The following is a 230,686-nucleotide window of genomic DNA, read 5'->3' on the forward strand; positions in this document are numbered from 1 at the left end:
ACTGGTGGGAATCTAACTTGTTGAAAAATAACGGTTTACTTTTGGAAACATTCCGCGAAGCCTTGCCCGATATAGGCTAAAAGCTGCATGGGGTGCAGGTGGTCGGAGGTTCAAATCCTCTCGCCCCGACCAGAAGTCAAGAAGGCCTTACGGTGAAAACCGTAAGGCCTTTTTCTATTGCGCTAGAGATATCGCGCGACGCAATCGCACGCGAACCTCCTCGCAGCACTCCCCAGAAATAAGTGCGCAACAATCGGCGTTAATTTTTCTCACATATCGATGAGAATCATTCGCTATCAGGGTTGCACCACGCCCATTACGATTAGCGCTTGACTGCCGATGTTGTCCCTTTCGTACGCGCACTGTCGACCATGAATCCGATCGAACTTGCTCAGCTCGTCTTTCTCGCCGCCCTGTGGGGCGGGTCATTTCTCTTCATCCGCATCGGCGTCACCGATCTGGGGGTGGCGCCGCTGATGGCGCTGCGTGTTGGCATCGGCGCGCTGTTCCTGCTGATCGTGCTGTTTTCGCGGCGCTCGCCGCGCGAGGCGCTCGGCGCATTGCGTGAGCACGCGTGGCCGCTTTTCGTGGTCGGCATTCTCAATTCGGCCGCGCCGTTCTGCCTCTTCGCGTGGGCCGAACTCACGCTCTCCGCAGGCGTGACTTCGGTGATCAACGCAACTACGCCGTTGTTCGGCGCCGTGGTCGCGTATTTGTGGCTCAAGGACCGGCTGAGCGGTTTGCGCATCGCGGGCCTCGCAATTGGCTTTGCAGGCGTGCTCGCGCTGGTCTGGGATCAGATTGCCACGCGCGCCGGCGATGGCGCGAGCACGTCGGCCACTGTGCTCGCCGCCAGCGCTGCGCTTTGTGCGGCGGCGCTTTATGGCGTCGCGGCGAGCTTTACGAAGCGCCATCTGACCGGCGTCGATCCGCTTACCGTGGCTGCCGGCACCATGACGGCCGCCACCATTGTGCTGGCGCCGTTCGCACTCGCCACCTGGCCGCATGCCGCAGTTTCTTTGCATGCGTGGGGCGCGGCGCTCTGCCTTGGCGTCGCATGCACGGGCGTTGCCTATCTGCTGTTCTTCCGCCTGATTGCCTCGATTGGCCCCGCACGCACGATTACCGTGACGTTCGTGATCCCGATATTCGGCATCCTCTGGGGCGCACTGTTTCTCAGCGAACATGTGTCGGTGGGCATGATCGAGGCGTGCGCCGCGATCCTTTTGGGCACATCACTTGCGACCGGCTTCATCAAGCGGCTTCCGGGTATGGGGGCGCGCAGGAATGGCGCGGGCGCCAAACAGCAATAAACCCAGCAATAAACCCAGCAATAAACCCAGCAATAGGCGCTCCGGGCGGCACGGCAAGTGGCCAGATAGTTGCGGGAGTAACGATACGGCGTCGTGCAACGCGACGTCTCTTCCGGCTACGCCTGATGTTTGTGCGTCTGCGTGATTTGCCGGCCTGCGATTCTTCAGATCCGTATGATCGAACGCACGCGCCAATCCGCTTCGCTGAAAATCAATAAATGCCGATACGTTCGATTTAGTCCGACCATTCCAGGTAAAAGCGATAAGGTCCGCGCTTGTGGTGAAGTAAAAGCTGCCGATTAATGCGTCATTCGATTTGACCGCAAGGTATTGCATATCGCGGTGAAAGCTTTGAGTCAGGCGTTCACGCCGGGGGCCTGGTTATAGGCAGAAAGTAGAAACGACTAGTACACTCGCTGCATAGTGCGAAAAGGATTGCAAATAATCGCAATTGTCCGCTGCAAAGGGAAATAGAGGGTTTAGAGATCGCGTCACGAGATGTCGTTCGTTTCGAGGGATGCTCATGACAGAAAAAAGATCGGAGTGGCCGCTCCGGATGGCGCGTGGGGCATGTGCGGCGCTGTTGGCCTTAGGAGCGGCAGGCGCGCATGCCGACCAATTCGGCGTCCAGTTGGGAGCCGGCGTCGCGAGCTATGGAGTGAGGAAACTCGACCTGGGCCTGGTCTGGGATCCAGGACTTCAGTGGTGGCATTTTGCGGGTTTTCATTTCACCGTGGTGGGCGAGGGGCACGTCGCGTACTGGAATCTCACAGAAGACGGCGCTTCGCATCCGAACATCTGGGAATTCGGCGTGACGCCGGTGTTTCGCATCATCAAGGACAGCGGCTGGTTCAGGCCGTTCTTCGAGGCCGGCATAGGCGTGCGCCTGCTTTCGCACGTGCAACTCACGGGCGACCGTGCCATGTCGACGGCATTCCAGTTCGCGAACCTGGTGGGTGTAGGTGCGCAGTTCGGTGAGCACCAGAACTTTCAGGCCGGTTTTCGTTTTCAGCACGTTTCCAACGCGGACATCAAGACGCCTAACCCCGGTCTGAACTTCAGCCAGATCTACGTGCAGTACAACTTTTGAGCCGGGTGCGCCCGGGATGGGGGGTATGGTTTAGCCCCCCGCCGCACCGGTTTCAGCCTGTCTTCACAACCCGCTACACTGTCGATTCATGATGCGGTGCATCACGCGCACCGCATGGCCGGTTTTTTCCATCGGCGATGCACCGGCGTCGCAGACCAGTGAGTGAGGAGCAGGCATGGCAATCGAAACGGTTGGGATCGTGGGCGCGGGCACCATGGGCAACGGCATCGCGCAGGCGGTGGCCGTGGCGGGGCTCAAGGCAGTGATGATCGACGTGACGGAGGCGGCGCTTTCCAAAGGTGTGGCGACGCTCACGCACAGCCTCGAGCGGCTCGTTTCGAAGGGCAAGCTCGATGCGGCCGTGCGCGACGCAGCGCTCGCGCGCATCGAGACCAGCACCGACTACCAGCGCCTTGGCAGCGCCGATCTCGTGATCGAAGCGGCCACGGAGAACGCCGAGCTCAAGATGCGCATTCTCAAGCAGATCGAAGCCGCTGCACGTCCTGACGCGATCATTGCCTCGAACACCTCGTCCATTTCGATCACGGCGCTCGCGACGACGCTTGCTGATCCAGCGCGTTTCATCGGCATGCACTTCTTCAATCCAGTGCCGATGATGCCGCTCGTCGAGGTCATTCGCGGCCTGCAGACGCGTCCGGCGGTGGTCGATGCCGTGCGCGACCTCGCACAGCGTCTGGACAAGACGCCCATCGCGGTCAAGAACGCGCCCGGCTTCGTCGTGAACCGCATTCTTGTGCCGATGATCAACGAAGCGTTCTTCGTGCTCGCTGAAGGCGTTGCAAGCGCCGAGGAAATCGACGCCGGCATGAAGCTGGGCGCGAATCATCCGATCGGGCCGCTCGCGCTCGCGGACCTGATCGGCCTCGACGTATGCCTCTCCGTGATGGACGTGTTCCTGAAGGACTTCGGCGATTCGAAGTATCGTGCGTGCCCGCTCTTGCGCGAGATGGTGGCGGCGGGGCGGCTCGGCCGCAAGACCGGTCGGGGCGTGTACCAGTACGACAAGGCTTCCTGAAGATTCGGACTATTGATCGATGGCGTTCAGCCCAGGCACCACCATGCCGGCAATAATGCGCGCACGTCGGGCCGTGTGAAGCGATCGTCGAGCAGATACACGACGCCGTTATCGTGTTCGGTGCGAATCACGCGGCCCGCGGCCTGTACGACCTTGCGCAATCCGGGAATCAGATAGGTGTAGTCGAATCCGGCGCCATAGAGCGTTTCCATGCGCTCGCGCATTGCCTCGTTGACGGGGTTCACCTGCGGCATGCCGAGCGTCGCAATGAAGGTGCCGATCAAGCGCGTGCCCGGCAAGTCGATGCCCTCGCCGAAAGCACCGCCGAGCACTGCAAAGCCGATCCCGCAACCGCCTTCCACGAAGCGCGCGACAAAGGCCTGTTGCCGGGTTTCGTCCATCGTGCGCGACTGCATCCATGTGCTCACGTGCGGATGCCGCGCGACGAAGGTATCGGCGGCAAGCTGAAGATAGTCGTAGCTGCTGAAGAAGCACAGGTAATTGCCGGGCCGCGCAGCATATTGCGTGGCGATGCGCTCGACCAGCGTGTCGAGCGAGCGTTCGCGGTCCTTGTATCGTGTCGAGATATCGCGCGCGATCCTCACTTCGAGTTGCTCGGAGCGAAACGGCGTGCCGATCTTTACGCTCACGGTGTTTTCCGGCAAGCCGAGCATGTCGGTGTAATAGTGGGTGGGCGCGAGGGTGGCGGAAAAAAGCGTCACGCTGTGTGCCGCCGCCATGCGCGCGCGCAGCGCGCCCGCCGGCACGATGTTGCGGATGCAGAGCGTCGAGCGCGGACGCTTCGCTTCCCGTGGGGGCAGCGGCGTGACGTCGAAAATCGATTGCGCGTCGAAGCGCTCGGCCATGCGCACGAAGTGCAGCGCGTCGAAATAGAAGCGTTCTAGCTCCGCGTCGCGCACGAGCGCTGGTTGCACAAGCTGGTCGCCAATCGCGGCGATCACATCGCCGAGCGCGGCGACGAAACCCTCGGGCAGCGTTTCGCTCGCGCGCCAGGCCTGTGGCTGCATGGCGGTCTGCGCGTTCCAGTGGCGCGCGAGACGCGTCAATGCGCGCTTCACTGGAGCGCTCGCTGCGCGCCGTACGGCGTCCACGCGAGTTTGCACGAGCTCAGCGGAATACATCGCGCGGGCGCGTTCAGGCAGGTTGTGTGCCTCATCGACGAGCACGCTCGTGCGCCACTGATTGTGCGCACCGAGCATGAAAAGCATGGCGCTCACATCGAAGTAGTAGTTGTAGTCGCCTACGATCACGTCGCTCCAGCGCGCCAGCTCCTGGCCGAGGTAGTACGGACACACTTCGTGCTCACGCGCGACTTCGCGCAGCGTCGCGCGCTCGAGCCGTATGCGCGCGAGGGCGGCGGCGCGCGCGGCGGGCAGGCGGTCATAGAAACCACGCGCAAGCGGGCACGATTGCCCGTGGCATGCGAGGTCCGGATGCTCGCAGGCCTTCTCGCGCGCGACCAGCTCCAACACGCGCAGCGGCAGCGAGGACGCGTTGGCACTCGCACCAGCTTCGCTATCGGCCTGCGCATCGGCGAGCGTGTTGAGCGCGTCGATGGCGAGTTGACGCCCCGAGCTTTTGGCGCTCAGAAACAGCACCTTGTCGATGCCGGCGCGCGCGCAGGCCTTCAGTTGCGGGAACAGCGTGCCAATGGTCTTGCCGATGCCGGTCGGCGCCTCGACGAGCAGGCAGCGGCCTTGCGTCGCCGCGCGCCATACGGACTCGGCGAGATCGCGCTGGCCTTCGCGGAACGCAGCATGCGGCAGGCGCAAGGCCGCGAGCGCACCGTCGCGCGCCGCGCGATGCGCGCTTTCCTGTTCCGCCCACGCTGTGAAGCGCGCACATTGCGATTCGAATTGCGCGCGCAATTGCTGTGCGCTCGCGCGCTCGACGAGCGCCGTCTCGCGTCCCGAGCCAATCTCGTAGTAGACGAGCGCGAGTTCGAGCGCGTCGAGGCCGAGCTTTTCGCACATCAGCGCGCCGTAGACGCGCAACTGCGCCCAATGCAGCGCGCGCTGGTTCTCGCGCACCGCATCCAGATCGCCGCGATAGGTCTTGAATTCTTCGAGTCGTTGGCGTGCTGGGTCGTAGCCGTCGGCGCGGCCGCGCACGGTGAGCGTGCCGAACTCGCCGGTGAGCGCGACTTCGGTTTCGTAGCCGGCGGGCCGGCGCGCGGCGATCGCGGCATGGCCGGCGCGGCCTTCGCTTGCATCGGGCGATGGCGTGAAGCGCAAATCGAGATCGCCGCGTTTCGCGGTGAACTCGCAGAGCGTACGGACCGCGACGGTGTAGTTCATGGCATTGACGCAGCGTTCGCGCTGGTCTGCGCCGCCCAGCGCACTTGCAGCACCGTCACGGGCAGGCCGTGCGCGGCGCAGTAGGCGAGCCAGCGGCGCTGATTGTCTTGCAGCCGGTCGCCGGGGCCTTTCACTTCGATCAGTTCGTAACGTCGCTCGTGAGGCCAGAAACGCACGAGGTCGGGCAAGCCCGAGCGGTTCGCGGCGGGCTCGCGCAGGAGCCGCTCGAACCATAGCCGCAAGTGAGCAGCGGGAAAGCAGTCGAGCGCGAGCGTGAGCAGCGCGGCGTCGAGCGCGGGCCACGCGACGTAAGGCGACTGGATGCCGTGCTTCTCGCCAAAACGCTGCTCGATGGTCGCGCGGTACGTGCCGCTTTCAAGTTCGGCGAGACAGGTGGCGAAGAGCCCGGCGCGCCGCTGGACGAAGTCGGCCGCATGCAGATCGGCGGGGCCGCGCTGGAACGGATGGAAGAAGGCGCCCGGCAGCGCTGCGAAGAGCGCGGGCCAGCAGAGCAGGCCAAACAGCCCGTTGATGAGCGTGTTCTCGACGTAGAAGACAGGGGCGTCCGCGCACTCGAGCGTCCGGCGCGCGGCTTCCTCCACGCGCAGGCCCGCGCAGGTGGCGGGCAACGTGAGTTCGGCGCTGGCGAACGTCGGCGCATTGCTGGCTTCGATTGCGCCCGTTGCCGCGGTTTCCTGCCGCGTCGAGGTCGCGGTTCGCCGCCGCGCGAGGCGCGCGATCGTGCGGGTCGCGCGTTGTGCCTCCTCTTCGTTCGCGGGGGCGCCGGCAATCGCCTGCGCGAGCGCGAACGCGTCGTCGTGTCGACCCAGTTGCTCGAGCACGCGCACGCGCCGGTAGCGCGACTCGGGATGGCCGCAGTCGACATAGGCGCGCCAGGCGAGCGCCGGTTCGCCCAGCCGCTCGGCAGCCTGGCCCGCTGCGTGGCGCACGCGGTCGTGACGCGAGCGCAGCCAGTCGTTGGACTGGGTGTGCGGCGCGAGCATGTCGAGCGTATCGAGCGCCGCGCCCACGGCGGTGACGGCGCTTGCGGCGTCGGGCGCGAGATCGAAGGTCTCGCGGCAATCTCGCAGCGCAAGCCAGGCGTCGATATCGGCGCGCTGTCGGAACGCGCGCGATGCGCTGTCGAGCGGCACGGGCTCGTAGCGATAGACACCCAGATCGGCAAGCACGAACTCAGACCAGTCTTGCCGCAGGTTGCCGAAGAACATCAGCCTGAGCCGCTCGCACAGCGCCGAGGCGGCCAAATGGAAGACGGTATCGCTCGAGTCCGGAAACCACGCCGACCAGCCGCGCGCTTCGGGCGCGGCGGCTTGCAGGGCTTCGAGCGTTTCGGCGCGCGTGGCACGCGTGGCTCGTGCGCCGGGCACAGCGGCATTGCTCAGGAGGCGCGCACTGAGCGCCTGCAATTCGGTTTTGGTAACGAGTGCTGCAAGGGCATCGAACGCGAGCACGGGCGCACTGTCCAGCCAGTCGGCGTCGACGAGCGGAGCGGCCGCCGCGCGCGGACAGCCAATCTCGGCGTAGTCGAGTTTGCTCGCGCGAAAATTCGGGCCCTTGCGCATCAGCATGCGCACAAACAGCGCGCGCGAGCCGCGCGGCAGGGCGCCAAAGCCTTGCACGAAGCGCTGCTCGGCTTCGTCGAACAAGTCGGCGCAGCGGGCATCGAGCGAGGCGAGCGCGCGCTCGAAGTTCGCGAGGTAATAGAACGGATCGGGAGATTCGGGGAGCACGCGCGGCACTGTATGAATATACAGCGGCGATGATAGCAGGCCGGCGCGGCTCGCGAGCCTCCGGTCGCAGCAGCGGCGCCTATGTCCGGTGCGCCTCGGGTCCGCGCGGCCTGTACGCTACAATTGCCGCAGCCTGAAAACCGAACCGCGCGAGATGCGCAACAAGAGCGATGAACAAACGGAAAGCTTGCCTCGTCGGCCTCGCCGCCGGGGCCACTCTGCTCGCGGGATGCGTCGCGCAGTATCAGAACCCCAGTGAGTGCGAGCGGGAAATGCGCACCCGGCTCAGCAGTGCTTCGCTGGGGGCATTGTCCGTCACGCATACCGCCGTGGCGTATCGCGGCAAACGCGTTGTGGTCGAAGGACTGCTCGATCGCGGCGCATTGCCGGCATCGGGCGGGCTCAGCGCATCGGCCGCCGCCGCCGTCGCGGGCGCGGCAACAAGCGCCTCCGGTGCGAGTGCGGCTAGCGTTTCGGCCGCTTCGATGCCGACCTCGACTGCAACTTCAACGTCAACTGGCGCAGCGACGACTGCGCGCGGCGCGTCGGCGCCACTGGCTGCGTCCATGGTGTCGGCGGCTTCCGGGGCCTCCGCGGCGTCCGCCCCGGTTGCTGCTCCGGTCGCGGAGGCCAAGCCCACCACGCCGATGGCGATGCTTGCCGTGAAGCTCGGTCTGCACAAGGCGCCGCGCCCGTCCACCGCTGCCGAGTGCACCTACGACAAGTCTGGCAGCCTCACGTCGTTCCGCTGGCTTTCGCCGGGCATGCTTGCGAAGACCACACCTGCGCCGGACGGCGACGACGAGTGACCGGCGCGCTTGCGCGCGCAACTCAGAACGCGAAATACGGCCCCGTTCCCGCCGGGGTCATCTGGGATTCGATCGCCGTATAGATGCGCCGCCCGAAGAAGAACGGCAATCCCCAGCCGAACATATTGCCGTTGTAGCCCGCAAGGTCGTTGAACGCCCAGTTGCTGCTGGCAAGGAGCGTTTGCGCGTTCGCGACGGAAACCGAGGCCGGTGCGCTGACGCCGTCCGTTCCCTTGATCGACGCGCCGATGCTTTGCGGCGTGCTCGGGCAGTACCACACGCCGCAGCGCGTGAGGGCGGAGTTCGCGAAGAAGAAGCCATTCGATCCGCTGTCCAGATAGCTGAGCGGATAGATCGAACCGTCCGCGGTCGTGGTCGTCACGTAGCCCGTCACCGTATTCGCGCGCAGCACGGTAGCGCTGCCGAGCGCATTGTTCGGCTGCGAGCCGATGCCGAAGATCAGCGATCCGCTCACCGCGCCCTGGCCCGTGTCGGGCACCGCGGGCAGATCGATCACGACGCCATTGTTGTCGGTGGCAAACGACGCGACGGGGTTGCGCACTTGCTGCGCGAGTGGCTGCGCGCTCGCCGTGCAGTTGCCGGAGGGGCAGGCGTAGTACCACGAACTATTGGGTTGATTGACACAGGCCGCGCCGCAGTCCGCATCGAAGGTCCCGACGCCGAGGATGCCATTCGAGCGCAGCGCCGTGGTATTGATCATCGCGAACCCGAAGCCGCGGCAGTAATTTGGCGTGGTGGGCACGGACGCGTCGGCGATCACCTGGATCGGCAGTGAAGGCGCGACTTCGCCCGCGAGCCGCACGTCGGCGCTGCGCACTGCGCCCCATGTGTAGCCGGTGCCGAAGGCCGCGCATTCGCCGGCGGGCGACGAGCTGGCGCCCGCGGTGACGGCGGGCAGCGCGAATCCGGCGGGCAGCGCGGAGGCGAGCAGGCGCAGGCCCTGCGAGCCGGTATCGACCTGCACGTTATCGACGGTGGCGCAGGTCGTCGTACCCGGCACGCACACCGTCACACTCGTCATGAGCATGTTGCGTGCGGATTCGGGCGTGGCGGCGACACGGACCGCGAGGACATTCGGCGTGGTCGATTGCGGTACGGTGCCGGAGGTACTGGATGTGCCCAGACTGGTCGCAGACGGCGAACTCGCAGTCGACGGCGCACTGGCGGCAGCGGGCGTGCTCGCGGGCGTTGTGCCGCTTACCACGCCGGTGTTGCCGCTTCCGCCGCAGGCCGCGATCAATGCGGTCAGCACTACGGTGAGCGCTGCGGCAAGGAGGCCTGCGAGTATGCTCGAGCGCGCGTTGGCGCGCTCCCCCGGGGGCAAAACGCGTTGTGCTTGCGCGCTCATTGCAGGTCTCCTTCCGCGACGCCCGCAGGCAATGCCGCGGGCAGCCACGCACGGCCGACATAGCCGCGCATGTGGCCGCCGGATTCGACGACGACCGTGGGCGTATCGACGCGTGCGGCGTGCAGGCCGGCGCGTCCGGCGGCATGGAGCGCGGCGGCGCCGCTGTGCCAGTCGGCGGCGTAGCGGCCAAGCAGTGCATCGAGGTCCGGCGCAGTGGGGCCTTGCCACGTATAGGCGAAGATCTGGCCACTGCGCGCGGCGATGTACTCGTTGAAGCGCGTACCGCGCGCGTCGACGTAGCCCGTCACACGCGCTGCGCCGCCTGCAAGCGTCTGGGTGGTAGCGGGCGCGGATGCTTGCGGAACCTCGGGCGGTGCCGTGTCGCCGAGTGCCGCGTGGGCTGGTGCGGCGCCGGCCGCGAGGCACGATAAGAGGCAGGCGAAGGCCGCGGCGCGGCCCGCCTGCAAGCGGCTGCAAGTTTTCATCGACTCTCCGTATGTTGTTCTTTGGGCTTATCTCTTTTTTCTCGGGGAAATTACCATCGGGCCGCTTCTGCAATATCAGCGAACTTCAAATGTCGGCTGGCGCAAAACTGGCGGCCCTTCATTTCCAACCGTAGTGCGTTGATAAAAAAAGAAATTCTCTCGATTCGCGGGTGTAAAGAGTGGCTTATGAAATGTTGATGAACGTTACGGTGATGGGGGAAAAGGCGGGTTACGGGGCTCGTCACTCAGCTTCTGGAGCACCGGTCTGACGGACTCGGGCGTGCCGGGCAGCGCCATCGCTGCCCGGTTTTTGCACAGCACGGCCTCTCGCCGGTAAAATGGCTGGTTGATCCACGGAAACTAGCCCGTGGCCTAGCCGAAGGGATTACCCGAACATGAGTGATTTTCACCAACGTCTTGCCGCACGCGCGCTCGCGCTCCTGATGGCGGGCGGGCTGGTCGCCGGCTGCAGTTCGCCGACGCCCGGCAAGATCGATTACCGCAGCGACGCGAAGGCGAAGCAGGCGTCGCTGGCTGTGCCGCCGAACCTGCTCGACGAAACGGGCGACCAGCGCACGCTGCCCCCGCAAGGTGGCGAAACCTCGCTGTCCGCGCTCAAGCAGGTTCAGGCCGCAGCGCCCCCGGCCGACCAGACTCAGGTGCTTCCACAGATGCCCGGCATGCACATTCAGCGTGACGGCACGGAAAGCTGGCTTGTCATCGACAACCGCACGCCCGACCAGGTCTGGCCGCAGGTGCGCCGCTTCTGGCAGGAGCAGGGCTTCCTGCTGGTGGTCGACCAGCGCGACAAGGGCGTGATGGAAACCGACTGGAACGAAACCCATCCGAAGATCAACGACGGCCTCATCCGCAACACGCTGTCGTGGGCCACGGGCAATTCGTACGTCACGGCCGAGCGCAACAAGTACCGCACGCGCCTCGAAACGTCGCCCACCGGCGGCACGTACATCTTCATCAGCCAGAAGGGCCTGAGCGAGCAGCTGACCGGCACCAACAACGACACCACGCACTGGGTGCCGAAGCCCAACGATCCGGCGCTCGAAACCGAGTACCTCAAGCGGCTCATGGTGACGCTCGGACGCGCCAAGCCCGGCGTGCCCGACGCGCAGATCTCCGCCGAGGCCGACGCGAAAGCGAATGCCAACGGCAAGACGCCGGCCAAGGGTGCCGACGCGGCCGCTGCCGCCGTCGCGGCGCAGAACGCTGCCGCTGCGGGGCAGAGCGCGCCGTCCGACACGTCGTCGGCGAACGGCGCCGCGGGGGGGCAGTACACGTCGACCGAGCTCACGCTCGCCGAGCCGTACGACCGCGCGTGGCTGCGCGTGGGCGTCGCGCTCGACCGCTCGAACTTCACGGTGGACGACCGCGACCGCACGAAGGGCATCTACTATCTGCGCTACGTGGATCCGCAGGATATGAGCTCGGCGGAGCAGGGCTTCTGGAGCCAGCTCTTCCACGGCCACAAGGACAAGGTCGCGAAGCAGTACAAGCTCAACGTGCGCGCCGTGACTCCGAGCCAGACCCGCGTGTCGGTCGTCGACGACAACGGGCAGGTCGACTCGTCGCGGCCGGCTCGCGAGATCATGAGCCTCGTGGTCGAGCAACTGCAGTAAACATGCTTGAATGCAGCGGGCGGCGCCCATGCCGCCCGAGGGCAATCAAGAAAACCGCCTGCGAATCGATGCATTCGCAGGCGGTTTTTTCATTCGCGCTCCACACCGCCTTCAATGCGGCGGAATCATCCATGTAAACACGTTTTGCTGCAGCCACACCAGAATGCCGAGCAGCACCGTCAGCAAAATCGAGTGCTTGAAGGTTTTCGCGAACACGTGGCCTTCCTGCCCTTTGAGGTCGGTGGTTGCCACGCCCGTCGCGATATTCTGCGGCGAGATCATCTTGCCCATGACGCCGCCCGACGAATTGGTCGCCGCCATGAGCACGGGGTCCAGATTGAGCTGATGCGCGGCCACCACCTGCAGATTGCCGAATAGCGCATTGCCCGAGGTGTCGCTGCCCGAGAGGAACACGGCCACCCAGCCGAGGAATGCCGAGACGAGCGGGAAGAACGCGCCCACCGAGGCCACGCCGAGACCCAGCGTATAAGTCAGGCCCGAGTAGTTCATCAAAAACGCCAGCCCGACGATGGTGGCGACCGTCAGGATGGCGATGCGCGTTTGGACCCATGTATCGACGATCGCGGCGCTGAACTCGGCGGGCTTGAGCCGCACGACCAGCGCCGTGAGGATGGCAGCGAGCAGGATCGCGGTGCCCGTGCCGAGCGGCTGGAAGTCCCAGATCGCGCCATACGGCGTCTTGTACAGCGTGATGTAGACGGCCTTATCGAGGCCTGGCCAGTGCACTTTGAGGTCGCCGATCGCGAATACCTTGGCAATCGTCCAGAGAATCACGACCACTGCCACGATGATCCATGGATACCAACCCTGCGTGCCTGAGACGTCGCCGCGCACTTCCTTGGCGCGGTCGACCTTGATTTCGAAGCGCGCGTCGGGCGCGGGTTTCCACACGCGCAGAAACAGGATCGTGAGTATCAGCGAGACGAGCGAGGAGAGCACGTCGGTCAGGCTGTAGTTGATGTAGTTCGCCGTGACGAACTGCGTGAGAGCGAAGCTGCCGCCCGAGACCAGCAGCACTGGCCAGATGCGCAGCATGCCGCCCACACCCGCGTAGATGGCGATCACGTAGAACGGCAGCGCCACCGCAAAGAATGGCAACTGGCGGCCGACCATTTGGCCGAGCGCGTCGGCGGGCAGATGAGTGACCGCGCCCAGCACCGTGATCGGCACGCCGAGCGCGCCGAACGCAACCGGCGCCGTGTTGAAGATCAACGTGAAGGTGAGTGCTTCGAGCGCCGGGAAGCCGAGCATGATCAAGAGCGAACTGGTGATCGCGACCGGCGTGCCGAAGCCCGAGATGCCTTCGAACAGCGCGCCGAACGAGAAGCCCACCACCACGAGCACGATGCGCCGGTCGTTGGGCAGATTGTCGAGCAGCCACATGCGAAACGCTGCGAAACGCCCCGAGCGCACCGCAATGTTGTAAAGCAGGATGGCCGTGACGACGATCCACATGACCGGCCACAGCGCGAAAACCACGCCGTTGAGCACCGAACTGATGGCGAGATTGACCGGAAACTGCCAGCCCACGATCGCGACGACCAAGCCCACAATGAGGCCCGCGAGGGAAGCCTGCCAGGCGGGCCGGCGCGCCCAGCCCAACAGGACGAGCACCACGGCGATCGGCAGTACCGCAACGATGAACGACAGGAAGAGTGAGTTGCCGATGGGAGTCAACAGCTGATGGAACATGACGTCTCCTTTGTGCTGATTGATATCGGCGCATCGATGCGTGCGGGCGCAAGGGTGTGCCGGGCGTGGCGTCGGCAGTGCGTGCGGCGCGCGGTAGACCTGGGCGCCGCCATCGGGAGAGGGAATTCAGTAAGGCCGTGCTTCAGTACCCGATACCCAATAGCAGCATAGAAAATGGTTCGGGAGCGTCAAGGAGGGAAAGTACGGTCGTGCGGCGCCCAGTAGCCCTTGAGGGGCGGTAAGTGATGCCAGCGGCCGCCACTACGTCGTCGCCGAATGCAAACGCGGCGCATGCTCTTGCGAGACATGCGCCGCGTATCCTCTCTGAAGCCGGCTTGTGTAATCCGGATTGCCGGCTAATTTGCCTGTTGTATCGTCGTGTTTTTTTCGCGGTGTCAGGCAGGGCGGACCTAGCCTTTACTTGCCGACCTGATTGCCGATGATGCCGCCTACCGCAGCACCGCCGATCGTGGAGAGCGCATTGCCGCCAATGGCCGCGCCCGCGACGCCGCCGACACCGGCGCCGATTGCCGTGTCGCGGTCGCGCCTCGACATGTTGTCGCAAGCCGAGAGTGAGAGGCAGCCGGTTACGGCGACGAGCGTTGTCACAGTGAGAAGGGTGCGTGCGCGAGCGAGCGTTTTCATTTTTCGACTCCAGTTGTATCGGGCGGGGCGCATCAGGCGCTTTCGTGTCTGATGCGCCTCCAATACGTTCATCGTAGAAGCGCCGCCCGTATCCGGGTGTGTGCGCTTGTCAACGAGTTGTCGGAGTCGTTAGAAATTGTTTCGCGGCGCGCACCGTCTCGCGTGCCTTACTGGCGCTGATAAATCTCCGCGCCTTGCTTGATGAATTCGACGGCCTTCACTTCCATGCCCTTTTTCAGGGCCTCGTCGTCGCTCACGCCCTGTTTCGCCGCGAAGTCGCGCACGTCCTGGGTGATCTTCATCGAGCAGAAGTGCGGGCCGCACATCGAGCAGAAGTGCGCAACCTTCGCGGAGTCCTTCGGTAGCGTTTCGTCGTGGAACTCGCGTGCCTTGTCCGGATCGAGACCGATGTTGAACTGGTCTTCCCAGCGGAACTCGAAACGCGCCTTCGACAGCGCGTTGTCGCGCACCTGCGCGCCCGGGTGGCCCTTAGCGAGGTCGGCTGCATGCGCCGCGAGCTTGTACGTGATGATGCCTTCCTTCACGTCGTCCTTGTTCGGCAGGCCCAGGTGCTCCTTCGGCGTGACGTAGCAAAGCATGGCCGTGCCGAACCAGCCGATCATCGCGGCGCCAATGCCCGAGGTGATGTGGTCGTAGCCCGGTGCGATGTCGGTGGTGAGCGGCCCGAGCGTGTAGAACGGTGCTTCCTTGCACCAGTCGAGCTGCAGGTCCATGTTCTCCTTGATGAGCTGCATCGGCACATGGCCCGGACCTTCGATCATCACCTGCACGTCGTGCTTCCACGCGATCTGCGTGAGTTCGCCCAGCGTCTTCAGTTCGCCGAGCTGCGCTTCGTCGTTGGCGTCGTAGATCGAACCGGGGCGCAGGCCGTCGCCGAGCGAGAAGCTCACGTCATAGGCCTTCATGATTTCGCAGATCTCTTCGAAATGCTCGTAAATGAAGGACTCCTTGTGATGCGCGAGGCACCACTTGGCCATGATCGAACCGCCGCGCGAGACGATGCCCGTCATGCGGTTGGCCGTGAGCGGCACGTACTGCAGGCGCACGCCCGCGTGAATCGTGAAGTAGTCGACGCCCTGTTCGGCCTGCTCGATCAGCGTGTCGCGGAACATTTCCCACGTGAGGTCCTCGGCCTTGCCGTTGACCTTTTCGAGCGCTTGATAGATCGGCACCGTGCCGATCGGCACCGGCGAGTTGCGGATGATCCACTCGCGCGTTTCGTGAATGTGCTTGCCGGTCGAGAGATCCATGACCGTGTCGCCGCCCCAGCGGATCGCCCACGTCATCTTGTCGACTTCCTCGCCGATCGACGACGTGACTGCCGAGTTGCCGATGTTCGCGTTGATCTTCACGAGGAAGTTGCGGCCGATGATCATCGGCTCGCTTTCCGGGTGATTGATGTTCGCGGGGATGATCGCGCGGCCGCGGGCGATTTCCTCGCGCACGAATTCGGGCGTGATTTCCTGCAGGGCGTTGGCGCCGAAGGCTGCCGCGCCGAACGCCTGACCCGGGTGCTGGCGGCCCATCATCGCGGCCAGCTTCGCGCCGTTCGGGCCGCTCGTCTTGAGGCTTTCCAGATACTCGGCGCGGCGCTGGTTCTCGCGGATCGCGATGAATTCCATCTCGGGCGTGATGATGCCCTGGCGCGCGTAGTGCATCTGCGTGACGTTCTTGCCGGCCTTCGCGCGACGGGGCGTGCGATGCAGGCCCGGGAAGCGCAGTTCGGCCGTGGCCGAATCGGCGGCGCGCTCGCGGCCGTATTCGGAGGAGAGGCCGGGCAGCGCTTCGGTGTCGCCGCGCTTTTCGATCCAGCCTTGGCGCAGTGCGGGCAGGCCCGCGCGGATGTCGATTTTCGCTTCGGGGTCGGTGTACGGGCCCGACGTGTCATAGACGTAGATCGGCGGATTCTTTTCGCCGCCAAAGCCCGTGGGCGTGTCCGATTGCGTGATTTCGCGCATCGGCACGCGAATGTCGGGTTGCGAGCCGGTCACGTAAATCTTGCGGGAATTGGGCAGCGGCGCGATTGCAGCTTCGTCGACGTGCGCGTTGGCGGAAACGAATTTCGGGTTGGCGTTCATGCCTCTCTCCATGCAAAGCTATGTGGGAACAGCGGCTTAGCAGGAGATGAGACGGAACGTGGACGGACTTCGCTGTGATGAGGTGAGGCGTTTGCGTTGCGAAGTCCGGACGCTTCCCTGCGCTGGCATTATCCAGATCAGGTTCAAAGGGTATTTCTCACCCACGCAATACGCGACTTGAACATTCGTATGAACGATTCAAAGCGGCGCATGACGCAGGACCCCCGCGTAAGCAGGCCAAACGATACACCGTGCTGCGACGATCTGGCAAGTGCTCCGGCGGGTGAAATGTGCCGGGCGGGGCGTAGGCGCGTGTTGCTTACAGCGTGAAATCGTCTGCGGCTTCGGGCTGAAACAGGATGCGGTCGATCTTGAACGTCTCGACGGCGCCGCTGGGCGGCGTGAAACGAACGGACTCGCCGCGCTTCGCGCCAAGCAGCGCGAGGCCCGCGGGCGAAAAAACGTTCAGGCGTCCGGCGTCGAGATTGGCGCTCACCGGATAGACCACGGTGAACGTGACTTCCTCGCCCGTACGTTCGTTCACGAGCGTGACCTGCGAATTCATGGTGACGACATTGGCTGCGACCTTGCGCGAGTCGACGATCTCGGCGCGTTCGAGCAGGTCGTCGAGCATGAGTTGGCGCGCGGGAGCCGCGCCGGGTTCGGCGGCGCATTTTTCGAGGCGAGCGAGATCGAGCTCGGTCAGATAGCGGATTTTCTTCGACATGGTGGTTCTCCTTACGATCCGGGATTGAAAAAAGTGAGGGATCGGCCCGGAGCCCGACCGAACGGCTCCGGAAAGCGGAGGGTGGTTCAGTATGGACGCCGGGCGGCGGCGAGCGGGGCCTGGGAGCCGGGAAGGTGTCGTCGGGCGGCGGAGCGCGCATCCGGAAGCGTTCCCGCGCACGCAGACGCGCCGCGCTGGGCGCGCGGCGGCAGAGGTGCTGCGAGATGCACGGCAAGGTGCGCGATCGACGGACGCATGGGGAACGACAGAATTGAATGAAAGTATTTTGAAAGCGTTAGACATGCTAACACGGTCTTGTTATTCGTGGACGACCTGCGCAGGCAACTCGTCCGATGAGGCAATGGCGACGTCTTGTCGCATATCGATGCTATGGCTGTCCTGACGGGCATTTCAGCACTGCGTTTCGGCACTCGTAGCACGCAAGCTGCATGCCTTGCGCATAAAGCGTGCTCACTGCATCCGTAGCGAGGCGCCTTGTTGCATAATGCGTGACGCCCGATTCGGGCACTTCGTGCCCTTAGTGCCTCCATTGCGGCGCATCGAGGCACATCTCGCACTTTCTTTTTCGCCGCTTCCATCATGCCGTTGCGCTTCATTCGTCCCGTCCCATGTTTGGCGGGGTGTCCGCGGTCCGCCCTCAGTCTCTCCGCGGTGCAATGACGATGCCTCCCCGTTTGCCTTCCCGCTCGACCGGCGGCTCACTTGCCCAACGGCTGCTGCAGGCGCTGATACAGACCGGCGCGCAATGCTGGCATCTCGCGCGCAGCGTGCGCTTGCCGCAGTCGCGCGGCGGTCGCGTGGCGCTATCGCTGGCGGTTGTCTACTTCGTTTGGGGCTCGACCTACCTCGGCGTGCACGTGGCGCTTGGCTCGTTTCCGCCGCTGCTGCTTTCGGGCCTGCGCAATCTGTTCGCGGGCATCGGGCTCTTTGTGTTCGCCGTGCGTCGGCGTCCGCCCATGCCGACGCTTGCGCAGGTGCGCAATGCGGGCGTGGTCGGCACGATGCTGGTGGGCCTGTCGAGCGGCATGCTGGCCTATGGCATGCGCACGGTCGGCACGGGCACTGCGGCCGTGATGGTTGCGACCGTGCCGCTGTTCGCCACGCTCATTGCCGCCGCGGCCGGGCGGCGCGTTGCGAAGGGCGAATGGGCGGCAGTGGCGCTCGGTCTTATTGGCATCGCGATCCTCAGCCACGGCGGTGGGGCAAGCGGCACGGCGGGCGGTAGCCTTGCGATTCTCGGCGGCGCGCTCTTCTGGGCGGTAGGTGCGCATCTCGCAGGGCGGCTCGAGTTGCCCTCCGATCTCTTCATCGCAACGGCGCTGCAGATCGGTCTTGGCGGTGCGATCTCGACGCTGGTGGCATGGATCTCCGGCGAGCGTATGGAAGCGCTGCATTTCCTGCCGTTCGTCGCGTTCGTCTACCTGATGGTGATCGGCACGATGGCCGCGTATGTTGCCTATGGCTATCTGATCCGCCACACGAGCCCGATTGTGGCGAGCAGCTGCATGTATGTGAACCCGGTCGTAGCGGTGATCATAGGTGCGCTCACGCTCGGCGAGCCGATTACCCTTGGCACGATCGTCGCCACGGTGCTGATTCTCGGCAGCGTCGGGCTCTCGTTCGTGTTTGACGACCGGCGGCGTGGGTCCTGAACTTGCCTGATCATTCGCAGCACGAAGTTTTTTCTCAGCGCTGACGCATTGGCTGGCGGTGCGGTCGCGGCGCCGGCAGGTGTGCCGGCGCCGGCGAATGCCGCGCCGGTTACTTGGCTTTCTCGGCGCTGTTCGTGATGGCGTGGCCACCCGAGGACAGGTCCTCGCCCGCGCCCGCGACGGTATTGCAGGCAGCCAGCGCCGCAACGGACGCGGTGACAAGAAAGAGTGCAATCAGGCGTTTCATGAGAACAGTCTCCGCTGAGTGAGGAAACCCTTTTCAGCATACGCCGTGCCTGGCAGCCTGCACGGTTTCACGAATTCGCGATGCCGTGCGTGCACGCGTTCCACGTGGTGAACGTGTATTGCGCGGTTATGTGTTGGTATCGGACTGCGCACGCGTGGCGTAGTGAATCCACGCCGCGAGCGCGCTGAAGCCCAAACCGGCTGCGCACACACCCATCCATCCGAACGCATGCCAGGTGGCCGCGCCCACCGCCGAACCCGTTGCCCCGCCGATGAAGTAGCAGACCATGAACACGGTGTTCACGCGGCTGCGCGCCTCGGGGCGCAGCGCGTAAATGCGCGATTGATTCGAGATTTGCGCGGCCTGCACGCCCACGTCGAGCACGACCACGCCAATCACGAGGCCGATCAGGCTCGTGCCCGAGAACGCGAAGATCACGAACGCGAGGGCGATGAGTGCGATCGAGAGCGTGATGACGGCGCGCGGACCGCGTTTGTCGGCGGAGCGGCCCGCCCATGGCGCGGCGAGCGCACCCGCCGCGCCGACGATGCCAAACAGTCCAGCGACCTCGGAGCCGAGATGGAACGGCTCGCCCGCGAGCAGTAGCGTGAGCACGGGCCAGAACAGGCTGAACGCGGCAAAGAGGCAAGCGCCGATAGCCGAGGCTTCGCGCAGGCCGCGCAATTCGACCGTGAGATGCCAGAGCGTGGCAAGCAGCTTGCCGTAGCCGAGCGTCGAAGTCGGCTGGCTCTTCGGCAGTTTTTTCACGATCACCACGGCGAGCACGAGCAGCGCCACGATTGATGCGGCGAACACCATGCGCCAGCCGAAGTACTGGCCGACGAACCCGGACGCGGTGCGCGCGAGCAGGATGCCGAGCAGGAGCCCGCTCATGACGATGCCCACGGCGTGGCCACGCTGCTCGGGCAGCGCGAGTTCGGCCGAGAAAGGCACGGCCTGCTGCGCGATGGTGGCGAGCACCCCGATGGCGAGGCTCGCGCCGATCAGCACCGGCAGAGAGGGCGCGGTTGCGGCTGCGAGCAGGGCGAGGCAGAGCAGCCCGGTCTGCACGAGGATGATGCGGCGCCGGTCGATGCGGTCGCCAAGCGGCGCAAGCAGGAGCATCCCCAGTGCGTAGCCAAGCTGCGTGGCAGCGGGCACCGCGCCGATCCACGCAGCTCCGGCGGGGAACGTATGGCGGAAGTCGTCGAGTAGCGGCTGGTTGTAATAGATGTTCGCGACCGCAACGCCCGCGATGGTCGCGAGCAAAAGCAGCAGGCCGCTCAGCGACTGGCGTTCGCCAGCGGATGCGGAATCGGGTGTGGACATGTGCACGGTGCGGGCGGCGCCCAGCGATATGAGATGCTGAAATGGCTGCCCTCGCTCAAGTCGGCGAAACGCCGGCTACATGAGTTCGGAGCGTGCCGATCATACCGGAGCGTGTGCGATCGTGCCGCCCCTCGCGCAGGCGTGCGCCGGGGGAAAACTTTAAACAGGTTGAGTGTGCAACATTTCGAATGTGCGACGCGCCCGCTGTGAGTCTGACGGCATCGTTATCGGCTTGAGCCGGAATTGCTGTGCCAATGGTAGAATCGCGTCCGCTTTGCCGGCGTGATGAAATTGGTAAACATAGCGGACTTAAAACTAGATTGAGTGCCCAGCCGGAAACGGCCGGTGCAGAACCCCTCAAATTCGGAGAAACCCCTGGACTTTGCGATGCGCAAGCGCGCATTGCGCCGAGGCAACGCCGAGCCAAGCCGGCTGGTGCATTTTCGCGCCAGCGAGGAAGGTGTAGAGACTAGACGGGGGGCGCCTAAGGCTTTGGCGCGGTTTTACCGCGCCAAGTGGCTAAGGCGAAGGCATAGTCCAGCGCACGAACATCCGCGAGAACTTCGCGGGAGGCGTCGAAAGACGTAGTGTGACGAAAATCCGCCGCCTCACGGCTTACCGGTTCGAGTCCGGTCGCCGGCACCAGGACAACCTGATGAAACCCGAACAGGCTTCGCAATAAGAAGCCCCTAAACCCGCGCTGGCGCGACGCCTCGCGGGTTTTTTGTCGCTGGACTCATTGGGTTAGCCGGACATCACAACGATGTCCGAGCCGCGCCGTGCGCTCAGCGACTGCCGATCTGGCCAGTGCGCGGGTTGACGAGCCGCGCGAAGCCGAAAAGCGCCGCAATCGCCAAAGGCGCCAGGATGAAAAAGGCGGTAAGCATGATACAGGCCGTAACAAAATGTTTCGCCAGTGTATCTGCGCGATGCCGATTGAGTATCGGGGAGAACGGCAACAAACTATTGCTATTGCGCAAGGGTTCGCTCAAAAAGCAGGAGTGGATCCGCAAAAGCCTTGATGGGCGGGGATGCGCGGCAAGCGGCAGGGCGGCCTAGATGCAGTCGAAGACTACCTCTACCGATTGTGGGGTAACGCCGCGCAGGCCTTCGCTGTGCACATCGACCGCATGCATCTCTTTATTTTGCTTGCGGCAATAAGCCTGCGCTTCCTTGAAACCGGCGCTGCGCACGTGATTCCACGAGACGATGTCCCAGCGCGCCCGGCTCGTTATCGAAAAATGCCCATCCTGTCTCGAGTTAACACTGGTTACCGATGTGCATGCCGTTAGCATGCCAAGACCAAGCAACAGGATGCTGCCTCTCATAAATTCCTCCTGATCGCGCACCATTGTCGCCGCCAATTGCAGCCATTGGCAACTCGGAGGAATGTTAATTAACGTCGCTAAAGTACTGAGGCAGGGGTGCTATTGCACATCATGCGCGAGCAGGGCAACGACACAGCGAAAATGGTATGGACGCGCGAGGATGAACGACATTGCCCCGAAGCAGAATGGCGCCTGGTTTTTCGCTTTATGGCATACGTCGCGCCCATTCGAGCGCATATGAAAAGCGCGCACGTTATGCCTGGTCCAGGCATCAAAATATGCTGGCGGAAGTTGTGCGCGAAAGCAGCCGCGAAACGACTATGTCACAGACCGTATCCGGCCCGTCCGGGCACCGTGCGGCAACGCCGCACGAAGAACAGAACAGTTTGTTTGTGTCGCCGGGCGTTCGATGCGGTCCCGCCGAATCAGTCGTGCGCGACGATTTTGCCGACCTGAGCTTGTCCAGAAACAAGGCACGACGAAAGGAAATTCTCTCCCTGGCTGCGCGCACCGATAGCGGTGAAGCCGCGCGCGAGCGCGTCGAGCCGCACGAGTTCCGAACCTTGCGCGCAAGTGACCGAGCTGGTTTCGTGCGCCTGCGCGCGTGTCATCGCCCGGTTCGCGAGGAGGAGTGCGAGGATGATGACGACGCCAACATTGAATGCTTGTCTCATGATTTCGTCTCCTTGTGCAGTCAGACTATCGCAGCCTTTCGGCGTATGTATCCAGGAGTTTCCCCGCGATGCAGTGCAACACATGCGGCGCAGGAAAACACCTTGAAATGCAGGACGAGTAATAGTTCGGCATCCTTGCGTTGCCGCTTGTGGTCTCCCGGGCCTTATGCGACGCGCCTCTACGTGGTGATGCGCCTTCGCTGTCCCCAAATAGTGAGAACGTTGCATTGCAGCAATGACGCGTCGCGTCACTCGGGACGACAACTAACAAATGTAGCGCCAGCCAACTCGAATCCTTCGCGACATATCGGCACGGCTTTATTGGGAGCCGTTTTAATGCTCGAGATCAATCGTTTTAACGAGGCCATTACGCAATCGGCATCGTGGCAATCAGGTGGCTTCCGATTTGTCAGCGCCGTTTTCAAGAGCAGTTATTGCAGTAATGGGGTGCGATCATCGGCACAAATCTTGAAATGAACTCGCCGATGCTGCACTATCGGCTGTCCGGTCCCCTTTTCTTGTGCGAGGTGTGGCAATGCGGTTGATTGGCATGATGGATTCCCCGTATGTGCGCCGTGTCGCGATTTCGCTGCACGTGCTTGGGATGCCGTTCGAGCATCGCAGCGTGTCGGTGTTCCGGCACTACGACGAGTTCGCGCAGATCAATCCGGTCGTGAAGGCGCCCACGTTCATTGACGACGACGGCACGTTGCTGATCGATTCCACGCTGATCCTCGATTATCTCGACCGCAAGGTGCCGCCGGCGCGGCGCTTGATGCCGGAGGAATCGCAGGAGCGCACTTTCGCGTTGCGCGTGAACGGATTCGCGCTGGCCGCCATGGAAAAGACGATCCAGCAGGTGTACGAGCGTCAGTTGCGGCCCGAGGAGCGTCAGCATGAACCGTGGCTGCAGCGCGTCACCGGGCAGATGCACGCCGCGTACACCGTGCTCGACAAGTTGCTTGACGGTCGCGCCGGCTGGCTGTGCGCGGGGCGGATCACGCAGGCCGACATCACGGCCGCGGTGGCCTGGCGTTTCACCCAGCATATCTTGCCGGGCGTGGTGGAACCCGCGCGTTATCCGGCGCTTGCTGCGCACTCTGCCCGCGCCGAAGCGTTGCCCGAGTTCGTTGCGACGCCGCTCGAATGAGCTTCGGTGCCGTGCGCGGGCCGGCGGAACACGCTTGCTGATCGCGGGTGCCGCTGCTTGCACGATTGTTCGTGTTTGGCGACAAGTGACTTCGCGTCCGGGCCATTTATCGGCGGACGCTCCATTCCTAGAATGGCTCTCATGGAAATGACGCTACGTCAGTGAGACGCGGCGGTTTCAGCGGGAGCCGTCATGAAATCCTTTATCGAACGACAACTGTATCAACCCGCGCTGGTCCTGCCGATGGTGGACCTCATGCAGTTGATGGTGTCGCTCGACTTCAACATGGGTCAGATCGGGCTGATGGTGGCGACGCGCGGTGCGCGCGCGGCGCTGCAGCGCTCGCGCGAACTCTGGTGTGCAAGCCACGATTGCGTGGCACCGGTCGAGCGGGTCCATTGACCCTGTTTCCGTTCGCGCGATAGACAGCGTAGTGCTTTTACGATTCTCCCCCCGACGCGCAGCGGCATCGCCCGTTTGCTGTTGTAGCGTCACCTTGTGAGCCGCCCCATGATCCGGGGCGGCTCTTTTTTCTCGTTTTCCGATTCGAAATTCAGGCACTGTCCGTGCGGGAGGTTTGTCGTGCCGGCGTAAGATGGCGCGAATGTGAGTTGGATGATGTTTCGCACGAGGAGAACGGCATGACACAGCGTTTCGATGCGATCGTGATCGGCACAGGGCAGAGCGGTCCACCACTCGCAGTGCGGCTGGCTGCCAGCGGACGCAAGACGGCGGTGATCGAGCGCGCGGCGTTCGGCGGCACATGCGTGAATGTCGGCTGCACGCCGACCAAGGCCTATGTGGCCTGTGCGCGTGCCGCGCATGTGGCGCGCCACGCGGCGGACTTTGGCGTACGGATCGGCAATGCCGCGCAAGACGCCGAGGTGAGCGTCGATCTCGCGTTCGTGAAGGCGCGCAAGGACCGCATCATTGGCGCGTCCCGTGATGGCGTCGAACACTGGCTGCGCAATGCCCCCAACGTTACGGTGCTGCAGGGGCATGCGCGTTTTAGCGCTGCGCATGTCGTCAGCGTGATGCTAGCGAGTGGCGAAACTGTGACGCTCGAAGCACCCGAGATCTTCATCAACACGGGAACGCGCGCCGCCGTTCCCGACGTACCCGGGATCGACCGTATCCGATACGAAACCAACTCGACATTGCTCGCTTTGGAGACGTTGCCTGCGCATCTGGCGATTGTGGGTGGCAGCTATGTGGCGCTCGAATTCGCACAGATGTTTCGCCGTTTCGGCAGCCGCGTGACAGTGCTCGTGCGCGGGGACCGCGTGCTGGCGCGCGAGGACGACGACGTGGCGCGGGCCGTGCAGGACGTGCTTGCGCGCGAAGGCGTGGAGTTTCGCTTTGGCAGCGCGCCACGCAGTGTGGCGCCACTCGGCACGAGCGGAACGAGCGGCAAGGATGGCAAGCATCCGGGCGGCATACGCATTGAACTCGGCGGCGAAGCGCTCGATGTTTCGCACCTGCTGTTCGCCACGGGGCGCCTTCCGAACACCGACGATCTCGGGCTCGGTGCGGCAGGCATCGAACGAGACAAGCACGGTCTCATCCCGGTCGACGGAGAACTGCGCACGCGCGTGACCGGCGTGTGGGCGCTTGGCGACGTGAACGGACGCGGAGCATTCACGCATACCTCGTACGACGATTACCAGATCGTCGCGGCAAATCTGCTCGACGGCGCGCGCCGTAGCGCCGACACGCGTATATCCGCCTACGCTGTGTTCGTGGATCCGCCACTTGCGCGGGTGGGGGCGAGCGAGCGTGAGGTACGCGCAAGCGGGCGGCCCGCGCTGATTGCGACCATGCCGATGTCGCGCGTCGGCCGCGCCCGCGAGCGAGGCGAGACGGATGGATTCATGAAGGCGCTCGTGGATGCGCAAACCCAGCGCATTTTGGGCGCGACGATCTTCGGCGTGGAGGGTGACGAGGCGATCCACACCTTCATCGACACGATGACCGCCGACGCGCCGTATGCGACGCTCGAATACGCAATGCATATTCACCCGACGGTGAGCGAACTCGTGCCGACCTTGCTCGACGGACTGAGGCCGCTCGTATGAGCGTGTCAGATGAGAACGCGCGTTCTGGGGGGCTCGCTGGCGGTCCGGCAGTGGGTCTTTCAGGCAACCTCTACGGCGGCATCGAAGCCAGCGCGCGCGACGAGCGTTTCGAACGGCTGATCGAGCAGGCCGGCGTCCTGATCGAGCGGATCGTCTCGACGGGGCAGGCGAGTCCGGAAGGGTTCTGGTACGACGATCCGCGCGACGAATGGGTCGTTCTGCTCGCGGGCGCGGCGGTGCTGGAATTCGAGGCGCAAGGTGGCGCGCGCCATCGGATGCGTCCCGGCGACTACGTGCATATTCCCGCGCACTGCCGGCATCGCGTGGCGTGGACCGATAAGGCAACGCCTACCGTCTGGCTCGCCGTATATTTTGGTGCAGGTGTTTGACGCACGCGGGTGAGGCCGGCGCGTCGCGATGATGTTTCTTTTCCGGCACGAAGCGTGGTGCCTGTCGCCGATAATCATCCGTATCCACTTTCCGTTACGAAGCGCCACCCGATGTCACGTCAACGTCCGCTGCGCGTCGCGCTAGTTTCCGATACGCACAATCTCGTGCGGCCCGAACTGCTGAGTTTCCTCGACGGCAGCGACGCCATCATTCACGCTGGCGATATCTGCCAGCAAGGCGTGCTCGATCAGCTGGCGCGGATTGCGCCGTTGACCGCTGTGCGCGGCAATAACGACCGTGGCGCATGGGCCGAGGCGCTGCCTGTGCAAACCGTGGTCGAAATCGGCGGCATCGCGATTGCTGTCGTTCACGAACTGCGCGATTTGCGTGGCCTTGGCAACGACCTGGCGGCGCAGGAGATCACTGTCGTAGTCAGTGGTCATTCGCACAAGCCGGAGCACGCATTGCGCGACGGCGTGCACTACGTGAACCCGGGTAGCGCCGGTCCGCGCCGCTTCAAATTGCCGATTGCCGCAGCGATGTTGACGATAGGAAACGACGGCGCACTGAACGTTGAACACACGCGGCTGATCGATTGAGCCAGGCGCGCATCCAGCGCCGCGCGAGACGTGGCCATGCGAAACGCAAAAAAGGCCAGCGTGAGGCTGGCCTTCGATAATTTCCGATGCGAAATCCGCGGCGCCTGAAGCGCCGTGGCTGCGCGGCGCGTGCGTTACACCCGAACCGCAGCGTGCGAGGCGTAATGCTCGTCGATTTCGCGGGCGACGCGCACGCCACGCATCACCGCATGGGCTTCGGCCTTCGTGCCGACGCACGGCGCGGAGCCGGGCAGCGGCTTGCGTGCGGTCTCGCGCAGCGACACCACCGAGACGATGCCGATCACGGCCGCGCCCATCAGGTAGTACGCGGGCATCATCAGGTTCTGCGTGTGCTCGACGAGCCAGGCAGCGACCAGCGGCGTCGTGCCTCCGAACAGCGACACCGACACGTTGAAGCCGATGGCGAGCGCGCCATAGCGGATCGCGGTCGGGAACAGCGCCGGCAGCGCGGAGGGCATCACGCCCGTGAAGCACGAGAGCAGCGTGCCGAGAATCAGGAGACCGAAGAACACCGGCAGCAGTTCACCCGTCTGGATCAGCGTGAGCGAGGGAATCGACAGCGCGATCAGGCCTACGCAGCCCGCGAGCATCACCGGCTTGCGGCCGATGGCGTCCGAGAGGCGGCCGAACGCGAGCGTCATCGGCATCATCAGGACCATCACGATCAGCACGAGGAAGAGACCGTGCGTTTCGTTGAAGTGCAGCGTTGCCGAGAGATAGCTCGGCAGGTACGAGAGCGCCATGTAGTCGGTCACGTTGAAGATCAGCACGAGGCCCACGCACAGCAGGAAGGGGCGCAGGTGCTCGGTAACGAGCGACTTCAGCGTTAGCTTCGGACGCGCATGTTCTTGCGCTTCGCGCAGTTCGGCTTCGCGCTTGAATGCGGGCGTTTCTTCGAGCTTGGTGCGGATATAGAGACCCACGAGGCCGAGCGGACCCGCGATCATGAACGGCACGCGCCAGCCCCAGTCGAGCAGTTGCTCGTGCGAGAGCGTGGCCGTCAGCACGGCAACCGTGCCCGCGCCGAGCACGTAGCCGATCAGCGTGCCGAATTCGAGGAAGCTGCCCATGAAGCCACGGCGCTTGTCGGGAGCGAACTCGGCGATGAAGGTTGCCGCGCCACCGTATTCGCCGCCCGTCGAGAAGCCCTGGATCAGGCGTGCCACGAGCAGCAGGATGGGTGCGGCAATGCCGATCGACGTATAGGACGGGATCAGGCCGATCGCGAAGGTGCCGCAGGCCATCATGATCATCGTCATCGCGAGCACGCGCTGGCGGCCGATGCGGTCGCCGAGCGGCCCGAACACCATGCCGCCGATCGGGCGCACGAGAAACGCCGCAGCGAACGTGCCGAAGGTCGCGATCAGTTGTGCCGAGGGGTTGCTCGACGGGAAGAACACTTGACCGAGCGTGACGGCGATGTAGCTGTACACGCCGAAGTCGAACCATTCCATGGCATTGCCGAGCGCCATGGCGCCGACGGCGCGTTTGAGGAGTTTGTTGTCGACGATCGTAATTTCGTCGAGGGTAAGATCGGTTGAAGCGGCCGATGAACCGGAAGTGGAAGCGGTCAAGGTCTGAATCTCCAATGACAGCGACGGGCCTGCGATGGCTCGCCACGGTTGCCGGAGAGCACCGTTTCGCGATAGCGGCAAGCATGTCGTGCACGAACGCGGTAAAGCGCGGACGCCCTGCGCGTCTGCGAAGCAGGCGGCGCACGAATGGCATGCTGAAGTGTCGCGAAACGACACTCGGTCGAATTGTGCGTTTGCGTTGCGCCTTGCGTGGCCGTGGTTGGGGGGCAGGACGCAGAATGACGCTGGACTCGCACGAGGGTGCGAAGTGAAGCGCCGCTGAAACGAAAAAGAAGGCCCGCGTGGCGGAGCGTTCTTTTTGTATGAAAACAATCAGGAAGAAGGCGTTTTTGGGCGCCGGCCTGATTGCAATTGATGACTAATGAATGTCGAACAAGGCGTTATGATAGCACGATAGCGTAAGTTCGTGCAAACCGCCCGTCCGGCGGGGCTCTTGGGGCGCCCGCGAGGCCCCGTGTGGCGGGGGATAGGGCGGTTTTGCCGGCCATAATGACACAGCCCGTGACGCAGCCCGGCAACGCGTCGTTCAAGCGGGCTGGATTGCCCAAGAAGTGCATAAAAAAACCGCGCCAAGGCGCGGTTTTTGAGGTGCGGCGGGGGCAGCTTCAGCCCTCGGTCGGCGGCACGTAGCCCGACGCCTGGTCGGCGCCTTCGCCGAAGAAGAACTTCTCCGTCTGCTTCATCAGATATTGGCGCGCGCGCGGGTCGGCCATGTTCAGCCGGTTCTCGTTGATGAGCATGGTCTGCTGCTTGAGCCATGCCTGCCATGCCTCTTTCGAGACGTTTTCGTAGATGCGCTTGCCGAGTTCGCCCGGCAGCGGCGGAAAATCGAGTCCCTCGGCTTCCTTGCCGAGCTTCGCGCATTGGATCATACGGGCCATGCTGTGCTTCTCCTGTAATCGTATGTGTGGGCGGCGAGGCGCTTCATTCGTAGATGGGGACGCTCACAGCTGTTTCATCAGCACGAGCGACTTGCGCTGCCAGTTGTAGAGGCGGCGGCGGTCTTCGGGCAGGTCGTCGACGGTGGCCTTCACGAAGCCGCGCTTCAGGAACCAGTGCTCGGTGCGCGTGGTGAGCACGAAAATGCGCGTGAGGCCGCGAGCCCGCGCGCGCTGCTCGATGCGGCGCAGGAGCCGCTCGCCGTCGCCCGAGCCTTGCGCCTCGGGCGAGACCGTGAGGCATGCCATTTCGCCGATGCGCTCCTGCGAATACGCGTAGAGCGCCGCGCAGCCGAACAGCACGCCGTCGTGCTCGATCACCGAGAAATGGTCGATGTCGCGTTCGATCTGGTGGCGCCCGCGCCGCACGAGCGTGCCGTCGCTTTCGAGCGGCTCGATCAGCGTGAGAATGCCGCCGACGTCGTCCGGTGTGGCTTCGCGCAGGCTCTCCAGATTCTCGTACGAGATCATGGTGCCCACGCCGTCGTGCAGGAACAGTTCGAGCAGCACGCTGCCATCGAGCGCGTAGGGCAGGATGTGCGCACGGCCCACGCCGCCGCGGCAGGCGCGAATCGAGTGCTTCAGGTAAAAGCCCTCGTCGCCGAGCACGGTGCCGCTTTCCTGCAGCTTGTAGGCGTCGTCGAGCGACATTTCACGGATCAGATCGCCTTCTTCGCTGATGAGGCCCGGCGTTTCCGTGAGGAAAATGATCTTGTCGGCGCGCAGCGCGATGGCCGCCGCCGAGGCGACGTCTTCCATCGACAGATTGAACGCCTCGCCCGTGGGCGAGAAGCCGAGCGGCGAAAGCAGCACGAGCTTGCGGCTCGCGAGCGAATGGCGGATCGAGTCGGCGTCGATCTTGCGCACGACGCCCGTGTGCTGGAAATCCACGCCATCGAGAATGCCGACCGGGCGCGCCGTCACGAAGTTGCCCGAGACCACGCTGATGTGCGCGTGCGCCATCGGCGTGTTCGGCAGACCCTGGCTGATCGCGGCCTCGATATCGAGACGCACTTCGCCGGCGGCTTCTTTCGCCGATTCCAGCGCCCGGGCATTGGTGATGCGCATGCCATGCGAGAACTCGGACTCGACGCCGTGCAGGCTCATCTGCTCTTCGACCTGCGGGCGCGACCCGTGCACGAGCACGATCTGGATGCCCATGGCCTGCAGCAGCGCGATGTCGGCGACGAGCGCGTTGAGCAGGTTCTGGTGCACGACTTCGCCGCCGAAGCCGACCACGAAGGTCTTGCCCTGGAACATGTGGATGTAGGGCGCGACCGATCGCATCCAGTCGACGAACTGCGCGTGCTGCGCGGCCTGCTGGGCAGCTTGCTCTGAAGCGGAGTCCGCGGCGGCGGAAGCCGGCGCGCTCGCGGAGGCGGGGACGAGGTCGGTTTGGGAATTCATGCCCGGGATTATAATGCGCCCCCATGTCGAATGTACCCAAAAGACCTGCCTCGGCGCAGGGCAGCAACACCCCTGCAGGGAAAGACGCGCCGCACGGCGGCGCGCAGGAAAAGCGCGCGTCGCAGAAGTATGGCGACGGACCGAAGCCGGCGTCGGCCGACCGGCTCGCCGCGCTCGTGGGCGGTGGGTCGCGCGATCAGCAAAAAAGCGCGCAAAAGAGCGCGCAGACGGCGGGGCAGAAGGGCGGTCAGAACGTCGCGCAAACGCAAGCGCAGACGGTGCCGCAAACGCAGGCACGGCCGCAAGCACAAGTTCAGCCGCAGCAGGCGAAACCGCAGACGTCCACACAAACGCAAGCGCCGACGACGCCGCGAGCCGCACCGCGCGCGGAGAATCGAAGCGAGAGCAGGCCGGCAGCGCAGCCGGGCGCGTCGCGCAACGATCAACGCGCAGCGCAGCGCGGCGAACCGCGCGATGCACAGGCGCAAACGCAGACGCCGCACAATCGGTCCCCGCGCGCGCAACAGCACAATCAAACGAAACAGTCAAAACAACCGAAACAACCGGCGAAGCCGAATCCGGCCGCACCTCAGCCGGCCGCACCTCAGCCGGCCACAGCGAAGTCCGGACGCGCATCGCGCCCCGCAGGCGAAGGCGAGCGTGCGCCGCGCGCCGAACGTCCGCCGCGCGCACCGCGTGAATCACGTGAACCGCGCGCGCCCATCGCGCCGAATCCGATTCCGCCAATCACGTTCCCAGAAGCGCTGCCCGTCTCGGGCCGCCGCGAGGAGATCGCGCGCGCCATCGCCGAAAACCAGGTCGTGATCGTGAGCGGCGAAACCGGCTCGGGCAAGACCACGCAGCTACCGAAGATCGCGCTCTCGCTCGGACGTGGACGCGGCGCGGGCGGCACCGGCCTCATCGGCCATACGCAGCCGCGCCGGATTGCGGCGTCAGCCACGGGGCGGCGCATTGCCGAGGAACTCGGCACGCCGTTTGGCGAAGTGGTCGGCTACAAGGTGCGCTTCACGGACAATCTCGCGCCGGGCGCATCGGTGAAACTCATGACCGACGGCATTCTGCTCGCCGAGACGCAAACCGATCCGCTGCTCAAGGCCTACGACACGATCATCATTGACGAGGCACACGAGCGTAGCCTGAACATCGACTTCCTGCTCGGCTATCTGAAAGAGATCCTGCCGCGCCGGCCCGATCTGAAGCTGATCGTGACCTCGGCGACCATCGACGCCGATCGCTTCGCGCGCCATTTCGGCAGCGAGGAGAAGCCGGCGCCCGTAATCGAGGTGAGCGGGCGGCTCTATCCTGTCGAGGTGCGCTACCGGCCCGTGCAGGAGGATAGCCCGGCGGTGAAGAACGCGCAGGGCACGACGGGCCGCGAAAAGGGCGCGAAATCGCAGCGGGACACGGATCGCGACCTGATGGAAGCCATCGTGGACGCAGTGGACGAACTGTGCCGCGAGGGCTCGGGCGACGTGCTCGTGTTCCTGCCCGGCGAGCGCGAGATTCGCGACGCCGCCGAGGCGCTGCGCAAGCATCATCCGCCGCACACCGAGATCCTGCCGCTGTTCGCGCGGCTTTCCGCGCAGGAGCAGGAGCGCGTGTTCAAGGCGTCGAACGCGCGCCGCATCGTGCTGGCCACCAACGTCGCGGAAACCTCGCTCACGGTGCCGGGCATCCGCTACGTGGTCGACACGGGTCTTGCGCGCGTGAAGCGCTATTCGTACCGCAACAAGGTCGAGCAGTTGCAGATCGAATCGATCTCGCAGGCGGCCGCGAACCAGCGCGCGGGCCGCTGCGGCCGGGTCGCGGACGGCGTCTGCATACGCCTCTATGAAGAGCAGGATTTCCTTTCGCGGCCAAAATTTTCCGATCCGGAAATTTTGCGTTCGTCGCTCGCGGCGGTCATTCTGCGGATGAAATCGCTGCACCTCACGGCGATCGAGACGTTCCCGTTCATCGAGCCGCCGCCGGGCCGCGCGATTGCCGACGGCTATCAACTGCTCAATGAACTCGGCGCCGTCGACGACGACAATGCGCTCACCGCGTTGGGCCGCGAGCTCGCGCGCCTGCCGCTCGATCCGCGCGTGGGCCGCATGATTCTCGCCGCCCGCGACGAGCAGGCCATGCGCGAAGTGCTGATCATCGCGAGCGCGCTTTCGGTGCAGGACCCGCGCGACCGGCCCATCGACGCGCAGGAGCAGGCCGACCAGGCGCATCGCCGCTTCGCCGACGAGCGCTCCGAGTTCCTCCAGTGGCTCAAGATCTGGGCCTGGTTCGAGGAGGCCGTCGCGCACAAGAAGTCGAACAAGCAGCTCGTCGATTCGTGCCGCGCGAACTTCCTCTCGCACCTGCGCCTGCGCGAATGGCGCGATGTCCATTCGCAACTGCTCACGGTGGTGCGCGAGCACGGCTGGCGCATCAATGAAGCGGACGCAACTTACGAGCAGATCCATCACGCGCTGCTCACCGGGCTGCTTGGCAACATCGGCCTGAAAGCCGACGACGAGCCGCACTACCTCGGCGCACGCGGCATCAAGTTTCATCTATGGCCAGGCTCGGCGCTCGTGAAGAAAGCGGGGCGCTGGGTCGTGGCCGCCGAACTGGTGGAAACGAGCCGCCTGTACGCGCGCTGCATCGCAAAGATCGAGCCCGAATGGCTCGAAAAGGTGGGCGCGCATCTGTTGCGCAGGTCGCTGTCCGAGCCGCACTGGGAGAAGCGCGCGGCGCAGGTTAGCGCGTTCGAGCGCGGCGTGCTGTACGGCTTGCCGGTGTATCAGCGCCGGCGCGTGGCGTTCGGCAAGCAGGATCCGGCGCGGGCGCGCGAACTCTTCATTCGCGGTGCGCTGGTGGAAGGCGAGTTCGACACGAAGCTCGCGTTCTTCGCACACAACCGCAAGCTGCTTGCCGATATCGAGCAACTCGAGCACAAGTCGCGCCGCCAGGACGTGCTGGTCGACGACGAGTTGATCTTCGCGTACTACGATCACGCGATTCCCGAAGGCATTTATTCGGGCGCATCGTTCGAGCGCTGGTATCGCGACGAGGTGAAAAAGAGCGGGCAGCCCGAGGACAAGCTGCGTCTGCTCTACCTCTCTCGCGACGACCTGATGCGCCACGAGGCCGCCGGCGTGACGACCGAGCTGTTCCCGAAGCGCATGACGATGTCGGGCGTGGCGATGGCGCTCACCTATCACTTCGAGCCGGGCTCGCCGCGCGACGGCGTGACGCTCGCGGTGCCGCTCTACGCGCTCAATCAGGTGGATGCGCGCCGCTGCGAATGGCTCGTGCCGGGCATGCTCAAGGAGAAGGCGCATCTGCTGCTGAAGTCGCTGCCGCAGAAGCTGCGCCGCCATTGCGTGCCGCTGCCCGAATACGCGGCGGGTTTCGCCGAGCGCGTGGGCAGCGAGCGCTTCGGCGCGGGCGGGCTCGTGGAGGCGCTCATCATCGACGTGAGAGAGCAGAAGCAGGTCGCCTTGAAGTTGTCCGATTTCAAGCTCGAATTGCTGCCGGCGCACCTTTTCATGAACTTCAAGGTGATCGACGAGCATGGTCGCCAGCTCGCGATGGGCCGCAATCTCGCGCAACTGCGCAGCGAACTGGGTGCGCAGGCGCAGCAGCAGTTCCAGAAGCTCGCGAGCGCGACCGCGCTGGCGGCGCTGGAAGCGCGCGGGGGCGGGGAGCCGCGCACCGCTGCGCAAGATTCGCAATCTGCGCCGCAGCCCGGCGCCAATGCGACCGCGAGCGTGCCGAAGAGCGGGCCCCGGCAGGGCAGCGCGCCGCACACGCCCGCGTCCGCCGACGACGCGCCGGCCACCGCGCTCTACGAGAACCTCACGACCTGGAACTTCGGCAAGCTACCCGAGCTGCTGGAGATCCGCCGGGGCGGCCAGACGCTGTTCGGCTATCCGGCGCTGGTCGATCGCGGCACGCATTGCGACGTCGAAGTGTTCGACTCGCCTGAAGAGGCTGCGCGCATCCATCGCGCAGGTTTGCGGCGTCTGTTCGCGCTGCAATTGCGCGAGCCGATCCGCTACATGGAGAAAAATCTGCCGGGCCTGCGCGAGATGGCCATGCAGTTCATGGCGCGGGCCACCCAGGAGGAATTGCGCGACCAGCTGATCGAACTCGCGCTCGATCGAGCCTGCCTGCAGGACCCGCTGCCCGACGACGAGGCGAGCTTCCACGCGCGCAAGGACGAAGGGCGCGGCCGCCTTTCGCTGCTCGCGCAGGAGATCGCGCGGCTGGTGGGGCAGATTCTTGCCGAGTACGCGTCGCTGGCGAAGAAGCTCGTACAGGCGAAGGCGTTCGGCGCGCCGGCGGCGGACATGCAGGCGCAGGTCGATGCGCTCATCGGCAAGCGCTTCATTCTGGAGACGCCGTACGCGCAACTCGTGCATTTCCCGCGCTACCTCAAGGGCGTGGCGCTGCGCATCGACAAGCTGCGTGCCGATCCGTCGCGCGACGCGCGCCAGGCGAGCGAATTCCTGCCGCTTGCGCAGCAGTATCAGCGCGCACTTTCGCAGCGCGGCGGCGTGTTCGATCCGCGCCTGAGCGAGTTCCGCTGGCTGCTCGAGGAACTGCGCATCTCGCTGTTCGCGCAGGAGCTGCGCACGCCCATGCCGGTATCGGTCAAGCGGCTGCACAAGGTCTGGGAGTCGATGTTGCGCTGAAGACCTGGGGGCGCCATGTCGGCGCCCTGGGGCCCCGGTCGGAAAAGCTCGAAAATGGGACCAGGTGTCGGACCAGGCGTCGGACCAGATGTCGCACCCTGCCGCATTTCATCGGCCCAACGTCAACCTTGCGGGAAGGTAGACGTTCTACAATCACGAACCTGTCCGGAAACAACTCTCCATGCGTAATCAATTTTTGGGCCGCGCAGCGGGCCGCCTCGTCGTGAAGGCCGCCTGCGCGGTGCTGGCCTGCGCCGCGTTCGCGGGCATTAGCGCAACCTCCGCGCGCGCCAACAACATCGTCGTGCTGAATTCGGGCGAAGCCACGCTGAGCCTCATCGACGACAAGACTCACGAGGTCGTCGGCACCGTGCCCACCGGCAAGGAGCCGCACCACCTGTTCCCGACGCCGGACAACAGCTCGCTCATCGTCGCGAATTCGGTGTCGAACAACCTGCTGTTCGTCGACCCGAAAACGGGCAAGCCGCAGCGCTGGATCGAGAATATCGAGGACCCGTATCAACTCGGCTTCTCGCCCGACAACAAGTGGTTCGTGACCACGGGCTTGCGGCTCGACCGCCTCGACATCTATCACTACGGCGGCGCTGGCAATTTCACGATCGCCAAACGCCTGCCGCTCTCGGCCATGCCAAGCCACCTCGCGTTCACGAAGGACAGCAACACCGTGTTCGTTTCGCTGCAGGTGTCGGGCGAGATCGCGGCGGTCGACCTGCCTACCCAGCGCGTGCTCTGGAAGATGAAGGTGGGCGCGGCGCCTGCGGGGCTCTGGCTTACGCCGGGCGAGAAGTATCTGCTCGTCGGCATGACGGGCGCCGACTATGTCGCGGTGGTGGACTGGCGCAACCAGAAGGTCGTCAAGACGATTCAGGTGGGCAAGGCGGCGCACAACTTCCGCTCGATGGTGGATGGCCGCCACGTGCTGGTGTCGAGCCGGGTGTCGAACGTCATCAGCATCATCGACGAAGAATCGCTCGAGAAAGTGGGTGAGATCAACGGCCTGCTGCCCGGACCCGACGACATGGAACTCACCGCCGATAAGCGCTATCTGTGGGTGACGTTCCGCTTCGCCAAACACATTGGCGTGATCGACATGCAGACGAAGAAGCTCATCAAGACGATTCCGGTGGGCCGCTCGCCGCATGGCATCTACTTCTATGACCGGGCGCCGGTCATGTCGCCCAATGGCGCTTGAGTCAAGCGTTTCCGCCTGTGTTTCGTAGATGATTCGCCGCCGCACATGCTAGCCTTTCTGACCTCATGCGCGCATTGGGCCGCGTCTGGCGCCGACGACCTCGTGTCGTGGCTCCAGACGCTCGTGTACGTCAAGCTCCTGCAGCCGCTGCTCTTTTACGCAGGCTTCATGGATGTGGACGAGGACACGTTCGATGCGCTCTACTGGGTGATCGTCGGCGTGCTGGAGATCGGCGCGATGTACGCGGTCCTGCGTCCGCTCGAAGCGCTCGTGCCGGCGGAAAAATGGCGCGACCGCAAGAGCGTGGGCGTGGACGCCGTCTATACCTGGATTACGCGTCTTGGCATTTTCAACTTGCTGTTCTTTTTCGCGCTGCAGCCGGTTTTCGACCGAGCGCAGAGCTGGTTGCGCCTGCACGGCGTAATGAGCGTCGATATCGACAATCTCTGGCCCGGCGTGACGACCGTGCCGCTCGTCACGTTCGCGATCTATCTGATCGTGCTCGACTTCTTCGGTTACTGGTATCACCGGTTTTCGCACCGCTTTGGCATCTGGTGGGAGCTGCACGCGGTCCATCACAGCCAGCGCAAGATGTCGTTCTGGTGCGATAACCGCAATCATCTGCTGGACGTGCTGGGCCAGTCCTGCATGTTCGCCGCCATTGCGCTCGTGATTGGCGTGCCGCCCGCGCAGTTCGTCGTGCTCGTCGCGCTCACGAACTTCGTGCAGAACGTGCAGCACGCCAATATCCGCTGGCACTTCGGCTGGCTCGGCGAGCGCCTCATCGTGAGCCCGCGTTTTCACCGCCGCCATCACGCCATCGGCTATGGTCACGAGGGCACGACTTATGGCTGCAATTTCGGCGTGTTGTTTCCGTGGTGGGACATGATGTTCGGCAGTGCTTCGTTCAATCGCGAAATCGAGCCCACCGGGATTCGCGACCAGCTCGAAGGCAAAAGTTATGGCGAGGGGTTCTGGGCGCAGCAAGGGCTCGCGTTCCGGCGCATCGCGCGGCGGCTCGCGGCGCAGCGGCGCGCCAGCGGCGATACCCGTGACGACACTAGCGCCGCCTGATCTGACCGATCCAATCGCTACTTCGTGACGCTTCACGGCTTTAGACGGCCCATCGCCCCGTGGTTTATGCTGTCGATTTGACGCACCGAACCCATGGGCCTCGCGATGCTTGCTCGTCTGACCGCTGCTTTCCTCCTCGCATGAACGATCTGTTGCGCTCGTTCGGGCGCGCGCTGGTAGGCGCGTTCCACCCCTCCATGCTGTTCCTCACCTTCGTGCCGTTTCTCGTGGCGGCGGGAGTGTGGGGCGGCCTGCTTTATGCGTTCTGGCAACCGCTCGTCGATGCGCTGCGTCCGGCGCTCGAACATTGGTGGGCCACCGCGTATCTCTACCATCTGTTCGACTTGCTTGGCTACGGCGCGCTACGCAACATGATCGGGCCATTCGCGGTGATCGTGCTGTCGGTTCCGCTCATCGTCATTACCGTGCTGCTGCTGATCGTGGCGATCTCGATGCCGCGCGTGATCCGCTATCTCTCGGCCCGGCAATACTCGACGCTGGAGCTGCGGCGCGGCGGTAGCTGGTACGGCAGCCTGTTTCATTCGCTCTGGACCACGGTGATTTGCATCGTGCTGTTGTGCGTCTCGCTGCCGTTCTGGTTTTTTCCGCCGTTCTTCGCGGTCCTGCCGCCACTGCTGTGGGGCTGGCTGACCTATCGCGTGATGACCTATGACGCGCTGGCGCTGCACGCCAGCGCTGAGGAGCGGCGCGAGCTCGTGCGCCGGCACCGGCTGCCGCTGCTGGCGATTGGCGTGGCGAGCGGCCTGCTCAGCTCACTGCCCACGGCGATCTGGATCGCCTCCGCCTGGCTGCTGCTGTTTTTCCCGTTCGTGGCCATTGCGACCGTGTGGATCTATGCGTTCATTCTGGTGTTCACGGCGCTCTGGTTCGGCCACTACTGCCTGCACGCGCTTCAACGCCTGCGCGCCGCGCAAACACAGCAGACGGGGCATGATGTGACCGTCACGCACTAAACTCGCACCGAATCGGCATGGGAGCGTGCTGCTCCCGGCTCCCGCGCTTGCGGCGAATTGCGACAAACCACGACGAACTACAACGAATCACGACGAGGTCATTCATGGCATTTGGCGTCATCATCATCGGCGACGAGATTCTCTCGGGCCGCCGCAGCGACAAGCATCTGCCGAAAATCATCGAGTTGCTGGGCACGCGCGGCCTCGCGCTCGAGTGGGCCGAATACGTTGGCGACGACCCGGCGCGCATCACGGCGACGCTCGAGCGCTCATTCGCATCAGGCGACATCGTGTTTTCCACGGGCGGCATTGGCGCGACGCCCGACGACCATACGCGCCAGTGTGCGGCGGCCGCGCTCGGCGTGCCGCTCGCGCTGCATCCCGACGCGCAGGCCGCGATCCGCGAGCGCATCCGCGACATGCACACGGGCGCCGATCCGGTCGATTTCAATTCGCACGAGAACCAGCACCGCTTCCAGATGGGCACGTTTCCGGTGGGCTGCGAGATCATCCCGAACGGCTACAACAAGATTCCGGGCTTTTCGATTCGCGACCACCATTTCGTACCGGGCTTTCCGGTGATGGCCTGGCCGATGATCGAATGGGTGCTCGATACGAAGTACGCGCATTTGCATCATCAGATGCCGCACGCGGAGAAGTCGCTGCTCGTGTTCGAGTTGCCGGAATCGACCCTCACGCCGCTCATGGAGCGCATCGAGCGTGATTTCCCGGGCGTGCGCGTGTTCAGTCTGCCGAGCGTGGGCGACACGGAGCGCGGCGGCGTTTATGCACGCCGGCATATCGATCTGGGCGTGAAGGGGGAGCCGGAGGCCGTCGCGGCAGCGTTCGTGAAGCTGCGCGAAGGCGTGCATCTGCTGGGCGGCGACATCGTGGAGCCGCCCGAGCCGACCAGGATCTAAAGCGCCGCGCCGCCAGGTGTCAGGCGCCCAGCCAGGGCAGGCCGCGGAAGCACCAGCCCGTGATCGTCTTGCGATGCCCTTCGCTGTTCTTGTCGCCCTCGAAGCCTTCCAGCAGGTCGTACGCGTGCGTGAAGCCGGCCTTGGCGGCTTCGATGGCCGCGAGCTTCGAGCGCGCGGCGCTGCGGCAGAGGAACAGCACGGGCGTATCGGGTTCGGCGACGCTCTTGAGCTGGGAGATGAATTCGGCGTTGGGCACGCCGCCGGGGTAGCGCGTCCATTCGACATGGGCATACTGGCCGTCGCCCACCACAGGGCGGCCGACCCAGTCGAGCTCGGCGCGGGTGCGCACATCGACCAGCTTCACGCGCGTGTCGAGTTGCAGAAGCTCGAACGCCTCGGCGGGCGAGACCGCGCCCGCGTAGGGCAACTCGTTCTCGACGCGGCGCTTTTCGGCTTGGGCATACAACTGTTCGAGCGTACTCATGACAGCAGATCTCCTATTTCTCGTGTTGGACCAAGAGATCATTCTAGCGCGCTGCATGGCGCAGGAAGCGGGCGTTGCTGGCGCGCGGATGAGCGCTGGCGGGGCGGTAGGGCATTGATGCACCGGCTTCGCATGCGCGCGTCCGGTGCGTGCGATTTGTCGCATCGGTTTTTTTGCATCGAATTGGTGCGTTGGAGTTTTTATGCACCATAATGAGTTGTGTTTCGTGCGCCAAATCAGAGAATGCACGGAGTTGGTGCGTGGGGCCGACCGTTTTGTGCAGCCGGCACGATTGCGGCGCGCGCCGTTTCGCTTCAGGTGCGTGCCTGCATTGGGTTTGCGCAGACTTGGCCCAAAGCTGGCACAGAAGGTGCTTTATATGTCGCGATCGGTTCACAGCGGCGTGGATCAACAGAATTGGCACGGCGGCAACGGTCGCCGAAATCGTTAATCAGGAGAAAAGGTTATGAGCAAATCCGTGGCCGACGTCATGCAACTCGTCAAGGACGAAGACGTCAAGTTTGTCGACTTCCGCTTCACGGACACGCGCGGCAAGGAGCAGCACGTCTCGGTTCCGCTGTCGCACTTCGACGAAGACAAGTTCGAGTCGGGTCATGCGTTTGACGGTTCGTCGATTGCCGGCTGGAAGGGCATCGAAGCCTCGGACATGCTGCTCGTTCCGGATCCGAATACGGCGTTCATCGACCCGTTCTACGAAGAGTCCACGCTGGTCCTCACCTGCGACGTGGTCGAGCCGGCAGACGGCAAGGGCTACGAGCGCGACCCGCGCTCGCTCGCCAAGCGTGCCGAAGCGTACCTGAAGAGCACGGGCCTCGGCGACACGGCCTTCTTCGGTCCGGAACCCGAATTCTTCATTTTCGACTCGGTCCAGTGGAACACGGACATGTCGGGCACCTTCGTCAAGATCGGCTCGGATGAAGCGCCGTGGTCGTCGTCGCGCGAAATGGAAGGCGGCAATCCGGGTCACCGTCCGGGCGTGAAGGGCGGCTACTTCCCGGTCGCGCCGGTCGACACGTTCCAGGACATGCGCTCGGAAATGAGCCTGCTGCTCGAACAGATCGGTATTCCGGTCGAAGTGCACCACCACGAAGTGGCGGGCCAGGGCCAGAACGAAATCGGCACGAAGTTCTCGACGCTGGTTCAGCGCGCGGACTGGACGCAGCAGATGAAGTACATCATCCACAACGTCGCGCACACGTACGGCAAGACGGCCACGTTCATGCCGAAGCCGGTCGTTGGCGACAACGGTTCGGGCATGCACGTTCACCAGTCGATCTGGAAGGACGGCCAGAACCTGTTCGCGGGCAACGGCTACGCAGGCCTCTCGGAATTCGCGCTGTTCTACATCGGCGGCATCATCAAGCACGCTCGCGCGCTGAACGCCATCACGAACCCGGGTACGAACTCGTACAAGCGTCTGGTTCCGCACTTCGAAGCGCCGGTCAAGCTTGCTTACTCGGCACGCAACCGTTCGGCATCGATCCGCATTCCGCACGTGTCGAATCCGAAGGGCCGCCGTATCGAAACGCGCTTCCCGGATCCGCTGGCCAACCCGTACCTGTGCTTCTCGGCACTGATGATGGCGGGTCTGGACGGCGTGCAGAACAAGATCCACCCGGGCGAAGCCGCCGACAAGAACCTGTACGACCTGCCGCCGGAAGAGGATGCAAAGATCCCGACCGTCTGCGCGGGCCTCGACCAGGCACTGGAAGCGCTCGACAAGGATCGCGAGTTCCTGACGCGCGGCGGCGTGTTCACGGATTCGATGATCGACGCTTACCTCGAACTGAAGGAAGGCGAACTGCAGCGCGTGCGCATGACCACGCACCCGATCGAGTTCGAACTGTACTACTCGCTGTAATCGGCGAACGGCGCTTCGCACGTGCTTACGCGGCGAAGCGCTCGTCCGACGTCGGCAAGCATGTCAACTTCGGTCAAAAAGGGACGGCGTTGCCGTCCCTTTTTCGTTGGCGTGGTTGCGGAGTCACTCATCTTCAACGATATGGATTGAATCCGCGCGTCCGGAATATGGTGCTCAAGAATCTGATCAAGGCAAGGAAGGGTCACGCGGAGCCGCTCTCGGACGAGACGGCGCTCGTGGAGTCGGGGCTGTTGCACGGCTTCGAAGCGTTGCCCACGGTCGTGCTCGTGCTCGACAAGCGCACCTTGCGCGTGGCGTTCGCGAACCCCACGGCCGAGGCGATGCTCGATCTTTCGCGGCGCCAGCTCACGCAGATGGCGTGGTCCGATCTTTTCTCCAACGCGGACGAACTGCTCGAAACGATCGCATCAATTGCGGCGCACCGTTTTCATGCGACGCGCCTCGACGCCACGCTCGAACGACCGGGCCGCGAGGCGCTGCACGTGCACGCGATCGTTGGCTTTCTCGAGAGCGCGCCCGACTATGTGCTGCTCGAGCTGTTCGAAAACGAGCGGCATCTCAAGAGCGATCGCGAGGAGCGCATTCACGACCTGGCGACCGTCAACAAGCATCTGATCCGCAATCTCGCCCACGAGATCAAGAACCCGCTCGGCGGCATTCGCGGCGCGGCGCAGTTGCTCGAATTCGAGCTCGGCACGCTCGGCCGCGACGAGCTGCGCGAGTACACGCAGGTTGTCATCAAGGAGTCGGACCGGCTGCAAACGCTCGTCGACCGGCTGCTCGAGCCGCACCGGCATCCCCATATCGTCGGCGACGTGAACATTCACGAAGTGTGCGAGCGCGTGCGCGCCGTGATTCTCGCCGAGTTTCCGCGCGGCCTCACGATCGAGCGCGACTACGATGTGAGCGTGCCCGACCTGCGCGGCGACAAGGAACAACTGATCCAGGCACTGCTGAACATCGTGCGCAACGCGGCGCAGGCGCTGCGCGAACGGATCTCGCAAGGCGACGCGCGCATCGAGTTGCGCACGCGCATCGCGCGCAAGATCACGATTTCCAAGCGCCTGTGCAAGCTGGCACTGGACTTGCATGTCATTGATAACGGACCCGGCATTCCCGACGAGATCCGCGACCGCATCTTCTATCCGCTCGTCTCCGGGCGCGAGGATGGCAGCGGTCTCGGGCTCACGCTTGCGCAAACCTTCGTGCAGCAGCACGACGGATTGATCGAAGTGGAAAGCCGGCCGGGCCACACGGAGTTTCAGATCCTGCTTCCGCTCGACAACTGATCCACCGCCATTACTTCTATCGCAAGCCACCAGGACTTCTGACCGACCTTATGAAGCCGATCTGGATAGTAGACGACGACCAATCGATACGCTGGGTGCTCGAAAAAGCCCTTGCGCGCGAGAATTTCGCGACCCGCAGCTTCTCGAACGTGCGCGACGCCGCGAGCGCGCTCGAACACGACAGCCCGCAGGTGCTCGTCTCCGACATTCGCATGCCGGGCGGCTCGGGCCTCGAACTGCTGCAAACCGTGCGCGAGCGCCTGCCGGGCCTGCCCGTCATCATCATGACCGCATTCTCCGACCTCGATAGCGCGGTGGCCGCGTTTCAGGGCGGCGCGTTCGAGTATCTCGCCAAGCCCTTCGACGTGGCCAAGGCTGTCGAGCTGATCCGCCGCGCCGTGGACGAGAGCATGCGCGGCGAGCATCAATGGGACGAGCGGCCCGCCGAGGCGCCCGAGATGCTGGGCCAGGCGCCGGCGATGCAGGACATGTTTCGCGCCATCGGCCGCCTCTCGCATTCGGCGGCCACGGTGCTCATCACGGGCGAATCCGGCACCGGAAAGGAGCTGGTCGCGCGCGCGTTGCACCGCCATAGCCCACGCGCAAACGGTCCGTTCATCGCGCTGAACACTGCTGCCATCCCCAAGGATCTTCTGGAATCCGAACTGTTCGGTCATGAGCGCGGCGCGTTCACGGGCGCGCAGGCGATGCGCCAGGGCCGCTTCGAGCAGGCCGAGAACGGCACGCTGTTTCTCGACGAAATCGGCGACATGCCGTTCGACTTGCAGACGCGCCTGTTGCGCGTGCTCTCCGATGGGCAGTTTTATCGCGTGGGCGGCCACAACCCTTTGCGCGCGAACGTGCGCGTGATAGCAGCTACGCACCAGAACCTGGAAACGCGGGTGCGCCAGGGGCTGTTTCGCGAGGACTTGTATCACCGCCTCAACGTGATTCGTCTGCGCTTGCCGGCGCTGCGCGAGCGCAGCGAGGACATCCCGCTGCTCACGCGCCATTTTCTGCAGAAGAGTGCGCGCGAACTCGGTGTCGAGCCCAAGCGCGTGTCCGACGAGGCGCTGGCGTATATGTCTTCGCTGGCGTTTCCCGGCAATGTGCGCCAGCTTGAAAACCTCGCGAACTGGCTCACGGTGATGGCGCCTGCGCAGACCATCGAGATCAAGGACTTACCGCCCGATCTGGTGCCCGCGCATGCCGCGACAACCGAGGGCGCTTCCGCGGGTGCGTTGGGCGAAGCCTCGCCGGCCACTATTGCGCTGGGGGCGCCGCTCACGGGGGGCGAGAGCACAATGGCCGTGCCGGCGGGTGTCGCAGGCGCTGCGAGTTTCGCAAGCGTGCAGGGCGCAAGCGGCGGCGTGCCGGGTGCGCAATCCGCGGCCAACGGTGCTGCGGCGCCGCCTGTGGGGGTTTGGGAAAGCGGCTTGCGCACGGAGGTCGCGCGCCTTCTGCGCGAGAACAGTGCAGGCGTCATGGACGAACTCTCGCGACGCTTCGAAGCTGCCGTGATTCGCGAAGCGCTCGAATATACGCGCGGCCGCAAGGTCGAGGCCGCCGAGCGTCTTGGCATCGGCCGCAACACCATCACGCGCAAGATCCAGGAACTCGACCTCGAATGAGCGCGGCATGAGCCGTGCGTGGCGGCCAGCCCGGGCCGTCAAGCACGGGTCGTTCCAAACGGGCCGTCCCAAACGGGCCGTCCCAAACGGGCTGTGTCCATGCGCGAGGCCCTTCGCGCGCGGTGGGGCATAATCGACGCTGGTTTTCCCGTCGATGATCGAACATGCCCGTGACTTCCCCGTGGCCCGCCGAGGCCGATCCGTTCCTCTCCCTCGAATCGCTCGACGACCCCGCCGCCATGGCCTGGGTCGAGGCGCAGAACGCGCGCACGCGCAGCGCATGGCAAGGCGGCGAACGCTTCGAAGCGCTGGAAAAGCGTCTCGCGCAGGCCTATTTGCCGCGCGAGCGGCCCGTGATCCCGAGCCGCTGGCAGGAGTGGGCCTACGATCTCTGGGAAGACGAGGACAATCCGAAGGGCCTGTGGCGCCGCGCGAAGTGGGCCGACTGGCGCGCACGCAAACCGCAGTGGCAGACGCTCATCGACTTCGACGCGCTCGGCGCGGTTGAACGCATGCCCTGGGTGTGCGCGGGCATCGACATCCTTTATCCCGACGGCGATCGCGCACTGATCCAGCTTTCGGACGGCGGCGCCGATGCCGTCACCGTGCGCGAGTTCGATCTCGAAAGGCGCGTGTTCGTCGACGGCGGTTTTGCGATCGAGAAGGAAGGCAAGCACATCATCTCGTGGATCGACCGCGATACGGTGTACGTCGGCTGGGATCACGGCAAGAAGATGCTTACACGCTCGGGTTATCCGCGCGAAGTGCGCCGCTGGACGCGCGGCACGCGTCTCGCCGATGCGCCTGTTGTGTTCCGTGGCGAGTTCGACGACATCAGCGTGGAGGGCGATTACGACCCTGTCGAGAGGCGTCATGACGTGGTGCGCAGCGTCGACTTTTTCGACTCCTTGACGTACCGGCTCGACGAGCGCGAGCAGTGGCAGCTCTACGACGTGCCCTCGCATGTGGCAGTGGGCGCGTGGCATGGCTGGCTAATGCTCGAGCCGCGGCTCGACTGGGCGCTCGGCGAACACACCTGGGCGGGCGGCTCGCTGCTCGCCATTCGCGAAGACGCATTTCTTGCTGGCGAGCGCAACGTCACACCGCTTTTCACGCCCACGCCGGTGACGTCGGCATGCGACTGGAGCACGACGAAAAACGTCCTGATCGTCTCGTGGCTCGACGACGTGCAAAGCCGCACGATGCTGTGGCACCCGCAGCAGAAAGAAGGCGCATGGACGTGGCAGTCGCGTCTTTTTCCGGCGCGCGCGAGTTCGCAGGTGGATGTTTCGCCCATCGAGGACACGCTCAACGACGAAGTCTTCGTCGATGTGGACGACTATTTGCTGCCGCCAGAATATTGGCTCGCCGATCTCGCGCAGCAGGACTTGCAGAACTGGGAACTGCTCGATCGCTGGCCCACGCAGTTCGATGCCGCGCCGCTTGCCGTGATTCGCTCGCATGCGCGTTCCGCGGATGGCACGATGGTGCCGTTCACCGTGGTCGGCCCGCGCGCCGCGCTCGAGGGCGAGGTGCGCAAGCCGCTGCCGTGCCTGTTGACGGGTTATGGCGGCTTCGCCATCTCGCTCACGCCGCAGTATCTGGTTGGCTCGGGCATAGGCTGGCTGGAGCAGGGCGGCATCGTCGCCATCGCCCATATTCGCGGCGGTGGCGAGTATGGCACCGCCTGGCACGTGAACGCGCAACGCGAGCAGCGGCAGCGCTCGTTCGACGACTTCATTGCGGTGTCGGAGCAACTGGTTGCCGAGGGTTATACGAGCGCGGCGCAACTGGGCATCAAGGGCGGCAGCAACGGCGGCCTGTTGGTTGGCGCGTGCATGGTGCAGCGCCCGGAATTGTTCGGAGCGGTCGTGTGCGAAGTGCCGCTGCTCGACATGCAGCGCTATCCGCTGCTGCACGCAGGGGCGTCATGGATGGACGAATACGGCGATCCTGAGGATTCCGAAGAAGGGCGCGCGCTTGCAGAATACTCGCCGTATCAGCGCGTGAAAGCCGGGGTTGCGTACCCGAGCGTCCTTTTCACGACATCGACCAGCGACGACCGCGTGCATCCCGCGCACGCGCGCAAAATGGTCGCGCGCATGCAGGAGCAGGGGCACGCGAACGTCTGGTATCTGGAGAACACCGAAGGCGGCCACGGGCCAGGCAGCGACTCGCTCGAGCGCGCGCAGTACGACGCGCTCGTCTACCGCTTTTTGTGGACCACGCTCGCCGGAACGTGGTGAGAACGGCGCGGGCTGCTGATTAATGCTCAGCCCGCGATCTTCAGATCGGCCACAACCGGTGTGTGGTCCGAAGGTTGCTCCCACTTGCGCGGCACCTTGTCGATTTCGCACGACGCGAGCAGGGGCGTGAGCGCGGGCGAGAGCAGGATATGGTCGATGCGCAAGCCCGCGTTGCGGCGGAACGCGAACATGCGATAGTCCCACCACGTGAACATCTTGTCGGGCTGCTCGAACTGGCGGTACGCATCGACGAAACCGAGCGCGATGAGGCGCTGGAATTGCGCGCGCTCTTCCGGCGAGACGAGGTTCTGGCCCTCCCAGGCCTTCGGGTCGTGCACGTCGCGGTCTTCCGGCGCGATGTTGTAGTCGCCGAGCAGTGCGAGCTGCGGATGACGTTCCATCTCCGCACCGAGCCAATCGTGCATCGCATCGAGCCAGCTCAGCTTGTAGGCGAACTTTTCGGTGCCCGGCGCCTGGCCGTTCGGGAAATACGCACTGACGATGCGCACGCCGTCCACCGTGGCAGCAATCACGCGCTGCTGCGGGTCTTCGAAGCCGGGGATGTTGCGCACGACCGTGGCCTCGTCGACGGCCAGGCCATCGCGCACGAGAATGGCCACGCCGTTATAGGTCTTCTGGCCCGCGAACCAGCTGCGATAGCCTTGGGCCTCGAGTTCGGCGCGCGGGAACTTGTCGTCGGTGAGCTTCAGCTCCTGGAGGCAGAGCACGTCGGCCTTGCTTTCGGCGAGCCAGTCGACGACGTGCTGCAGACGGACCTTCAGGGAATTCACATTCCACGTTGCGATTTTCATGAATGGATGAGCGTTGGATCGGCGAAATACCGAATCATAACGCCCGACGATGCAGCGCGGGCCGCCGCCGCGCCACGACGGAGGCCATGCGTTCCCCTTGTTCTACTGTGCTGTGGATCAGGCTAGCGCCGCGGCTTCGGCACTCGCGCTCGCCACACCCAGGCGTTCGCGCGCGGCTTCGTACTCGCGCTTCAGGCGCGCGATCAGCTCGGCTGTGGGCACGACGCTCTTGACCGCGCCGATGCCCTGGCCTGCGCCCCAGATCTCCTTCCACGGCTTCACGCGGGTCGAGCCGAAGTTCATCGCCGACGGATCGGATTGCGGCAGCGCGTCGGGATCCAGGCCGCTCGCCACGATGCTCGAGCGCAGATAGTTGCCGTGCACGCCGGTGAAGAGATTCGAGTAGACGATATCGCTCGCGCCGCTTTCGACGATCATCTGCTTGTAGGCGTCGACCGCATTCGCTTCATGCGTGGCGATGAACGCCGAGCCGACATACGCGAGGTCCGCTCCGGCGGCCTGCGCCGCGAGAATGGCGTTGCCGTTGCCGATTGCGCCCGAGAGCAGCAGCGGGCCGTCGAACCATTCGCGAATCTCGTGGATGAGTGCGAACGGCGAGAGCGTACCCGCATGGCCGCCCGCGCCGGCAGCGACGGCGATCAGGCCGTCTGCCCCTTTCTCGATGGCTTTCTTCGCGAACGTGTTGTTGATCACGTCGTGCAGGACGATGCCGCCCCAGCCATGAATGGCCTGGTTCACGTCCTCGCGCGCGCCCAGCGAAGTGATGACGATGGGCACCTTGTACTCGGCGCATACGCCCAGATCGTGCTGGAGGCGGTCATTCGACTTGTGGACGATCTGGTTCACAGCGAACGGCGCGGCGGGCTGATCGGGATGCTTCGCGTTGTATTCGGCGAGCTCGGTCGTGATGCGGTCGAGCCATTCGCCCAGCACGTGCTCGGGCCGCGCGTTCAGCGCGGGGAACGAGCCGACCACGCCCGCCTTGCACTGCGCGATCACGAGATTGGGATTCGAAATGATGAAAAGCGGCGAGCCGACGACGGGAATCGAGAGGCCGCGTCGCAGGACGGCGGGCAGGGCCATGCGTATCTCCTTGTCGATGGAAGTGGGCGAGTGAGGCCGGGTTCCATCTCATGCAAAGCTGAATGAAGACGGCGGCCCGATTTGGGCGCCGCCGTGTTGTTGCTCGCGTTGTGCGCCCGTGCTGGCGGGCCAACAGGGTTAAACATAGCAAACCCGCAGGCACTATGCAACTGGTTGCATAGTGCCTGCGTTCCAGATTGATCTGGAACGCAGGCACGGGAAACCGGGGTGGCATCGCGGGGACCTGGTTTAGAATCGCCTCATGTCGACCCCCCACGCCATCCTGATCGCCCTGCTCGAAAAGCCGTCGTCCGGCTATGACCTCGCCCGGCGCTTCGATCGGGCGATTGGCTATTTCTGGCATGCCACGCACCAGCAGATCTACCGCGAGCTTGGACGCATGGTGGCGGCGGGCTGGGTTGCCGTTCTGGAAGAGGGCGACGCACACTCCGGCGCTACGCGCAGGAAGGTTTACCGCGTGCTGCCGGTAGGCCGCGAAGAAGTCGAACGCTGGGCGCGCGAAACGCGTCTGGGCCCCGATGACCGCAACGTGTTTCTGCTGAAGCTGCGCGCCGACGCCGTGATCGGCCCGCTTGGACTGGGCGAAGAGTTGCCTCGGTTTATCGAAGAGGCGCGTGAGCGCCTCGACACCTATCGTGGGATCGAGCAGCGCGATTTCGGCGCGCCGGTGCTCACGCGTGGCCAGCAGCTGCAGTATGCGATTCTCAAGGCGGGGATACGCACGCAGGAATCGTGGATCGAATGGGCCGAGGAACTCAGGCCGCTTCTCGATGCCGACAAGGCGTAGCGTACAGCGCAATGACCATCGCCAATAAGTTTGGATTCCGAATCAACGTCGATGCGCCGACATGAGCATGGCTGCTGGCGATATCGATGGCTGGAATTAGTTGTTGACGCGAACGCAGGACTTGCCTATAATAGCTTTCTCTGACGGACGCGGGGTGGAGCAGTCTGGCAGCTCGTCGGGCTCATAACCCGAAGGTCGTAGGTTCAAATCCTACCCCCGCAACCAAAGCCTAGTAAGGCTTTGCGAGATTTTGAAGTTTTTGGGTAGCGTCTTCTTTTCGTGTTTTTGGACACTATTTGGACAAGGCCCGCGCGAATCTCGCCAAATCCGTCGCAAGCGCAAGCCCGCCTTCAAGCGGGCTTTTTGCTTTTTCGGGCCCGTCTCGGCCCCGCGCCCCTCACCCTTTCCATAAACGCACATGACCCAACGAACCCCGCTACAGGGCGGGATTTAGGCCAGTTGCGCATTCCGCGATACCGATGCTTTTTCCGCTCCGCTACACCGGCATTCACAAAAAAACCCGCGAACGAAGCGCGGGCCTTCGGATTCACTCTTGCGCGGAAGGGTCTTCCAGTTCGCTTAGTCGTTGGCTGTCCCAGATGCCCAAGTCGATTGCGTGCTGAAGCATCCCTAGCGTAATAGGCTCGGTCTTCTCGTACTTCTTGATGCGTTGGTGTCGGTGTAGCCAGTTCGTGAGAATTGAAAACGGCCAGACGCTAAGCCCCTCCATTTCGAAGTAACGAAGGAATTCAAAATCGCCAGATTCAACGTTGAAGCGCTTCGCGAATGCGCCCATGAATTCGTCAGCGTCATCCCCCGTCACACCAAAATCGTCCTCCAGTGAATCTGAAGTATTCAATTTTCGTTTCGAGGATAGACCTATCTGCTTGCGAACAAAATCCTGCAATTCAACCGAAACTTCCTGTGGTCGCATCGTTGATTCGGTCCTCTGGATTAACAAGTTGATTGTAATGAAGAATCGTCAGGACAGAGATTTTTACCACATCATATGCAGCAATTGCCCAGCCGACCATTGGCGTCCATCGCCCAATGAATACGCCCAAATTATTTACCATCCGAAAGCGAAGCATTAGGATTGATTTATTCGTAAGCGTCGGCAAGATGTTCCGCTCAAAATCATAGTCGAACAGGGCGCGGCTAACCTTGGATGCGATGGATGTTCCTCTTGTAGCGCCGCCGAATTTACCGCGCGTCGAAAGTACCGGCTGACCCGCGAGAACCGCTACTACAGCCACGATATCTTCTACGCCCAAAGCCTTGCAGGTCTCTTCAACCATTACGCAGAAAAAGAGACCTTGGGGCGTCAGGTTCTTATGTTCGCCGTAGATGTAGAGATTGTCTTTTACTGGCGCGCTGCTAGCCACGTCATCGCTTATAAGGCGTTCATATTCATTCATCGCGCCGCGCCTCAGGCTGTAGTGTTCGCCTTCACGTCGATAAGAGTCGTTACCATGCCTTGGCTTCCTCCAATCGCGTTTTGCACCAGATATTCCTTCTTCATTCGCGCGAATGAGAGTTTTACATGCTCCAGCGCCAGACTTCCGCCCGCTGCTGGCTCAACGTGCGTAATTACCACGTCATACATGGTGATTCTGTAATATTCGAGCGGCACACCTCCAGCCTTGCGCATGGTAAGCACAGCTTTGGTAATGTGCTGCCCCCGGAATGCGTAACCGGCGAGATTAGGGCTTGCCCGGTCGATTTGATGGGTAAAGCTCAAATCCTCCACGCTTGCCTTAGCTGCCCCGCCGCCTGACCCGCTATGCATATTGGATTTTTGCGTAACAGCCCATCCCCAATGCAGAACTTCGATTTCATCCGGGTGCGTCGCGTCTTGTGACTCGCCAGCAATACCGTCAATCTTGATAAAAATATCCGCCATATCGACTCCCTTTAACAAAATAAAACTATCCACATTACCTCTGACTTTTCAAAGGCACGGGAAAATCAGGGAAATTTTTGATTCACGTCATATTTACACTTGCGACGTGTCCGCCTATACCGCGCGCGTGAGGGCTTCGCCGGTCGGTCGGGGTGCGGTCGGCGTCGGCTGACCAGCGGAACCGGTCAGCGCGCCGCGTATCAGGTCGGCGGCGATGGATTCGCGTGACACGTTGGCGGCGTCGGTGGCGCGGTCGAGTGTCTGGAAGGTGTCGCGGTCGAGCATGACGCGCAAGGATACGCGGCGGCTTTCACTCACGGTCGCCGCCGTCGCGCCATGCCTTCGGGTTGCGGCCAGTCGCGGCCAGCATCAGTTCAGCCGACGCGCGGTCGCGTGCGGCGCGCTGTTCGGCGGAAGTCGGTTGCGCAAGGTCGGGAAGGTCCGGCGTCGGCAGTGCGCGCGAGCGCACGGCTTCGGCCAGCATGTCGCCCGCGACTTCTTCCAGCGGCGCGCCTGTGACGCGGGCCTGTTCTTCGAGCGCCGCACGCACGCCGCGCGTGACCCATGCAATCGTCGGTTGTACGCTCATTGCCCGCCCCTTTCAATCGGTTGAACGTCGCCGATAGTATGCGCCCGTGACAGGCAAAAGGAAGCCGCGACGGCCTGAAGTCCGCGCGGCGAAATTCACCACATGGAACGTGCGCGGTTTCTGCGAGCGCCGCGCCGCTCAGGGATAGCCGTTCGTCCGCCTGGAGTTGGGCGACCGGCCCGCAGTCTTCACGGCTTGCGTCGGCGGCGGTCCAGACCCAACAACCAGTAAAACCGCAACAGGTCATAGGTCGCGCGTGTCTGGTCGCGCACGGCGTCGCTCACCCGCACGCGCCCGTGCGTCGTGGTCGTGGTGATGCCTTCCTCCTGAATGCGCGGCGCGGCCAGTTGGGCGCGCTTGCCCGCTTCCACGTACAGCGCGGCGAGTTCGACGGTCGCCGGGTCGTTCGTGTCGGGAAGTTCTCGCATGACGCGCAGCCATTCGCGCCGGGAGTCTTCAGGGAGCCACGCGGGCGGGCGGGGTAAGCGTTGGGTGTTCGTCATGATTGACGTCCGTGTCGGTCGCCGGTCATGCCGGGGAATTCCGGTCGAAAAGCCGGATTTCGAAGAAAAAAACAATCCGCGCGGTGCCCGCTCGGACCGAAAAATCTTTCAGGATTCCCCCGACCGTCTTACCGCCGTCGTCATCGCTCGCGTGCGTCATACGACCCACGGCGCAGACGATGCAGCGCGCGCGTGAAGCGTGCCGTCGTCAGCAACGCCAAGGTCCACAGGTGCGCGATGTTCGGCAAGCGCCTTGCGTGCGATGCGCTGAACGTCGCGGGCGCGGGCGTGACCGAACAGCATTGCGGCGTTCGCCGGTGACTGTTGCACGAAGACCAGTTCGTTGAACGTCAGTGTTCTGTCTTCCGTGATGGTCGTCATGGGTAGTTCCTTGTTCGAACGATCCGCAACGCGCGGGCCGTAGTACGACCACGGTGCCGGTCGATGGTTGCGTCGGCAACTGTGCGGGTGGGTCAGTGCGCGTACCCCGGTCATGGGGGGTAGGTCACCCGCTACATGAACAGCCGTTCGTCGCCCGTCCATCCCCGAACGCGGCAATGCACGAACGTCTTGCCGTCCTGTTCCCTCAGTTCAAGGTCAACGACCTGACTCAGCCGCTTCGCCACGCCGAGCAGTCGCGCACACGCGGTCGCGTGTTCACGTCCGAAGGTGTTGCACGCGTTGGCATGGAATGGGTCCACGGATTCGGCAGTTCGCAACAGGCGCGACGTGTCGGCGACTTTTGTTGCACGCGCAACCGACGTGCGCGCGAGATACTGCGGACCCAATCGGACAACACGGCCAGCGGTCTTCGACGCGGGCGCGACCGGATGGAGTCTCGCCACATGGTCACTGTCCTTCGTGGTCATGATGCTTCCTTTATTCGATGGCTTGCCACGGGCCGCCGCAATAGGACGCCAGCAGGACGCCCGCGCGCCGGTCAACAGCGAAACGCAGACCGGGCAGCGCCTGATGTTCGCCGCGCGTGTGTTCGACCGCCTTCAGCAGTCGCGGCGCAAGGGCGGACGGCACGACTTCGCGGGCGTCGCGCAAGGTCCGCACGGCGCGCACACGCGCCGGGTCAAGATGTTGAACGTTCATGCGACCAGCCTCACCGCGCGTCGCGCGTCGAGTTGCGCGCAATGCTGATGTCCGTCTGGTGTCCACCAGTGAACGGATTCGCTTGTAATGAGAATGTACCGAACGCGCGTCCCGTTTCCGCTTGACGGTTGCGAGCACAACAGACCGGCGAACGCCACGGCGCGCGGTGACGCGTCGATGGGTACGCCACGCAGCAGCGTAAGAACTTCATGTTCGGTGCGACTCTCGCGGGCCATCAGCGCGCGTTCTTCCCGCGCCTGTTCGTGCGTGCCACGGCAAAGGCAAGCGCCGGTTTCGCAGGTGCAATCATTCATTTCGTTTCCCTCACGTCGTGCCGCCGCCGAACAGGCCGGTCACCATGCCCGCCGCGCTGTCAATGCCGCGCGTCCAGTTCACATACCAGATGCCGCGTAGCGCGCTCAGGTTTTGTTGGAACAACGAAACAACGCTTGTTTCGCCGGTATCGCTGTTCGTGACTTGAACGATTGACTGCCCGGACGCTTCGACCGTTACAGCAAGGTCAACCATCGGAATCAGGCGCGGGCACACATACGCGATGCTTCCGGGGGGGATGGGTGCGGTCGTGGCGGAAAAGCCGAACAGCGTCCCGCCGTCGATGGTCAACAGCGATTCGTCCGCGTAGTGGGCCTTCAGCAGCGCGGGCAGGTCGGACGCGTTGTAAAGCAAGACAACTTCCTGAAGAAGGTCTTCGTCCACGTTCCCCAGCATGGTCGCGATGTCGGCGGAAAGGTCGCCGGATGCGTCAATCGTGTGCCCGAAAAACGGCGAAGGCGGCTTGACGCCCGCCGTGCCCGAATTCAATGGGTCGCAAAATGCCTGGTCGGCGGCGACGGCAATCGCACGTGACAGGTCGCGCGAAATTCCGGCGTCAAGAGCGGGGTCCGTGCCGCGAAGAAGTTCTTCGGTCCGAATAACCATGCCCGCGACCTTCAGCGCGCCAGGCCGGGAAATGGAAAAGCCTTCGTCTGTGGTCGTGATGGATGCGGCTTCGCCGACCCAGTTCGCCTGTGCGTTCACGTCCATTGACAGAATTGGCGCGTTGACCGGCACCTGCAAAAATGGTGAAACACTGTTGATTCGCATGATGGCGGACTTGCGCTTGACAAGGTTGACCATGTACGCGCCGAGAATGCGCAACATGTCCCAATCGGGGTCAACGGGAAGGCTACCGATAGCGTCAATCTGACGTTGAAGGAAAGATACGACGCCGGACGTTGCGCCCCACTTCGAGGCGGCGAACGACTTGGCGGCAAAAATATCGCCCCCGCTGACGGCGACGGCGCGCGCGGCGCGAACCAAAACATGCTGTTCGGTCATTCGAGTTCCCCCGATTCGTTAGCCACCCGATGCGTTCGGGCATGAGCCGGAGAATCCGCCAGTGCGCCGACGCGCACCAGCGCGATTTGCGCGGCTTGCGCGTTTTCTTTATTCGTCGTGCGGCGTTTCGAGATACCTCGCTAGGTCCGCGAGCCGATGCCATCGACGCGCGCCGACCAGTCGGATCCGCACGACCGACCGGCCTTCGTTCGCTTGCATTCTCAGTGCCGAAGGACCGGCATAGCGAAGTAACAGCGCCGCGTCGTGTTCGGAAATCTCGCCATGAACCGTGACACGAAAGCCGTTGCGCTCGCACGTGTCGCGAAGCGCTTGTTCGGCCAGTTCAACGCGGGCTTCAAGGTCGTCCACATGCGCCGCCTGTCAAAACGAAATTTCATCGGCGGCGGATTCCGCGTTCGCCAGCAGACAGGCGAGTTCGTGAAAATCGGTTTCGTCCGCTGACTTGACTTCGTTTAGGCGTTCAAGCGCGTCGCCGATTTCACGCGCCAGCGTGCGGCGTTGCTCTTGCAGGTACAGCGCGCGGGCCTTGCACGCGTGCAGCGTCGCGACCGCTTCGGCGATGATGGTCACCCTGTCGCGGGAAGACACAACGGGTTCGTTCATTTCGGTTTCCTCACAGGTTGTCATTCGATGTTCAGCGAGTTGTCGCCGGGGCAACAGAACACGCCGCACGCGGGTTCATAGCCTTCGTCGCCTGGACTGAACGACAGGTCGTGTTCGATGCGGACATACACAATCGCGTCATCGGGCACGTCAGCCAGCGCGCGGCGAAGGTCACGCACGCGAAGAACGCCTTCGTCATCGTTGGCGGTCGTCATGTCGTCCCCTTCGTTGAAGTGCGGGCGGCGCGCCGTGCGCGGTCGATGACAAAATCAGCAGCAGCGCGCGCGGCGTCGGAACCATCGCCCGCCGCGCGCCGGTCAAAAAAACGTTTGTCGCCGCCTTCGTCATCGCGTGCGACGGGCAACCGGTCGGCTACTTCGTCGCACAAGTATTTCGTCAGGCTTGTCCACGAAGGTTTCGCAAAACGCTTCCTCGCCCGCGTTACCGCATGTTCGAATTCGTCATCGGTCACGCCCATGCGGGGCGAGATACGGAAGACGTTCGGCGATAACGCGCCGGTCGTATGACGTACCCGGAAGACCGCCGCTGTCGAACGCGACGAGTCGTCGGGCGAACGCGGCGCACTTCCGGTCAAGCCGGTCATCGTCGCTCAGTAGCTTCGCAACCTTCACCATTTCGCGCGGCCACGAATCCGCGTCGCCGCCACTTTTTTTGCGCTGCGTTTTCGCGTTCGTCGGATGCGGCGGCGGTCGCCGCAAGGCGACAGGCGCGCGCCGACTGAGCGTTGTGTTTTTCTTGTGGTGTTATTGGTAGTTCTTGTAAGCCATATATAGAGGGCGGTTGAATGGTGCCGTTGCTGACATCATTCAATGCATCGTTTGGCACGTTTCGATGACCGCAAACGACACCATTCAATGCATCGTTTAGCACGTTTCGCGCGTCATTTTCCGTCGCCGGTTCGTTCCGAATAGTGTCGTTACTGGCACCATTCGAACGGCGTTGAATAGTGTCGTTACTGGCACTTTTCGCGCGCGCCATTTGCGCGACATCGGTTCGCGACATCGTGAACTGGTAGATGACGATGCGGTTGTGATAGCCGGTGCGACCGACCGCTTCAAGAACGCCTTCGGCGACGAATTCCTTCATGTACCGGCGCGCCGCGCGCACGCTTACGCCCGCTTCACTGGCAAGCGTGCTGATGTCGCGACCTTCCCTAAAACAAATGCGGTTGTCCAGTGCGTCAGCTTCCCACGCAAGGCACGCGAGAAACCATTTCCGTTCAGTCGGCATGTCGGCGAACTTCGTGGTCCCGTCCTTCGCGGACATGACCCATTTCATCGCGGGACCGCTCATGACGCGCCCCCATCGCGCGCTTGCGCATCGCCGTTCGTCGCGGTACTGTGCGCATGACCCTCACAGGCCATGTGCTTTTCAGGTATCGCGCCCGCCCTTGTGCGGGCGTCTTTTTTCGGTGGCGTATTCATACGGCTTCCGAAACGTTGTCGGCGGATTCTTTATGGTCGGCATCGGTCCCGCCGGGCAACCAGCGTCCGACATCGGCGGCACGCCGACGCGCACCTTCGCGACGGCTTTCGGGCATCGCTGCAATCACGGCTTCGATGCCGCGCTTGCCGACCTCGTACTGAAGCACGTTCAGGAAGTCCCCGAGCATCCGCGCGGCTTCGGTCACGCGCCTTGTGGGTCTGAGCTTCGATGTATCCATCTTTACCGGAATCTCACCCGCATCGACAGTCGCAACCGTGGGCGCGGTCTTCTTCGCCGGTTGCTTCCGTGTCTTGCCGTCCGCACCTTGTCGCGCGGCCAACTTCATAATTTGGGAAGTTGATTCGAGGTCGGCGCGCACCTTGCCAACCGTCATGTCGGACACGCCAAGGTCTTTCGCGATTGCGTTGTCCGAACAGTCGGGCGTGTCCTTCAACTGGTCGGCAATCAGCGCGCGCCGCTGTTCACGCGTCAGCATCCGCCGCGCCGTGTTCAGGGTGCGGGCCATCGTTCGCTTCTGTTCGTCGGACAGACCATCGCGAACTTCACGCGGACATTCAACGCCGAGTTCGGCGGCAAGCTTTTGCCGGTGATGCCCGTCGATGACATCGCCGTGTTCATCGACAAGGATGGCAATCAGCACGCCATGCGCTTCGATGCTCGCGCGAAGTTCAGTATCTTCGACGGGCGTCAGCGGCGGCATAAGTTGAAACTTCGGGGCGGTCATGATCGCCCCCTTACGCAACATCGGCGGCGCGGCTACGTTCAATCACGCGTGCTTCCCATTCGCGCGCGGCGCGGTAGGGGATTAACACGCGCTTGCCAATCATCAGAACGTCCGGCGCGGTGCCGTCACGGCGCATGAAATAGAACGTGGACCGGTTGATGTTGTAGCGCTTGCAGAACGCTTCAATCGACATCGCGCCGTGTTCGGGGTCGTGCGTCGGTCCTTGCCATGCCTGAACGGACGCGGCGTCCGGCGTCGGGGCGTCGGGAATATCCGGTGTGCTGTGCGGTTTCGTCTTCATGTCATGCCTCACGTGGCGGGGTGTTTACGTGAGCATGGCAAACAAAAAAATGGCGTACCAAATGACGCCATTTAATTTCTTCGCGTTTTCAGGGTTTATCCCTGAGCTTCTTCGGGCGTCCGCGCGCCAGTTGCGGAGTGATTTTGCGGATGGTGTCGGCGGGGATGCTGAAGCGTGTGACCAGTTGTTCACAGCGGTCTTTCTTGACGTTGACCCCGGCGCGCTTCAGTTCACGGTCAGCGCGAATGATGGCTTCGCGCATCTTCGCGGAAATGTGCGTGCGGGTCCGCTTGCCTTCGCTTTCCAGATTGCGAACGCGGGTGCGCACGGTTTCGAGGAATGCGGCTTCGCCGGTGAGCGCGCGCGCGAGCAGTGCGGCGAGCGCGTCGCACGCATCGTCCCGGTCATCTGTGCCGGTCAGGATGCCGTTAACGATTCCCCACGCTTCTCTGACCGTCACGACGCGCGGGAAGTCCAGCGGTTCATCGTATCCAACTTGCGCCGCGATTTTCCGATACTGCGTCTTGAGCGTCGGACGCTTGCGCTTCGCGGCGGTCATGCGACCACCTTGCGACCCGTCTTCTTCGCGGCGCGGCGCGGCGCGGCGCGTTGAACGCCGTGTCGATTGCGGCGTGAAGATGGTCGGGCGCAAGGTGCGCGTATCGCAACACGGTCTTGATGTCCGAATGCCCGAGCAACGCGCGAACACGATTCAGGTCGATGCCCGCCGCGACAAGCTTGCTCGCGTAATCGTGTCTGCAATCGTGAAACCTGAATCCCGTGATTTCCGCCGCTTCAAGCAACGCGTCCCATGCGTTGCCGAAGTCGGTCAGCGGCGCGTCGGTCTCCGGGTTGCCGAAGACATAGACCTTTTGCGCAAGCGGTCGCCATGCCGTGAAGCACTCGAAAAGTTCATCGGTAACCGGCACGTCGCGGCGTTCGTCATCTTTCGTGACGCCGCGCCGGACATGAATCGAGCGCATTTCAAAATCGACATTGGACCATTCGAGCGCAAGCAATTCGCCCTTACGCAAGCCGGAATTCAACGCGCAAATGACAAGCGGCTGAAGATGGTCGCAAAAACGCGTGTCGCGCAGTGACGGCAGCGGCTTCAATGCGCCGTTCGGGCGGGCGCGACGATGCGCGTTCGTTCTATGTCTCGCATCGCGCAACGATTCCTCGCGGGCTTCCATCGCCGCATACAGGCGGGCGCGTTCGTCGGCGGACAGGTAGCGAACCACGACATCAGCCTTCCCGTTGCGCTTGACCTTCTTCGCCGGGTTGTCGGCGATGTGTTTGGCATCCGTCGCCACGCGCGGCAAACCTTGCAGGGCGTGCAACTTGTTCGCGATGGTCTTCGGCTTGATGCCGGTCTTCGCCGCGCGCGACTTCCACTGTTCCAGCGTCCACGACGTGAGGTCGTCAAGGGGGCGGTCCATCAGGTCGGCGAAGCTTGACGCAATCAGGTCCGCGTTCGCTTCGCTGATGTTGTTCGCGGTGAGGTATCCGCGATAGTCGCGTTCAAGGAATTCGCCGAGCGTCGGCACGCCGTGCGCCGCGCGCACGGTTTCGGCGTGACGCTTCTTCTGTTCGATGACGGCGGCCGTGTCGTGCTTGACCGGCGTTTCTTCAAGTTCCTTGCGCGCGGCTTCGCGCGCCGCCGAAGGTTGCATGGCCGGATAAGTCCCGATTTTCCGGCGAATGGACTTGCCGGTAACGTCACGGAAGCGGATGCCGAACTGGATTGCGCCGGTCGGCATCATGCGGGCGACGAAGCCGGTCAGGGCGGTGTCGGCGATTTCCTGAATCTTGCCGTTCGGCGTCAGGGTGCGGAGAAGGTCACGGCTGATAAGGGCTTTGGACATGGATTGCGTGCGTTGGACAATTTTTGGACACTGCCAGCCTGCAACAGAGGGCAACGCTAGGCCCCAATATACACCTAAGCCATTGATTTCAAAGCACTATGAAACGCGGTCCAGCGCACACAAACTGGTTAAATCGGGCTCATAACCCGAAGGTCGTAGGTTCCTACCCCCGCAACCAGACATCGCAAGATGTCTGTCGAAACGAAAATCCGTCGTATCAATCAACCCGCCGCGAGCGGGTTTTTTGTTTTCCACAGCCCGCATCAGTCCTTGCCGCCGGGCGATCGTTTCCTGTACGCACCTCCATTCACAGCGGCTTCTCCAGCCGGGTGCCTGCATTCGCAGCCACGCCAGCATCGAATTGACTGCCGACAATTCACGGCGATTTCGAGCTTTCTCTGCGGTTCCGATGCCCTTAACCTTCCTGCGCATCGCGGCATGCACCTCGATGCATCCGCTGTGGCCGGCTTCGTCTTTTCCGTCTATGCCGCGCCTTTCTGCCGACATCCCCATCCAGTTCACCGCACTGCGTCGAGCAGCAGCTCATGAAGAAAGCTACCACTCTACAAAATCACCACTCCGCGCTCGAACGCGTCCTGGACAGCTTCGGCGAGGCGGGTGAGTCCGATATCGCCTTGTTCAACGAACTTGTCAGTTGCGTGCGTCCGCAACGAGTTAACGGCAGCGATGCCGCCCGTCATGCAATCCATACGCTGTGCTTTCTGCTCGAACACCGGGAGGACTACCGGGCCGCGCTGCGCCGTGCACTTTTGCGCCTGCTCTCGGAGCGCAAACAAGTCTCGCTATATGCGGATGTCGGCATCTTTCCGAACAATGGCTTTTTCACCGAAGTCGCGCATCGGCTCGTTCGAAGCACGCTGCTGCCCGATCTGTTCGACCTGAGCCAGCTGCGAGACGTGATCGCCAAGATCTTCAAGCGTGCGAGCGACCATGTATGGGTGCGCGACGTCGGTGTCGATGCATGGGCCGATCTGCTGCGCGCGCTGCGTTTTGACGAGGCTTCCGGCGATGCCGGCGCTTGCGACGCGCCAGGCGAAATACGACCGCAGAGCCAATTGCTCGAAGCGCTGCGCGTGCTGTCGTACCGGATTGCCGCGATTGGTCTCGAACCCGAGGTGGTTAGGCATGATTCGTCGCTCGAATCGGCGTATTCGCCGTTCATTGCGCAAAACCAGGAGATGCTGGCCTACCTTGCCCGCTTCGAGGCGACGTCTGGCGATACATCCGCTTCGAACGCTTTGCACGCGGGCGGCGCCGACAAGGCGCATCTCGTGGTGCTGCTCGACCAGTGCCGCAAGGTCGGCGAGCGGATCCGCAGGCGTGCGGCGCATGCAGGCACGAGCGTTTCGCTGACGCTTCATCTTTTGCGGCTCAAGCAGCATCTTGTGCGCGCCGAATTGCTGATCGACGTGGTGGATGCGTTGCGCGAGCGGCGCGGCGCCGACACCGTGCTGCCCATGATCGCGGAACTGGCCTCGGGTTTGATCCAGGCGGAATGCTGCCGCAACAATCTGCGCGATTACTTCCGCCAGAATGTCGAGCTGATCGCGCTGCGGGTAACCGAGAACGCCGGCCATGCTGGCGAGCACTATATCGCATCGAGCCGTAAGGATTACTTTGCGATACTGCGCTCGTCGCTGCTTGGCGGCTTCATCATCGGCTTCATGTCGGCGTTCAAGTTCCTGATCGCGGGATGGGGCTGGACGCCGCTCAACGAGTCCATTGGTTTCGGCCTGAATTATGGCCTCGGCTTCGTGCTGATCCATATCCTGCACGGCACGGTGGCGACCAAGCAGCCCGCGATGACCGCGCACGTGCTCGCCGCGGCCATCAAGGACAATAGCCGCAAAGGCGGACGCGATCTCGACCATCTCGTCACGCTGATCGTGCGCACCATGCGCAGCCAGGCTGCGGCGATCTTCGGTAACGTCGCGCTGGCCGTGCCGGTGGCGATGTTGATCGGGTTCATGTATCGGCAACTGATGGGCCATCCGTTCATCAGCCCCCACAGGGCCGCCGATCTGCTCAGCGAGGTGGCATTCAAGCCGTCGACGCTCGCCTATGCCGCGATCGCGGGCGTTTGTCTGTTTCTAGCCGGCCAGATCAACGGCTATTGCGACAACGTATGTGCTTACGAGCGGATACCCGAGCGCATAATGCACATCCGCTGGGCGCGGCGTCTGTTTGGCGAGCGCAAGCTGTGGCACATCGCGAATTATGTGAAAGGCAATCTCGGCGCGTTGATCGGCAACTTCGTGTTCGGTTTCATGCTGAGCGCCGTATGGGGCGCCGGCATGCTGTTCGGCTTGCCGCTCGATATTCGGCACGTTGCATTCGCGTCGACCTATTCGGGCTTCGCGAGCGTTTCGCTCGATTTCGCGGCGCCGCCCGCATTGTTGCTGATGGCCATGGCAGGCATATGGGCGATCGGCGCGATCAACCTGTTCGTCAGCTTCAGCCTCGCAATGTGGGTCGCGCTGCGCGCGCGCAGCGTGACTTTCGCTGAAACGCGGCGGTTGTTCGGCGATGTGTTGCGGCATCTGCGCAATAACCCGAAAGAATTCATTTTCCCGCCTCGAACGCACGTTGCCGCTCACTCCGATGCGCCAGGCGGATCGGACTGACCCTCTCCCGGGCTCGTTGGGCGCTTGGAAGCCCTTCATTTGAGCGCCCAATCCACAGCCGCCTGTGCATGCAGCGCTGTCGTATCGAACACTGGCAGCGCCGAGTCCTCGGGTTTGATCAGCAGCGTAATTTCCGTGCAGCCGAGTATGACAGCTTGCGCGCCCCGCGCCGCGAGCGCTTCGATCACGCGCTGATACACGCCGCGCGATTCCGCTTTTACGACGCCATGACAGAGTTCATCGTAGATGATGCGATGCACGTCCACGCGCTCGCGCTCGTCGGGCACGATCGCCTCGATGCCGTGCACGCTGCGCAGCCGGCCTGTATAGAAGTCCTGTTCCATCGTATAGCGCGTGCCGAGCAAACCCACGCGCGTCACGCCCGCGGCGCGCAACGCGTCGCCGGTCGGATCGGCGATATGCAGGAAGGGGATCGCAATCGCCGCTTCGATCGATGCGCACACGCGATGCATCGTGTTGGTCGCCAGCAGTACGAGATCGGCGCCGCCGCGTTCCAGTTGCGTGGCCGCCTGCGCCATCTGCAGGCCCAGGGCATCCCAGTCGCCCGCGCGCTGCAACGCTTCGACATCGGCGAAATCGACGGTTGCCATGAGGCTGCGCGCGTTGTGATGACCGCCGAGCCGCGCCTTCGCGTAGCGGTTCAGCAGCCGGTAATACTCCGCCGACGACTCCCAGCTCATCCCGCCAATCACACCGATCGTCTTCATCGCCAGTCCCGCATTTGATTGAAATGATCGGACGAGTATAGGCGTGCCCGCGCAGCTGTACAGGTACGGTCCAGTACGCCTGCCGCAGTACGGCGAGACAGACAAGATCCGGGCGCGCGGACAGTTTTCTTGAAAATAGCACTGTGTTTTTGTACAGTATCGGTACTTTGAACACGCTTTCTTCCGACCCTTCGCCAACTGCCAGCTTCGCTCGCAAGATCATCCATTGCGACTGCGACTGCTTTTATGCATCGGTTGAAATGCGCGACGACCCCACGCTGCGCGGGCGTCCGCTTGCGGTGGGCGGCAGGCCGGACCAGCGCGGCGTGATCGCAACCTGCAATTACGAGGCGCGCCGCTTTGGCGTGCATTCGGCCATGTCGTCGGCGCTGGCCATGCGCAAGTGCCCCGATCTGCTGATCCTGCCCACGGCGATGGAGAAGTACCGCATCGCCTCGCGGCAGATCATGGCGATTTACCGCGATTACACGGCGGACGTCGAGCCGCTCTCGCTCGACGAGGCTTATCTTGACGTGTCGCGCACCACGCGCTGCAAGGGCAGCGCAACGCTCATCGCGAACGAGATTCGCGAGCGCGTGCGCGAGACAGTGGGCGTGACGGTGTCGGCGGGCGTTGCGCCCAACAAGTTTGTCGCCAAGATCGCTTCCGACTGGAACAAGCCCGATGGGCTCTTTGTCGTGCGTCCGCAGGAGGTCGATGCATTCGTTGCGGCGCTGCCCGTACGCAAGATTCACGGCGTGGGCAAGGTCACGGCGGCCAAGCTCGAGAGCCTCGGGCTGTCCACCTGCACGCAGTTGCGCACGTGGTCGCTGTTCGATCTGCACCGGCATTTCGGTGTGTTCGGCAAGCGGCTCTACGAACTGGCGCGCGGCATCGATGACCGGCCCGTGCGCGCGGATCAGGAGCGCAAGTCGGTGAGCGTCGAGACGACCTATGTGAACGATCTGCTCACGCTCGAAGCGTGCAGCGAGGAACTCAAGCGCCTCGCCGTGCAACTGGACGCGCGCATCGAGCGCGCGGGCTGCGCGCACGCCGTGCGCAAGCTCTTCGTGAAGATCCGTTTCGCGAATTTTCAGCGCACGACGGTCGAATGCGTCGCCGACGCCACCGATCTGCCCACGCTGCTCGCCTTGCTCGAGAAGGGGCTTGCGCGGCGCAAGCTCGCGGTGCGTCTGCTGGGCGCGGGGGTGCGGCTCGAAGAGGATAATCCCGCGCTACGCGGCCAGTTCGCGCTATTCGACGACGATCCCGAAGACGACGACCGCGAAGCGGGGGCGTGAATTCATCCTTCGATAGAATCAAGGCGGAAACGAAGCAGAATTAAAGCGGCATCAAAGCGCAGCACGAGAAAACGCCAGCAAGGAGCCATCCATGGACTTGATCATTCGCCGCGCCGTGCTCGCGCATGCGCATCCGGCCGGGCATCCCACGGTCGATATCGGCATCGAGGCGGGGCGCATCGCTGCCGTCGAGCCGCATCTCGCGGCGCAGGCACCCGAGGAAATCACCGCGGCGGGCGCGCTCGTCAGCGCGCCGTTCGTCGACGCGCATTTCCACATGGATGCCACTTTGTCCTGGGGACTGCCGCGCGTGAACGCGTCGGGCACGCTGCTGGAGGGCATCGCGCTGTGGGGCGAGCTCAAGCCGCACCTCACGCAGGAGGCGCTCGTCGAGCGCGCGCTTCAGTACTGCGATTGGGCCGTCGCGCGCGGGCTGCTGGCGATCCGCTCTCACGTGGACGTTTGCGATGCGCGGCTGCTCGCCGTCGAGGCGCTGCTCGAAGTGAAGCGCCGCGTAGCGCCGTACCTCGACTTGCAACTCGTGGCGTTTCCGCAGGATGGCCTGTTGCGCAGCCCCGGCGCGTTCGACAACCTCAAGCGCGCCATTGCGATGGGCGTGGACGTGGTGGGCGGCATTCCGCATTTCGAGCGCACCATGGCCGACGGTGCGGAGTCGGTGCGGCTGCTCTGCGAATTCGCGGCGGAGCAAGGCTTGCGGGTGGACATGCATTGCGACGAGTCCGACGACCCGCTCTCGCGCCACATCGAAACGCTCGCGGCGCAGACGCATCGTCTCGGTTTGCACGGCCGCGTGACGGGCTCGCATCTCACTTCGATGCACTCGATGGACAGCTACTATGTGAGCAAGCTAATCCCGCTCATGCGCGAGTCGGGCGTGGCGGCCATCGCGAATCCGCTCATCAACATTACGCTGCAGGGCCGCTCCGATACATATCCCAAGCGGCGCGGCATGACCCGCGTGCCCGAACTGATGGCGGCGGGCATCAACGTCGCGTTCGGCCACGATTGCGTGATGGATCCCTGGTACAGCTTCGGCTCCGGCGACATGCTCGAAGTCGCGCAGATGGGGTTGCACGTCGCGCAGATGACGGGCGTGGAGGCATCGCGCTCATGCTTCGACGCGGTCACGGTCAATCCCGCGAAGATTCTCGGTCTCGAAGGCTATGGCATTGCGCCGGGAAGCGCTGCCAATCTCGTGGTGCTCGATGCACGCGACCCTGTCGAAGCGATTCGGCTGCGCGCGGCGCGCCTTGCTGTGGTGAGCCGGGGCAGGGTGGTGAGTCGTCAGCCCGCGCAACGCGCGGCGCTTGCGCTCGAAGGCCGGCCGGAGAGCGTCGATTTCAGGCTGTACCGGTAAGCGATGCGCCAAGCAAGGCGCGGGCGATAAAAAACCGCGCATGGGATGCACTCCCATGCGCGGTTTTTCGTGCGGCTGCACGCGGCGCGTTTAATGCTGCGCCGGCGGCTGCTCCATGCCGTTATGGCGCAGCAGCGCGTCGATGTTGGGCTCGCGTCCGCGGAACGCCTTGAACGATTCCATCGCCGGGCGGCTGCCGCCCACTTCCAGAATCTCCTTGCGATAGCGCGTGCCCGTGGCCGCGTCGAGCACGCTCGACTTCGCGGCCTGCGCTGCTTCTTCGAACGCTGCGTAGGCATCGGCGGAAAGCACTTCGGCCCACTTGTAGCTGTAGTAGCCTGCCGCGTAGCCGCCCGCGAAGATATGGCTGAAGGTGTTCGGCCAGCGCGAGAACGGTGCTTGCGCAATGACGTGATAGCGCGCGTTGATCTCGCGCGCGAGATCGTTCACGGTCTTGCCCTTCGAGGCGTCGAAGTCCACGTGCAGCGCCATGTCGAACAGCGAAAACACGATCTGGCGCAGCGTGCCGAGGCCGCTCTGGAAGTTCTTCGCGGCGAGCATCTTGTCAAACAGTTCGCGCGGCAGCGGCTTGCCCGTGTCGACGTGCGAGGTCATCTCCGTGAGGACGTCCCACTCCCAGCAGAAGTTCTCCATGAACTGCGAGGGCAGTTCGACCGCGTCCCATTCCACGCCGTTGATGCCCGAGACCGAGAGCTCGTCCACGCGCGTGAGCATGTGATGCAGGCCGTGGCCGAATTCGTGGAACAGTGTGATGACTTCGTCGTGCGTGAAGCACGCGGGCCGGCCGCCCACCGGTGCGGAGAAGTTGCAGGTGAGATATGCGACCGGCGTTTGCACGCCGTTGCCTTCGAGCTTACGGCGCGAGCGTGCATCGTCCATCCACGCGCCGCCGCGTTTGCCCTCGCGTGCGTAGAGGTCGAGATAGAACTGCGCGACCAGCGTGCCGTCCGCGTTTTCGACGCGGAAGAAGCGCACGTCCGGATGCCAGACGGCGGTTTTGTCGTCGCGGATGCGCACGCCGAACAGTGTTTCCGTGACCTTGAAGAGGCCCTTGAGCACGAAGTCTTCGGGGAAGTATTGCTTGACCTCGTTCTCCGAGAACGAGTAGCGCTTCTGACGCAGGCGTTCGGCCGCGAAGGCCATGTCCCACGGCTCAATCTGAGCGAGGCCGAGTTCGTTCGCGGCGAACTCGCGCAGTTCCTGCCAGTCCTTTTCAGCGTGCGGGCGCGCGCGCGTGGCGAGGTCTTCGAGGAAGCTCGTGACCTGCGCGGGCGACTCAGCCATCTTCGGCGCGAGCGAAACCTCGGCGAAGTTGTTGTAGCCGAGCATCTTCGCTTCTTCGGCGCGCAGCTTGAGCTGGTCGTCGACGATTGCGGTGTTGTCCCAGTCGGGCTTGCCGCCGCCGTATTGAGGACCCAGCTCCGATGCGCGCGTGACATAGGCGCGATACATCGTTTCGCGCATCGCGCGATTTTCCGAGTACTGCAGCACCGGAAAATACGAGGGGAAATGCAGCGTGAACTTCCAGCCTTGCTTGTCCTCGCGCTCGGCGGCTTCGCGCGCGGCGGCGATCACGTCGTCGGGCAGGCCCGCAAGCTCGCTTTCGCTCGTGGCGTAGAACGCGTAGGCGTTGGTGGCGTCGAGCACGTGATCGGAGAACGCTTTCGCGAGCGACGCCTGGCGCTCCTGCAGTTCGGCAAAACGCGGCTTCTGGTCTTCAGGCAACTCCGCGCCCGAGAGGCGGAAGTCGCGCAGTGCGTTGTCGAGAATCTTCTTGCGTTCGCTGGATAGCAGCTGGAACGAATCGTGGTTCGTGATGGCCTTGTACTTCTCGTAGAGCGCGAGATTCTGGCCGACGCTCGACCAGAACTCGGTCACGCGCGGCAGGTTCTCGCCATACGTGGCGCGCAGTTCCGGCGTGTCGGCCACGGCGTTCAGATGGCCGATCACGCCCCAGGCACGCGAGAGCGGCTCGGTGGCGCGCTCGAGCGGTTCGACCACGTCGCTCCATTGCGCGGGCGTCATGGGTTGGGCCGCGCGCTCGACTGCGGCGCTCGCATTCGCGAGCAGCACGTCCAGCGCGGGCGTCACGTGTTCGGGGCGGATCTCGCCAAAGCGCGGCAGGCCGGTGAAATCGAGCAGCGGATTATCGGAGGGAGTAGTTGCCATGATGCGTCCTGTTCCTTCTGTCGCGGTTGATTCGCAATGAAATGGGCCGATGCAAAGCCGGTGAGGGCCGGGGCGCCGCGCGCTGTCGTGCGTTCTCGCGCGCCCCGATATTCCGGTTATTGGGGCGCAGTGCGCGCTTTCCAACCGGAGCACTCGTGCAAATTAACAGAAGTCGGGCTGCGGCGGCGCAATCGACGCGCCGTGCTCTGCGCATCGCCGGTGCAAGCACGAAAAAAAACGGCCCGCGCAGGAATGCGCTGGGCCGTTCGGTGAAGCTTTCGCAACCGCGCCTGTCCGGCGCGGGCGTGCCGGGCGTGGTTAGACGCCGGCTGCGCGCTCCGCGGCTTCGATTGTGTTGACGAGCAGCATCGTGATGGTCATCGGGCCGACGCCGCCCGGCACCGGCGTGATGAAGCCGGCCACGTCCTTCAGGCCAGCGAAATCGACATCGCCGCACAGCTTGCCGCTGTCGTCGCGATTCATGCCCACGTCGATCACCGTGGCGCCCGGCTTGATCATGTCGGCGGTCAGCACGTTGCGCTTGCCTACGGCGGCCACCACGATGTCCGCTTCACGCGTGTGCTTCGCGAGATCGCGCGTCTTGCTGTGGCAGACCGTGACCGTGGCGCCCTTTTCGAGCAGCAGCAGCGCCATCGGCTTGCCGACGATGTTCGAGCGGCCGATCACCACGGCGTTCGCGCCGTCCAGCGGAATCTTGTACTCCTCGAACATCTTCATCACGCCGTAGGGCGTGCAGGGGCGGAACAGCGGCCGGCCGGTCAGGAGCGCGCCGGCGTTGGCCACGTGAAAGCCGTCCACGTCTTTTTCCGGCGCGATCGCTTCGATCACCTTATGGCTGTCGATGTGCTTCGGCAGCGGCAACTGCACGAGAATGCCGTGGATTTTCGGGTCGCGGTTCAGTTCGTCGATGCGCTTGAGCAGGTCGGCTTCGGAGAGCGTTTCGGCATAGCGGTCGTACGACGAATAGAGGCCGTTGTCCTCGCAGGCCTTCACCTTGTTGCGCACGTAGACTTCGCTCGCGGGGTTGTCGCCGACCAGCACGACCGCGAGGCCAGGCTGATGGCCGCGGGCGGTGAGGGCGGCGGCGCGCGTGGCGACGTCGGCGCGCAGTTTCTTGGAGAGGGCGAGGCCGTCGATGAGGGTGGCTGTCATGGTCGGTCGAATCGAGAGTGGGCGATGCGCGGATGCATGCCGGAGCGCTTGATGCCCGCTTGACGTCCATGCGCAGGGAGAGGCGGGCGCCGGCTGCAAAGGGCGACATTATACCCGCGCGGCGCGCGCGAACTGTCGCGGCCAGACGAAACGCGGGCCGAACGAAACAGGAAGAAGCGGTGGGAATGTGGTAGGGAAGGTACGGCATCCTGCTGCGCCGCGCAGGATGCGTGCCTTCCCCGTCGCGCTGTTCTGGCAGTGTTTTACTGCTGCTGTTGCGCCTGTTGCGGCTTGTTGGAAAGCGCGAGACGCAGCAGGTCGGCGACCGTGTTCACGTTGAGCTTCTCCATGATGTTCGCGCGGTGCGCTTCGACGGTCTTGATGCTGATGCCCAGATCGTCGGCGATCTGCTTGTTCAGGCGGCCCGCGATGATGCGCTCGAGCACCTGGTGCTCGCGCGCCGTGAGCTTGCCCAGGCGCTCGGCCGCGGCGCGCTGCTGCTGCACGTTGGTGCTTTCGCTGCGGGCCTTATCCAGCATGCGCTCGACGAGCTTGCGCAGTTCGGCTTCGTCGAACGGCTTCTCGATGAAGTCCATCGCGCCCTTCTTCATGGTGGAGACGGCCATCGGCACGTCGCCGTGGCCGGTCACGAAGATGATCGGCAACGAGGCGTTTTCGGCAATCAGGCGCTCTTGCAGTTCGAGTCCGCTCATGCCCTGCATGCGCACGTCCAGAATCAGGCAGGCGATTTGTCCGGCTTGCTGGGCGGGCTGGTACGCATCGAGGAACTCTTCCGCGCTCGTGAAGCACTGAACGCGGTAGCCATTCGCTTCAAGCAGCCAGCGCAGGGAGTCTCGTACGGCTTCATCGTCGTCGACAACAAAGACGGTTTCCTGGGTGGTGACTGGGCTGTTCATGGCTCTCCCGTAACGGTTTGTGTAGTCGGCTCGTCGGATCCGTCGCGCGAGGAACGGTCCGCTTCGCCGATGGGCAGACTGCAATGGAATGTGGCGCCGCTGATGTGGCCGTCGGCTTCGACGTTGTTGACCACCCAAAGACGCCCACGATGCGATTCGATGATCGAACGGCAGATATTCAGCCCCATGCCCATGCCATCGGACTTGGTGCTGTAGAAAGGTTCGAAGAGGCGCTCGGCAGTCGCTTCGTCGACGCCCGGGCCCTGATCGACCACGCTGATGCAGACGTTGCCGCCTTCACGTTTCACGATCACGCGGATCACCGGGTCCACGACCGCAATGGCCAATTTCGCATGCGCCTCCGCCATGGCTTCGGCGGCGTTCTTCAGAAGATTGACGAGCACCTGCTCGATGAGCACCGGATCGACGTAGATCACGGGCAAGCGCGAGCGCATGTCGGTCACGATGCGGATGCGGCGCTTGCGCGCCTCGATTTCGGCGAGCCCCACGGCGTCGGCGACGATGTCGGCCACGCGCGTGGCCTGGCGCTTGGGCTCGCTGCGCTTCACGAACTCGCGGATGCGCTTGATGATCATGCCCGCGCGCACCGCCTGCTGCGCGGTCTTTTCGAGCACGGGCAAGAGGTTGTCGGGCGCGGCGCGCCCCGACTTCACAAGCGCGACGGTGCCCGAGGCATAGTTGTTGATTGCGGCGAGCGGCTGGTTCAGCTCGTGCGCGAGCGACGAGGCCATTTCGCCCATCGTCATGAGGCGGCTCGTGAACTGCAGTTTCTCGTCTTGCTGGCGGGCCAGTTCCTGGGCCTGCTTGCGCGTGGTGATGTCGGTCGCGATCTGCATCTGCGCGAGGTGGCCGTCCACCCACTGGATGTACTGGCGCCGCACTTCGAACCACTTCTGGATGCTCTCGACGTAGACTTCCTGGGCATCGGCGGCGCTTTCGGTCAGCGCGGTGGCGGGCAGGCCCGCGTAGGCGTCCACCATGTCGATCGAATCCGACGACGCCGCGGCCGAATCGAAGCCGCCGCCGCCGGCCAGTTCCAGATGGCCGTCCGGACGGATGCCGAACAGGTGGCGGTAGTAGCGGTTGGCGAACAGCAGTTCGGCTTCGTCGGCGGCGAGCACCGAGACGGCGGCGTCGAGGCTTTCCAGCACTGTGGTGAAACGCTCGTGCGCGGCGGCGAGTTCCTCGCGCGCGCGTTTGGGTTCGGTGATGTCGGTCATCGACGACATCCAGCCGGTCTGGCGGCCGGAACTGTCGATGAGCGGCGAGACATAGAGGCGCGCGTGGAACTGCGAGCCGTCCTTGCGGCGCACGCGCAATTCGAAGCCCGAGGAAGGCGCCTTGCCGCGCAGCGTCATGTCGAGCTGGCGCTGCATTTCAGGGTAGGCGTCGCGCGGCCAGTAGGGAAACGGCGCATGCTTGCCCACGAGATCGCTTTCGTCCCAGCCGGTCATGCGGCAAAAGGCGGGGTTCACGTGCGTGATGCGCCCGTGCATGTCGAGCACGCGCATGCCGATCAGCACCGAATTTTCCATCGCGCGCCGGAAGAACGCTTCCGCGTAAAGCGCCTGCTGCGCCTCGAAGCGCTGGCGCGTATGCTTCCAGAGACTCCAGAGGCTCCACAGGACGAAGCACGAAAGCCCCGCAACCAGCCACACGAGCGTATTGTTCGTGAAGTTGGTCATCTGCGGATACGAGTACACGCGCACGGAGAGACCCTGGCCCGGCGGGTCGAGCGGAAGGTCGTAGTAGACGTCGTGCGGCAGGCGCGGGCGCGTCGAGGTGGTGGCGAGCTCGCGGTTGTTCGCGTCGATGATCGAGATCTTGTACTTGGCGGACAGCTCGGCCGGGATGTCGTGCTTGAGAATCCCTTCGACCGAGAACACGGCGGCCACCGAGCCAAGGAACTCGCGGTCGCGGTACACCGGGGTCTGCAACGTGATGTAGCCGTTGCCCACGTCGTCGTAGATGAGCGGCGAGTAGACCTGGCGGCGCGTCGTGCGGGCTTCGTCGAAGGCGGCCTTCACGGCCTCGTCCATCTGCGCGTCGTTGGGCTTGGCGAGGCGCTGGCCGAACACCGGCATGGCCGTGTTGGGCCAGCGCGGCTCCCGCTGGGTCGTATACCAGTTCAGGTAGAGAATCTCGGGATGACCCTGCATGATGTCCGTGGTGGACGTCTGGAAGTACTGCGGGTCGTTGTGGCCGGCAACCAGGTCGCGCTGGAGCGCCTGCAATTGCTCCTGCGCGCCCGTCATGGAGAGGCGGATCTGCTGCTGGGCCCAGGCGACGTTGCGATAGAGCGTGTCTTCCTGCTGTTGCTGCTCGCGGCGGTTCAGGCTCCACAAGATCAGGCTCATGACGATCAGGAATACGAGGATCGACAGGAGTGGCGTCAGCAAATAGGAATTCGACCACCAGGGTCCGTGGTGCCAGCGGGACGGCGATGACTCGCCGGGCGAACCGGGCGGTCGCGCCGAGCGTGCGAAAAGCCGTTCGGTCAACATGGCAAGGATTGTAGCTCAGCGTAAGAGTTCCAAACGCCGTGAAAAAAGCAGCAATTCGCCGATAAACGGGTTCGAACTGGCGGATATCGGCGAAAGGGCGCGAACGATTCAGCGTGCGCCGCAGCAATTTTTCACATTATAAAAATCAATCTCGCAATTCGAAAAATTCCTTGCAAGAAGCGAGATGCGGTAATTACAATCGCCCGCAATGCTGATGCGGTCGGCCCCGTCACGTCGCAAGGGGCGTCGTCGCATAGCCCGATCAACAGCGTTCCCCTACATCCAGGAGACGAGTATGTCCGCTGTACCCGACGAAGTCCTGAAATACATTGCCACCGAAAAGGACGAAGATCCTCAGGAAACCGCCGAGTGGCTGGAGGCGCTGGACGGCGTCATTTCCGCCATCGGTCCCGACCGCGCTCACTACCTGATTGAGAAGCAGATCGAATTCGCCCGCGTGCATGGCGAGCATCTGCCGTTCTCGGCCAACACGCCGTACATCAACACGATCCCCGTCGCCAACCAGGCCAAGAACCCGGGCGACCAGGACATCGAACACCGCATTCGCTCGTACACGCGCTGGAACGCCATCGCCATGGTGCTGCGCGCGGGCAAGAACACGAACGTAGGCGGCCACATCGCGTCGTTCGCTTCGGCCGCGACGCTCTATGACGTCGGCTACAACCACTTCTGGCGCGCTCCGTCGCCGGAACATGGCGGCGACCTCGTGTTCGTGCAGGGCCACTCGTCGCCGGGCGTCTACTCGCGCGCGTTCCTGCTCGGCCGCCTGTCCGAGAACCAGCTCGACAACTTCCGCCAGGAAGTGGGCGGCCAGGGCATCTCGTCGTACCCGCACCCGTGGCTGATGCCCGACTTCTGGCAGTTCCCGACCGTCTCGATGGGCCTCGGCCCGATCATGGCGATCTACCAGGCGCGCTTCATGAAGTACCTGCAGGCGCGCGGCATTGCGAAGACCGACGGCCGCAAGGTCTGGGCCTTCCTCGGCGACGGCGAAACGGACGAGCCGGAATCGCTTGGCGCGATCGGCATGGCCGGCCGCGAGCGTCTGGACAACCTCGTGTTCGTCATCAACTGCAACCTGCAGCGTCTCGACGGCCCGGTGCGCGGCAACGGCAAGATCATCCAGGAACTCGAAAGCGAATTCCGCGGCGCCGGCTGGAACGTCGTCAAGGTAATCTGGGGCAGCCGCTGGGACGCGCTGTTCGCGCGCGACAAGTCGGGCGCACTGATGCGCCGCATGATGGAAGTCGTCGACGGCGAGTACCAGACGTACAAGTCGGAGTCGGGCGCCTACGTGCGCGAGCACTTCTTCAACACGCCGGAACTCAAGGCGCTGGTCGCCGACTGGTCCGATGACGACATCTGGAACCTGAACCGTGGCGGTCACGATCCGCACAAGATCTACGCGGCGTTCCATCAGGCCCAGAACGCGAAGGGCCAGCCGACCCTGATCCTCGCCAAGACGATCAAGGGCTATGGCATGGGCGAAGCCGGCCAGGCCATGAACATTACCCACCAGCAGAAGAAGATGCAGGTGGACCAGCTCAAGAAGTTCCGCGACCAGTTCCGTCTGCCGATCACGGACGAGCAGATCGTCGACGTGCCGTACATCAAGTTCGAGGAAGGTTCCAAGGAGCTCGAGTACATGCGCAAGAAGCGCATGGATCTCGGCGGCTACCTGCCCGCGCGCCGCCAGAAGGCGGAGTCGCTGCCGGTGCCGGCGCTCGAAGCGTTCGATCCGCTGCTCAAGGGCACGGGCGAAGGCCGCGAAATCTCCACGACTATGGCGTTCGTGCGTATCCTCAACATCCTGTTGAAGGACAAGGCGCTCGGCAAGCGCGTCGTGCCGATCGTGCCGGACGAGTCGCGTACCTTCGGTATGGAAGGCCTGTTCCGCCAGATCGGCATCTGGAATCAGGACGGCCAGAAGTACGTGCCGGAAGATGCCGACCAGCTGATGTTCTACAAGGAATCGCAGACCGGCCAGATTCTCCAGGAAGGCATTAACGAAGCCGGTGGCATGTGCGACTGGATCGCAGCCGCGACGTCGTATTCGACGCACGGCGAGATCATGGTGCCGTTCTACATCTTCTACTCGATGTTCGGCCTCCAGCGCATCGGCGACCTGGTGTGGGCGGCGGGCGACATGCGTTCGCGCGGCTTCCTGCTGGGCGGCACCGCGGGCCGCACGACGCTCAACGGCGAAGGCCTGCAGCACGAAGACGGCCACTCGCTCCTGTGGGCGGCATCGGTGCCGAACTGCGTCACCTATGACCCGACGTTCGGCTACGAACTCGCCGTGATCATGCAGGACGGCCTGCGCCGCATGGTGCAGGACCAGGAAGACGTGTTCTATTACATCACCGTGATGAACGAGAACTACGAGCATCCGGCGATCCCGCAGGGCGAAAACGTTGCGGCCGACATCCTCAAGGGCATGTACTCGTTCCGCAAGGGCGACGCGAAGGCCAAGGGTCCGCGCGTTCAGCTGATGGGCGCGGGCACGATCTTCAACGAAGTGATTGCTGCCGCCGACCTGCTCAAGAACGACTGGGGCGTCGAAGCGGACCTCTGGAGCGTGCCGAGCTTCACGGAACTCGCTCGCGAAGGCCACGAAGTCGAGCGCTGGAACCTGCTGCACCCGACCGAGCCGCGCCGCGAGTCGCACGTCGAGAAGCTGCTCAAGGGCACGGAAGGCCCGGTCATCGCATCGACCGACTACGTGCGCGCACTCGTCGACCAGATCCGTGGCCTCGTGCCGCGCAAGTTCGTGGTGCTCGGCACCGACGGTTTCGGCCGCTCGGACACGCGTGAGAATCTGCGTCACTTCTTCGAAGTCGATCGTTACTGGACGACGGTCGCAGCGCTCAACGCGCTCGCGGACGAAGGCAAGATCGAGCGCAAGGTGGTTGCCGACGCAATCGCCAAGTACAAGCTCGATCCGTCCAAACCTAACCCGATGACCGTCTAACGCATCATCCCCCTGTGCATGGCATGCGCGCCTCCCCGAAGCGGGGAGGCGCGTCGTATGCGGCCCCGGAGACACTAATAATGAGTCAAGCGATCGAAGTCAAAGTGCCGGACATCGGCGATTACAAGGATATTCCTGTGATCGAGGTGCTGGTGAAGGCGGGTGACACCGTCGAAAAAGAGCAGTCGCTCATCACGCTGGAATCGGATAAGGCGACGATGGACGTGCCGAGCCCGGCTTCGGGCACGGTCAAGGAAGTGAAGGTCAAGGTGGGCGACAACGTGTCGGAAGGCACGCTCGTCCTCGTGCTGGACGGCGCAGGTGCCGCCGCCGGTGCCCCTGCGGCTGCTGCGCCCGCCGCCGCTCCTGCTGCCGCACCGGCGGCAGCCGCTGCGGCAGCGCCGGCCGCCGCGCCCGCTGCTAGCGGTGGCGCGCAAAGCGTCAAGGTCCCTGACATCGGCGACTACAAGGATGTGCCGGTCATCGAGATCGGCGTGAAGGTCGGCGACCGCGTCGAGAAGGAGCAATCGCTCGTCACGCTCGAATCGGACAAGGCGACCATGGATGTGCCGAGCCCGGTGTCCGGCGTCGTCAAGGCCATTCTGGTCAAGGTCGGCGACAACGTGTCGGAAGGCACGGAAATCGTCGTGGTGGAAGCGGAAGGCGCAGCGGCTCCCGCCGCCGCACCGGCTGCGAAGCCGGTCGAAGTGCCGTCGGACGCGCCCCAGGCTGCGCCGGCCAAGGCTGCTCCCGCAGCGCCGTCGGCGCTCGCGCAGGCGCCGATCATTCCGGCCGGCGAAGGCGGCTCGCGCCGTCCGAGCCACGCATCGCCGTCCGTGCGCAAGTTCGCACGCGATCTGGGCGTGGACGTGGCACGCGTCACGGGCACGGGTCCGAAGGGCCGCATCACCCAGGACGACGTCACCGCGTTCGTGAAGGGCGTGATGACGGGTGCGCTCGCAGCGCCTGCTGCCGCAGCAGCACCTGCCGGCGGTGGCGCGGGCCTGAACCTGCTGCCGTGGCCGAAGGTCGACTTCACGAAGTTCGGCCCGATCGACACGCAGCCGCTCTCGCGCATCAAGAAGATTTCCGGCGCGAACCTGCATCGCAACTGGGTCATGATTCCGCATGTCACGAACAACGACGAAGCGGACATCACCGACCTCGAAGCGCTGCGCGTGCAACTGAACAAGGAAAACGAGAAGGCGGGCGTGAAGTTCACGATGCTCGCGTTCGTCATCAAGGCCTGCGTCGCCGCGCTGAAGAAGTTCCCGGCGTTCAACGCGAGCCTCGACGGCGACAACCTCGTCTTCAAGCAGTATTACCACATCGGTTTTGCCGCTGACACGCCGAACGGCCTCGTCGTTCCGGTGATCCGCGACGCGGACAAGAAGGGCCTCGTCGACATCGCCAAGGAAATGGCCGAGCTCTCGAAGCTCGCGCGCGAAGGCAAGCTCAAGCCGGACCAGATGCAAGGCGGCTGCTTCTCGATCTCGTCGCTCGGCGGCATCGGCGGCACGCACTTCACGCCGATCATCAACGCACCGGAAGTGGCGATCCTCGGTTTGTCGAAGAGCGCGATGAAGCCGGTGTGGGACGGCAAGCAGTTCGTGCCGCGCCTCACGCTGCCGCTGTCGCTCTCGTACGATCACCGCGTGATCGACGGTGCGGCTGCCGCGCGCTTCAACGCGTACCTCGCTTCGATCCTCGGCGACTTCCGCCGCGTGATTCTGTAAAACCGCTTCATTGACCGGCTGACGCCGCCACGTCGCACGCGCCCGGTTCTCGCGCGTGCGCGGCACGGCGAGCGCGGCCGGTCGTTCCAATAGGGGACACCATGAGTCTCGTCGAAGTGAAAGTGCCGGATATCGGCGACTTCAAGGACATCGACGTCATCGAAGTCAACATCAAGGCCGGCGATGTGATCGAAAAAGAGCAGACGCTGCTCTCGCTCGAGTCGGACAAGGCCACGATGGAAGTGCCCAGCGACGTCGCGGGCACCGTGAAGGAAGTGAAGATCAAGGCTGGCGACAAGGCGTCGCAAGGCACCGTGATCGCGCTGGTCGAAGTGTCGGCGGCCGCAGCCGCGCCCGCACCGGCCGCCGCACCGAAGGCCGAAGCGCCCAAGGCTGCCGAGGCCCCGAAGGCTGCGGCGCCTGCGCCGCAAGCCGGCAGCTTTGGCGGCAGCGCCGACGTCGAATGCGACATGCTCGTGCTCGGCGCCGGCCCCGGCGGCTATTCGGCAGCGTTCCGTTCGGCCGACCTCGGCATGAAGACCGTGCTGGTCGAGCGTTATTCGACGCTCGGCGGCGTGTGTCTGAACGTGGGCTGCATTCCGTCGAAGGCGCTGCTGCACACGGCGCTCGTGATCGACGAAGCCGCTGCGCTCGAATCGCACGGCATCTCGTTCGGCAAGCCGCAGATCGATCTCGACCGCCTGCGCGACTTCAAGTCGGGCGTCGTCAAGAAGCTCACGGGCGGTCTGGCCGGCATGGCGAAGGCGCGCAAGGTCGAAGTCGTGACCGGCGTGGGCACGTTCCTCGATCCGTACCACATGGAAGTGGCGGGCGAGGGCGGCAAGAAGATCGTCAAGTTCAAGCAGGCGATCATCGCTGCGGGTTCGCAGGCTGTGAAGCTGCCGTTCATTCCCGAAGATCCGCGCGTGGTCGATTCGACCGGTGCGCTCGAACTGCGCCAGATCCCGCAGAAGATGCTGGTGATCGGCGGCGGCATCATCGGCCTCGAAATGGCGACCGTCTACGCGACGCTCGGCTCGCAGATCGACGTCGTGGAAATGCTCGACGGCCTGATGGCCGGCGCCGACCGCGATCTCGTGAAGGTCTGGGAGAAGTACAACGCGAAGCGCTTCGCGAATGTCATGCTCAAGACCAAAACGACGAACGCCGAGGCGAAGGCCGACGGTATCTACGTCACCTTCGAGGGCGAGAAGGCGCCCGCGGAGCCGCAGCGCTACGACCTCGTGCTGGTTGCCGTGGGCCGCTCGCCCAACGGCAAGAAGATCGGCGCGGACAAGGCCGGCATCGCGGTGACGGATCGCGGCTTCATCGAAGTCGACAAGCAGCAGCGCACCAACGTGCCGCACATCTTCGCGATCGGCGACATCGTCGGTCAGCCGATGCTCGCGCACAAGGCCGTGCATGAAGGCCATGTGGCGGCGGAAGCGGCGCACGGCGAGAAGGCGTACTTCGACGCCATGCAGATTCCGTCGGTGGCCTACACCGATCCGGAAGTGGCATGGGCCGGCAAGACGGAAGAGCAGTGCAAGGCCGAAGGCATCAAGTACGGCAAGGCCGTGTTCCCGTGGGCCGCTTCGGGTCGCGCGATCGCCAATGGCCGCGACGAAGGCTTCACCAAGCTGATCTTCGACGAAGAGACGCATCGCGTGATCGGCGGCGGCATCGTCGGCCTGAACGCGGGCGACCTTATCAGCGAAGTCTGTCTCGCCGTGGAAATGGGCGCGGACGCGACCGACATCGGCAAGACCATCCATCCGCACCCGACGCTGGGCGAGTCGGTGGGCATGGCTGCCGAGCTGTATGAAGGCGTCTGTACGGACCTGCCGCCGCAAAAGAAGAAGTAAGTTTGCGGCGAGCATGAAAAACGGCGCACTCCGCGAGGAGTGCGCCGTTTTTATTTGGTCGCCAGGGGTGTTGCGTCTGGCTGCGAGAGGCGCTGGAGTCAAAAAAATTCCCGGCCTTCCAGCGACCGGGCAAGCGGCATGCCGGACCGGAGCGCCGGGTCCGGCTCTGGGCGCGGCTTACACGACTTGCAGCGCGCCAGACCGTTGCGTGACGCTCAGGCCGGCTTCTTGGGCGCAGCGGCGGCTGCCGAGCGCGAAGCTTGTGCGGCTGCCTTGCTGGCTGCAGCGGAGGCGGCGTTGAAGTTGCTTTCGGCCATTTCGACCGCTTGCTTGGTGGCCTTGTGGACCGTTTCGTAGGTCGTGTTCGCTGCGTTGATTGCCGACTTGATCACGGCAACCGCGGTTTCCGAACCGGCCGGTGCGTTCTTGGCGACATTGTCGACGAGCGACTGGACCTTGCGGTTCTGCTCTTCGTAGTGCGCTTCAGCAACCTTCGCGAACTCGGCTTGCGTAGCCGAAGCGATTTCGTACACATGACGGCCGTACGAAAGCAGCTTTTCGGCGAGCGGTTGAGCGAAGCTCGACTGCACGGCGAGGAACTCTTGCGCATCTTTGGCCGACAGTGCGCGCTGGGCGTGTTCCTGCGATTCGGCGAGATTCGAGCGAACGGCCTGAAGGTTCAATTCGACGAGCTTTTCCACGCCTTCGAATGCCTTGCCGGTGAGACCGAACAGCGTTTCGAGGTTGGCTTTCTGGGCAGCGGCGAATTGCTCAGGGGTCAGCAGACTCATGTTTACGCTCCTGGATGTTTGGCGGCCTCGTTCGTGGGCCGCCTGAAGTAAGTGGCAAGACTCTTGGGGGAATCTGCCCGGCGCTTTGGTGCGTCGCAGCATTGATCTCGATTTTAGGTCGCCGGAGATGAATGTCAAGAACTTTTGGTGCGACGCACAATTACATTAAGCTTTTATTAAACAATTACTTATGCGTCAAGCATGAGGTGTATGAGGTCATTTGTCAGATTTGACGATCTGCGGCATAGCGTCTGAAGCCTGCGTGCGGCGAGGCTTTGTCCGACAACGTCAAGCGCATTTACGCTCAATCTGGCAAGATTGAGGACGACGGTGCGCGTCGCAAATGACCTGCGCCGCATGCTTCATCGAAGGTCGGTGGGGGATTGCGCCTCGCGCGTCCACCAAAATCCTTCATGGAACGTTAAAGATCCATTGCTGTCGAATGCGCGTCGCGCGATTCTGCGGCACCGGCGTCAGAGAGTCGTCCTCGGTATTTCTCCCATATAAAGTTTGCATAGCGCGTGCCGTCAATGTGTAGGCAACAGAAGACGTTGTCGGCGCCAAGCGCAGCAGGGTGGGGCCGCTTGGGCGATTGTCTTTCTCCATCGAATGTTCGAAGCGCATTGGCTATCTCAATCCAAAGTCAGACTTCGGTTTAACGAGTAGCCATAAGTGCTTCAATTTGCGAATTTTTCGTGGTTTTACTACACTTGGCGAACGATCCCGTCGCTCCATCCAGAACACCAATGAAATCCGACAAGCTCCTGTCGTTCAAGCTGGTGCCCTCATCGGTTGTCAGTACCGCGCTGTCGGTGGCTGTCTCCGTGGTCATCAGTGCAACGCTCGTAGCGCCCGAGGGCGCTTTTGCTGCGTCGCAGAACGCCGCTGCGGCCTCGACGGCCAAGGCAAAGAAAACGACCAAGACCAGCAAGAAGGGCACAGGCAGCACGCCTGCGAAGGTCGCTAAAAATGTGGGCGCGACCAGCGTTGCCGCAGCGCAGGAGGACGATGCGCGTCCGACCGTGAAGAAGCGCCGCGTCAGCTACACCATGAATGGCCGCCATCGCACGGCGGTGCGCCGCGTGGCGTTCGAGCCGCGTCAGCCGACGGTGGGCCAGGCGTTCGGTCTGCATGAAACGCCCGATTCGCTGATGCTGCGCTCGGGCGTTGCCTACGTGGTGGACCAGAACTCGCTGGAACCACTCTTCGACAAGAATTCGCGTGCCGTCGTGCCGATCGCCTCGATCACCAAGCTCATGACCGCGATGGTCGTGCTCGATTCGAAGGCGTCGCTCACCGAGTCGATTGACGTCACCGACGAAGACCGCGATTACGAGAAGAACACCGGCTCGCGCCTCTCGGTGGGTTCGGTGCTTTCGCGCGAAGACATGCTGCATATCGCGCTGATGGCGTCGGAAAACCGCGCCGCGGCGGCGCTTTCGCGTTACTACCCGGGCGGGCGGCCGGCGTTCATCGCCGCCATGAATGCGAAGGCGAAGCAACTCGGCATGACCGACACGCACTTCGAGAATTCCACCGGGCTGTCGAGCCACAACGTTTCGACTGCGCGCGATCTCGTGAAGATGGTGAATGCGGCCTACCAATATCCGCTCATTCGCCAGTTCTCGACCGACCGCAGCTATGACGTGTACACGGGCAAGCGCAATCTTGCCTACAACAGCACGAACGCGCTTATCCGCAATCCGTCGTGGGACATCGGCCTGCAGAAGACTGGCTTCATCAACGAAGCAGGCGAGTGCCTCGTGATGCAAACGACGGTCCATGGCCGTCCGGTCATCATGGTGCTGCTCGATTCGAGCGGCAAGTATTCGCGTTTCGCCGACGCGACCCGTGTGCGCACGTGGATCGACAACGGCGGCGCCGACCAGCAACCGCACATCACGAGCGCGGATGCGGGGGGCGCGGGTACCTGATCCGCGCCGCTACGCTGCTTTCGGTTTCGCCAGTATCCACGCCCCGCAATCGCGGGGCGTTTGCTTTTGGGTCAGCGCGAGGCCAGCTGTCGGGCGATCGGCACTCTCAGCAGAATTTTTTGCGCTGGCATTCGCGCGCGCGAGCGAAAGCGCGTGGTCGGCTATTTTCGCTGCGTTGAAGAACGTGAAGCAGGCGGCACCCACAGTGCGTCTCGTGGAGGCTGCGCCCGATCTCGTCGGCCTGGCCGACGTTGCCGAGATGACCGGCATGTCGCGTCAGAACATGCGCAAGCTGATGCTCACGCACGCAGTTGATTTTCCTCAGCCCATGCATGAGGGCAGTCCGTCGCTCTGGCATCTCGGCGACGTCCTTGCGTGGTTGAGCGGCCGTGAGGGTTACAGCATCGACCCCGCGCTGCTGGAGACCGCGAATACCGCGAAGCAGGTCAATTTGGTGAAAGAGGCGCGCGACATCGACACCCGCATCAAGCGCAAACTGGCTGAACTCGTCGAGTGAGAGGTCCGCAAAAGAGAAGCGCCGGACGTGCCGGCGCTTCGGGAGCTTCAATGCGATTGCGCGAAATGGGTTCGCGCTCAAGGTGGACTGGTCGCTCAGGCTGCCGTCTGCACGCTGCCTTCAGCTGGCTCCGGGTGGTAACCGAGCGATTCGGAAATCAGGAGCGCCGTCTTGCTCAGTTGCCCAAGCCACGAGTCCTGGAGGCGGTCGGCGGGCGCCGAAAGCGAAAGCCCGGCAACGAGTTTGCCGGTGTCGTCGTAAATGCCTGCTGCGATGCAGCGCACACCCAGTTCCAGTTCCTCGTTGTCGCGTGCGCAGGATTGCTGGCGCACGTGGGCGAGTTCACGCTCGAGCCGGCCAAGGTCGGTGATGCTATTGCGCGTGTGACCCGAAAGGCCCGTGCGCGTGGCATAGGCGCGAACGCGATTGGCTTCGTCGGCGGCAAGAAAGAGTTTGCCAACGGACGTGAGGTGCAGCGGCGCGCGGCCGCCAATCGCCCGCACCACCTGCATGCCTGAGCGTTCGGAATAAGCTCGCTCGATATAGACGATCTCGTCGCCCTGGCGCACCGAGAGGTTCACGGTCTGGCCAGTGAGACGATGCAGTTCGCGCATGGGAGTGAGCGCGGCGTCGCGTACCGAGAGGCGCGCCTTCACGAGATTGCCTAGCTCCAGCAGTCGCATGCCCAGCCGGTACGTGCCGGGATCCGAGCGGTCGACAAGCCGGCAACTCACCATGTCGTTGAGAATGCGGTGCGCGGTCGACGGATGGAGTTCGGTGCGTTGCGCGAGATCCTTCAGGCTGACCGGGTCGGTGTGCGCGGCGAGCGCATCGAGGAGGCGCATCATGCGCTCGATCACCTGAATCGAGGTCTTCGGATCCGGATTGGTGTCGGTCATGGGGGCAAGATTCCAGGTGCGGATTCGTATGGCGAGTATAAGAAACTCGGCACGGAAGCGAGCATTGTATCTCGTATGGTGAAAAAAGACAGCGGTTGACGGGAATGTGCACTGGTAGGGCGGTCGCATTCGCGCCTGTGGCGGAGCCCGTCGGGCTATCGATCCTGGGGCAGTCCGGCGTTGGTGGCAGCGGCGAAACGTCGGATAATCGGGGACGGTTTTCACGAGGAGTTCCCATGCGAGTCGGTTTGTTCGTCACCTGTCTTGTCGACACCATGCGTCCCGAAATCGGTTTTTCGGCGCTCAAGTTGCTCGAGGAGGCAGGCTATGAGGTGGACGTCCCGCCCGCGCAGACCTGCTGCGGACAACCGGCCTACAACTCGGGCGAGCGGCCGCTCGCGCGCGACCTCGCGGAAAAGACGCTGCGCGAATTCGAGCAATTCGACTATGTGGTGATTCCGTCGGGCTCCTGTGGCGGGATGATTCGCGCGCACTACGGCGATCTCTTTCGCGACGATCCCGAGTTGATGGCGCGCTATGGCAAGCTGCGCGAGCGCGTCTATGAATTGACGGATTTCCTCGTGAATGTTGCGAAAGTCACGCTGCCCGAAGGCGAATTCCGCGGGCCGGTGACCTACCACGACTCGTGCTCGGGCTTGCGCGAACTGGGCGTAAAGGCGCAGCCGCGCGCGTTGCTCGCGCAGCGCGGCGTCGCAGTGCAGGAGATGAAGGACTGCGAGCATTGCTGCGGTTTCGGCGGCACCTTTGCGGTCAAGTACGGCGCGATCTCCACGGCCATCGTTGACGAAAAATGCATGAACGTGCAGGCGAGCGGAGCGGGCGCCGTGGTGCTCGGCGACCTTGGCTGCATGCTGAATATCGAAGGGCGTTTGCGCCGCACTGGCGATGCCAGCACCCGGGTTTTGCACATCGCCCAGGTGCTGGCCGGCGACGTCTGAGACGCCGCTCGCCAGCCGGGGCGCCAGCGCATCAAGCATCAAGACTCATGAGGCCCCCAACATCCGCCTGAATCCGACCGCACACGACCGCACACGACCGCACACGACCGCACACGACCGCACACGACCGCACACGACCGCACACGACCGACTCCACGCCATGCAAGTTCAATCGATGCAATTCAAGGCGCGCGCCGGCCAGAAGCTGGCTGATCAGCGTCTGCAGCAGAACCTCAAGAAGCTCTCGACCAAGTTCGTTTCCGCGCGTGCGGAGGCGATCACGGCGATCGACTTTCCGGCCACACGCGCGGCGCTCAAGGAGCGCCGCAATCGTGCACTCGAAAATCTCGATGTCTGGATCGAGCAGTTCGAAGCCGAAGCAACCCGCCGCGGCGTGACAGTCCTGTTTGCCGAGACGTCGCGCGATGCGGCGAAGCTCGTCGCCGAAATCGCGCGCAAGCACGAGGTTCGCAAGGTCATCAAGACGAAGTCGATGGTCTCCGAGGAAATGCAGTTGAACACGGTGCTCGCGGAGATGGGGGTGCAATCCATCGAAACGGATCTCGGCGAATACATCCTGCAGATCAACAATAACGAGCCGCCGAGCCACATCATTGCGCCCGTCGTCCACAAGGACAAGGACGAGATCGCCGACCTGTTCGCGAAGACCCATCACAAGCCGCGCCTCACGGAAATTCCCGACATGACGCGCGAGGCGCGCGAGATGCTGCGGCCGCACTTCCTTTCCGCGGACATGGGCGTGACGGGCGGCAACTTCCTCATTGCGGAGACGGGCTCGGTCGCGCTCGTGACGAACGAGGGCAACGAAGGCATGTGCACCGTCATGCCGCGCGTGCATGTGGCGGTCACCGGCATCGAAAAAGTCTTGCCGACGCTCGAAGACCTTGCCACCGCAATGCGCCTGCTGCCGCGCTCGGCCACCGGGCAGGCCACGTCGAATTATTTTTCCGTTCTCACAGGCCCGCGCGGGGCGGACGACCAGGACGGTCCCGAGCATATGTATGTCGTGCTCGTCGATGGCGGGCGCACCGGTCTCATCGGCGGCGAGTTTCAGGAGATGCTGCGCTGTATCCGCTGCGGCGCCTGTATGAACCATTGCCCGGTTTATCAGAAGGTGGGCGGGCACGCTTACGGCTGGGTCTATCCGGGGCCGATGGGGTCGGTGCTCACGCCGAGCTACGTGGGCATCGACAAGGCGCTCGATCTGCCGCAGGCCGCCACGCTTTGCGGCGAGTGCAACAGCGTCTGCCCGGTGGGCATCCCGCTCTCGGACCTGCTGCGCAAGCTGCGCGAGAAGCAGACCGAACGGCGCCTGCGCCCGTGGCGAGAACGCGCGGCACTGGCGGTGTGGGGCTGGTTCGCGCTGCATCCCGGCGCTTATGGGCTGCTCACGAAGCTCGGTGTGCGCGTGCTTGAGCGCATGGGCGGGCAGTCGCAGCTCATTCGCAGGTTGCCGTTCGCGAGCGGCTGGACCGACGGGCGGGACATGCCGGCTCCGGTCGGGCGCACGTTCCGCGAACTCTACGCTGCACGGCACACGCATCTGGATGCGACCGGGCGCACACGGAAGGCGTGACGAAGCCTTTCCAGCCGTTTCACCGGCGCCAGGCTGCGCACTGTTTAGCCTGAGACAACAGTGTGTTCGTTTTTGCCGGGTTTTTCCTGATTGCGGCCTTCTATATCATTTCGACTGGCGATAGTGCGTCTGGGTCTATCGCTCCACAGTCGAGAGAGAGTCGCATCATGAAAAAGAAAATAATGGTGTATTGGCCGTTGGCGCTGATCGTGCCGCTTGCGGCGATCGCATGGGTTCACGCATGGAATACCGCCGAGCAGCAGTTTCCGCTGGCAGCCGATCAAGTGAGTGCCGAGTTGGCGCGCGCCGTTTCATATGGGCTGGTTGGCGCGGGTGACGTGACCACCCCCGTCAAGGCTCCCGTCAAAGCAATCGGCGGCGTCGCGACGTTGCCGCGGACGAACGCAATCTAAGCCGCAGCGGCCTGGGCGATGGCTCAGGCTGCGCCGAGCGCACATCGTCGACACTTTGTATAATTAAAAATTCGCCTGCGCCGCAGCGGCCTGTTGCAAACCGCTGCGCGCCTCACACCCGAATCGATGAAAAAGGTTTCCGTCTGCTTTGTTTGCCTCGGCAACATCTGTCGTTCGCCCACGGCTGAAGCCGTGATGCGGCGCCTTGTCGACGAGGCGGGTTTGAGTGCGCACGTGTCGATCGATTCGGCGGGCACGGGCGATTGGCATATTGGCGAGGCGCCCGACGAACGCGCCCAGCGCGCCGGGGCCCAGCGCGGCTACGATCTGACCCCGCTGCGCGCCCGCCAGATCGCGGCGGAAGACTTTCACACGTTCGACTTGATCGTCGCGATGGACGACGCCAATGTCACGGCGCTTGAGCAGGTGGCGCCGTCTGCCAGACGCGACAAGATTCGGCTGCTGATGGAATTCGCGCCGCAGTTGAACGAGCGCGTGGTCGCCGACCCGTATTTCGGCGGCACCGCCGGGTTCGAGACGGTGCTCGACCAGTGCGAAATGGCGTGTTCGGGCCTGCTGGCGGCGTTGCGCCCCCAACTGGCGGAATGAGATGAGCGTGCGGCGTACTCCCGTGCAGGTTTGCGCCGTTTTCCCTTTTCGTCATGCGCCTAATAACCCGAATGGCGGCGCGGATACTTGACTAAACTAGTCATGTATTTATACTTGACGAAAATTGTCGAGAATTGCGGTTCCCCTACATCATGAGACTCACCACCAAAGGCCGTTTCGCCGTCACGGCGATGATCGACCTGGCGCTGCGCCAGGAGCAGGGCCCGGTGACGCTTGCGGGTATCAGTCAGCGCCAGCATATCTCGCTGTCGTACCTCGAACAGTTGTTCGGCAAGCTGCGCCGTCATGAAATCGTCGAATCGGTCCGTGGGCCGGGCGGCGGCTATAACCTCGCGCGCCGCGCGGAGGACGTCACGGTCGCGGACATCATCATCGCCGTGGACGAGCCGCTCGACGCCACCCAGTGCGGCGGCAAGGGCGCCTGCGAGGGCACCAAGCAGCACGACGGCCACTGCATGACGCACGAACTCTGGTCGACGCTGAACCAGAAGATGGTCGAGTACCTCGATTCGGTTTCGCTGAAGGATCTGGTGGACAAGCAGCGCGCCCGCGAAGGCGCCGCGCCCACGCTCCTGCGCGACCGCCGCACCGAGGCCCCGGCGATGGAGCCGGTGCGCACGGTGCCGCTCGGGCCGAATTCCATATTCAACATGGCCGGTTCCTGATCCCGCAACCCGGATCCCGACCACGGCCAGCGCAATACACAGAGCAGCAGACAGAATCCCCCGGAGCGATAGATGAATAACGACATTCCCCACCTGCCCATTTATATGGACTACAGCGCGACGACGCCGGTCGACCCGCGCGTGGTGGACAAGATGATTCCGTATCTGCGCGAGCAGTTCGGCAATCCGGCGTCGCGCAGCCACGCCTATGGCTGGGACGCGGAGCGTGCCGTCGAAGAAGCGCGCGAGAACGTCGCGGCGCTCGTGAACGCGGATCCGCGCGAAATCATCTGGACCTCCGGTGCAACCGAGTCGGACAACCTCGCGATCAAGGGTGCGGCGCACTTCTACAAGAGCCGTGGCAAGCACATCATCACGGTGAAGACCGAGCACAAGGCCGTGCTCGACACCTGCCGCGAACTCGAGCGCGAAGGTTACGAAGTCACGTATCTCGACGTGCTCGACAACGGCCTGATCGACCTCGAAGCGCTCAAGGCCGCGCTGCGCCCGGACACGATTCTCGTTTCCGTGATGCACGTGAACAACGAGATCGGCGTGATCCAGGACATCGAGACGATCGGCGAGCTTTGCCGCGAGAAGGGCATCATTTTCCACGTCGATGCCGCGCAATCGACCGGCAAAGCGCCCATCGACCTGCAAAAGCTCAAGGTCGACCTGATGTCGTTCTCGGCGCACAAGACCTATGGCCCGAAGGGCATCGGCGCGCTGTACGTGCGCCGCAAGCCGCGCGTGCGCATCGAGGCGCAGATGCACGGTGGCGGCCATGAGCGCGGTATGCGCTCGGGTACGCTGGCCACGCACCAGATCGTCGGCATGGGCGAGGCGTTCCGCATCGCGCGCGAAGAAATGGCCACGGAAAACGAGCGTATTCGCATGCTGCGCGACCGTCTGCTCAAGGGGCTCTCGCAAATCGAAGAGACCTACGTGAACGGCGACATGGAAAAGCGCGTCCCGCACAACCTGAACATCAGCTTCAACTTCGTCGAAGGCGAGTCGCTGATCATGGCGGTCAAGGACGTGGCGGTGTCGTCGGGTTCGGCGTGCACCTCGGCCTCGCTCGAGCCGTCGTATGTGCTGCGCGCGCTCGGCCGCAACGATGAACTCGCACACAGCTCGATTCGCTTCACGGTGGGCCGTTTCACGACCGAGCAAGATGTGGACTACGTGATCAACCTGCTGCAGACGAAGATCGCCAAGCTGCGCGAGCTCTCGCCGCTGTGGGAAATGCACCAGGACGGCATCGACCTGTCGACCATCCAGTGGGCGGCGCATTAAGGCGCACTAAGGTGCACTAAGGCAGATTCAGGCGCATCGAACATCGACCCAGCCGCAGCGCAATCGGCAGATAACTGCATGCAGCGCGGCAAACACGAATTGAAGGAGTGTGATCATGGCATATAGCGACAAGGTTCTGGACCACTACGAAAACCCGCGCAACGTCGGCTCGTTCGCGAAGGACGACGACGCAGTCGGCACCGGCATGGTCGGCGCGCCCGCATGTGGCGACGTCATGAAGCTGCAGATCCGCGTGGGTGCGGACGGCGTGATCGAGGACGCGAAGTTCAAGACCTACGGCTGCGGTTCGGCCATTGCCTCGAGTTCGCTCGTGACCGAGTGGGTGAAGGGCAAGACGCTCGACCAGGCACTCGACATCAAGAACACGCAGATCGCCGAAGAGCTGGCGCTGCCGCCGGTGAAGATCCACTGCTCGATTCTCGCGGAAGACGCGATCAAGGCAGCGGTGGCCGACTACCGTCAGCGTCATACGACGGAAGCCAAGGCGGACGCGGCTTAAGGCTCGCGACAAGCGCACCGGGTTGGGTGCGCGAGCGGGCGGGGCAGCGGCAAGCCTGTGGGCTGGCCGCTGCGGAATGAACGAATTTGGACGCAGGCAAGCCTGCGCCGCGTCGGGACGAAGCAGGTGCAAGCCCGAAACGATCGATGCGGGAAGCGGTGAAACGTTATGGCAATCACGTTGACAGAAAAAGCGGCACAGCACGTGCAGAAGTACTTGACCCGTCGCGGCAAGGGCATGGGCCTGCGTCTTGGCGTGCGCACGACGGGCTGCTCGGGCCTGGCGTACAAGCTGGAATATGTCGATGAGCTCGCGCCCGAGGACAACGTGTTCGAGAGCCACGGCGTGAAGGTCATCGTGGATCCGAAGAGCCTTGCCTATATCGACGGCACGGAGCTGGACTTCGTGCGCGAAGGGCTGAACGAGGGCTTCAAGTTCAAAAACCCGAACGTGAAGGACGAGTGCGGCTGCGGCGAGTCCTTCCGCATTTGAGCGCGCGTATTGCGGTGAAAAGGCGGCCTGTGCCGCCTTTTTGATTTTTTGATTCGGCGTGCCGATCGTCGGATCGACGGACCTTCACGACAGCACCACAAAACGTTCATTTCGATGGCCTCGCTTTCTTCGCTTTCCGATAGCCATTTCGTATTGTTTGGCTTGCCCGAGCAGTTCGCGCTCGACGCCGACGCGCTCGCCCACGCTTACCGCGCCGTGCAGGCGCAGGTGCACCCCGACCGGTTCGCCGCGGCCGGCGAGGCGCAAAAGCGCGTGGCGATGCAGTGGGCCACGCGCGCGAACGAGGCTTACCAGACGCTGCGCGATCCGCTCAAGCGCGCGACGTATCTGCTGCATTTGCGCGGCATCGAAGTTGGCGCCGAGAACAATACGGCCATGGAGCCGGCGTTTCTGATGCAGCAGATGGAGTGGCGCGAGGCGATCGAGGATGCGGTGAGCGCGAAGAACGTCGGCGCACTCGATGCGCTCGCGGCCGACCTGCGCGACGATGAGCGCGTACGTCTCGCGAAGCTGGGCGCGTTGCTCGATAGCGGTTCGAATCAGCCGGCGGCGGAAGCGGTGCGTCAGTTGATGTTCGTCGAGCGCGTGGCAGCCGAAGTCGATTCGCAGATCGAGCGGCTGGAGAGTTAGGCGGGGCCGCCCAGGCGGGGCCGCCCGGGCGCCCTTGGGCGCGCGGCAAAAAAAGCGTAGAACACGGATACAGCACAGGGCTGCCGATTCATCGTCGAGACGATCGACCCGACGATGCGAGGCGGACCGCAACAGATCACACAGATGGCATTACTGCAAATTTCCGAACCCGGCATGGCGCCGGCGCCGCATCAGCGGCGGCTCGCCGTCGGCATCGACCTCGGCACGACGAATTCGCTGGTCGCCGCGGTACGCAGCGGCGTGCCCGACGTGTTGCCCGACGAAGACGGCCATGTGCTGCTGCCGTCGGTCGTGCGCTATCTCGCGAACGGCGGTCGCCGCATTGGACGCTCGGCCAAGGCCGAGGCCGCGAGCGACCCGCGCAACACGATTGTCTCGGTCAAGCGCTTCATGGGCCGCGGCAAGGCCGACGTGGAAGGCGCGGCGAACGCGCCGTACGAATTCATCGATGCGCCGGGCATGGTGCAGATCCAGACGGTCGACGGCGTGAAGAGCCCCGTCGAGGTCTCGGCGGAAATCCTCGCCACGCTGCGCCAGCGCGCCGAAGACACGCTCGGCGATGAACTCGTCGGCGCGGTCATCACGGTGCCGGCGTATTTCGACGAAGCGCAGCGCCAGGCCACCAAGGACGCTGCGCGCCTCGCTGGCCTGAACGTGCTGCGCCTGCTGAACGAGCCGACCGCTGCTGCGATCGCCTATGGCCTCGATAATGGCGCCGAAGGGCTCTACGCGGTCTATGACCTCGGCGGCGGCACCTTCGACCTGTCGATCCTCAAGCTCACCAAGGGCGTCTTTGAAGTGCTCGCGGCGGGCGGCGACTCCGCGCTCGGCGGCGACGACTTCGATCAGGCGCTCTTCGCCTGGGTGCTGGAGCAGTCCGGCATCGAGCGCGCGGCGCTCCAGCCAGAAGACGTGCGCTTGCTGCTCGACCGCGCGCGCGACGCGAAAGAAGCGCTCTCGTCGGCGCCCGAGGCGCGCATTGAAGTCACGCTCTCGAACAGCAAGCAGATCGCGCTGACGATCGACGAGCCGCAGTTCGAGGCGCTTACGCAGGCGCTCGTGCAGCGCACGCTCACGCCCACGAGGAAGGCCCTGCGCGACGCCAAGGTGGCTGCGACGGAAGTGAAGGGCGTGGTGCTGGTGGGCGGCGCGACGCGCATGCCGGTCGTTCGCCGCGCCGTCGAGCAGTACTTCGGCCAGGCGCCGCTCACGAATCTGGACCCCGATCAGGTCGTCGCACTCGGCGCGGCGATCCAGGCCGACCTGCTCGCGGGCAACCGCGGCGGCGAGGACGACTGGCTGCTGCTCGACGTGATCCCGCTGTCGCTCGGCGTGGAGACGATGGGTGGCCTCGTCGAGAAGATCATTCCGCGCAACTCGACCATTCCGGTCGCGCGCGCACAGGACTTCACGACCTTCAAGGACGGCCAGACCGCAATGGCGATCCACGTGGTGCAGGGCGAGCGCGAGCTCGTCTCCGACTGCCGTTCGCTCGCGCGCTTCGAGTTGCGCGGCATTCCGCCGATGGCAGCGGGCGCGGCACGCATCCGCGTGACCTACCAGGTGGACGCCGACGGCCTGTTGTCCGTGTTCGCGCGCGAGCAGCTTTCGGGCGTGGAGGCGTCGGTGGTGGTGAAGCCGTCCTACGGCCTCGCCGACGACGACATCGCGAAGATGCTCGAGGACAGCTTCAAGACCGCCGACATCGACATGCGCGCCCGCGCGCTGCGCGAGGCGCAGGTCGAGGCGCAGCGCGTGATCGAGGCGACCAACTCTGCCTTGGCCGCCGACGGCGAACTCCTCGACGAAGCCGAGCGCGCGCAGCTCGATGCGCTGATCGGCGCGCTCGGGCAAATCGTGCAGGGCGAGGACACGGACGCGATCGAAGCGGCAACCAAGTCGCTCGCCGAAGGCACCGACGAGTTTGCCGCGCGGCGCATGGACAAGGGCATCAAGCGCGCGCTCGCGGGCAAGAAGCTCGACGAAATTGGTTGAACGCGCGCTGGCCCATGCACCGGGAAGCAAGATGTAAAGCACGTGACGCGTGCGTGCTTTCCCGATGTGGCAAGGCGCGCGACCTCAGTAGAATGGGCGATGACACCGTCGGCAGGCGGGGCGCGCCCGATACAGAAGTTATTGGATACGGAAATCACAATGCCTCAAATCGTGGTGCTGCCCCATGTCGAACTGTGTCCGGAGGGCGCGGTCATCGACGCCAAGCCGGGCGAGAGTGTGTGCGATGCGCTGCTCGAACACGGCATCGAGATCGAACATGCTTGCGAGAAGTCGTGCGCCTGCACGACCTGTCACGTGATCGTGCGCGAAGGTTTCGATGCACTCGAGCCGTCGGAGGAAACCGAAGACGACCTGCTCGACAAGGCATGGGGTCTGGAGCCCACTTCGCGGCTGTCGTGCCAGGCCCTCGTGCCCGCCGAAGATGACCTGGTGATCGAGATTCCGCGTTACTCGATCAACCACGCGAAGGAAAATCACTAATCCATCGGAAAGAGGAGCGCGCTGCCATGAAGTGGACCGATACGCAGGACATCGCAATGGCGTTGACGGATACGCATCCCGAGATCGACCCGCAGTACGTGCGCTTCACCGATCTGCATCGCTGGATCACCGAGCTCGAGGGTTTCGACGACGCTCCCGATCGCTCGAACGAGAAGATCCTGGAGGCCATTCAGGCGGCCTGGATCGAAGAAGCGGGCTACTGATCCGCATCGCGTGGGCTGTTGCGCGGGTGACTACAGTGTCAAGCTCGCGCAGAAAAAAGGCGATTCACCTTCACGGTGAGTCGCCTTTTTTCGTTTCTGGAATCGAGCGCGAAGCTACGCGTTCGTCATCCCGCCGCAAGCGTGCCGTGCTCGACATGCACGCGCTGGCCTTGCTGGAACGGCGGCGCCTGGTGGTAGGTGAAGTAGCGCGTCTTGCCGTTGTCCATGCGCACGCGCACCGAGTAGCTCGTGGTGCTGCGCAGGTGCTTTTCCACCGCGTTGCCGCCGACGCCGCCACCCAGCGCGCCGAGCAAGGTCATGGCCGTGCGGCCATTGCCGCTGCCGAATTGATTGCCGATAACGCCGCCGGCGACTGCGCCACCCACCGCGCCGATGCCGGTGCCGTGGCCTTCCTGACGCGATTCGGAGATACCTTCGACCACGCCGCACGAGGCGCACGCGGTCTGCTGGGGTGGCGCTTCCTGAGCGTATTGCTGCGGCTGCTGGGCGTATTGCGGCGGCGGGGCCGCCGGTGCTGCCGGCTGTTGCTGGGCCACGGGCGCAGGCTGCGGCTCAGCGGGTGCGTTCTGCTCGTTCTGCGCACCATTTTGTGCGATTTGCGCGCTGGTCGCGGGCCGGGTCGAGTCGACCACCGGCTGCGAGGCCATCATCTCGGTCTGGCCGGTCTGGCTTTGGGCGTTCTGCCCGGTCGTGCTCGAGGCCTTGGGGAAGACGCCGGTGATGGCCGCCGTGGCCGCCAGGCTGGCAACAATGACTGCGGCCGCCGCAGTGGCGACGAGCGGGTGAATGCGGCGGTTCGGTGTGGTCGGTTTCGGATCGGGACTGTTCATGAGTGGCTCCGTCTTGAGCAGAGTTGGCTTTGTTCCAACAAGTTTGGGCCAATTCGATCGATCGGACGTTTCAAGTTGTAACCTGACTTGTGCGAGCACAAGTCGAAACAGGGACCGTATGATGCCAGGGGGCTTGCTGCCCGGCATGACGCGGGTTTTCCGCGTACCGCATCTGGCGCGCCCGGGCAGTGGGATGAGGCGCATTTACTGCCGGTTACAAATGCAAACGGGGCGCATACGGCGTGAGCCGCATGCGCCCCTGGCACCCCTGTCGGGCGCGTGTGAGGCTTAGTCTTCGCGGCGCAGATGCGGGAAGAGAATCACGTCACGGATACTGGCGCTGTCGGTGAGCAGCATGATCAGGCGGTCGATGCCGATGCCGCAGCCGCCCGTCGGGGGCATGCCGTACTCGAGCGCGCGAATGTAGTCGGCGTCGTAGTACATCGCTTCCTCGTCGCCGGCGTCCTTCTGCTCGACCTGCTTCTTGAAGCGCGCGGCCTGGTCTTCCGGATCGTTGAGCTCGGAGAAGCCGTTGGCGATCTCGCGGCCCGTGATGAAGAGTTCGAAGCGCTCGGTAATGCCCGGCGTCGAATCGGAGGCGCGCGCGAGCGGTGAGACTTCGACCGGGTAGTCGATGATGAAGGTCGGCTCCCACAGCTGCGATTCGGCCGTCTCTTCGAAGAGCGCAAGCTGGAGCGAGCCCACGCCTGCGTTCAGGAACGCGGGCTGGTTTGCGTCCACGCCGAACTTCTTGAGTTCGGTGCGCAGGAAGGCGGCGTCGGCGAGCTGCTCGTTCGTGTATTGCGGCGCGTACTTCTGGATCGCCTGGGTGATCGTCAAACGATGGAACGGCTTCGAGAGGTCGAGTTGGCGGCCCTGATAGGTGAGCACGGCGTTGCCGCGCGCATCCACGGCGGCCTGGCGGATCAGCTGTTCCGTGAAGTCCATGAGCCACGTGTAGTCCGTGTACGCGGCGTAGAACTCCATCATCGTGAATTCCGGATTGTGACGCGGCGAAACGCCTTCGTTACGGAAGTTCCGGTTGATCTCGAATACGCGTTCGAAGCCGCCCACGACGAGGCGCTTCAGATAGAGCTCGGGCGCGATGCGCATGAACATCTGCATGTCGAGCGCGTTGTGGTGCGTGACGAACGGCTTGGCAGCCGCGCCGCCCGGGATCGGGTGCAGCATGGGCGTTTCGACTTCCATGAAGCCGGCGTCGGCCATGAAGCGGCGCACCGACGAGATCGCCCTGGTGCGGGCGACGAACGTATCGCGTGCTTCGGGCGTGACGATCAGGTCGACATAGCGCTGGCGATAGCGCATTTCCTGGTCCGAGAGGCCATGGAACTTGTCCGGGAGCGGGCGCAGCGACTTCGAGAGCAGGCGCAGCTCCGTGCAGCGCACCGAGAGTTCGCCCTTGTTGGTGCGGAACAGCACGCCCTTCGCGGCGACGATGTCGCCGAGATCCCACTTCTTGAAGGCGTCGTAGGTGGTCTCGCCCACGTCGGCGGGCGTGATGAAGAACTGGATCTGGCCCGAGCCGTCGCGCACCGTCGCGAAGCTCGCCTTGCCCATCACGCGCTTGAGCATCATGCGGCCCGCGATTGACACTTCGAGGGCCTGCGCTTCGAGCGCGTCCTTGTCGGTGTCGGAGTACTCGCGCTGCAGATCGGCGGCGTGGTGGGTGGGGCGGAAGTCGTTCGGATAGGCGACACCCGCTTCGCGCAGCGCGCGCAGCTTTTCGCGGCGCTCGGCGATGATCTGGTTGTCGTCGACTTCGGGCGCGGCGCTGGCCGCGTTCGGCTGGGTCGGTTCGGTCATGGTGGCTTCGATGTTTTGATTCGCGGCTTGTTTGCCGCGGAAGATTCGCGCGGATGTTTCGGTTAGCGGCCCGGGCGGGGTGCCTCACGGGTCGCAGCGCGGCAGGATAGGGCGGCGCCCGGGCTTACACGCCCTGTTTCAGGCTTGCGCTGATGAAAGCGTCGAGATCGCCGTCGAGCACGGCCTTGGTGTTGCTGATTTCGACGTTCGTGCGCAGATCCTTGATGCGGCTGTTGTCGAGCACGTAGGAGCGGATCTGGTGGCCCCAGCCCACGTCCGACTTGCCCGCTTCGAGCTTGTCCTGCTCCGACTGGCGCTTGCGCATTTCGGCTTCGTACAGGCGCGACTTCAGCATCGCCATGGCTTCGGCGCGGTTGCGGTGCTGCGAGCGGTCGTTCTGGCATTGCACGACGATGCCCGACGGGATGTGCGTGATACGCACGGCGGAGTCGGTTTTGTTGATGTGCTGACCGCCCGCGCCCGAGGCGCGGTACGTGTCGATGCGCAGATCGGCCGGATTGACTTCGATCTCGAACGAATCGTCGATTTCCGGATACACGAACACCGACGAGAACGACGTGTGACGCCCGCCCGACGAATCGAACGGCGACTTGCGCACGAGGCGGTGAATGCCGGTTTCGGTGCGCAGGAAGCCGTAGGCGTATTCGCCCTCGACCTTGATGGTCGCGCTCTTGATGCCGGCCACGTCGCCTTCGGACTCTTCGAGCACCTCGGTCTTGAAGCCCTTGCGCTCGCAATAGCGCACGTACTGGCGCAGCAGCATCGACGCCCAGTCGCAGGCCTCGGTGCCGCCCGCGCCCGCCTGGATGTCGATGAACGCGTTGTTCGGGTCGGCCGGATTCGCGAACATGCGGCGGAACTCGACGTCGGCGACGCGCGCTTCGATCGCCTGAGCATCGGTTTCGATGGCGACGAGCGTGTCCTCGTCGCCTTCTTCGCGGGCCATCTCGAAGAGATCCTGGGTGTCGCGCGTGTCGTTCTCGATGCCGTCGAGCACATGCACCACGCCTTCAAGGAGCTTCTTCTCCTTGCCGAGACCCTGGGCGTGTTTGGAGTCGTTCCAGACGTTGGGGTCTTCGAGTTCGCTGTTGACTTCGACGAGCCGTCGGGCTTTTACGTCGTAGTCAAAGATACCCCCGTAGCTCGCCCGCGCGCGTGCGCAGGTCCGCCAAAAGGGCTTCGATCGCGTTGAGACGTTCCGCTTCCATTTGTGTCGTGATCCGGCGTGTAAAACATCAAATTATAGCCGATTGGACATGCATCAAGGGCGCGGCGGCCACGTCCGCTGTGCGGCTCGGGTTGCCGCTCAGAGCACCGCGTGCTCCACCACGAGCTGCACGCGCGAGACGCCGTTCCACGTATCGCGCACGAGTCGGTAGGCAACGGTCGTACGCTGGGGCAGCGTCTCGGTGTGATTGAACCAGATCGCGTTGAAGCGCTGGCGCCCGCGCAGCAGTTGCAGCTTCAGATGCTTGTCCTTCACGAGCGCCTGCGAGGCCACCTCGAATTCGCCCGAGAAAACCGGTGCCGGAAAGCCCTGGCCCCACACGGCCGCGTCGAGCATTTCGACGAAATCGGGTGTGAACCACGCGTCTTCGAGCTCGCCGTCGGTTTCCACCGTGCGCGCGAGCGCCTCGGCGGAGAGCCATTCGCGGCCCACGCGCTCGAACGCGGCGGCAAAGCGCGGCACGTCCGCGGCGGCGATCGTCATGCCCGCGGCCATTGCGTGGCCGCCGAACTTGTGGATCAGGCCGCGCTCGCGCTTGCTGATGAGGTCGATGGCGTCGCGCAGATGGAAACCGGGGATCGACCGGCCCGAACCCTTCACGAGTTCGCCGTTGTCGTCGGCGGGCGCGAACGTGAAGGAGGGGCGGTGGAACTTCTCCTTGAGCCGCCCGGCGACGATGCCGATCACGCCCTGATGCCAGCCCTCGTTGAAGAGCGTGAGCGTGGCGTTGTCCTGTGGATCGACGCTGGCGAGGTCGGCGAGAGCCTGTTGCTGCATGCCCGCTTCGATTTCGCGGCGCTCGCGGTTCATCGTGTCGAGTTGCTGAGCGAGTTCCCAGGCGCGGCCCACATCGTCGGTGGTCAGGCATTCGATACCGAGCGACATGTCTGAGAGGCGGCCCGCCGCGTTCAGGCGCGGCCCGAGCGCGAAGCCCAGATCGAAGCCCGAAGCGCTTTTCGCGTCGCGGCCCGCGGCGCGGAACAGCGCGGCGATGCCGGGCTGCATGCGGCCGTTGCGGATGCGCTGCAGCCCCTGCGCGACGAGCACGCGGTTGTTGCAGTCGAGCTTGACGACGTCGGCAACGGTGCCGAGCGCGACCAGATCGAGCAGGCCGTCCAGACGCGGCTCGGGGCGTGTTTCGTCGAACCAGCAGCGCTGGCGCAGTTCGGCGCGCAACGCGAGCAGCGTATAGAACATGACGCCCACGCCCGCGATGCACTTGCTCTCGAACGTGCAGCCCGGCTGGTTCGGATTGACGATGGCGCGTGCGTCCGGGAGCGTGTCGCCGGGCAGATGGTGGTCGGTCACGAGCACTTCGATGCCGAGCTCGTTGGCGGCTTCCACGCCTTCCACGCTGGCGATGCCGTTGTCCACCGTGATCAGGATGTCGGGCGGCCCGCCCTTGCGTTGTGCCGCGAGTGCGACGATTTCGGGCGTGAGGCCGTAGCCATACTCGAAACGGTTCGGCACCAGATAGTCGATTTGCGCGCCGAGCATGCGCAGGCCGCGCACGGCCACGGCGCAGGCGGTTGCGCCGTCACAGTCGTAGTCGGCGACCACGAGCATGCGGCACTCCGCTTCGAGCGCGTCGGCGAGCAAGATCGCGGCGTCGTCGAGCCCCTTCATGCCGGTGGGCGGGAGCAGCCGGTTGAGGCCGGTTTCGATCTCGTCGGGCTGGCAGACGCCGCGCGCGGCGTAGAGCCGGGCGAGCACCGGGTGCAGGCCGTGGCGGACCAGGGCTTCGGTATCGGCGGGGGAGCAGGCGCGGGTGACGATTCGGGTCATGCGTGAGAGGTCGTGGAAAAAACGCGTGGAGAAAACATTGGATGTCATTCGACGAGTAGCGACGCGAACTCACGGCGTCGCCAGAATTTGCGCAGGTCGCCGCGCGTGGCCGTGAGCGTGACCGAGCCGGTGTCGCCGCATAACGTGAGGCCGAGTTCGGTCAGCTCGCCGGCCTGGAGGGCGGCGAGCGCTGGCGCGAACCAGTCGCGCTCGAGCTTCGCGAATGCGGCGTTCCAGCCGCCCCAGTCCTGCTGGATATAGGCGGCCGAGAACGGATCGAGTTCGACGAGCGTGGCGTTGTTCGGCAACGCGTCGCCAGCCGATGCAGGCGCTACGGCAAGCGCGCGGAACGTGTCGGGCGCGGCGCCCAGTTCCGCGCCGGCGGCGAGCGCGAGCCCGCGCGTGGCCGCGGCGTCCGAGCGCACACGCGCGAAGGCCCGCTTGACCGGGCGCAGCGCACCCTGCGCGTGGAACCAGATCGAGTTGACGGCGGGCAGGCCGCGCGCCTCGCGCGCTTCGTTAACAGGGTGCTCGAACCAGGCCATCTGCACCTCGTTCTGCACCTTCATCCAGGCGCGCGAGCGTTGGCCCGAGTGCGCCTCGTGAGGCAGCCAGATTTCGATGTTGCGTCCGCTCGCGCGCAGCGGCGACGCGCCCGCGAGCGTGCCGAACTGATCGCTCGACAGGTACCAGCGCTGGGGCGTGGGCGCTTCGACGCGCACGCCGAGTTCTTCGATGAGCGGTCGGGCCACGGCGTAGAGCGCGGCGGCATCGGCGTCGGCGAGTTCCAGCGAAGCCGGGTCGATCAGCACCAGATGGTCGTGCGCGATGCGCACGTGCACGGGCTGGATGCAGGCCCAGGTGGCGTCGCCGGGCGCGCCGCCGTCGGCGAGCAGCATCCACGGGGCGAGCGGGGCCTCGTCGTCGGCGCTGCTCGCGCCATTCGTGCGGTTCTTGCCCGCTGTGTCGGCCGCCTGGGGCGCGGTCGCGCCGAACGTGCGCGCGACCCATCGTTCGTGCGGCAGCGTGCGCTGAAAATCTTCGCCGATTACCTGCTCGCCCAGCGTCGCGCGCGCGACCAGTTTCGAGAGTGCAGGGAATTCGAGGCCGGCGAGGGCGGTTGACGCCGCCGCTGCGGATGGCAGCGCGAACGGCACGAGAAGATGGAGGCGGTCGACAGGCATGATGGTGCGCATTGTACTTCGGCGCAGTTGACGCCGCGGCGGCGTAAAGTCCGTGAGACGTCTTGAGTGTGGCAAACTTCGCGGTTGACCGCTGGTTTGCTGCGGCGCGTAAACTTGATCCAGCAGCTTGCGCGCCCCACGCGCAACGAAGACGCACGAAAGGATTCGCTTGAAACTTCCCTACGAATGGCAAATAGGCTGGCGCTACACGCGCGCCGGCAAGCGCACGACCGGCAACGGCTTTATTTCGTTCATCGCGCTCATTTCGATGTCGGGCATTGCGCTTGGCGTGGCGGCGCTCATCGTCGTGCTCTCGGTGATGAACGGTTTTCAGCGCGACGTGCGCGACCGCATGCTCTCGGTGCTGGCGCACATCGAAATTTTTTCGCCGACCGGCGCAATGCCCGACTGGCAGCTCACCGCCAAAGAGGCGAAGACCAATCCTGAGGTGATTGGGGCCGCGCCCTATGTGGATGCCCAGGCGCTGCTTACGCGCGGCGAGAGCCTGAGCGGCGTCGCTCTGCGCGGCGTCGAGCCGTCCGAGGAGCCGCAGGTGTCCGACATCGGTAAGGAAATGAAGCTGGGCAGCCTGAACGATCTCACGCCGGGCGGCTTCAACATCGTGCTCGGCGGGGACCTTGCCGCGAGTCTCGGCGTGACGAAGGGCGACAAGGTCACGCTGGTCGCGCCCGAAGGCAGCATCACGCCGGCGGGCATGCTGCCGCGCCTGAAGCAGTTCACGGTGGTCGGCGTGTTCGAGTCGGGGCATTACGAGTACGACAGCTCGCTCGCGCTCATCAATATCCGCGACGCCGAGGTGCTCTATCGCCTGTCCGCGCCGAGCGGCGTGCGCCTGCGCCTGAAGGACATGCAGCGCGCGCCCGCGGTCGCGCGCCAGCTCGTGCATACGCTTTCGGGCGACCTCTATATTCGCGACTGGACGCAGCAGAACAAGACCTGGTTCTCCGCCGTGCAGATCGAAAAGCGCATGATGTTCATCATCCTCACGCTCATCATCGCGGTCGCGGCGTTCAATCTGGTTTCCTCGCTCGTGATGACCGTCACCAACAAGCAGGCCGACATCGCGATCCTGCGCACGCTCGGCGCGCAGCCTGGCTCGATCATGAAGATCTTCTTCGTGCAGGGCGTGACGATCGGCTTCGCGGGCACCACCATCGGCATCGCGCTCGGCTGCCTGATCGCATGGAGCATTCCGTGGAGCGTGCCGATGATCGAGCACGTGCTCGGCGTGCAATTCCTGCCGCCGTCGGTTTATTTCATCAGCGAGCTGCCTTCGGAACTCGTTGCGTCCGACGTGATCCGCATCGGCGCGATTGCGTTCGTGCTGTCCGCGCTGGCGACGCTCTATCCCAGCTGGCGCGCGGCCAAGGTTCGTCCGGCGGAGGCGCTGCGTTATGAATGAACGTCAATCGATCCTCGCCACGGCGGGCGACTATCCATACGTGCTCGAAGGGCACGGCGTTTCCAAGGTGTTCGGGCAGGGCGCGCTCGCCGTCAATGTGCTGCACGACACCGAGATCGCGGTGAAGCGTGGCGAAAAGCTCGCGATCGTGGGCGCATCGGGCTCGGGCAAGAGCACGCTGTTGCACGTTCTCGGCGGTCTCGACGAGCCGGGCACCGGCAACGTCAAGCTACTCGGCAAGCCGTTCACCGAGCTTTCCGAGCGCGATCGCAACGACCTGCGCAATCGCGCGCTCGGCTTCGTCTATCAGTTCCATCATCTGCTGCCGGAGTTTTCGGCGCTCGATAACGTGGCGATGCCGCTGCGCATCCGCCGCATGACGCAGGACGACGCGCGCCGCGAGGCGCTCGAGATGCTCGATCGCGTGGGCCTCGCGCATCGTGCGCGGCATCGCCCAGGCGAACTCTCGGGCGGCGAGCGCCAGCGCGTGGCGATCGCGCGCGCGCTGGTGACGCGGCCCGCCTGCGTCCTCGCGGACGAGCCGACCGGCAATCTCGACGGCGGCACGGCGGAGACGGTGTTCAGCCTGATGCTCGAATTGTCCGATCAATTCCAGACGAGTTTTGTGATCGTCACGCACGACCCGGACCTCGCGGCGCGCTGCGACCGCATCGTGCGGCTGCGCGACGGCACCCTGCACGAGGAGCCGGTCGTGCCGGCTTGACGCCTGTGTGCGGCGGGAGCGTGCTTGCCATGTGGATAGATACGCATTGCCATCTCGATGCCAGCGAGTTCGACGCGGACCGCGAGGCGGTGGCGTCGGCCGCGCGCGCGTCGGGCGTCGGGCGCATCGTGATTCCCGCCGTCGCGCGCGAGAACTTCGCAACCGTGCGCGCGCTTGCGCATCGCACGCCTGGCGCGGTCTACGCGCTCGGGATTCATCCCCTCTATACACCGCACGCTCGCGACGAGGATCTCGACGCGCTGCGCGCCGAGGTCGAGGCGAGCCTTGACGATCCGCGCTTCGTCGGCATTGGCGAGATCGGCCTCGACTACTTCGTGCCGGGCCTCGACGACGCACGCCAGCAATACTTCTACGACGCGCAGCTGCGTCTTGCCCGCGAGTTCGACTTGCCGGCGATCTGCCACGTGCGCAAATCGCAGGATCAGGTGCTCAAGGGCCTGCGCCGCCATGGCGTGCGCCGCGGCATCGCGCATGCGTTCAACGGCAGTTTCCAGCAGGCGAGCGCGTTCATCGCGCAGGGAATGCATCTGGGCTTCGGCGGCAACGTGACCTTTGAGCGGGCCTTGCAGATCCGACGCCTCGCGGCGCAATTGCCGCTCGAGGCGATCGTCATGGAAACCGATGCGCCCGACATCTCGCCGTCCTGGCTCTATCGGGCGCGCAACACGCCGGACCAGGTGGCGCGTATCGGCGCCGTGCTTGCCGGCTTGCGCGGCATGACGGCCGAAGAACTCGCTCTTGGCACAACGGCCAACGCCGTGGCGGCGCTGCCCCGGCTCGCACTTTCGTCTGCATAATTCTTTCGAGGATGGCGCGTTTTATCGCGCGATAAAACGGTCGCATGAGTTTGCGAGTGCAGCTCATGCGGGGTTTGCTTGCGCCGTCCTGAACAGAAGGAGGCGCGATGCGGGCAGTGTGGTGCGGATTCGCGCTCGGAGTGATCGTGCTGCAACGGCAGGCGGCGTTGCCGGGGTGGGGCGCGTGGCTTGCGTTAGCGGTGCTGGCCGCGCTCGCGGCGCTGGGGGCGATGTGGATGCTGCGCGATGCGCCGGGCGGCGTGCGCAGGTTTGCCGGGTGGGTGGCCGTTGGCGTGGCCTCGGCATGTGCGGGCTTTGGCTATGGCGCCTGGCGCGCGGAACTGCGGCTCGCCGAAGCGTTGCCGGTAGCCTGGCAGGCACGCAATATCGACGTTACTGGGTATGTCGCGCGTATGATTGCCCACGACACAGGCAGGGCGAGTTTCCTGTTTGCCGTGGAGTCATGGTCCTCGCACGCTGCTGATTCGGAGCTGCCGCAACTCATACAACTCACCTGGTTGGCGCGCGACGCGCCGTTGCCCCGCATCGAGCCCGGCGAACGCTGGCGGCTGAGCGTGCGGCTCAAGCGCCCTCACGGCGAAGGCAACTTCGGCTTGCGCGACACGGAAACCACCTTGCTCTCGCGAGGGGTGCGCGCGACAGGCTACGTCAACAACCCCGAGCACGCACAACGGCTGGCTGTGGATGCACGGGGCGTCGGCGTACGCATCGAACGGGTGCGCGAGGCGGTTCGCGCACGCATCGACGCCATACTCGCCGATGCGCCGCATCGCGGCATCGTCGTGGCGCTGGCGACCGGCGCGCAGGATGCCGTGAGCGACGCCGACTGGCGGCTGTTGCGCAATACCGGCACGAGTCATCTCGTGGCGATTTCGGGGCTGCATCTAACGTTTGTCGCCGGATTGTCCGGCTGGATCGTGGGCGCGCTCTGGCGGCGCGCGCGCTGGCGCGGCGTTGAGGCGCCGCTGCTCGTGCCGGCGCAGAAAATGGCCGTTGCGGGCGCGCTCTGCGTTGCGGCCGCCTACGCCGCGCTGGCCGGATTCAACGTTCCCGTGCAGCGCGCGTTGTGGATGCTCGTGGTCACGGCCGCGGCGCTTTGGAGTTCGCGCGAACTGGCGCGCAGCCACGTGCTCGCGTGGGCGCTCGGTCTCGTGTTGCTGCGCGATCCTTGGGCGGTCACGGCGGCGGGATTCTGGCTTTCGTTCGCCGCCGTGGCGGCCATCCTGTTCGCGGCGAGCGGTGTGCCGCGCGTGCGGCGAATCGACGATATCGACGTCTCGCCGGAAGAAGCCGATCCGATGCGCGAGAGGAGGGAGTCGCGAGAAGCGAGTCGTCCACCACACCTCGGCGCGCGCCTCCACGCCGCCTTCAGTTGCGAGCGCTGGCGTCGAGCCGCGCGCAGCCTCTGGGCCAGGCTAAGAGACGGGGCGCGCGTTCAGTGGGCGGTCACGCTTGCGCTGGCGCCCCTCACGGCGTACTGGTTCATGCAGATCCCGCTGATTGGCCCACTGGCGAACGCGTTTGCCATTCCGTGGGTCAGCCTGTTCGTGACGCCGGCCGTGCTGGCTGGCGTCGTGTTGCCCGCACCGCTCGATGCTTTCGCGCTGCGCGCGGCGCATACGTTGATCGAGGCGCTCGCTACCGCGCTCGCAATGCTGGAAGGGTGGCCTTGGGCCGTGTTGCGCCTGCCGCAGCCCGGCTACTGGGCGCTGGGCTGTGCGGCGGTCGGCGTTGCCTGGTGTCTTGCGCCGCGCGGCTGGCCGTTGCGCTGGCTCGCACCGTTCACCTGGTTGCCGCTTCTCGTGCCCCCGCCGAGCGGGCCGCCACCAGGCGCGTTCCGCCTGAGCGCACTCGACATCGGGCAGGGGACGGCAGTGCTCGTCGAGACCGCTCGGCATACGCTTCTCTTCGATGCCGGCCCCGGGCCGGAATCCACGCATGCAGGCGAGCGGATCGTCGTGCCTTATCTGCAGGCGCATGGAGTGATGCGGCTCGACGCGCTCATGGTGAGTCACGACGATTCCGATCACTCGGGCGGCGCTCAGGCCGTACTCGATGCCGTGCCGGTGCAGCAGCTCGTCGCGGGCATTCTGCCCGGTCATCCGCTTTGGGCGAGCGCGCGCCGCGCGGGCGCCGAGGCCGTGCAGTGCGCCGCCGGGCAGCGCTGGCGGTGGGATGGCGTCACGTTCGAAGTGCTCTGGCCAAACGCCGGGCCACTCGCCGGCAAACCCAATACGCATTGCTGTGTGCTGCGCATCTCCACGGCGCCCGGACGCGCAGCGGCGGGTGATGCGCAAACCGGCTCCGTCTCCGCTTTGCTCGCCGCCGACATCGAGGCGTCCACCGAGCGCACGCTCCTCGCGCGCGACCCTGGCCGTCTGCACGCCGAGGTGCTGGTCGTGCCGCACCACGGGAGCAAGACCTCGTCGACTGAACCGTTCCTCGATTCTGTCGAGCCGCGCGTCGCCATATTTCAGGTAGGCTACCTGAACCGGTTTCACCACCCGCACGCGGGGGTGTTCGCACGCTACGAGTCGCGCCACATCGTACTGGCGCGCAGCGACACTGATGGCGCGATACGGGTCGAAGCGGAGCCCGGTGCGCTTGGCGTCGAGCGCTTTCGCGATACGCAGCGGCGCTACTGGATGGAAAAGGGCGACTGAGGCGCGCGCGAGGGAGGGGGAATCGGATGAACCAACATCGGCAAATCCAGCAACAGAACTGAGGACCGGAGACAACAGGGCATTGAAGAACCTCATCCACTTTTCACACGCAAACGGCTTTCCGGCATCGACCTATCGCACGCTCTTCGCCGAGCTTGGCGACACTCATGAGCTGCGCTATATCGAGCGCATCGGCCATGACGCGCGCTACCCCGTGACGCGCGACTGGCCGCATCTCGTCGATGAACTGATCGCGGACATCGGGCGCCGTTACGAAAATCCGGTCTGGCTGGTCGGTCATTCGCTCGGCGGCTATCTCTCGCTGATGGCGGCGCTCAAGAAGCCGCACTGGGTGCGGGGAGTGGTGATGCTCGACTCGCCGGTGATCGCGGGCTGGCGCAGCGGCATGCTCAGATTCTCGCAATGGACGGGACTCGACGAGCGCCTCTCTCCGGCCGCCGTCACGCGCACGCGCCGCACCAGTTGGGCGAGCCGCGACGAGGCCTGGCGTCACTTCCATTCGAAGCCCGCATTCGCGCGCTGGGACGAGCGCGTACTGTCCGACTATATCGACTTCGGCATTCCTCAGACCTCGGCCGACGGCACGCGCACGCTCGCATTCGACCGTCGCACCGAGTATCTGATCTACCGGACTTTGCCGCACACCTTCGGCACGCGGCTCGCGCATGGCTCGCCCGTACCTGTCAGCTTTATAGGCGGGACGCGCTCGAAGGAGGTGCGCCAGGTCGGGCTGGCGGCCACGCGGCGCGTTGCCGACGAGCGATTCGAATGGATCGAGGGCAGCCACCTCTACCCGATGGAACGGCCGATCGAGACGGCGCGCGCAGTGCAGCGCATGCTCTACGCAATGGCCAACGGCGCTTGATCGGCATGGTTGCGCGCAGGCCCTCCCAGCGGCACGTCTGGCACGCATCGCGGCAACCATCGCGGCCGGCATCGCAAGGGGCGCAATCAGTCATGATGGCCGCGCGCCACCCGATAAAGAGCTCGCGCAAAATTCAGGGTTAGCCCTTGCTTTACGGTATAATCCGTTTTTCCCGCGAGCATCCAGCGATGACCAAATATGTTTTCGTCACCGGCGGCGTAGTTTCTTCCCTTGGCAAGGGTATTGCCGCCGCCTCCCTCGCCGCGATCCTCGAATCGCGCGGTCTGAAAGTCACCCTCCTCAAGCTCGATCCCTACATCAACGTCGACCCCGGCACGATGAGCCCGTTTCAGCACGGCGAAGTGTTCGTGACGGAAGACGGAGCGGAAACCGACCTCGACCTCGGCCACTATGAGCGCTTCATCAGCACGAAGATGCGCAAGGCCAACAACTTCACCACGGGCCAGATCTACGAATCGGTGATCCGCAAGGAACGCCGCGGCGACTATCTGGGCAAGACCGTGCAGGTCATTCCGCACATCACCAACGAAATCCAGGCGTTCATCGAGCGCGGCGCGGCTTCGGCCACGTGCGGCGAGCCGGACGTGGCGATCGTCGAAGTGGGCGGCACGGTGGGCGATATCGAATCGCTGCCGTTCCTCGAGGCCGCGCGCCAGATGAGCCTGCGCCTCGGCCGCAACAGCGCGTGCTTCGTGCACCTCACGCTGGTGCCGTTCATCGCCACCGCTGGCGAGCTGAAGACCAAGCCCACGCAGCACAGCGTGCAAAAGCTGCGCGAAATCGGTATCTATCCGAACGTGCTGCTGTGCCGCGCCGACCGCCGCATTCCCGACGACGAACGCTCGAAGATCTCGATGTTCTCGAACGTGCCCGAAGACGCCGTGATTTCGGTGTGGGACGCGGACAGCATCTACAAGATCCCGCAGATGCTGCACGACCAGGGTCTCGACTCGATCGTCTGCGACGCGCTGAAGCTGTCGGCCCGTCCCGCGAATCTGGCGGTGTGGTCGGAGATGGTGGAGAAGCTCGAGAATCCGCAGCACGAAGTCACGATCGGCATGGTCGGCAAGTACGTCGATCTGACCGAGTCGTACAAGTCGCTCATCGAAGCGCTGCGCCACGCGTCGATCAAGACCTCGACGAAGGTGAACATCGAGTACATCGACTCCGAGCAGATCGACGAAGAGGGCGTGGACAGCCTCAAGCATCTCGACGCGATTCTCGTGCCGGGCGGTTTCGGCCGCCGCGGCACCGAAGGCAAGATCAAGGCTATTCAGTACGCTCGTGAAGCGAAGGTGCCGTATCTCGGCATCTGCCTCGGCATGCAGCTCGCCGTGATCGAATTCGCGCGCGACGTGGTGGGCCTGAAGCACGCGAACAGCACCGAGTTCGATCCGGATACGCCTGACCGCGTGGTCGCGCTCATCACCGAATGGAAGGACCGCGAAGGCAAGGTCGAACAGCGCAGCGAAGATTCGGACCTCGGCGGCACCATGCGCCTAGGTTCGCAGCGTTGCCCGATCAAGCCCGGCACGCTCGCCTCGGAGATCTATGGCAAGGATGTGAACGAGCGCCACCGTCACCGTTATGAAGTCAATAACGGCTACGTGCCCAAGCTCGAAGCCGGTGGCCTTATCATCAGCGCCCGTACGCCGACCGAAGACCTGCCGGAGATGATGGAGCTGCCGCGCGACATGCACCCGTGGTTCGTGGGCGTTCAGTTCCACCCGGAATTCACGTCCACGCCGCGTGACGGCCATCCGCTGTTCAAGGCCTATGTCGAAGCGGCGGTCGCCCACCAGCAGGCGCACGCTGAGGAGCAAGCATGAATCTGTGCGGTTTCGAGGTTGGTCTCGACAAGCCGTTCTTCCTGATCGCGGGCACCTGTGTCGTCGAATCCGAGCAGATGACGATCGACACGGCGGGCCGCCTGAAGGAAATTACCGCGAAGCTCGGCATTCCGTTCATCTACAAGTCGTCCTATGACAAGGCCAATCGCTCGAGCGGCAAGTCGTTTCGCGGCCTCGGGATGGACGAGGGCCTGCGGATCCTCTCCGAAGTGAAGCGCCAGCTCGGCCTGCCCGTGCTGACCGACGTGCATACGGAGGAGGAAATCGGGCCCGTGGCATCGGTCGTGGACGTGCTGCAAACGCCCGCGTTCCTGTGCCGCCAGACCGACTTCATCCATGCGTGCGCGCGTTCGGGCAAGCCGGTGAACATCAAGAAAGGCCAGTTCCTCGCGCCGCACGACATGAAGAACGTGATCGACAAGGCGCGCGACGCGGCGCGTGAGGCGGGGCTTTCCGAGGATCGCTTCATGGCGTGCGAGCGTGGTGTCTCGTTCGGCTACAACAACCTCGTGTCGGACATGCGCTCGCTCGCAATCATGCGCGAGACCGGAGCCCCGGTCGTGTTCGATGCGACCCACTCGGTGCAGTTGCCGGGCGGGCAGGGCACGAGCTCGGGCGGCCAGCGCGAATTCGTGCCGGTGCTCGCGCGCGCGGCCATGGCCACGGGTATCGCGGGCGTCTTTATGGAGACCCATCCGAAGCCCGCCGAGGCGAAATCGGATGGCCCCAATGCCGTGCCGCTCAGTCGCATGGCAGATCTGCTCGAAACGCTCGTCACGCTCGACCAGGCGGTCAAGCGCGCGCCGTTCCTCGAGAACGATTTCAACTGATCGCCGGATCAAGCAGTACGCAAGCAGTACGCAGTACGCGCCGCTTCGATTGCATGGGCGGCGCGATGGAGGAGCAAGGCGGCACAAGGCCGGCGTGCAGCAGATGCATGGCCGGCACGCCGCGGCAAGTTGAACCCGACGACCGCGCAGCCTGTCCCATATGACGATGTACCCCGAAAGCGCATGGAAGCTGTGCCTCGCGGGTCCGTGTCCATACATCAGGCGGCTTCGGTCGCGCAAGAAATATAGTCATTTCCTGAGGAAACCATGAGTGCAATCGTAGATATCATCGGTCGCGAGATCCTGGATTCGCGCGGCAATCCCACTGTCGAATGCGACGTGCTGCTCGAGTCGGGCACGATGGGCCGTGCGGCAGTGCCGTCGGGCGCGTCCACGGGCTCGCGTGAAGCGATCGAGCTGCGCGACGGCGAAGCGGGCCGCTACAACGGCAAGGGCGTGCTGAAGGCGGTCGAGCACATCAACACCGAAATTTCCGAGGCGATCATGGGCCTCGACGCTTCGGAGCAGGCCTTCCTCGACAAGACCCTGCTCGAGCTCGACGGCACCGACAACAAGTCGCGCCTCGGCGCGAACGCGATGCTGGCCGTTTCGATGGCAGTGGCGAAGGCTGCCGCTGAAGAAGCCGGCCTGCCGCTGTACCGTTACTTCGGCGGCTCGGGCGCGATGCAACTGCCGGTCCCGATGATGAACATCGTCAACGGCGGCGCGCACGCGAATAACAGCCTCGACATTCAAGAATTCATGATCGTGCCGGTGAGCCAGCCGACCTTCCGCGAAGCGCTGCGTTGCGGCGCGGAAGTGTTCCACGCGCTCAAGAAGATCCTTTCGGATCGCGGCATGAGCACGGCAGTCGGCGACGAAGGCGGCTTCGCGCCGAACTTCGGCAGCAACGACGAGTGCCTCTCGACCATCCTGCAAGCGATCGAGAAGGCTGGCTACCGCGCCGGTGAAGACGTGCTGCTCGCGCTCGACTGCGCAGCGAGCGAGTTCTACCACGACGGCAAGTACCAGCTCGCGGGCGAAGGCCTGCAACTGTCGTCGGCCGAATTCGCCGACTACCTCGCGACGCTCGCCGACAAGTTCCCGATCGTCTCGATCGAAGACGGCATGCACGAGTCCGACTGGGCCGGCTGGAAGCTCCTGACCGACAAGCTCGGCAAGAAGGTCCAGCTCGTGGGCGACGACCTGTTCGTCACCAACACGCGCATCCTGAAGGAAGGCATCGAGAAGGGCATCGCCAACTCGATCCTCATCAAGATCAACCAGATCGGCACGCTGACGGAAACCTTCGCAGCTATCGAGATGGCCAAGCGCGCCGGCTACACGGCCGTGATCTCGCACCGCTCGGGCGAAACCGAAGACTCGACGATCGCCGACATCGCCGTGGGCCTGAACGCGGGTCAAATCAAGACCGGTTCGCTCTCGCGCAGCGACCGCATTTCGAAGTACAACCAGCTGCTGCGCATCGAAGAAGATCTCGGTGATATCGCCAGCTACCCGGGCAAGTCGGCGTTTTATAACCTTCGTAACGTTGGTTAAGCGGACCCGAACCCGACAGCAGCCTTGCTGTTCTTCTTCGTAATCCCTCTCCGCCGCCCTGCGTCATGCGCAGGGCGGCGTGTATTTATCCGGCACATTACATGCGGCTTGTTACTGTCGTCCTGATTCTCCTGCTCGCGCTGATTCAGTATCCGCTCTGGTGGGGCCATGGCGGCTGGCTGCGTGTGCACGAGCTGCGCGAGCAGCTTGCCAAACAGCAGAAGCAGAACGACGACGAGAAACTGCGCAACGAACGCATTGCGGGCGAGGTGCAGGATCTGCAAAGCGGCACGGCGGCTGTCGAGGAGCGCGCGCGCTACGAGATGGGCATGGTCAAGGACGGCGAGGTGTTCGTGCAATTCGTTTCGCCGAACCAGCCGACCTCCGCGACGCCGACGGGCTCGTCAAACGTTTCTACGCGAGGCGAGATGTCGGCGGCGCCGGTCAAGGTGGTGCCCAACCCGGTGTCGCGCGTGCCGGAGAAGCGGCACGCACACAGCAAGGATGCGAAGAAGGCGGGCTGAATCTCGCCTTCGAGGGCCAAAAAAGCGCGGCTTCCGTTTGTTGGAGGCCGCGCTTTTTTATTTCGTGTACGACGGGGTGTTTGGGTTGCGTGGGGTTGCGTACTTACCAGCCCCAACCAGGGTAGCCATATCCGATGCCCGTGCCCCAGCCACTTCCCCAGCCACCGCTGTAATAGCTGCCATAGACGCTGACAGGCGGCGCATAAGCGCGCGACCAGGCTTGCGCGGCTGCTGCTGCGGTGGCTGCCTGGTCCGACTCGGAGAGCGCCTGACGGTCGATCGCATCGTAGCGCGCGCGTTCTTCGGGCGTGAGCACCGGCGCGGTCTGCAACGCGTCGGCCTGATTGGCGGGCAGGCGGCTGTATATAGGCGAGGGCCCGGGCGGGTCCAGCGTGCAACCGCTCACGAGCATGACGCCCGCAGCGAGCGCAGCCGTTGCGAGCCTCGCCTTTGTGCACTGCAAGCCCCGTGCGCACGAGCGCCATGCGAAGGACTTCGAATTCATTGCTTTCCTCCATCTGTCGGATGCCTAAGCAACGCAGTGATGAGCGGGTCGGGATTCGGCTCATGGTTGCTGCGGTGCGCTGGCGGGCCGGCGCACCGCACGCCCGAAATCGATCAGTGGCGCCGGTCTTCGGCGGGGGCGACGCCTTCTGAGAGCCCCGGCGTGGCGAAAAGTTGCGCCACGTCGACGGGGTCGAACTCGTAACGCTGGTTGCAGTAGTCGCAGTGGATTTCGACGTGGCCCCGCTCCTCGATCACGCCGTCGACTTCCTCGCGGCCCAGCATCTTGAGCATCGCGCCCACTTTTTCGCGCGAGCAGCTGCACAGAAAGCGCGCGGACACCGGCTCGAAGTGATTCACGTTCTCTTGCCAGAAGAGGCGGCGGAACAGCGTTTCCGGCTCCTGCTCCAGCAACTCTTCACGCGTGAGCGTGCCGCCGAGCGTGCACACGCGCTCCCACGTGTCGGCGTCCAGTTCGTGCGGATGCGGCACGATCCCTCCGTCGCCGGGCAGCTTCTGCAGCAGCATGCCTACCGCGCGGTCGTCGTTGGCGCCCAGCCACAGGCGCGTGTCGAGCTGCTCGGAATGATGCATGTAGTGCTCGAGCACCTCCGCGATGGATGCAAGCGGGCCGTTCTCGCCGTTCAGCGGCACGATGCCCTGGTAGGGCTGCTGACCCGGTTGTTTGTTGGCCGGATCGAGCGTGATCACGCAACGGCCCTGGCCGCTCACGTTGATGAGATCGGCGAGCGTGGTGCCAACGGCCAGCGCGGCCACATCTTTGGCTTCGACGCCCTCAGCGAGCCGCGCGGTCGCACGCATCGAAAGGTCGGAGCTGCACTGCACGACCAGCATGCGCACGGGGCCATCGCCGAGGATCTGCATGATCAGCGTGCCGTCGAACTTCAGGTTAGCCGAGAGCAGGGCGCAGGCCGCCATCATTTCGCCGAGCACGGTGCGCACGGGCGCCGGGTACTGCCGGCGCGTCAGCACCTCTTGCCACGTGTTGCGCAACGAGACGATCTCGCCGCGCACTGGGGCCGCGCTGAACATGAATTTTTGCAACTGGTCGTTCACAATCTTTTCCTTCATTTGATCCTTGGCTAGCGCATCCCGCGAGCGGGGCAGCCTTTAGCCGATCCGCACGAGCTGCGCCTTGAAATACTCGCGGCGCTCTGCGTAGACATCCGCGTTGCGCTTGAGGCCGGCGATGTCGGCCTCGGTGAGCTCACGCACGACCTTGGCTGGCGCGCCAAGAATGAGCGAGTTATCGGGGAACACCTTGCCTTCTGTTACCACGGCGCCGGCGCCAACCAGACAGTTGCGGCCGATCACCGCACCATTCAAGACCACGGCCTGAATGCCGATGAGCGCGCCTTCCTTGATCGTGCAGCCGTGCAGCATGGCCTGGTGCCCGACTGTCACATTCGCTTCGAGCGTGAGCGGGAAACCAGGGTCGGTATGCAGCACCGCGCCTTCCTGAACATTGCTGCGCGCGCCCACCTTGATCGGCTCGTTGTCGCCGCGCAGGGTTGCGCCGAACCAGACGCTCGACTCTTCGGCGAGTTCGACTTTGCCGATGACGGTGGCGTTGTCGGCGACAAATACGCTCTCGTGGATGGTGGGCGCTGCTTCGCCAAGCTTGTAGATGGCCACGGTGTTACGTCTCCTTTTATCTGCTGGGGGCGGCTGCGGCATGCGCGCAAGGGCGCTGCGGGCCGGGTGAATCGCGTATTGTAAACGGTTGCGTTCGCGCGCTCTCGCCACTCCCTCAATCGCGCGGGTTGGCATGCCTGACTCGCTTGTGGCAGGTGCGGCGCGTAACCGTCGATTTTTTTGCCGATTTTTGCCTCTTTTGCGATGAGTTCCGTGTTTTCCGAAGCCATCAACTCGACCGATGGCGCCCAGAGCCGCGCCAACTGGCGCGCCGCCGCGCTCGACGCCCTGCGCGAGCGCGATCCGCTTGCCAAGGCTGAGGCCGTTGGCGCGCTCCATGCCGAGGTGCTGCGCGCCGCGTCCCACGATGCCGCGTACTGGGAGGCGGCGCGAACGCTCGTGGCGCCCGCAGATCTCCCGGGCCGCCCGGCACGCCCCGAACTGGTCGAGCCGCGCAGCCTGCAGCGCCGCAGCATGAGCACGCCGCAAGGGCGCGTCGTGCTGCTGCATGCGCTGGCGCATATCGAATTCAACGCGATCAACCTGGCGCTCGACGCCGTTTGGCGCTTCGCGAATCTGCCCGACGCGTTTTACGCCGACTGGCTGAGGGTGGCGGCCGAGGAGGCGTATCACTTCTCGCTGCTGCGCCAACGGCTCGCGGACTATGGCCACGTCTACGGCGATTTCCCGGCGCACAACGGCCTCTGGGAAATGTGCGAACGCACGAGCGGCGATGTGCTCGCGCGCATGGCGCTGGTGCCGCGCGTGCTGGAGGCGCGCGGCCTCGACGCGTCGCCGCCCATCCGCGCACGCCTGAAGCAGGCCGGTGACAACGAATCCGCGGAGATTCTCGACATCATCCTGCGCGACGAAGTCGGGCACGTACGCATCGGCAATCACTGGTTCCGTTATCTGTGCGAGGCGCGCGGCCTGGATCCCCATGCGGCGTGGCTTGCGCTCGCTACGCAGTACAACGCGCCGCGCATGCGCGGGCCGTTCAATTTCGAGGCGCGCCGTTCAGCGGGCTTCGATCAGGCCGAACTCGACGCACTGGCGGCGCAGGATGCCGCAGCGGCGAGCGAATCCGCCGCCCGCAGCGGCACAGAGGAAAAGTAAAAGGGCGGCAGCCCATCTGTCAGATCGTGCCGATATAATCGAACGATCATTCGTTTTATGCGCGCACAATGAATCTTTCCCGATCCGAATTCGTCGACGTGAACGGCATCCGCCTGCACGTGCGTCGCTGGGGCGCCGAAGACGCGCCCACGCTCTTCATGCTGCATGGCTGGATGGACGTGGCCGCCTCGTTCCAGTTCGTCGTCGATGCGCTCGGCGGCAGCTGGCAGGTGATCGCGCCGGACATGCGCGGCTTCGGCCTGTCGGACTGGCCGGCGGCGCAGCAGGGCGGGGGCGGCTATTGGTTCCACGACTACCTCGCCGACCTGGACGCGCTGCTCGACCATTACGCGCATGAGGCACAAGCGGGCGAGGTGAACCTGGTCGGGCACAGCCTGGGCGCGAATGTCGCGTGCTTCTACGCGGGCGTGCGGCCCGAACGCGTGCGACGCGTGGTCGATCTGGAAGGCTTCGGCATGCCGGCGACCGCGCCCGCGCAGGCGCCGGCACGCGTGCGCCAATGGCTCGATGAAATGCGCGTGCCGCCGCAATTACGCCCCTACGCCACGCTCGACGATGTGGCCGCGCGGCTCATGAAGACGAACCCGCGTCTCGCGCCGGCGCGCGCGCGTTTTCTCGCCCAGCACTGGTCGAAGCCGGCCGGCGGCAAGCCTGGCGAAGGCGGCTACATGCTGCTCGGCGATCCCGCGCACAAGTTGGTCAATCCGGTTCTGTACCGCATCGAAGAGGTCATGGCGGTCTGGGCGTGCGTGCGCGCGAAGGTGCTGCATGTCGAAGCCACGCAATCGGAGACGCTCGCGCGCATCGCGGGCAAGGTGCCCATCGACGTCTTCAAGAAGCGCTTCGAGGCCTTTCCCGACTGGCGCGAGCGCTTCATCGACGACGCGGGCCATATGATTCATCACGATCAGCCCGAAGCGGTCGCCCATCTCATCGAGGCGTTCTGCGCCGTCTAGCGGCTCCGCCGTCTCAAACCGCCTTCGCCGCATTGCAGTAAAATGGATCGTTATTGTTTTCAAGCCTGTTTTTGAGCCCTCGATGAACGCCGACCTCCACTGTCACTCCACTGTCTCCGACGGCCAGCTGGCTCCGGCTGCCGTTGCGCAGTTGGCGAAGGCGGCCGGCGTAACAGTGTGGGCGCTCACCGATCACGACGAACTGGGCGGCCAGCGCGAGGCGCGTGCCGCTGCCGACGCGCTCGGCATGCACTATCTCAACGGCGTCGAGATTTCCGTTACGTGGGCGTCGCGCACGGTGCACATCGTCGGCCTGCATGTCGATCTCGAATGCACGGCGCTCGTCGACGGACTCGCTCGCACGCGCGACGGCCGCGCCGCGCGCGCCGAGGCGATCGGCGAGCGTCTGGAAGCGCTCGGCATTCCGAACGCCTACGAAGGCGCACTTCAATACGTCTCGAATCCCGATCTGATTTCACGTACCCACTTTGCGCGTTTTCTCGTGGAATCCGGCCGCGCTCAGCACACGCAGGACGCGTTTTCGCGCTGGTTGGGCGAGGGCAAGCCGGGCTATGTCGCGCATCGCTGGGCCAAACTCTCGGATGCCGTCGGCTGGATCAAGGCCGCGGGCGGCGAAGCCGTGGTTGCGCATCCTGGTCGCTATCACTACACGCCGCTCGAATTCGACACGTTCTTTGGCGAGTTCATCGACCTCGGCGGCAAAGCCATTGAAGTCGTCACGGGCAGCCATACGCCCGACCAGTACGGCGAATACGCCGCCGTTGCGCGCCGCTTTGGCTTCGAGGCGTCGCGCGGCTCGGACTTTCACGCCCCCGGCAAGGAGGCGATCTTGCCGGGCTCGCTGCCGCCTCTGCCTTCCGATCTCAAGCCTGTCTGGGAGCGATGGCTTTAGGCCGCGCGCCCAGCGTGGCCCATCTCCGCCGTTCTTGCGTCACTGCGCGGTCTTTTGTTCGTCGCGCCGTTCTTCATTTTGTGCCGTCCGGTTCGTTTCGCTAGTTGCGCGGTTGCATCACCATTGCGCGACGCGTTTCCTGTTCCGTTTTGCCTCCGTTAGCTGATTACTGCCATGTCACAGTTTTTTCGGCTTCACCCAGAAAACCCGCAGCCGCGCCTCGTCAAGCAGGCCGTGCAAATCATTCGCGATGGCGGGGTGATCGCGCTGCCCACCGATTCGAGCTACGCGCTCGCCGCACGCATCGACGACAAGCAGGCCGCCGAGCGTCTGCGCCGCATCCGCGAACTCAACGAAAAGGCGCTGCTCTCGCTGATGGTGCGCGATCTTTCCGAGCTCGCCAATTTCGCGATGGTGGACAACCGCCAGTACCGGCTCATCAAGTCGGTGACGCCAGGGCCTTACGTATTCGTGCTGGAAGCGACGAAGGAAGTCCCGCGGCGGCTCTCGCACCCCTCGCGCAAGACCATCGGGCTGCGCGTGCCGGGTCATGCGATCCCGCTCGCGATTCTCGAGGAGCTGGGCGAGCCGCTGCTCGCCTCGACGCTGATCCTGCCGCCCGACACCGAGCCGCTCAACGACCCCGAGGAAATCCGCGAGCGCCTCGAAAAGCAGCTCGATCTCGTGATCGACGGCGGGGCGTGTCCGCGCGAGTCGTCCACCGTCATCGACCTCACCGGCGATGAGCCCGTGCTCGTGCGCGCGGGGCGTGGCGACCTCGCGCCGTTCGGGCTGGAGGAGCCGGCTTGATGCGCGCGGCCTGCATGGGCGTCGGCGCATTGGTTCCGGTATTGGCTCCGCATTGACAGCGCGTTGTTACAATACGCCGCCATGGACGCCAACATCATTCAGACGCTCGCCGTCTACGCCTTGCCGGTGATCTTTGCGATCACGCTGCATGAAGCCGCTCACGGATACGTCGCCCGCCTGCTCGGCGACAACACCGCCTATGTATTGGGCCGCGTGTCGCTCAATCCGATGCGCCACATCGATCCGGTCGGCACGATCGCGATGCCGCTCATCCTCTATTTCCTGACGAGCGGCGCGTTCGTGTTTGGCTATGCCAAGCCGGTGCCGATTGCATTCGGCAATCTGCGCAATCCGCGCTGGGGCACGCTGTGGGTCGCTGCGGCGGGCCCGGCCTGCAACTTCGTGCAGGCGCTTATTTGGGGCGTGGTCGGCGTGGGCCTGGCGGTATTCGGCGTCGATGAGCCGTTCTTCACGCGCATGGCCGCGGCTGGCGTGGGCGTGAATCTGGTGCTCGGCGTGCTGAACCTCTTTCCGATGCCGCCGCTCGACGGCGGGCGGGTGCTCGCAGCGCTGCTGCCCACGCGCGCAAGCATTGCGCTCTCGCGTCTCGAGCCCTATGGTTTCATCATCGTGATGGCGCTCCTCGTGAGCGGCGTCTTTACGCGCTTCTGGCTGCGCCCGCTCGTGTCGCTCGGCTACGACGCGGTGACGGCTATCCTTACTCCCCTTGTATCGCTTCTCTCATAACATCATGTTCCCTGACCGTATCTTCTCCGGCATGCGGCCCACCGGGTCGCTGCACCTCGGCCACTATCACGGCGTGCTGAAAAACTGGGTGCGGCTTCAGTCCGAGTACCCGTGTTTCTTCTGCGTGGTCGACTGGCATGCGCTCACGACGCACTATGAAACGCCCGAGGTCATCGAGAAGAACGTGTGGGACGTGCTGATCGACTGGCTGGCTTCCGGCATCGATCCGAACCAGTCGACGCTGTTCATCCAGAGCCGCGTGCCCGAGCACGCGGAGCTTGCGCTGCTGCTCGGCATGAGCACGCCGCTATCCTGGCTCGAGCGCGTGCCTACGTACAAGGAGCAGATCGAGAAGCTGCGCGACAAGGATCTCGGCACTTACGGCTTCCTCGGCTACCCCGTGCTGATGGCCGCCGACATCCTGCTGTACCGCGCCTCGCTCGTGCCGGTGGGCGAGGACCAGGTGCCGCACGTCGAGATGGCGCGCGAAATGGCGCGGCGCTTCAACTACATGTACGGCCGCGAGCCCGGTTTCGAGGACAAGGCCAACGAAGCCGCGAAGAAGCTCGGCGGCAAGCGCTCGAAGCTCTATCACGAACTGCGCAATGCATGGCAGCAGGAAGGCAATGAAGAGGCGCTCGAACAGGCGCGCGCGCTGCTGTCCGAGTCGCAGAGCCTCTCGATGAGCGACCGCGAACGCCTGTTCGGCTACCTCGAAGGCGAGCGCAAGATCATCCTGCCGGAGCCGCAGGTGCTGCTGACCGAGGCGTCGCGCATGCCGGGCCTCGACGGCCAGAAGATGTCGAAGTCGTACGGCAACACGATCGGCCTGCGCGAAGACGCCGAGTCGATCACGAAGAAGGTTCGCACCATGCCGACCGACCCCGCTCGCGTGCGTCGCACCGATCCGGGCGATCCGGACAAGTGCCCGGTGTGGCAGCTGCATCAGGTCTACACCGATGCCGAGACCCACGACTGGGTGCAGAAGGGCTGCCGAACGGCTGGCATTGGTTGTCTCGAGTGCAAGCAGCCGGTGATCGAAGGCATCCTGCGCGAGCAGCAGCCGATGCTCGAGCGCGCACAGAAGTACATGGACGATCCGTCGCTGTTGCGCGCGATCGTGGCCGATGGTTGCGACAAGGCGCGCAAGTTCGCCAACGAAACCATGCGCGACGTGCGTGAGGCAATGGGCCTCTCTTATAACTAAGCAGCGGTTGCGATGACGCTCGCTTCCGGCAGCAGCACACCGCTCGCATCCACGGGGCTGAACCATGCGGGCCAGTCCGAGCCCTCGGGCTGGGTACGCCAGTGGGCGCACCTGATCGCGCCTGGCGGTTCGGTGCTCGACGTCGCCTCGGGCGGGGGGCGCCATGCGCGCTGGCTCGCGGCCCGCGGCCATTCGGTGGTGGCGCTTGACCGCGACGCCGCCGCGCTCGCGACGATGCGCGGCGTGGCCGGCATCGCCACGCTCGAGTGCGACCTGGAGGGTGCACCCTGGCCGCTGCCGGCCGACGCACGTTTCGCGGCGATCGTCGTGACGAATTATCTGCATCGTCCGCTCATGCCGCGTCTCATCGATGCACTCGCGCCGGGCGGCGTGCTAGTTTACGAAACCTTCGCGCAAGGCAACGAGACGGTCGGCAAGCCTTCGAACCCGGCATTTCTGCTGGCGCCGGGCGAGTTACTGGCGGTTTGCGCGCCGGCGCTGCGCGTGATCGCTTACCAGGACGGATTTCTCCCACAACCCCGCGAGGCGTTCGTTCAGCGTATTTGTGCTGTGCGCGAGATGCGCGCCGCGCACAACCCGGCGGCGGAAAACCTTGCCTGTCAGAACGAGGCGGATTCAGTCGAAAGAACCGGTAATGGCGCCGCGACTCAGGTACTACCCCTGGCTCGTTACGATCTGACCGGTTAATCCGCTACAATCGCGGTTTAACGTACTCATTTTTTTGAAGTTTCATGGCTAACGGAACTCAGGACGGCATCACGTTGCGCGGCAGCATTCCCGCGATCGTCACCCCCATGCACGAAGACGGCAGCCTCGATCTGCCGGCGTTTCGCAAACTGATCGACTGGCACGTGGAAGAGGGGACGGATGCCATCGTCGTCGTCGGCACGAGCGGCGAGTCCGCCACGCTCGACGTCGAAGAGCACATCCTGATGGTCAAGACGGCGGTTGAGCATGCCGCCGGCCGCTTGCCGATCATCGCCGGCGCAGGCGGCAATTCCACGGCCGAGGCGATCGAGCTCACGAAGCTTGCCAAGAATGTCGGCGCGCAGGCGTCGCTCCAGGTCGTGCCCTATTACAACAAGCCGACCCAGGAAGGCATGTACCGCCATTTCGCGAAGATCGCGGAAGCGGTGGACCTGCCCGTGCTGCTGTACAACGTGCCGGGCCGCACGGTCGCGGACATGTCGAACGAGACGATCCTGCGTCTTGCGCAGGTGCCCGGCATCGTTGGCGTGAAGGAAGCCACGGGCAACATCGATCGTGCCGCGCATCTCATCAAGCATGCGCCGGAAGGCTTCAAGATCTTCAGCGGCGACGATCCCACTGCGATCGCGCTCATGCTGCTCGGCGGCCACGGCAATATTTCGGTGACCGCGAACGTTGCGCCGCGCCAGATGAGCGAGCTGTGCCGCGCCGCGCTTGAGGGCGACGTGAAGACCGCGCGCGCGATCCACCTGAAGCTGCTTTCGCTGCACAAGAATCTGTTCATCGAATCGAACCCGATTCCGGTGAAGTGGGCGCTGCAGGAACTCGGCCGCATCGAAGGCGGCATCCGCCTGCCGCTCACACCGCTCGACGAGCGCTACCACGACGTGGTGCGCACCGCGCTGCGCGAGGCGGGTCTAATCGGCTAACCGGCTCAAGTTCTTCCCAGCCGCAAACGCCGTATTTTCAACCGACGCCGCCACGAATCCCGGCAGGTCAAGGCTTAGCGTTACCGTATTACGAAGGTCCACATGAAACGTTCCGTTCTTTCTCTCCACGCCACCCGCATGGCAGTGCTGGCGCTCGCACTCGGCTCGCTCGCGGGCTGCGAGTCGCTGAACGATATGTTCGCGTCGGATCGCGTCAACTATAAGGACACGCCAAGCGCGCCGGCATTGGCCGTGCCGCAGGATCTCTCGACGGTGCCGAGCGACCAGAAGTACGTCGCGCCGCCCCCCACGGTGACGCTCGGCGGCGCAGCGCAGCGCACTGTCACGAGCGCGGGCAATGCCACGCTCGGCGTGCCGAATGCACAGGATCCGCTCGGCATGCACGTCGAGCGTGACGGTGACCGCCGCTGGCTTGTAATCGACGGCCGCACGCCCGACGACGTCTGGCCGCAACTGCAGGAATTCTGGACCGACAGCGGCTTCACGCTCACGACCGATTCGCCGGCCACGGGGATCATGACTACGGACTGGGCTGAAAACCGCGCCAATATTCCGGACGACTGGTTCCGTCGCACCATTGGCCGCGTGGTCGACTTCGCGTATTCGTCGGGCACGCGCGACAAGTTCCGTACGCTGGTCACGCGCGGCGCGAACGGCCAGACCGACATTTCGATCACGCACAGTGCGATGGAAGAAATGCTGACCGGGCAGGACAAAACGTCGTCGAGATGGGTTGAGCGTCCGCGCGATCCGGCCCTCGAAGCCGCATTCCTCGCGAAAATTATGCAAAAGTTCGGCCTGAGCGACGCTCAGTCCAAGCAACTGCTGACCGATGCGCGCCCGTCGACCGCAGCGGCCAAGGTCGCGTCAGGTTCGGACGGCACTACGCTCGATCTGCCCGAGGCGTTTGACACTGCCTGGTTGCGTGTGGGCCTCGCGCTCGATCGCACCAATTTCACTGTCGACAATCGTGACCGCGAGAAGGGCATCTACTACGTGCGCTACGCGGACTCCATGCAGGAACTCAAGGGTGACGGCCTGTTCGGCAAGATGTTCTACAACCCGAAGAAGGCCGCGAAAAATCAGGGGCCGGAGTACATGATTTCGGTGCGCTCGAACGGCAATTCGACTCAGGTCGCGGTGCTCTCCGCGAACGGCCAGGTGGATACGTCGGCGGATGCGCAGCGCATTGTGACGGCGCTTCATTCCCAGTTGAACTGACCCGGCCGTGCGCTTTGCAAGCCTCGGCAGCGGTAGCGAGGGCAATGCACTGGTCGTGGAAGCGGGCTGCGGCGCGACGCCCACGCGCGTACTGCTGGACTGCGGATTCTCGGCGAAGGAAGTCGAGCGGCGGCTAGCCCGGGCGGGTTTGGCTGCCGATACGCTGAGCGCGATTCTCGTCACCCACGAACATAGCGACCATATCGGCAGCGCGCTGACGTTGGCGCGCCGCTGGTCGATCCCGCTCTATATGAGCTGGGGAACGGCGCAGGCAGTCGGCGCCGACGATGCCGGCGTCGAACTCAACGTCCTCTGGAGCGACGGGCTGGTTGAAATTGGCGAGCTAGGCGTGCTGCCGTACACCGTGCCGCACGATGCGCGCGAACCGCTGCAATTTGTCTTCAATGACGGCGCGAGCCGGCTAGGGGTGCTGACCGACGTTGGCGAGTCGACGCCGCATATCCATGCCGTGCTAAGCGGCTGCGACGCGCTCGTGCTCGAGTGCAACCACGATCCGGAGATGCTCGCGGCGAGTCGTTATCCAGCGTCGCTCAAGGCGCGCATTGGCGGCTCCCACGGTCACCTGAACAACGAGGCCGCTGGCGGGATTCTCGCGGCGCTCGATCGATCGAAACTGCGCCATCTGGTTGCGGCGCACCTGAGCCAGCAGAACAACACGCCAGAACTTGCCCGCGCCGCCATGGCGGCCGTGCTGGGCAACGCGGTCACAGAAATCGGGGTTGCGACGCAAGGCGAAGGCTTCGACTGGCTCGTTCTCTGAACTCCGGTTTTAAGCTGTCTACGGCCCAGGGCGAATGCTCGCGGACGAAAAAAGCCCATGACTCGCATCATGGGCTTTTCTGCTTGCGCACGAGGACCGGAACAAAGCCGGCCCTGAGCGGTTTAGTTACGGTTGCCGCCGAAAATGCCGAGGATCGCGAGCAGATTCGTGAACACGTTGTAGAGATCCAGATAGATCGCGAGCGTGGCCGTGATGTAGTTGGTCTCGCCGCCGTTCACGACGCGCTGCACGTCGAACAGCATATAGGCCGAGAAGATCACGATCGCCAGCACGGACACCGTGAGCATCAGCGCCGGCAGGTGCAGGAACATGTTCGCGATCCCGGCGAGCAGGATCACGATCACGCCCATGAACAGCCACTTTCCGAGACCCGAGAAATCGCGCTTGCTGACAGTGGCGATGGTGGCCATGGCCGCGAAGATCACGCCGGTGCCACCGAACGCGAGCATGATGAGCGACGCGCCGTTCGACATGCCGAGGATGAACGACAGCAGTCGCGAGAGCATCAGGCCCATGAAGAACGTGAAGCCCAGCAGCACGAACACGCCGAGCGAACTGTTCTTGGTGCGCTCGATGGCGAAGATGAAGCCGAATGCGATGGCGAAGAACGCGAGCAGGCTCATCGTGGGGCTGGTGGCGGCGAACAGCGAGAAACCCGTGTAGACGCCCAGCCACGCGCCGAACACCGTTGGCACCATCGACAGCGCGAGCAGCCAGTAGGTGTTGCGCAGTACGCGGTTGCGGGTCTCGGCGGAAACAACGGTGCCGCCGCGGCCGAAGTTGTAGGGGTACTCGTTCATGCTTTCTCCTTGCGTGAGACGCGTGGCAGGCGGCGTGCGACGGTTGCACAATCCGCTCCCTCTTAAGATATGCGTGGTGTCCCGGAGTTTCAACGGGGCAGCATGCGGTTTCGCCACGACAGATTGGCCGCCGTAGTTTTGTTACAGGGGGAGCGTAGTCTCCCATGCTTAATTGGCGCTGAAAGTCCCGGCAGCACGGCTTTTGCGCCCGCTGGGGCTCGTCCACCAACCTAACGGGGTTCAATCGCAATCATACATGGGAACATGCTACAATTGCGGATTCATTTGAATCTGTAACCTCTTAATTTTCTGGAGTTTTTATGGCGCTCGAACGCACCCTGTCGATTATCAAGCCGGACGCAGTGGCAAAGAACGTGATCGGCCAGATCTACAGCCGCTTCGAAAACGCTGGTCTGAAGATCGTTGCCTCGCGCATGGTCCACCTCTCGCGCGCCGACGCCGAGAAGTTCTATGCTGTTCATGCAGAGCGTCCGTTCTTCAAGGACCTCGTCGAGTTCATGATCTCGGGCCCGGTGCAGATCCAGGTCCTGGAAGGCGAGAACGCAATTCTGAAGAACCGCGACCTGATGGGCGCGACCGACCCGAAGAAGGCGGACAAGGGCACGATCCGCGCCGACTTCGCGGACAGCATCGACGCCAACGCAGTTCACGGCTCGGACGCTGTTGAAACGGCACGCGTCGAAATCGCGTTCTTCTTCCCGGAAATCAACGTTTACTCGCGCTAAGCAACTAAAGCGCGATAGCAGTTCAAGCAGCATAGGGTCGCGAACGGCGATGTCGTTCACTGTCCGGTGCCGGGTTCTCTCGAATCCGGCGGTGAACGCGCTCTCGCACTGAAATGGCAGGATTCGACATGACGAGCAGTTCCACCGTCAACCTTCTCGATCTCGACGCTCAAGGGCTCGTCGCATATTGCGAGAGCCTGGGTGAGAAGCCGTTTCGCGCCAAACAGCTTCAGCGCTGGATTCATCAATACAATGCCGCCGACTTCGACGGCATGACGGATCTGGCCAAATCGCTGCGCGAGAAGCTTAAAGGGCGCGCCTCGATCGGCATGCCCGGCATCATTTCCGACAACGTTTCGTCCGACGGCACGCGCAAGTGGCTCGTGGACGTCGGCAACGGCAACGCGGTCGAGACCGTGTTCATCCCCGAAGAAACGCGCGGCACGCTGTGCGTGTCGTCACAGGCGGGATGCGCAGTGAATTGCCGGTTTTGCTCGACCGGCAAGCAAGGATTTTCACGCAATCTCACCACTGCCGAGATCATCGGCCAGTTGCGCATGGCGGAATTCGCCCTGCGTGCCTCGCTGCATGGTGACGCAGCTGAAAATCGCGGCGGTCGTGCGACCGGCGGTGAGGGCAAGGGTGAGCGCGTCATCACCAACGTGGTGATGATGGGCATGGGCGAGCCGCTCCTGAATTACGATGCGGTCGTGCCCGCGATGCGCCTGATGCTCGACGATAACGCCTATGGCCTCTCGCGCCGGCGCGTCACGCTTTCGACCTCGGGTGTCGTGCCCATGATGGACCGCCTTGGCGCCGACCTGCCGGTCGCGCTCGCGGTGTCGCTGCACGCGCCCAACGACGCGCTGCGCGACGAGTTGGTGCCGCTTAACCGTAAATACCCGCTGCGCGAGCTGATGGCCGCTTGCCAGCGCTATCTGAAGGTTGCGCCGCGCGACTTCATCACGTTCGAATATTGCATGCTCGACGGCGTCAACGACACGGAAGAGCACGCACGGCAGTTGCTGGCAGTTACCCGTGACGTCCCGTGCAAATTCAACTTGATCCCGTTCAATCCATTCCCCGAGTCGGGTCTGCTGCGCTCGAAATCGGATCAGATCAAGCGTTTCGCGCAGATCCTGATGGATGCGGGCGTTGTCACCACCGTGCGCAAGACGCGCGGCGACGACATCGACGCGGCCTGTGGTCAGCTCGCGGGCGAGGTGAAGGACCGTACGCGCCTCGCCGAGCGCAGTGCGCGAAAGGTAATCGATGTGCATCCGGTTCGGCATTGAACACAGTCTGCCGGGATGTTGCGGACAACGGTAGTGGCGGGCAATAAAAACGCACGAAAGGCAGTATCGACGCAGTTGCGCGGGGAATGACGCAACGTAGCCGTCAGATTTGACACGAAACATTGCAGAAGCGATCGGATGCGGCACGGTGGCCGCGCATTTTGTTATAAACGGTCTGCGAATCGAGCAGGGCGCGGCGCGCCCGCCGGTTCCGGGTAGAAAAGAATCGACGCAAGGACTTTGGGATGAGCGAGCCGCAGCACCCTTTCGGGACAGACGGAACAGAGACCAACGCAGGCCGTTCGGTATCCGACGGCTCGCCATCGCCAGTGCAGGCCGTGCCCGACACGCTGGCCGCGGTGGGCGCGCGTCTTGCGCAATTGCGCACGGCGAAAGGCTGGTCGGTTGAGGACGTCTCGGCGCGTCTGAAGGTGGCGGTGCCGAAGCTGCGCGACCTCGAGGCGGGCGACATCAGCCATTTGCCGGATGCAACGTTTGCGCTCGGTGTGGTGCGAGCCTATGCGAAGCTGCTTGGCGCCGATCCCGCGCCGCTTACCCAGGCGCTGCGCCGCGAGCGTGGCGTTCCGCAGCCGGATCTGTCGATGCCCGCATCGGCGGGCGCGGATTTGCCGCGCGGCCGCGTCTCGCTTTCGTTGGGCGGCGGTGGGCATGCGCCGCGCCGCCGTGCGTCGTGGCTGTGGGGTCTCGCGTTCATCGTGATCGCCGTGATCGGGATTTCGATGTGGCACACGAATAGCGGCGAATCGTCGGCATGGTTCGCGCGCCTGAAGTCGATGGCGGGTGGCGCGACCACTGCCGCGAACAACGAATCGGGCGCAGCTTCGGCCACGGTGGCGGAGGGCTCGACGGCGGCTTCAGCGGTTGAGCAGGGCGCAGGCCAGGAGCAAGGCGGCGAGGCCGCGAACGCTGCCAATGCCACGAACACCCAGGCAGACGGTCAAGTTAGCGGCCAGGCCGCAGGCGCTCAAAGCGCAGCGAGCGCGCCGCAGACGGTCGCAGCAGCACCGGCAAGCGCCGCGCCGGCCGTGAATGCCGCGCCAGCGAGCGCGGCTGCTGTGGCGGCCGCCGCACCGGAACAAGCGGCTTCGGCGCCGGAGGCACCCGGTACGTCGAGGTTCGCGATTCGCGTGACGCAGGATTCCTGGGTCAGCGTGCGCCAGAAAGACGGTAAGGAGCTCTTCTCCGGGCTGATCCACGGCAACGATGGGCGTGAGATTTCCGGTGTAGAGCCGCTCAGGATCACGGTGGGCAATAAGGCCGGCATCGAGTCGATGACCATCGACGGTCAGCCGGTGGACGCATCGAAGTATGCGTCGGCGCGTGGCAATGTCGCGCGCTTCGTGCTGCCCTGATCAAGACATGACGTGCATCGCGGCCAGTTGAAGGGCCGCGATGCTTTTTCAATTCGCGCTGCGTCGTACTCGTCAAGGGTGTCGACGCGCGCGAGGTGTAAATGGGTTCTTCGATGCAAAGCGAAACGCAATCCCCGTCCAGCAACAGCCAAATATGTTCCAGCGAGCCGATCCTCGGTGGTCACGCGCCGCGACGCAAGTCGCACGCCGTGCATGTGCGCTGGGGCGGCCAGTTGGTGACGATCGGCGGCGACGCGCCGGTGCGCGTGCAGTCGATGACCAATACCGACACCGCGGACGCGATCGGTACGGCTATCCAGATCAAGGAGCTGGCGCAGGCCGGCTCCGAACTCGTGCGCATCACGGTGAACACGCCGGAAGCCGCCGCGGCCGTGCCGCATGTTCGCGAGCAACTCGATCGCATGGGCGTGACGGTTCCGCTCGTCGGCGACTTCCACTACAACGGCCACCTGCTGCTGCGTGACTATCCCGCGTGCGCCGAGGCGCTCTCGAAGTACCGCATCAATCCCGGTAATGTTGGCCAGGGCGCCAAGCGCGACACGCAGTACGCGCAGATGATCGAGGCCGCGATCAAGTACGACAAGCCGGTGCGTATCGGCGTGAACTGGGGCAGCCTCGACCAGGACCTGCTCGCGCGCATGATGGATGAGAACGCGGCGCGTTCGACGCCGTGGGAAGCGCAGAGCGTGATGTACGAAGCGCTGATCCAGTCGGCCATCGGTTCGGCGGAGCGTGCCGTCGAACTCGGCCTCGGCCGCGACAAGATCATCCTGTCGTGCAAGGTCAGCGGCGTGCAGGATCTGATCGCGGTCTACCAGCAGCTCGCCAGGCGTTGCGATTTCGCGCTGCACCTCGGCTTGACCGAAGCGGGCATGGGCTCGAAGGGCATTGTCGCGTCGACGGCCGCGCTCTCGGTGCTGCTCCAGCAGGGCATCGGCGACACCATCCGCATCTCGCTCACGCCGGAGCCGGGCGCTTCGCGCACGGGCGAAGTCGTGGTCGGACAGGAAATTTTGCAGACCATGGGTCTGCGCTCGTTCACGCCGATGGTCATCGCGTGCCCGGGCTGCGGCCGCACGACCAGCACGCTGTTCCAGGAGCTTGCTTCGCAGATCCAGAATTATTTGCGCGCGCAAATGCCGATCTGGCGCGGTGAATATCCGGGCGTGGAGACGATGAACGTCGCCGTCATGGGCTGCATCGTGAACGGCCCGGGCGAGTCCAAGCACGCGAACATCGGCATCAGCCTGCCGGGCTCGGGTGAGAATCCCGCAGCGCCCGTGTTCGTCGACGGCCAGAAGGTCAAGACGCTGCGCGGCGAGCATATTGCCGAGGAATTCCAGCAGATCGTGAGCGACTACGTCGTACGCAAGTACGGCAAGACCGAAGCGACGGCCTGAACGCCGCGTTTTTCGGATATCGATTCCTGGCGCAACCGAATATCGCCTTTGCAGGCACATACGCAACGCAATGACTGAACAGAAAAGAAAGCTCGAAAAACTGACCGGCGTTAAGGGCATGAATGACATCCTGCCGCAGGACGCAGGGTTGTGGGACTTCTTCGAAACGACCGTGAAGTCCATGCTCCGTTCGTACGGATACCAGAACATCCGTACGCCGATCGTCGAGCATACGCAGCTCTTTACGCGCGGCATCGGCGAAGTGACCGACATCGTCGAAAAAGAGATGTATAGCTTTACCGACGCGCTCAACGGCGAGAACCTTACGCTTCGTCCGGAAAACACGGCGGCTGTCGTGCGCGCGTCGATTGAGCACAACATGCTCTACGACGGCCCGAAGCGTCTGTGGTACGTCGGCCCGATGTTCCGTCACGAGCGTCCGCAGCGCGGCCGCTATCGCCAGTTCCATCAGGTTGGCGTGGAAGCGCTCGGTTTCGCGGGCCCGGATGCGGACGCGGAAATCATTCTGATGTGCCAGCGCCTTTGGGACGACCTCGGCCTGACCGGCATCAAGCTGGAGATCAATTCGCTGGGTCTCGCCGAAGAGCGCGCCGCGCATCGCGTCGAACTCATCAAGTATCTCGAGCAGCACGTCGATCTGCTCGACGAAGACGGCAAGCGTCGCTTGTATACGAACCCGCTGCGCGTGCTCGACACGAAGAACCCCGCGCTCCAGGAAATTGCAAACAATGCGCCGAAGCTGATCGACTTCCTCGGCGAGCACTCGCGCGCCCACTTCGACGGGCTGCAACGTCTGCTCAAGGCGAACAACATTCCGTTCAAGATCAACCCGCGTCTCGTGCGCGGTCTCGATTACTACAATCTGACCGTGTTCGAGTGGGTCACCGACAAGCTCGGCGCGCAGGGCACGGTGGCGGCCGGCGGCCGCTACGATCCGCTGATCGAACAGCTCGGCGGCAAGCCTACGGCCGCGTGCGGCTGGGCAATGGGCGTCGAGCGCATTCTCGAACTGCTCAAGGAAGAGAACCTCGTGCCGGAAGAGGAAGGTTGCGACGTCTACGTCGTGCACCAGGGCGAGGCAGCGCGCGAGCATGCGTTCATCGTGGCGGAGCGTCTGCGCGATACCGGTCTCGATGTCATTCTCCATTGCAGCGCGGACGGCCAGTCGGCGAGCTTCAAGTCGCAGATGAAGCGCGCGGACGCAAGCGGCGCGGCGTTCGCCGTGGTGCTTGGCGAAGACGAAGTGGCCAAGGGCGCAGCGGGCGTGAAGGCGCTGCGCGGTGGCGCCGATGCGGCTCGCAGCGAGCAACAGACGGTAGCACTCGAAGACTTGACCGAATATCTAATCAATGCGATGGTTGCATCCGCCGAAGACGGCGACGATTGATAGGGTCGCTTCGGGGCGCGGTGCGGGATCGATGCATTCAGCCGGCGCCCGTGGCGCGCCCGGCAGTTGGCTTCAGAATAAACAAGGAATCGCTACGCGATGAGTTACCACGACGAACAGGAATCGATCGAGAGTTTCAAGGCATGGTGGGCGCAGTGGGGCAATGCCACTACGTGGATCGTGCTGATCGTTATGCTCGCGCTCGCCGCGTGGAACGGCTGGAACTTCTGGCAACGCCGCCAGGCCGCTGAGGCCGCAGTGTTGTACGACCAGGTGCAGCAGGCGGCCACCGGCAGCGACAAGGCAATGCTCACACGCATCGCGACCGACATGGAAGACCGCTTTGGCGGCACCGCGTATGCGCAGATGACCGCGCTGAGCGTGGCCAAAGCGCTCTATATGGCGGGCGACACCGCGGGCGCGAAGGCTCAATTGCAGTGGGCGGCTGATCACGCGAAGGACGAGGAGTTCCGGCAGGTCGCGAAGATCCGCCTGGCTTCCGTTCTGCTCGACGAGAAGGCCTACGATCAGGGCCTCGCGCTGATCCCTCAACCGGATTCGGGACCGTTCAAGGGCATCGTCGCGGACGGCCGCGGCGACCTGCTCGCGGCAGCGGGCAAACAGGATGATGCGCGCGCGGCCTACAAGCTCGCACTCGACAGCCTGCCCAAGAGCGATGCCGCCGAGCGCCAGTTGGTCCAGTTCAAGCTCGACGCGCTGGGCGGCTGAGCAAGCTGCGCCTGCTGCCCGTGAATATAAACAGCTAAACCATTTCCATTCATGCTTCGTTCACCGATGAATTTGCTGAAACGAACCGTTGTACCTGTCGCCTGTGCGATGACCGCGATGACTGTTCTCGCGCTGGCGGCTTGCTCGTCGACGAAAGATGAGCGTCGCGTACCGGTGCCGCTGACCGAGTTCAAGCCGGCGCTGGACGTCCAGCAGGTGTGGAAGGCGAGCGTCGGCAAGGCCGGCCGTTATCTGTTCTCGCCGGTCGCCGTGGGCGATGCGGTCTACGCTGCTGGCGAAAACGGTTCGGTCGCGAAGTTCGACGCGCAGACGGGCAAGGAAGTCTGGAGCACGAAGCTCAAGGACGATATCTCCGCAGGCGTTGGCAGCGATGGCAATCTCACGGCCGTCGGCGGCCTGAAGGGCACCGTCTACGTGCTCGACGCCAACGGCAAGCTCTCGTGGCAAGCCAAGGCGCCGGGCGAGATCATTTCGCCGCCGCTGGTCGGCAACGGTCTCGTGATCGTGCGCACCATTGACGGCCAGATCGTCGCGTTCAACGGCCAGACTGGCGAGCAGAAGTGGGTCTATCGCAACCGCGCGGTGCCGCTCAATCTGCGTGTCTCCGCTGGCATGACGTTCGCGGGCGAGCAGGCCGTAATCGCAGGCTTCCCGGGCGGCTCGTTCGCGGCGATCAATCTGCAAAGCGGCGATGCGTTCTGGGAAACGCCGGTGTCGTATCCGAAGGGTGTGACTGAAGTCGAGCGCATCAATGACGTGAGTGGTCCGCCCACACTCGTCGGCGCGACCACTTGCGCGGTCACGTTCCAGGGCCAATTGGGCTGCTTCGACGCCAATTCTGGCCGTCCGATGTGGGAGAAATCGTTCTCGAGCACGAGCGGCATCGCTCAGGGCGACACCGAGGTAGTCGGTGGCGACGACTGGTCGGTCGTGAAGGCATATAACGTCTCGACCGGTGAGCAGGTCTGGAGCACGGACAAGCTGAAGAACCGCGACGTCAGCGTGCCTGCGGTGCTCGGCCACGCAGTCGTGGTTGGCGACTACCAGGGTTACGTGCATTTCCTTTCTCTCGACGACGGCAGCTTCGTCTCGCGCGTGAAGACCGACGGCAGCCCGATCACCGCTGCGCCGGTGCTGGCTGGCAACACGCTCATCGTGCAGACGAAGGACGGCGACTTGTACGGCCTGCGTCCGCGTTAATCGGACGGGGACGCCCGGCGCGGGATGTCGGGCGTCGCATCGAGGGGCCGCGCCCGCGGGCAGCGGCCTCTTGTATTTTGTACTTGCGCAATAGTGTCCTCGACCGGCACGCGCCGGAACCCCTAAGGGCTCACCCAGCGGGCGCGCGGCCCATTTCGTGATAATTTGCAACTATCGCAACTCTGCAAGCCTGAACGCAGACGCTTGCCGCGCGATGCGCCGGACCTGCCGGCGCCGCGCCTTACTGTAGAAAAGATCAGATGAAACCCGTAATCGCCCTCGTCGGGCGCCCCAATGTGGGGAAATCCACGCTCTTCAACCGGCTCACGCGTTCGCGCGATGCGCTGGTGGCCGATCTGCCCGGTCTCACGCGCGACCGCCATTATGGCGAAGGGCGGGTGGGCGATCGCGCCTATCTCGTGGTCGATACCGGCGGCTTCGAACCGATCGCGAAAGACGGCATCCTGCACGAAATGGCGCGTCAGACGCGCCAGGCGGTGGAGGAAGCCGACATCGTCGTATTCATCTGCGATGGACGTAATGGCCTCGCGCCGCAGGACAAGCATATCGCCGATTACCTGCGCAAGACGGGCCGGCCGATCTTTCTCGTGGTCAATAAGGCCGAAGGCATGAAGTACAGCGCCGTCGCGGCCGACTTCTACGAACTTGGCCTTGGCGACCCGCGCGCGATTTCCGCGGCGCACGGCGACGGCGTAACGGAGATGATCAACGAGGCGCTCGATCAGGCCTACGCGGATCGGCCGGAAGAGGGTGACGAGGACGCCGGCAAGCATGGCATCAAGATCGCGATCGTTGGCCGCCCGAACGTGGGCAAGTCCACGCTCGTGAACACGCTGATCGGCGAAGACCGCGTGATTGCGTTCGACATGCCCGGCACCACGCGCGACTCGATCTATGTGGATTTCGAGCGCGGCGGCAAGAAGTACACCTTGATCGACACCGCGGGTCTGCGTCGCCGCGGCAAGGTATTCGAGGCGATCGAAAAGTTTTCGGTCGTCAAGACGCTGCAGTCGATTGCCGATGCGAACGTGGTCATCTTGCTGCTCGATGCGCGCCAGGAAATCTCGGATCAGGACGCGCATATCGCCGGCTTCGTGGTGGAGCAGGGGCGTGCGCTCGTGGTGGGCGTGAACAAGTGGGATGGCATGGACGACCATGCGCGCGAGCGCACCAAGCACCACTTGCAGCGCAAGCTGAAGTTTCTCGATTTCGCGGAAATGCGCTTCATCTCAGCCACCGAAAAATTCGGCATTGGCCCGCTGATGCGCTCGGTGGACGAGGCGTATGCCGCGGCGATGGCCAAACTTCCGACTCCGCGCCTGACGCGCGCGCTCATCGAAGCGGTGGAGTTCCAGCAGCCCCGCCGTCGTGGCCCCGTGCGTCCGAAGCTGCGCTATGCGCACCAGGGGGGACAGAACCCACCCATTATCGTGATCCACGGCAATGCGCTCGATGCTGTGACCGAGACCTACAAGCGCTACCTGGAGAACCGCTTCCGGGAAACTTTCTCGTTGACCGGGACTCCATTGCGCATAGAGTTTCGTTCCTCGACCAATCCCTACACTGAAAAAAGTTGAGTTGCGTTCGCTACCCCGCGCAAGCGCACTGTTGAGCCTCCTGGCTGGACGGTGTGGAGGGGCGCGGTGGAACGAGAATCAGCTATAGTGTAGCGATTGGCGCCGGATTTCTTTTTCTTCGGCGCCAGTTTAGTTAAACCTGCAAAAAAATACGGAGTTTGCTATGAGCAACAAAGGGCAACTGTTACAAGACCCGTTTCTGAACGCGCTGCGCAAGGAGCACGTGCCTGTTTCGATCTATCTGGTCAACGGCATCAAGCTTCAAGGGAACATTGAATCGTTCGACCAGTACGTCGTGTTGCTCCGTAATACGGTTACGCAAATGGTTTACAAGCACGCCATTTCCACGGTGGTTCCGGCGCGTCCGGTGAACTTCCACCCGGATGCGGAAGCGTCCTGATCCTCGACGCGGCCGGTCCGGAGCGCCCCGCTGGCGCTCGCAGTCCGGCCGCTTTCATTTTGATATCTGCTAATTTGATCAACGCCGCACTCGTCGGCATCGACTTCGGCAAGACCGACTTCGAAGCCAGTCTCGAAGAACTCAGCCTGCTCGCAAAGAGCGCGGGCGCTTCGCCCGCTGTCACGCTTACCGGACGCCGCTCCAGTCCGGACGCTGCCATGTTCATCGGCAGCGGCAAGGCCGAGGAACTGCGTCTCGCCTGTGAAGCGAACGACATCGAAATCGTCATTTTCAATCACGCGCTTTCGCCCGCCCAGCAACGGAATCTGGAGCGTGCGCTGAATCGCCGCGTGGTGGATCGCACGAGCCTCATTCTCGACATCTTCGCGCAGCGTGCGCGCAGCCACGAAGGCAAGCTTCAGGTCGAGCTTGCGCAGCTTCAGTATCTCGCCACGCGCCTCGTGCGCGCATGGACTCACCTCGAGCGTCAGAAGGGCGGTATCGGCCTGCGCGGCCCCGGCGAGACGCAGCTCGAAACCGACCGGCGACTGATCGGCGAGCGCATCAAGATGCTGCAGGGCAAGCTCGCCAAGCTGCGTCGCCAGCATGGCACGCAGCGGCGTCAACGCGAGCGCACGCGCACGATGTCGGTTTCGCTGGTCGGTTACACCAACGCGGGCAAGTCCACGCTGTTTAACGCGCTCACCAAGGCGCAGGCCTATGCGGCCGACCAGTTGTTTGCGACGCTCGACACGACGTCGCGGCGCGTGTGGCTCGGCGACGATGTCGGCCAGATCGTGTTGTCGGATACCGTTGGCTTTATTCGTGAACTGCCTCACCAGCTCGTCGCGGCGTTTCGCGCGACGCTGCAGGAAACGGTCCAGGCCGACTTGTTGCTGCACGTGGTGGACGCGTCGAGTTCCGTGCGGCTCGACCAGATCGACCAGGTGAACGAAGTGCTGCACGAGATTGGCGCGGACACGATTCGCCAGGTGCTGGTGTTCAACAAGATCGACGCCGTGCCAGAACTGGCGGCCCGCGGCGGGACGGTCGAGCGGGACGAGTATGGTAATATTTCGCGCGTCTTTTTGAGCGCGCGCACGGGCGTCGGACTGGATGCGCTGCGCGCCGCCATCGCCGAAATCGCGACTGCCGAGCCGCTCGCCCAGCCGTCGCAGTTCCTCGCCGCCGACTGGAGCGCGGCGCCGCTCGAACAACCCAGCAGGGAGCCCGAACTCGGCCGCTGAACGCTATCGGAAAGCGCCTCGCGGTGCGTCCGAACGGCGGACCCAGTTGCGCCGACGAGGTATTTCCACGCACATGACCCGCTGTCTACTCTGGTGAACGAACACAGGTGAACGATTACAACAAGCGGACTGGCTGGCAGCGCGCGCGCGCCATTTTCTCGTTGAACGACCCGCGTTGGGGCCGTGGCGAGGGCAATGGTCAGCGCACCGACGACGCACGGCGCCCGTCGGGCAATAACGGCAACAACGGCGGCGGCAAGGGTGACGGCCCCCCCGATCTCGACGAAATGTGGCGTGATTTCAATCGCCGGTTGTCGACGTTCTTCGGCAAGAAGGGCAAGGGTCCGGGCGGGCTTGGGCCGCGGCCCGACAACGGCCGCAATGCGCGCATCGGCGTGGGTATCGTGCTTGGCGTGCTGATCGCCATTTATGTGGGCAGCGGCGTGTTCGTGGTCCAGGATGGGCAGGCCGGCGTCGTGTTGCAGTTGGGCCAGTATCGCCACACGGTCGGCCAGGGCGTGCACTGGCGTTTCCCTTTCCCGTTCCAGTCGCAGGAAATCGTGAATGTCGGCCAGATCCGCAGCGTCGAGATCGGCCGCAATAATCTCGTACGTCCGTCGAATGTGAAGGATGCCTCGGTGCTCACGCACGAAGGCGATATTCTCGATGTGCGTTTCACCGTGCAGTACCAGGTCAAGCAGCCTACCGATTATCTGTTCCATAGCGCCGATCCGGATCTTGCCGTGAGCCAGGCCGCGCAGGCCGCCGTGCGCACCGTGGTGGGCGCGCATAGCACCCACGATCTGCTCTTTGGGGACCGTGAACCGATTCGCGCGCAGCTTGCCGATTCCATCCAGCATGCGCTGGACGTCTACAAAACAGGGCTTGGCGTGGTCGGCGTGACGATTCAGGGCGTTTCGGCGCCCGATCGCGTGCAGGCGGCCTTCGACGACGAGACGAAGGCGCGACAGGAAAGCGAGCGCGCGAAACGCGACGCGCAGACCTACGCCGATCAGTTGTTGCCGCGCGCGCAAACCGAGGGGGCGCGCGTGATCGAAGACGCCAAGGCCTACAGCGACCGCGTGGTGGCGAAGGCGCAGGGCGACGCGCAGCGTTTTAACAGCGTCTACGACCAATACGCGAAAGCGCCGGCCGTCATTCGGGAGCGCATGTATCTGGACACCATGCAGCACATCTACTCGAATACGACGAAGGTGTTCGTTGACAGCAAGTCGGGCAATAACGTGATCTATTTGCCGCTCGACAAGATCGTCGACGCGACGCGTCAGCGCGCCGCCGCGGCAGCGGGAGCCTCGGGCGCGGCCGCCGCGCCGGCGGGCGGTGCATCAGATGCAGCGAGCGCTGCAGCAGCGCCTGCAGCAAGCACCGACGTGCAGCAAGGCACGCAGCCGCAAAGCCCGCAGCAGGGTGCACAGCAGGGCGTGCAACCCGCGCAGCAGAGCGCGGCACCGGCGCCGTCCGCGAGCGAAGCGGCCCGGGCGGCCAGCGACGCTTTCCGTTCGCGCGACGCGCTGCGTTCGCGCGGCCGCGAAGACGACGTGCAATAACGGAGCGCCGACATGAACAAGATCATTGCGTTCGTCGTCGCCTTCGTGGTGGTGGTGCTAGTGGCATCGTCGGCGGTGTTTGTCGTCGATCCGCGCCATGTTGCGGTGGTATCCGCTTCGGGCGGCGCCAATGCGACGCTCGCGGGCCCGGGCCTGCATGTGAAACTGCCGCCGCCGTTCCAGACCGCCACGCTCGTCGATACGCGTATCCAGGCGTTCGATGCGCCCGATGCCGACCGTTACACGACAGCAGACAAGACCGAGCTGCTCGTGAACCCGGTCGTGCACTATCGCGTGGCCGATCCGCTCAAGCTTTTTGCGGCCACCAAGGGCGATCCGCAGACCCTCGCGGACCGGCTCGCGCCGCTCTCGCGCGATGCGCTGTCGAGCGCCTTCTCAAAGGTCGATCTGAACGAAGCCCTTGCGCAGCAGGAAGCGGTCGTCAATGGCGCGCGTGACGCGCTCAAGACGGCCGCGGCGCCGCTCGGCATCGATGTGATCGATATCGAGCTCACGCGCATCGACTATCCGGCGGAGCTTGCCGAGGTGGTCTACAAGCGCATGAGCGCCGCGCGCGAGCAGGCCGCCGCCGACCAGCGCGCGAAGGGCGCTGCCGAGGCGCAGAAGATCAAGGAAGAAGCCGAGCGTCAGCAGCAGGCGGCGCTGGCCGATGCGAACAGCCAGGCGCAGGCCATCAAGGGCGAAGGCGACGGCAAGGCTGCCGCAATCGCCGCGCAGGCATATGGCCGCGATCCGGACTTCTATCGCTTCTATCAAAGCATGCAGGCGTACCGCGAGAGCTTCAAACCCGGCGACGTCGTTGTGGTCGATTCGTCGAGCGACTTCTTCCGCTTCATGCGCAGTCCGAACGCAGAGGCGCAGCCGGCTCCTGCCGCCGCCGCGCCGCGCAAACATTAAACAAATGAGACACGGGCGCCGCGCCTCTGCGCGGCGCGTTTTTTCGCATGAACATAGCTGGTTCCCTGTTGCTCGCGATCGCGTTGATGCTGATTATCGAGGGCATGTTCCCGTTCGTCTTTCCGGCGGCCTGGCGCGACACGTTTCGTAGAATTGCGGAACGGCCGCCGCATCACATCCGGATCGGCGGGCTGATCGTGATGGGTCTCGGTCTCGTGTTGCTGTTGCTCGCTACTTGAATTCAAGGCTCATGCCTCACGGCATGCGCCGTTTCTATCGTTCGGCCCGCGCATCAGGCGCGTGTTCGCGCTTAGGCCCTGCGGCCGGCGCGTTCCGGCGCCGCGCGGCCCTTATCGTTGTAGTTGTAGGATTGATCCGATGTCGACCTGGTTACTTCCCGAGAATATCGCCGACGTGCTGCCTTCCGAGGCGCGCAAGATCGAAGTGCTGCGCCGCCGCCTGCTGGACCGTTTTCGCGCCTATGGCTACGAAATGGTCATGCCGCCGCTGCTCGAGTATCTCGAGTCGCTGCTGGTGGGCAGCGGGCGCGATCTGAACCTGCGCACCTTCAAGCTCGTCGATCAACTGTCGGGCCGCACCCTCGGCCTGCGCGCGGACATGACGCCGCAGGTTGCGCGCATCGACGCGCATCTGCTGAACCGCCAGGGCGTGACGCGCCTGTGCTACGCGGGCAATGTGCTGCACACGCTTCCGCGCGGCCTGCACGCGACGCGCGAGCAGATCCAGATCGGCGCGGAAATCTACGGCCATGCCGGCCTGGAAGCCGACCTCGAAATCCAGCAACTGATGCTCGACGCGCTGCGCCTTGCGGGCCTCGCGAAGGTGCGCCTCGATCTTTCGCATGCGGGCGTGCTCGCGGCGATCGTCGAAGCCGATCCCGCCGCAGCCGCGCTCGGCGACGCTTTGCATGAAGCGCTGGCTGGCAAGGACGTGCCGCGCCTGGCGGAGCTCACCGCGGCGCTGCAGCCCTTGTCGCGCGACGCGCTGCGCGCGCTCCCGTCGCTGTACGGCGATGCCAGCGTGATCGACGAGGCGCGCAAGCGCTTGCCGGCACTGCCCGGCATTGCACGCGCACTCGACGACCTCGCGTTCCTCATGGGCGAGATCGAGGGCGCGGAACTGATGATCGACCTGGCCGATCTGGGCGGCTACGCGTACCACAGCGGCGTGATGTTCTCGGCGTACGTGGATGGCGTGCCCAACGCGGTCGCGCGCGGCGGCCGTTACGACAAGGTGGGCGAAGCATATGGCCGCGCTCGCGCGGCGACGGGCTTTTCGCTGGATCTGCGCGAAGTGGCGCGTATTTCGCCTGTGGAGGCACGCAGCACCGCGGTTCTCGCGCCATGGGCCCATGACGAGTCGCTGCGCGCGGCTGTCGGGGCTCTGCGCGACGCCGGCGAAGTCGTGATCCAGGCGCTGCCGGGCCACGAGCACGATATGGACGAATTCGCCTGCGATCGCGTGCTCGTCGAGCGCAACGGCGCGTGGGTGGTCGAGGCGCGCGCCTGAGTCGCAGCCAAGGGGGCGAGACGGCACGCGGTCTACGCGCATGCCGTTGAGTGCAAAAGGAAATCCTGGGAATTTTGGGAAAAAATGGCGGCCTTGCCGCGGAACCCAGGTAGAATACGTTTTTAACCAGCTAACGAAACACCATGTCTGCCAGCGCAGTGAATGTAACCCCGGGGCGCAATGTCGTCGTCGTGGGCACCCAATGGGGCGATGAAGGCAAGGGCAAGATCGTCGACTGGCTGACGGACCACGCGCAAGGCGTGGTGCGTTTCCAGGGCGGCCACAATGCCGGTCACACTCTCATCATCGGCGGCAAGAAGACCATTCTCCGGCTGATCCCCTCGGGCATCATGCGCGCCGGCGTCGCCTGCTATATCGGCAACGGCGTGGTGCTCTCGCCCGAAGCCCTGTTCAAGGAAATCGGCGAACTCGAAGAAGCGGGCATCGACGTCCAGAAGCGCCTCTTCATCTCCGAAGCCACCACCCTCATCCTGCCGTATCACATCGCCATCGACCAGGCACGCGAGGCCAAGCGCGGCGCGGCCAAGATCGGCACGACGGGCCGTGGCATCGGACCGGCCTACGAAGACAAGGTGGCACGCCGCGGTTTGCGCGTGCAGGACCTGTTCGAGCCGGAAGTCTTCGCCGAGCGCTTGCGCGAGAACCTCGACTATCACAACTTCGTGCTCACCCAATACCTGGGTGCGCCCGCAGTCGACTTCCAGCAGACTCTCGAAACGATGCTGTCGTACGCCGAGCGCCTGAAGCCGATGGTCACGGACGTTTCGCGCCGCCTTTATGACGTGAACCGCCAGGGCGGCAACCTGCTGTTCGAAGGCGCACAAGGCACGCTGCTCGACATCGATCACGGCACGTATCCGTACGTCACGTCGAGCAACTGCGTCGCCGGTGCGGCGTCGGCGGGTGCGGGCGTGGGTCCGCAGCAGCTCAACTACATTCTCGGCATCACCAAGGCGTACTGCACGCGCGTCGGCGCGGGCCCGTTCCCGAGCGAACTGTACGATGCCGACAACGCTGACCGTCAGGAAGAAGTCGGCCTCACGCTCGCGAAGGTGGGCAAGGAATTCGGTTCGGTCACGGGCCGCCCGCGCCGCACCGGCTGGCTCGACGCCGCCGCGCTGCGCCGCTCGATCCAGATCAACGGTGTGACGGGCCTGTGTATTACCAAGCTCGACGTGCTCGACGGCCTCGACGAAGTGAAGCTGTGCGTGGGCTACAAGGTCGACGGCAAGGATGTCGACATTCTGCCGCGCGGAGCGTCGCAGGTGGCCGCATGCGAGCCGGTCTACGAAACGTTCGAAGGCTGGAAGGAAAGCACCATCGGCATCACGCAATGGGATGCGCTGCCCAAGAGCGCGCAGGCGTACCTGACGCGTGTGCAGGAAGTGGCGGGCGTTCCGGTCGACATGGTCTCCACGGGCCCGGATCGCGATGAAACGATCCTGCTGCGTCATCCGTTCAAGGCGTAAAAAAAGCAGAAACAAGGCAGATGCAAAAATGATTCAAATGATGGACCCGCGCAACGACGAAAAGAACCTGTGGGTCGGCTGGGATGAGTATCACCGGCTGATCGAACTGCTCGCGCTTTCGGTACACGATTCGCGCTGGAAGTTCGACCAGATTCTGTGTCTCGCTCGCGGCGGCCTGCGCGTGGGCGACCAGCTCTCGCGCATTTACGACCTGCCGCTCGCGATCCTCGCGACGAGCTCGTACCGCGAAGCGGCGGGCACGCAGCAGGGCGTTCTCGACATCGCGCAGTACATCACGATGACGCGCGGCGAGCTTTCGGGCAACGTGCTGCTCGTCGACGACCTCGTCGACTCGGGCGTCACGCTTGCGCGCGTGCAGGAGCATCTCAAGGAGCGCTATCCGGCCGTGACCGGCGTGCGCTCGGCGGTGCTCTGGTACAAGGGCTGCTCGAAGGTGAAGCCGGACTACTTCGTCCAGCATTTGCCGACCAATCCCTGGATTCACCAGCCGTTCGAGGAGTGGGATACGGTGCGTCCCCACAATCTCGGCGCGTGGATCAAGCGAGGTCTTCAACAGGCCCAGCAGGATGCGCCGAAGTAAGCGCCTGCAAGCCGCTGATACCCGCTGCAACAGTCAGGAACGGAGCCTTTCAGGCTCCGTTTTTTTATGCGCGAGCGCTTTTCGCGCCATTGCCGCCCGCATGGGCTAAACCACGCCGCACAACCGGGTTGGCGCAACCGGGGGCCATGCTAAACTCCCGCGGGACAAGAGGGCGTCGCGGGGTCACAACGATCACTCGGGTTTCGTCCGCAGCCAGTTTAGAATAGCGCTCGTTTTTTCCGCCTCAAACGGATTTCCGCGTATATGACAACTAGCACGCACGTGGCAAAGCAGCCGCTACCGACACTCGCAGTAGCGGCCATCGGCGTGGTGTTTGGCGACATCGGCACGAGTCCGCTGTATTCGCTCAAAGAAGCGTTCAGCCCGGCCCACGGCATTCCGCTCAACAATACCTCCATCCTCGGCGTGATCTCGCTGCTGTTCTGGGCGATCATCATCGTCGTCAGCGTCAAGTACGTGCTCTTCGTGATGCGGGCCGACAACAACGGCGAAGGCGGCGTGCTCGCGCTCATGGCGCTCGCCATGCGCTCGTTCGACCGCAAGAGCAAGTCCGCCGTGGTGCTGACGGCGCTAGGCATTTTCGGTGCGTGCATGTTCTACGGCGACGCGGTGATTACACCGGCCATCTCGGTGATGTCGGCGGTCGAAGGTCTCGAGATAGCGGCGCCCAAGCTCTCGCATCTCGTGCTGCCGTTCACGATGGTGATCCTCATTGCGCTGTTCTGGATCCAGCGGCACGGCACTTCGCTCGTGGGGCGCCTGTTCGGGCCGATCATGGTGCTCTGGTTCGTGACCATCGGCGTGCTCGGCGTTTCGCGCATTGTTCAGGCGCCCGGCGTGATCGCCGCGCTCAATCCGTACTACGCGGTCACGTTCATGGGCGCGCACCTGCTGCAGGCCTATGTGGTGCTGGGCTCGGTCGTGCTGGTGCTGACCGGTGCCGAAGCGCTCTACGCCGATATGGGCCATTTTGGCGCCAAGCCGATTCGCTACGCGTGGTACGGGCTCGTGATGCCCTCGCTCGTGCTCAACTATTTCGGCCAGGGCGCGCTCCTGATGCAGGACCATCGCGCAATCGAAAACCCGTTCTTCCTGCTCGCGCCGGATTGGGCGCTGTTGCCGCTCGTGGTGCTGTCGACGGTGGCGACCGTGATTGCGTCGCAGGCCGTGATTTCGGGCGCGTACTCGCTCACGAGCCAGGCGATTCTGCTCGGCTACGTGCCGCGCATGAAGGTGCTGCATACGTCCGATCTCGCCATCGGCCAGATTTATGTGCCCGTCGTGAACTGGATGCTGCTCGTCATCATTCTGTGCATCGTCGTGGGCTTCAAGAGTTCCGATAACCTCGCTGCCGCGTATGGCATTGCCGTGACGGCAACGATGGTCATCACCACCATGCTCGCGAGCGTGGTGATGGTGAAGGTGTGGAAGTGGAACATCTGGCTCGTCTCGCTCATCATTGCGTGTTTCATGATCGTCGATCTCGGTTTCTTCGGCGCGAACCTGCTGAAGGTCGAGGAAGGCGGATGGCTGCCGCTGAGCATCGGCGCGCTGCTGTTCTTCTTGCTGATGACGTGGTTCAAGGGGCGCATGATCGTCAAGGAGCGCACCGCCGCCGACGGTATTCCGCTGATGCCGTTCCTGCAGGGGCTGCTCGCGCATCCGCCGCACCGCGTGTCCGGCACGGCCATTTATCTCACGGGCAGCGACACGCTCGTGCCGGTGAGCTTGCTGCACAACCTCAAGCACAACAAGGTGCTGCACGAGCGCACGCTTTTCCTTACTTTCCGGATTCGCGACATTCCTTACGTTGCTGACTCGGAGCGCGTGCAGGTCAAGGATATCGGCGGCGGCTTGTACCTCGTTAAGGCCGATTACGGCTTCAACGAGACGCCCGACGTGAAGGCGGTGCTCGAAGACATCGGCGACAAAGAAGGCATGTCGTTCGAAATGATGGACACATCGTTCTTCCTCGCGCGCGAGACGGTAGTGCCCACGCAATTGCCGGGCATGTCGATCTTCCGCGAGCGCGTGTTCGCGTGGATGCACCAGAACGCTGCGAAACCCACCGACTTCTTCAGCATTCCCGCTAACCGCGTGGTCGAACTGGGAACGAAGATCGAAATCTGAAGGTTCGATGGTTGCGTGAACAACAAAAAAGGCACCGTACGTGYCTTTTTGTTGCCTGCTGCGAAGCGCGGTGCGGGGCTTTGCAGTTCCCACACCGCCGCGCGCTGACGCGTTAGCGCTTGAGTTTCGCGAAGGCCGCCGCCATTGCGCCTGCCGGTTCCGCGTCGCGCGAGCGCTGGCTGCCGCGGTTCGCAGTGCCGCCGCGCTGATCGCGGTTGCCGCCGTTGCTGCCGTTGCTGCCGGCGCCGCTGCGTTGCGCAGCGCTTGCCGGATCGTCGTCCATACGCATCGTGAGCGCGATGCGCTGGCGCTTCACATCGACGTCGAGCACCTTTACCTTCACGACCTGGCCCGCCTTCACGACTTCGTGCGGGTCCTTGATGAATTTCGTCGACATGGCCGAGACGTGCACGAGGCCGTCCTGATGCACACCCACGTCGATGAATGCGCCGAACGCCGCCACGTTGGTCACGACGCCTTCGAGCACCATGCCCGGCACGAGGTCGGAGACTTTTTCGACGCCGTCGCGGAAGGTCGCCGTCTTGAACTCGGGGCGCGGATCGCGGCCCGGCTTTTCGAGTTCCGCGAGGATGTCGCGCACGGTCGGCAAACCGAAGCGCTCATCGACGAACTCGGCCGGCGAGAGACCCGAGAGCGCCTCGCGGCTACCGAGCACGTCGCCGATCGTGCGCTTGATCTTCGCGAGCATGCGCTCGACGACGGGATAAGCTTCAGGGTGCACCGACGAGCGGTCGAGCGGATTCTCGCCGCCGTTGATGCGCAAAAACCCCGCGGCCTGCTCGAAGGTTTTGTCGCCCAGACGCGGCACTTTCTTCAGATGGTCGCGCGATGGGAAAGGGCCGTTGGCGTCGCGGTAATCGACGATATTGCGCGCGAGCGTCGAGTTCAGGCCCGACACGCGCGCGAGCAGCGCCACTGAGGCGGTATTGGCGTCGACACCCACGGCGTTCACGCAGTCTTCGACCACTGCGTCGAGCGAGCGCGCCAGTTCGCGCTGGTTCACGTCGTGCTGGTACTGGCCCACGCCAATCGCTTTGGGCTCGATCTTCACGAGCTCGGCGAGCGGATCTTGCAGACGCCGCGCGATCGACACCGCGCCGCGCAGCGAGACGTCGAGCTCGGGGAATTCCTTCGCCGCCAGTTCAGACGCCGAATAAACCGAGGCGCCGGCCTCGGAGACCACGATCTTTTGCAGCTTGAGTTCGGGATGCTTCGAGATCAGCTCGCTCGCGAGCTTGTCGGTCTCGCGCGAGGCGGTGCCGTTGCCGATGCTGATGAGCTCGGCCTGCGTTTGCGCGGCGATCCGCGCGAGCTTCGCGAGCGAGCCGTCCCAGTCGCGGCGCGGCTCGTGCGGATAGATCGTGTCGGTGGCGAGCAGCTTGCCCGTGCGGTCCACCACGGCGACCTTCACGCCGGTGCGCAGGCCCGGATCGAGGCCGATCACGGCCTTCGGGCCGGCGGGCGCCGCCAGCAGCAAATCCTTCAGGTTGCGCGCGAACACGCGGATCGCTTCGGTTTCGGCCTGCTCGCGCAGGTTCGTGAGCAACTCGTTTTCGATATGCGGCTGCACCTTCACGCGCCAGCACCAGCGGCAGACGTCGGAGAGCCACTTGTCGGCGGGACGGGCCTGATTGGCGATGCCGAAGTGGCGCGCGATCATCGCTTCGCCGGGATGCGGCACCTGCGCGTCCAACTCGCCCCCGAGGCCGAGCTTGACCATCAGCACGCCGGCGTTGCGGCCGCGAAAGAGGGCGAGCGCGCGGTGGGACGGCACGGTCTTGATCGTTTCCGAGTACTCGTAGTAGTCGCGGAACTTCTCGCCTTCCTCGTTTTCCTTGCCCTCGACCACGCTCGAAATCACGACGCCCTGGTTGTACAGCCAGTCGCGCAGCTTGCCGAGCAGCTCGGCCGTTTCGCCGAATTGCTCCGAGAGGATGTCGCGCGCGCCGTCGAGCGCGGCCTTCACGTCGGCGACGCCCTTTTCGGCGTTCACGTACTGCGCGGCTTCCGTTTGCGGATCGAGCAGCGGATTGGCGAGCAGCGCGTCGGCGAGCGGCTGCAGGCCGGCTTCGCGCGCGATCTGTGCGCGCGTGCGGCGCTTGGGCTTGTACGGCAGGTAGAGGTCTTCGAGCACCTGCTTGCTGTCGGCGGCCTCGATGGCGGTGCGCAGCTCGTCAGTGAGCTTGCCCTGTTCTTCGATGCTCGCGAGGATCGCGGCACGGCGGTCTTCGAGTTCGCGCAGATACAGCAGCCGTTCCTCGAGCGTGCGCAGTTGCGTGTCGTCGAGATTGCCCGTGACTTCTTTGCGGTAACGGGCGATGAACGGAACGGTCGCGCCTTCGTCGAGAAGCTGGACGGCGGCCGCCACCTGACGCGGTTGAACGGTCAGTTCGCTGGCGATGCGCTGGACGATCTTGAGTGCTACGGTTTCCGTCATAGAGTCTGGATATTCCTGCGAGGATCGGTTTGCGGTCCCGGGCTCGTATTCCCGGGTTTGCGGCCGGATAGCCGGGCGGCGACGTCAAGCGAGCGAGCGCCCGCCGGCTGGTGGAGCGGGGCATTTTGCCATAAATGGCGGGGCGCTCAACTCGGGGGGTGTTAGAATTTCAGGCATGTTCCGTTGCCCTCAGAAGACGTTGATCCCATCCCGTTTGACACAAATCCAGCCCGACGCGCGCGAATGCGCAGCATGGCGGATCACCGCCCGAGCGGCGGCCTGCGCTGTCGCATTGCTGGCGGCGGCGAGCGTTCCGGCCCTCGCGCAAGAATCAACGGCCACAGGCGCGCAAGACGCGCTCCCGGTCGAAGTCGGCGGACCGATCGATGGCGCGGGCGCCGCGTCGGCAGTGGAGTCGACGCACGCGCCGCGTGCGGCTTTGGGGGCTGCGGCGGGTGCAGCGGCGGCGGGCACGGGCGCAACGGTGCCGGATGCCGGCGTGAGCAATGGCTTCGCCGAGCGGCAGAAGGCTCTCGACCGGCGTACTGCGGAAAACAATTACCAGTACGCCGTCGCGCAACACAATTGCTACGACACGTTTTTCGTGAACCACTGTCTTGGCAAGGCGCGCGATGCGATGCGTGTGGTGCAGGCGGATATCCGCCGCGAGCAGTTGACGCTGGACGAAGAGCAGCGTGCCGACAACGCGCGCCGCCGCGACGAGCAGGCCGCATTGCAGCGGGCGAAGGATCAGGCCGACGCGCCGCAGCGCGCTGCGAATGAGGCAGCGAGTACGCAGGCCTACGAAGACAAGCAGCGCCAGCACGCGCTCGCTCAGGCGCAGCGGCAGGCGGAAGCGCCGCAACGTGCTGCGAACGAGCAGGCGTTTCAGGAGAAGCAGCGCCAGCACGCGGTACAGCAGGCACAGCGCGAGGGCGAGCAGGCGCAGTCGCAACGTGCGGCCAACCAGGCCGCATACGACAAAAAACAGTCGGATTATCAGAAGCAACTGGATGAAGCTCGCCGCGAAGGCCAGCAGAAGGCGCAAGAGCGCGCCCAGAAAGCTGAGCGCTTCCAGCAGAAGCAGGAAGACGCGGCGAAGCATAAGGCTGATGTGGAAGCACGTCAGAAGCAGGCGGCCGAGAAGGCGCAGCATCAACAGCAACAAAAACCGCAAGGCCAGTAGTATCGGAAGGCACTCAGCGGTACCAGGCAGCACCCCGCTTTTTCAGCCGGACAGCAACCTCAGGCGCGCGACCTTTCGCACGGCGTGCACCGATCATGACGAGGAGGCGAGCATGCGCGAGCATCGTGAAGTCAAGGGCGAGGTCCTTCGTGACCGCATTCTGCAACTGGAATCGGAACACGACGATCTCGACCGTCTGATCGAGAGGATGTGCGAGACGTCGGACTACGACGATCTCGAATTGCAGAAGCTGAAGAGGCGCAAGCTCAAGCTGAAGGACAACATCATCCTGCTGCAACTGCAGCTGGAACCCGATTCAACAAAGACCTCGAACGGGCACGCCTGATTCCGGGTCCTGGCAGGCGCCGGGGCGCGGCTGTAGTCGGGCCGCGCGCCGAGGACCGAGCAGGAACCGCTTGCCTTGAATTCAACGACCGTTTCCCGATCCCGTCCCGCGCACGAAGGCGGCGCGCAGGATGGTGACGCACGCGCCACCCATTCATCATCGACCGCGCCTGCATTGAGTGCGCGCCGTGGCGCCGAACTCGAAGAGCTTTTCGCTGCCAACGGGCTGCTCGCACGCGAGATCGACGGCTATCGCCCGCGCGCCGCGCAGATCGAAATGGCGCGCGCTGTGGCCGCAGCGATGGAAGCTGCCGCCCAGGCCTTGCCGGAACCGGCGATGTTCGAGGCACAATCGCGTCCCGTACGACGTCTCGAACGCGGCGCGCCGGTCCCCGCGCAGGACCGTGCCGAAGACGCCGCGCGTGCTGCCACCGAATCCGGCGACAACACGCTGATCGTCGAGGCGGGGACGGGCACCGGCAAAACCTATGCGTATCTCGTGCCGGCCATGCTGTGGGGCGGCAAGGTGATCGTTTCGACGGGCACCAAGCATTTGCAGGACCAGCTTTTTGCTCGCGACATTCCCACCGTGCGCGACGCGCTCGCGGTGCCTGTGAGCGTGGCCATGCTCAAGGGTCGCTCGAATTATCTGTGCCACTACTATCTGCAGCGCACGGCCGATAATGGCCGCTTGCCGTCGCGCCAGGAAACGGCGTATCTGCAGGAGATCATCCGCTTCGCGAAGATCACGCGTTCGGGAGACAAGGCCGAGCTCGCGAGCGTGCCCGAAACGGCAGCGGTCTGGTCGATGGTCACCTCCACGCGTGATAACTGCCTGGGTCAGGAGTGTCCGAACTACAAGGACTGCTTCGTAATGCAGGCACGCCGCGAGGCACAGCAGGCCGACATCGTCGTCGTGAATCACCATCTGTTCTTCGCGGACATCATGCTGCGCGACACCGGCATGGCCGAGTTGCTGCCGAGCGCCAACACGATCATCTTCGACGAGGCCCATCAACTGCCCGAAACCGCCACGCTGTTTTTCGGCGAAACGCTTTCGACCGCACAGTTTCTCGAGCTCGCGCGCGATTGCGTGGCCGAAGGCCTGAGCCATGCACGCGATGCGGTGGAATGGGTGAAGCTCGGCGCGGCGCTCGAACGCGCGGCGCGCGATGTGCGGCTCGCATTCAAGGAAGATTCACTGCGCGTGTCGATCGCGCAGTTGCCCGAGGATCATCCGCTCTTCGACACGCTCGATGCCTTGCAGACCGAACTGGGCACGCTCGCTGCCGCACTTGCGGGGCAAGCCGAGCGTGCCGAATCGCTGGGGGCGTGCTTGCGCCGCGCGCGCGAACTCCAGGGCGTGCTGTCTGGGTGGGTTGCCCCAGGCGCATCAGGTGACGCGTCGTCGCGCGGCGCGCAGGCTGCCGGCGGCGCTGACCAGCCCGATGCTTCGGCGGACGCCGCAAGCGAGTCCGGTGCCGACGATGAAAAGGTCCGCTGGGTCGAAGTGTTTTCGCACACGGTCCAGTTGCACGAGACGCCGCTTTCGGTGGCGCCCATTTTCGCGAAGCAGCGCGCGGGCGTGCCGCGCACGTGGATCTTTACGTCGGCGACGCTTTCCGTGCGCGGCGACTTCACGCACTATGCGGCGCAGATGGGCTTGAGTTCGCGGCGCTCGATGACGTTGCCGAGCCCGTTCGATTATCCGCAGCAGGGTTTGCTGTACGTGCCGCGCAATATGCCTCAGCCGTCGTCGCCGCAATTCACCGATGCGGTATTCGACGCCGCGCTACCCGCCATCGAAGCATCGGGGGGGGGCGTATTCATGTTGTGCACGACGTTGCGCGCCGTCGACAAAATCGCCACGAAGCTGCGCGACACGATCGAGGCGCGTGGCTGGAATACGCCTTTGCTGGTACAGGGCGATGCAAGCCGCACCGAGTTGCTCGAACGCTTTCGCGCATATGGCAACGCGATCCTCGTAGGCAGCCAGAGCTTCTGGGAAGGCGTCGACGTGCGGGGCGATGCGCTGTCGCTCGTCGTCATCGACAAGCTGCCGTTCGCGCCGCCCGATGATCCCGTTCTGGCCGCGCGTCTCGATGCGCTGGCGAAAAAGGGCTTGAGCCCATTCGCCGTCCATCAACTGCCGCAAGCGGTCATCACGCTCAAGCAGGGCGCCGGGCGTCTGATTCGTGCGGAGACCGATCGCGGCGTGCTGATGATCTGCGACACGCGCCTCGTGGACAAGCCTTATGGCCGGCGTATTTGGCAAAGCTTGCCGCCGTTCAAGCGCACGCGCGAGATCGAGGTTGTGCGGGCGTTCTTCACGGGCGAGGAAGAGCAGGGCGCCCAATGACGCTGCCGGGCGTGCGTCGTGTAATGTCCGCTTGCATATGCGCCGCGGCGGTTACATGCGTCGCGCATAGATTTGTGTGCCGGCATGACGTTTAGCGAACGAGCGGATGCAACAAAAAAGCCACGAACCTGGGTTCGTGGCTTTTTTGTTTGCCCGCCGCGCGTCTGACGAGGCCATCAGACCGCCCGGCGGTTCGCTTCGATGCCCGCTGAAGCCGGAGCTTCGGACGAGCACCTCGCGAATACAGCTTACTGGCTTGCGCCCGAAGCCGGAGCAGCAGCGCCAGCGTCCGAAGCAGCAGCGGCAGCCGAAGAGGCAGCGTCGCTCGCAGCAGCCGTAGCTTCGCTCGCAGCAGCAGCGGCGCCCGAAGCAGCAGCACCTGCGTCCGAAGCAGCAGCAGCCGGTGCCGAAGCAGCAGCAGCGTCGCTAGCCGGTGCAGCAGCTTGTTCGCTGCTCTTGTTGCACGCAGCGAGTGCAACAGCTGCCAGCAGGGATGCTACGAGGAGGGATTTCTTCATGATCACGTCCTTTTATGGTTAAAGGTAAGCAACAGCGCAAAATAATACCGGTAATGTGCCCCAACATCGACCTGAGCCGCTGGTGGAGATGCACTGCAAGAGCGTGAATCTTCCCTACGGCCTGGGCGGAAATTATAGGCACTTTCGTATCGACCGTCGACAAATCCGGGGACAATACGTTGTCTTTCTCATACAAGCACTATATTCGTACGGTATAACAGTCCGAAGCGCTTACGCAAGCACCCCGAGCCGTATCCAGCCCGCACAATACCATTCGTGTAGCAACGATGTCACACACGAATCGTGTGAGAGTGTTACAAAGCGTTTCCCATCCAGAAAGCGGTTGTCGGCCAATGCCGGCAGCCATTTTCTCACTTCTTTGAGCAAGTACTGCTCCCCGTTCAGGTAATACGACCGCGCATCGTAAAGCAGGATTGCCCTGCGGTCGAGTCTTATCCCATTTTTCGCGGCGCGCGCAACAAAACGCGCTTCGTCCAGCGGCTTTTCGGGAGCGTCGAACACCACGTTCGATTTCGGTTCCGAAAGCCACGAGCCGACGAACGAGGACACATCCGCATCATTCCATCGCACTTTAGCAAGCACGGCCGAGACGCGCTCAACAAGTGCCGGGGGCAGTTGTGCCGGATGCAACACTGCGGGCTGGTCAGGGTCGCGGTAGAGCGCGGGGTTGCCTGCGCCGTTGTTGCCTGCGCTATTGCCCGCATTCCGGCTGGCCACGCCATCCGCGCCGCGCTCGGCCAGCCAGTAGAGAAACTGGCTCGTGAGTTCGGTGGTGGAAGGCGAACGAAAGCCGATCGAGCAGGTCATGCATTCGCCTTCGGCCACGCCGTCGTGCGCAATGTGCGGCGGCAGGTACAGCATGTCGCCCGGTTCCAGCACCCATTCCTCCTCGGGTTCGAAATTCGCGAGGATCTTGAGCGGCAGCCCTTCCTCCAGCGACAGGTCGCGCTGCGCGCCGATGCGCCAGCGCCGCTTGCCATGCACCTGCAGCAGAAACACATCGTACGAATCGAAATGCGGGCCGACACCGCCGCCGTCGGACGCGTACGAGATCATCAGGTCGTCGAGGCGGGCGTCGGGGGCGAAGCGAAACCGTTCGAGCAGCGCTCGCGCGCGGTCGTCGTGCAGGTCCGCGCCTTGAACGAGCAATGTCCATTGGCGCGTCTTCGGTGTCGGCAGTTCGTCGGCGGAAAACGGGCCGTGCTCGAGCGCCCAGCGCTTGCGAAAGTGCGTGATGAGGCGGGATTCGACGTCGTCCTGGTCGGCCAGCGCGAAGAGTTCGTCACGCGAAAGCGGCGCGGTGATGCCGGGTATCGCCTGGCGGATCAACAATGGCTTTTTCTGCCAGTATTTCTTCATGAACTGCGCCGGACTCAGGCCGCCAAGCAGCGGCGTGGGCGTATTGGGCGCGGGACATGCCAGGGAGGAGGGGGCGCGCCGCTTGCGGGCGTCCTCCGGGTGGTCTGGGGACCGCTTGGGCATCGTATAATGTGGTCTGTAATCTGGAGGATCGAATGAAAATTGCAAAGGACACCGTCGTGTCGGTCGCTTACAAGCTATCGGATGCGCAGGGCAATCTGATCGAGGAAAGCGACGAGCCGATGGTCTATCTGCACGGCGGCTATGATGGCACGTTCCCCAAGATCGAGGAAGTGCTGGACGGCAAGGAGCCGGGCTTCGAGACCCAGATCCAGCTTGAGCCTTCCGACGCTTTCGGCGAGTACGATCCCGAACTCGTCAAGATTGAGCCGCGCAGCCGTTTCCCGGAACCGCTCGAAGTGGGCATGCAGTTCGAAGGCACGCCCGAAGAGGGCGATGAGGATCTCGACACGCTCATCTACACCGTTACCGACGTTGCCGAAGATAAAGTCGTGCTCGACGGCAATCACCCACTAGCGGGCATGGCGCTGCGTTTCGCGCTGTCGGTCAAGGAAGTGCGTCAGGCGACCGAGGACGAGATCGAGCACGAACATGCGCATGGCGCGGAAGGTCTCGAAATCGCCGATGAGGACGACGACGAAGACGGCGACGAACCCGCCTCCAAACCCACCCTGCATTGACCAGGCAACGCGCCGGTAGTTACTGTTCGGTAGTTACTGCTGGCGCGTTTTGCTTCGCGTCCCGATTGTTTTCCCCTCGTCCTGTTCATGGCGCCATGCGCTGTGAAGGCCACGCAGGCATCACCGTTCCCGCGCTAGCGCCGCCTGGCGAACCCATTTCTCCTGCCCGATTTGTCCCGCTCGCGCCATTTGCGTCGGGCGCCTGTTGCATCCCGGGAATCTCCGTCACGTCGGGCATCGACGATATTTCCGGCATGTCCGGCAACGCGGGTTCGCTGCTGCCGCCTTGCACAGGCGCCGGCAGTTGAGGCGGCAGCAGCGGCAGGTGCTTGGGCACCTCATGCACGCTCACGCGCAGCGGTGTGCGGCGCGCCATATCCGCATCGACTTGAAGCCACTGCGTGAGCGGGTCGTGCAGCGAGAATGCGATGCGCGTGACGTTTGCAATCCTGATTCCCTTCTCGTTGCGCAAGGGCTGATCGATGGTGAAGCCATGTGCGAGCTTCGCCGTTTCCGAATGCACGAGGATCACCGGGCCCCGGAAAGTTTCCGCGAGCTTTGTGAGACTGCGCCGCAACTCGGTGTAACCATCGCGGGGCGTGTGGCGAAAACGTAGCCATGCAAAGCGGTCCTGGCGCTCGTACTGCTCGGGCATCGCGTTGCCCTGCATGAAGATGACGATGGCACGCGCATTGCGGCGGCGCGCGAACTCGGCCGCATGCTCCAGCCAGAAGCCATTGGCGATCACGCGGTCTTCGAATTCGCCGTTGCGGCCGCCGGCGTTCAGAAAATGATTGTTGCCGTCGGGTGCGTTCAGTGCAATGAACACCGTATCGCCGAACTGCCAGCGTGTATTTTCCCGATAAGGCCGAAAACGCGAGACCTCGCTTTCGCGCGTGAGCGTGAGAGGGGATTGGCCGAGCGAATTGGTGTCGGTGAAGAAGTTCTGGCGCAGGAAATCGAGCCGCTCGACTGGATCGTAGCCGCCTGCGCCAGTCGAGCCGCAGGTGCTCCAGTCACGCTGCCCCGGCACGAACACGAGCGGCGCGCGCGACGCGTCGAGCAACGCGCGGCGCCGGTCGTAGAGGCGATCCGTGCACGTCTCGCGCGGCCCTTTGAGGTTGCCGTCATAGACGGTGAATGAGATCTGCGGATCGCGTCCGATCGCGTCGATGAGGCGCTGGAGCGTGGCTTCGTCGCCGGGCTCGGTGACGACGTTCGCGACTACGGCGAATGAATAGCGTGGTGAAGACGAAGGGTCTTGTGCTTGAGCGGCGAGCGGCAGGCCGAACAGCGCCATGCAGACGAGCGCGCCTTGTAGTCCGCGACGCCACCAAATACTGACACCTGGAGCGATACCCCGAGCGCCGCCCCGGCCATGCGGAAATGGCCGGGGCGGCGTCGCGAGGCGACGCTCAGCGTTTGCCGTCCGGCGCGTTGGCCAGCTCATGCAGTTCGTACAGCAGATCGAGCGCATCGCGCGGCCGCAGCTCGTTCGGATCGAGCGCGCGCAGCCGTTCGGCGACGAGCGCGGCGCCTGGGTCGGTCGCTGCCGGTGCGTCTTCCACATACGATTGCGTGTCGAAATCGTCGTCTTCGGCAGCGGCAGGGGCGGCGAACAGGTCGAGTTGCGGCGTGGGCTGTCCGGCCGAGAGCTGCTCGAGATACACGAGGTGCTTGCGCGCTGCGCGGATTACCGGGTTGGGCACGCCCGCAAGTTGCGCGACCTGGAGCCCGTAGCTCTGGTTCGCGGGGCCTTCGCTCACAGCGTGCAGGAACACGATGCCGTGTCCGTGCTCGACCGCCGACAGGTGAACGTTGGCTGCCTGTGCGAATTCCGTGGGCAACTGCGTGAGTTCGAAGTAGTGCGTCGCGAACAGCGTATGGCAGCCGTTGCTCGTGAGCAGGTGCCGTGCGATGGCCCATGCGAGCGCGAGGCCGTCGAAGGTAGACGTTCCGCGCCCGATTTCGTCCATCAGCACGAGACTGTGCGGGGTGGCGTCGTTAAGGATGGCGGCGGCTTCGGTCATTTCGACCATGAAGGTCGAGCGGCCGCCCGCGAGGTCGTCGGCGGCGCCGATGCGCGTGAAGATGCGGTCGATCGGGCCGAAGCGCGCGCGTTTTGCCGGCACATAGCTGCCCACGTAAGCGAGCAGCGCGATGAGCGCGGTCTGGCGCATGAACGTTGATTTACCGCCCATGTTCGGGCCGGTGATGAGCAGCAGCTTGCGCTCGGCGGTAAGCAGGCAGTCGTTGGCGATGAACTGCTCGACCTGCGCTTCGACGACCGGATGGCGGCCCTGTTCGATCTCGATGCCGGGCGCTTCGGAGAATTCCGGCGCATTCCAGTCGAGTGCGCGCGCCCGTTCGGCGAAGGCGGCGAGCAGGTCGAGCTCAGCGAGCGCTGCGGCGACGCGCTGGCAATCGGGAATGAAGGGCAGCAGTGCCTGGAGCAGCGCGTCATAGAGCGCCTTCTCGCGTGCGAGCGCGCGCTCCTGTGCCGAAAGCGCCTTGTCCTCGAATGCCTTGAGCTCGGGCGTGATATAGCGCTCGGCGTTCTTGAGCGTCTGGCGGCGGCGGTAGTCGTCGGGCACCTTGTCGGTCTGGCCGCGCGTGACCTCGATATAGAAGCCGTGCACCTTGTTGTACTCGACCCGCAAATTGCCGATGCCGGTGCGCGCGCGTTCGCGCGCTTCGAGGTCGATCAGGAACTGGCCGCAGTTCTCGGAGAGGTTGCGCAGCTCGTCGAGTTCGGCGTCGTAGCCGGGCGCGATTACGCCGCCGTCGCGCACCATGGCGGCGGGCTCGGGCGCGACCGCGCGCTGCAGCAGGTCGGCGCACTCGCCGGGCGGCTCGAGCGCTTCGACGATGTGGTCGAGCGTGGCCGAGGCGCCGCTCGCTGCGGCGACCTGCTCGCGCAGCGCAGGCAGGCCGGCGAAGGTGTCGCGCAGGCTCGACAGATCGCGCGGGCGCGCCGAAAGCAGCGCGAGGCGCCCCGTGATGCGCTCTACGTCGGCGATCTGGCGCAGTGCGCCGCGCAATGCGTCGACGCTGGCGGACGGCGGCGCTTCGAGCAGCGCGCCGATGGCCTGCTGGCGCATCTGTGCGATGCCCGCGTCGCGCGGCGGATGGTGGAGCCAATGCCGCAGCAGGCGGCTGCCCATGGCGGTGCTGCACGTGTCGAGCAGCGAGCACAGCGTGGGTGATTCGGTGCCACGCAGCGTTTCCGTCAGCTCGAGATTCCGGCGTGTGGCCGGATCGAGCCCGATGTATTCGGATTCGGCTTCGACCTTGAGGCTGCGCACGTGGCGCAACTGCTGGCCTTGTGTGGCGGCGGCATACAGCAGCAGCGCGCCGGCCGCGCCGCATGCGCTGGTGAGCGCCTGCGCGCCGAAACCGTCGAGGCTTGCGACGTCGAGCTGGTCGCACAGGCGCTGCTTGCCCGAGGTGACGTCGAAGTGCCAGGCCGGCACGCGCGTCAATGCACCGCCCGAGCCTGCGCCGTTTGCAGCGGGCGGCGCCCAGCCCGAGGACTCCGCCGGCATTTCCGCCACGAGGATTTCCGCGGGACGAATGCGCTCGAATGCCGCCGCGACCTGTTCCGGCGCGACTTCCGCCAGGCGCAGCGCGCCGCTCGCGAGGTTCAGCCACGCGAGCCCCACGTTGACCGTCACCCCGCGCCGGTTGTGACCCGGGCAGACCGCCATCAGATAGACGTCGTTTTTATCCGAGAGGAGCGCCGCGTCGGTCAGCGTGCCGGGCGTGACCACGCGCATGACCTTGCGCTCGACCGGCCCCTTCGAGGTGGCCGGGTCGCCGATCTGCTCGCAGATTGCCACCGACTCGCCGAGCTTCACGAGCTTCGCGAGGTATTGCTCGACGGCGTGATGCGGCACGCCCGCCATCTTGATCGGATTGCCCGCCGACGCGCCGCGCTGCGTAAGCGTGAGATCGAGCAGGCGCGCGGCTTTCTCGGCGTCTTCGAAGAACAGCTCATAGAAGTCGCCCATCCGGTAGAACACCAGCGTGCCCGGGTGGTCGGCCTTGATGCGCAAATACTGCTGCATCATGGGAGTGTGTTGCGCGGTGTCGCTGGCGCTGGCGGTGTGTGTAGCCATCGTCGGTGTCTTGCTAAGAGTTCAGGGCGTGAGTTTAACCCGCGTCGCGCTCATGCGAACCAGGCCGGATGGCCTGGTGCGCGCGATGCCCGTCGACGAGCGCGTGCATGTCGATCGTGCGTGCGTTTGCCGCACTTCGCCGCATCGCGAGCCCGATCATCGCGGCGACGAACAGGCCGAACACGACGATGATCCACTGCACCGGCACCTTTACCGTGAGCAGCAGCGCGTAGGCGCCGAGCATCAGCAGCACGGCGAGATTCTGGTTGAAGTTCTGCACGGCGATCGAATGGCCCGCCGAAAGCAGCGTCGCGCCACGGTGCTGGAGCAGTGCGTTCATCGGCACGATGAAAAAGCCCGCGAGCGTGCCGAGCAGTACCATCAGCGGATACGCGAAAAGCAGGTAGAAGGGCATGACGAACGCGCCGACGCGCACGCCTTCCCCCGCCGGAAAGAGCCCCTTGCTGTAGAACGCCATCGCCACGGCCACCATGCCGCACAGCACGCCTACTGGCAGCACGCGCAACGACGCGCGCAGCGACACCCAGGCGGCCGCGGCCGCGGCCCCCAGCGCGATGCCGAGCCCCGTTACGCCTTGCATCACGGCGGCCTTCGAGAGCGACAGGCCGAGATTCGCATCGGCCCATTTGAGCACGAGCAGTTGCAGCGTGACGGCGGCGCCCCACATCAGCGTCGTAACCCACAGCGCAATTTGCGCGAGCTTGTCGGCCCACAGCACATTGAAGCAATGCACGAAGTCGGACACGAGGCGGCCCGGCTCCCGGAGCCGGTTCTCATAGCGCGCGCCGGTGTCGGGAATGCCGATGTTGATGAGCGCAGCGAGCGCGTAGGTGAGCATCACCGCGAGCATCGCGAGATCGGCGGCCGTGCGGATGAGCGGCAACGGATGATGGGCGACGAAGCGCTCCGCATAAGTGGAGACGAGCGCGCCGCCCAGCATCGTGCCGGCGATCGTCGAGAGCACGGTGGCCGATTCGAGCCACGCGTTCGCCGCGACGAGTTTTTCGGCGGGCAGCAATTCGGTAAGGATTCCGTATTTTGCGGGCGAGTAGGCCGCCGCGCCGAAGCCCACCACGCCATAGGCGATCATCGGGTGCGCGCCCGCGATCATCAGCAGGCAGCCGGCCGCCTTGAGCGCGTTCGAGACGAACATCACATGGCGTTTTTGCAGGGCGTCGGCAAATGCGCCGACGAAGGGCGCGAGCAGCACGTAGGAGATCGTGAAGAAAATCTGCAGGAGCGGCGTGACCCAGGCCGGCGACGAGATCACCGTGAGCAGCGCGATTGCCGCAATCAGAAGCGCGTTGTCGGCGAGCGACGAAACGAACTGCGCGGCGATGATCGTGTAGAAGCCTTTCTTCATCGCGGGGAAGAGCCGTTGGGGTGCCGTCGTGGATCGTCAGGGTGACGACCTCGCGCGCGAAGCCGTGCGCGAAACAAAAAAGCGGCCGAAGCCGCTTGATGCGCCAGAACAGCGCGCGCAGGCGGCTTCGTTCAGCCTTCCTTCTTCACGCGCGTGTACTTCGACAGCACGGGCACCATTTGCGCGTAAATCTTCGGATTGCCGGCGACGACTTCACCCACGTGCAGGAAGTCGGAGTCGCCCGTGTAGTTGCCGACCAGGCCGCCCGCTTCCGTGACGAGCAGGCCGCCCGCAGCGACGTCCCACGGACTGAGGCCCTGTTCGAAGAAGCCGTCCATGCGGCCCGCGGCGACGTTCGCGAGATCGAGCGCGGCAGCGCCCGGGCGGCGCAGGCCGGCGCAGGCGTTGGTCATCTCGGCGAAGAGCTCGCAATAGCTCTCGAGGCCGTTCTTCTCGCGGAACGGGAAGCCGGTGCCGATCAGGCCGTCGGCGAGACGGTCACGGCGGCCCACGCGGATGCGGCGGTCGTTCAGGAACGCGCCGCGGCCGCGCGAGGCGGTGAAGAGGTCGTTGCGGGTGGGATCGTAGACCACGGCCTGCGTGACGATGCCCTTGTGCGCGAGCGCGACTGAGACGCAGTAGTACTGGAAGCCGTGGATGAAGTTGGTCGTGCCGTCGAGCGGATCGATGATCCACTGGTATTCCGATTCGTTCTCCGAGTGGCCGGATTCTTCGGCGAGAATCGCGTGATCGGGGTAGGCGGTCTTGAGCGTGTCGATGATGGCCGCTTCGGCCGCCTTGTCGACCTCCGTGACGAAATCGTTATGCTGCTTCTTCGCGACCTGGATGAGGTCGAGGTCGAGCGACGCGCGGTTGATGATCTGTCCGGCGCGGCGCGCGGCCTTGACAGCGATGTTGAGCATGGGATGCATGTGCCTGGATCCTTGTTGTCCGGCGCTTGCCCGAGCATGTGGCGCGCCGGTGGTGCAGAAGATAAAAGCGTCTAACGATTGGACAGGGCGCGAGCCGCGAACGGCTTGCGGCTGGGCTTACAGGTCCTGAACCGCCAACGGAGACGAATTGGATAAGAGCGGGGCGCGGCGGCCTGGCCGGCCGAAAACGCGCGAATCTTGTATTTTACCCGAATATAGGTATTCCATCGCTTTATCGATGGCCATGCGTGACAGAGGCCGGTCCGACGGGGCGGATAGGCCGGGCGGGCAAGGCGCGCTACCATAGATGTTTCCCTTACGTTGTCGTCAGAGATTCATCTTGGTGCCTCCAGATTCACACGTCCCTACCGATCATCCGGCCGCCACGGCGGCATCCCCGTCGCACGCCGGCGAGGCCCACGAGCCGTTGCGAGGCGGTTTCACGTCCACCCGCTTCGTGCTGGTTGAGCCCAGCCATCCGGGCAACGTCGGCGCCGCGGCGCGCGCGCTGAAGACCATGGGTTTTTCGCGGCTTGTGCTGGTCGCGCCGCGCGTGCCGCTGGTCCATTGCGATCCGGAGGCAGTCGCGATGGCGAGCGGCGCCGACGACGTCCTCGCGGCCGCCCACATCGTCCCGACGCTGGCCGATGCCCTCGCGGGCGTGCAATGGTCGATGGCGCTCACGGCGCGCACGCGCGAATACGGACCGCCTCCTGGGGCGCCGCGCCAGGCGGTGCAGGATGCCTGCCGCCAGGTCGCGCACGGTGACATCGCACTTGTGTTCGGCAACGAGCGCACCGGGCTCTCGAACGACGACGTCGAGCGCTGCAGCGCGCTCGCCCACATTCCGGCGAATCCGGCCTATAGCTCGCTCAATCTCGCGCAGGCGGTGCAGGTGCTGGCCTATGAACTGCGGCTCGCGTACCTGGGCGAAGGCGAGCCCGGCATCGCATTGCCGGGTGCGGGGGCGGTTTCCGGCGGGTTAGCCGCCGGACCGCTCGCCACGAGCGACGACATCGAGCGCATGTATGTGCATCTGGAGAACGCTCTGATCGCGCTCGATTTTCTCGATCCCGCCAATCCGAAGAAGCTGATGTCGCGGCTGCGCCGGCTCTTCGCGCGCTCCGGGCTCGAGCGTGAGGAAGTCAACATCGTGCGCGGGATCGCCAAGCACATCCTGATGCTCAAGGGCAAGGAAGGCGGGAAATAGCCTCGTAACGAGGCGCGCCGCGGGGACTCACCGAGGCCGCGCGTCCGACCTTGATGCCCGCGGGGGCTTGCCAGCTCGCGCGCGCCTTTCGCCTACAATCGATTTTCGTTCACAAGCAAATCAGTACGGCTGCTAAAGCCGTGCATGAGCTGCGCGCGCCAGGGGCGCAGCACGGCCGTTTCCCCCCATGTTCCTCACGTCGAGCGTGTGACAGCCATGTTCAATAGACTTCGCGAAGACATCGCCACGATCCGCGAGCGCGACCCCGCCGCCCGCAGCGCCTGGGAAGTCTTGACCTGTTATCCAGGTCTGCATGCGCTCGTCCTGCATCGCTTTGCCCACGCCTGCTGGCTCGCGAAGCGCCGTTGGCTCGCGCGCTATGTCTCGCAGGTCGCGCGCTTTTTGACCGGCATCGAGATCCATCCGGGCGCCACCATCGGGCGGCGCGTGTTCATCGATCACGGCATGGGCGTGGTGATTGGCGAGACTGCCGAAGTCGGCGACGACTGCACGATTTACCAGGGTGTGACGCTCGGCGGAACGTCGCTCACGCGCGGCGCGAAGCGCCATCCGACGCTTGGCCCCGGAGTGATCGTGGGTGCGGGTGCGAAAGTGCTAGGCGGCTTCACGGTGGGCGCGCAGGCGAAGATCGGCTCGAACGCCGTGGTCGTGAAGCCGGTGCCCGCGGGCGGCACCGCGGTGGGCAATCCGGCGCGCATCATCGCGCCTGCGAAGACCGCGCCCGAGCAAGTGAAGCCGGGGAGCGCGCGTGAGGGGTTTTGTGCCTACGGCATCACGCCCAATGCCGATGATCCTGTTTCGCTCGCCATTCATGGCCTGATCGATCACGCCGCCACGCAGACGCAGCGCGTGGATGCGATTGCGGCTGCGCTCGAGCGGCTGGGCGCTCGGCTCGAAGCGCTGCATGGCGCTGACGCGACACTCGCGCAACTGCGCCGGCTCTCGGAGGGGCTGGAGGGCGGGGCGACGCCGCACGAGTCTGAAAATACGCAAGAGAACGCGGCGTCACGCGTTTGAAGTGCTCCGTGCACTTTCTCTACGGCACTTGCACTTTTCTTCGCTTATTGCTCAATCGAGCGGCAACATCCTGAACCCTTCAGCGTCGACGCGCAGATAGCCGCCGCGCGGCTTGCCGTGATCGAGGTCCCAGTCTGGCAGCACCCAGCGCGTGCCGCCGGGTTCCTGATGGCGCGCGGGACGATGCGTGTGCCCGTGAATGATCGTGTTCGCGCGTGCGCGCCTGAAGAGCGTTGCAACCCCCTTGGCGGTGACATCGTATTTCGGCAGCGCGGGCCGCTCGCGGCCCGCCTCGCTCTTGTGGCGCATGCGCTCCGCGAGCGCGCGGCGCCAGCGGAACGGCCACGCGAGAAAGAGCAGTTGCGCGAGACGGTTGCGCGCGAAACGGCGAAAGAATTGATAGCCGCGATCGTCGGTGCATAGTGCGTCGCCGTGGGCGAGCGCGATGCGCGTGCCGAATGCGGTGATGGCGATGGGGTCGGGCAGCCAGATGGCGCCCGCGGCTTTCATGAAGCGCTTGCCCAGCAGGAAGTCGCGGTTGCCGTGCATGACGTAGAGCGCGATGCCGCGCTCGGAGAGCGTGTGCATCAGCGCGGTCATGCGCGCGACGAATGGATCGGCGAGCATGTCGTCGCCGATCCAGTATTCGAAGAGGTCGCCGAGAATGAACACCGAGTCGGCCTGATCGGCCGTGACACTGATGAAATGCTCGAACGCGGCGACCGTGCGCGGAATGGCTACGCTCAGGTGCAGGTCGGAGATGAAGAAAAACGGACGCGCCGCGTGCGGACGTCTGCCCTCGCCGGGCACGCCCGCAGCGGCGTGTCTTAATGCCTTTTCCTGCAGCATGAATGAAGCGCGCGTCTTGACGTTATTCGACGACGACAGCCTTCTCGATCACGACGTTTTCGAGCGGCACGTCCTGATGAAAGCCCTTCGAGCCCGTCTTGACCTTCTTGATCTTCTCGACCACGTCGAGACCGTCGACGACCTTGCCGAACACAGCGTAGCCCCAGCCTTGCGGCGTCGGCGACGAGTGGTTCAGGAAGTCGTTGTCGGCAACATTGATGAAGAACTGCGCCGATGCCGAGTGCGGATCGTTGGTGCGCGCCATGGCGATCGAGCCGCGCTCGTTCTTCAGGCCGTTATTCGCTTCGTTCTCGATCGGTGCCTGGGTGGGCTTTTGCTGCATGCTGGCGTCGAAGCCGCCGCCCTGGATCATGAAGCCGTCGATGACGCGGTGGAACACCGTGCCGTCGTAGTGGCCGCTCTTCACGTAGTTGAGGAAGTTGGCGACCGTCTTCGGTGCCTTTTCGGCGTTCAGTTCGAGCTTGATGACGCCGTGGTTCGTGTGCAGTTCGACCATGATGGATCCTTAGTCAGTGGCTTGGGGGGAAAGGGCGGCGCCGTAGCGGTACGAGGCGGGGTGTGTGGCCGCTCGCGTGTACCGTTGCAGCGCCGCGTGACGAATAGTGAGGCAGCTATAGTGCGGCCGCTTCGCGACGATTGAATTGCGGCGTTACTTGCCGACGACGGTGGCCGACTGGATCACGATTTCCTTTTGCGGCACGTCCGACATCGGTCCGCGCGAGGTGGTGGGCGCCGCTTCGATCTTCTTCACGACGTCCATGCCCTGGGTGACCTTGCCGAACACCGCGTAACCATTGCCGTCCGGGTTCGGATAGTCGAGGCCGGCGTTGTCGACGGTGTTGATGAAGAACTGCGCGGTGGCCGAGTTCGGATCGCTCGTGCGCGCCATCGCGATGGTGCCAGTGAGGTTCTTCAGCCCGTTCCTGCTCTCGAGTGGAACCGGCGCGCGCGTGGGCTTCTCGACGAAGCTCGTGGTGTAGCCGCCGCCCTGGATCATGAAGCCGCGGATCACGCGATGGAAGATCGTGCCGTTGTACTGGCCGGACTTCACGTACTGGAGGAAGTTATCGACGGTCTTGGGCGCCTTCTCGGGATAGAGTTCGACGCGGATGTCGCCTTCACTGGTCTTGAAGAGCACCTGCGGATGCGCGGCCTGCTGGCCGGTTTGCGCAAAGGCGGGCGCGTTCGCGATCAGGGCGGCGCTGCCGAGCGCCAACATCAACCATTTCATGAGTGTCCTCGGAAGTACGGGGAAAAACGTGTCGCTGCGCGTCGCCGAACGGATCCGTTGCGCGCGGCGGCTTAGCGCGAAGGCGCCACGAAGGGCGGCGTCGCGAGCGACCCGGTGGGGCCGCCGAACTGGTACACCGGATTGTCGAGCATCGGGCTCACGGTCGTCGTTTCGGCTTCCGGCGCGGGTGTCGCTGCTGCCGCTGCGCGCGCTCGCTTGCGCGTGGCCGGCGGATTGACGATCTTCTCGATGTCGGTAAGGCGCTGTTGCGTTGGTCCGCTCGTGTGGCCGAGGCTGCTTGCGTGGCGGTACGATGCGTCGGCCATGCGCAGGTACAGATCGCCGAGGTTTTCCCAAGCGAGACTGTACGACGGGTTGGCTTTCGTGGCCGTCTCAAGGGCGACGCGCGCCTCTTCATAGCGGCCATGCTTCGCGTAGAGCGTCGCGAGATTGTTATAGGGCTCGGGCAGTTCCGGGTAGGCTTGCGTGAGCTCGGTAAAGGCTTCAATGGCGTCGTCGTCGCGGCCAAGGCGCGCGAGGATGGTCGCGCGCTTGAACTTCGCCTGCACGTCGCGCGGATTCGACTTGATGCGCGCGTCCAGCTCAGTGAGCGCCGTCGCCCAGTTGCGCTGGGCGATCGCTGCGTCGGCGCCGGGCGTGCCGTCGGCCGTGGCGGGCGGCGCGGCATGTGCCACGAACGCGCCGCCGAAGACGAACGCGACACTCGCGAGAGCTGCCGCGGCAAGGGTCGCAGCGCGTGGTGCGCGGCCGCTGGAAGATTTCATAGGGGAAGGTCGCGGTGTTATACTCCGAGCCATTCTAACAAAAGGTCTGTGCGTTTTCGTCGCGCGCTTTTGGCCGCGCGGCAGCGGGTGCCTCTCGAGCGTCTGCTCCGGTTCATCGCGGCTTGTTGCGGCCGGCCCGGGGCGTTGCTTCCGGACAGTCTTCGCGGCACGCCAGGCTTTCTTTCACTACTCGTGGTCGTCTCCGCCCTGATGACTGATTGAGCGCGACTGTACGCAGCCTCGAGCAACGCGGTATTTTTACTCGCGGGCTGTTGTCGGCGCTGTCGCGGATTTCTTTCGACCCACGTATCCATCGTCTCTATGGAATCACTGCGCATCTACAACACGCTCGCGCGTGACAAGCAAAATTTCGTGCCAATCGAGCCCGGCGTCGTACGCATGTACGTCTGCGGGATGACGGTGTACGACTATTGCCATGTCGGGCACGCGCGCGTGATGGTGGTGTTCGACGTCGTGCAGCGGTGGCTGCGCACGCTAGGCTACAAAGTGACCTATGTGCGCAATATCACCGACATCGACGACAAGATCATTCGCCGCGCGGTGGAGAATGGCGAGCCGATCAAATCGCTGACCGACCGTTTCATCGACGCGCTGCACGAAGACGCCGATGCACTGGGTGTCGAGCGTCCCGATCTCGAGCCGCGCGCGACGCAGTACATCCCGCAGATGCTCGATATGATCGGCATGCTGGAAAGCAATGGCTACGCCTACCAGGGCAGCGACGGCGACGTGAATTACGCGGTGCGCAAATTCGCGAGCTACGGCGCGCTGTCTGGCAAGTCGATCGAGGACCTGCGCGCGGGTGAGCGCGTGGCGGCGAACGATGCGAAGCAGGATCCGCTCGACTTCGTGCTGTGGAAACAGGCAAAGCCGGAAGAGCCCGCCGACACGAGCTGGGATTCGAAGTACGGGCGCGGCCGTCCGGGCTGGCACATCGAATGTTCGGCGATGGGCTGCACGCTGCTCGGCAAGCATTTCGACATTCATGGCGGCGGCCAGGATCTGCAGTTTCCGCACCATGAGAACGAGATTGCGCAAAGCGAAGGCGCGACCGGCGAGAAGTTTGTCAATTACTGGATGCACAACGGTTTCGTGCAGATCGACAACGAGAAGATGTCGAAGTCGCTCGGCAATTTCTTCACGATCCGCGAAGTGCTGGCGATGTACGACGCGGAAGTCGTGCGCTTTTTCATTGCGCGCGCGCATTATCGCTCGCCGCTCAATTACAGCGACGTGCACCTCGACGACGCGCGCAATGCGCTCACGCGTCTGTACACGGCGCTCAAGGACGTGAGCCCGGATGCAGGCGAGCTCGACTGGAACGAGGCGCACGCGCAGCGTTTCCAGGCGGCAATGAACGACGATTTCAATACGCCTGTTGCCATCTCGGTGCTGTTCGAGCTGGCAACGGAAGTGAACCGCTCGCGCGACGCCGTGCTGGCGCGTCAGTTGCAGCGCCTCGGGCGCGTGCTTGGCGTGCTCGTGCGCGAGCCGCGCGCGTTCCTTCAGCAGGCAGCGGGCGCGCAGGATGCGGGCGCGCTCGACGTGGCTGCGATCGAGGCGAAAATCGCGGCGCGCACCGCCGCGAAGCAGGCGAAACAGTATGCGGAGGCGGACCGGATCCGGGCCGAACTGCTCGATGCCGGTGTCGCGCTCGAAGACAAACCGGGCGGGTTGACCGAGTGGCGCCGCGTGTGAGCGGGCTGTCCAGTTTCCACTGATCGATTCGCGAGGCAGGAGGCAGGATGGCAACGGCCACGAAGACGCAGGCAAAGCGCTCTGCGTCGCTCACGGGCGCGGCAGGCGAGGCCAAAAGGCGCGCCGCGCGCACTGGCGCCTTGAAGGCACAGCAAGACGACACCGCTGCGGTCGACGGTGCGAAGAAAGCGGGCGCGAAGGCGCAGGCTGAGCAGCGGGCACCCAATGGCGCAGTCAAGGCGGGCTCCCCGGCAAAGCCGGCGCGCGCGAAGGTCAATGGGGCGCTCGACGGCGCCGCGCCGATGGTGGGCGCAATGTCCGAGGGTTCCGTCGCCAGTGACGGCATCGAGGCGCCGACGGCTGCCGCGCGCGGCAATGAGCCGGAGGTCGTGCGTCCCGATTACTGGGACAAGGCTTGCGCGGATCTCGTCAAGCGCGACCGCATCCTCAAGAAGCTCATCCCGAAGTTCGGCCCTGTCCATCTCATGAGCAGCGACGACCCGTTCGTCACGCTCGCGCGTTCGGTGGTCGGCCAGCAGATCTCGACGGCGGCGGCCCAGGCGTTGTGGCAACGTGTCGAATCCGCATGCCCGAAGCTCGTGCCCCAGCAGTTCCTCAAGCTCGGCCACGAGAAACTGGCGGCGTGCGGTCTCTCGAAGCGCAAGACGGAGTACATCCTCGATCTCGCCGAGCATTTCGTCTCGGGCGCGCTCCACGTCGGCAAGTGGACCAGCATGGACGACGAGGACGTGATCGCGGAGCTCACGGCTATTCGCGGCATTGGCCGCTGGACCGCCGAGATGTTCCTGATCTTCAATCTCGCGCGCCCCAACGTACTGCCGCTGGACGACCTCGGGCTCATCCAGGCGATCAGCGTCAATTACTTCAGTGGTGAGCCGGTCACGCGCAGTGAAGCCCGTGAAGTGGCGGCCAATTGGGAGCCGTGGCGAACCGTCGCAACCTGGTATATGTGGCGCAGCCTCGAACCGTCGTGACGACATCGTGAAAAGCGGGTCTGCCAGCAACCGTGTCATGGGCATGCGGCAATACTGGCCCCGATTTCGGGCTGCTACGACAAGCCCGGGGTTATTTGGTTATTTTCTATCGTTACCCAAATTCGATAGTTCAGTTCAGATTTCGATGATGGCCGGCGCGGTTAGAATACGCGCTGCCGCATAGTGCAAGGATTCCAACACATGAAAACCACGTTTCTGGATTTCGAGCAGCCGATCGCTGAACTCGAAGCGAAGATCGAAGAACTGCGCTTCGTTCAGGACGATTCGGCCGTCGATATTTCGGAAGAGATCGAGCGGCTGTCGAAGAAAAGCCAGCAGCTCACGAAGGACCTCTACGCGAACCTGAGCCCGTGGCAGGTTTCGCAGATCGCGCGTCATCCGCAGCGTCCGTACACGCTCGATTACGTGCACGAGCTGTTCACCGATTTCCATGAACTTCACGGCGACCGCGCTTTCGCGGACGACCTTTCGATCGTCGGCGGCCTCGCGCGCTTCAATGGCCAGGCCTGCATGGTGATCGGCCAGCAGAAAGGCCGCGACACGAAGGAGCGCGCTGCGCGCAACTTCGGCATGCCGCGTCCGGAAGGCTATCGCAAGGCCGAGCGCCTGATGCGCCTGGCCGAAAAATTCGGCCTGCCCATCTTCACCTTCGTCGACACGCCGGGTGCCTACCCCGGCATCGGCGCGGAAGAGCGCGGCCAGTCGGAAGCCATTGGCCGCAATCTTTACGTGATGGCGGAACTCAAGACGCCCATCATCACGACGATCATCGGCGAAGGCGGTTCGGGCGGCGCGCTCGCGATCGCCGTGGCCGATACGGTCATGATGCTGCAATTTTCGACGTATTCCGTCATCTCGCCGGAAGGCTGCGCATCGATTCTGTGGAAGAGCGCGGCCAAGGCGCCCGAGGCCGCCGAGGCGCTGGGTCTCACTGCGCACCGCCTCAAGGCGCTCGGCCTGATCGACAAGATCGTGAACGAGCCGCTTGGCGGCGCGCATCGCGACCCGAAGGGCATGGCTGCGCTGCTGCGGCGCGCGCTCTCCGACTCGCTGCGCCAGTTCCAGGGCATGAGCATCGCCGATCTGAAGGCGCGCCGTTACGAGCGCCTGATGGAGTACGGCAAGTTCAAGGAAACGACGTCGGGCGCGTAAGCGCGACGTTGCTGACACGAGCCGGCGCGAGAGGCGCCGTCATGCCGTGACCGACCATCCCGAATCCGACGCCGGGCGCATCGTTCTCGATGCGCTCGGCGTTGTGCTTTCCAGCCTTCCCGCCGATGCGCGCATCGCCGTTGCGTTCAGCGGCGGTCTCGACTCGTCGGTGCTGCTCGACGCGGCGGTGCGCACGGCGGGCGCGGCGCGGCTCGTGGCGCTGCATGTGCATCATGGGTTGAGCCCGAACGCCGATCGCTGGCTCGCGCATTGCGAGGCGACGGCGCGCGCCTATGGCGTGGCGTTCGACGCGCGGTGCGTGACGCTCGCGCGCGAGGATGGGACAGGCGCCGCGGGTGCGATGGGGGTGGAAGCGGCGGCGCGCGAGGCGCGCTACCAAGCACTCGATGCAATGTGCGAAGCGCACGGTGTGCGGTCGCTGTGGCTTGCACAGCACGCCGACGATCAGGCCGAAACTGTCTTGCTGCAATTGCTGCGCGGCGCGGGGCTGGCGGGACTCGCCGCGATGGCGCCCGCGCGCGAGATGGCGGGTGCTGCGTCGCGCGTGCGGCCGTTGCTGCATTTGTTGCGCGTGCAACTGGAGCGCTATGCGCGCGCGTATCACCTGCACTGGGTCGAGGACGAATCGAACGCGGACACGCGCTATGCGCGCAACGCATTGCGCCATGACGTGCTGCCTGCGCTTTCGGCGCATTTCCCCGGTTTTCGCGATGCGCTTGCGCGCACGGCCATGCATGCTGCGTCCGCGCAGCGCCTGCTTGACGACCTCGCACGAATCGATTTGCACGAGGCCGGGCACGATGACGCTGGCACGCTCTCGCATGCCGCGCTGGTTGCGTTAGACGACGCGCGCGCGCGCAATCTGCTGCGCTACTGGATGCGCTCGCACGGCTTGCCTGCGGCATCGGCGGCGCGACTCGCCGACGCGCTGCGCCAGTTGCGCGAGATCGCGCGCGAGGGCGAGGGCCATGCGCTGCGGGTCGATCACGCCGGACGCACGCTGCGCTGCTATCGGGGCCGCGTGTCATGGGAAGCGCCGCGAGCTGAAACGGCGCTTGCAGGGGCGGAGGATCCAGTGGCGGGCGAGCGCGCCGGGCGCGCGCCCGTCAGCATGAACTGGCGCGGCGAGGAAGTCTGGCGCCTGCCGTCATGGCGGGGCAGCTACGTCTTCGCACCCGCCGATGCGAGCGATCCCGATGCCGTCCCCGAATCCGTATTGCGCGAACGTCCGCTTGTGGCGCGTGCGAGAGAGGGTGGCGAGCGCCTGCGCGACGAGGCCGCGAACGTGAGCCGCACGCTCAAGAATCTGTTCCAGGCGCGCGGCGTGCCGGCGTGGGAGCGCGATGTGCCGTTGCTTTACGTCGGCGAGACACTGCTGTTCGTGCCCCGGATCGGCGTGAACCGCTCGGCGTTTGGCGCGCAAGGCGGTGCGTCACGCTGGCGGCGCATCGAATGGCGTGCGGATTTGCTGATTGCGTAAGCGCGCCAGCGCGAATGCGCCAGCGCAAATCCTTGCCGCACAAGCCTTTTTCGCCCCCTGCGGCCCAATTTTGCCTTGTAATTTTGACTTTGATCGGGTAGGGTAACTTGTTTGTCCAGCCCGCTTTTTCGCGTTCACGGACGCCGCCAAAAGCGGCGCATGCCGTGCCAGGACGCGATGTCTCCTTCAGCGGTATCCGACGATTGCAAGGACGTCGTAGCGGTATGCGGGCAGGGCGCGCGAGCACGTATCAGTATCTCCACGATGCCGGTGCGGCTGCCTCGTGGCCGCCCGGGCAAATTCCGCGTGTGCTGCACGCGCCAAGCCTTCGCGCGGTCTGAACGGTACCGGGCGAGCCGTCTTCGGTGCGCCAGCGCGGTAACATCTCCAGTTCAGAACGACAATGGCACTCATCGTACACAAATACGGCGGCACCTCGATGGGCTCGGTCGAGCGCATCAAGAACGTTGCCAAGCGCGTCGCCAAATGGCACAAGGCCGGCCACAAGATGGTCGTCGTGCCCTCGGCGATGTCCGGCGAAACCAATCGTCTGCTCGGCCTCGCGAAAGAGATTTCGCCGCAGCCGAGCCCGCGCGAACTCGACATGATTGCGTCGACCGGCGAACAGGTGAGCGTCGGTCTGCTGTCGATCGCGCTGCAAGAAGCCGGCGTGGACGCCATCAGCTACACCGGCTGGCAAGTGCCGGTCAAAACCGACAGCTCCTTCACCAAGGCGCGCATCAACGACATCGACGGCGAGCGCGTGCTGGCCGATCTCGATGCCGGCAAGGTGGTCGTGATCACGGGTTTCCAGGGCATCGATCCGGAAGGCCACATCACCACGCTCGGGCGTGGCGGCTCGGACACCTCGGCGGTTGCGGTCGCCGCTGCGCTGAATGCCGACGAATGCCTCATCTACACCGACGTGGACGGCGTCTACACGACCGACCCGCGCGTGGTGGACGACGCGCGCCGGCTCGATCGCATCACATTCGAAGAAATGCTGGAAATGGCCAGCCTCGGCTCGAAGGTGCTGCAGATCCGCTCGGTGGAATTCGCGGGCAAGTATCAGGTGAAGACGCGCGTGCTCTCCAGCCTGACCGACCCGGCGATGAACCTCGACGAGGAAATGAAGTCGGGCACCCTGATTACCTTTGAAGAAGACGAGACCATGGAAAAAGCAGTCATCTCGGGTATCGCGTTCCAGCGCGACGAGGCCCGCATCATCGTGATGGGCGTGCCCGACAAGCCGGGCATCGCGTATCAGATTCTCGGCCCGGTGGCGGACGCGAATATCGACGTCGACATGATCATCCAGAACCAGAGCGTGGCCGGCAAGACCGACTTCACGTTCACGGTTGGCCGCGGCGACTACCAGCGCGCGATGGATATCCTCACGAACCAGGTGAAGGGTCACGTGAGCGCCGAGCAGGTGCTGGGCGACGCGAAGGTCTCGAAGGTTTCCGTGGTCGGCGTGGGCATGCGCTCGCACGTGGGAGTGGCAAGCAAGATGTTCCGCACGCTCTCGGAAGAGGGCATCAACATCCAGATGATTTCGACGTCCGAAATCAAGATCTCTGTGCTGATCGACGAGAAGTACATGGAACTGGCGGTACGCGCGCTGCACAAGGCATTCGAGCTCGAGCAGGCCTGAGCCGGTGTCGTTATGACTCGGGTATGACTGGCAATTGAGTGGGCGCACGAAAAAGTTTGAAAAAAGTGCGTCTTAAAAATTGACCAGAACGCTCGAACCCGCTATTATCTTTGCTTCGTTGCGCTGCCTCCCTGGCGCGAACGAAGTTTTCGGGAGACGTGGCCGAGAGGTCGAAGGCACTCCCCTGCTAAGGGAGCATCTGGGCCAAAACCTGGATCGAGGGTTCGAATCCCTCCGTCTCCGCCAGAGATGGCGGTGGAAACCCCGTAAGTTCAAGGACTTACGGGGTTTTTCCATTTCTCGGCCCATCGCGCAGCACATCATCGGGCAAAAACTCGCTTCCGCTTGCGACCGCCATAGTCCACTAGAATCCGTGTCTAGTCCGTGACATTCGCGGGATTCTCACGAACGACATCAAGAAGGCTTCGACTGCAAGGGCGTTTTTTTCCTGTGGTCATCATCTCTCGGGAGGCAGTGTGGGCCATCCCTCGTTCACGGATATCAAACCGTTGTGGAGCCTGGTCGATCCTCTCAGTGTTGAGGACGCGGCGGCGTTGATCGCCGGATATGATTCGCACTCCATCGACGATAGCCGGCGGCTCTTCAGGAATCGGGAAACAAATTGAACCGACAGCCATGGCATTACATCGGTGCATACAGCGCAGACGGCGCTGGAGAATGCCGTGATGGCCGGACATCTGAAGGCGACGATACGGCGCGCGGCGTGGGAGCGGGGATGGGACGAAGAGCCCGGGGAGGGGGAAGCGTATGCTCAGAGGGTCACGATAAGAGACGACGATGCGGCGGACGCCTGGGGCATTGCCGAGCCCCAGGCGCTTCGAAGGCATCGCACGATCATCTATCGCGTCGCGCCGGACTGGAAGCTGAGGCCCGCGCGGACTTTTCTGGTAGCGGCTGAGTTTCAATCAACGAATCGAACGGGCCGCCAGCTATCCTGCGGGCGATAACTCTGCCCCGGCAGCGGAGCACATTTGCGGGCGCTCAATATCCAGACCTCGTTTTGCAAATTGGCTCGCGAATGCAGAGTACGCTGAAAGCCCGAAAAGAGGATGGGTGACGGACTGACGATGTGGAATACCCTCTCTGTGCCGCTCGAAAACGGATGGCAATGCGCGCTCATTCCGGGGCCGCAGTATTACGAGCTGACGGCTTGGGGGCGCGGCTACTGCAATCTGTCGGCTCGCGCGCTGTACCCAAATGCTGGCCGGGACAATTCTGCTTATTCGTGGAATGCGCGGCCCTCGAGTGAAGTGGACAAGAGCGAGTTGTGGGAGAAAGACCGGCTCAAGCAACTCGCGGATGACCGGGCGGGCTTTGCACATCATTTCCGCCCGGATTGGGATTTGCGCACGATTACCGGCGCAAAGGCGCTGCACGATGTTCAGACGTTTGTCCGTGACACCCTGACGCTGGCCCACTGGAAACTGCCAACCGATAACGCGAGCGTCCGGGAACTGCTGTGCGCTGCGGTGGCATCCGGCCAGCTTGTGCCGGTCGTGAATCGCGAATACTGGGGCGTGCCGCGCGTCGCGCCACCAGCCTTCGCGCCGCAGCGCTGGCCCGCGACGAGTGGCGGTGGCGGATACCCGCCCAAGGTTTACACCTCCTTCGAATTCGAAGCGCTCAAGCGGGCCAACGGCGAGCTTCCCCCATTGGGCGCTGGGGTCGTGAATGCAACGCTCAATACGCAGCCCAATCTTGGTGTACCGGCCAGGGGTGACGATGGTTTTGGCTTGCCCGGTTTCATTGAATCAGCGGTGGGCGCTTTGCTCGGCGGCGGGGACGATACGCCGGACCTTGCCGAAAGCATGACCGATGATTCGACACCGCTTGGCGATGCAGAGCCGTTCGAGTATTCCGACGCTTCAACGGACAGTGATAGTGTGTTGGCGATGGCGGCGCGTGGCGTAAGTGAGGCAGACGAAGCCGAATGCATCTCACAATATGAGCGGGATTTGGATTTGTGTGACGCTCTCGGAGGCCCGATGGGCGGTGCACGCGGAATCGCATTGTGTAAGCAAAACGCGTTTCAGAATTACCAACAATGCAGAGGTTATTGATGGCAAAGCATCCCCCTTACTCCGTTGTTTTGAGCTACTCCGAGGATCGCCAGCAATTGACGGTTCAAACTGTTGACCCCGCCAAGCTTGCGCCGCTAGTTGCCGGGAAAATCGAAATGCCGATTCTGTTCGATGAGCATGACTTTAAGCTTGATGATGAGTTTGCACGGCGGCTTGGCGTTGCCATGCTCAACCTGATAGCGCTCGGCCAGCCTGATATCAAACAATATATGTCGGTGACGCAGGAACCAAAGTCGTAACGGTTGTATTCACGGTCACGTATTTGAAAAAACCGGCGCCCGCGAGTCGGCTTTCTTGTACCTGCATTTCCTGGCGATTTCTCAATCGCTCGCCCATGCGCCGCACACATGCGTCGCCCACGCTTTCATCATTGGGCGGCGCTGTTCCAGAAGGTCTGTGCGATGGTAGGCCGCGTCAACCTTGTTCGCGACGGTATGGGCGAGCGTACGCTCGGCCAAGTCGCGAGCATAGCCGTGTTCGCTGGCCCAATCGCGAAACGAGCTTCTGAATCTGTGCAGCGTTGCGACGCGCCCCGGCGTATCGCTTTTTGCCTTCACGCGGCGCAGGAGCGCGGTAAGTGTCATATCCGATAGCACCTTTCCGCGCGGCGACGGGAACACTAACGTTTCGTGCCGCTTCGCCTCCTTGAGCCGTTTGATGAGCGCAAGCGCCACCGACGAGAGCGGAACGCGATGCGGCTCTCCTGCCTTCATTCGTGAGCCGGAAATCGTCCACACGGCGGAGTCAAGGTCAAACTCACCCCACGTCACGCCGCGTACTTCACCGCTGCGCGCCGCCGTGAGGATCGCGAAAAGCAGGGCGGCGAGGGTGCTGTCTGCGGCTTCAATATCGCGAAGCTGCGCCTTCGCGAATTCAGGAAGATCGTTCCATGGCATTGCGGGCTGGTGTTCCTTCTTCGCATTCTGCTTCGGCAAAAGGTGATAGACCACGCTTGCCGGGTTAGCCGTGATATGGCCGTGCGCCCAGGCCCACTGCAAGACGGCGTGCATCCGCTGGCGGGTCCGGCTGGCGGTCTCGGCTTTCTCCAGCCAGATAGGCCGCAACACTTCGGCGCAGTCGGCGGGCGTAATCGCGTCTAGCGGCTTGTCGCCGATCTTCGGAAACACGTAGTTCTCCAGCGTCGAAATCCACTGCGCGGCGTGTTTCTCGTTCTTCCAGCCGGGCTTCAGTTCCTCATGAACCTTGCGCGCGGCTTTCCCGAACGTGAGCGCGGCGGCTGCCACGCTGGCGGCTTGCTGCGCGCGGTTGCGTTCTTCGATGGGTCTTTGCCGGCGTCGCGGCGCTTGCCCGTTATTGGACTGGTAAAGCGCAAAGTCCATTTTGACCCGCTCTTGCCTCGGGTGTAACCAGACGTTACGCGAGCGAACTCACGGTGGTTTTGTGCATCAGTTATTACAATGTTGAAATATGTGGCCCGGGAGCCTGCGCTATATTGGCCCCAACAAAACATCAACCTCAAAAGGTGAGTTCATGAAGTTCGCTCGTGTTGTTGCAGTGCTGGTCGCGGGCCTGGCTATCGGTGCATCGAGTACGGCTATGGCTGGCGTGAGCGTGGGCGTCAATATCGGAATTCCGGCCCCGGTTTACGTCGCGCCGCAACCGGTCTACGTTCCGCCGCCTCCGCCCCCGGTGGTTTATCAGCCCGCGCCTGTCTATGCGGCGCCCCCGGCCGTCGTGGTCGGCTGGTACGGCAACCGCTATTGGGACGGTCGTCGCTACTGGGACCGCGACGACTGGTATCGCCATCACGGCGGTTACGACCACGGCCGAGGTCACTATGACCGCGATCATGGCGGCCCTCCGGGGCATTGGCACTAAGCCAGTTCGTACGCGCCGTGATGGACCAGAACGAGGTCAAAAATAAAAGCCGCCCGAGGGCGGCTTTTTACTTGCTACGGTTGCCAGCGCAACGAGGTGCGGGCAGGGCCTGGCGGCACGTTATTCGCCGAGGCCCGCCATGCCGCCGACCACGGCGTTAAAGCCTGCGTCGACGTGAACGATTTCCGCCGTCACGCCGCCCGCCAGATCGGAGAGCAGGAACGCGGCCGTGTTGCCGACTTGCTCGATCGTTACGTTACGCTGCAGCGGCGCATTGTGCTCGACGAAGTCGAGGATCTTGCCGAAGCTCTTGATGCCGCTTGCCGCGAGCGTCTTGATCGGGCCGGCCGAGATGCCGTTCACGCGCACACCCTTGGCGCCGAGCGATACGGCGAGGTAGCGCACGCTCGCTTCGAGCGAGGCCTTCGCGAGCCCCATCGTGTTGTAGTTCGGGATCGCGCGCTCCGCGCCGAGATAGGTGAGCGTGAGGAGCGAGGCGTTGGCCGCGAGCATCGGTTGCGCGGCTTTGGCGAGCGCGGGGAAGCTGTAGGCCGAGATATCGTGGGCGATGCGGAAGTTCTCGCGCGTCATGCCGTCGAGAAAGTCGCCTGCGATGGCTTCGCGCGGTGCGAAGCCGATCGAGTGGACGAGGCCGTCGAGCGTGCCCCAGTGCTGCTTGAGGTCCGTGAAGAGCGCTTCGATTTGCGCGTCGTCGGCCACATCGCAGGGGAAAATGAGGTTGCTGCCGAATTCCTGCGCGAATTCGGTAATGCGGTCCTTGAAGCGCTCGCCGACGTACGTGAACGCCAGTTCCGCGCCTTCGCGCTTGCATGCTTGCGCAATGCCATACGCGATCGATCGGTTCGACAGCAGGCCGGTCAACAAAATGCGTTTGCCAGCGAGGAAGCCCATGAATTCTCCTGAACAGGTTCAATGCACCGGGCGCCGGTAGAGGCGGCGCCGCGTGGTTTGGGTAGAATTCTCTCACAATTGACACGGCACCCCGGACAAATCCCTTTCTATGACGACAGGAACGCGAGACAGGAGAGCGCGCACGGCGCGTGGGGCAACGGTTCCTGGCTGGAGTCCTGATCGGGGGGGCACGCGGCTGTGTACCGGTTGGGCTGGCCGGGCAAGCTGGCGCATGCTGGCCGCCGCGCTCACGCTTGTATTTGCGGCCATGCCTTCGGCGCAAGCGGTCTACGCGATTGCGCAATACGGCGAGCCGAAGTACCCGCAGGATTTCAAGCACTTCGATTACGTGAACCCGGATGCGCCCAAGGGCGGCACCCTGGTGCTCGCGAACCCCGACCGGCTCACGAGCTTCGACAAGTTCAATCCGTTCACGATGCGCGGCAACTCGGCGCCGGGCCTCGGCATGATTTTCGAGAGCCTGACGACGGGCAGCATGGACGAAGTGGCGTCGGCGTACGGCTTGCTCGCCGACGATATCCGCATCGCGCCCGATCGCTTGTCGGTAACGTTTCATTTGAATCCGCGCGCGCATTTTTCGAACGGCGATCCGGTTACCGCGGCCGACGTCAAGTTCTCGCTCGACATGCTCAAGAGCCGTCAGGCGGCGCCGTCGATGCAGGCTTATTTCAGCGAAATCGTGCGCGCCGTGGTGGTGGACCCGGCCACAATCCGCTTCGAGTTCCACAGCAACAATCGCGAGTTGCCGCTCATCGCGGGCGGCATGCCGGTGTTCTCGCACAAATGGGGCTTGCATGCGGACGGCACGCGCATCGCGTTCGACCAGATCGCGTTCGAAGAGCCGATCGGCAGCGGCCCGTACGTGATCGAGCGTTACTCGAACGGCCGCACGATCACGTACAAGCGCAATCCCGACTACTGGGGCAAGGACCTGCCTGTGCGCGTGGGAACCCACAACTTCGAGCGCATCGTCTACAAGCTCTATTCGGACGATGTCGCGCGCCTCGAGGCATTCAAGGCGGGCGAGTATGACGCGCTCGTCGAATACGTGGCGCGCAACTGGGTGCGCCGCGACGTAGGCAAGAAGTTCGACAGCGGCGAACTCATCAAACGCGAGTTCCCCCAGCACAACGGCACCGGCATGCAAGGTTATGTGATCAACCTGCGCAAGCCGATGTTCCAGGACGTGCGCGTGCGCGAGGCGCTTGATCTCGCGCTCGACTTCCAGTGGCTCAATCGCATGCTGTTCTACAGCCAGTACAAACGCATCGACAGCTGGTTCGTGAACACGGATTTGCAGGCGAAGGGTTTGCCCACGCCAGGCGAACTCGCGCTGCTCGAGCCGTGGCGCAAGCAGCTCGATCCCTCTGTATTCGGTCCGCCGCCTGTGCAGCCGAGCACCAAGCCGCCCGGCTCGCAACGCGCGAATCTGCTCAAGGCGCGTGCGCTGCTCGCGCAGGCGGGTTGGACCTGGCGCGACGGCGCGCTGCGCAACGCGCAGGGGCAGCCGTTCGTGATCGAGGCGCTCGACGACACGAGCGCCGCCGCGCAATGGGCGCCGATCATGGCGCAGTACACGAAGGCGCTGGCGCGGCTCGGCATCCAGGTGAACTATCGCTCGGTGGACTTCGCGCTTTATCAGAAGCGGCTCGATGCCTTCGACTTCGACATTACGACGATCAAGTTCCCCGACGTGCAGGTGCCGGGCGCCGAGCAAGTCGACCGCTTTGGCAGCAAGGCAGCCGACGAGCCCGGCTCGGGCAACCTGATCGGCCTGAAGTCGCCGGCCGTCGACGCGATCCTCAAGGCGTTGATGCTCGCGCAAACGCGTGAGCAGTTGCTAGACGCCGCGCATGCGCTCGACCGGGTGCTGATGCACGGCTACTATGTCGTGCCGCAGTGGTACAGCGCGACGCACCGCGTGGCGTACAAGAACACCTTGGCTTATCCGGCGAAGCTGCCGCTGTACTATGGCGCGGTCGACTGGATCATTTCGACGTGGTGGCTTGGCGGTGCGCACGCGCCGCAGCACTGAGATGCCCGACCTTCCTTGCGGACACGAAAAATCATGTGGAGCTACATCGTCAAACGCCTGTTGCTGATGATCCCGACGCTGCTCGGCGTGCTTACGCTGACGTTCGCGGTGATCCAGTTCGTGCCGGGCGGCCCCGTCGAGCAGGCGGTGCGCGAACTCAAGCGCGGCGCGGAGCAGGGCATGCCTTTCGGCATGCGCGCGCATTCGGGCGTGGACGCGCAGCAGATCGCGCAGCTCAAGCAGCTATACGGCTTCGATAAACCTCCGCTCCAGCGCTATTTCCTGATGCTCGGCCGCTTTGCGCGCTTCGATCTGGGGCAGAGCTACTTTCGCCATCAGAGCGTGTGGTCGCTTATCATCTCCAAGCTGCCGGTGTCGATCAGCATCGGCTTGTGGACCTTCTTTCTCACTTATTTGATATCGGTGCCGTTGGGCATTGCCAAGGCGGTGCGCAACGGCTCGCGTTTCGATCTCGTCACGAGCCTCATCGTGCTGATCGGCTATGCAATACCGGGCTTCGTGCTGGGGGTGCTGCTGCTCGTGCTGTTTGGCGGCGGCACTTTCCTGCAACTCTTTCCGCTGCGCAATCTGACTTCCGACGACTGGGACACGCTCTCGCTCGGCGGCAAGATTCTCGACTACCTGTGGCACATCACGTTGCCGGTCACGGCCTCCGTCGTAGGGAGTTTCGCGGTCGTGACCATGCTCACGAAGAACGCGTTTCTCGAAGAGATCCGCCGCCAGTACGTGCTGACCGCGCGCGCGAAGGGCCTGTCCGAGCGCACCGTGCTGTGGAAGCACGTGTTTCGCAACGCGCTGTTGCCGCTCGTCGTCGGGTTTCCGGCTGCATTCATCGGCGCGTTCTTCACGGGCAGCCTGCTGATCGAAACGCTGTTTTCGCTCGACGGCCTCGGCCTGCTGTCCTACGAGTCGGTGGTGCGGCGCGACTATCCCGTCGTGCTCGGCACCCTCTATCTTTTCACGTTGATCGGACTCCTGACCAAGCTCATCTCCGATCTCTGCTACGTGTGGGTCGACCCCCGCATTCAATTCGAACAACTGGAGCGCTGAGTTGAACCGAACCCGCGCCGGCGCCGAACCCGAACTGCGCACCGAAAGCGTACGCGCTTTCAAATCGCCCACACCCGCGCGCCGGGTGTGGCTGCGCTTCAAGCAGCAGCGCCTCGGCTACTGGAGCCTGATCGTTTTCGTGATCGCGTTCGCAGCGAGTCTCGCGGGCCCGCTCTGGTGCAACGACAAGCCGCTCGTGGTGCGCTACGACGGACATCTCTATTTCCCGCTCTTCAAGTCGTATCCGGAGACGACCTTCGGAGGAGATTTCCCGACGTCCGCCGATTACCTCGACCCGTACATTCGCCACCGCTTCGACGCGCCCGGTAACTTCGCAATCTATCCGCCGAATCCGTACTACTACGACACGCTCAATTATTTTTCGAAGGTGCCGAATCCGGCGCCGCCGTCACGCGATAACTGGCTCGGCACGGATGCGAGCGGGCGCGATCTGTTCGCGCGGCTGCTGTATGGGTTTCGCGTTTCGGTGGAGTTCGCGCTCGTGCTGACCGCCATCGGCACGCTGCTCGGCGTGCTGGCGGGGGCGATCCAGGGCTACTTCGGCGGGCGCGTCGACATTGTCGGGCAGCGCCTGATCGAGATCTGGAGCGCGATGCCCGAGCTCTATCTGCTCATCATCTTCGCGTCGATCTTCGAGCCGGGCTTCATCCTGCTGATCGTGCTGCTCTCGCTGTTCGGCTGGATCGGGCTTTCCGACTACGTGCGCGCCGAGTTCCTGCGCAATCGCAATCAGGATTACGTGGTCGCCGCGCGCGCCATGGGGCTCTCGAACTGGCAGATCATCTGGCGCCACGTGTTGCCCAACAGCCTCACGCCCGTCATCACGTTCTTGCCGTTTCGTATGAGCGGTTCGATCCTCGCGCTCACGAGTCTCGACTTTCTAGGCTTGGGCGTGCCGCCGCCGACGCCGAGCCTTGGCGAATTGCTCGCGCAAGGTAAAGGCAATCTCGACGCATGGTGGATCTCGATGTCGACGTTCGGCGTGCTGGTCGTCACCTTGCTGCTGCTCACGTTCATGGGCGACGCGCTGCGCAATGCGCTCGACACGCGCATCTCCGACGCGATGAAGGCCGGAGGCAACCAGTGAGCGCATTGCCAAACGATATCGGCGCGCTTACCGGTCCGCTGCTCTCGATCGAGCATCTGAGCGTGCGCTTTGGCGAGACACTTGCCGTGGACGATGTCGCGCTTTCGATCGGACGTGGCGAGCGTGTGGCGCTCGTGGGCGAATCGGGCTCGGGCAAGACCGTGACCGCGCTCGCGATCCTGCGGCTGCTGAGCGACGCGCGCATCTCGGGTGCGATCCGTCTGGACGGCGAGGATCTGCTCGCGAAGAGCGAGCGCGCCATGCGCGGCTTGCGTGGCAGCGAAATCGCGATGATCTTCCAGGAGCCGATGACGGCGCTCAATCCGCTCTATACGGTTGGCGAGCAGATTGCGGAAACCATCGTGCTGCACGATGGCGTGACGAAGAAGGAAGCGTACGAACGCGCGGCGGGGCTGCTCGAGCGCACCGGCATTCCCGAGCCGCGCCGGCGGCTGTTCAGCTATCCGCATCAGCTTTCGGGCGGCCAGCGCCAGCGTGTGATGATCGCGATGGCGCTCGCGTGCCGCCCGCGCCTGTTGCTGGCGGACGAGCCCACCACGGCGCTCGACGTGACGATCCGCGGACAGATCGTCGAACTCTTGCGCGAGTTGCAGCGCGAGGAGGCGGGCAAGCCTGGCGGGGGCATGTCGGTGCTGCTCATCACGCACGACCTGAATCTCGTGCGCCGCTTCGCGCAGCGCGTGGCGGTGATGGAGAAGGGCCGGCTTGTGGAGACGGGAAGCGTCGAGCAAATCTTCGAAGCGCCGCAGCATCCCTATACGCAGCGACTCATTGCCAGCCGGCCCGAGCGCAACGTGCTGCCAGTGCTGCCGATCGCGCCGGTGCTGCTCGAAGCGAAAGACGTGAGCGTCGATTTCGCCACGAAGCTGCCGGGCTTTACGGGCTGGTGGCGGCGCGGCCGCTTTCGCGCCGTCGACGACGCGAGCGTCTCGGTGCGCCAGGGCGAGACGCTTGGCATCGTCGGCGAGTCGGGGTCGGGAAAGTCGACGCTGGCGATGGCGATGTTGGGTCTGCAACGCACCGCGGGCGGCGCGATCGAGTTCCAGGGACGCCCCATCGCGAGCTATCAGGGCCGCGACAAGCTCGGGCTGCGCTCGCACTTGCAGGTGGTCTTCCAGGACCCGTTCAGTTCGCTTTCGCCCCGACAAACCATCGAGCGCATCGTAGGTGAGGGGCTGGCGCTGCACCGGCCCGATATGTCTGGTGAGGAGCGTCGCAAGCGCATCGTATCCGTATTGCGGGAAGTGGGTCTCGACCGCACGGTTCTGCAACGTTACCCGCACGAGTTTTCCGGCGGCCAGCGACAGCGCATCGCGATTGCGCGAACGCTCGTGCTGGAGCCGCGCGTGATCGTGCTAGACGAACCCACCAGCGCACTCGATGTCTCGATCCAGCAGCAAGTATTGCGATTACTGACTGATTTGCAACGCAAATACAATCTCGGCTACGTGTTCATCAGCCATGATCTCGAGGTCATCGGTGCGATGGCGCATCGTGTCGCCGTCATGCAGAACGGCGCGATTGTCGAGACCGGAGATGTAACAAGAATCTTTGACGAGCCTGCTCACCCTTACACGCGAAAGTTGCTGAAAGCCGCGCTTGATCGATGAACGATCGCGGAACTTAAGGGTATTTTTTGGTGAAATTCACCAATGAGGTCCGCATCGTAATTGTTTTTTTCTATTTGTTTTGACACACAAATACTTACTGGCTACTATCGTCCAAACTTTTCTTCTAACTCCCTGATTTACGGGCAATTTATTCCGACCCATGCAGCACCGATCCCTGACCCAGGCTTGCACGCGCGTCGTCGCCGGGATGTTCATCGGCGCACTGATGGCTGCAGCTAACGGCGCGTTCGCCGACGAAGCAAGCAGTTTCAATCAGAACGTCTCATTTTCACCCAGCAATTCGACGATAAATTCGGCGAATTCCCAGTCGCTTTCCGCTGCTCAAAACCCGTCGCAGACTTCTGCCGCACCGGCTCCGGCCCAAAGCGGCGCCAAGTCATTTCTATCGGGCATGGCTGGCAAGGCCGGCGACGTGGTAGTGGGCGCATTGAACATGATCGGCGTGCGTTATCGCTGGGGCGGCAACACGCCGGACTCGGGCCTCGATTGCAGCGGCTTCGTGCGCTACGTGTTCCAGGACACGCTCGGCATGAACCTGCCGCGCCGCGCGGAGGAAATGAGCCGCGTGGGCGAGAAGGTGAGCATGAGCAACCTCAAGCCCGGCGACCTCGTGTTCTTCAATACTATGCGCCGCACGTTCTCGCACGTAGGCATTTATATCGGCGACAACAAGTTCGTGCACTCGCCGTCCACTGGCAGCACGATTCGCGTCGACGATCTGGACAACGGCTATTGGGAAAAGCGCTTCACGGGCGCGCGTCGCGTCGAAGCGTCGTTTACGCCGGATCAGGAGCAAGGCCTCAAGCAGCGCGTGAGCGCGCAGTTCGACGGCAGCGGCGGCAACTAATCGCCGTCGGGTGCAACACGGGTGTGACAGAAAGCCTGCTTCATTGAAGCAGGCTTTCTTGTTTCTGGATGGCCGTTTATCGCGTCGCTCAGGCTGTCGCCGTGCGTGCGGCAGCCAGCTTGCGTTCGATCTCCGGAAAGATCTTTGCGGCGGCTTCCTCGCCGGCGAGGATCGCGGCATTGCGCTGGGTGAAGTCGCTGCTCGACATGGCGTTGAGGTTCGGGCGGATCACGATGTCCGCGTATTTCTCGAGCTCGTAGTTCTTGATCGACTGGCCCATGATCGTGAAGGTCTGCATCAGCACGTCGAACTGGCTTTGCGTGGGCGCCGTTTCCGGGCGCGACGAAATATCCACGGCAATCACGAAATCGGCGCCCATCTTGCGCGCGAACGAGGCCGGCACCGGGCTCACGAGGCCGCCGTCCACGTACTCGTGACTCGCGATGCGGACCGGCTCGAAAATCGACGGAATGCTGCACGAAGCCCGCACAGCAATGCCCGTGTTGCCGCGCTGGAACAGGATCGCCTGCCCGGTGCGCAGATCGGTCGAGACGACGCCTAGCGGCCTGGCCATCTTTTCGATCGGGCGGTCGCGCAGTGTCGTGTTCAGAAAGTTCTGCAGCGCCACGCCTTGCAGGATGCCGCGGTTGCGAAACGGCATGGCCCAGTCGCTGATCGACGCTTCATCCATCGTTAGCGCCAGCTTGTTGAGCGCAAAGCCATTCAAGCCCGAGGCGTAGAGCGCGGCCACCACCGAGCCCGCGCTCGTGCCCGTGATCAGATCGACCTGGATGTTGCGCGCCTCGAGGCCCTTGATCACGCCGATATGCGCGAATCCGCGCGCAGCGCCGCCCCCGAGCGCAAGGCCCACACGAATCGGGCGCTGTGTTTTCGCGGACGGGGGTGGAGTGGCGGTGACGCTTTTGTTGTCGGTCGTTTGCGTGCCCGCGGTGGTGCAGGCGGCGAGGACCGTGGAGGCGGCCGCGAGCGAGAAATGGCGGCGGCTCAATGAAAGCGGCGAGGGGTGGCGGTCCGGTTTTTGGCCCCGTTGTGGGTCCGTTTGCTGGTCGGGATTCAGGCGCGGCTTCAGATCCGGCTTCGAACTGGGTTTCAAGCAGATTCTCCAGGCGGCGCGCGCGAAGGCGACTCTCGTGTGGTGCACACCGCGTCTATTCTTGCGGCCCGCGATTGAGGCCATGCGGGGCCACGCCGGCGAGGGCGCCAGCGCGCCGACATGATAAGGCAAAGCCATGCGCGCTTACGTTGTGTGCGTGTAACGCGATGTGTCGGCGAATCCCGATGCGACGGATCGACAACGGCCGGGCATTCTGCGCCTCGCGGATGCGCCCGGCGCTTTCCCCCATGCGCGGCCGAACCGGTGCGCGGCGGGTATAATCCCGTCTCTAATTTTCCCGGTTTTCCGTTCGCGTCTTGCACTTGCCGTGTCGCGCTGCGCCGCGCTGCTTCCGAGCCCGCATCGCCATGGCTACACGCCTGCGCGAACCTTCGCCGCCCACCGTCGACTGTAGTTCGCCTGCTGCGCCGCTCGTATCGAGCACGCCGCGGCGCCTGACGGTCGCCGGGCGGCACCGTCCTCGAGTATTCGCACATGACCACGACCCCCGTCCGTACCCGCTTTGCGCCGAGCCCGACCGGCTTCATCCACCTCGGCAACATTCGCTCCGCGCTTTATCCGTGGGCGTTCGCGCGCCACAACAAGGGCGCCTTCGTGCTGCGGATCGAGGACACCGATCTCGAGCGTTCGAGTACCGAAGCGGTCGACGCGATCCTCGAAGGCATGCAATGGCTCGGTCTCGATTTCGATGAGGGCCCGTTCTACCAGATGCAGCGCATGGACCGCTATCGCGAAGTGCTCAAGCAGATGCAGGATCAGGGCCTCGTGTACCCGTGCTATATGTCGACCGAAGAACTCGACGCGTTGCGCGAGCGCCAGCGCGAGGCGGGCGAAAAGCCGCGCTACGATGGCACGTGGCGCCCGGAGCCCGGCAAGGTCCTGCCGACGCCGCCCGCGGGCGTGCAGCCGGTGCTGCGTTTTCGCAACCCGCTCACGGGCGTGGTCGCATGGGACGACGCCGTGAAGGGCCGCGTGGAAATCTCGAACGAAGAGCTCGACGACCTCGTGATCGCGCGCCCGGACGGCACGCCGACCTACAACTTCTGCGTGGTCGTGGACGACATCGACATGAAGATCACGCATGTGATTCGCGGCGACGATCACGTGAACAACACGCCGCGCCAGATCAACATCCTGCGCGCGCTGGGCGCCGAGCCGCCCGTCTATGCTCACCTGCCGACGGTGCTCAACGAGCAGGGCGAAAAGATGAGCAAGCGTCACGGCGCGATGAGCGTGATGGGTTATCGCGACGCCGGCTACCTGCCGGAGGCGGTGCTGAACTACCTCGCGCGCCTCGGCTGGTCGCACGGCGATGCGGAGGTGTTCACGCGCGAACAGTTCGTCGAATGGTTCGATCTCGACCATCTGGGCAAATCGCCGGCGCAGTACGACCACAACAAGCTCAACTGGCTCAACAACCACTACCTGAAGGAAGTCGACAACGTTCGCCTCGCCGAGCTCTCGAAGCCGTTCTTCGCGGCGTTGGGCGTGGACGAGGCAGCGCTGGCGAAGGGGCCGGCGCTGGACGGCGTGGTGGCGCTCTTCAAGGACCGCGCAACGACCATCAAGGAAATCGTCGAGAGCGCGATGATGTTCTATCGCGAGCCGCAGCCCGAAACGGATGCGCTGGCGCAGCACGTAACTGACGCCGTGCGTCCGGCGCTTGCCGACCTCGCGAGCGCGCTCAAGGGCGTGGAGTGGACCCGGGAGGCCATTTCGGCCGCCTTCAAGACGACGCTGGGCGCGCACAAGCTGAAGATGCCGCAACTCGCTATGCCGGTGCGCCTGTTCGTGGCGGGCACGACGCACACGCCGGCGATCGACGCGGTGCTCGCGCTGTTCGGCCGTGATGTGGTCGTGAGCCGCATCGAGCAGGGCCTTGCGAAGGGCGCCTGAAAGGGGACGCGTAAAAATATTTGAAGATTTTTTGCTCTGGCACTAGCGCTGGAGCGGGAGTTCTTGTAGTATTCGGGCTCCGTTGAATACGGAGCGCGAAACAGCGGTAAGTTTCACGCAAAGAGTGGTCGAATCAAGCAACGATGTTTCGCAGAAACCTCGAAGCGATGAAAAAAAGATTCGAAACGCTCTTGACGAAAGCGAAATTGATGTTTAAAATCTCGCTTCTGTTCTGCAAGGGGGTATAGCTCAGCTGGGAGAGCGCTTGCATGGCATGCAAGAGGTCAGCGGTTCGATCCCGCTTACCTCCACCAACAGAACAGCGTAGTAAAGTGTAGCAAGGCATTATCTGAAAAGATTATGTCCCCTTCGTCTAGAGGCCTAGGACATCACCCTTTCACGGTGAGTACAGGGGTTCGAATCCCCTAGGGGACGCCAGACATGAGCGTCATCGAGCAAATCGTAACGATATCGATGAGGCAGCAGGTGGGAATCAACCGACGCCCATCTGTCTATGTCGAACTGGAGCGGTAGTTCAGTCGGTTAGAATACCGGCCTGTCACGCCGGGGGTCGCGGGTTCGAGTCCCGTCCGCTCCGCCAGATAGAAGCCCGTTCAGAAATGTTGAGCGGGCTTTTTAGTTGAAGTGTTATAGGTGCAAGCCTGTGTTGTCCCCTTCGTCTAGAGGCCTAGGACATCACCCTTTCACGGTGAGTACAGGGGTTCGAATCCCCTAGGGGACGCCAAAATAAAATGCGGCGCCACAAGTAGTAATACGAGCAGCAGGGCGACGCCGCCAGCGGGTTCTAACCGACCGCCGGTGCAGCAAAGCAGGACTGGAGCGGTAGTTCAGTCGGTTAGAATACCGGCCTGTCACGCCGGGGGTCGCGGGTTCGAGTCCCGTCCGCTCCGCCAGATTCGATCTGCCCAGTGTATCGGGTGGAATGTGGTTCAAGGCGCAAGCCTGTGTTGTCCCCTTCGTCTAGAGGCCTAGGACATCACCCTTTCACGGTGAGTACAGGGGTTCGAATCCCCTAGGGGACGCCAAAATAAAATGCGGCGCCACAAGTAGTAATGCGAGCAGCAGGGCGACGCCGCCAGCGGGTTCTAACCGACCGCCGGTGCAGCAAAGCAGGACTGGAGCGGTAGTTCAGTCGGTTAGAATACCGGCCTGTCACGCCGGGGGTCGCGGGTTCGAGTCCCGTCCGCTCCGCCAGAATCAAAGCCCGCTGGATTTCCAGCGGGCTTTTTCTATTTCTCTCTCCCATCTCCACGCCGCAGCCACGCGGATACGGACAAACGGCCATTGCCTGAGCCGGCGCGTTATCGTAGCGTTGTCGGAACTTCGTATTTCGCGTTTTGCCGCGTTGCCTGCCATGTTCGCACCGAACGACATTCCGTCGCGCTTCCAGTTGCGTCACGCCACCATGGACGACTTCGAGTTCGCCGAGTCGCTGACGCGCCGGAACATGGGCGGCTATTACGTGCGTCATCATCTGATCTGGCGCGGCGACCTCTTCCTGGCCAGCTACCGCGAATCGGAGAATTTCATCCTCGAAATCGATGGCGAGGCCATTGGGGTGCTGCGCGTGACGCAAGAGGCCGACTCGCTGCATATACGCGACGTGCAGATCGCCGAGGGCTACCGCGGCAACGGAGCGGGGACCTTCCTGCTCGACATGTCGCATCGCTGGGCGCGCGAGCGAGGCCTGCGCGAATTGCAGTTGCGCGTGTTCGTCGACAATCCCGCGGCGCGGCTCTATCTGCGCATGGGCTACCGGGTGGCGGGGCCGCGCCTCGCGCGCCTTGGCTCGATCCGTCACATGACGCGGCCCGTCTGACGAATTTCACGAGATCTCCGCGCGAAGCAAGGCTATAGCGCTCCAGCGCTTGGCCAGCCGCGCCTGCTCAAACGTCGTGCTGTGCCGTGCCGGGTCCCGGAGGTGCTGCCCCGATTGGCGTGTCGGTCGCCATGTCGTCTTCATGCGGGCGCGATTCCCGCTCGCCTGTCCCGCGCGCAATGAACGCACGCGGGCTTTCGCCGAACGCGCGTCGGAACATCGCCGAAAACGCGCTCTGGCTCTGGTAGCCCAGCTCATGGGCCACAATGGCCATCGGCTTGCCCTGGTTCAGGAGGGGAATCGCACGCGCGAGGATCGCCTGCTGGCGCCACTGCGAAAAACTCACGCCGAGCTCCTGCCGGAAGAGTCGCGCGATCGTGCGTGTGCTCGCGCCCACGTGCGCCGCCCAGTATTCGAGTGAACCCGGTCCGGCGGGATCGGCGAGCAGCGCCTCGCAGAGCGAGCGCAAACGCTTTTCCTCTGGCATCGGCACCGAGAGCGGCAGCGGCGCCGAGCGCGTGATTTCGTCGAGCGCCACGGCGCCCAGCAGGCGCTCGCGCGCGGGGTCGATGCCGCGTTCGTCGAACGCGGCGATTGCCTCGCGCAGCAGACCGGACACCTCCACCACGCGGCAGGCGTCGAGCCCGGGCGGAATGACCGAGGCATCGACATAAAGCGTGCGCAGGAACGCATCTTCGACGATCGCCACCTCGTGCGTGACGAACGGCGGAGCCCAGATCGCCCGTGAAGGCGGGACCATCCAGGTCGTACCGGGCGTTGCCATGCGCAGCACGCCGCGCGACGCGTAAGCAAGCTGCGCCCATGCATGCGTGTGCCGCGCAATGCGCACGCCGGCGGCCATGGGCCGCGAGCGCACGCGGATCGGGTGCGCGGGCGTCGGCTCGAACTCGGGGGGAATGTCGGCGAGCTCGGCGGGCGGCAAGGCGGCGGGCGAGGAAAAGGGCATGGTGGATCGGCGCGTTTCTGTGCGCATTATTGTAGGCGCGCGTCCGCATGGCTGTCCGAATGTACCCATCGGCATGGACGCAGGCGCATAATGCTGCGGGTTTGCCGCGCGCGGTATCGGCATCAGGCAATCGACAGGCAACCGGGAGTCAGGAGCACAAGCAATGAAGTACGTATTCATCTACGGCACGCTGCGCGCGGGCGAGATCAACGACATCAATCTCGCGGCGTCACGCAATGCGATCCGGCCGCCGCGTCTCGTGGGCCGTACGGCGGTGGCGGGTCACCTGTTCGACTTCGGGACGTACCCGGGGATGATTGCCGATGCGCAAGCCGAGCCGGTGATCGGCGAGGTCTACGAGGTCGACGACGCGCTGGTGGCAGTGCTCGACGATATCGAGCAGGTGTATCCGGGCGTCGACGGGCTGTTCGTGTCCCAGAAGGTGAGCGTGGAGGTGGCGGGGGAGCGGCTCGAATGCCTGTTCTATCCGGTGGTGCGCCATGCGGTGCAAGGGCGGCCGCGGATTCATGGCGGCGACTGGATCGCGCACCGCCTCGCGCGCTGATCGGCGCGCAGCACGGTGTAGAAGTGCTGCTAGACGCACAAAGTAAGCGCACAAAGGCCCGGCGGATTTACATCCGCCGGGCCTTTTTCATCGATCGGTCGTCAGGATAACGATTAGATCTCTTCGTACAGCGGCAGCGTCAGGAAGTCGACGAAGTTCTCCGAAGTCGACATCGCTTCGAAGATCACCGAAGCGCGCTCGTACGGCTTGGTGTTGGTGCCGATCTCGGTCTTCACTTTGGCGAGTTCTTGCGGGATCAGTTCACGCACGAGTTCGGCCGTGACCTTGCGGCCGTCTTCGAGCTTGCCCTTCGGCGAGCGGATCCACTGCCAGACTTGCGCGCGCGAGATTTCCGCGGTTGCCGCGTCTTCCATCAGGTTGTGGATCGGCACGCAGCCATTGCCCGCGAGCCATGCGCCCAGGTAGTGAATGCCGACGTTGATGTTGTTGCGCAGGCCGGCTTCGGTGATCGGCGCTTCCGGACGGAAGTCGAGCACGTCCTTGGCCGTCACATTGACGTCGGGGCGCTGCTTGCTGAGCTGGTTGGGCTTGTCGCCGAGCACCTTCACGAACTCTTCCATCGCGATGGGCACGAGGCCCGGGTGCGCAACCCAGCCGCCGTCGTAGCCGTCGCCGGCATCGCGTGCCTTGTCCGAACGCACGCCGCCCATGGCCTTGTCGTTCGCTGCGGGGTCGTTCTTGATCGGGATCAGCGCGCTCATGCCGCCGATGGCCGGCGCGTTGCGGCGGTGGCAGGTCTTGAGCAGTTCGAGCGCGTAGGCGCGCATGAACGGCGACGTCATCGTGATCTGCGAACGGTCGGCGAGGCAGAAGTCCTTGTCGTTCTTGAACTTCTTGATGGCCGAGAAGATGTAGTCCCAGCGGCCGGCGTTCAGGCCCGAGCTGTGCTCGCGCAGTTCATAGAGGATTTCGTCCATCTCGAACGTGGCGAGGATCGTCTCGATCAGCACCGTGGCGCGGATCGTGCCGCGCGGGATGCCCACGGCTTCCTGCGCGGCGACGAAGATGTCGTTCCACAGGCGCGCTTCGAGATGGCTTTCCATCTTCGGCAGGTAGAAGTATGGGCCGCTACCGCGTGCAACCAGCTCCTTCGCGTTGTGGACCAGATAGAGCGCGAGATCGAAGACACCGCCCGAGACGCGCTGGCCGTCGACCGTCACGTGCTTTTCGTCGAGGTGCCAGCCGCGCGGACGCACGATCAGCGTGGCGGTCTTTTCGTTGAGCTTGTACGTCTTGCCGTTTTGTTCCAGCGAGATCGTGCGGCGCACGGCGTCTTTGAGGTTGATCTGACCGGTGATCTGATTGTCCCAGCTCGGCGCGTTCGAATCCTCGAAGTCGGACATGTAGGAGTCCGCACCGGAGTTCAGCGCGTTGATGATCATTTTGCGCTCGACCGGGCCCGTGATTTCGACGCGGCGGCATTCGAGATCCTTCGGCAGCGGTGCGATCTTCCAGTCGCCTTCGCGGATCGACTTCGTTTCAGCGAGGAAGTCGGGGCGCTCGCCGGCGTCGAGGCGCTTGGTGCGCTCGACGCGCGCCTTGAGCAGTTCCTGACGACGCGGCTCGAATGCACGGTGCAGCTTTGCAACGAGTTCGAGCGCTTCGGGCGTGAGGATCGTTTCGAAGCCGGGCTTGATTTCAGCCGAGATCTGCATGCCTTGCGGCAGGTTCAACGTGTTCGCCATGATTGCTTGCTCCTTGGTCGGTCAGACTTTGAATGCGGTGGTTGTTGTAATGACTGTGCCCATCAGGACGACTTCGTCACGCGCCCGGGCTGGGGCGCGGGGCGGCTTCGCTCGGCAGGCACAGCGGTTTCGAGAAAGGCGGCGAGTTCTGCCATGCCGCCGCCGGTGCCGTGCGGCGGCACACCGAGTTCTTCGGCGGGCAGTCGCTGGCGGTTGATCCAGAATGTGGTGTAGCCGAACCAGGCGGCGCCGGCTGCGTCCCAGCCGTTCGACGACACGAACACCATGTCGCGCGGCGCGGCGTCGAACGCGGTGGCACCAAGCGCATAGGCGGCCGCGGCCGGTTTATAGGCGCGCACGGCGTCGACTGAGAGCACGTGGTCGAACAGGCCGGTCATTCCGGCGCTTTTCACCGCGATGTCGAGCATCTGCGGATTGCCGTTCGAGAGGATGGCGAGGCCCATGCGCGTGCCGTCCGCAGCCGGCGCACGCAGGCGGCGCAGCACGGGCAGCACGTCGGGGAAGGCCGAGAGGCAGGCGTATTCGTCCATCAGCCGCTTTTCGCCCGCGCCGGAAAGCGGAAGGTTCAGGCGGCGCGCCGCGTAGCGCAGCGCGTCGAGCGTGATATCCCAGAAGGGGCGGTAGCGCGTGCCAGCGGGGTCCGAGAGCGTGCGCAACTGCGTGTATTCGATCTGCTTCAGGCGCCAGAGCTGCGAGAGCGCGTCGCCGTGACCGGGAAACATCTGCTCGGCTGCGGCAACGACCGAGTGCACGTCGAAGAGCGTGCCATATGCGTCGAAGATCACAGCCTTGGGGAATCGTGGTGTCGTTGTGGCCGACATAGCCTTGCACTCCATCATCAGAGGTCGGAACGAATTGTATTCATTGTCATGGGTACTGAAAAAGACGGGATTGATCACTTGATCTTTTACTTTTACCCACCTAATCTGACGCTCTAGAGGATTTTTTCTATCAAGGCTGTTGCGTAATTCCGTTTTCCTGGTTTTCCGATGGATCGCTTCAAACAAATCGAAACCTTCGCCAACGTCGCGGCGAAGGGCAGTCTTTCCGCAGCGGCGCAGGCCGAAGGCGTCGCGCCCGCCATCATCGGACGGCGCATCGACGCGCTCGAAGAGCGGCTCGGCGTGAAGCTGTTCGTGCGCACCACGCGCCGCATTACGCTGACGTTCGAGGGCTCCGCGTTCCTCGAAGACTGTCAGCGCATCATTCACGACATGCAGAATGCGGAGGCCAGCGTTTCCGCGGGCGGCGTGAAGGCGAGCGGGCACCTGCGCGTGTCCGCGCCGGCGGGCTTCGGCAGGCGGCACGTCGCGCCGCTCGTGCCCGATTTCACGTCCGCGCACCCCGACGTGACAACCACGCTCGACCTCTCGGACCGGCTCGTCGACCTCGTCAACGAGGGCTTCGATTGCGCGGTGCGGCTGGGCGAACTGCCCGATTCGTCGCTCGTTTCGCTCAAGCTCGGCGAAAACCGGCGCGTTTGCGTGGCGTCGCCCGCGTACCTGTCGCGGCGCGGCGCGCCCGAGACGCTGGCCGATCTCGCGCGCCACAACTGTCTCGCGCTCGGCGCGAGCAGCGCGAACCAGCAGCGCGGCTGGACTTTTCAGCAAGACGACAAAGTGGTGTCGATTCGCGTCTCCGGCACGATGGAATGCTCGGACGGCGCAGTGCTGCACGAATGGTGTCTCGAAGGCTACGGCCTCGCGTGGCGCTCGTGGTGGGAAGTCGGTGAGGATATCGCGGCAGGCCGGCTCGCGAGCGTGCTCGACGCGTATGCCGCGCCGCCCATCGGCATACACGCCGTGTTTCCTCAGCGCCGGCACTTGCCGTTGCGCGTGCGCCTCTTTCTCGACTTTCTCAAGCATACCTACGGTCAGCCGGGTTACTGGGGCCAGGATTGAGCCCCGGTGGTTCGTGTTTCCGCCTCGGCGTTCGGGGCAGTTCGGGGCAGTGCATCCGCGTTTCCGATATGCGGAGATGCCCGCATGCACGCCGTGCGCTGTTTATTGGCGCACTACAATCGATCTGAGGGCGTAGCGGGGCGCCGTGCGAGGGCCAAGGCGCGGTTCGCGAGGCCCCGGATGCAGTGAGCACGGGAACACGGAGGGCGCCATGTTCAAGCACATCCTCGTTCCGACCGATGGCACCGACCTGTCGAAAAAGGCGATTGACGGCGCGATCGATCTCGCGCGGACGGTGGGCGCCCGCGTTACGGCCTACGCATGTCTGCCGCAATATCCATACTCGCCTTACGCCGATGTCGTGATCGAGCTGCCCGGCGACTTCCAGACCCGCAGCGAGCGCGAGGCGCGCCTCCATCTGCAGGAAGTGGAGGAGGCGGCGCATAGCGTGGGCGTCACCTGCGACTCCTGCACCAGCGTGCATCCTGCGCCTTATCTCGGCATCATCGAAGCCGCCGAAAACTGCGGCTGCGACGTGATATTCATGGCGTCGCACGGGCGTCGCGGTCTGGGCAGCCTGTTGATCGGCAGCGAGACGCAGCGCGTGCTCACGCATACGAAGATTCCGGTGATCGTCTACCGATAGCGCGTAGCCGCAGTTGGCGCATGGACATGCACGGCCGATGTCCATGCGCCTTCCGTGGCTTGCTTCACTACACCTGGCGCGGGTGCGGCGGTGGCGGCGTCCGGCAGGCCCCGCCAAGGACTTGCGAACCGGCTGCCGCGCCGTGCGTCCGGCGCCAGAAAAGAGCAGGGGGCGCGCCCCCTGCGGGCGGTCTTACGCCACCTTCTTGTCGAAGAACTGCTCGTCTTCGGTCGAACCGTGCAGCGCCGTGGTCGACGCTTCGCGCTCGACCGTTTGCGTCACTGCGTCGAAATAGCCCGTGCCCACCTCGCGCTGATGCTTCACGGCCGTGAATCCCTTTTCGGCCGCGGCGAACTCGGCCTGCTGGAGCTCGACGAACGCGCTCATGTTCTGGCGCGCATAGCCGTGCGCGAGGTTGAACATCGAGTAGTTCAGCGAGTGGAAGCCCGCCAGCGTGATGAACTGGAACTTGTAGCCCATCGCGCCGAGTTCGCGCTGGAACTTTGCGATCGTCGCGTCGTCGAGGTTCTTCTTCCAGTTGAACGACGGCGAGCAGTTGTAGGCGAGCATCTTGCCCGGGTACTCCTTCTGGATCGCTTCAGCGAACTTCTTCGCGAACTCGAGATCCGGCTTGCCCGTTTCGCACCAGATCATGTCGGCGTAGGCCGCGTAGGCAAGGCCGCGCGAGATCGACTGCTCGAGGCCGTTGCGCGTGCGGAAGAAGCCTTCCACCGTGCGCTCGCCCGTGAGAAACGGCTTGTCGTTATCGTCGATGTCGGAGGTGACGAGGTCGGCGGCTTCGGCGTCGGTGCGCGCGAGCAGCACGGTCGGCACACCGCAGACGTCGGCGGCCAGACGCGCGGCCGTCAGCTTGGCGACGGCTTCGCGGGTCGGCACGAGCACCTTGCCACCCATGTGGCCGCACTTCTTCACCGAAGCGAGCTGATCTTCAAAGTGCACGCCGGCCGCGCCTGCTTCGATCATCGCCTTCATCAATTCGAACGCGTTGAGCACGCCGCCGAAGCCTGCTTCAGCGTCGGCCACGATCGGCTGGAAGAAGTCGACATAGCCTTCGTCGCCGGGGCTCTTGCCTTCGGACCACTGAATCTGGTCGGCGCGCGTGAGCGTGTTGTTGATGCGCTTGACCACCTGCGGCACCGAATTGGCCGGGTAAAGCGACTGGTCCGGGTACATTTCGCCGGCAAGGTTGGCGTCGCCGGCGACTTGCCAGCCCGACAGATAGATGGCCTTGAGGCCGGCCTTCACCTGCTGCATGGCCTGATTGCCCGTGAGCGCGCCGAGCGAGTTGATGAAGGGCTCGGTGGTCACGCCTTTCCAGAGCTTTTCGGCGCCGATCTTCGCGAGCGTGTGCTCGGGCTGGACCGAACCGCGCAGGCGCACCACGTCGTCAGCCGTGTAGTTGCGCTTGACGCCCTTCCAGCGCGGGTCCGTTTCCCATTGCTGTTGAAGTTGCTGTGCTTGCTCTTGACGGGTCGACATGATGGGCTCCTTCGTTTACCTGGAAATAAACCAGTGATCGGAACTGCTGAACCGCTTGGTTTCGCGAAGGGTGTTTCATTTCGCGAACTCTTATATAAGAGTCTAGGCAAATCGATCGCCCCGCAACAGGCAGGAGAAAGAGATTTTTCGTAAATTTTAATTCAATAAATTCAATGTGTTACGGTGTTTATTTTGCGATAAGAAACGGAATTTTCCATCTTGCAACGAACCTATTTGTGCCCCGCAACACGATTTTTTACGAAGCAAAAAAATTTTTTGCATCGTGAAATTTTGAGCGCGGACAAAAAAAGACCGGTGACGAGCACCGGTCCTTTCAACATCAATGGGCGGGCGGACATTGCCATCCGTCCCCGCACGCTGATTTAGCTGTCGCGACGTGCGCCGCGCGGGCCGTCGTTGCGGCGCGCGCCGTAGCCTTCACGCGAACGGCCATAGCCGTCGCCGCGCGGCTGGCCGTAGCCGCCGCGGTTATTGCCTTCGCCGCGCGAGGCGCCATAGCCGCCTTCACGCTGACCATAGCCGCCACGCGAGCCTTCCGAACGGTTGCCCCAGCTATTGCCGTTGCGCTCGCCGTTGGACGAACGCTCGCCAAAGCTGCGCTCGCCTTGCGGACGGTCGCCGTAGCTGCGCTCGCCGCCACGGTTGCCGCCGTAATTGCCATAGCCACCCGGCTTGCCGCTGCCATTGCCGAAGCGACGGCCACCGCCATTGCCGCCGCCCGGACGGCCACGGCCGCCAAAGCCGCGGTTCGAGGGCGGCGCCTTGCGCGGCTCGAAGCCTTCGATCACGTTGACCGGCAGCGGTGCGCGCACGAAGCGCTCGATGCGCTTGAGGGCACCTTGCTCGGCGTGATGCACGAGGCTCACTGCGATGCCCGAGCGGCCCGCGCGGCCCGTGCGGCCGATGCGGTGCACGTAGTCTTCGGCGAACTTCGGCAGGTCGTAGTTGAACACGTGCGTGATGCCGGGGATGTCGATGCCGCGCGCCGCGACGTCGGTGGCGACGAGCACGCGCACGCGGCGCTCGCGCAGTGCGCGGATCGTGCGGTTGCGCGCGCCTTGCGGCAGGTCGCCGTGCAGTGCGGCGGTTTCGAAGCCGGCGTCGGCGAGCTTGCCCGCGAGCTGGTCCGCATCCATCTTGGTCGCCGTGAACACGACGGCCTGGTCGAGGCTCTCGTCGCGCAGCAGGTGATCGAGCAGGCGGTCCTTGTGATCGCGGTCGTCCACATAGTGAACGGTTTGCGCGATGTTCGAGTTCGCTTCGACCTTGCGCACGATCTCGATGCGCTCGGGGTCCTTGAGCAGGCGGCCCGTGATCGACGCGATCTTGCCGTCGAGCGTGGCCGAGAACAGCATCGTCTGGCGCGACTCGGGCGTGGCCGCGACGATCGTGTCGATGTCGTCAATGAAGCCCATATCGAGCATGCGGTCGGCTTCGTCGAGCACGAGCATCTTCAGCTCAGACAGGTCGATGCGGCCGCGTTCGAGGTGGTCGAGCAGGCGGCCCGGCGTCGCCACGAGAATCTCGGGGTTCTTCGCGAGCAGCATGAGCTGCTGGCCGTAGGCCACGCCGCCCAGAATGCTGACGGTGCGCAGGCGGCGCAGATGCTGGCCGTAGGTCGACGCAGCCGTGGTCACCTGCATGGCGAGTTCACGCGTGGGCGTGAGCACGAGCAGGCCGGGGCGCGCGACCGGTTGCGGACGGCGCTGGCGGCGGTCGCCCTGGCCTTGCTGGCCGGGTTGACCTTGCGGACGCGGCTCGCGCGGTTGAGCGGCCTGGGCCTTTTGCAGCTGCGCGAAGCGTTCGATCGCGGGCAGCATGAAGGCAGCGGTCTTGCCCGAGCCGGTCGGGCTGGAGACCAGCAGGTCGCGGCCCGCGATGGCGGCAGGAATGGCGCGTTCCTGCACGGGCGTCGGGGCCTTGTAGCCCGCCGCGGTCAGCGCGGAGACGATCTCCGGCGACAGACCGAGCGATGCGAACGTCGGGCCTGCGGGCGTGTCGTCGGCCTGCACGGCGGCTTCAGGAGCAGCGGTGGCGGCGTCGAGACCGAGGGCGTCGTTGGCAATCGCGTCGAGGGGGCTTTGGGTATTGCTCGAAGTCATGAAAATCCTTGGTACACAGGAAATAGAACGTCGGCGCCAATCGGCATACCCAAGTCGTCTGAATTTGCGAGCAAATCGAAAAACGGGGGCAATCCGCACCGCACAAGGGCGAAGGACGGATTTTCGTTAGAAGCTGTTTTGGGTGCGGCTTAGCCGGGATTGGCCAACCGCCAGCCTGATATTGACGGCCCGAAAACTGGGCCATGGCAGGGGGGACAGGTTCTAAACTGGATTGGAGCTTAACGCTACGGGGCGTATTGCTGATCGCAAAGGCGACCGGAGCGCAACGCAGCGCGTATTGTATCTCTTTTTGTTGCAGTGCGCCAGCAATCGTTTCGTCCGTGTTGAGGCGATGCCGCTCGCCGGCGCATGGTGTTGCTTCTGGTTCCTTCTAGTTCGCGGCGCCGCCCTTGAGCGATTCGACGACCTCGACGTACTGCGCCTTCGCGGCATCCTGCGCGGTGCCTTGCAGCGCAGCCCACGCCTCGTACTTGTACTTGCCGACGATATCGGTGAATCCAGGCTTGTCGCCGTGCACGTCGCCTTCGGTGGCCTGCTTGAAGAGCGCGTACAGGCGCAGCAGCGTCAGGTTGCCCGGGCGCTCCGGCAGCTTTTGCACGTCTTGCTGGGCCTGCTCGAATTGGGCATTCACATCGCTCATTGTTTTTCCTCCACTGGATGATCGGAACAGCCCGGCGATGGTAGCAGCGCCGTCCGCCAAGGGGCTGGAACCATTCCTCCATTCTATGGAGGCGAAGGGCCGGGACGCATGGGCCATGCCTGGTCGGCGACTGCACGAAGGCGGCGCATTACAATAGCGCTCATGACTGAAACCGTGTTGCTTGCCCTCGATACCTCGACCGAATACTGCTCGGTCGCATTGCTTCGCGCCGCCGCGTCCGCTGGCGGCGCATCCGGATCCGCCAGCGAGGCGCCGCCCGAGCCGCGCGTCTGGACCCGCCATGAAGCCACCGGCGCTGTCTCCAGCACGCGCCTCTTGCCGGCCATCGGCGAACTGCTGGCGGAAGCGGGGCTCGCGCTGGCCGACTGCGATGCGATTGCGTTCGGCGCGGGCCCGGGCTCGTTTACCGGCCTGCGCACCGCCACGGGCGTCGCCCAGGGCCTGGCGTTCGGCCTCGACATTCCCGTGGTGCCCGTGAGCACGCTGCTCATTTGCGCCGAAAGCGCGCGCATGCGCGATCCGGCGGCAACACGCGTGCTCGCGGCGCTCGACGCGCGCATGGACGAAGCGTACTGGGCCGATTACGTATGGGACGCTGCCGCGAACGACTGGCGCACGCTGCGCCCGGCGTCGCTCGATGCGCCCGAGGCCATCGCCGCGCCCGACGAACCGTTCACGCTCGCGGGCAATGCGGCGGTGGCATTCGGTGCGCGCCTCGTCGCGTCGAAGAGCGCGCGCACCATCGACGCTGAAGCCCTGCCGCACGCGCTGCCGCTCGCGCACGCCGCGCTGCGCGCATTGCGCGCGGGCCGCACGCGTCGTGCCGACGAGGCCGCGCCCGAATACGTGCGCAACAAGGTCGCGCAGACCACGGCCGAGCGCATGGCGGCCAAGGCGGCGCAGGGTGGGGTGCAGAATAGTGGCGGTGAGGGGGAGCGATGAGCGGCGTGCTGATGACGGACCGCTACCTCTCGCAGATGACCGAGAGCGATCTCGACGAGGTCGTGGTCATCGAAAAATCCGCGTACGAATTCCCGTGGTCGCGTGGCAACTTCGAAGACTCGTTGCGCAACGGCTACTTTGGCGTGTGTATGCGCCATGTGACGGGAACGCTGATCGGCTATTGCGTGCTGATGCCGGTCGTCGACGAGATGCATCTGCTGAACCTGTGCGTCGCTCCACCGGCGCAGGGCCTGGGCGCGGGCCTTGCGTTGCTGCGCGAAGCCGTGCGCCTCGCGCGTGCGCAGCAGCTCGAAGGGTTATTGCTGGAAGTGCGGCCGTCGAATCATCGGGCGATCCGGCTCTACGAGCAGTTTGGCTTCGTCACCATCGGGCGGCGCAAGAATTACTATCCGGCTCGCCATCACACCCGTGAAGACGCAATCGTGATGCGTTTCTCTTTTGCAATGGAGGGCGCCGATGCCGCTCGATGAGACCGCCCTGGAGGAGCTCGGCCTCGCGCCGCGGTGGGTGCGCCGGGGCATGGCGGCGGCGCCGTCGTCCGCGGAATCGATGACGGCTGCCAGCGCAAGCCAGGCCGTGGCCGTGCAAGCCGGGCAGGCCGTGCCGGACGCAGCGCCGCGAACCGAGTCGACGCCGCAACCGGTTGCGCAGCGCGTAGCAACGCAAGCTTCGCAACAAGGCGCCGACGCCCAGGCGCCGGTTTCTCCGCAGCCGCCGTCCGACTTGGGCCGTGGCCGTGCAGCCGCCGAGCCAGTTCAGGTCGCCCAGACCGCGCAGGAAGAACCGCCGCCTCTGACCGAAGACGATTTCGCGTGGTTCGACGCCATGCCTGAGCCGTCGCTGCCGCATGATCTGGAGCCGGCTCCTGCTCCGCGCGAAGACATCGCGACGCTCGACTGGGATGAGCTCGCCGAACGCGTGGCTTCCTGCACACGTTGCCGTCTGTGCGAGAAGCGCACCAACACCGTGTTCGGCGTGGGCGATCGCTCTGCGGAGTGGATGCTGATCGGCGAGGCGCCGGGCGAAAACGAAGATCGTCTCGGCGAGCCGTTTGTCGGCCAGGCGGGCAAGCTGCTCGACAACATGCTGAAAGCGTTGTCGCTCGCGCGCGGCGAGAACGTGTACATCGCAAACGTCATCAAATGCCGCCCGCCGGGCAACCGCAATCCAGAGCCCGACGAGGTCGCGCGCTGCGAGCCGTATCTGCAACGCCAGGTGGCGCTCGTGAAGCCGAAGATCATCGTCGCCCTGGGGCGCTTCGCCGCGCAAAGCCTGCTGCGGACCGACGGCAGCATCGCCTCGCTGCGCGGGCGCGTGCACCAGTACGAGGGCGTGCCCGTGATCGTCTCGTATCACCCCGCGTATCTGCTGCGCAGTCTGCACGACAAATCGAAGGCATGGGACGACCTGTGCCTCGCCCGTGACACCTGGCGCGCGGCAGGCGGCCAGCGATGACGATGAGGCGGCCCGCGGATGCCTCGTCGGGCGATCTGGCCGCCGCCGGCTCCAGTAAGCCGCTGCTCGATTCGCTCTACCAGGATCTCACCGATCCGGTCGTACGCGATCTCGCATGGCTGCTGTTCAGCGCCGATTTGTTGCGTGAGCAACCTCATGCGCCGCTTGCCGAGCTATGGGCGAGCGATGAGGAAGCGAATGCCGCCGCTGCGTGGCTCATACAACTCGATCGCGATCCTGCCCGCCTGCATGCCTCGCTCGACGCCACGCGCCTCACGCGACTGGGCCGCTATGCCGAAACGCTGCTCGGCTGGTTTCTCGCCCATGGACCGGCGCCCCGGCTAGTTGCGGCGAACGTCGCACTGCGGCGCGCTGGCCTCACGCTGGGCGAATGCGACTTCCTTGTGGAGACGCGCGACGGCCAACGGCTCCATTGGGAACTGGCGGTGAAGTGGTACATGCATTTGGGCGCGGCGGAGAACGGCACGCCGGGGCTCGCCGATTTCGTCGGGCCGAACCTGCGCGACCGCTTCGATTTGAAGCTCGCGCATTTGCGCGATCACCAACTGCGCTTGAGTGCGCGCGAAGAGTTCGCGTGGCTCGGTTATCCAGGTCCGTGGCTCGCGCAGATGTTCTGGAAGGGCTGGCTTTTTTATCGCGCGGGAAAGGGGGCGGGCGTGCCGCCGGGCGACCCGCCAGAACTCGCTGAGCAGCATGGGCGCGGCTGGTGGGTCACGCAGGCGGATTGGGCCGATTTCGCGGATCGTGAAGGTGCGGATGGCTGGAGCGTGCTGCCGCGGCTCGCCTGGCTGGCGCCACGGCGTATCGGGGCGAGCGGTGGGCAATGCTTGCCGATGCCCCACGGGGAGATCGATCGGCAGAAGGGGGGCAGCGGCGCCAGGCACTATCGCGAGGTGCACGGCGATGCGCTCGCGGCTCGCGGAACCGTGGCCGCGCCAGTGCCGGGCGAAACGTTGCTCGCGGACCTTGCGCAAGTTCACGAGCCCGTGATGGTCGCTGCCTTTGTGGCCGATGGCGCGGGCGGCTACGTCGAGCGCTCGCGCGGCTTCATCGTTCCGGACGACTGGCCGTCGCGCGCCCAGGCCTTTGCGCGCCCTTGACGTCGACTACGACGTCACTCGCGGCAAGCGCGGCAAGCGGGACTCACCACCAGCGCCAGAAGTGATGCACCGGGCCGACGCCATGGCCCACGTCGAGCCGCTTGCTCGCTTCGAGCGCGCCGGTGAGATACGTCTTCGCCTGCGTGACGGCGTCCGCGAGCGTCGCATGCTGCGGCCACAGCGCGGCAATCGCCGAGGAGAGCGTGCAGCCCGTGCCATGCGTGTTCGTCACCGGCACGCGCGGCCCGCCCAGACGCAACGTCCCGCCGGCTTCGATCAGCCAGTCGGGACTGTCGGGGCCGCCGAGATGGCCGCCTTTCATCAAAACGGCTTGCGCGCCGAGTGCGCGCAGCGCCTCGCCTTGTTCGACCATCGCGGCTTCGTCGGTTGCCGGCGCCACGCCGAGCAGCGCCGCGGCCTCAGGCAGATTCGGCGTGACGACGCCCGCGAGCGGCAGCAGTTCTTCGCGCAGCGCCGCCACGGCCTCGGGCGCTAGCAGCGCGTGATTGCTCTTCGAAATCATCACCGTGTCGAGCACGATGCGCGGCGGCCGGTGGCGGCGCAGTGCATCGGCGACGGCACGCACGATCGATGCGTTGGCAAGCATGCCGATCTTCACGGCATCGATGCGGATGTCCTCGAACACGGCGTCGAGTTGCGCCGTGACGAAACCCGCATCGGGCGCGTGGATGGCGGTGACGCCGCGGGTGTTCTGCGCCGTGAGTGCGGTGATGACGCTCGCGCCATAGGCGCCGAGCGCGGAGAAAGCCTTGAGGTCGGCCTGGATGCCTGCGCCGCCGCCCGAGTCGGAGCCGGCGATCGTGAGGACATTGGAAATCGGTGAGGTCATGGCAGCGTCGCTAATGCGTCGCGCGCCGGGCCCGCAGGCCACCGCCGCGCACACGCGGGATTCAGTGGCGATGATTTTCGCCGATCAGCGCGACCGAGTCGAACGAGCGCTGATTGGCCTGGTGGCGGCGCATCACGAGCCACATCATCAGGCAGACGAAGGTGCCAAACAGCACGATCACGATGGTCACCGGCACGTCGAGCCAGACGAGTACGGCATAGAGGCACAGCATCACGAGCACTGAGAGGTTCTCGTTGAAGTTCTGCACGGCGATCGAGTGGCCGGCGGAGAGCAGTACGTGGCCGCGATGCTGGAGCAGCGCGTTCATCGGTACGACGAAGAAACCCGAGAGCCCGCCGACTACCATCAGGAAAATATAGGCGAACACGAGGTAACCCGGAATGCGCATATGGCCGATATGCAGGCCCCAGTGCGGCGGAAACAGGTTGCGCGTGTAAAACGCCATGAGCATGACGGCGAAGCCCATCATGATGCCCACCGGCAGCACCGAGAGCGACTTCTTGAGCGGCACGCGCGCGGCGGCGATCATCGCGCCGGCGGCGACGCCCACGGCCACCACGGCTTGCAGCACCGCGCTTTCCGAGAGCGACATGCCGAGCGACACTTCGGCCCATTTGAGCACGATGAATTGCAGCGTCGCGCCGGCGCCCCAGAACAGCGTTGTGACCGCGAGCGAAATCTGGCCGAGCTTGTCGCGCCAGAGGATGTTGAAGCACTCGGCGAAGTCGGTGATGAGGCGGATCGGTCCGTGCTGCTGGCGCGGATAGCGCGCGCCGGTGTCGGGAATGCGCAGATTGAAGAGTGCGGCGATTACGTAGATCACCATGATCACGAGCATCGCGGCTTCGGCGGGGGTGTTGATCGAGGCGGGCGTGTGGCGAAGGATGTGGGCGGCGATGTGCGGGCTGATCAGCGCGCCGCCAAGCACCGTGCCGAGGATGATCGAACCGACCGTGGTGCCTTCGATCCAGCCATTGGCGGCCACGAGGCGCTCAGGCGGCAGCAGTTCCGTGAGAATTCCGTATTTGGCCGGCGAATAGGCCGCCGCGCCGAAGCCAACCACGCCATAGGCGAATAGCGGATGCGTGCCCGCTAGCATGATGGCGCAGCCCACGACCTTGATCGTGTTCGTAATGAACATGACCTGGCCTTTGGGGCGGGAATCGGCAAAGGCGCCGACGAATGCGGCAAGAACAACGTAGGACAGGACGAAGAACAGCTTGAGCAGCGGCGTCATCCAGTTCGGGGCGTGGAGGTCTTTCAGCAGTGCAATTGCAGCGATGAGGAGCGCATTGTCGGCCAACGACGAAAAAAACTGCGCGGCCATGATGGTGTAAAAGCCTTTTTTCATCTGATGCGATGCTTTCCTCGCTGCGGTCCGTCCGCCCCGGACGGGTGGGAGGCATCCGGGCTTTATTACGTTCGAAATGGGTTGTGCGCAGGGCTTTATATCATGAAAATAGTGTGGTTCGGACTAGCACATTCCTTGACCGCCTGTCAGACGGGCTTGGCGGGTGCTGAAAACACCCTGTAAGCTCCTGATTCAAAAGCGTCTTTGCGAAAAAATCCCATGCCTCGCCCCCTTTCCGCCACGATTCACACCGCTGCTCTCGCCAATAATCTCGCCGTCGTCCGCAAATATGCGCCGCAGTCGAAAATCTGGGCCGTGGTCAAGGCCAATGCCTACGGCCACGGGCTGGCGCGCGCCTTTCCCGGCCTGCGCGCGACCGACGGTTTTGGCCTGCTCGACCTCGAAGAAGCGGTGAAGTTGCGCGAACTGGGCTGGGCCGGGCCGATCCTGCTGCTGGAGGGCTTCTTCCGGCCGACCGACATCGACGTCATCGATCGCTACAGCCTCACCACCGTGATCCATTGCGACGAGCAGATGCGCATGCTCGAAATGGCGCGCCTGTCCAAGCCGCTCAACGTTCAGCTCAAGATGAACAGCGGCATGAACCGGCTCGGCTACACGCCGGAGAAATACCGCGCGGCGTGGGAGCGCGCGCGCGCCTGCCCCGGCATCGGCCAGATCACGTTGATGACGCACTTTTCTGACGCCGACACGCCGCGCGGCATCGGCGAGCAGATGGCGGCGTTCGAGCGCGGCGCGCAAGGCATCGCGGGCACGCGCAGCCTTGCGAACTCGGCGGCCACGCTCTGGCATCCCGAATCGCATTTTGACTGGGTGCGCCCCGGCATCATTCTGTATGGCGCGTCGCCTTCGGGCGTGGCCTCGGCGCTCGACGGCGTCGGTTTGCAGCCGGCCATGACGCTTGCCTCGGAAATCATCGCCACGCAGACCATCGCCGAAGGCCAGAGCGTCGGCTATGGTTCGATCTTCACGGCGCGTCAGCCGATGCGCATCGGCGTGGTGGCCTGCGGCTACGCGGACGGCTATCCGCGCGTCGCGCCCGAAGGCACGCCCGTGATCGTCGACGGCGTGCGCACGCGCGTGGTCGGGCGTATCTCCATGGACATGCTCACGGTCGATCTCACGCCGGTGCAGGGCGCGGGCGTGGGCGCGCGCGTCGAGCTGTGGGGCGCGAATCTGCCGATCGACGATGTCGCGCAAGCGTGCGGCACGATCGGCTACGAGCTGATGTGCGCGGTCGCGCCGCGTGTGCCGGTTCGCGCGGAATAACTGAACACCATGGCAAAAAGCATGGCGAAGGCGAAGACGCTCTATATCTGCACCGAATGCGGCGGACAGGCGCCGAAATGGCAAGGACAGTGCCCCGCGTGCGGCACGTGGAACACCCTGGTGGAAAGCGTTGCGGAGCCGGCCGGCAATCACCGCTTTCAGGCGCTGGCGAAGAGCGCGCCGGTTCGGCGTCTGGCCGATATCGAGGCGTCCGACGTGCCGCGTTTCACCACCGGTGTCGGCGAGTTCGACCGCGTGCTGGGTGGCGGGCTGGTGGCGGGCGGGGTGGTGCTGATCGGCGGCGATCCGGGCATCGGCAAGTCCACGCTGCTGTTGCAGTCGCTCGCGCAGATCGCGGCCGAGCGGCGCGCGCTCTACGTGAGTGGCGAAGAGTCGGCGGCGCAGATTGCGTTGCGCGCGCAACGGCTTGCCTTGCTCGATCCGGGTTCGAAGGCGAGCGAGCTGCAATTGCTCGCCGAGATCCAGCTCGAAAAAATCCAGGCGACCATCGAGGCCGAAAAGCCCGACGTCGCCGTGATCGACTCCATCCAGACGATCTATTCGGAGGCGCTCACGTCGGCGCCCGGGTCCGTTGCGCAGGTGCGGGAGTGCGCCGCGCAACTCACGCGCATCGCCAAGCAGTCGGGCACGGCCATCATCATGGTTGGCCACGTGACGAAGGAGGGCAACCTCGCGGGCCCGCGCGTGCTGGAGCACATCGTCGATACGGTGCTGTACTTCGAGGGCGACACGCATTCATCGTTCCGGCTCGTGCGCGCGTTCAAGAACCGCTTTGGCGCGGTCAACGAGCTTGGCGTGTTCGCGATGACCGAGCGCGGGCTGCGCGGCGTGGCCAATCCGTCGGCGCTGTTTCTCTCGCAGCACGAGCAAAGCGTGCCGGGCTCCTGCGTGCTGGTGACCCAGGAGGGCTCACGGCCGCTGCTCGTGGAGGTGCAGGCGCTCGTCGATACGGCGCAGGTGCCCAATCCGCGCCGCCTCGCGGTGGGGCTGGAGCAGAACCGCCTCGCGCTGCTGCTGGCGGTGCTGCATCGCCATGCCGGCATCGGCTGCTTCGATCAGGACGTATTCCTGAACGCGGTGGGCGGCGTGAAGATCACCGAACCGGCCGCCGACCTCGCCGTGCTGCTTTCCATCCACTCGTCGATGCGTAACAAGGCGTTGCCAAAGGGCCTGATCGTTTTCGGCGAAGTGGGGCTCGCCGGGGAGATCCGGCCCTCGCCGCGCGGGCAGGATCGCTTGAAGGAAGCCGCCAAGCTCGGCTTCACCTGCGCGCTGATTCCGCGCGCCAATGCGCCGAAACAGCCGATCGAGGGATTGAACGTCATCGCCGTCGAGCGCATCGAGGAAGCCATCGACCGCGTGCGCGAACTGGAGTAGGCGCGGTGCGACAATGCGGTCTGTCGCGTAATGATTGGTAACAACCCTGGTACGTACTGTAACCCTTTCGTTTCGCGATTTCCCTATCCTTGCCCGGATGCTCAACCCGCATCCAGCGGAAAGGATAGCGACTTGAAACATACAGAATCGTCTTTCGGCATCGGCGGCAGCTCGATCGTCGTGCGCGGCTGCCGGGTCTCCGAGCCGCTCTTGCAGCCTTGGGGCAGCAGCTGCCGCATCGTCGAGTGGATCGACAGCGACGGCCGCATTTCGCGTCAGGTGGTGGCCGGCAACGTGACCGCCGCTCAGGTGCGCAGCACCATTGCGCATCATGTAGAAGGCCGCAAGCACGTGCTTTATGACGACGAACGCTCGCCGCGTCAGACTTTGCCGCGCCGTTAGGTCGGAGCCTTCAGCTCACCTCAGCTCCGCTTCGTTCAATCTTTCTCAATCGTTGTGAAAATGGGTGCTTGATACTCCGCTTCGGAGTTGTCTGGCGCCCATTTTCGTTTGCGACTTCTTCGCTCAACCCCAGGGGCCATAGTTGAACGGTTTCTTGCTGGGTGGCTGGCCGGCTGGCGAGGAGTTGCTCCCGGCCTCCGCGGCGAGCCCGGCCGAGCCCGGGCTGGTTGCGCGGCGCGCGGCGGTTTCGCGTTGGGCAGCGTCGTCCTCGAGCAGGGCCTGCAGCACCTCGGGGTTGAACAGCGGGTGATTGGCTGCCTCGCCGGGCGTGAGGACGGGGGAGACGCAACAATCGATCAACTCGAGCCGGTCGATCCACGTTTGCAGCGTTTCGCCCGCGATGAGCGCAGCCAGCTCGCGCGTGAGCGCCGCCGCGTCCGACCCGCCTGGCGTCTGGCCGAGGCTCCAGTGCCGTTGAGCCCAGTCCTCGCGGCCAATGGCCGTGCACAGCGTCTGCCAGAACTTCAGTTCGAGTGCGCCCACGGCGAGCCAGCGCTCGTCCAGCGTGCGGTACACGTTGTAGCAGGGCACGCCGCCATTGAGCAGGCCGCCGCCGGGCTGGAGCGCCGCCGCGTCGTCGTTGGCGAGGGCGACGTGAGCCATCACGTTGTGGGCATGCGCCTGATGCGCCATCGAAACATCGACGAAGCGGCCTTCGCCGCCACGCGCCACGTGCCAGAGCGCGGCGAGGATCTGCGCGAGCGCGGCCTGCGCGCCGCCGAGCAGGTCGGCGATCTGGAAGTTCGGCAGCACGGGCTCGCCTTCGCGCGTGGAGATCTGGTCGAGCACGCCGGCGTACGCTATGTAGTTCAGATCGTGGCCGGCCCGGTCGGAAAACGGCCCCTGCGCGCCATAGCCGCTGATCGCGCAGTAGACGAGCTTGGGATTGTTCGCGCGCAAGGTTTCGTAGCCGAGGCCGAGCCGCTCCATCACACCGGGGCGGAAGCTCTCCACGAGCACATCGGCATCGCGCGCGAGCGCGAGCAGCACAGCGCGGCCGCCTTCGGATTTGAGGTCGAGCCGCGTTTCGCGCTTGCCCCGGTTGACGAGCCGGTAGAACGCGCCTGGGCGGCCCGCGACTTCATCCTCGGCGCTTTGCATCATGTTGCGCGCGGCGTCGCCGGCGCCGGGCGGTTCGATCTTCAGCACGTCGGCGCCCATTTCCGCGAGGCGCAGCGTGGCGATGGGGCCAGGCAGGAGGCGGGTCAGATCGAGAACGCGCAGGCCCTGCAATGCGGGAGGTATCGACACTCGCTGTGACACTCGTTTGGCTCCTGATTAGCGGTGGCGCCGGTTGCGTCACCCGATCTGCTCGAGCTCCTCGTGCGCTCCGAGCCAGTCGGCTTCGAGCGTTTCGAGGCGCGCCTGGACTTCGGCTTGACGCCGGATCGCTTCGGTCAGCCGCGTCTTTTGCGCTGGCTCGTAGCTGGCGGGGTCGGCAACGAACGCGTCCAGCGTGCCTTTCTCGGCGTTGAGCGCGTCCATCTCCTTTTCTATCTTGCCGATTTTCGCCTGCAATGGCTTTTTCAGGTGCGAGAGCCGCTGGCGCGTTTCCGCTTCCTGGCGCCGTTGCTCCTTGCGGTTCACGCCGGCGTCGCCCGTTTCGCCGTCGAGCGCATTTGCTGTGCCGAGCGCCGCGCTCTTGATGGCCGCGCGCTGTTCGGCGGCGTGCTGGAGCAACCAGTCGCGGTAATCGTCGAGATCGCCGTCGAACGGTTGCAGGCGGTGCTTCGCCACCAGCATGAACTGGTCGGTCGTGGCGCGCAGCAAATGCCGGTCGTGCGACACGAGGATCAGTGTGCCTTCGAATTGCGCGAGCGCCATGGTGAGCGCGTGGCGCGTTTCGAGGTCGAGATGGTTGGTCGGCTCGTCGAGCAGCAGGAGGTTCGGCTTCTGCCAGATGATGAGCGCAAGCGCGAGACGCGCTTTCTCGCCGCCGGAGAACGGGGCAATGGGCGCCGTGGCCATCTCGCCCGGGAAGTTGAAGCCGCCCAGGAAGTCGCGCAGCTCCTGCTCGCGCGTATCGGGCGCGAGGCGCGTGAGATGCTGCAGCGGCGTGTCGTCGGGGCGCAGCGTTTCCAGTTGATGCTGCGCGAAATAGCCGATTTGCAAGCCCTTGCCGGTGCGCAATTCGCCCGAGAGCGGCGCGAGCGTGGCGGCGAGCGTCTTGATGAGCGTGGACTTGCCTTGCCCATTCGCGCCCAGCAGGCCGATGCGCTGGCCATTCTGGATCGACAGCGCGACGCCTTCGACGATGGGCGTTTCGCTGCCGTCGTCGGCACGGTAGCCGCAACGCACGGTGTCCATCACGAGCATGGGATTGGGCGCGGAGTCGGGGGTGCGGAATTCGAACGTGAACGGCGAGCTCGCGTGCGCGGGCGCGATCAGCTCCATCTTCTCCAGCGCCTTGACGCGGCTCTGTGCCTGGCGCGCCTTGGTGGCCTTCGCCTTGAAGCGGTCGATGAAGCTCTGCAGATGCGCGACGGTCTTCTGCTGCTTTTCGTAGGCGCTTTGCTGGAGTGTCAGTTGTTGTGCGCGCAGGATCTCGAACTGCGAGTAGTTGCCGCCGTAGCGTTTGACTTGCTGGTTCTCCAGATGCAGCGTGACGTTGCAGACCGAATCGAGAAACTCGCGGTCGTGCGAGATCACGACCAGCGTGCCGGGATAGCGGTGGAGCCAGTCTTCGAGCCAGACGATCGCGTCGAGGTCGAGGTGGTTCGTGGGCTCGTCGAGCAGCAGCAGGTCCGAGCGGCACATCAGCGCCTGGGCGAGGTTCAGGCGCATGCGCCAGCCGCCCGAAAAGCTTGCCACGGGCTGTTGGGTTTGCTCCATGGTGAAGCCGAGGCCGAGCAGCAGCGCCTCGGCGCGCGCGGGCGCGGTGTAGCCATCGGCGTCGGCGAAGGCGGCGTGCGCCTCGGCCTCGGCCGCGCCATCGTGGGCTGCGGAAGCGCAGGCGATGCGCGCTTCGATTTCGCGCAGCGCGGCGTCGCCATCGAGCGCGTATTCCAGCGCGTTCTTCTCGACGGCCGGCGTTTCCTGGGCGACGTGGGCAATTTGCCACGACGGCGGCATCGAAAAGTCGCCGGCATCCGCATGCAACTCGCCGCGCAGCACGGCGAAGAGCGTGGACTTGCCCGCGCCATTGGCGCCGACGAGGCCGACCTTTTCTCCCGGATTCAGGGTGAACGAGGTCTGGTCGAAAAGCGGCTTGGTGCCGCGAGCAAGGCTGAATTGATTGAAGCGGATCACGAGAGCGCTGGCGCGGACAAAACCGCGGATAAAACGTAAAGCGCTATTTTAGACTGCGCCGCAGTTGCGCCGGCATCGGCCGGACGGCTAACGCCGGGTTCCGGTCCATTTGCCGGTCCGATCGGCCATTCGGCCAGGCTGTGGCGGGCAGCTTTTCTCACGTAGACTGGCGCTTTCGTTGGGAGAGCCAGATGTCGACGGTTTATTCGTTTTCGGCCACGCCGCTCGGCGGTGGCGCGCCAGTGAGCCTCGAGCAGTACGCGGGCAAGGTCATGCTGATTGTCAATACGGCGAGCGAATGCGGATTCACGCCGCAGTATCAGGGCTTGCAGAAGCTCCACGAGCAGTACGCCGCGCGCGGCCTTGCGGTGCTCGGTTTTCCGTGCAACCAGTTCGGCAAGCAGGAGCCGGGCGACGCGGCGCAAATCGGCGCTTTCTGCGAGAAGAACTTCGGCGTCACGTTTCCGATGTTCGAGAAGATCGAGGTGAACGGGGCCCACGCGCACCCGCTGTACCAGTGGCTCAAGGGCGAAGCGCCGGGGCTGCTCGGCATCGGGCGCATCAAGTGGAACTTCACGAAGTTTCTCGTGGGCCGCGATGGCAAGGTCGTCAAGCGCTATGCCCCTGCCACGAAACCCGACGCCATTGCCGCGGACATCGAGCAACTGCTGTAAAGGCGTACCGGCTGGCTCGCGAGCTGGCTCGCAGGACTACAGCACGGGCGCGAACAGGCGCGCAACATGCATCGAGATCTTGCGCCACGCGTGCGCGTCGCGGTATTCGCCGCGGTCGATCTCGAAGGTCTGCTCGAAGTCGCGCAGCAGCATCGCCTCGACCTCAGCGGCAAAGCCGCGGTGCACGGTCAGCACCATGATTTCGAAATTCAGGCGGAACGAGCGGTTGTCCAGGTTCGCGCTGCCGATGGCGGCGGCCGTGTCGTCGATCAGCACGACCTTCTGGTGCAGGAAGCCCGGCTTGTAGCGGAAGATGCGAATGCCCGCGCGCACCGCGTCGTAGGCGTAGAGCGTGGATGCCTCGAACACCACGAAGTGATCGCGCCGGCTCGGGATCATGATGCGCACGTCCACGCCGCGCATCGCCGCGAGGCGCAGCGCCGAGAAAACCGCTTCGTCGGGCACGAGGTAAGGCGTGGTGATCCACACGCGTTTTTTCGCGGCGTTGATTGCCTCGACGAAAAAGAGCGAGCAGGTTTCCTGACGATCGGCGGGGCCGGTGGGCATCACGAGGCAGTGCATGTCGCTGCTGTCGCCTGACTCGCCCTGGGGCTCGACTCGCGACGTTACGGCGGGTGGTTCGCAGCCGGGAAGCTCCTGGGTGACCCAGTACCAGTCCTCGGTGAAGGCGAACTGGATGTTGGCCACCACGGGGCCGCGCACCTCGATATGCGTGTCGCGCCACGGCGAGAGCGGCGGCTTCGCGCCCAGATATTCGACGCCCACGTTATGGCCGCCCACGAACGCGCGCTCGCCGTCCACCACCACGATCTTGCGGTGGTTGCGGAAGTTGAGCTGGAAGCGGTTGACGAAGCGGCGCTTCGTCGAGAACGGGTGCACTTCGATGCCGCCCGCGCGAAGCTCGTGCACGTAGCGCGCCGGCAGGTCGAAGCTGCCGATGCTGTCGTAGAGGAACAGCACGCGCACGCCGCGCGCGGCGCAGGCGAGCAGGGTGTCCTTGAGCATGTCGCCGAGCGCGTCGGCGCGCACGATGAAGAACTGCACGATCACATAACGGCGCGCTTGTTCGATCGCGTCGAAGATCGCGGAGAACGTGGCTTCGCCATTGACGAGCGTGCGCACCGTGTTGCCCGCCACGAGCGGCATGCCGGCCAGGTGCGAGAACGAGCGGATCATGCGCGTGCTCAGTTCGTCGGCTGGCCAGTCGACGGTATGGTCCAGTTCGTCATCGGGGCTGCCGGGCGGGCGCCAGCCGGGCATGTGCGCGCGCGTGCGCAAGGTTTCGTTGCGTAGCCGCCGTGCGTCCGCATAGCCCTCGAACTTGCTGCGGCCGAGAAACAGATAGGGGATCAGCGTGAAGTAGGGCATCGTCGCGAGCGAGACGGCCCAGGCGATCGCGCCTTGCGAGGTGCGCGTATTGAGGATGGCGTGGCCTGCTGCGATCAGGCCGAGCAGATGGGTGATCGCGAGCAGAATGCCCAGGGTTGACCAGTCGAATCGCATAGAGGCGCGGGACGCTCCTGAAGCCGTGCGGCGCAGCTGCGAGTGCGAGCCGTGCGAACCGCGTGAGCCGGGAAACATTCATCTTACCGAACCCTGTCGCGTAGCGGCGATTCTGCTTGCGCACTGGTTTTGCGCTAATCGGGAGCGCGATGGTGTTATGGCTGCGCGCTGCGGCCCGGCGGCGCTCTCGAGTGTCTTCGAGCGCAGCCGGGCCGCTATTTTCCGTGCTCAGACCGGCAGGTCCGCGGCCTGGATCAGGAACACCTGGTCGTCGCCCGCGCTCGTCGAGAGCCAGACGAGTTCGAGGCCGCCGAACGCGGCTTCCACGTTCGCGCGTTCGTTGCCGATTTCGACCACGAGCACGCCTTCGTCGGTGAGCCACTTGCGGGCTTCGCCGATGATGCGGCGCACGATGTCCATGCCGTCCACGCCGCCCGCGAGCGCCATCTCCGGCTCGTGGCGGTATTCGGGCGGCAGCGCCTGCATCGATTCGGCGTTCACGTACGGCGGATTCGTGATGATCACGTCGTAGCGGCGCTCGGGCAGCGGCGCGTACAGGTCGCCTTCGAACAGCGCGATGCGCTCGTCGAGACCGTGCTCGTGCACGTTGCGCGCCGCGACTTCGAGTGCGGGCGCCGAGAGGTCGACGGCGTCGATGTCGGCGTTCGGGAACGCGTGCGCCGCGAGGATCGCGAGGCTCGCGGAGCCCGTGCACAGTTCGAGCACGGCGGTAACCTGCTCGGGGTCTTCCACGTAGGGCTGCAAACCGTCTTCGAGCAGCTCGCCGATGAACGAGCGCGGCACGATCACGCGCTCATCCACGTAAAAGCGCAGGCCGTGCATCCACGCTTCCTGCGTGATGTAAGCGGCGGGCACGCGCTCGTTGGCGCGGCGCTCGATCACGGCGAGCACCTTGTCGATTTCCTCGGGCGCGAGGCGCGCGTCCAGAAACGGATCGAGCAGGTCGAGCGGCAGATGCAGCGTATGCAGGATCAGATAAGCGGCCTCGTCGTAGGCGTTGGTCGAGCCGTGGCCGAACGCGAGATGCGCGGCCGAAAAGCGCGAGACGCCGTAGCGCAGCAGGTCGCGCACAGTGGAAAAGGTCGTGGCTAGCGAATGGGGCATGTCATTGACTCCAGCAATAGGCCGCTCAGGCGATCAGTTGTTCCAGCACGCGGCGATACACGTTCTTGAGCGGATCGACGAATTTTACTTCGATATGCTCATCGATCTTGTGGATGCTGCCATTGGGCGGTCCGAACTCAACCACCTGTTCGCACATGCGCGCGATGAAACGGCCATCGGATGTGCCGCCCGTGGTCGACAGTTCCGTGTTCACGCCGGTTTCGTCGATGATCGCCCGTTCGAGCGCGTTCGAAAGCGCGCCGCGCGGGGTGAGGAAGGGCAGGCCGCTCACGCTCCAGTGCAGATCGTATTCGAGGCCGTGCTTGTCGAGAATCGCGTGCACGCGCTTTTGCAGGCCTTCCACCGTGCTCGCGGTCGAAAAGCGGAAGTTGAACATCACGTCGGCGTGGCCGGGAATCACGTTGGAAGCGCCGGTGCCGCTATGGATGTTGGAAACCTGCCATGTGGTGGGCGGGAAGTACTCGTTGCCGTCGTCCCATTTTTCGGCGACAAGATCGGCCAGGGCCGGCGCGAGCAGATGCACCGGATTCTTCGCGAGATGCGGATAGGCAATATGGCCCTGCACGCCCTTCACGACGAGCTTGCCCGACATCGAGCCGCGCCGGCCGTTCTTCACGCAGTCGCCGAGCGTATGCGTGGAAGTGGGCTCGCCCACGATGCAGTAATCCATCTTTTCGCCGCGCGCCTGCAGCGCTTCGACGACCTTGACGGTGCCGTCGGTGGCAGGACCTTCCTCGTCGCTCGTGATGAGAAAGGCAATCGCGCCGCGATGTTGCGGATGCGCCGCCACGAACTCTTCGCTCGCCACCACGAAGGCCGCGAGCGACGTCTTCATGTCGGCCGCGCCGCGTCCGTAGAGCTTGCCGTCGCGGTGCGCGGGCTCGAACGGCGGCGAGCTCCATTGCTCGAGCGGGCCGGTGGGCACGACGTCGGTGTGGCCCGCGAACGCGAGCAGCGGGCCCGCGGCGCCGGCCGTGCCGCGCTTGACGGCCCACAGGTTGGTCACGCCGTTGGATTCGATCGTTTCGCACGCGAAGCCGAGCGCACCGAGGCGTTCGGTCATGATGCGCTGGCAGTGCTGGTCGTCGGGCGTCACGGACGCGCGGGCGATCAGGGCTTCGGTAAGGGCGAGGGTGGCGGACATGAATGAACCACTTTCAATAAAAATGCCGGCGCCGCTGATCGAACAGGGGCCGGCAACAGCAAGGAAAAACCGTTTCAGGCGAACAGCGCTTTTCTCAAGCGAACAGCGCCTCGTATTGCTCGGCGGAAAAACCCAGCGTCTTCACACGGCCATTCACGGCCACGACCGGCCGCTTGATGATCGACGGCTTGTGGATCATCAGCGCGATCGCGCCGGCGGTCGTGTCGGCTTCGGCTTTGTGGACGTCGGACAGGCCGCGCCAGGTCGTGCCGCGCTTGTTGATGAGCAGATCCAGTGACACGTCCTTGAGCCAGTCCTGGACCAGCGCATTCGACACGCCGGCCTTCTTGAAGTCGTGGAATTCGAACTCGATGCCGTGCTCTTCGAGCCACACGCGGGCCTTCTTCACGGTGTCGCAGTTCGGAATGCCGTAGACGACGACGGTTTTTGCGGCCTTCGCCATTAGTCGCCTCGCAGCAGCTCGTTCAGGCCGACCTTGGCGCGCGTCTTCGCGTCCACCTTCTTGACGATCACGGCGCAGTAGAGGCTGTGCGAGCCGTCCTTCGAGGGCAGATTGCCGGCCACCACGACCGAGCCCGCCGGAATGCGGCCGTATGAGACTTCGCCGGTTTCGCGGTCGTAGATCTTGGTCGACTGGCCGAGGTACACGCCCATCGAGATGACCGAGTTCTCCTCGACGATCACGCCTTCCACGACTTCCGAGCGCGCGCCGATGAAGCAGTTGTCTTCGATGATGACCGGGTTGGCCTGCAGCGGCTCCAGCACGCCGCCGATACCGACGCCGCCCGAGAGGTGCACGTTCTTGCCGATCTGAGCGCACGAGCCGACGGTGGCCCACGTGTCGACCATCGTGCCTTCATCGACATAAGCGCCGATGTTGGTGTACGACGGCATCAGCACGACGTTCTTCGCGATGAACGAACCGCGGCGCGCGATGGCCGGGGGCACGACGCGGAAACCGCCGGCCGCGAAGTCTTCGGCCGTGTAGTTGGCGAACTTCGAGGGCACCTTGTCGTAGAACTGGCTGTAGCCGCCGGCGGCCATCGGCACGTTGTCTTCCAGGCGGAACGACAGCAGCACGGCCTTCTTCACCCATTGGTTGACGACCCAGTCGCCGTCCTTCTTTTCGGCGCAGCGCAGCGCGCCACGGTCGAGTTCGGCGATGACGTGGGCGACGGCTTCGCGCACCTCGTTCGGCGCGGACTTGGGCGAGAAGTCGGCGCGGTTATCCCAGGCGGTGTCGATGATCTGCTGAAGTTGTTGCGACATGGTGGTGGCTTCGTGTGAGTTCAAATGCGATGACTCGCGTACCCGGGGGCGGGCGCGCGAACGTAAGGTGGCTTTACTGTTACTGCTTGAGCGAGCGGCAGAAGTCGACGATGCGCTGCGCGCCCTCGATGCACTCCTCGACGTCGGCGACGAGCGCCATGCGGACGAAGTCTTTGCCGGGATTCGCGCCATGCGCTTCGCGCGCGAGATACGAGCCCGGCAGAACCGTCACATTATAGTCGGCGTAGAGGCGCTGGGCGAACGCGGTATCCGAGAGGCCAGTGCGCGCGACGTTGGCCCACAGATAGAACGCGGCGTCGGGCAGCTTCACGTCGAGCACGTCGGCGAGCATCGGCGTCACGGTCGAGAACTTCTGCAGGTACTTCGCGCGGTTCTCGCGCACGTGGGCCTCGTCGCCCCAGGCCGCGATGCTGGCGGACTGCCAGACCGGCGAGAGAGCCGAGCCGTGGTACGTGCGGTAAAGGAGAAACTGCTTGAGCAGCGCCGCGTCACCCGCGACGAAGCCCGAGCGCATGCCGGGCGCGTTCGAGCGCTTCGAGAGGCTCGAGAGCATGATCAGGCGCTCGAAACCGCGGCCGAGCCGGTGCGCGGCTTCGAGGCCGCCGAGTGGCGGATGCGCTTCGTCGAAGTAGATTTCCGAGTAGCACTCGTCGGAGGCGATCACGAAGCCGTAGCGGTCGGAAAGCGCGAACAGCTCGCGCCAGTCGTCGAGCGTGAGCACGGCGCCCGTCGGGTTGCCCGGCGAGCAGACATAGAGTAACTGCGTGCGCGCCCAGACCTCTTCGGGAACCTGCGAATAATCGCAGGCGAAGTTGCGGCCGGGGTCGCTGTTCACGAAGTACGGCTCGGCGCCCGCGAGCAGCGCGGCGCCTTCGTAGATCTGGTAGAACGGATTCGGACAGAGTACGATCGGCCGCTTTGCTGGACCTTTTGCTCCCGCCGTGGGGTTGACCGTCGGGTTCACCACGGCCTGGGCGAGCGCGAAGAGCGCCTCGCGCGAGCCGCACACGGGCAGCACTTGCGTGTTTGCGTCGATGGCGGGCAGGCTATAGCGCCCGGTCACCCATTTCGCGATCGCCTCGCGCAGCGCGGGGCTGCCGGCCGTGGCCGGATAGGCCGAAAGACCGTCGAGCGAAGCGACGATGGCGTCGCGGATCAGCGCGGGCGTCGGATGTTTCGGCTCGCCGATCCCGAAGCTGATGTGGCGCAGGCCGGCGTTCGGCGCGACGTCCTTGAAGAGCGCACGCAGCTTTTCGAAGGGATAGGGCTGGAGAGTGTCGAGTAGCGGATTCACGGGCTTGGCGGGTGAAAAGCGTGAGACGGGTGGACAGCGCGCGGCGCAATGGCCGGCATCGGCGGCCCGGTTCCGGCGACGATGTGACCCGATGTAACCCGGCGCGACGATGTCGTGGCCATGATAGGGCCGGTTGCTGGCGTGCCTGGCGGCGCGATCCGGCATGGGTGGCGTGGATCGCGGCGGCACGGAGCGGGTCGCGCGTCGGGGATGGCTGCTGCGGCTGGAAAAGCGTGGATTATAACTTGGCGAGGCACGGCCTGCGGGGCGCTCCGGCGTGCGCGCGGGCGAGGCATGTAGCCGGGAATATGGCCCCTGGAGGCCCGGTGGGCATGCTTTGGCGGAGCGCATGGCATAACGCGCATATCGCGCATATGGCAACAGGCAGGACAAACCGGCAGGACAGTCGGCAACAAACGAGGAACAACAAAGGAGGGGTATGCAGTCCGAAAAGCAGCCGATGCGCGCTTTCTTTGCATGGGCGCGGTGCGGGAGAGCCGGCCGATGAGCGCGAGCCTGAAGTCCGGCTGGCCGACGCTCGCCATCATGATCGGCGCCTCGGTGTGGGGCGTGATCTGGTATCCGCTGCGCACGCTCGCGAGCCTCGGCCTGACCGGCACGGCCGCAGGAGCTGCGACCAGCGCGGCGGGGTGCCTCTTCGTGCTGTTGCTGCGCCACCGCTCGATCGCCACGGTGCGCTGGCACTGGGTGCTGCCGATGCTCGGGCTGGCCGCGGGCGTGGCCAATATGGGCTTCGTATGGGGCGCGATCCACGGCGAAGTGATGCGTGTGCTCCTGCTGTTCTACCTCACGCCGGCATGGACGGCGATCTACGCGCATTTCATCCTGAACGAGCGCCTCACGGGGGCCGGCGCAGCACTCTCCGCGCTGTCACTGCTGGGCGCGGCGCTCATGTTGTGGTCGCCGAAGCTCGGCGTGCCGTTGCCGGCCAACGCGGCCGAATGGGCGGGGCTTGCGGGCGGCATGGGCTTTGCGATGAGCAACGTGCTCGTGGTGAAGACGAGCCGCGTGCTGCCGCAGATGAAGCCGGAGATGCGCACCGCCGTGATTTTCGCCGGGGCGGCGATCTGCGGTGCGGTGGCGTCGCGCTTTGAGCCGATGCCGGTGCTGCACGTCGGCGAGCCGCTGGCGCGCATCGTGCTGCTCGTGGCCGTGCTCGGTTTGCTGCTGAGTTCGAACAACATGCTGGTGCAGTACGGGCTCGCGCGCGTGCCAGCGAACCGCGCGTCGATCATCATGCTTTTCGAACTCGTGGTGACCGCGCTTTCATCGTGGCTGCTCGCGGGCGAAACGCCGGGGCCGCGCGAGTGCGCGGGCGGCGCGTGCATCGTGCTTGCTACGCTGCTGTCGAGCTGGGTGCATCGCACGCAGGACGCCAAAGCGGGCGGCAAGCATGAGCAGCACGCGAGTGCCGACGCCAGCGTGATTGCCCACGCGCAAGCGTGCCCCATCGACGAAAGCGGCAATGCCCATGGTGGCGCGGATGACGATGCGAATGACCGCGGCGGCCCAAGCGCATCGCCGCGCAGCGGGCGGAAAGGCGCGCGCACGATGGTATGATTGCCGCTGATCCTCGCCGGGCGGGCGCGCACAAGGTGCTTCGCGCGGCGAGCCGTGGCGGCTGCCTGAGATGTAGTGCCCGAAGTGCTGATGAAGCGCCCGCAGCATTCGATGCGTGATCCATGCGCGTGCGGCGCGTGGCTTGCGGCGCGGGCGGTCCCGTTCACTCTCCCTATTCAAACAGCGATATCGCCGTGCGTCTGACCTCGATTAAACTCGCTGGCTTCAAATCCTTCGTCGATCCCACGCATTTCCAGGTCCCGGGCCAACTCGTCGGAGTGGTCGGGCCCAATGGCTGTGGCAAATCGAACATCATCGACGCCGTGCGCTGGGTGCTCGGCGAATCGCGCGCCTCGGAATTGCGCGGCGAGTCGATGCAGGACGTCATTTTCAACGGCTCCACTGCGCGCAAGCCCGGCAGCCGCGCCAGCGTCGAACTCGTGTTCGACAACGCGGACGGGCGCGCCGCGGGCCAGTGGGGCCAGTATGCCGAGATCGCCGTCAAGCGCGTGCTCACGCGTGACGGCACGTCGAGCTACTACATCAACAATCTGCCGGCGCGCCGGCGCGACATCCAGGACATTTTCCTCGGAACCGGCCTCGGGCCGCGCGCGTACGCGATCATTGGGCAGGGCATGATCGCGCGCATCATCGAGGCAAAGCCCGAAGAGCTGCGCGTGTTCCTCGAAGAGGCCGCAGGCGTTTCGAAGTACAAGGAGCGCCGCCGCGAAACCGAAAGCCGTCTGCACGACACGCGCGAGAATCTCACGCGCGTGGAGGACATCGTGCGCGAGCTGTCCACGAACCTGGAGAAGCTCGAAGGCCAGGCCGTGGTGGCGACGAAGTTCCGCGAGCTGCAAACCGAAGGCGAAGAAAAGCAGCGCCTGCTGTGGCTCTTGCGCAAGAACGAGGCGGCCGGCGAGCAGCAGCGCCAGCAACGCGCGATCGAGCAGGCGCAGATCGACCTGGAGCGGCACACCGCGCAGCTGCGCGAAGTCGAAGCGCAGCTCGAAACGCTGCGCGTCGCGCACTATTCGGCCAGCGATGCGATGCAGGGCGCGCAAGGCTCGCTCTATGAAGCGAACGCCGAAGTAAGCCGCCTCGAAGCGGAAATCAAGTTCATCGTCGAATCGCGCAATCGCGTGCAGGCGCAGATCGCTGCGCTTACCGCCCAGCGCGAGCAATGGCAGGTGCAGGCGCAGAAGGCCGAGGACGATATCGCGGATGCCGAAGAGCAGCTCGCGATGGGCGAGGAAAAGGCGGCCATCGCCGAAGAACAGGCGGCGGCGAAGCAGGAGGCGCTGCCCGCGCTCGAAAACCGCTGGCGCGATGCGCAGGCGCAACTGAACGACGAGCGCGCGGGCATCGCGCGCACCGAGCAGGCGATCAAGCTCGAAGCCGCGCATCAGCGCAATGCCGACCAGATGCTCCAGCAGCTTCAGCAGCGCCACGAGCGCCTGAAATCGGAGGAAGGCGGCCTCGACGCACCCGACGAAGCGCAGCTCGAAGAGTTGCGCATGCAACTGGCCGAGCAGGAAGAGATCCTGCACGAGGCGCAGCAGCGTCTTGCCGATGCGCAGGAAACCGTGCCGCGTCTCGACGCCGAGCGCCGCGCCGCGCACGAGCGCGTGCAGGCCGAAGCGGCGCAGATTCATCAGCTCGAAGCGCGCCTCGCCGCGCTCAAGCAGCTTCAGGAGAACGTGCAAACCGAAGGCAAGATTCAGCCGTGGCTCGAACGCCATGAACTGGGTGCGCTGCCGCGTCTGTGGAAGAAGCTCCACGTCGAAGCGGGCTGGGAGACCGGGCTCGAGGCCGTGCTGCGCGAGCGCCTTGCCGCGCTCGAAGTGTCGAACCTCGACTGGGTGAAGGCGTTCGCAACCGACGCGCCGCCGGCGAAGCTCGCGTTTTACGCGCCGCCGCCGGCAGGCCAGGCGCCGGCTGCGCCCGCGGGCCTCACGCCACTGCTCTCGCTCGTGCGCATCGACGATGCGGGCCTGCGCGCGGTGCTCAACGAATGGCTCGGCGCGACCTTCGTGGCCGCCGATCTGGCCGAAGCGCTCGCGAAGCGCGCTCAGTTGCCCGAAGGCGGCGCCTTCGTGGTGAAGGCCGGCCACACGGTGACGCGCGTGGGCGTGCAGCTCTATGCCGCCGACTCGGAGCAGGCCGGCATGCTGGCCCGCCAGCAGGAAATCGAAAACCTCACGCGCCAAGTGCGCGCGCAGGCGCTGCTCGCCGACGACGCACGCGCCGCTGCGGTGCGCGCTGAGGCCGCGCACACCCAGGCGGCCCAGGCGCTCACCGAAGTGCGCCAGCAGGCCGAGCGCGCCACGCAGCGCGTGCACGCGCTGCAAATGGACGTGCTCAAGCTCACCCAGGCGCACGAGCGCTATACGGCGCGTAGCACGCAGATTCGCGAGGAACTCGAAGAGATCCGCGCGCAGATCGAAGAACAGCGTGCGCTGCGCGCGGAGTCGGAGGCGAATTTCGAGCGCCACGACATCGAGCTCGCGGAGTTGCAGGCGCGCTTCGAAGACAATCAATTGGCGTTCGAGGCGCTCGACGAGGAATTGGGCAGCGCCCGCAATGAGGCGCGCGATCTCGAGCGCGCGGCGGGCGATGCGCGCTTCGCGGCGCGCAACATGGCCAACCGCATCGAAGAGCTCAAGCGCAACATCCAGGTCGCGCATGACCAGAGCGAGCGCGTGGCCGCCTCGCTCGAAGACGCGCGGGCGGAACTGGAAACGATCAACGAGCAGACCGCGCACACGGGCCTGCAGGACGCGCTGGAAATCCGCGCGCAGAAGGAAGAAGCGCTGCGCGCCGCGCGCGCCGAACTCGACGACCTGAGCGCGAAGCTGCGCGCGTCCGACGAAACGCGCCTCACCGCCGAGCGTGCGCTGCAGCCGCTGCGCGACCGCATCACCGAATTGCAGTTGAAGGAGCAGGCCGCGCGCCTGAACGGCGAGCAGTTCGTCGAGCAACTGCAGGCTGCGGGCGTGGACGAAGTCGCGCTGCAGGAGAAGCTTTCGCCCGACCTCAAGCCCTCGTATCTGCAAGGCGAAGTCACGCGCATCAATAACGCGATCGCGGCGCTGGGGCCGGTCAACATGGCCGCGCTCGACGAACTGGCCGCCGCGAAGGAGCGCAAGACTTTCCTCGATGCGCAGTCCGCCGACCTCACGAGCGCGATCGAAACGCTCGAAGACGCGATCCGCAAGATCGACCAGGAAACGCGAACGCTGCTGCAAGGCACCTTCGACGAGGTGAACCGGCATTTCGGCGACCTGTTCCCGCGCCTCTTTGGCGGCGGCCAGGCCAAGCTCATCATGACCGGCGACGAAATTCTCGACGCCGGCGTGCAGGTGATGGCGCAGCCGCCCGGCAAGAAGAACTCGACGATCCACCTGCTCTCGGGCGGCGAGAAGGCGCTTACCGCCACGGCATTGGTGTTCGCGATGTTCCAGTTGAACCCGGCGCCGTTCTGTCTGCTCGACGAAGTTGATGCGCCGCTCGACGACGCCAACACGGAACGCTTCGCCAATCTGGTGCGCGCGATGTCGGACAAGACGCAGTTCCTGTTCATCTCGCACAACAAGATCGCGATGGAGATGGCGCAACAGTTGATTGGGGTGACGATGCAGGAGCAGGGCGTTTCGCGCATCGTTGCGGTCGACATGGAAACGGCTGCCGGTTTCGCACAGAATACGGCCTGATGGCCACGCACGCGGCGCGCGTGTTCAGGAAGGACGAAGGGACGATGCGCGTCGCCGGAAAAGAATTGCAGATGGAGCATGCATGGATCAGTTGACTCTCGGGTTGATCGGCGCGGGTGCCGTGGTCGTCGGGGGCGTGGTGGTGTACAACGCGTGGCAGAGCGCCAAGGTGCGCCGGCGCATGCCGCGCCCGATGCCCGAGGAAACGGCCGAGGCGCCGCTGCGCGACGACCTGAACGAACAGAGCCCTTTCATCGAGCCGGCCCGCGCGCCGGCCAAACGCGAGCCGTCGCTCGCGGGTGGCAGCGCCGCCGAGGAGCGCATGGAGCCGGGTTTCGGCGCGGTTGCGCCGGCCGACACGCCAGTGGACATCCAGGCGGAGAGAACTTCGCCGAATGGCTTTTCGGATGACGAGGCTGGAGAGGCTGGGAGCGAGGAGTCGCTTGCGTCCTCAACGGAGCATGGCGAGCCGGAAGCTCATGTCGCGAACGACGAAAAGCGCGACGAAAAGCAGAGTGAAAAGCGCGCGGAAGACGAGCGCGTCGAGCCGGTGCTGCCGGCCGCCACGACGATCTCGTCGGCGCCGCCCGCCATTGTGGATCGGCGTATCGACTGCATCGTGCCGATCCGGCTCGGCGGGCCGCAGCCCGGCGAGCGCGTGATTCCACTTGCGCAACGGTTGCGCCGCGCGGGCAGCAAACCGGTGCATATCGAAGGCAAGCCCGAAGGCGGCGATGGTTGGGAACTGCTGCAAAACGGCGTGCGCTACGAAGAATTGCGCGCGGCTGCGCAGCTGGCGAATCGCAACGGCCCGCTCAACGAACTGGAATTCTCCGAGTTCGTCGCGGGCGTCCAGCAGTTCGCGGATGCGCTCGACGGCCTGCCCGAATTCCCCGACATGACGGAAACCGTGGCGATGGCCCGCGAGCTCGACGGCTTCGCGGCGCAGTGCGACGCCCAGCTTTCGATCAACGTGCTGTCGGACGGCGCGCCGTGGTCGGCGAACTACGTGCAGGCAGTGGCGGCCCAGGACGGCTTGCTGCTCTCGCGCGACGGCACGCGCTTCGTCAAGCTCGATTCGAAGCAGAGCCCGGTGTTCATGCTGCAATTCGGCGACACCAACTTCCTGCGCGACGATCTCACCTACAAGGGCGGCCAGATGATTACGCTGGTCCTCGACGTGCCGGTGGCCGACGAAGACATCCTGCCGTTCCGCCTGATGTGCGACTACGCTCGCTCGCTCGCCGAACGTATCGGCGGCCGCGTGGTGGACGACCAGCGCCGGCCGCTGCCGGAATCCGTGCTGCAGTCCATCGACAAGCAGCTCATGACGCTCTACGCGAAGCTCGAGCAGGCCGGCATTCCGGCGGGCTCGCCGGCCACGCGGCGGCTCTTTAGCCAGTAAGGGCAAACGCTTTGCCATTGCAACAAGCGCGGCGCTATCACGGCGCCGCGCTTTTTTGTGCGTGGCGCAAACGTGGGCTTGCAAGCGCGGGCCGTTCGACGACGCACGAAGCTGGCCGTTCGGCCGATGCCACGGCCGTGGCTTCCTGAGATAATCTGACAATCTAATTCATTCAGAAGAAACCGCCCCAAGCATGGTCCGTTCTCCCGCCCGTCCTTCCGAAGAGTCCACTGCGGCGCAGCGCGCGTCGTGGTTGCGCGCCGAACTCGAGCGCGCCAATCACGCGTACTACGTGCTCGACCAGCCGGAGCTGCCCGACGCGGAATACGACAAGCTGTTCAGCGAGCTCCAGCGGATCGAGTCCGAGCATCCGGAAATCGTCTCGCCCGACTCGCCCACGCAGCGCGTGGGCGGCGAGGCGGCAGCGGGCTTCGAGCAAGTGGTGCACGACGTGCCCATGCTTTCGCTCAACAATGGCTTTGCCGACGAAGACATCGTCGCCTTCGACAAGCGGGTGTCCGACGCGCTCGGCAAGGGCGAAGGCGGCCCGGTCGAGTACGCGTGCGAGCTCAAGTTCGACGGTCTCGCCATTTCGCTGCGCTATGTGGACGGCGTGTTCGTGCAGGCCTCCACGCGCGGCGACGGCACGACCGGCGAGAACGTCACCGAAAACGTGCGCACGATCCGCTCGCTGCCGCTGCGGCTCAAAGGCCGGCGCGTGCCGAATGTGCTCGACGTGCGCGGCGAGGTGCTGATGTTCCGCCGCGACTTCGACCGCATGAACGAGCGTCAGCGCGAGGCGGGCCACAAGGAGTTTGCGAACCCGCGCAATGCGGCGGCAGGCAGCCTGCGCCAGCTCGATTCGAAGATCACCGCGCAGCGGCCGCTGTCGTTCTTCGCCTATGGCATTGGCGTGCTCGAAGGCGAGCCCATGCCTGCCACGCACAGCGAACTGCTCGACTGGTACGCCGAAATGGGCCTGCCCGTGAACAGCGAGCGCGCGGTCGTGAAGGGCGCGCAGGGGCTGCTGGAGTTTTTCCGCGCCGTGGGCGAGAAGCGCGACTCGCTGCCCTACGACATCGACGGCGTGGTCTACAAGGTCAACCGGCGCGACGAGCAGGACACGCTCGGCTTCGTCTCGCGCGCGCCGCGTTTTGCGCTCGCCCACAAATTCCCGGCGCAGGAGGCGCTCACGAAGGTCGTCGCCATCGACGTGCAGGTGGGCCGCACCGGCGCCATCACGCCAGTCGCGCGCCTCGAACCCGTGTTCGTGGGCGGCGCGACCGTTACCAACGCCACGCTGCACAACGAAGACGAAGTGCGCCGCAAGGACATCCGAATCGGCGACACGGTGATCGTGCGCCGCGCGGGCGACGTGATTCCCGAGGTGGTGAGCGCGCTCGCCGAGCGCCGCCCCGCAGACGCCCGCGAGTTCGTGATGCCCACCGAGTGCCCGGTGTGCGGCTCGAGCATCGAACGCCTGCCCGACGAAGCAATCGCCCGCTGCACCGGAGGCCTCTTTTGCCCCGCGCAGCGCAAGCAGGCGCTATGGCACTTCGCGCAGCGCCGCGCGCTCGATATCGACGGTCTCGGCGAAAAGATCATCGATCAGCTCGTCGACCAGAATCTCGTGCGCACGCCGGCCGATTTATTCAACCTGGGCTTCTCCACGCTGGCCGAGCTCGATCGCATGGCGGACAAGTCGGCACAGAATCTGCTGGATTCGCTCGAGAAGGCCAAATCCACCACGCTGGCGCGCTTCATCTACGCGCTCGGGATTCGCCACGTAGGCGAATCCACGGCGAAGGATCTGGCGAAACATTTCGGCTCGCTCGACCCGATCATGGACGCGTCCATCGAGCAATTGCTCGAAGTGAACGATGTCGGGCCGATCGTGGCCGAGTCGATTCATCAGTTCTTTGCGGAAGAACATAACCGCACCGTGATCGAGCAACTGCGCGCGCCGGGCAAGGTCAGATGGGCGGACGGTCCGCCTGCGCCGAAAGCGCCGGTGGGTGTGCTGGCGGGCAAGACGGTGGTGCTCACCGGCACGCTGCCCACGCTCACGCGCGACGAGGCGAAGGAAATGCTGGAAGCGGCCGGCGCGAAGGTGGCTGGCTCGGTGTCGAAGAAGACCGACTACGTGGTGGCGGGTGCCGAAGCAGGCAGCAAGCTTGCGAAAGCCGAGGAACTCGGCGTGCCGGTGCTCGACGAAGAAGGGTTGCACAAGCTCCTGGAGGGGCACACGACATGATTCGCGAAATTCTCAGAATGGGCGATCCGCGCCTGCTCGGCATCGCCAGACCGGTCGACCATTTCGACACGCCCGAATTGCACGAGCTGATTGCCGACATGTTCGACACAATGCACGCGGCTAACGGGGCAGGGCTTGCCGCGCCGCAGATCGGCGTCGACCTGCAGGTCGTGATCTTCGGCTTCGAAGACAACGAGCGCTATCCGGAAGCGCCGTCGGTGCCGCAAACCGTGTTGATCAACCCGGTCATCCATCCTCTTTCGCACGACATGGAAGAGGGCTGGGAAGGCTGCCTTTCGGTGCCGGGCCTGCGCGGCGCGGTGAGCCGCTATTCGATGATCCGCTACAACGGCTTCGACCAGTACGGCAATTCCATCGAGCGCGTGGCGGAAGGCTTTCACGCGCGCGTGGTTCAGCACGAATGCGATCATCTGATCGGCAAGCTGTACCCCATGCGCATCACCGACTTCTCGAAGTTCGGTTTCACCGACATCCTGTTCCCCGATCTCGACCCAAAGAGCGACGATTGAGATCTGGCGCGCACACAAGCGGGCGCGCATGAAAAAACGGGAGCCGAGGCTCCCGTTTTACTTGCTGTCACTGGCTTCAACCGGCGGCGCTCAGAACGTCTCGTCCGCCGACAGATAGCGCCATTGCCCCTGCGGCAGCGCGCCCAGCAGCACGCGGCCCATGCGCACCCGCTTGAGGCCGACCACCTTCAGCCCAACCAGTTCGCACATGCGGCGGATCTGGCGCTTCTTGCCTTCGCGCAGGACGAAGCGCAATTGCTCGCCGTTTTGCCAGCTCACCATGGCGGGCTTGAGCGGCACGTCGTCGAGCGAGAGGCCGTGGCGCAGCTTCGCCAGCAATTCGGGCGGGAAGTGCTGATCGACTTCCGTCTCGATGTCGCCATAGGTCACGCGCACGAGGTATTCCTTGTCGATGTCGGAACTCTCGCCGATCAACTGCTTTGCCACGCGGCCGTCCTGGGTCAGCACGAGCAGGCCGGTCGAGTCGATGTCGAGACGGCCTGCCGGCGCGAGCGTACGCAGATGTTTCGCCGAAAAGCGGATGCCCGAGTGATCACCGTCCCAGTGATTCTCGGCCGTGACGAGTGTGGCCGCCGGCTCATAGCCGTCCTCGGCCTGGCCCGAGACGTAGCCCACCGGCTTGTGCAGCAGGATCGTCACCTGGCGCGCCTGCGCGGCGAGCGCGGCGGGGTCGACTTCGATGCGCTGCTGGGGCGTGACCTTGGCGCCTAGCGTGTCGACGACTTCGCCCTCCACATAGACCCAGCCCTTTTCGATCCATTCGTCGGCTTCGCGGCGCGAGCACAGGCCGAGTTCTGACATGCGCTTGGACAGGCGCAGCGTGTTGTCGCCGTCGATTTCCACGCGCGCGGTGCGTTGTGGGGCGGTGTGGTCGCCACCAGCCGGTGAGCGGCGCGGCGCCTGGTCGGAGCCCTTCGCGAAGGGTTTCGACCCGGGCTTGCGTGTGCGGGCGTCTTCCGCGTTGCGCTCGTTTGCGTTACTCCAAGAAGATTTAACGGGGCGCGCGAAGCCACGGTCGTCGCGCGGGCGGCGTTCGTCGGAACTCTGGTCGCGGCGAAACGCTGGGCGTCGATCGTCGCCGTCGTCCCGGCGCGGGAAGCGGCGTTCAGTGCTTTCGTCGCGTGCGCGGAGTGGACGTTGGCCTTCGCTTTCATCGCGGCGCGGGAATCGGCGTTCGCCACCTTCTTCCCGAGCACGGAACGGACGGCGCTCATTCCCTTCGTCGCGTGCGCGGAAGGGGCGCTGGCCTTGGCCTTCTTCACGAGCCCGGAACGGACGGCGTTCCCCCCCTTCGTCGCGTGCGCGGAAGGGGCGCTGGCCTTGGCCTTCTTCCCGAGCCCGGAACGGACGGCGTTCACCCCCTTCGTCGCGTGCGCGGAAGGGGCGCTGGCCTTCGCCCTCCTCACGGCGCGGGAAGCGGCGTTCACCGCCTTCGTCGCGAGCCCGGAACGGACGGCGTTCACCCCCTTCGTCGCGAGCGCGGAACGGACGTTGGCCTTCGCCCTCATCACGGCGTGGGAAGCGGCGTTCGCCACCCTCGCCACGATTGCGCGGGAACGGGCGCTCATCGCCCTCAGCCCGGCGTGCGGGCCGCGCGTCGCGGTCCCACGGTTTGGCGCTTCGCTGCGCGTCGCCCGCGTCGCGGCGGCGGCGCTCCTCACCATAGCCGCTGCCTTCGCGCGGCGCGCGAGCGGGCCGGTTGGACGTGTCGCGCTCGCGCGCGCTCGCCGGCTTCCCGGACACAGGCTTCCCGCCGGGTTTTGGCGTGGACGGGCGCGCTTGTGCGGGCCGTCCTTCAGCCGGCCGCGCCTCGTCGGAGCGCACCGGCTTGCGGGCGGTCGTGCTGCCGCGGCGGACGGGGGCGCGTTCGGGCGTGGCCGGGCGCGGATGTTTGGCTGTCAGTTTGGCTCGCATGGTTCTACGTCTTTCGATGTGGCTTTCACACTGCTATCGCGCGCAGCAGTTCGGTTTCGACGCGGATCTGCTGACGGTTGTCGGACAGACCCGACCCGTCGAGCAGAAACACGTCCTCCACGCGCTCGCCGAGCGTATTGATCCGCGCCGCCTGGACGCCGATGCGGTGCTCGGCCAGCACGCGCGCGATGGAATAAAGAAGGCCCAGCCGGTCGTTCGCCGACACGGACAGGATGTAATACTGGTCGCGCTCGTCGGCCCGCAGGTCGACGCGCGGCGTGACCGGGAAGGTGCGCGACAGGCGCGAGAGCCGCCCCTTCGACGGCTCAGGCAGCGGATTGTCCGACGCCGCGAGGCGCTGGGCGAGCTCCTGCTCGACCAGATTCGCGATATCGCGGTATTGCACGTCGCCTTCGGGGTGGGCGACGATGAAGTTGTCGAGCGCGTAGCCGTGGCGCGTCGTGCTCACGCGCGCATCGAGCACGGACAGGCCGCTGCGGTCGAAGTAGGCGCACATGGTGGCGAACAGGTCCGGCCGGTCCTTCGCATAGACGAGCACTTGCAGCGCTTCGCCCACGGGCGAGGGCCGTGCACGCACGACGGGTGAGGGCGTTTCGACGTAGCGGTAGAGCACCCGCGTTTGCCACGCGATGTCGGCGGCGTCGTGGCGCAGGAAATAGCCCACGTCGAGCTTGTCCCACAGCGCTCGGTGCGCGTTTTCCGGCACGGTTTCGAGGCGCAGCAGCGCGAGCGCCAGTTCCTGGCGGGTCTTGAGCTCCGAGTGCGCATCGGGCTGGGCGCCGCCGAGCACGGCGAGCGTCGAGCGGTAGAGATCCTCGAGCAGCTTGCCCTTCCAGTTGTTCCAGACCTTCGGGCTGGTGCCGCGGATATCGGCCACGGTCAGCAGATAGAGGGCCGACAGCCGCCGCTTGGAGCCCACCAGATCGGCAAAACGCTTCACCACTTCGGGATCGCTCGTGTCCTGCTTCTGGGCGACCTGGCTCATGGTCAGGTGCTGCTGCACGAGCCAGACGATCAGGTCGGAGTCTTCGCTGGCGATGCCATGCTCGCGGCAGAAGCGCCGCGCGTCGGCCATGCCGAGCTGCGAATGATCGCCGCCGCGCCCCTTGGCGATGTCGTGAAAGAGCGCCGCCACGTAAAGCACCCAGGGCCGCTCGAAATCGGCGATCAACTGGCTGCAGAACGGGTATTCGTGCACGTGCTCGGCCACGGCGAAGCGCCGGATATTGCGCAGCACCATCAGGATGTGCTGATCGACCGTGTAGACGTGATAGAGGTCGTGCTGCATCTGCCCGACGATGCGCCGGAAATTCAGCAGATAGCGCCCCAGCACGCTCGTCTGGTTCATCAGCCGGATGGCATGGGTGATGCCTGCGGGCTCCTTCATGATCGCCATGAAGAGGCGGCGGTTTTCAGGGTCGCGGCGCCAGTGCTGGTCCATCTTTTCGCGCGCGTTGTACAGCGCGCGCAAGGTGCGCGCCGAGAGACCCTTTACGCCCGGCACCTGTTCGTAAAGCAGGAAGGCTTCGAGGATCGCGTGCGGCTCGCGCTCGAACACGTCGTCGCTCACGATTTCGATCATGCCCTGCTTTTCGACGAAATGATCCGAGAGCGTTCGCGTGATGCCGCTCGTGCTCGGGAAGAGCTGCGCCTCGATGTTCTGGATCAGGATGGTCGCAAGCTGCGTGACCGCCTTGGCCGCCCAGTAGTAGCGGCGCATGAGCTGCTCGCTCGCGCGCCGCGCCCCGCTGTCCGAGTAGCCGAAGCTTTCGGCCACGCTCGTCTGCAGGTCGAACACGAGGATGTCCTGGCGGCGGCCGGCAATCACATGCAGGCGCGCCCGCAGGGTTTTCAGGAACGCCTCGTTGCGGCGCAGCTCGCGCGCTTCGCGCTCCGTGATGAGGCCGCGCTGATCGAGTTCTTTCCAGCTGCTGCCAAATGCGGCGGCTTCGGTGACCCAGAGGATCAGTTGCAGGTCGCGCAAGCCGCCGGG

General features: G+C 64.4%; 200 protein-coding genes, 10 tRNA genes and 1 riboswitch (1 of these 211 cut by a window edge). Of the genes, 125 read left to right on the plus strand and 85 right to left on the minus strand.

Translation table 11 applies throughout. From position 1 onward, the window contains the following. Nucleotides 1–371: 371 nt before the first annotated feature. The 3 genes from NH14_RS24720 to NH14_RS24730 all read left to right on the plus strand — a co-directional run bounded on the left by NH14_RS24720 (nt 372) and on the right by NH14_RS24730 (nt 3,439). Nucleotides 372–1,313 (plus strand): DMT family transporter, encoded by a 942-nt coding sequence (locus tag NH14_RS24720; RefSeq protein ID WP_052148358.1) that lies wholly within the window; start codon nt 372–374, stop codon nt 1,311–1,313. Between the two features lie 556 nt (nt 1,314–1,869). Then, on the plus strand, nt 1,870–2,403 hold the full coding sequence (locus tag NH14_RS24725; protein ID WP_152617253.1) for an acyloxyacyl hydrolase: 534 nt from the start codon (nt 1,870–1,872) through the stop codon (nt 2,401–2,403). A gap of 175 nt (nt 2,404–2,578) precedes the next feature. Beyond that, on the plus strand, nt 2,579–3,439 hold the full coding sequence (locus tag NH14_RS24730; protein WP_035530964.1) for a 3-hydroxybutyryl-CoA dehydrogenase: 861 nt from the start codon (nt 2,579–2,581) through the stop codon (nt 3,437–3,439). Between the two features lie 26 nt (nt 3,440–3,465). Here NH14_RS24730 and NH14_RS24735 read toward each other — a convergent pair whose 3' ends face one another. Then, complete coding sequence (locus tag NH14_RS24735) at nt 3,466–5,757, minus strand: ATP-dependent DNA helicase (protein ID WP_035530966.1); 2,292 nt, start codon at nt 5,755–5,757, stop codon at nt 3,466–3,468. Further along, nucleotides 5,754–7,508, minus strand: a complete 1,755-nt coding sequence (locus NH14_RS24740; protein WP_035531169.1) for a VRR-NUC domain-containing protein — start codon at nt 7,506–7,508, stop codon at nt 5,754–5,756. The genes NH14_RS24735 and NH14_RS24740 overlap by 4 nt, the downstream gene beginning before the upstream one ends. Nucleotides 7,509–7,678: 170 nt before the next feature. Here NH14_RS24740 and NH14_RS24745 point away from each other — a divergent pair, with 170 nt between their 5' ends. Continuing rightward, nucleotides 7,679–8,317, plus strand: coding sequence for a hypothetical protein (locus tag NH14_RS24745; RefSeq protein ID WP_168727158.1), 639 nt, complete (start codon nt 7,679–7,681; stop codon nt 8,315–8,317). Between the two features lie 22 nt (nt 8,318–8,339). Here the strand turns inward: NH14_RS24745 and NH14_RS24750 are convergent, their stop codons facing one another. Together NH14_RS24750 and NH14_RS24755 are read right to left on the minus strand one after the other, a co-directional pair. Further along, complete coding sequence (locus tag NH14_RS24750) at nt 8,340–9,686, minus strand: DUF3443 domain-containing protein (RefSeq protein ID WP_052148359.1); 1,347 nt, start codon at nt 9,684–9,686, stop codon at nt 8,340–8,342. Continuing rightward, the gene (locus NH14_RS24755) at nt 9,683–10,171 is read right to left on the minus strand and encodes a DUF2844 domain-containing protein (protein ID WP_052148360.1); all 489 of its coding nucleotides are present in this window, start codon (nt 10,169–10,171) and stop codon (nt 9,683–9,685) included. Before NH14_RS24755 ends, NH14_RS24750 begins: the two co-directional genes overlap by 4 nt. A gap of 395 nt (nt 10,172–10,566) precedes the next feature. Here NH14_RS24755 and bamC (NH14_RS24760) point away from each other — a divergent pair, with 395 nt between their 5' ends. After that, nucleotides 10,567–11,805, plus strand: coding sequence for an NlpB/DapX family lipoprotein (gene bamC, locus NH14_RS24760; protein WP_035530972.1), 1,239 nt, complete (start codon nt 10,567–10,569; stop codon nt 11,803–11,805). A gap of 111 nt (nt 11,806–11,916) precedes the next feature. Here bamC (NH14_RS24760) and NH14_RS24765 read toward each other — a convergent pair whose 3' ends face one another. The 4 genes from NH14_RS24765 to NH14_RS24780 all read right to left on the minus strand — a co-directional run bounded on the left by NH14_RS24765 (nt 11,917) and on the right by NH14_RS24780 (nt 16,989). Further along, nucleotides 11,917–13,518 (minus strand): L-lactate permease, encoded by a 1,602-nt coding sequence (locus tag NH14_RS24765; protein WP_035530974.1) that lies wholly within the window; start codon nt 13,516–13,518, stop codon nt 11,917–11,919. A 417-nt stretch (nt 13,519–13,935) separates the two neighbouring features. Next, nucleotides 13,936–14,163, minus strand: a complete 228-nt coding sequence (locus NH14_RS24770; RefSeq protein WP_035530975.1) for a YMGG-like glycine zipper-containing protein — start codon at nt 14,161–14,163, stop codon at nt 13,936–13,938. Nucleotides 14,164–14,330: 167 nt separating this feature from the next. Continuing rightward, the gene (thiC, locus tag NH14_RS24775; RefSeq protein WP_035530977.1) at nt 14,331–16,262 is read right to left on the minus strand and encodes a phosphomethylpyrimidine synthase ThiC; all 1,932 of its coding nucleotides are present in this window, start codon (nt 16,260–16,262) and stop codon (nt 14,331–14,333) included. Between the two features lie 96 nt (nt 16,263–16,358). Then, nucleotides 16,359–16,498, minus strand: a riboswitch (TPP riboswitch). An 83-nt stretch (nt 16,499–16,581) separates the two neighbouring features. Continuing rightward, nucleotides 16,582–16,989 (minus strand): GreA/GreB family elongation factor, encoded by a 408-nt coding sequence (locus tag NH14_RS24780; protein ID WP_035530979.1) that lies wholly within the window; start codon nt 16,987–16,989, stop codon nt 16,582–16,584. Between the two features lie 677 nt (nt 16,990–17,666). Here NH14_RS24780 and NH14_RS24785 point away from each other — a divergent pair. Continuing rightward, complete coding sequence (locus tag NH14_RS24785; protein ID WP_237179754.1) at nt 17,667–18,662, plus strand: EamA family transporter; 996 nt, start codon at nt 17,667–17,669, stop codon at nt 18,660–18,662. Nucleotides 18,663–18,771: 109 nt separating this feature from the next. Here the strand turns inward: NH14_RS24785 and NH14_RS24790 are convergent, their stop codons facing one another. Further along, a complete protein-coding gene (locus NH14_RS24790; protein WP_035530981.1) occupies nt 18,772–18,909 on the minus strand; it encodes an entericidin A/B family lipoprotein in 138 nt (45 codons plus the stop codon). Nucleotides 18,910–19,035: 126 nt separating this feature from the next. Next, nucleotides 19,036–20,238: an MFS transporter gene (locus NH14_RS24795; RefSeq protein ID WP_035530983.1), complete on the minus strand. Its 1,203-nt coding sequence runs from the start codon at nt 20,236–20,238 to the stop codon at nt 19,036–19,038. Between the two features lie 779 nt (nt 20,239–21,017). Between NH14_RS24795 and NH14_RS24800 the strand changes: the two genes are divergently transcribed. Further along, nucleotides 21,018–21,260: a hypothetical protein gene (locus NH14_RS24800; RefSeq protein ID WP_168727159.1), complete on the plus strand. Its 243-nt coding sequence runs from the start codon at nt 21,018–21,020 to the stop codon at nt 21,258–21,260. 33 nt (nt 21,261–21,293) lie between these two features. On the opposite strand, the gene NH14_RS24805 is transcribed toward NH14_RS24800, so the two are convergent. Continuing rightward, a complete protein-coding gene (locus tag NH14_RS24805; RefSeq protein WP_035531178.1) occupies nt 21,294–21,566 on the minus strand; it encodes a hypothetical protein in 273 nt (90 codons plus the stop codon). Between the two features lie 425 nt (nt 21,567–21,991). Next, on the minus strand, nt 21,992–22,240 hold the full coding sequence (locus NH14_RS24810; RefSeq protein ID WP_035530985.1) for a hypothetical protein: 249 nt from the start codon (nt 22,238–22,240) through the stop codon (nt 21,992–21,994). A gap of 535 nt (nt 22,241–22,775) precedes the next feature. On the opposite strand from NH14_RS24810, the gene NH14_RS24815 reads away from it, so the two are divergent. The 5 genes from NH14_RS24815 (at nt 22,776) to NH14_RS24835 (ending at nt 26,454) form a co-directional block, all read left to right on the plus strand. Next, on the plus strand, nt 22,776–23,390 hold the full coding sequence (locus tag NH14_RS24815; RefSeq protein WP_035530987.1) for a glutathione S-transferase family protein: 615 nt from the start codon (nt 22,776–22,778) through the stop codon (nt 23,388–23,390). 192 nt (nt 23,391–23,582) lie between these two features. Next, nucleotides 23,583–23,792 (plus strand): hypothetical protein, encoded by a 210-nt coding sequence (locus NH14_RS24820; RefSeq protein WP_035530988.1) that lies wholly within the window; start codon nt 23,583–23,585, stop codon nt 23,790–23,792. Nucleotides 23,793–24,031: 239 nt separating this feature from the next. Beyond that, complete coding sequence (locus NH14_RS24825; RefSeq protein ID WP_035531180.1) at nt 24,032–25,465, plus strand: FAD-containing oxidoreductase; 1,434 nt, start codon at nt 24,032–24,034, stop codon at nt 25,463–25,465. Beyond that, nucleotides 25,462–25,854: a cupin domain-containing protein gene (locus tag NH14_RS24830; RefSeq protein ID WP_084225807.1), complete on the plus strand. Its 393-nt coding sequence runs from the start codon at nt 25,462–25,464 to the stop codon at nt 25,852–25,854. Before NH14_RS24825 ends, NH14_RS24830 begins: the two co-directional genes overlap by 4 nt. A 111-nt stretch (nt 25,855–25,965) precedes the next feature. Continuing rightward, nucleotides 25,966–26,454 carry a metallophosphoesterase family protein gene (locus NH14_RS24835; protein ID WP_035530992.1) on the plus strand — a complete coding sequence of 163 codons (489 nt, stop codon included), beginning with the start codon at nt 25,966–25,968 and terminating at the stop codon, nt 26,452–26,454. Nucleotides 26,455–26,588: 134 nt separating this feature from the next. Here NH14_RS24835 and proP read toward each other — a convergent pair whose 3' ends face one another. The 3 genes from proP to argA form a co-directional block, all read right to left on the minus strand. Beyond that, nucleotides 26,589–28,049, minus strand: coding sequence for a glycine betaine/L-proline transporter ProP (proP, locus tag NH14_RS24840; RefSeq protein WP_035530994.1), 1,461 nt, complete (start codon nt 28,047–28,049; stop codon nt 26,589–26,591). Between the two features lie 626 nt (nt 28,050–28,675). Continuing rightward, the gene (locus tag NH14_RS24845; protein WP_027793465.1) at nt 28,676–28,951 is read right to left on the minus strand and encodes an oxidative damage protection protein; all 276 of its coding nucleotides are present in this window, start codon (nt 28,949–28,951) and stop codon (nt 28,676–28,678) included. Nucleotides 28,952–29,014: 63 nt separating this feature from the next. Further along, nucleotides 29,015–30,415, minus strand: coding sequence for an amino-acid N-acetyltransferase (gene argA, locus NH14_RS24850; RefSeq protein ID WP_035530996.1), 1,401 nt, complete (start codon nt 30,413–30,415; stop codon nt 29,015–29,017). A gap of 23 nt (nt 30,416–30,438) precedes the next feature. Between argA and hrpA the strand changes: the two genes are divergently transcribed. From hrpA to NH14_RS24875, 5 genes are all read left to right on the plus strand, one after another. Then, on the plus strand, nt 30,439–35,106 hold the full coding sequence (gene hrpA / locus NH14_RS24855) for an ATP-dependent RNA helicase HrpA (protein ID WP_035530998.1): 4,668 nt from the start codon (nt 30,439–30,441) through the stop codon (nt 35,104–35,106). A 181-nt stretch (nt 35,107–35,287) separates the two neighbouring features. After that, the gene (locus NH14_RS24860) at nt 35,288–36,319 is read left to right on the plus strand and encodes a YVTN family beta-propeller repeat protein (protein ID WP_035531000.1); all 1,032 of its coding nucleotides are present in this window, start codon (nt 35,288–35,290) and stop codon (nt 36,317–36,319) included. 45 nt (nt 36,320–36,364) lie between these two features. Next, a complete protein-coding gene (locus NH14_RS24865) occupies nt 36,365–37,393 on the plus strand; it encodes a sterol desaturase family protein (RefSeq protein WP_052148361.1) in 1,029 nt (342 codons plus the stop codon). 140 nt (nt 37,394–37,533) lie between these two features. Next, entirely contained in the window at nt 37,534–38,367 is an 834-nt protein-coding gene (locus NH14_RS24870) for an EI24 domain-containing protein (RefSeq protein WP_052148362.1), read from the plus strand. Between the two features lie 104 nt (nt 38,368–38,471). Beyond that, a complete protein-coding gene (locus tag NH14_RS24875) occupies nt 38,472–39,287 on the plus strand; it encodes a competence/damage-inducible protein A (protein ID WP_035531003.1) in 816 nt (271 codons plus the stop codon). A gap of 19 nt (nt 39,288–39,306) precedes the next feature. On the opposite strand, the gene NH14_RS24880 is transcribed toward NH14_RS24875, so the two are convergent. After that, entirely contained in the window at nt 39,307–39,771 is a 465-nt protein-coding gene (locus NH14_RS24880; protein ID WP_035531006.1) for a rhodanese-like domain-containing protein, read from the minus strand. Nucleotides 39,772–40,237: 466 nt separating this feature from the next. Between NH14_RS24880 and glnA the strand changes: the two genes are divergently transcribed. The 4 genes from glnA to NH14_RS24900 all read left to right on the plus strand — a co-directional run bounded on the left by glnA (nt 40,238) and on the right by NH14_RS24900 (nt 46,840). Next, a complete protein-coding gene (gene glnA, locus NH14_RS24885) occupies nt 40,238–41,653 on the plus strand; it encodes a type I glutamate--ammonia ligase (RefSeq protein ID WP_035531008.1) in 1,416 nt (471 codons plus the stop codon). A gap of 167 nt (nt 41,654–41,820) precedes the next feature. Beyond that, nucleotides 41,821–42,963: a nitrogen regulation protein NR(II) gene (gene glnL / locus NH14_RS24890; RefSeq protein WP_035531011.1), complete on the plus strand. Its 1,143-nt coding sequence runs from the start codon at nt 41,821–41,823 to the stop codon at nt 42,961–42,963. A 50-nt stretch (nt 42,964–43,013) separates the two neighbouring features. Further along, nucleotides 43,014–44,594, plus strand: coding sequence for a nitrogen regulation protein NR(I) (ntrC, locus tag NH14_RS24895; RefSeq protein ID WP_035531013.1), 1,581 nt, complete (start codon nt 43,014–43,016; stop codon nt 44,592–44,594). A gap of 164 nt (nt 44,595–44,758) precedes the next feature. Continuing rightward, on the plus strand, nt 44,759–46,840 hold the full coding sequence (locus NH14_RS24900; RefSeq protein ID WP_035531014.1) for a prolyl oligopeptidase family serine peptidase: 2,082 nt from the start codon (nt 44,759–44,761) through the stop codon (nt 46,838–46,840). Nucleotides 46,841–46,866: 26 nt separating this feature from the next. On the opposite strand, the gene xth is transcribed toward NH14_RS24900, so the two are convergent. After that, the gene (xth, locus tag NH14_RS24905) at nt 46,867–47,652 is read right to left on the minus strand and encodes an exodeoxyribonuclease III (RefSeq protein ID WP_035531016.1); all 786 of its coding nucleotides are present in this window, start codon (nt 47,650–47,652) and stop codon (nt 46,867–46,869) included. A 117-nt stretch (nt 47,653–47,769) separates the two neighbouring features. Further along, complete coding sequence (locus NH14_RS24910) at nt 47,770–48,756, minus strand: NAD(P)H-dependent flavin oxidoreductase (RefSeq protein WP_035531019.1); 987 nt, start codon at nt 48,754–48,756, stop codon at nt 47,770–47,772. A gap of 262 nt (nt 48,757–49,018) precedes the next feature. Between NH14_RS24910 and NH14_RS24915 the strand changes: the two genes are divergently transcribed. Together NH14_RS24915 and NH14_RS24920 are read left to right on the plus strand one after the other, a co-directional pair. Further along, the gene (locus NH14_RS24915) at nt 49,019–49,564 is read left to right on the plus strand and encodes a PadR family transcriptional regulator (protein ID WP_035531022.1); all 546 of its coding nucleotides are present in this window, start codon (nt 49,019–49,021) and stop codon (nt 49,562–49,564) included. Between the two features lie 148 nt (nt 49,565–49,712). After that, nucleotides 49,713–49,789, plus strand: a tRNA-Met gene (locus NH14_RS24920). 322 nt (nt 49,790–50,111) lie between these two features. On the opposite strand, the gene NH14_RS24925 is transcribed toward NH14_RS24920, so the two are convergent. The 19 genes from NH14_RS24925 to NH14_RS25015 form a co-directional block, all read right to left on the minus strand. Continuing rightward, nucleotides 50,112–50,498: a DUF1493 family protein gene (locus tag NH14_RS24925; protein WP_035531024.1), complete on the minus strand. Its 387-nt coding sequence runs from the start codon at nt 50,496–50,498 to the stop codon at nt 50,112–50,114. Further along, nucleotides 50,473–50,982, minus strand: a complete 510-nt coding sequence (locus NH14_RS24930) for an STM2901 family protein (RefSeq protein ID WP_052148363.1) — start codon at nt 50,980–50,982, stop codon at nt 50,473–50,475. Before NH14_RS24930 ends, NH14_RS24925 begins: the two co-directional genes overlap by 26 nt. Nucleotides 50,983–50,993: 11 nt before the next feature. Continuing rightward, entirely contained in the window at nt 50,994–51,467 is a 474-nt protein-coding gene (locus NH14_RS24935) for an Hcp family type VI secretion system effector (protein ID WP_035531027.1), read from the minus strand. Nucleotides 51,468–51,581: 114 nt separating this feature from the next. Continuing rightward, nucleotides 51,582–51,752, minus strand: a complete 171-nt coding sequence (locus tag NH14_RS24940; protein ID WP_161790875.1) for a hypothetical protein — start codon at nt 51,750–51,752, stop codon at nt 51,582–51,584. Nucleotides 51,753–51,777: 25 nt separating this feature from the next. Then, complete coding sequence (locus NH14_RS24945; RefSeq protein ID WP_035531029.1) at nt 51,778–52,056, minus strand: hypothetical protein; 279 nt, start codon at nt 52,054–52,056, stop codon at nt 51,778–51,780. Between the two features lie 188 nt (nt 52,057–52,244). Next, nucleotides 52,245–52,559, minus strand: a complete 315-nt coding sequence (locus NH14_RS24950) for a P27 family phage terminase small subunit (RefSeq protein ID WP_152617247.1) — start codon at nt 52,557–52,559, stop codon at nt 52,245–52,247. A gap of 156 nt (nt 52,560–52,715) precedes the next feature. Continuing rightward, nucleotides 52,716–52,940 carry a hypothetical protein gene (locus NH14_RS24955; RefSeq protein ID WP_035531032.1) on the minus strand — a complete coding sequence of 75 codons (225 nt, stop codon included), beginning with the start codon at nt 52,938–52,940 and terminating at the stop codon, nt 52,716–52,718. Between the two features lie 131 nt (nt 52,941–53,071). Further along, nucleotides 53,072–53,428 (minus strand): hypothetical protein, encoded by a 357-nt coding sequence (locus tag NH14_RS24960; protein WP_035531034.1) that lies wholly within the window; start codon nt 53,426–53,428, stop codon nt 53,072–53,074. Between the two features lie 10 nt (nt 53,429–53,438). After that, nucleotides 53,439–53,660, minus strand: a complete 222-nt coding sequence (locus NH14_RS24965) for a hypothetical protein (protein ID WP_152617248.1) — start codon at nt 53,658–53,660, stop codon at nt 53,439–53,441. 324 nt (nt 53,661–53,984) lie between these two features. Further along, complete coding sequence (locus NH14_RS24970; protein WP_035531036.1) at nt 53,985–54,998, minus strand: phage major capsid protein; 1,014 nt, start codon at nt 54,996–54,998, stop codon at nt 53,985–53,987. A gap of 108 nt (nt 54,999–55,106) precedes the next feature. After that, entirely contained in the window at nt 55,107–55,367 is a 261-nt protein-coding gene (locus NH14_RS24975; RefSeq protein WP_035531037.1) for a hypothetical protein, read from the minus strand. A gap of 12 nt (nt 55,368–55,379) precedes the next feature. Next, nucleotides 55,380–55,589: a hypothetical protein gene (locus NH14_RS24980; protein ID WP_035531039.1), complete on the minus strand. Its 210-nt coding sequence runs from the start codon at nt 55,587–55,589 to the stop codon at nt 55,380–55,382. 53 nt (nt 55,590–55,642) lie between these two features. After that, nucleotides 55,643–55,837 (minus strand): hypothetical protein, encoded by a 195-nt coding sequence (locus NH14_RS24985; RefSeq protein WP_035531042.1) that lies wholly within the window; start codon nt 55,835–55,837, stop codon nt 55,643–55,645. After that, a complete protein-coding gene (locus tag NH14_RS24990) occupies nt 55,834–56,226 on the minus strand; it encodes a hypothetical protein (protein WP_035531045.1) in 393 nt (130 codons plus the stop codon). Before NH14_RS24990 ends, NH14_RS24985 begins: the two co-directional genes overlap by 4 nt. Further along, entirely contained in the window at nt 56,223–56,909 is a 687-nt protein-coding gene (locus tag NH14_RS24995; RefSeq protein ID WP_152617249.1) for a hypothetical protein, read from the minus strand. Before NH14_RS24995 ends, NH14_RS24990 begins: the two co-directional genes overlap by 4 nt. A 154-nt stretch (nt 56,910–57,063) precedes the next feature. Next, nucleotides 57,064–57,813 carry a ParB N-terminal domain-containing protein gene (locus NH14_RS25000; RefSeq protein ID WP_161790876.1) on the minus strand — a complete coding sequence of 250 codons (750 nt, stop codon included), beginning with the start codon at nt 57,811–57,813 and terminating at the stop codon, nt 57,064–57,066. A gap of 10 nt (nt 57,814–57,823) precedes the next feature. Beyond that, a complete protein-coding gene (locus NH14_RS25005) occupies nt 57,824–58,114 on the minus strand; it encodes a hypothetical protein (RefSeq protein ID WP_035531047.1) in 291 nt (96 codons plus the stop codon). Between the two features lie 88 nt (nt 58,115–58,202). Then, a complete protein-coding gene (locus NH14_RS25010; protein ID WP_035531050.1) occupies nt 58,203–58,673 on the minus strand; it encodes a hypothetical protein in 471 nt (156 codons plus the stop codon). Next, nucleotides 58,597–59,979: a site-specific integrase gene (locus NH14_RS25015; protein WP_035531054.1), complete on the minus strand. Its 1,383-nt coding sequence runs from the start codon at nt 59,977–59,979 to the stop codon at nt 58,597–58,599. The genes NH14_RS25010 and NH14_RS25015 overlap by 77 nt, the downstream gene beginning before the upstream one ends. 104 nt (nt 59,980–60,083) lie before the next feature. Between NH14_RS25015 and NH14_RS25020 the strand changes: the two genes are divergently transcribed. Next, nucleotides 60,084–60,157 (plus strand) — tRNA-OTHER (locus tag NH14_RS25020). 367 nt (nt 60,158–60,524) lie between these two features. Further along, nucleotides 60,525–62,624, plus strand: a complete 2,100-nt coding sequence (locus NH14_RS25025) for a site-specific recombinase (RefSeq protein ID WP_052148365.1) — start codon at nt 60,525–60,527, stop codon at nt 62,622–62,624. A 35-nt stretch (nt 62,625–62,659) separates the two neighbouring features. On the opposite strand, the gene NH14_RS25030 is transcribed toward NH14_RS25025, so the two are convergent. Continuing rightward, a complete protein-coding gene (locus tag NH14_RS25030; RefSeq protein ID WP_035531056.1) occupies nt 62,660–63,352 on the minus strand; it encodes an aspartate/glutamate racemase family protein in 693 nt (230 codons plus the stop codon). 143 nt (nt 63,353–63,495) lie between these two features. Between NH14_RS25030 and dinB the strand changes: the two genes are divergently transcribed. Together dinB and NH14_RS25040 are read left to right on the plus strand one after the other, a co-directional pair. Continuing rightward, the gene (gene dinB, locus NH14_RS25035; RefSeq protein WP_035531058.1) at nt 63,496–64,653 is read left to right on the plus strand and encodes a DNA polymerase IV; all 1,158 of its coding nucleotides are present in this window, start codon (nt 63,496–63,498) and stop codon (nt 64,651–64,653) included. Between the two features lie 91 nt (nt 64,654–64,744). Further along, nucleotides 64,745–66,031 (plus strand): amidohydrolase family protein, encoded by a 1,287-nt coding sequence (locus NH14_RS25040; protein WP_035531061.1) that lies wholly within the window; start codon nt 64,745–64,747, stop codon nt 66,029–66,031. Between the two features lie 90 nt (nt 66,032–66,121). On the opposite strand, the gene NH14_RS25045 is transcribed toward NH14_RS25040, so the two are convergent. The 4 genes from NH14_RS25045 to fixL all read right to left on the minus strand — a co-directional run bounded on the left by NH14_RS25045 (nt 66,122) and on the right by fixL (nt 72,836). Further along, entirely contained in the window at nt 66,122–68,221 is a 2,100-nt protein-coding gene (locus tag NH14_RS25045; RefSeq protein WP_035531065.1) for a M3 family metallopeptidase, read from the minus strand. A gap of 318 nt (nt 68,222–68,539) precedes the next feature. Then, on the minus strand, nt 68,540–69,394 hold the full coding sequence (gene folD, locus NH14_RS25050; RefSeq protein WP_035531068.1) for a bifunctional methylenetetrahydrofolate dehydrogenase/methenyltetrahydrofolate cyclohydrolase FolD: 855 nt from the start codon (nt 69,392–69,394) through the stop codon (nt 68,540–68,542). Nucleotides 69,395–69,657: 263 nt separating this feature from the next. Continuing rightward, on the minus strand, nt 69,658–70,311 hold the full coding sequence (gene fixJ / locus NH14_RS25055; protein WP_035531070.1) for an oxygen response regulator transcription factor FixJ: 654 nt from the start codon (nt 70,309–70,311) through the stop codon (nt 69,658–69,660). Further along, nucleotides 70,308–72,836: an oxygen sensor histidine kinase FixL gene (gene fixL, locus NH14_RS25060; RefSeq protein ID WP_035531072.1), complete on the minus strand. Its 2,529-nt coding sequence runs from the start codon at nt 72,834–72,836 to the stop codon at nt 70,308–70,310. The genes fixJ and fixL overlap by 4 nt, the downstream gene beginning before the upstream one ends. A 295-nt stretch (nt 72,837–73,131) precedes the next feature. Here fixL and aceE point away from each other — a divergent pair, with 295 nt between their 5' ends. The 3 genes from aceE (at nt 73,132) to lpdA (ending at nt 79,429) form a co-directional block, all read left to right on the plus strand. Continuing rightward, entirely contained in the window at nt 73,132–75,828 is a 2,697-nt protein-coding gene (gene aceE, locus NH14_RS25065) for a pyruvate dehydrogenase (acetyl-transferring), homodimeric type (protein WP_035531074.1), read from the plus strand. Nucleotides 75,829–75,908: 80 nt separating this feature from the next. Further along, complete coding sequence (gene aceF / locus NH14_RS25070) at nt 75,909–77,564, plus strand: dihydrolipoyllysine-residue acetyltransferase (protein WP_035531076.1); 1,656 nt, start codon at nt 75,909–75,911, stop codon at nt 77,562–77,564. Between the two features lie 101 nt (nt 77,565–77,665). Next, the gene (gene lpdA, locus NH14_RS25075) at nt 77,666–79,429 is read left to right on the plus strand and encodes a dihydrolipoyl dehydrogenase (RefSeq protein WP_035531078.1); all 1,764 of its coding nucleotides are present in this window, start codon (nt 77,666–77,668) and stop codon (nt 79,427–79,429) included. Nucleotides 79,430–79,644: 215 nt separating this feature from the next. Here lpdA and NH14_RS25080 read toward each other — a convergent pair whose 3' ends face one another. Then, on the minus strand, nt 79,645–80,220 hold the full coding sequence (locus NH14_RS25080) for a phasin family protein (protein ID WP_035531080.1): 576 nt from the start codon (nt 80,218–80,220) through the stop codon (nt 79,645–79,647). A 746-nt stretch (nt 80,221–80,966) separates the two neighbouring features. Between NH14_RS25080 and pbpG the strand changes: the two genes are divergently transcribed. Both pbpG and NH14_RS25090 read left to right on the plus strand, forming a co-directional pair. Beyond that, entirely contained in the window at nt 80,967–82,154 is a 1,188-nt protein-coding gene (gene pbpG / locus NH14_RS25085) for a D-alanyl-D-alanine endopeptidase (RefSeq protein ID WP_035531081.1), read from the plus strand. 214 nt (nt 82,155–82,368) lie between these two features. Next, the gene (locus NH14_RS25090; RefSeq protein WP_152617251.1) at nt 82,369–82,671 is read left to right on the plus strand and encodes a helix-turn-helix transcriptional regulator; all 303 of its coding nucleotides are present in this window, start codon (nt 82,369–82,371) and stop codon (nt 82,669–82,671) included. A gap of 95 nt (nt 82,672–82,766) precedes the next feature. Here the strand turns inward: NH14_RS25090 and NH14_RS25095 are convergent, their stop codons facing one another. After that, entirely contained in the window at nt 82,767–83,570 is an 804-nt protein-coding gene (locus tag NH14_RS25095; protein ID WP_035531082.1) for an IclR family transcriptional regulator, read from the minus strand. A gap of 236 nt (nt 83,571–83,806) precedes the next feature. Here NH14_RS25095 and NH14_RS25100 point away from each other — a divergent pair, with 236 nt between their 5' ends. The 12 genes from NH14_RS25100 (at nt 83,807) to iscX (ending at nt 93,534) form a co-directional block, all read left to right on the plus strand. Continuing rightward, a complete protein-coding gene (locus NH14_RS25100; RefSeq protein ID WP_035531083.1) occupies nt 83,807–84,529 on the plus strand; it encodes a (Fe-S)-binding protein in 723 nt (240 codons plus the stop codon). A gap of 160 nt (nt 84,530–84,689) precedes the next feature. Continuing rightward, nucleotides 84,690–86,126: a lactate utilization protein B gene (locus tag NH14_RS25105; RefSeq protein ID WP_035531085.1), complete on the plus strand. Its 1,437-nt coding sequence runs from the start codon at nt 84,690–84,692 to the stop codon at nt 86,124–86,126. 167 nt (nt 86,127–86,293) lie between these two features. Beyond that, nucleotides 86,294–86,539 (plus strand): hypothetical protein, encoded by a 246-nt coding sequence (locus NH14_RS25110; RefSeq protein ID WP_035531087.1) that lies wholly within the window; start codon nt 86,294–86,296, stop codon nt 86,537–86,539. A 126-nt stretch (nt 86,540–86,665) separates the two neighbouring features. Continuing rightward, nucleotides 86,666–87,148: a low molecular weight protein-tyrosine-phosphatase gene (locus tag NH14_RS25115; protein ID WP_035531195.1), complete on the plus strand. Its 483-nt coding sequence runs from the start codon at nt 86,666–86,668 to the stop codon at nt 87,146–87,148. A gap of 152 nt (nt 87,149–87,300) precedes the next feature. After that, nucleotides 87,301–87,834: a Fe-S cluster assembly transcriptional regulator IscR gene (gene iscR, locus NH14_RS25120; protein ID WP_035531089.1), complete on the plus strand. Its 534-nt coding sequence runs from the start codon at nt 87,301–87,303 to the stop codon at nt 87,832–87,834. A 72-nt stretch (nt 87,835–87,906) separates the two neighbouring features. Beyond that, the gene (locus tag NH14_RS25125; protein ID WP_035531091.1) at nt 87,907–89,130 is read left to right on the plus strand and encodes an IscS subfamily cysteine desulfurase; all 1,224 of its coding nucleotides are present in this window, start codon (nt 87,907–87,909) and stop codon (nt 89,128–89,130) included. A gap of 115 nt (nt 89,131–89,245) precedes the next feature. Then, entirely contained in the window at nt 89,246–89,650 is a 405-nt protein-coding gene (gene iscU / locus NH14_RS25130; RefSeq protein ID WP_028216879.1) for a Fe-S cluster assembly scaffold IscU, read from the plus strand. A 168-nt stretch (nt 89,651–89,818) separates the two neighbouring features. After that, entirely contained in the window at nt 89,819–90,142 is a 324-nt protein-coding gene (iscA, locus tag NH14_RS25135) for an iron-sulfur cluster assembly protein IscA (RefSeq protein ID WP_035531093.1), read from the plus strand. 114 nt (nt 90,143–90,256) lie between these two features. Then, nucleotides 90,257–90,793, plus strand: coding sequence for a Fe-S protein assembly co-chaperone HscB (hscB, locus tag NH14_RS25140; RefSeq protein ID WP_035531095.1), 537 nt, complete (start codon nt 90,257–90,259; stop codon nt 90,791–90,793). Between the two features lie 144 nt (nt 90,794–90,937). After that, a complete protein-coding gene (gene hscA, locus NH14_RS25145; RefSeq protein WP_035531098.1) occupies nt 90,938–92,809 on the plus strand; it encodes a Fe-S protein assembly chaperone HscA in 1,872 nt (623 codons plus the stop codon). A 159-nt stretch (nt 92,810–92,968) separates the two neighbouring features. Further along, nucleotides 92,969–93,310: an ISC system 2Fe-2S type ferredoxin gene (fdx, locus tag NH14_RS25150; RefSeq protein WP_035531100.1), complete on the plus strand. Its 342-nt coding sequence runs from the start codon at nt 92,969–92,971 to the stop codon at nt 93,308–93,310. Between the two features lie 26 nt (nt 93,311–93,336). After that, entirely contained in the window at nt 93,337–93,534 is a 198-nt protein-coding gene (iscX, locus tag NH14_RS25155) for a Fe-S cluster assembly protein IscX (protein WP_035531102.1), read from the plus strand. Between the two features lie 125 nt (nt 93,535–93,659). Here iscX and NH14_RS25160 read toward each other — a convergent pair whose 3' ends face one another. From NH14_RS25160 to NH14_RS25180, 5 genes are all read right to left on the minus strand, one after another. Continuing rightward, on the minus strand, nt 93,660–94,385 hold the full coding sequence (locus NH14_RS25160) for a glycine zipper 2TM domain-containing protein (RefSeq protein WP_035531104.1): 726 nt from the start codon (nt 94,383–94,385) through the stop codon (nt 93,660–93,662). A 288-nt stretch (nt 94,386–94,673) separates the two neighbouring features. Then, a complete protein-coding gene (gene lysS, locus NH14_RS25165; protein ID WP_035531107.1) occupies nt 94,674–96,209 on the minus strand; it encodes a lysine--tRNA ligase in 1,536 nt (511 codons plus the stop codon). A 124-nt stretch (nt 96,210–96,333) separates the two neighbouring features. Beyond that, nucleotides 96,334–97,438 (minus strand): peptide chain release factor 2 gene (gene prfB, locus NH14_RS25170; RefSeq protein WP_129561797.1). Its coding sequence is split into 2 segments (ribosomal slippage): nt 96,334–97,356 and nt 97,358–97,438, totalling 1,104 coding nucleotides; the frame shifts between segments, so codons are not numbered across the junction. A 98-nt stretch (nt 97,439–97,536) separates the two neighbouring features. Further along, a complete protein-coding gene (gene recJ, locus NH14_RS25175; RefSeq protein WP_035531202.1) occupies nt 97,537–99,243 on the minus strand; it encodes a single-stranded-DNA-specific exonuclease RecJ in 1,707 nt (568 codons plus the stop codon). A gap of 44 nt (nt 99,244–99,287) precedes the next feature. Next, nucleotides 99,288–100,439, minus strand: coding sequence for a hypothetical protein (locus tag NH14_RS25180; RefSeq protein ID WP_052148368.1), 1,152 nt, complete (start codon nt 100,437–100,439; stop codon nt 99,288–99,290). Between the two features lie 157 nt (nt 100,440–100,596). Here NH14_RS25180 and NH14_RS25185 point away from each other — a divergent pair, with 157 nt between their 5' ends. The 9 genes from NH14_RS25185 to ftsB all read left to right on the plus strand — a co-directional run bounded on the left by NH14_RS25185 (nt 100,597) and on the right by ftsB (nt 111,747). Beyond that, nucleotides 100,597–101,850 (plus strand): lipoprotein-releasing ABC transporter permease subunit, encoded by a 1,254-nt coding sequence (locus NH14_RS25185; RefSeq protein ID WP_035531110.1) that lies wholly within the window; start codon nt 100,597–100,599, stop codon nt 101,848–101,850. Continuing rightward, nucleotides 101,843–102,574, plus strand: coding sequence for an ABC transporter ATP-binding protein (locus tag NH14_RS25190; RefSeq protein ID WP_035531112.1), 732 nt, complete (start codon nt 101,843–101,845; stop codon nt 102,572–102,574). Before NH14_RS25185 ends, NH14_RS25190 begins: the two co-directional genes overlap by 8 nt. 29 nt (nt 102,575–102,603) lie before the next feature. Then, complete coding sequence (locus NH14_RS25195; RefSeq protein WP_035531114.1) at nt 102,604–103,392, plus strand: TatD family hydrolase; 789 nt, start codon at nt 102,604–102,606, stop codon at nt 103,390–103,392. Between the two features lie 107 nt (nt 103,393–103,499). Then, nucleotides 103,500–106,076, plus strand: coding sequence for a DNA internalization-related competence protein ComEC/Rec2 (locus tag NH14_RS25200; protein ID WP_035531116.1), 2,577 nt, complete (start codon nt 103,500–103,502; stop codon nt 106,074–106,076). An 82-nt stretch (nt 106,077–106,158) separates the two neighbouring features. Next, a complete protein-coding gene (locus NH14_RS25205) occupies nt 106,159–106,962 on the plus strand; it encodes an alpha/beta fold hydrolase (RefSeq protein WP_035531118.1) in 804 nt (267 codons plus the stop codon). A 188-nt stretch (nt 106,963–107,150) separates the two neighbouring features. Further along, nucleotides 107,151–108,812, plus strand: coding sequence for a CTP synthase (pyrG, locus tag NH14_RS25210; RefSeq protein ID WP_035531121.1), 1,662 nt, complete (start codon nt 107,151–107,153; stop codon nt 108,810–108,812). Next, the gene (gene kdsA / locus NH14_RS25215) at nt 108,809–109,663 is read left to right on the plus strand and encodes a 3-deoxy-8-phosphooctulonate synthase (RefSeq protein ID WP_035531123.1); all 855 of its coding nucleotides are present in this window, start codon (nt 108,809–108,811) and stop codon (nt 109,661–109,663) included. Before pyrG ends, kdsA begins: the two co-directional genes overlap by 4 nt. A gap of 267 nt (nt 109,664–109,930) precedes the next feature. After that, a complete protein-coding gene (gene eno / locus NH14_RS25220; protein ID WP_035531124.1) occupies nt 109,931–111,223 on the plus strand; it encodes a phosphopyruvate hydratase in 1,293 nt (430 codons plus the stop codon). A 101-nt stretch (nt 111,224–111,324) separates the two neighbouring features. Further along, a complete protein-coding gene (gene ftsB / locus NH14_RS25225; protein ID WP_035531125.1) occupies nt 111,325–111,747 on the plus strand; it encodes a cell division protein FtsB in 423 nt (140 codons plus the stop codon). Nucleotides 111,748–111,850: 103 nt separating this feature from the next. Here ftsB and NH14_RS25230 read toward each other — a convergent pair whose 3' ends face one another. The 3 genes from NH14_RS25230 to NH14_RS25240 all read right to left on the minus strand — a co-directional run bounded on the left by NH14_RS25230 (nt 111,851) and on the right by NH14_RS25240 (nt 113,907). Beyond that, the gene (locus tag NH14_RS25230; protein ID WP_237179761.1) at nt 111,851–112,159 is read right to left on the minus strand and encodes a hypothetical protein; all 309 of its coding nucleotides are present in this window, start codon (nt 112,157–112,159) and stop codon (nt 111,851–111,853) included. 206 nt (nt 112,160–112,365) lie between these two features. Next, entirely contained in the window at nt 112,366–113,328 is a 963-nt protein-coding gene (hslO, locus tag NH14_RS25235; RefSeq protein WP_035531207.1) for an Hsp33 family molecular chaperone HslO, read from the minus strand. Nucleotides 113,329–113,382: 54 nt separating this feature from the next. Then, nucleotides 113,383–113,907 (minus strand): gamma carbonic anhydrase family protein, encoded by a 525-nt coding sequence (locus NH14_RS25240; RefSeq protein WP_035531128.1) that lies wholly within the window; start codon nt 113,905–113,907, stop codon nt 113,383–113,385. A gap of 204 nt (nt 113,908–114,111) precedes the next feature. On the opposite strand from NH14_RS25240, the gene NH14_RS25245 reads away from it, so the two are divergent. The 10 genes from NH14_RS25245 (at nt 114,112) to NH14_RS25290 (ending at nt 123,358) form a co-directional block, all read left to right on the plus strand. Next, the gene (locus NH14_RS25245; RefSeq protein ID WP_035531132.1) at nt 114,112–115,023 is read left to right on the plus strand and encodes a ferritin-like domain-containing protein; all 912 of its coding nucleotides are present in this window, start codon (nt 114,112–114,114) and stop codon (nt 115,021–115,023) included. 68 nt (nt 115,024–115,091) lie between these two features. Beyond that, a complete protein-coding gene (locus tag NH14_RS25250) occupies nt 115,092–116,000 on the plus strand; it encodes an alpha/beta fold hydrolase (protein ID WP_035531135.1) in 909 nt (302 codons plus the stop codon). An 82-nt stretch (nt 116,001–116,082) separates the two neighbouring features. Then, entirely contained in the window at nt 116,083–116,913 is an 831-nt protein-coding gene (locus NH14_RS25255) for a 3',5'-nucleoside bisphosphate phosphatase (protein WP_035531136.1), read from the plus strand. Between the two features lie 174 nt (nt 116,914–117,087). After that, on the plus strand, nt 117,088–117,723 hold the full coding sequence (locus NH14_RS25260; protein ID WP_035531138.1) for an L-threonylcarbamoyladenylate synthase: 636 nt from the start codon (nt 117,088–117,090) through the stop codon (nt 117,721–117,723). Between the two features lie 81 nt (nt 117,724–117,804). Next, a complete protein-coding gene (locus NH14_RS25265) occupies nt 117,805–118,470 on the plus strand; it encodes a site-2 protease family protein (RefSeq protein ID WP_035531140.1) in 666 nt (221 codons plus the stop codon). A gap of 4 nt (nt 118,471–118,474) precedes the next feature. Then, nucleotides 118,475–119,677: a tryptophan--tRNA ligase gene (locus NH14_RS25270; RefSeq protein ID WP_035531143.1), complete on the plus strand. Its 1,203-nt coding sequence runs from the start codon at nt 118,475–118,477 to the stop codon at nt 119,675–119,677. Between the two features lie 12 nt (nt 119,678–119,689). Further along, nucleotides 119,690–120,385, plus strand: coding sequence for a class I SAM-dependent methyltransferase (locus NH14_RS25275; RefSeq protein ID WP_084225808.1), 696 nt, complete (start codon nt 119,690–119,692; stop codon nt 120,383–120,385). A 44-nt stretch (nt 120,386–120,429) separates the two neighbouring features. Continuing rightward, the gene (gene dapA / locus NH14_RS25280; RefSeq protein ID WP_035531146.1) at nt 120,430–121,335 is read left to right on the plus strand and encodes a 4-hydroxy-tetrahydrodipicolinate synthase; all 906 of its coding nucleotides are present in this window, start codon (nt 120,430–120,432) and stop codon (nt 121,333–121,335) included. Nucleotides 121,336–121,437: 102 nt separating this feature from the next. Then, entirely contained in the window at nt 121,438–122,577 is a 1,140-nt protein-coding gene (gene bamC / locus NH14_RS25285; protein ID WP_035531148.1) for an NlpB/DapX family lipoprotein, read from the plus strand. A 7-nt stretch (nt 122,578–122,584) separates the two neighbouring features. Further along, nucleotides 122,585–123,358, plus strand: coding sequence for an MBL fold metallo-hydrolase (locus NH14_RS25290; protein WP_035531151.1), 774 nt, complete (start codon nt 122,585–122,587; stop codon nt 123,356–123,358). Between the two features lie 122 nt (nt 123,359–123,480). On the opposite strand, the gene NH14_RS25295 is transcribed toward NH14_RS25290, so the two are convergent. Further along, entirely contained in the window at nt 123,481–124,179 is a 699-nt protein-coding gene (locus NH14_RS25295; RefSeq protein WP_035531153.1) for a Bax inhibitor-1/YccA family protein, read from the minus strand. 320 nt (nt 124,180–124,499) lie between these two features. Here NH14_RS25295 and ndk point away from each other — a divergent pair, with 320 nt between their 5' ends. From ndk to NH14_RS25380, 17 genes are all read left to right on the plus strand, one after another. Beyond that, nucleotides 124,500–124,925, plus strand: coding sequence for a nucleoside-diphosphate kinase (ndk, locus tag NH14_RS25300; RefSeq protein ID WP_035535130.1), 426 nt, complete (start codon nt 124,500–124,502; stop codon nt 124,923–124,925). A gap of 128 nt (nt 124,926–125,053) precedes the next feature. Beyond that, on the plus strand, nt 125,054–126,220 hold the full coding sequence (gene rlmN, locus NH14_RS25305; RefSeq protein WP_035535136.1) for a dual-specificity RNA methyltransferase RlmN: 1,167 nt from the start codon (nt 125,054–125,056) through the stop codon (nt 126,218–126,220). Between the two features lie 245 nt (nt 126,221–126,465). Next, nucleotides 126,466–127,593: a helix-turn-helix domain-containing protein gene (locus tag NH14_RS25310; protein WP_035535126.1), complete on the plus strand. Its 1,128-nt coding sequence runs from the start codon at nt 126,466–126,468 to the stop codon at nt 127,591–127,593. A gap of 113 nt (nt 127,594–127,706) precedes the next feature. Further along, nucleotides 127,707–129,014, plus strand: coding sequence for a flavodoxin-dependent (E)-4-hydroxy-3-methylbut-2-enyl-diphosphate synthase (ispG, locus tag NH14_RS25315; protein WP_035535133.1), 1,308 nt, complete (start codon nt 127,707–127,709; stop codon nt 129,012–129,014). 70 nt (nt 129,015–129,084) lie between these two features. Further along, nucleotides 129,085–130,422 (plus strand): histidine--tRNA ligase, encoded by a 1,338-nt coding sequence (hisS, locus tag NH14_RS25320; RefSeq protein WP_035535123.1) that lies wholly within the window; start codon nt 129,085–129,087, stop codon nt 130,420–130,422. A gap of 99 nt (nt 130,423–130,521) precedes the next feature. Further along, entirely contained in the window at nt 130,522–131,151 is a 630-nt protein-coding gene (locus tag NH14_RS25325; RefSeq protein WP_035535121.1) for a tetratricopeptide repeat protein, read from the plus strand. A 66-nt stretch (nt 131,152–131,217) separates the two neighbouring features. Then, nucleotides 131,218–132,372, plus strand: coding sequence for an outer membrane protein assembly factor BamB (bamB, locus tag NH14_RS25330; protein ID WP_035535118.1), 1,155 nt, complete (start codon nt 131,218–131,220; stop codon nt 132,370–132,372). A gap of 260 nt (nt 132,373–132,632) precedes the next feature. Continuing rightward, the gene (gene der, locus NH14_RS25335; RefSeq protein ID WP_035535115.1) at nt 132,633–133,970 is read left to right on the plus strand and encodes a ribosome biogenesis GTPase Der; all 1,338 of its coding nucleotides are present in this window, start codon (nt 132,633–132,635) and stop codon (nt 133,968–133,970) included. Nucleotides 133,971–134,133: 163 nt separating this feature from the next. Continuing rightward, nucleotides 134,134–134,370: an RNA chaperone Hfq gene (hfq, locus tag NH14_RS25340; protein ID WP_028210028.1), complete on the plus strand. Its 237-nt coding sequence runs from the start codon at nt 134,134–134,136 to the stop codon at nt 134,368–134,370. A 74-nt stretch (nt 134,371–134,444) separates the two neighbouring features. Further along, complete coding sequence (hflX, locus tag NH14_RS25345) at nt 134,445–135,617, plus strand: GTPase HflX (protein WP_084226032.1); 1,173 nt, start codon at nt 134,445–134,447, stop codon at nt 135,615–135,617. A gap of 107 nt (nt 135,618–135,724) precedes the next feature. After that, nucleotides 135,725–137,185 carry an FtsH protease activity modulator HflK gene (hflK, locus tag NH14_RS25350; RefSeq protein ID WP_035535065.1) on the plus strand — a complete coding sequence of 487 codons (1,461 nt, stop codon included), beginning with the start codon at nt 135,725–135,727 and terminating at the stop codon, nt 137,183–137,185. A gap of 12 nt (nt 137,186–137,197) precedes the next feature. Next, entirely contained in the window at nt 137,198–138,103 is a 906-nt protein-coding gene (gene hflC / locus NH14_RS25355) for a protease modulator HflC (RefSeq protein ID WP_035535040.1), read from the plus strand. A gap of 47 nt (nt 138,104–138,150) precedes the next feature. Further along, complete coding sequence (locus tag NH14_RS25360; protein ID WP_035535019.1) at nt 138,151–138,342, plus strand: DUF2065 domain-containing protein; 192 nt, start codon at nt 138,151–138,153, stop codon at nt 138,340–138,342. Nucleotides 138,343–138,481: 139 nt separating this feature from the next. Further along, nucleotides 138,482–139,633 carry an ATP phosphoribosyltransferase regulatory subunit gene (locus NH14_RS25365; protein WP_035535016.1) on the plus strand — a complete coding sequence of 384 codons (1,152 nt, stop codon included), beginning with the start codon at nt 138,482–138,484 and terminating at the stop codon, nt 139,631–139,633. A gap of 143 nt (nt 139,634–139,776) precedes the next feature. Beyond that, entirely contained in the window at nt 139,777–141,123 is a 1,347-nt protein-coding gene (locus tag NH14_RS25370) for an adenylosuccinate synthase (protein WP_035535013.1), read from the plus strand. Nucleotides 141,124–141,151: 28 nt separating this feature from the next. Continuing rightward, nucleotides 141,152–141,724: a phosphoribosyltransferase gene (locus tag NH14_RS25375; RefSeq protein WP_035535010.1), complete on the plus strand. Its 573-nt coding sequence runs from the start codon at nt 141,152–141,154 to the stop codon at nt 141,722–141,724. A 264-nt stretch (nt 141,725–141,988) separates the two neighbouring features. After that, a complete protein-coding gene (locus NH14_RS25380; protein ID WP_035535009.1) occupies nt 141,989–143,875 on the plus strand; it encodes a potassium transporter Kup in 1,887 nt (628 codons plus the stop codon). A gap of 112 nt (nt 143,876–143,987) precedes the next feature. On the opposite strand, the gene NH14_RS25385 is transcribed toward NH14_RS25380, so the two are convergent. Then, entirely contained in the window at nt 143,988–146,333 is a 2,346-nt protein-coding gene (locus tag NH14_RS25385) for a Tex family protein (protein ID WP_035531992.1), read from the minus strand. On the opposite strand from NH14_RS25385, the gene NH14_RS25390 reads away from it, so the two are divergent. From NH14_RS25390 to yoaA, 3 genes are all read left to right on the plus strand, one after another. Beyond that, a complete protein-coding gene (locus tag NH14_RS25390; protein ID WP_331253470.1) occupies nt 146,296–147,519 on the plus strand; it encodes a hypothetical protein in 1,224 nt (407 codons plus the stop codon). The genes NH14_RS25385 and NH14_RS25390 overlap by 38 nt on opposite strands. Before the next feature lie 112 nt (nt 147,520–147,631). Next, on the plus strand, nt 147,632–147,865 hold the full coding sequence (locus NH14_RS25395) for a DUF465 domain-containing protein (protein WP_035531989.1): 234 nt from the start codon (nt 147,632–147,634) through the stop codon (nt 147,863–147,865). A 75-nt stretch (nt 147,866–147,940) separates the two neighbouring features. Further along, nucleotides 147,941–150,223, plus strand: a complete 2,283-nt coding sequence (yoaA, locus tag NH14_RS25400; protein ID WP_035531987.1) for a DNA repair helicase YoaA — start codon at nt 147,941–147,943, stop codon at nt 150,221–150,223. 248 nt (nt 150,224–150,471) lie between these two features. Here the strand turns inward: yoaA and NH14_RS25405 are convergent, their stop codons facing one another. Together NH14_RS25405 and NH14_RS25410 are read right to left on the minus strand one after the other, a co-directional pair. Continuing rightward, nucleotides 150,472–150,741 (minus strand): hypothetical protein, encoded by a 270-nt coding sequence (locus NH14_RS25405; RefSeq protein WP_084225835.1) that lies wholly within the window; start codon nt 150,739–150,741, stop codon nt 150,472–150,474. A 231-nt stretch (nt 150,742–150,972) separates the two neighbouring features. Next, entirely contained in the window at nt 150,973–152,244 is a 1,272-nt protein-coding gene (locus tag NH14_RS25410; protein WP_084225834.1) for a cupin domain-containing protein, read from the minus strand. 32 nt (nt 152,245–152,276) lie between these two features. Here NH14_RS25410 and NH14_RS25415 point away from each other — a divergent pair, with 32 nt between their 5' ends. Further along, nucleotides 152,277–152,822, plus strand: a complete 546-nt coding sequence (locus NH14_RS25415; protein ID WP_035531978.1) for an FKBP-type peptidyl-prolyl cis-trans isomerase — start codon at nt 152,277–152,279, stop codon at nt 152,820–152,822. 85 nt (nt 152,823–152,907) lie between these two features. On the opposite strand, the gene NH14_RS25420 is transcribed toward NH14_RS25415, so the two are convergent. The 4 genes from NH14_RS25420 to NH14_RS25435 all read right to left on the minus strand — a co-directional run bounded on the left by NH14_RS25420 (nt 152,908) and on the right by NH14_RS25435 (nt 159,256). Further along, entirely contained in the window at nt 152,908–154,122 is a 1,215-nt protein-coding gene (locus NH14_RS25420) for a hypothetical protein (RefSeq protein ID WP_152617268.1), read from the minus strand. A 115-nt stretch (nt 154,123–154,237) separates the two neighbouring features. Further along, nucleotides 154,238–156,940, minus strand: a complete 2,703-nt coding sequence (gene mutS / locus NH14_RS25425) for a DNA mismatch repair protein MutS (protein WP_035531976.1) — start codon at nt 156,938–156,940, stop codon at nt 154,238–154,240. Between the two features lie 34 nt (nt 156,941–156,974). Then, on the minus strand, nt 156,975–158,324 hold the full coding sequence (gene lplT / locus NH14_RS25430; RefSeq protein WP_052148405.1) for a lysophospholipid transporter LplT: 1,350 nt from the start codon (nt 158,322–158,324) through the stop codon (nt 156,975–156,977). A gap of 131 nt (nt 158,325–158,455) precedes the next feature. Continuing rightward, nucleotides 158,456–159,256: an inositol monophosphatase family protein gene (locus NH14_RS25435; RefSeq protein ID WP_035531974.1), complete on the minus strand. Its 801-nt coding sequence runs from the start codon at nt 159,254–159,256 to the stop codon at nt 158,456–158,458. Nucleotides 159,257–159,599: 343 nt separating this feature from the next. Between NH14_RS25435 and NH14_RS25440 the strand changes: the two genes are divergently transcribed. Together NH14_RS25440 and cysE are read left to right on the plus strand one after the other, a co-directional pair. Then, on the plus strand, nt 159,600–160,466 hold the full coding sequence (locus NH14_RS25440; protein ID WP_035532033.1) for an RNA methyltransferase: 867 nt from the start codon (nt 159,600–159,602) through the stop codon (nt 160,464–160,466). 216 nt (nt 160,467–160,682) lie between these two features. Beyond that, complete coding sequence (gene cysE, locus NH14_RS25445; protein ID WP_052148403.1) at nt 160,683–161,504, plus strand: serine O-acetyltransferase; 822 nt, start codon at nt 160,683–160,685, stop codon at nt 161,502–161,504. 51 nt (nt 161,505–161,555) lie between these two features. On the opposite strand, the gene NH14_RS25450 is transcribed toward cysE, so the two are convergent. From NH14_RS25450 to NH14_RS25465, 4 genes are all read right to left on the minus strand, one after another. After that, a complete protein-coding gene (locus tag NH14_RS25450) occupies nt 161,556–162,353 on the minus strand; it encodes a UDP-2,3-diacylglucosamine diphosphatase (RefSeq protein ID WP_035531972.1) in 798 nt (265 codons plus the stop codon). Nucleotides 162,354–162,375: 22 nt separating this feature from the next. After that, on the minus strand, nt 162,376–162,870 hold the full coding sequence (locus tag NH14_RS25455) for a peptidylprolyl isomerase (RefSeq protein WP_035531969.1): 495 nt from the start codon (nt 162,868–162,870) through the stop codon (nt 162,376–162,378). A gap of 153 nt (nt 162,871–163,023) precedes the next feature. Then, complete coding sequence (locus tag NH14_RS25460; RefSeq protein WP_035531966.1) at nt 163,024–163,605, minus strand: peptidylprolyl isomerase; 582 nt, start codon at nt 163,603–163,605, stop codon at nt 163,024–163,026. A gap of 71 nt (nt 163,606–163,676) precedes the next feature. After that, complete coding sequence (locus NH14_RS25465; protein ID WP_035531964.1) at nt 163,677–164,390, minus strand: tetratricopeptide repeat protein; 714 nt, start codon at nt 164,388–164,390, stop codon at nt 163,677–163,679. A gap of 321 nt (nt 164,391–164,711) precedes the next feature. Between NH14_RS25465 and cysS the strand changes: the two genes are divergently transcribed. The 8 genes from cysS to NH14_RS25505 all read left to right on the plus strand — a co-directional run bounded on the left by cysS (nt 164,712) and on the right by NH14_RS25505 (nt 173,773). After that, entirely contained in the window at nt 164,712–166,109 is a 1,398-nt protein-coding gene (cysS, locus tag NH14_RS25470) for a cysteine--tRNA ligase (protein ID WP_035531963.1), read from the plus strand. A gap of 47 nt (nt 166,110–166,156) precedes the next feature. Continuing rightward, nucleotides 166,157–167,104 (plus strand): DNA-3-methyladenine glycosylase family protein, encoded by a 948-nt coding sequence (locus NH14_RS25475; RefSeq protein WP_035531961.1) that lies wholly within the window; start codon nt 166,157–166,159, stop codon nt 167,102–167,104. A 201-nt stretch (nt 167,105–167,305) separates the two neighbouring features. Then, on the plus strand, nt 167,306–168,277 hold the full coding sequence (locus tag NH14_RS25480) for an acetyl-CoA carboxylase carboxyltransferase subunit alpha (RefSeq protein ID WP_035531959.1): 972 nt from the start codon (nt 167,306–167,308) through the stop codon (nt 168,275–168,277). A gap of 46 nt (nt 168,278–168,323) precedes the next feature. Next, a complete protein-coding gene (gene tilS, locus NH14_RS25485; protein ID WP_035531957.1) occupies nt 168,324–169,778 on the plus strand; it encodes a tRNA lysidine(34) synthetase TilS in 1,455 nt (484 codons plus the stop codon). 403 nt (nt 169,779–170,181) lie between these two features. Continuing rightward, complete coding sequence (locus NH14_RS25490) at nt 170,182–171,432, plus strand: aspartate kinase (protein WP_035531955.1); 1,251 nt, start codon at nt 170,182–170,184, stop codon at nt 171,430–171,432. 152 nt (nt 171,433–171,584) lie between these two features. Next, nucleotides 171,585–171,678: transfer RNA gene (locus NH14_RS25495), tRNA-Ser, on the plus strand. Between the two features lie 824 nt (nt 171,679–172,502). Then, on the plus strand, nt 172,503–173,513 hold the full coding sequence (locus tag NH14_RS25500; RefSeq protein WP_052148402.1) for a hypothetical protein: 1,011 nt from the start codon (nt 172,503–172,505) through the stop codon (nt 173,511–173,513). Then, a complete protein-coding gene (locus NH14_RS25505) occupies nt 173,513–173,773 on the plus strand; it encodes a hypothetical protein (RefSeq protein ID WP_035531951.1) in 261 nt (86 codons plus the stop codon). The genes NH14_RS25500 and NH14_RS25505 overlap by 1 nt, the downstream gene beginning before the upstream one ends. Nucleotides 173,774–173,854: 81 nt before the next feature. On the opposite strand, the gene NH14_RS34030 is transcribed toward NH14_RS25505, so the two are convergent. Beyond that, a complete protein-coding gene (locus NH14_RS34030; RefSeq protein ID WP_244143474.1) occupies nt 173,855–174,778 on the minus strand; it encodes a tyrosine-type recombinase/integrase in 924 nt (307 codons plus the stop codon). 247 nt (nt 174,779–175,025) lie between these two features. Here NH14_RS34030 and NH14_RS25515 point away from each other — a divergent pair, with 247 nt between their 5' ends. After that, entirely contained in the window at nt 175,026–175,373 is a 348-nt protein-coding gene (locus NH14_RS25515; RefSeq protein ID WP_035531950.1) for a hypothetical protein, read from the plus strand. Nucleotides 175,374–175,493: 120 nt separating this feature from the next. Here NH14_RS25515 and fabI read toward each other — a convergent pair whose 3' ends face one another. After that, the gene (gene fabI, locus NH14_RS25520; RefSeq protein WP_035531948.1) at nt 175,494–176,285 is read right to left on the minus strand and encodes an enoyl-ACP reductase FabI; all 792 of its coding nucleotides are present in this window, start codon (nt 176,283–176,285) and stop codon (nt 175,494–175,496) included. Between the two features lie 232 nt (nt 176,286–176,517). On the opposite strand from fabI, the gene NH14_RS25525 reads away from it, so the two are divergent. The 5 genes from NH14_RS25525 (at nt 176,518) to NH14_RS25545 (ending at nt 183,019) form a co-directional block, all read left to right on the plus strand. Next, nucleotides 176,518–178,341 carry an extracellular solute-binding protein gene (locus NH14_RS25525; protein WP_035531947.1) on the plus strand — a complete coding sequence of 608 codons (1,824 nt, stop codon included), beginning with the start codon at nt 176,518–176,520 and terminating at the stop codon, nt 178,339–178,341. 33 nt (nt 178,342–178,374) lie between these two features. Continuing rightward, entirely contained in the window at nt 178,375–179,412 is a 1,038-nt protein-coding gene (locus tag NH14_RS25530) for a microcin C ABC transporter permease YejB (protein ID WP_035531945.1), read from the plus strand. A gap of 1 nt (nt 179,413) precedes the next feature. After that, nucleotides 179,414–180,520, plus strand: a complete 1,107-nt coding sequence (locus NH14_RS25535) for an ABC transporter permease (protein WP_035531944.1) — start codon at nt 179,414–179,416, stop codon at nt 180,518–180,520. Continuing rightward, nucleotides 180,517–182,151, plus strand: a complete 1,635-nt coding sequence (locus NH14_RS25540) for an ABC transporter ATP-binding protein (RefSeq protein ID WP_052148400.1) — start codon at nt 180,517–180,519, stop codon at nt 182,149–182,151. The genes NH14_RS25535 and NH14_RS25540 overlap by 4 nt, the downstream gene beginning before the upstream one ends. A gap of 160 nt (nt 182,152–182,311) precedes the next feature. Then, entirely contained in the window at nt 182,312–183,019 is a 708-nt protein-coding gene (locus tag NH14_RS25545; protein ID WP_035531942.1) for a C40 family peptidase, read from the plus strand. An 88-nt stretch (nt 183,020–183,107) separates the two neighbouring features. On the opposite strand, the gene NH14_RS25550 is transcribed toward NH14_RS25545, so the two are convergent. Beyond that, complete coding sequence (locus NH14_RS25550; RefSeq protein ID WP_084225837.1) at nt 183,108–184,217, minus strand: patatin-like phospholipase family protein; 1,110 nt, start codon at nt 184,215–184,217, stop codon at nt 183,108–183,110. A gap of 411 nt (nt 184,218–184,628) precedes the next feature. Between NH14_RS25550 and gltX the strand changes: the two genes are divergently transcribed. The 9 genes from gltX to NH14_RS25595 all read left to right on the plus strand — a co-directional run bounded on the left by gltX (nt 184,629) and on the right by NH14_RS25595 (nt 187,890). After that, nucleotides 184,629–186,050: a glutamate--tRNA ligase gene (gene gltX, locus NH14_RS25555; protein WP_035531941.1), complete on the plus strand. Its 1,422-nt coding sequence runs from the start codon at nt 184,629–184,631 to the stop codon at nt 186,048–186,050. A 238-nt stretch (nt 186,051–186,288) separates the two neighbouring features. Continuing rightward, nucleotides 186,289–186,364 (plus strand) — tRNA-Ala (locus tag NH14_RS25560). 48 nt (nt 186,365–186,412) lie between these two features. Next, a tRNA-Glu gene (locus tag NH14_RS25565) sits at nt 186,413–186,488 on the plus strand. Between the two features lie 86 nt (nt 186,489–186,574). After that, nucleotides 186,575–186,651: transfer RNA gene (locus tag NH14_RS25570), tRNA-Asp, on the plus strand. A 68-nt stretch (nt 186,652–186,719) separates the two neighbouring features. After that, nucleotides 186,720–186,795: transfer RNA gene (locus tag NH14_RS25575), tRNA-Glu, on the plus strand. A gap of 92 nt (nt 186,796–186,887) precedes the next feature. Continuing rightward, nucleotides 186,888–186,964 (plus strand) — tRNA-Asp (locus tag NH14_RS25580). Nucleotides 186,965–187,020: 56 nt separating this feature from the next. Beyond that, nucleotides 187,021–187,096: transfer RNA gene (locus tag NH14_RS25585), tRNA-Glu, on the plus strand. A 92-nt stretch (nt 187,097–187,188) separates the two neighbouring features. Further along, nucleotides 187,189–187,265: transfer RNA gene (locus tag NH14_RS25590), tRNA-Asp, on the plus strand. 160 nt (nt 187,266–187,425) lie between these two features. Beyond that, nucleotides 187,426–187,890 carry a GNAT family N-acetyltransferase gene (locus tag NH14_RS25595; RefSeq protein ID WP_035532019.1) on the plus strand — a complete coding sequence of 155 codons (465 nt, stop codon included), beginning with the start codon at nt 187,426–187,428 and terminating at the stop codon, nt 187,888–187,890. A 67-nt stretch (nt 187,891–187,957) separates the two neighbouring features. Here the strand turns inward: NH14_RS25595 and NH14_RS25600 are convergent, their stop codons facing one another. Further along, nucleotides 187,958–188,857: an AraC family transcriptional regulator gene (locus tag NH14_RS25600; protein WP_084225829.1), complete on the minus strand. Its 900-nt coding sequence runs from the start codon at nt 188,855–188,857 to the stop codon at nt 187,958–187,960. A gap of 163 nt (nt 188,858–189,020) precedes the next feature. On the opposite strand from NH14_RS25600, the gene NH14_RS25605 reads away from it, so the two are divergent. Continuing rightward, on the plus strand, nt 189,021–189,422 hold the full coding sequence (locus tag NH14_RS25605) for a gamma-glutamylcyclotransferase family protein (protein ID WP_035531939.1): 402 nt from the start codon (nt 189,021–189,023) through the stop codon (nt 189,420–189,422). A 113-nt stretch (nt 189,423–189,535) separates the two neighbouring features. Here the strand turns inward: NH14_RS25605 and aceB are convergent, their stop codons facing one another. Further along, nucleotides 189,536–191,128, minus strand: a complete 1,593-nt coding sequence (gene aceB / locus NH14_RS25610) for a malate synthase A (protein ID WP_035531938.1) — start codon at nt 191,126–191,128, stop codon at nt 189,536–189,538. Nucleotides 191,129–191,190: 62 nt separating this feature from the next. After that, complete coding sequence (locus NH14_RS25615; protein WP_035531936.1) at nt 191,191–191,970, minus strand: haloacid dehalogenase type II; 780 nt, start codon at nt 191,968–191,970, stop codon at nt 191,191–191,193. 168 nt (nt 191,971–192,138) lie between these two features. Between NH14_RS25615 and NH14_RS25620 the strand changes: the two genes are divergently transcribed. Next, the gene (locus NH14_RS25620) at nt 192,139–193,050 is read left to right on the plus strand and encodes a LysR family transcriptional regulator (protein WP_028219462.1); all 912 of its coding nucleotides are present in this window, start codon (nt 192,139–192,141) and stop codon (nt 193,048–193,050) included. A gap of 211 nt (nt 193,051–193,261) precedes the next feature. Next, nucleotides 193,262–193,696, plus strand: a complete 435-nt coding sequence (locus tag NH14_RS25625; protein ID WP_035531934.1) for a universal stress protein — start codon at nt 193,262–193,264, stop codon at nt 193,694–193,696. 192 nt (nt 193,697–193,888) lie between these two features. On the opposite strand, the gene aceA is transcribed toward NH14_RS25625, so the two are convergent. The 3 genes from aceA to NH14_RS25640 form a co-directional block, all read right to left on the minus strand. Then, nucleotides 193,889–195,196 carry an isocitrate lyase gene (gene aceA, locus NH14_RS25630; RefSeq protein WP_035531932.1) on the minus strand — a complete coding sequence of 436 codons (1,308 nt, stop codon included), beginning with the start codon at nt 195,194–195,196 and terminating at the stop codon, nt 193,889–193,891. A 383-nt stretch (nt 195,197–195,579) separates the two neighbouring features. Further along, nucleotides 195,580–197,319, minus strand: a complete 1,740-nt coding sequence (locus NH14_RS25635; RefSeq protein ID WP_035531929.1) for a DEAD/DEAH box helicase — start codon at nt 197,317–197,319, stop codon at nt 195,580–195,582. A gap of 391 nt (nt 197,320–197,710) precedes the next feature. Beyond that, nucleotides 197,711–197,980: an acyl-CoA-binding protein gene (locus NH14_RS25640; RefSeq protein ID WP_035531926.1), complete on the minus strand. Its 270-nt coding sequence runs from the start codon at nt 197,978–197,980 to the stop codon at nt 197,711–197,713. Nucleotides 197,981–198,142: 162 nt separating this feature from the next. Here NH14_RS25640 and tsaB point away from each other — a divergent pair, with 162 nt between their 5' ends. Genes tsaB through NH14_RS25660 form a run of 4 tightly spaced genes read left to right on the plus strand, consistent with a single transcriptional unit; the run spans nt 198,143 to nt 201,540 of the window. After that, entirely contained in the window at nt 198,143–198,943 is an 801-nt protein-coding gene (tsaB, locus tag NH14_RS25645; protein WP_035531924.1) for a tRNA (adenosine(37)-N6)-threonylcarbamoyltransferase complex dimerization subunit type 1 TsaB, read from the plus strand. Next, a complete protein-coding gene (gene rimI / locus NH14_RS25650) occupies nt 198,940–199,434 on the plus strand; it encodes a ribosomal protein S18-alanine N-acetyltransferase (protein WP_035531922.1) in 495 nt (164 codons plus the stop codon). Before tsaB ends, rimI begins: the two co-directional genes overlap by 4 nt. Continuing rightward, a complete protein-coding gene (locus NH14_RS25655; RefSeq protein ID WP_035531920.1) occupies nt 199,421–200,419 on the plus strand; it encodes a uracil-DNA glycosylase in 999 nt (332 codons plus the stop codon). The genes rimI and NH14_RS25655 overlap by 14 nt, the downstream gene beginning before the upstream one ends. Nucleotides 200,420–200,421: 2 nt before the next feature. Then, nucleotides 200,422–201,540, plus strand: coding sequence for a DUF1853 family protein (locus NH14_RS25660; RefSeq protein WP_052148409.1), 1,119 nt, complete (start codon nt 200,422–200,424; stop codon nt 201,538–201,540). Nucleotides 201,541–201,583: 43 nt separating this feature from the next. Here NH14_RS25660 and thiD read toward each other — a convergent pair whose 3' ends face one another. Both thiD and lplT (NH14_RS25670) read right to left on the minus strand, forming a co-directional pair. Next, nucleotides 201,584–202,390, minus strand: a complete 807-nt coding sequence (gene thiD, locus NH14_RS25665) for a bifunctional hydroxymethylpyrimidine kinase/phosphomethylpyrimidine kinase (RefSeq protein WP_035532014.1) — start codon at nt 202,388–202,390, stop codon at nt 201,584–201,586. Nucleotides 202,391–202,451: 61 nt separating this feature from the next. Continuing rightward, nucleotides 202,452–203,762, minus strand: a complete 1,311-nt coding sequence (lplT, locus tag NH14_RS25670; RefSeq protein ID WP_035531915.1) for a lysophospholipid transporter LplT — start codon at nt 203,760–203,762, stop codon at nt 202,452–202,454. A 219-nt stretch (nt 203,763–203,981) separates the two neighbouring features. On the opposite strand from lplT (NH14_RS25670), the gene alr reads away from it, so the two are divergent. From alr to NH14_RS25685, 3 genes are all read left to right on the plus strand, one after another. Continuing rightward, complete coding sequence (gene alr, locus NH14_RS25675) at nt 203,982–205,052, plus strand: alanine racemase (protein ID WP_035531911.1); 1,071 nt, start codon at nt 203,982–203,984, stop codon at nt 205,050–205,052. A 21-nt stretch (nt 205,053–205,073) separates the two neighbouring features. Further along, nucleotides 205,074–206,450 carry a DNA repair protein RadA gene (radA, locus tag NH14_RS25680; RefSeq protein ID WP_035531908.1) on the plus strand — a complete coding sequence of 459 codons (1,377 nt, stop codon included), beginning with the start codon at nt 205,074–205,076 and terminating at the stop codon, nt 206,448–206,450. A gap of 132 nt (nt 206,451–206,582) precedes the next feature. Further along, a complete protein-coding gene (locus NH14_RS25685; protein WP_035531905.1) occupies nt 206,583–206,852 on the plus strand; it encodes a DUF2866 domain-containing protein in 270 nt (89 codons plus the stop codon). 123 nt (nt 206,853–206,975) lie between these two features. On the opposite strand, the gene NH14_RS25690 is transcribed toward NH14_RS25685, so the two are convergent. Next, on the minus strand, nt 206,976–208,145 hold the full coding sequence (locus NH14_RS25690; RefSeq protein ID WP_084225828.1) for a CaiB/BaiF CoA transferase family protein: 1,170 nt from the start codon (nt 208,143–208,145) through the stop codon (nt 206,976–206,978). A gap of 66 nt (nt 208,146–208,211) precedes the next feature. Further along, nucleotides 208,212–210,161 (minus strand): ATP-binding cassette domain-containing protein, encoded by a 1,950-nt coding sequence (locus tag NH14_RS25695; protein WP_035531902.1) that lies wholly within the window; start codon nt 210,159–210,161, stop codon nt 208,212–208,214. 191 nt (nt 210,162–210,352) lie between these two features. On the opposite strand from NH14_RS25695, the gene NH14_RS25700 reads away from it, so the two are divergent. Continuing rightward, nucleotides 210,353–210,835 carry a glutathione peroxidase gene (locus NH14_RS25700; protein ID WP_035531899.1) on the plus strand — a complete coding sequence of 161 codons (483 nt, stop codon included), beginning with the start codon at nt 210,353–210,355 and terminating at the stop codon, nt 210,833–210,835. A gap of 36 nt (nt 210,836–210,871) precedes the next feature. On the opposite strand, the gene cls is transcribed toward NH14_RS25700, so the two are convergent. The 6 genes from cls to dapC form a co-directional block, all read right to left on the minus strand. After that, nucleotides 210,872–212,359 (minus strand): cardiolipin synthase, encoded by a 1,488-nt coding sequence (cls, locus tag NH14_RS25705; RefSeq protein ID WP_035531896.1) that lies wholly within the window; start codon nt 212,357–212,359, stop codon nt 210,872–210,874. 228 nt (nt 212,360–212,587) lie between these two features. Then, complete coding sequence (gene prmB / locus NH14_RS25710) at nt 212,588–213,484, minus strand: 50S ribosomal protein L3 N(5)-glutamine methyltransferase (RefSeq protein WP_035531894.1); 897 nt, start codon at nt 213,482–213,484, stop codon at nt 212,588–212,590. A gap of 25 nt (nt 213,485–213,509) precedes the next feature. After that, complete coding sequence (dapE, locus tag NH14_RS25715) at nt 213,510–214,649, minus strand: succinyl-diaminopimelate desuccinylase (RefSeq protein WP_035531891.1); 1,140 nt, start codon at nt 214,647–214,649, stop codon at nt 213,510–213,512. Nucleotides 214,650–214,743: 94 nt separating this feature from the next. Beyond that, nucleotides 214,744–215,112 (minus strand): ArsC family reductase, encoded by a 369-nt coding sequence (locus NH14_RS25720; RefSeq protein WP_035531888.1) that lies wholly within the window; start codon nt 215,110–215,112, stop codon nt 214,744–214,746. Next, the gene (dapD, locus tag NH14_RS25725; RefSeq protein ID WP_035531885.1) at nt 215,112–215,939 is read right to left on the minus strand and encodes a 2,3,4,5-tetrahydropyridine-2,6-dicarboxylate N-succinyltransferase; all 828 of its coding nucleotides are present in this window, start codon (nt 215,937–215,939) and stop codon (nt 215,112–215,114) included. Before dapD ends, NH14_RS25720 begins: the two co-directional genes overlap by 1 nt. 79 nt (nt 215,940–216,018) lie before the next feature. Next, a complete protein-coding gene (gene dapC, locus NH14_RS25730; RefSeq protein WP_035531882.1) occupies nt 216,019–217,254 on the minus strand; it encodes a succinyldiaminopimelate transaminase in 1,236 nt (411 codons plus the stop codon). A 504-nt stretch (nt 217,255–217,758) separates the two neighbouring features. Here dapC and NH14_RS25735 point away from each other — a divergent pair. The 5 genes from NH14_RS25735 to def all read left to right on the plus strand — a co-directional run bounded on the left by NH14_RS25735 (nt 217,759) and on the right by def (nt 226,737). Further along, nucleotides 217,759–218,835 (plus strand): DMT family transporter, encoded by a 1,077-nt coding sequence (locus NH14_RS25735; protein WP_084225836.1) that lies wholly within the window; start codon nt 217,759–217,761, stop codon nt 218,833–218,835. Between the two features lie 194 nt (nt 218,836–219,029). Beyond that, entirely contained in the window at nt 219,030–222,548 is a 3,519-nt protein-coding gene (gene smc / locus NH14_RS25740) for a chromosome segregation protein SMC (RefSeq protein ID WP_035532007.1), read from the plus strand. A gap of 82 nt (nt 222,549–222,630) precedes the next feature. Further along, complete coding sequence (locus NH14_RS25745) at nt 222,631–223,953, plus strand: cell division protein ZipA C-terminal FtsZ-binding domain-containing protein (RefSeq protein ID WP_035531879.1); 1,323 nt, start codon at nt 222,631–222,633, stop codon at nt 223,951–223,953. A 193-nt stretch (nt 223,954–224,146) separates the two neighbouring features. Continuing rightward, nucleotides 224,147–226,207: an NAD-dependent DNA ligase LigA gene (gene ligA, locus NH14_RS25750; RefSeq protein WP_035531876.1), complete on the plus strand. Its 2,061-nt coding sequence runs from the start codon at nt 224,147–224,149 to the stop codon at nt 226,205–226,207. Further along, the gene (def, locus tag NH14_RS25755) at nt 226,204–226,737 is read left to right on the plus strand and encodes a peptide deformylase (protein ID WP_035531873.1); all 534 of its coding nucleotides are present in this window, start codon (nt 226,204–226,206) and stop codon (nt 226,735–226,737) included. The genes ligA and def overlap by 4 nt, the downstream gene beginning before the upstream one ends. A gap of 90 nt (nt 226,738–226,827) precedes the next feature. Here def and NH14_RS25760 read toward each other — a convergent pair whose 3' ends face one another. Beyond that, nucleotides 226,828–228,672, minus strand: coding sequence for a pseudouridine synthase (locus tag NH14_RS25760; RefSeq protein ID WP_084225826.1), 1,845 nt, complete (start codon nt 228,670–228,672; stop codon nt 226,828–226,830). A gap of 25 nt (nt 228,673–228,697) precedes the next feature. After that, a protein-coding gene (locus NH14_RS25765) for a [protein-PII] uridylyltransferase (RefSeq protein ID WP_035531867.1) crosses the window boundary here: on the minus strand, nt 228,698–230,686 show its 3' portion. 591 nt of this gene lie beyond the right edge of the window; 1,989 of the gene's 2,580 nt are visible here — the last part of the coding sequence; its start codon lies beyond the right edge, outside the window; it ends in the stop codon at nt 228,698–228,700.

Source organism: Paraburkholderia sacchari, from assembly GCF_000785435.2.
GTDB lineage: Bacteria > Pseudomonadota > Gammaproteobacteria > Burkholderiales > Burkholderiaceae > Paraburkholderia > Paraburkholderia sacchari.

Bases quoted from the DNA above. Each gene is read 5' to 3' on its own strand.
- NH14_RS25465 (WP_035531964.1), bottom strand. From the start codon at position 164,390: ATGAAATCTTCCAGCGGCCGCGCACCACGCGCTGCGACCCTTGCCGCG.
- NH14_RS24995 (WP_152617249.1), bottom strand. From the start codon at position 56,909: ATGTCCGCGAAGGACGGGACCACGAAGTTCGCCGACATGCCGACTGAA.
- NH14_RS25275 (WP_084225808.1), top strand. From the start codon at position 119,690: ATGACGCTCGCTTCCGGCAGCAGCACACCGCTCGCATCCACGGGGCTG.
- NH14_RS25230 (WP_237179761.1), bottom strand. From the start codon at position 112,159: ATGCTCGTGAGCGGTTGCACGCTGGACCCGCCCGGGCCCTCGCCTATA.
- ligA (WP_035531876.1), top strand. From the start codon at position 224,147: ATGGTCCGTTCTCCCGCCCGTCCTTCCGAAGAGTCCACTGCGGCGCAG.
- NH14_RS25000 (WP_161790876.1), bottom strand. From the start codon at position 57,813: ATGACCGCCCCGAAGTTTCAACTTATGCCGCCGCTGACGCCCGTCGAA.
- NH14_RS25625 (WP_035531934.1), top strand. From the start codon at position 193,262: ATGTTCAAGCACATCCTCGTTCCGACCGATGGCACCGACCTGTCGAAA.
- NH14_RS24985 (WP_035531042.1), bottom strand. From the start codon at position 55,837: ATGACGACCGCCAACGATGACGAAGGCGTTCTTCGCGTGCGTGACCTT.
- recJ (WP_035531202.1), bottom strand. From the start codon at position 99,243: ATGACCCGAATCGTCACCCGCGCCTGCTCCCCCGCCGATACCGAAGCC.
- iscU (WP_028216879.1), top strand. From the start codon at position 89,246: ATGGCATATAGCGACAAGGTTCTGGACCACTACGAAAACCCGCGCAAC.
- NH14_RS24815 (WP_035530987.1), top strand. From the start codon at position 22,776: ATGCGGTTGATTGGCATGATGGATTCCCCGTATGTGCGCCGTGTCGCG.
- NH14_RS24880 (WP_035531006.1), bottom strand. From the start codon at position 39,771: ATGAGTACGCTCGAACAGTTGTATGCCCAAGCCGAAAAGCGCCGCGTC.
- NH14_RS24790 (WP_035530981.1), bottom strand. From the start codon at position 18,909: ATGAAACGCCTGATTGCACTCTTTCTTGTCACCGCGTCCGTTGCGGCG.
- NH14_RS25190 (WP_035531112.1), top strand. From the start codon at position 101,843: ATGAATGAACGTCAATCGATCCTCGCCACGGCGGGCGACTATCCATAC.
- dapE (WP_035531891.1), bottom strand. From the start codon at position 214,649: ATGTCCGCCACCCTCGCCCTTACCGAAGCCCTGATCGCCCGCGCGTCC.
- dapD (WP_035531885.1), bottom strand. From the start codon at position 215,939: ATGTCGCAACAACTTCAGCAGATCATCGACACCGCCTGGGATAACCGC.
- NH14_RS24725 (WP_152617253.1), top strand. From the start codon at position 1,870: ATGGCGCGTGGGGCATGTGCGGCGCTGTTGGCCTTAGGAGCGGCAGGC.
- NH14_RS24925 (WP_035531024.1), bottom strand. From the start codon at position 50,498: ATGCGACCACAGGAAGTTTCGGTTGAATTGCAGGATTTTGTTCGCAAG.
- NH14_RS25260 (WP_035531138.1), top strand. From the start codon at position 117,088: ATGTCACAGTTTTTTCGGCTTCACCCAGAAAACCCGCAGCCGCGCCTC.
- NH14_RS24860 (WP_035531000.1), top strand. From the start codon at position 35,288: ATGCGTAATCAATTTTTGGGCCGCGCAGCGGGCCGCCTCGTCGTGAAG.
- NH14_RS25310 (WP_035535126.1), top strand. From the start codon at position 126,466: ATGAGCGAGCCGCAGCACCCTTTCGGGACAGACGGAACAGAGACCAAC.
- radA (WP_035531908.1), top strand. From the start codon at position 205,074: ATGGCGAAGGCGAAGACGCTCTATATCTGCACCGAATGCGGCGGACAG.
- NH14_RS25040 (WP_035531061.1), top strand. From the start codon at position 64,745: ATGGACTTGATCATTCGCCGCGCCGTGCTCGCGCATGCGCATCCGGCC.
- pyrG (WP_035531121.1), top strand. From the start codon at position 107,151: ATGACCAAATATGTTTTCGTCACCGGCGGCGTAGTTTCTTCCCTTGGC.
- NH14_RS24830 (WP_084225807.1), top strand. From the start codon at position 25,462: ATGAGCGTGTCAGATGAGAACGCGCGTTCTGGGGGGCTCGCTGGCGGT.
- NH14_RS25545 (WP_035531942.1), top strand. From the start codon at position 182,312: ATGCAGCACCGATCCCTGACCCAGGCTTGCACGCGCGTCGTCGCCGGG.
- NH14_RS25115 (WP_035531195.1), top strand. From the start codon at position 86,666: ATGAAAAAGGTTTCCGTCTGCTTTGTTTGCCTCGGCAACATCTGTCGT.
- NH14_RS24960 (WP_035531034.1), bottom strand. From the start codon at position 53,428: ATGACCACGAAGGACAGTGACCATGTGGCGAGACTCCATCCGGTCGCG.
- eno (WP_035531124.1), top strand. From the start codon at position 109,931: ATGAGTGCAATCGTAGATATCATCGGTCGCGAGATCCTGGATTCGCGC.
- tsaB (WP_035531924.1), top strand. From the start codon at position 198,143: ATGACTGAAACCGTGTTGCTTGCCCTCGATACCTCGACCGAATACTGC.
- NH14_RS25660 (WP_052148409.1), top strand. From the start codon at position 200,422: ATGAGGCGGCCCGCGGATGCCTCGTCGGGCGATCTGGCCGCCGCCGGC.
- NH14_RS25745 (WP_035531879.1), top strand. From the start codon at position 222,631: ATGGATCAGTTGACTCTCGGGTTGATCGGCGCGGGTGCCGTGGTCGTC.
- fabI (WP_035531948.1), bottom strand. From the start codon at position 176,285: ATGGGCTTCCTCGCTGGCAAACGCATTTTGTTGACCGGCCTGCTGTCG.
- NH14_RS25015 (WP_035531054.1), bottom strand. From the start codon at position 59,979: ATGTCCAAAGCCCTTATCAGCCGTGACCTTCTCCGCACCCTGACGCCG.
- NH14_RS25530 (WP_035531945.1), top strand. From the start codon at position 178,375: ATGTGGAGCTACATCGTCAAACGCCTGTTGCTGATGATCCCGACGCTG.
- NH14_RS25125 (WP_035531091.1), top strand. From the start codon at position 87,907: ATGAATAACGACATTCCCCACCTGCCCATTTATATGGACTACAGCGCG.
- NH14_RS25360 (WP_035535019.1), top strand. From the start codon at position 138,151: ATGAACATAGCTGGTTCCCTGTTGCTCGCGATCGCGTTGATGCTGATT.
- NH14_RS25735 (WP_084225836.1), top strand. From the start codon at position 217,759: ATGAGCGCGAGCCTGAAGTCCGGCTGGCCGACGCTCGCCATCATGATC.
- rimI (WP_035531922.1), top strand. From the start codon at position 198,940: ATGAGCGGCGTGCTGATGACGGACCGCTACCTCTCGCAGATGACCGAG.
- prmB (WP_035531894.1), bottom strand. From the start codon at position 213,484: ATGCCCCATTCGCTAGCCACGACCTTTTCCACTGTGCGCGACCTGCTG.
- NH14_RS24735 (WP_035530966.1), bottom strand. From the start codon at position 5,757: ATGAACTACACCGTCGCGGTCCGTACGCTCTGCGAGTTCACCGCGAAA.
- hisS (WP_035535123.1), top strand. From the start codon at position 129,085: ATGACTGAACAGAAAAGAAAGCTCGAAAAACTGACCGGCGTTAAGGGC.
- NH14_RS25720 (WP_035531888.1), bottom strand. From the start codon at position 215,112: ATGGCGAAGGCCGCAAAAACCGTCGTCGTCTACGGCATTCCGAACTGC.
- folD (WP_035531068.1), bottom strand. From the start codon at position 69,394: ATGACAGCCACCCTCATCGACGGCCTCGCCCTCTCCAAGAAACTGCGC.
- glnA (WP_035531008.1), top strand. From the start codon at position 40,238: ATGAGCAAATCCGTGGCCGACGTCATGCAACTCGTCAAGGACGAAGAC.
- NH14_RS25080 (WP_035531080.1), bottom strand. From the start codon at position 80,220: ATGAGTCTGCTGACCCCTGAGCAATTCGCCGCTGCCCAGAAAGCCAAC.
- NH14_RS25095 (WP_035531082.1), bottom strand. From the start codon at position 83,570: ATGACCGACACCAATCCGGATCCGAAGACCTCGATTCAGGTGATCGAG.
- argA (WP_035530996.1), bottom strand. From the start codon at position 30,415: ATGAATTCCCAAACCGACCTCGTCCCCGCCTCCGCGAGCGCGCCGGCT.
- der (WP_035535115.1), top strand. From the start codon at position 132,633: ATGAAACCCGTAATCGCCCTCGTCGGGCGCCCCAATGTGGGGAAATCC.
- NH14_RS25415 (WP_035531978.1), top strand. From the start codon at position 152,277: ATGAAAATTGCAAAGGACACCGTCGTGTCGGTCGCTTACAAGCTATCG.
- lpdA (WP_035531078.1), top strand. From the start codon at position 77,666: ATGAGTCTCGTCGAAGTGAAAGTGCCGGATATCGGCGACTTCAAGGAC.
- def (WP_035531873.1), top strand. From the start codon at position 226,204: ATGATTCGCGAAATTCTCAGAATGGGCGATCCGCGCCTGCTCGGCATC.
- NH14_RS24820 (WP_035530988.1), top strand. From the start codon at position 23,583: ATGAAATCCTTTATCGAACGACAACTGTATCAACCCGCGCTGGTCCTG.
- NH14_RS24935 (WP_035531027.1), bottom strand. From the start codon at position 51,467: ATGGCGGATATTTTTATCAAGATTGACGGTATTGCTGGCGAGTCACAA.
- NH14_RS25180 (WP_052148368.1), bottom strand. From the start codon at position 100,439: ATGCGCACCATCATGCCTGTCGACCGCCTCCATCTTCTCGTGCCGTTC.
- cls (WP_035531896.1), bottom strand. From the start codon at position 212,359: ATGCGATTCGACTGGTCAACCCTGGGCATTCTGCTCGCGATCACCCAT.
- NH14_RS25390 (WP_331253470.1), top strand. From the start codon at position 146,296: ATGCGCTGGACGATCTTGAGTGCTACGGTTTCCGTCATAGAGTCTGGA.
- NH14_RS25480 (WP_035531959.1), top strand. From the start codon at position 167,306: ATGAAAACCACGTTTCTGGATTTCGAGCAGCCGATCGCTGAACTCGAA.
- NH14_RS24770 (WP_035530975.1), bottom strand. From the start codon at position 14,163: ATGAAAACGCTCGCTCGCGCACGCACCCTTCTCACTGTGACAACGCTC.
- ntrC (WP_035531013.1), top strand. From the start codon at position 43,014: ATGAAGCCGATCTGGATAGTAGACGACGACCAATCGATACGCTGGGTG.
- NH14_RS25475 (WP_035531961.1), top strand. From the start codon at position 166,157: ATGGCAACGGCCACGAAGACGCAGGCAAAGCGCTCTGCGTCGCTCACG.
- NH14_RS24990 (WP_035531045.1), bottom strand. From the start codon at position 56,226: ATGACCGGCTTGACCGGAAGTGCGCCGCGTTCGCCCGACGACTCGTCG.
- NH14_RS24955 (WP_035531032.1), bottom strand. From the start codon at position 52,940: ATGACGACCATCACGGAAGACAGAACACTGACGTTCAACGAACTGGTC.
- NH14_RS25550 (WP_084225837.1), bottom strand. From the start codon at position 184,217: ATGGCCTCAATCGCGGGCCGCAAGAATAGACGCGGTGTGCACCACACG.
- NH14_RS24940 (WP_161790875.1), bottom strand. From the start codon at position 51,752: ATGCTCGACCGCGACACCTTCCAGACACTCGACCGCGCCACCGACGCC.
- NH14_RS25105 (WP_035531085.1), top strand. From the start codon at position 84,690: ATGCAAGTTCAATCGATGCAATTCAAGGCGCGCGCCGGCCAGAAGCTG.
- aceF (WP_035531076.1), top strand. From the start codon at position 75,909: ATGAGTCAAGCGATCGAAGTCAAAGTGCCGGACATCGGCGATTACAAG.
- NH14_RS24755 (WP_052148360.1), bottom strand. From the start codon at position 10,171: ATGAAAACTTGCAGCCGCTTGCAGGCGGGCCGCGCCGCGGCCTTCGCC.
- NH14_RS25325 (WP_035535121.1), top strand. From the start codon at position 130,522: ATGAGTTACCACGACGAACAGGAATCGATCGAGAGTTTCAAGGCATGG.
- NH14_RS24835 (WP_035530992.1), top strand. From the start codon at position 25,966: ATGTCACGTCAACGTCCGCTGCGCGTCGCGCTAGTTTCCGATACGCAC.
- NH14_RS25200 (WP_035531116.1), top strand. From the start codon at position 103,500: ATGCGGGCAGTGTGGTGCGGATTCGCGCTCGGAGTGATCGTGCTGCAA.
- hfq (WP_028210028.1), top strand. From the start codon at position 134,134: ATGAGCAACAAAGGGCAACTGTTACAAGACCCGTTTCTGAACGCGCTG.
- NH14_RS25700 (WP_035531899.1), top strand. From the start codon at position 210,353: ATGTCGACGGTTTATTCGTTTTCGGCCACGCCGCTCGGCGGTGGCGCG.
- hrpA (WP_035530998.1), top strand. From the start codon at position 30,439: ATGTCGAATGTACCCAAAAGACCTGCCTCGGCGCAGGGCAGCAACACC.
- NH14_RS25515 (WP_035531950.1), top strand. From the start codon at position 175,026: ATGAAGTTCGCTCGTGTTGTTGCAGTGCTGGTCGCGGGCCTGGCTATC.
- ispG (WP_035535133.1), top strand. From the start codon at position 127,707: ATGCAAAGCGAAACGCAATCCCCGTCCAGCAACAGCCAAATATGTTCC.
- NH14_RS24825 (WP_035531180.1), top strand. From the start codon at position 24,032: ATGACACAGCGTTTCGATGCGATCGTGATCGGCACAGGGCAGAGCGGT.
- NH14_RS25270 (WP_035531143.1), top strand. From the start codon at position 118,475: ATGTTCCCTGACCGTATCTTCTCCGGCATGCGGCCCACCGGGTCGCTG.
- NH14_RS24930 (WP_052148363.1), bottom strand. From the start codon at position 50,982: ATGAATGAATATGAACGCCTTATAAGCGATGACGTGGCTAGCAGCGCG.
- NH14_RS25005 (WP_035531047.1), bottom strand. From the start codon at position 58,114: ATGAAGACGAAACCGCACAGCACACCGGATATTCCCGACGCCCCGACG.
- NH14_RS25435 (WP_035531974.1), bottom strand. From the start codon at position 159,256: ATGCATCCCATGCTCAACATCGCTGTCAAGGCCGCGCGCCGCGCCGGA.
- NH14_RS24780 (WP_035530979.1), bottom strand. From the start codon at position 16,989: ATGTCGAAGAAAATCCGCTATCTGACCGAGCTCGATCTCGCTCGCCTC.
- glnL (WP_035531011.1), top strand. From the start codon at position 41,821: ATGGTGCTCAAGAATCTGATCAAGGCAAGGAAGGGTCACGCGGAGCCG.
- NH14_RS24785 (WP_237179754.1), top strand. From the start codon at position 17,667: ATGACGATGCCTCCCCGTTTGCCTTCCCGCTCGACCGGCGGCTCACTT.
- NH14_RS25525 (WP_035531947.1), top strand. From the start codon at position 176,518: ATGCTGGCCGCCGCGCTCACGCTTGTATTTGCGGCCATGCCTTCGGCG.
- NH14_RS24870 (WP_052148362.1), top strand. From the start codon at position 37,534: ATGAACGATCTGTTGCGCTCGTTCGGGCGCGCGCTGGTAGGCGCGTTC.
- NH14_RS25370 (WP_035535013.1), top strand. From the start codon at position 139,777: ATGTCTGCCAGCGCAGTGAATGTAACCCCGGGGCGCAATGTCGTCGTC.
- NH14_RS24900 (WP_035531014.1), top strand. From the start codon at position 44,759: ATGCCCGTGACTTCCCCGTGGCCCGCCGAGGCCGATCCGTTCCTCTCC.
- cysS (WP_035531963.1), top strand. From the start codon at position 164,712: ATGGAATCACTGCGCATCTACAACACGCTCGCGCGTGACAAGCAAAAT.
- NH14_RS25160 (WP_035531104.1), bottom strand. From the start codon at position 94,385: ATGAACAGTCCCGATCCGAAACCGACCACACCGAACCGCCGCATTCAC.
- NH14_RS25380 (WP_035535009.1), top strand. From the start codon at position 141,989: ATGACAACTAGCACGCACGTGGCAAAGCAGCCGCTACCGACACTCGCA.
- NH14_RS25655 (WP_035531920.1), top strand. From the start codon at position 199,421: ATGCCGCTCGATGAGACCGCCCTGGAGGAGCTCGGCCTCGCGCCGCGG.
- mutS (WP_035531976.1), bottom strand. From the start codon at position 156,940: ATGGCTACACACACCGCCAGCGCCAGCGACACCGCGCAACACACTCCC.
- NH14_RS25045 (WP_035531065.1), bottom strand. From the start codon at position 68,221: ATGGCAACTACTCCCTCCGATAATCCGCTGCTCGATTTCACCGGCCTG.
- NH14_RS25295 (WP_035531153.1), bottom strand. From the start codon at position 124,179: ATGAACGAGTACCCCTACAACTTCGGCCGCGGCGGCACCGTTGTTTCC.
- NH14_RS25405 (WP_084225835.1), bottom strand. From the start codon at position 150,741: ATGAAGAAATCCCTCCTCGTAGCATCCCTGCTGGCAGCTGTTGCACTC.
- NH14_RS24915 (WP_035531022.1), top strand. From the start codon at position 49,019: ATGTCGACCCCCCACGCCATCCTGATCGCCCTGCTCGAAAAGCCGTCG.
- NH14_RS25410 (WP_084225834.1), bottom strand. From the start codon at position 152,244: ATGCCCAAGCGGTCCCCAGACCACCCGGAGGACGCCCGCAAGCGGCGC.
- NH14_RS25250 (WP_035531135.1), top strand. From the start codon at position 115,092: ATGAATCTTTCCCGATCCGAATTCGTCGACGTGAACGGCATCCGCCTG.
- NH14_RS25455 (WP_035531969.1), bottom strand. From the start codon at position 162,870: ATGGTCGAACTGCACACGAACCACGGCGTCATCAAGCTCGAACTGAAC.
- xth (WP_035531016.1), bottom strand. From the start codon at position 47,652: ATGAAAATCGCAACGTGGAATGTGAATTCCCTGAAGGTCCGTCTGCAG.
- fixJ (WP_035531070.1), bottom strand. From the start codon at position 70,311: ATGAACAGCCCAGTCACCACCCAGGAAACCGTCTTTGTTGTCGACGAC.
- hscB (WP_035531095.1), top strand. From the start codon at position 90,257: ATGGCCTCGCTTTCTTCGCTTTCCGATAGCCATTTCGTATTGTTTGGC.
- alr (WP_035531911.1), top strand. From the start codon at position 203,982: ATGCCTCGCCCCCTTTCCGCCACGATTCACACCGCTGCTCTCGCCAAT.
- kdsA (WP_035531123.1), top strand. From the start codon at position 108,809: ATGAATCTGTGCGGTTTCGAGGTTGGTCTCGACAAGCCGTTCTTCCTG.
- lysS (WP_035531107.1), bottom strand. From the start codon at position 96,209: ATGACCGAACCGACCCAGCCGAACGCGGCCAGCGCCGCGCCCGAAGTC.
- rlmN (WP_035535136.1), top strand. From the start codon at position 125,054: ATGACGAGCAGTTCCACCGTCAACCTTCTCGATCTCGACGCTCAAGGG.
- fdx (WP_035531100.1), top strand. From the start codon at position 92,969: ATGCCTCAAATCGTGGTGCTGCCCCATGTCGAACTGTGTCCGGAGGGC.
- dapA (WP_035531146.1), top strand. From the start codon at position 120,430: ATGGCTAACGGAACTCAGGACGGCATCACGTTGCGCGGCAGCATTCCC.
- NH14_RS24970 (WP_035531036.1), bottom strand. From the start codon at position 54,998: ATGACCGAACAGCATGTTTTGGTTCGCGCCGCGCGCGCCGTCGCCGTC.
- NH14_RS24845 (WP_027793465.1), bottom strand. From the start codon at position 28,951: ATGGCCCGTATGATCCAATGCGCGAAGCTCGGCAAGGAAGCCGAGGGA.
- NH14_RS24720 (WP_052148358.1), top strand. From the start codon at position 372: ATGAATCCGATCGAACTTGCTCAGCTCGTCTTTCTCGCCGCCCTGTGG.
- pbpG (WP_035531081.1), top strand. From the start codon at position 80,967: ATGAAATCCGACAAGCTCCTGTCGTTCAAGCTGGTGCCCTCATCGGTT.
- NH14_RS25365 (WP_035535016.1), top strand. From the start codon at position 138,482: ATGTCGACCTGGTTACTTCCCGAGAATATCGCCGACGTGCTGCCTTCC.
- bamC (WP_035530972.1), top strand. From the start codon at position 10,567: ATGAGTGATTTTCACCAACGTCTTGCCGCACGCGCGCTCGCGCTCCTG.
- NH14_RS24730 (WP_035530964.1), top strand. From the start codon at position 2,579: ATGGCAATCGAAACGGTTGGGATCGTGGGCGCGGGCACCATGGGCAAC.
- NH14_RS24750 (WP_052148359.1), bottom strand. From the start codon at position 9,686: ATGAGCGCGCAAGCACAACGCGTTTTGCCCCCGGGGGAGCGCGCCAAC.
- NH14_RS25605 (WP_035531939.1), top strand. From the start codon at position 189,021: ATGAAGTACGTATTCATCTACGGCACGCTGCGCGCGGGCGAGATCAAC.
- NH14_RS25760 (WP_084225826.1), bottom strand. From the start codon at position 228,672: ATGCGAGCCAAACTGACAGCCAAACATCCGCGCCCGGCCACGCCCGAA.
- NH14_RS24810 (WP_035530985.1), bottom strand. From the start codon at position 22,240: ATGAGACAAGCATTCAATGTTGGCGTCGTCATCATCCTCGCACTCCTC.
- NH14_RS25385 (WP_035531992.1), bottom strand. From the start codon at position 146,333: ATGACGGAAACCGTAGCACTCAAGATCGTCCAGCGCATCGCCAGCGAA.
- NH14_RS25030 (WP_035531056.1), bottom strand. From the start codon at position 63,352: ATGAAGACGATCGGTGTGATTGGCGGGATGAGCTGGGAGTCGTCGGCG.
- NH14_RS25620 (WP_028219462.1), top strand. From the start codon at position 192,139: ATGGATCGCTTCAAACAAATCGAAACCTTCGCCAACGTCGCGGCGAAG.
- NH14_RS25635 (WP_035531929.1), bottom strand. From the start codon at position 197,319: ATGACTTCGAGCAATACCCAAAGCCCCCTCGACGCGATTGCCAACGAC.
- aceE (WP_035531074.1), top strand. From the start codon at position 73,132: ATGTCCGCTGTACCCGACGAAGTCCTGAAATACATTGCCACCGAAAAG.
- NH14_RS25600 (WP_084225829.1), bottom strand. From the start codon at position 188,857: ATGCCCTTTTCCTCGCCCGCCGCCTTGCCGCCCGCCGAGCTCGCCGAC.
- NH14_RS25010 (WP_035531050.1), bottom strand. From the start codon at position 58,673: ATGACCGCCGCGAAGCGCAAGCGTCCGACGCTCAAGACGCAGTATCGG.
- NH14_RS25490 (WP_035531955.1), top strand. From the start codon at position 170,182: ATGGCACTCATCGTACACAAATACGGCGGCACCTCGATGGGCTCGGTC.
- NH14_RS25100 (WP_035531083.1), top strand. From the start codon at position 83,807: ATGCGAGTCGGTTTGTTCGTCACCTGTCTTGTCGACACCATGCGTCCC.
- aceB (WP_035531938.1), bottom strand. From the start codon at position 191,128: ATGGCGAACACGTTGAACCTGCCGCAAGGCATGCAGATCTCGGCTGAA.
- bamC (WP_035531148.1), top strand. From the start codon at position 121,438: ATGAAACGTTCCGTTCTTTCTCTCCACGCCACCCGCATGGCAGTGCTG.
- NH14_RS25500 (WP_052148402.1), top strand. From the start codon at position 172,503: ATGGGTGACGGACTGACGATGTGGAATACCCTCTCTGTGCCGCTCGAA.
- NH14_RS25615 (WP_035531936.1), bottom strand. From the start codon at position 191,970: ATGTCGGCCACAACGACACCACGATTCCCCAAGGCTGTGATCTTCGAC.
- NH14_RS25245 (WP_035531132.1), top strand. From the start codon at position 114,112: ATGAGTTCCGTGTTTTCCGAAGCCATCAACTCGACCGATGGCGCCCAG.
- NH14_RS24765 (WP_035530974.1), bottom strand. From the start codon at position 13,518: ATGTTCCATCAGCTGTTGACTCCCATCGGCAACTCACTCTTCCTGTCG.
- gltX (WP_035531941.1), top strand. From the start codon at position 184,629: ATGACCACGACCCCCGTCCGTACCCGCTTTGCGCCGAGCCCGACCGGC.
- aceA (WP_035531932.1), bottom strand. From the start codon at position 195,196: ATGTCGACCCGTCAAGAGCAAGCACAGCAACTTCAACAGCAATGGGAA.
- NH14_RS24950 (WP_152617247.1), bottom strand. From the start codon at position 52,559: ATGACGAACACCCAACGCTTACCCCGCCCGCCCGCGTGGCTCCCTGAA.
- NH14_RS24865 (WP_052148361.1), top strand. From the start codon at position 36,365: ATGCTAGCCTTTCTGACCTCATGCGCGCATTGGGCCGCGTCTGGCGCC.
- bamB (WP_035535118.1), top strand. From the start codon at position 131,218: ATGAATTTGCTGAAACGAACCGTTGTACCTGTCGCCTGTGCGATGACC.
- iscR (WP_035531089.1), top strand. From the start codon at position 87,301: ATGAGACTCACCACCAAAGGCCGTTTCGCCGTCACGGCGATGATCGAC.
- hscA (WP_035531098.1), top strand. From the start codon at position 90,938: ATGGCATTACTGCAAATTTCCGAACCCGGCATGGCGCCGGCGCCGCAT.
- NH14_RS25110 (WP_035531087.1), top strand. From the start codon at position 86,294: ATGAAAAAGAAAATAATGGTGTATTGGCCGTTGGCGCTGATCGTGCCG.
- NH14_RS24875 (WP_035531003.1), top strand. From the start codon at position 38,472: ATGGCATTTGGCGTCATCATCATCGGCGACGAGATTCTCTCGGGCCGC.
- NH14_RS25595 (WP_035532019.1), top strand. From the start codon at position 187,426: ATGTTCGCACCGAACGACATTCCGTCGCGCTTCCAGTTGCGTCACGCC.
- NH14_RS25025 (WP_052148365.1), top strand. From the start codon at position 60,525: ATGAAGAAAGCTACCACTCTACAAAATCACCACTCCGCGCTCGAACGC.
- NH14_RS25640 (WP_035531926.1), bottom strand. From the start codon at position 197,980: ATGAGCGATGTGAATGCCCAATTCGAGCAGGCCCAGCAAGACGTGCAA.
- ndk (WP_035535130.1), top strand. From the start codon at position 124,500: ATGGCGCTCGAACGCACCCTGTCGATTATCAAGCCGGACGCAGTGGCA.
- NH14_RS25505 (WP_035531951.1), top strand. From the start codon at position 173,513: ATGGCAAAGCATCCCCCTTACTCCGTTGTTTTGAGCTACTCCGAGGAT.
- NH14_RS25450 (WP_035531972.1), bottom strand. From the start codon at position 162,353: ATGCTGCAGGAAAAGGCATTAAGACACGCCGCTGCGGGCGTGCCCGGC.
- NH14_RS25395 (WP_035531989.1), top strand. From the start codon at position 147,632: ATGCGCGAGCATCGTGAAGTCAAGGGCGAGGTCCTTCGTGACCGCATT.
- ftsB (WP_035531125.1), top strand. From the start codon at position 111,325: ATGCGGCTTGTTACTGTCGTCCTGATTCTCCTGCTCGCGCTGATTCAG.
- hflC (WP_035535040.1), top strand. From the start codon at position 137,198: ATGAACAAGATCATTGCGTTCGTCGTCGCCTTCGTGGTGGTGGTGCTA.
- NH14_RS24805 (WP_035531178.1), bottom strand. From the start codon at position 21,566: ATGAGAGGCAGCATCCTGTTGCTTGGTCTTGGCATGCTAACGGCATGC.
- NH14_RS25420 (WP_152617268.1), bottom strand. From the start codon at position 154,122: ATGGCGCTGTTCGGCCTGCCGCTCGCCGCTCAAGCACAAGACCCTTCG.
- NH14_RS24745 (WP_168727158.1), top strand. From the start codon at position 7,679: ATGAACAAACGGAAAGCTTGCCTCGTCGGCCTCGCCGCCGGGGCCACT.
- NH14_RS25460 (WP_035531966.1), bottom strand. From the start codon at position 163,605: ATGAAATGGTTGATGTTGGCGCTCGGCAGCGCCGCCCTGATCGCGAAC.
- iscA (WP_035531093.1), top strand. From the start codon at position 89,819: ATGGCAATCACGTTGACAGAAAAAGCGGCACAGCACGTGCAGAAGTAC.
- NH14_RS24795 (WP_035530983.1), bottom strand. From the start codon at position 20,238: ATGTCCACACCCGATTCCGCATCCGCTGGCGAACGCCAGTCGCTGAGC.
- lplT (WP_035531915.1), bottom strand. From the start codon at position 203,762: ATGAAAAAAGGCTTTTACACCATCATGGCCGCGCAGTTTTTTTCGTCG.
- NH14_RS25265 (WP_035531140.1), top strand. From the start codon at position 117,805: ATGGACGCCAACATCATTCAGACGCTCGCCGTCTACGCCTTGCCGGTG.
- NH14_RS24945 (WP_035531029.1), bottom strand. From the start codon at position 52,056: ATGAGCGTACAACCGACGATTGCATGGGTCACGCGCGGCGTGCGTGCG.
- cysE (WP_052148403.1), top strand. From the start codon at position 160,683: ATGTTCAATAGACTTCGCGAAGACATCGCCACGATCCGCGAGCGCGAC.
- NH14_RS25255 (WP_035531136.1), top strand. From the start codon at position 116,083: ATGAACGCCGACCTCCACTGTCACTCCACTGTCTCCGACGGCCAGCTG.
- NH14_RS24965 (WP_152617248.1), bottom strand. From the start codon at position 53,660: ATGAACGTTCAACATCTTGACCCGGCGCGTGTGCGCGCCGTGCGGACC.
- NH14_RS24910 (WP_035531019.1), bottom strand. From the start codon at position 48,756: ATGGCCCTGCCCGCCGTCCTGCGACGCGGCCTCTCGATTCCCGTCGTC.
- NH14_RS25375 (WP_035535010.1), top strand. From the start codon at position 141,152: ATGATTCAAATGATGGACCCGCGCAACGACGAAAAGAACCTGTGGGTC.
- NH14_RS25195 (WP_035531114.1), top strand. From the start codon at position 102,604: ATGTGGATAGATACGCATTGCCATCTCGATGCCAGCGAGTTCGACGCG.
- thiC (WP_035530977.1), bottom strand. From the start codon at position 16,262: ATGAACGCCAACCCGAAATTCGTTTCCGCCAACGCGCACGTCGACGAA.
- lplT (WP_052148405.1), bottom strand. From the start codon at position 158,324: ATGAAGAAAGGCTTCTACACGATCATCGCCGCGCAGTTCGTTTCGTCG.
- fixL (WP_035531072.1), bottom strand. From the start codon at position 72,836: ATGTTGACCGAACGGCTTTTCGCACGCTCGGCGCGACCGCCCGGTTCG.
- thiD (WP_035532014.1), bottom strand. From the start codon at position 202,390: ATGACCTCACCGATTTCCAATGTCCTCACGATCGCCGGCTCCGACTCG.
- iscX (WP_035531102.1), top strand. From the start codon at position 93,337: ATGAAGTGGACCGATACGCAGGACATCGCAATGGCGTTGACGGATACG.